A 170,199-nucleotide genomic window follows, 5' to 3' on the forward strand; every position below is an offset into this window, starting at 1 on the left:
CTTATGCTTCATGAGTGAGTGCCTCTTTTCATAGTGGGATTGTTCTTGCCGGAACGTTTCCCAGTATACTAGAGGCGCTTTCTTCGTTCAAAGCTCAAATTACTTCATTACAGGAATGGCTCCTTTCATACATCCGTATGACGAGGTATTTGCTAATACTCCCGGAAGTAATTTTATCAAAGTTTCCGATATAGTTGTACCAGAAACGATACAACCCTATGGTAACAATTTTGCAAATAGCATCTTAAGTAAGAAGTTTTCTTTCGATGGCGGAACCGTAGACGTCAGTGCCTTCTCTGGAATACAAAAGGTTGAACTTGTGGACGTTAGTAACCCAAGTGATCCTAAGCCACTTAAAGAATTATACCCAGCTTCTGGGTCTTCTTATTCAGTTGGGTTGATAGAGGGGGAAACAAAAAGTGTTGCCCCTGAATTCGGAAAAATGGCATCTACTGGAGGAGGTTACTTCGAGTGGTGGCGTGACCCAAATAATGTGGTTTGGATTTACGATCTAGACGCTACTTGGCATTTTAGAAGTACTCGTCCTGATATCATAGATGAGGGGCCTCCGGCGACCTGTTTTAGGGCTGATGGTGTTTATGCCAATCAAGTTAGAGAGAAAATGGAGGGTACCTGTGCTCAAGGGGAATTTAAAAGACAGGGTACTTTGCAAGATATTCCCACCATGTATATAGGCGGCACTCAGACCAGTATGAATATTGCCGATGTGGTTAATCTTAGATTTGATAGGGATAAACTGACGTTGGAGCCCGGGAATAGTATCGAGACTCATATGGGCATGACAGACTCCCAATTGAATGCACAAACTCTTCAATATTTTTTCAAGGTCAAAATGGATTTTCAATCTCCAGCGGATAAGATAAACGTTCATACTACTGGAATCAATCAATGGTGGAATGAGTGGAAGATTGGGCTTCTCGGGGAAATTTACGAATACAAGAAGTTAGCCGTCTACGTTACCACTGGCCCAACTGGAAATGAACCAGACCTTGGCGGAATAGTTTCTAGTGCTCCTGCCTGCCTGGAAGCCGGTACGTCCGGCATGTTTACGATTCACTTCAGCAATAATGGCGGACGAGCAATCAACACTTCTTTTAAAGCAACAGTAAAAACCGGAATTACAGTCTTGGCCAATCAAACATATACCAGCTTAGGGATCGGCAGCAGTAAGACGATTACATTTAACCATACCCCTGCATCGGCCGGGACGCTGAGCGTCACCATAAGCCTGGATCCGGACGGAGCCTTACTCTCGGGCACCGATAAGGAAGTAAATCGGGGAGACAACGAGCGGACGCTCACATTTATGGTCGGAGCTGCCGGAAGCTGCGGCGGCGGTAAATCGATTGATGGAGATTTTTCACTTGTTCCAAACACCATTAACTACCGGGATCCCTTCGACATCGTGCCGAAAGATATAACGGTGACGGGCCCGGGATGTACATACACCAAGCACGAATTTAGGTTTACCCGGGACAGCAAAGTGGATTACTCCCCTTACGTAAACAACAAGACGAAAACACTTACAATGCCTTATTCAGAATATAAATACAAGCCTGCTATTGCGGTCGGTACCGTAATGGTCGCCATGAAGATCTACACAACATGTGGAGAAACCGGATGGATCAAGGAAAAACCATTAGAGGTTATCAATAACGGGAATAAGCCTCCGGAGATTAAAATTGCATGGTTCCCAAAAGGTGAACGAACTCAACCGACCACTTGGGTCGTACAGGGCGCACCGGTCGATTTGGCCATCGTCGATACATTTGATCCGGACGGTGACACGGTAACATGGGAATGGGATTTTGCCGGAAGTACATCGTCTTGGGTAAGAACATTTGTTTCGATGGGAACCAAAGATACGGACTACAACAATCTCTCAACGGCAAATGCGCCGGGCACTCACACCGTTTGGGTAACCGCAAGTGACGGGCAGGGTGGTACCGCAAGGGCTAGCGCAACATTAACGGTACAAGCGCCAGCACCATTCCCTGTTATAACAGGTCCGACTCAAGTTGTACAGGGTAGGCCACTTCCTGAACCACTGAAATCGAATCAAAGCTATAGTCCGATTGGAAGATCTATCGATCATTCCAAAGACGAATGGGGCAATAAAAGGGACGTGTACCCGACGCCGGGCATCGAGGAAGTCACCCTATGGGTTACCGACTCCGCGGGCCTGCGATCGGAGTGGATGGATGTTCACCGGATAAACGTTATTCCGGATAAGCCTCCAATCGCCAAGCTCGATGTTCCTCCGCTCGGGATCCGGGGAGAGCGATACGATATTTATAATCGATCCTATAGCGAGGACTACGATACGATCGTCACCGCGGAATACAAGTATAAGTACGACAAAGACAACAACGGATTTGCGGACGATGCTTGGCAGCCGATCTCGGGAACCCTGGAAAAAATCATGATCACTCCGGATAAAGTGGGTAAATATCTGTTCTTCGTTAAAGTGTGTGAGGACTGGGGACAGTGCGGAGATACAGCCACAACCAGTGAGGCAACACTGACGCTAGACGTGGTGAACCTAGCACCGGAAGTGAGTTTTGATATTAGCGGTAAAAACGAGCAGCCGGAGATTAATCCATCGGTTCCGATGCCGGGGAATATGATTGCCAACTGGCAATTGTATGAAACGAATAGTACGACTCCACAAGATAATAAATCCTATATGTGGACTTCGGGTCCGGACGGTTCACTTACATCCGGTGCAGGGAAAGGAATGGAGCAGCAATATCCATTCAACATCTATAAAAATGGGGGCAGTGGGCCAAGCCCCAATTATGCCATATTTAACTATTTTACGAATAGTGGGTTTGGACCAAACAGTATTTCGCCCTATAAGGGTATGACCACCAGGGATACGAAAAAGAGCCAACCGATCTTGTTGCCTCCAAGACAATATGCATCTTCGGGGAATCCAATCGTAAAAACACCCGTGGATCCTGAAAAGGCTTTAGAGCCTGCTTCTTATAAAGGCAACATTCAAACTACCAAAAACCATATATATTTCTGGGGTAGCTACAATAGTAACAGTGAAAAGAAGTATTTATTTGCGCTTAATAAGTCGAGAATTCCTGATTATAGGCCATATACGAAAGTCACAAATCAAGGTTCTACTTATAGTGCAGTATTGGAGCATTATTGGTCGGATGGTACAAACCCTTATGACCTAGCATTTCCGGAACATGGAGGTAATGCGATCTACAACGATTGGGGTACGCGCTACCTCGATCCTAATGATAGTTCTATCCCTCCGAATCGCGTTCTAACAATGGGCCAAACCACATTGGTAGCGGATAAAATATTGGTCACTTATTCGAGTTATTATTGTAAATCGTGGAATTATGAAGACGTAGATGATGGAGATGATTATTACTGGTGCACGGGCCGGGAAGGAAATCAAACTGCACATGTTGCTTCGTTTGATGCTTTAACCGGAGCGTTGATTTCAAGCGGGAAAGACGCTCCCATTGAGCTTGATGCGTATGGAAGATATCAAGGTGTTTTTCCGATCGTAAGCAGCGGCAATTATGTTACGGCCCAAGCGAAGGGAAGTAACTTGTTACTTGCTTATAGTAATTATGGAATGCCTGCATCGTACCTTGAATTAACGCCAGAGGGACAAGTCGTTAAGTTGGGCTCATTAGATCAGCCTTCAATCTCCTTTACTTATGCCTTTAAGTACAAGGATGCGCTTAACCGAATAATAACTGCTCCTTCCATGACCTATAGTTGTAGATGGGGAGGAGATGTTCGAGGGAATGGGTACGGATCTTATTTCGATGACGAAGGTAATATTATAGCTTACAGAAGTTTGGCGTGTTACGAGCCAGGAGATGATCGGCCTAAAATATTTAATCAGGAACTAAATCCGGACCAACCGACCGGTATGTACGTCGTTAAGTTTGATACGACTACTGGAGATGTAATCGTTTCTCCCAAGTTGGCAGGAGAACAGGCCAGCTATAGCTCACTAGGGCCGTATGATTACCCGGAAGAACATAATTATGTGATGATGTACAATCCGTTTACAAAAGAAGCTTACACAAGAACACATACAATAACGTACTGTAACGGATGTATGTATGGGGAAATAAAAACATTCTACCAAGTTGTCCATCTAGACGGATCCGGATATATAGCTCCGGGGCCAATGGTTACAAACTGGGACAAAAATATGCCAGGATATCACGTGACTCCTACGGGGTATACGAACGGTTTCGGAGCTCCTACTGCTAGCGGAACGGTTGAAAGAAATATATGGCACTCCGACCGGCTGTTAAAAGAAGAAGCTGGAGGTGGAGGAGGATTCGGCTATTACAGTAGTGAGAAGACGGATATTTTCTCAATGGGAGCTTATGTAGGTGACGGACTGTATCTTTCGATTTATGGGGGATTCTCCTCATACGGCAGTGGAGGAGTTAGCCAAGGGTATCAAAATGGAACGAGATGGATGTTTCTTGATAAAGGTACCATAAATACGGCGACTGCCTATAAAGGGTTTAGAATTGGACAGTTTCTCTCTCCTCAATCCTATGATAACTTCGAGCTGAAGTTTACGTTAAGTCCGGGGCAAGCGCAAACGGATATGGAGTTAACCGGCTATTCGTTTCGAATGCAAGATCCGCGGAACCGCTATGCAGTGGAGGCAGACGGCACAACGGTTTACGTTTCGAAGTATGTAAATGGCGTAAGGACCGTTATGCAAAGTCAGGCATTCCCGATGCAAGATCGTGGGAACTACGAATTCCGCTTGATCAACGCAGCGAATAAAATCATGCTGTCGATCAACAAAGTTCCGTATTTCGAATTTACTGACGATTCGTACACGACAGGCAAGATTGGACCGTTTTCGGACAAATCTTATGTCACACTTAGGGACATGACGATTAAATCCGTTATACCAGATAACGTCGAGTGGATGACCGATTTTGCGATTTATGATGAGAGCTACAGCAATGCCGAGGTCAAATACGAGAACATCGAGTACACCGACCCAGAAAACGACCCAATGGCTGACACGTTCAAGTGGGGGTTTGCCCATACACCAAAGTTCTTCAAAAACCAGGGGCTATCTTCACTACATGGCAAGTCGTTTGCATCACCGCAAGTCAAGTTTGACGCGGTAGGAATCTATGAGGTTACGCTGCAAGCGAAAGATGATCCAAATCCGAATTTCTTGTTCCCGAGCATGATCTTCGACAGTTACCGGAAAGATTCGAACGCGTATAAGAAGAAGATCACTGTTCACAGACGGCCAATATCCTTGTTTACGCTAACCCAACAGCCAGACGGTAAATTGGCCTGGAACTTCCAGGATTACGATCCGGACCGCTGGGTTAACGCTACGACCTATTCGGGACCCGAGACACCCGGCATGAATTACGGTGTAGATCGGGGGATTACAGATCGCAGATACTACTATATTACGCCAAGTGGGATAAGAAAGGATGCGCAGCTGGTTAATCCTCAAGAAATAGGTTCATACATTGTGGGCATGCAATCCCGTGATGAATATGGAGCATGGTCGTTTCCTTATGAAATCACGTATTGGGCTAGTATCAAAGGGCCGAGCAATTCGCCTCCGGTAGCCAGCATGCGGATCCCGGACGGATCACATGCAGTTCCAACGATTTATGCCACTACGCGTCCGTATTTTGAATGGAACCAGACCGATCCAGATGACGGGACCCTGTTCACACAGTTCCACTTACAGATCATGAACGAATCTGGTGGGGTGATTTACGATACATCGGTGCTTCCTCAAGGGCCAACTTCAGCAACGATTCAAGGTTGGACGATTCCAAGCGATCTACCAGCTGGGGAGAAGCTGCAAGTCCGTGTCCGCGTCTATGACGGCACCGACTGGTCGGAATGGTCCGGCACGACATGGTTCTTTATTAACCGGCCGCCGACCGCAGTTATGACGGTTCCAGGAGGCACGGAAGCCAGTCCTACTGTGTTTAACGATACGCGCCCTACATTCCAGTGGTCACAGTATGATCCTGATCCGGGCACGGTGTTTACGTACTTCCAGATCCAGGTGACGAATGAAGCCAATACTTGGCATATTCATGATTCGGGTCAGCATTGGCAGGGGACAAACTTACCATATGGCAGCTACACGCCTCCGGTTGATCTTCCGAGAGGACAAAAATTAAGAGTGTGGGTCCGAGTTTTCGACGGGTATGTATGGTCCGATTTCTCACCGCAGACTTGGTTCTACATCAATCAGGCTCCTATCGCTGATTTTGATTGGACGCCAAATCCGGCATGGGAAGGGGACAATATCTCGATCATCAATCTATCGAGTGACCCTGACGGAGACATTTTGACTTACAGTTGGTCGATTGCTGGTCCTGGTGGCTACAATCAAACGGCCACTTCGGAACATACTTCCATTCTAGGGAGTGATACCGTTAACCGCCCTGGGGCTTATATCGTAAGCTTAACGGTGACTGACCCTCTCGGCTTATCAGCGTCCGTGACTAAAACGATTGTTGTCGGTGAATTGACGGTAATCGGACAAGTAAATCACACGCCGCAGTGGGAGAACAATCGAAAAGCGTACAATTTATCGGTTTCAGGGAATGAGGAAAGTCCGTGGGTAAAGTCCCGCTTCCTTGCCGGAGAAAAGTTCATCCTGAATGCTGCAACAACGGATACTCTCGGAAGTACAACCATAGCAAACCAGGTTACGGCAACCTTAATCCAGACGAGTGATAGGAGTATATTGTCGTCCTCAAATCGAATAGACTGGTCGGGAGAGATGTGGAAAGAGACATTCGACCAACTGGCTGACGGTGCTTATCGGTTCCGGTTCGAAGCCTACTATTCGAATGGAGTGGTTAAGACTCATGAGGTCCCTATCACCATAGAAAAAACCATTCACGATTATTTCGATCTAATTCGAGTCAAATAACGATTGTATTCAGGTGATCGCGAAGGACGCACATCCCCCAATGGGGGAGTGCGTCTATTTTTTTGGGAGGTCGGTTTGTTCTAATGTCGGGAGAACAAAGGGTTCAACATTTATTTTTTCCATCGACCCGAGCAGAGTGCATTCGAATCCTTCGGCTTCGTTTAGGATTCACTCAGGGAGAGGTGGCCGCCAAACTTGGATTATCCAGAGAACAAGTATCCAAGATGGAGACTCAGTTTCAGCATGTTTCCGATGCTCTATGGGAGTTCATTTTGAAACAGGCGTACTGTCAACTCTACATCGAGAAGAATGGAAGTTATGAAGAATTCAAAGCCTCAGTCAGCAGTTTAATACATAACCGAGCAAAGGAAGATAGATATGGATGAGCAGCGGCTTATTATTATAGGTACCGGAAATGAGGAGCTTGACCAAATTTTAAAAAGTGATCTTGAGCAAAATGGGGTTGGTCAGGTCGTCTCGAAAATTAACACCAGGAACATTCTGTTGAAACGCGTTGCTGAAACAAGTGCAAATATGGTCATCGTCGCGGATGATTTGATTGGAACCGATGGGACAGACGAAGAATGGGAAGTCATTTTTGATGAGCTGAGGAATATCAGTCTGCAAATTCGTATTATTTTCATTTGCGAGCGTCCGGACGACGACTTATTTTTAGCCCGGCTGACTACCTTTTCCATATTCGATATATTTAACGAAGGCTCCATCCCACACGATTTCATACGACAAATCACAAAACCTCCCGAGTTTAAGAACATACAGAAATTCAAAAAAAACATACGAAAAGCGACTGAGGATTTAATCCAGGAACAGCGGGAGCGGGAAGCGGAAAAGATTATTCAAACCGGGGTCGTTCCTAAAACGGAAGAGCAGGTTATTAAAACAACCGTTCCTATCTACGAGCGACTACTTATTCCGCCGCAGCTCATCGTCATTGCTTCGGCTTTTGAATGCTCCGGATCATCCACTTTCGGAAAAATGTTTTTGGAATATTTGGCCACCCTAAGACTACATGTTGGAATGCTAGAATCTCCGTTTTCAAAACCTTCGTGGTTCGATTTTTTAAATGCCAAGCCTATTGTCAGCGAAGCGGGAAATTGGAGGAGCTGGCACCATCAAATTGAAACTGATGCTCAAATTTCAACTGTTCATGATATTACGATTCAAGATGTAACTTACCTGATTCGTAACAAGGGGGAAGACGTAAGTGATTGGGATGTTATGAAAACGGCTCAGCTCGTTGGAATGGCGAGGCAAATACCGATATTGTTTTATGATCTTTCCTCAAATATTTGCGATGAAAGGGAGAAGCTGGTGCTGAGACAGGCAAATCATCTGTTTCTGGTAACCTCGTTTGATCCTGTTCGCGTGAATCGCGAGTTCCGGTATTATAAGAAAATGCTTGAGAACGTTTCAGTTGATAAAGTGACTCTCATTTGCAATCGCTCGAATCAGAAATTGGAAAAGAGCTTTGGGGAACAAATCAAATCTGCTTACAATATTGAACGAATATTTTATTTGCCGTTATTCGAGGAAATGCTTGAAGTATCAATGGGGGGAACATCAATATGGGATCACATTAGTGATGAAATGAAAGAATCTCTGGAGCAACTTTTTTATCAGTTAGCTGCGCTTATGCTAGGTGAAGAGACACTAAAAAAACTACGTCCGGACAAGAAGGAAGGCGGTTTCTTGAGGAAATTGTTCAGAAAATAAACCCCCATTTAATCAAAGTGTTACATCTCAGAAATTTATTTTAATTTCCCAACCCGAAATCTGCGAGTAACTCCATACCGGCGAACGATGGCACTCCTCGTGTCGCGGTTGCCGGTATACCTATTTCTGTGCTCCCGGCGCCGCTGACGGTACGTCCGGTGGTGTGGGAGGTCGGCTACTCAACCAAGTGGGTAGCCTACTACCCGATTTTTATTCCAGTTCTGGCGTCAGACTTCCGCCTCCAAGATGCTCCGTTCTTTCGCAATTCGGCTCGAGCGCAACCGGGAACGAGACATTCCGAGCGAAAATGCCGCTGCTCCCGCCGCGACTGTGACAGCCGCTGCCCCGATCCAACTGATGGCCGCGAGCGAAACCCGCTCCACGACGATGCCACCGATGCCCGCGCCGGCGGCCATCGCCAGCTGTAGCACCGAAGTGTTCAAGCTAAGCATGATGCCCGAAGCTTCGGGGGCGAGGGTTGTCCGAAGAAAATAAAGTTGTAGACTGGAAAAATAAAGTATTAGACTGAGAAAATAAAGTATTAGACTGACGTGAGCGTTAAGCTAACGGGCAGTTATGTTGCATAAGGTTAGTGGAAGGATTTCCCTGAAACTTATCGAATTTACTATCAAATGGGTTAAACCCCCCACATTTAAAGGAGGTTTGTTTTCGATGAACAAATTGGAATTAAAAAGTGAATTAGAGAGCAAGTATCCACATAGTCAAGCACGATTGAAAAGGATTGAATGCGTATACATTCCTGTGACAAACGCAGCGGTAACAAAAGAGTTTTTCATGAAACATGGTTTGATTACGTTGTCATCTCAAGGCAATGTGAAACTTGCCTCTGGACAAGGGATATTTTTCTTGGAGACAAAAGATATGCAGTCTTCGAATTTTGTGACACATGATTGGGATGAAAACAATGAAGAACATGAAATGGAGTCAATCTGTTTTGAAGTAACTCAAATTGATGAACTTTATATAAAAATGAAGGACGATGGTGAAAGGGTTTCCGAGCTTAAGGATAATGGCGGCTGTGGACGGACATTTCATTTCTATGACCCAGATGGAAATAAGTACACAGCATGGCAAGATGTTTGATGTTGGATAGACGCTGACACCACCATTAGCTGGTTGGTGTTTTTATTCCCTAGCCGCACCCTAGAGGCGGCTACGCAAACGGGCAGCATTTAATCCATTTTGATAACGAAGTCACTGGGACAATAAGAAGCAATAATTAACGTTGAGTGCCGAACTAACGGGGTACGATAGCTCGATTGTTACCTGACGGCAGCCGGCCAAAATGTTCGGCTGCCGTCGTTGCGCTAACGGGCAGTTTAGTGGAATTAATTGGAGGGACTGGAATGTCGGTGTCGAATGTAAACGAAAGCTAAATTTCGGAGGGAGTGATTCTAATAATGAATGACGTGAGTGATTTTGAGGCAGTACGTGTAAAAAGAAATGAAATTAAGTTAGTTGGTATCCCATTTGTTGGAGGAAGGCCTTATGCTGACAAGGGAGTTAGTCTTTTCAATGTAGCCAAACATAGCCTTCTAACGGCAGCTGAGCATTTTCCTGGTTGGATTAATAGGGACATTGTTTATGCAGTTCTCCCATCGGGTGAAAAACAATTACCAGACACGTTTTCCGTTATCGTAGCGATAGAGATTGAGAATGATGAAATGGTGCCTGAATGGTTTACTAAAATCAACATCCCACCAAGCGAATATGGACTTGTCTCTGACATCCCAATTGCAGATGAACGTCAGGGCTATCAAGCCATGGATCGTTTTTTTGAAACTTCTATGCGAGTCCCAGAAATGGTCTATGGACATTTCGAAGTGATCGATGCAAACAAACCTGGATTTTTTGAATTGTATACGGCAACCAGACCGTTAAGCTAACGGATACGATAGTTAAATAGACACAACGGCAGCCATCCAATGATCGGCTGCCGTTTTCATTAAGCTAAATGGCTGCATAGTTCAATATCAACTCAGCTTTTCGCCATTCGATTGCGAAATTGGCTGGGAAGCATCCCGGTCGAAGCTCTAAATACCCGGGAAAATTGCGCGGCTGACGGAAAACCGACAGCATAGGCGATATCCGTCAACGTCATATCGGGACAATTCTGAAGCATCCGTTCGCTTTCCGAAACGCGCTGCTGCAGCACGAATTGGTAAAAAGTTACCTTTTTTTCACGTTTAAACAGCCGGATCAAGTGCTCCGGACTGACATGGAACATGCTGGCCATAGATTTGAGCGAAAGATTGTCCGGCAAATGTTTACCGATATAATCACAGCAAAGCGACACGAGATCCGAATGGCCGTTATTCGCTGAAGCTTCCATACTCCGACGAATATACACTGCCAAAATGCTGAGCTGGGAGCTTACGACCTGCTTCCAGCCGGTATGCTTCTCCTGCAGTTCGTCCGTTAGACGGGAAGCGATTTGTTTGATTTCGGCAAACATCTCCGGCTCTAAGTGGACTTGCTGGTACACCAGATCCGGCAAAGGGAGTATTTCCAGATTGGGCGCACAGCGAAGACCGGCTTCACGCATGCCGGATTCGTCAAAGCAGACCACAGTTCGTTTATATTCGCAAGAGGGATCGATATACACTTGATGGGGCACTTTGCCCGAAAATACAAGCAGCTGTCCGGGATACTGCATGCGCACTTGGTCTCCGATGACATAGGCCGCTTTCCCTTCCAGCGTCAGATTGATTTCGATGCCGGGCTGCGTATACAGAGAGTAGTTGTGCGCGCGGAGGAGGTCTTTGCGAGCATAAACCGGGAAAGATTTGAAACCGCTTTCAACATTGTTATTTGAAATAGGCGGCGCTTTCAGCAAGTTCTCGTTCAGTTCCATAGAAAAAAACCTCCCTCTCCAACTGACCGGTTCTGCTTCTTTTCGATTTTATTATAGAGCAATTCCCAAAAAATGAGAATGGCACATTTGAGCAAGCCTAGAGCCATCCTCCAGCCGTACGCCGGAAACGATCAATTTAGCGGGGATATCCGGTCAATTTTTTTGAATACGGCAAGCCGGGCCGAGTTCTATAATTTTTTTGAAGCCTTTGATGCAAGCAATTTTGACGTAAAGGGGCTGTATCCGAAAGTCCAAAAAAGAAGGGCGGCTTGAAAAAGGGCAGCGTGCTCAGATCACGCGCCGGCGGAACAGACCGCAGAAACGGAGGAGTCATACGTAATGGTAGTGACTGGGACGACGATTCGCTCACAACAGGAGTTTCATGCCGATATTGCGATTATCGGAGGAGGGCTCGGCGGTTGCGCGGCTGCGCTCGCGGCGGCCGAATCGGGCAAATCGGTGGTTTTGACGGAAGAAACGGTATGAATCGGCGGCCAGTTAACGAGCCAGGCGGTTCCGCCCGACGAGCACCGATGGATCGAACAATTTGGCTGCACCCGCAGCTACAGGAGCTTTCGCGAAGGGGTCCGAAACTATTATCGTCGACACTTTCCTTTGACTGCGGAAGCTTTCCGTAAGCCGAATCTGAATCCGGGAAACGGAGGGGTTAGCCGGCTCTGCCACGAGCCCCGCACCGCGCTGGCCGTGCTCCAGGAGATGCTGGCTCCTTATGTGCACAGCGGCAAGGTGACGCTTCTTATGCGCCGGGTACCGCTTCAGGCAGAAGCGGCCGGGGATACGGTACATTCGGTTACCGTGCGAAATCTGGAGACAGGGCGCAAGGAGATTTTAACAGCTTCCTTCTTCCTAGATGCAACCGAATGCGGGGACTTGCTGCCCATGACCGGGACGGAGTACACGACGGGAGCGGAGTCCAAAAGTGAGACCGGCGAGCCGCACGCCGTGGACGGCGACTCGCTGCCGATGGACATGCAAGCGTTCACGTACGTGTTTGCCCTCGATTATTGCGAGGGAGCAGACCATACGATTGAACGGCCGAGAGACTACGAGTTCTGGCGATCGTATCAAGCCGATTTTTGGCCCGGGAAGCTGCTGGATTGGACGGGCGTTTTGCCCCGAACGCTTCAGCCCCGCGAATTCGGCCTGTTCAGCCAAACGGCGGATTTATGGCGTTATCGGCGAATCGTCAATAGGACGAATTTTATGGACGGAACGTTCGATAGCGACATCACCATTGTCAATTGGCAGCAAAACGACTACTGGCTCGGTCCGATTATCGACGTATCGGAGGAGGAGCGAAAACGGCATCTGGAAAGCGCCAAGCAATTGAGCTTGTCTCTCCTCTATTGGATGCAGACCGAAGCACCCCGCCCCGACGGAAAAGCCGGTTATCCCGGCCTGAGACTTCGCAGGGATGTGGTCGGTACGGAGGACGGACTTGCCATGTATCCGTATATTCGCGAATCGAGACGCATTAAAGCCGAATTTACCGTGCTGGAGCAGCATATTTGCCCGGAAGCGCGAACGGACGGACGTGCGGAGCCATTCCCTGATTCAGTGGGCGTAGGGTGTTACCGAATCGATCTCCATCCAAGCACCGGCAACCGGCATTATATCGATATTTCCTGCTTGCCGTTTCAAATTCCGCTCGGATCCCTCATTCCGGTTCGGATGAACAATTTGCTGCCCGCATGTAAAAATATCGGCGTGACTCATATTACAAACGGTTGCTACCGTCTGCATCCCGTGGAATGGAATATCGGCGAAGCTGCGGGATATTTGGCAAGCTATTGCCTAGACAAACGAATCCAGCCGCGCGATGTTCGAAACCGGGAGGCAACGCTGAAAGATTTCCAGAAACGTCTCGAACAGGCCGGTATTGAGTTGAAATGGCCGGAAATGGCAGCGATGTAGGCCGTGGAAGCGGTAAGCCAACGGTGAACCGCCTTCCGCTGGCAATAGGGAGCCGGTTACATTATGTACGCAAGAATGGTTCGACACCCTTATGGGAATCTGATCAAAGCGAAATCTCCTCCTATTATGTTGTTATTGAGAAATTTTTTAAGGAGTCGAAGAAATGGTAAAAAGAGGGTTTCTAGTAGCGCTTATCGCCGTCATCGCGGTGCAAATGCTGTCCGCTTGCGGCAAAACAAGCGGCGACGGAGCCGGTGATGGAGAGTTGAAGGTGGCAGAGACGAAAACGGTAAAGAAAGATCCGGTCGAACTTGTCATCTATTTCCCGTTCATCGCCGATTGGAGTGAGGAAGATTTCATGAAATCGTTTGGCGAACCGTTGAAACGGAAATACCCGCACATGACAATCAAGTATATTGGCGGTGGACCTCCGGGAACGAAGGTACCCGAAATTCTCGCTGCCGGGCAGGCGATCGATATCATGTTCGCTTCCATTGGGGCGACTCCGGGGAATTTACTGGATAATGCGCTGCAATATGACATTACCCCGCTTATCAAAAGTCACAACTACGATCTGAGCACATTGAATCCATCGATGGTTGATATGGCGAAAAAGCTGGGTAATGGAGCGATTTACGGTCTGCCGGTATATGTACCGCCGTCTGCGATCTATTACAACAAAGACATTTTCGATAAATTCGGCGTTCCGTATCCGAAGGCGGGCTTGACCTGGGACGATATGTTCGAGATGAACAAGAAGCTGACCCGCAAAGACAATGAAACGCAGTACGTAGGTATGGGATCTTCTTACAATCATATGGCGCTCATGAACCAGCGGACGTTGTCTCTGGTGGGAACGGAAAGCAAGAAACCGATGTTTGGCAACGACGACCGATGGAAGCAATGGGGCGAGAACTTGTTGCGCTTTTACAAAACCCCCGGCTACGAAGTGTACTCGAAGGCGTTGTCGGAGCCGAACGAGCGAAACCGCTTCTTCAAGGATCGCGTTGTCGCCATGTTTCTCGCGCTGACTGCGCTGCATCAGAAGAGCGAAATCAACGATATGAACTGGGATATCGCGACGTTCCCCTCGTTCGCGGATCAGCCTGGTGTAGGCCCGCAGCCTTATCCGACTTATTTCTATATCACTTTGACGAGTAAACACAAAGACGATGCATTTGATGCAATCGCTTACTTTGCATCGGATGAGTTTCAGATGGAAAGGTCCAAAGAAGGCAGGTTCTTGACCACTTCGAACAATAAGGCGGTTCGCGACGCGTTCGGCAAGGACAATCCGATGTATCAGGGCAAAAACGTTAAGGCGCTGCAGCCCGACAAGTACGCTTCTCCTTCGGACGTCAACAAATACAATACAGTTGCGGCGGACGATTTGACGGCAGCAATGAAGCTGGTCATCCAGGGGACGAAGGACCTCAATACGGCGCTTCGGGAAGCGGAGGAAACTACAACCAAGAAAATTCAGGAAAAGGAAGCGGCGGCCTCCAAGTAGGCTGAGCTTGCTGGCTGCATGAATGAAAGAGGCCGAGAATTCTCGGCCCTTTCATTATGGACAGCACGAAAAGAAATGTAGTTAATGATGAGACTTCTTGCAAAAATCAGGTTGCAGCCGGGTATGGAGTTGTTTGTCGCTCTCTTCGTATTTACCGGTGCAACGCATCCGGGAGTCGGGCGACAACGGGCCGCTGGGCAAAGGAGTTGCAGAGACGGATCTCCGGCTCTAAAAGCGGGAAGAAGGTGACAGAAATGTTTACAGCCTATGCGACCTGAAGGAGAAGTGGCCAACAAGAAACACTGGAGATGGAAGCCCAAGCGAACGGAAGATCGCCGATCCAAAGAAAGCAATTTTGAAAAAACAGTGTCGGAGGTGACGAACATGAGCAACAACTATAGGGTCGGAAGAGAGATCGGTCAGACAGAACGGCTGCAGCAGCACGAATACTCGCCGGGCCGAAGAAAATTGTTGGCTTCGCTCGGCATCGCGGGAGCAGCATGGGCTGCAGGCAGTCTGATTAACGGGCAGGCCAAGCACGTAAACGGACAAGGTTTGTCAGTGACGGAATCTGTCTATGGGGAGGATAAGGGTTGCTGCGAAGTGACCACAATTGCAGGTCTGAGAGCCACAACCGCTCCCGATGCTTCAATCATGTACTTTGTCAAAGATTTAGAACAGGAAGGGCTTTTCTATTACGACCCAACGGATGGTTCTGCTGCGGACAACACGGGAACGGTGTTGGTTTCCGGAACAGGGGCCAGATTCAAACGCATTTACGGCGAATCGTTGATGGCAGCTTGGTTCGGCGCCAAGGGTGACGGGACAACCGACGACACCGCGGCGATTACGGCCGCAATTAGTGCCGCATCCGGGAAGCCGGTCGTGTTTCGTTCAGGCTCCGCCTATCGCATTACATCGACCATCAACGTTAATCGGGACGTCATGCTGGTCGCAAACGGCTGCGAACCGTTCAAAATTGTGCCCTCATCGGGATTCGTCGCCTTCTCGTTCTATGGATCGACGGTCGCAACAACGACGCTGGCGGCGACAACGCAGATGAATAAGGAAAAGATTACGGTGGCCTCCTCGGCCGGTTTCACACCCGGGCAAATAGTGATGATGCAATCGAGTAAATTGTGGTATTACGACAATCGCGGGACGTTATGCAAGGGCGAGACGCACATGGTGACCCATATATCGGGGAATGATCTGGGGCTGAGAACCCAGACATGGGATAGCTACGATATCGCGCAGGAAACCGTAACGGTCACGGGGTACGATCCAATTACTGTACGGATCGACAACATGACTGTGGAATACCCTGTAAATACAAATACCGGAGGCATCTACCTGAACGCAACCTATCGGTCGCACTTCAACCGCGTCAGCGTACACAACGCCTCAGTGGTCGGCATTTCCACCGGTAGATGCTACGATGCGCTTTTTACGCATTGCTATGTAGAAGGATCCAATGCGGTCGGCTTGGGCTATGGCATTCAGGACCAACACTCGTTCGGAACGGTGATCCGGGAGAGCACATTTTACAATAATAGGCGCGGCGTTGATTTCTCAGGAGTGATTCCGACCCGGTGCGGCTCGGTGGAACGGTGCATCGTCTCAGGTGGTGGAAAGGCTAGCGACGGGACGGAAAACTTTATGCAGGCTTCGGGATTCGGTACACATGGTCCGGCCGAACATATCGTGTTCGATGGCAATTTTATCACGCACGTTACTTCCGGTATTTTTGCGAGAGGAGGAGGCATCATGATTCGCAACAACACGTTCGTCGGTAGAATGCAGCAGGTCATTCTGATTTCATATGGGACGGATGTGCGCATTTTGAACAACACTTATGACAGCGGTTTCACCAGCAAAGCTGCCGTAGGCGGCTCGCCCGGTATCTACAATTATCACCCCGCGTACTTCGTGAACATTCATTACTTGACGGCAACGAATGGATGTATCGAGATCATAGGAAATGTTGCAATGATGGTCAGAGTGGCTTTTGCTCGTGTCGACGCCTCGATCAACCATCTCGTCATAATGAACAATAGTTGTGTCTGGATAACGAATATCCCGACGAACCCGGTATATTTTCTGGACAGCGGCCGCAATGTCACTTTGTCCAAAGCGAGCGTCATCGATAACCGGGAAGAGCTGAAGAACGGACAGTATACGTTCGCCAAAGATTCGATCGGATTCGATCTTGGAAAATTGGATGCCGACCAATTTCCGATTCGGGATGCCGCCCGTCTGGTAGCTTGGTCGGGAACAGCATCGCTAGCCAATGCGCAAGTGAACCTCATTATGGCCAAAGTCGGGCAAACGGTCCGTTTGACCGGGAAATTATCCTTTGATGTCACCGGCAGCGGAGACGCGAAGGTGAAGCTCACGGGACTTCCCCAACCTGTTAATGAGCGGATCTTTGCTGCATATGTGGATCGCGATCTGAATCAGGGCATTACCGGCATGTTGAGTACGACCACGGATTTGCTGATCAGTCGAGACATGGCCGCTTACGATTCGTCGTTTCCCGTCGGAATTGGGTACGAGATTCCGATTCAGTTCGAGTATTTGACGATATAGGGCAATGAGATGGTTTAATGAGGGTCGAATCACATTGTGCGGATTCGGCCCCTTTTGCGTTTCGGTTGCACGTGCTTCGTGTTTATCGGTATGGGCGTCAACTAAAATTTTACATGAAAGCAAATAGTTTCGTCATTTAGAGGTTTTTAATGTGTCTTCAATCAGGACCGCGTAACTATTAAAAAGGAAATTAAAGTGAGTCCCTCTTTTACTTAAGAAACAAGTCATTCCGCTAACGGAGTACGTTAGTTCAACAGCGGCCACGACCGGGCCAACGGGGTGCTACACGTCAGCGAAGTACGGCCAACTCCCGAAGTTCTCCTCGTTCCTCGCTGCTCCGATCGCAGTCACGTGGACGGGCGCGGCCAGCTCCAGCAGAGATGCCGTGCCCCGGATAATCTCCAGCCGCAGCGGTGCGCCGGCATAGCGCGGTCAGCTCTGGCAGGCGACGTAGCGGTCCGGGTTGCTTACGTCGCGACCGGACAGGGCAGCGCCCAAGCGATGGCCCAGGAGCTATTGATTTTGGTTTGGTATTCTCGTAATGGCCAGCGAGCGGACGTCATAAGACTATCACATGTGGCAACTTTGGCGACTGCCGACCAATAGAGTAAATGTCAGGGTATGCTGCGTATCCCGAATGGAGCGGTTGAGTTGAAACAGACGCCGGCCGGCCGGACATTCTATATGTGGTATAATATAGCTAAAAAATTATGGATGTGAAGGTGTGTATGGCTAAAAGGGATGCTGCGGAGGATCAGCAGGAGCACATCGAGACGCTGCTGCTGTTCTCCACTACGGACACGGGCGGAAGGATGAAGGTGCTCCGGCCGGGACGTCGCGTCGGACGCGCGGCTCCGCTGCTGCCGTGGCTGCTCGCAGCCGCTTCACTGTGGGCGCTGACAGGCTCCGTGCCGTTCGGAGCCTTGCTCGGCCTGGCGCCAATACCGGCGATCGGCATACTCCTCGGTCATCCGGTCACGGTGGGCGTCGCCGTGGCGCTGCTGTTCGTCGCGATCGGAGTGACCGGCGGAGTGTACTCGCGAGCGGTCGAACAGTTCGGACAGATCAGGATCGCCGGCCTGTTCGCGACGCTCGCGATCTCAGGAGGACTCGCCGCAGACGCGGGAGTCCTCCTGCTCTGGACGCTGATAAGTGATCCGTGGCGCCCCTTCGACCTCGAAGCCATCGCGACGTCGCCGACGATCCCGCCAGAACTCGGCGCCGTCGTCGGAGCCGGCTTCGCCCTCTGGGCCGCCATCGTGCTCCTGCGGTTGCCCGGCTCGATCGCCCGCGCCCTGCGGCGTCAGGCGGACTTCGAGCGCCTCCGCGTTGAGGGGTCATCATTCACCGGGACGCTGACCAAAGTGAGCTTCGCGAACACCTGGCTGTTCAATTACCCGATGTTCACGGTCGAGGTAGGTTACATCGTCGACGGTGCTCCTCGTGTCGTCTCAGCGCACATGCGTACCAGCGCCGACCGCATCCCCGTCGTCGGCTCGCGCATGCTCGTGCTGACCGACGATTGCGGAACCACTCACGTGGAGTTGGACCCGTCCAATGGAGCGTCATTCGAGCTGGACGTGAGGAAGTACGCCCCATCGGACGGCTGATGCTGCGGTACTGATCGCTTCGGACGGTGCACTGATCGGGAGCGGCGAGCGTATCTAGCGCAGCAAAACTACGCAGCGGTCCCGAGCTACCCGGTCGAAACCTGAGAGGCAGGCTGCATTTGTTCAATCTGGGGTGGACACTGGTAGTTCATCGTGAAAGCCGGTATTTCTTGATATACCAAACCGCCTGCGGTCATGGCAAATCGATTCATCGAACCCGGTGTCGCCGGACGACCGCCAAAGTGCAGTCACCATAACAATAGACGGGGTGGTGCGCTGGGCTACTGTCAAGGAACGATACGCGCCGGCTAATCTGAATAAGCAGAATCTTTGCAAGTCATGGCATCGCCTGGCGCTCGACAAGCAGTCAGTCGGGTGATCAGGTAGACACTTGGTTGAAATATATGGTACTATGATCATGATTAATTTTGGTATTTTGCTCACACTGAGCCTTATTGCGAGTCTCAAACCCTATGGGTGTAATGTTCTTGTAGAAGAACTGTGCCCATAGGTTTTTTTGCTTTTTGGGCGCTTTCAAGCCGATTTATGCTGTTTCTCTATCGAGAAGCCACATAGGTCGGCTTTTATTTTATACATACCACATATAGGAGGTTTTTTCATGAAAACTGCAGCTTCAAAAAAAGTAATCGTAGACACCGAGACGGTTGTGATCCAGGACATTCGAAGGCTTATCGACATGGTGGAAGTAGCTGCTGCTCCGGCGGAAAAATCTACGATAGAAATCCTGAAGGGTGTATTATTAGAGGTAGAGGGAAGTAGTCTGATCCTAACAGGTTCAGATAGTGTGACAACAGTTAGGGTTAAGGATGAAGGGGTTATTTCGGCTCTTGGAGAAATCAAGTTTCTTGTTCCTGGCAAGTTTTTCTACGATGTCATAAAAAAAATGCCCTCGGGCGAAATTGAGATCGATATTAATCCGGATGTTAGTGCCACTCTGAGGGTGAAGGTAGGAAAAAAACAACCTGTTACAATGCAAGTTAGCTTATTGCCAGCTGAACAATACCCGAATTTTGATCGTAAACCATTACCATTCCGGTTTACGGTTAATCCGAAACTGTTAGCATCCGCGCTAAAAATGACCATGTATGCTGTCCTTGAAAAAAATGAAGGTCACATTTTAACTGGAATTCACTTTGAAGGTCGAGACGGAGAGTTAAAACTGACGGCTACAGATCGCCTAAGAATGGCTCACATGGCGATTCCCTTAGTGGAGTCAAGCGAACCGTTTTCCAATTTGGTTATTACTGTGAGTGCTACAAAGGCGATCATTAAACTTTTGGATGACTTGGAAGAAGACGCAGTCTTAGAGTTCTCGGAGAATGAGTTTCAACTCGTATCGGAAAAACTAGTTTACCAGACCCGCCTGATTAATGGAAAATTTCCGGATGTCAGCAAAATTATCAATTCGCCCCATTCTGCAGAATGCGAGATTAAGCGAACTGAGCTTTTTGCCGCACTGGAGCGTGCAAAAATATATGGATCTGATATCAAAACCATAACTGTTGAACTCAAAGGGGACACTCTGTACTTGAAAGCAACTTCTGATGGTCCAATGTATGAAGAGGAGTTGCAATTAGAGAGCAGCAGGGGAGAAGTCCATTTGGGAGCAGACGTTTTTTTGTTGCACGATGCAATTAAAAACATATCGAGTGACTTAGTCCGGTGCAAGTTTCATGGCAGCTATAGTCCAGCACATTTCGAACCAATTGTCGACGATGATTCTAAACATATCGCTATCGTGACGCCTGTGAGAATGAAATGAGGGGTGAGGCACTTTGACGCATTGTCTAAATCCAAAACAATGTGCAAAAAAGGCTTTTAACAGAGAGAGACGGCTACATGACCGTCTCTTTTTTGCTGAAGAATTTTTACATGAATTTCGAATGAATCTCCTCGGAGGCCAAGGCGTGCTACTGGAATCCTTTCATTCTGAGCGCCGGCAGGTTGATTGGCTATATTCAAGGAAAGAGATTCGTTCCGCACTAGAAGCGGGTTTTGCGATCGATTATTCGGAATTCGATGGACGAGTCGAAATTACAGTGATATCCTATGTCCGTGTTTCGATAGGTGTATATCGCCCCATCCATGTTGTATGCGGAATCAATAACCCGGAATTATGGGTTATTATTAAAGTCGAAGATCCGTCAGAAAGGCCATGGAAATGGGATGAAAAACACGAAAAGAAGATTTGTTATTGCGATATCGAGACTTACTATTTTTGTCGTGCAAAAATAGATGTGGATGGGTATAATGTTGATCACACATCAGTATCGAAGGGGACGGTCAACATGCAGAAACGACGCGGGAGACCAACGGATAACCCTCGGCCATTAACAATTCCCGAGACCCGAGTCTGCAGGGAAGAAAATAGAATGATACGACTGAAAGCTGCCCTCTATGCAGGCGGTAATATTGCTGAATTTATGCGCTTAGCAGCTACACAGTACAAAGGTCAGATGAAAACTTTGAATTGCATTAGTCCGAATTGTGATGGGGTGATGCAGATGAGTTATGCTGATGAAACCCATTTTTTCAAAGTCTCTAATAGAGACCATGAAATGGTGTTGCGTGGTGTACCGGTATACGAGTGCAACTGCTGTCATAATAGGATGGCAGATGTTAATCTGTCTGAAGAACTGGAAAACTTTGTTAACGAAGAAATAGAGTTTCGTCTGAAGAACTACATGGAACTACCTACGGAGATCGACTTTGACAGTCTGATTACGCTATAGGGAGAGGCATTCGAGCCCTCCTCTTCATTTTCATTGAATAGGGGATGCAAAAGTTGTTGCTTCATCGAAGTGTGAGCTTGGAGGTCTCCTCTGTTCCGAACGATGAACTGTTTTTGCCCCTTTCCTGTCGTAATCTATATAGCGGGAGGTGGAATCGTGTTACTACATATCCGCAGCGGCGAAACATACCCTGTTTCGTTCCTTGCGCTGCAGCCATATGATATTGAGCTTCACATGAGCGATTGGAATGACGCCTTCAACTGGCGATTTTATTTCAGCCAGCGCGGCGTTGAAGTGTATAAGATGGTGGTAACGGGCGATGATGTTATACAAGGAGCAATTGCACTTGAGCGTAAAGAGGATCATGTGTGGGTGCATTTGATTGAAGGCATCCCCAATAAGCGCAAGGAATTTGATTTGATCGGCGAACATTTAATGGCTTTCGCATGTAAGCGTAGCATGGACCTCGGGCATGAAGGAGCTGTGGCCTTTCAATCCAAGATCAAGCAGCGGCTTATGCTTTTTTATTCGAATGCAGTCGGAGCATCACATTTTGGCGGCGGCCTAATGATTATTAGTGAAGCTGTTGCCGAACGTCTGGTTATGTTATACTTATCTAAGAGGTGATGATCATGAAGAAGAATCCGCCTATGAGTCTTGATGAAGCTGCTCGTCGTTATGCTGATGGTCATTATGTTATGCAAACAATGCCGGGCCCAAGTCCAGAACGTGATAAGAAAGTCAGCGAGGCGCTTGCTCAATTGAAACGGAGTCGTCCTGTTGCCAAAGCTCGCCAATAAGGCGGGCCTTTTTTATTGAAGGTAGCCATACCATATATGAGCGATTCAATGCTGCTGCTGTCTTCATTGTTTTGGGCCAGCTCGAGAGCGCGCCGCATAACCGCGGAGTAAAACGTGAGTTTCATTTTTTCGCTTATGCTTGTCAGCGTAGTGACGAGCTGGGGCATGATAGATTCACTAGGTGCACTGCCGATCAACTCAGTTGAATCAAGGGCATTATGTTGTACCTACAGTACCAGGGAATAACCAAAGCTCGCCAATAAGGCGAGCCTTTTTTTATTGGAGGTGCACCAGCGATTTGACCCGAAGCCGCGCCGGGTTCGCCACGTTCAGCAGCGCGCAAACCGCGAGTATTGGGAGCGGATGAGTAACGGTGGCTTTTTGCTGCGGAGAGGGGTGTATCCGTCCGAGGCGATCCTGGACATCATCTCGAACGGGCGCGCTTATGCGTTTGAATGCGCCACGGCTATGCGGTGCCCGGAATGATCGGGGACGAAAATTTCAACCGGCTATTCGGCAATTTGCAGCTTTAATCATGGGAGCACGATTCCGACATGCCGCTCGTTACGCAGGACGGCAAGCGGGAAACTTTTGCCCGGGACGTACTCTATTACAGCAATCGATCCGAAAACTCCGCAGTGGCATGGGGAAAACGTGGTGAAAATGCGGGACAACCTGCTATTCGGCCACGGCATCGGCATCGAGGAGAAGGACGTCACTATCCAACACTTGAACAATCATCGGAAGCCGGGCAGCAAAGTATCCGACTACTTGTTCGAAAGGACGACGTATCCTTTTAAGCCATCATGTGCGAGACGCAGCCGGAGCCGGAAGCATGCCCTACGTACCCCGATGGCCGGACGGCTGCATCATCGCATACGCATGTTATTACCGGCGGACCGTCCGCCCAGTACGCTTAGACGAAAAGGACACCTCGCCTTCGCAGGGAAGTGTCCTTTTCTCTTTTTAAGCCTTTGCAGTCGCGTTGCGGAACCGGATAATCGAGAAGTCCATCGTCGAAGCGATCACGCTTTCACGGATCGGATGCAGGGAAGGCGTAAAGCGGAGCTCCAGCTTGTCCGCCAAAAGCTTATCCAGCAAATCGCCGACCGGCTCGACTTTTAGCGGAGCTACCGTTTGCGTCGAAATGTAATAACCGGCCGAGCCGTCCATCATCTCGAACGATTCGCCCGCAAACGTATACCTGTACAGCTTCGTATCGCGGATCCGGTCCAGCCAGCCGCTTTCCACGGCAACTATTTTGTCCGATTCCGTATTCGCCAGAAACGTGCGGGCGTCCTCCTCCGTCGTGAAGCTGGCCTTCCAGTATATGACCCTCGGGCAATCGCGCGGGAAAAAGTAATGCGGGCTTCTCTCCCGGTCGAGCGCAAACACGACCGGCGGCATATTCGGAAAGGCGGGCGCCGGCCTCGGATGAAAGATGCCGATGTCGGGCTCCTCGCTGAAATGGTATAGCTCCACTCGATGCTCCTCCTTCGGTTTTCATGGCACACCTAGCACTACTACCATACCCCGAATCGAGGCCCCGGTTAAGTGGAAATATCGTTTTACCCAATTTTCGTCTGCTGTGCTGGTGCCGGGGAGCGCAATTTGCGATCATGAAGTAGCGCCCGCGTCCGCATTTACGGCCGTTCGGAACTACTGGTTCCATTATTTCCGGGAATACCCGTTCCCGACCGGGCTTAGCGGAAGCTTCAGTTCCTCTATTCGCGTTTAGGTCCGGTTCTTCGCACCATTTTGCCGAATAACGTAACTAACGCTTCCTTTATCTCCCCTTTTTAACCACTCCGAAGCTAATAACGGAACCCCTACATCCGCTAAACCCCAATTTCGCATGCGTTCTTCCATGATTCTTATATGAGCGAATTACATGTCCAGGGCTGCTGCCACTTGGCGCACGTCGATCAACTCAGATGGTGCTTGATAATCGACGATGTTGCTGCAAAGCGCTTGATCAGTGAATACCACCGGCGCCAGCCCAGCGAAGATTAGCTGAGTCCATGCTATAACTAGACTGGCTTGCAGCAGTGTGTTAAAATAACTATGTATACATTTATTTATTTGCTTTAAGCCTTTTCGCGAGTATAAAGCCCTATCGGGTAATATGAGTATGGCCTAGCCATGTTCATATCACCAGATAGGGCTTTTTTATTTTAAGCCTGATTGGAGGTATTGACTTGGCATTCAAGCGAATTAAGCAAGAAACGATTGAAAAGGCCAAAGAGGTCGAGATTCTTTACATCGCTCAAGCATTAGGAGATGAACTTACGAAATCCGGGCGAAGCTATTTTTCCTATCAAAATCAAAGTGAGTCCACTCCATCGGTTGCAATTACGCCATCAAAGGGGATCTGGAAAAACTTCGGTGGGACAGAAGGGGGAAGGGATGCAATCAGTTATTTTGCATACCGCACTTTTAATTCGTGTCCCCCGAGCGGTACAGAGTTCATCGAGGCGGTAAAAGCAGTTTGCCAAATGGCGGGCATTCCCATTGAATACGAGGATGGAAGTATTGAAGAGGCGGCAAATCTACCAAATCCAAATCGTGAAGTGTTCCGGAACAAGAAAGAAGATGACGACGAGTGTTTAACTAAGGAGAATCCAGAGCGAATCGATTTTGTTTATCGGGAATGGATGAAGCACTTATCCTTAACAGATCAGCATATCAAGCACTTCTCTGAGATAAGGAAGATAAGCGTTTCTTCCATGAGAATTCGTGAGTACCGTTCTTTTCTTGACTCAAAGGCAGATCGATACAAAACGGTCAAAGAGATGATTAGGGTAACCCGCGAGCCCGCCGGTGTACCTGGTTTTGCACTTTGCCAAGGCAAGTACGGTCCGTATTGGACCACACTTGGCCGGGCAGGTATTCTTATCCCGTTTCGTGATATTGAAAATCGCATCAGCGGTTTTCAGATCCGAGCTGATGAGCCGCCTAAGATTATTAAACGTGAAGGACGAATTCGCATCAACGAGCCCATCTACAACATTCTCCAAGTCGTTTGCCACGAAACAGGCGCCATCCTTTGGGAAGGTAATCGGGAGCAGCTTCCGATCGAGCTTCCTGAAGGGAAGGTATGGATGGCGGATGGGGGCATATATAGTTGGTTTGCTTCATTGACGTACAAAAAGAAAGGGATTATGGCTGGAACTTTATTGGGGGATCCCTCTCCATATCATTGCGCCGTACCTAGTCGCATTTTATCAAAGTGGAAGCCTGGCATCCCGATCAATGAGGTCATGGATACTCGAACCATTTGGTGGGGCGAAGGGCCGATTAAAGGTGACATAGCCAGCGACTTTACCGATGAAGTTCATTTACAGGCTGCAGGCGTCAACTCTTGGCGCGTGCTGCTAGAACCTACCCTTGCGATTGCACCGGAGCGGGTTATTCTGGGTTTCGACGCAGATGCGCATACGAAGCAGGGAGTTCGAGACAATGTGTTGAGCTGCATTAGGGAAGCGCAAAAAACTCTGTCTGCCAATGGGATAGAGTTGCTTATTGCGATTTGGCCGTATCATGTTGGGAAGGGGTTGGACGACACGCTCAACGCAGGGTACAAGGCACAGATCATTACCATTCCGAAAGAGGTTCGATCAAAGGCTTCAGTTGAAGCTAGGGTCAAGTAAATACGTTCGGGAAGAGTCGCTCTTGGGTGGCTCTTTTTCATTTCTGAATACAATTGAGGGGGAACCTGTTCATGAAGAAGGTTCAATTCAAAACAGCGCGTGTTGAGTACATTATCGAAACTCATGGGTATTCTCGGAACGGACTATATGTCAAATTCGACAACCTGGAGATCATACACCTCGCGGTAGGCAGAAGTGCCAGCTTTTCATACACCATCGGAAATACACCTTATCGCATCGAGACCGATCCCGTTGTGGAGGTCCAGTCGTGGCCTCGTGAATATTACTCGAAAGCAAATGCTTTTCGGGTCAGGATTCAAAATAAGCAACGAACGATGATTCGTTATCGCATCGGGAGCAGGCAGGATGTTGTGAAATGGGCAGCCGATAAGTGGCCGGAACGTCAGATTTTACTTGATCCTTGTCGAAGCGGCATTACGCATTTGAAAGCAATTAATCCGGCAATATGAAAGGGGATCCGGAATGTACCGAGATAAAGATATTGTTTGTTATACCGCAGAAGATCGGCTGGAATGTGGTTTCAACTTGAGAAATGATCGGGGACTGAACGAAGCTTATGTGTACGGCGAACCCTTATGCATATGGACTTTTGATCATGATGATCCGATTGTACCGGCTCACTACGTCGAGAGAAAAGAAATGAATTCGAGCCCATTTATGCTCATTGTCAATTGGGAAGGACGTTTCTTGGAACTGGACGCATCAAGAATCCGCCGGATCGAACGATTTCAGCATGACAGATTTATGGGAGTCACGTTTGCCGGTGATAATATACCGCCATTAAAGAAAATCGATAACTAGAGAGGGGGAGCCCCTTGAAGAAGGCGATGGATATTCCATTGCCTTTTTTCTTGGGCGAATATATGGGAGCGATTATCGGTACTAGAGCTAAGCGAAAATCAATGCAAGGTCAACCTGAACATTCAGGAACAGCTTATAAAACATGTGCGATTCTATTCGGAGGAATCGGAGGAGCGTCAGCCGGATTTTTAAAATCTCAAATCGACTATGGTGGTAAAGTATATCGTTTGAAACTGTTATGTTCGATTGATAACGATCCGGTCGCTTGCCGTAACCATGATTCGATAACCGGTGAGAATACATCGGTTGCCATGGATCTTTTCACCAGAGAGATGTACATGGCTTGGCACGGACACGAACCGCCGGCTGATTGGCGTGAAGCTGAGCCCTGGGATCTATGGGTTGCTTTTGGCTATCAGATTCCCTTTTTTCTATTTACAAGTCCTCCTTGCAAAGGATTAAGTGCCTTATTACCCAAGGAGGCTTCCGAATCAGCGCAATACCAGGCGTTGAATCAGTTAACCGAGCATGGGATTGATTTGGCACTTCGTGCATGCCTGGAGTACGGCGGGGGCGTTCCCGCCATCATTGGGCTCGAGAACGTCCCGCGGATTCAAACACGCGGCAAACATTTACTGAAACGGATCGACAATCGACTCAAGAATGCAGGATTTTCCGTCAATATGCGTGCGGACCATAATCTGGGTGAAATCGGGGGCCTTGGCCAAAATCGATTACGATTTCTGGTTATGGCTCGAGATGAAGCGCAGGTTCCTAATTTTGTTCTGTACCCTCCTAAGAAAGGACTAAAGACGATCGGTGAAGTTCTCGAGCAGTTGCCGCCTCCTGGAGACTTGGAGCGTGGAGGACCGATGCACCGGGAGCCACGGCTTACATGGAAAGTCGCGATGCGTCTTGCACTAATAGAAGCGGGTAAGGATTGGCGATCACTTAACAAGTTGGATTGGGAGAACTACCGAATACAATATGAGCCGCGGAGCGGAGCGCTAGCTGTTGAAGATTGGAACAAACCATGTCGAACAGTAAGTGGAACCCCGGGTCCCGGTCGGAGCAATGGAGCTGCGGCGGTTGCCGATTATCGACTAAATTATAAAAATAGTACGCATGGAAATATTTATCGCGTTGTTCCAATGACTGAGACTGGTCCGACAGTGACTGGTGCAGTTGGACCGAACAACGGGGCCATTTGCGTGGCTGATCCTAAAGTGGAGTCTTATGACAATCGGAACACTAACGTTTTTCGTATCGTCAGGGATGATGAAGGACACGCTACAGGTTCGTTCATTAATTCGTGCGATGGGATTCCTGGAGATAACGATCGCGGAGTCTGGTTTATTATATCTCCGGATGGAACACGCCATCGTCCACTCACAACATACGAGCTCGCTATGTTGCAGGGCTTCGATACTCATCTTCCAGATGGGAGGCCATTTCAGTTAGAAGGATGCACAGATGCTTCCGCTCGGGAGTATATCGGAAACGCCGTACCAGTAACGTCAGCAGAAGCAATGGGCAATACGATTCTATTGGCAGCTGCCCAGGCGGAGTATCGTGAAGGTTTTTCGTTGGGATATGAAACGATCTGGGTCACTCCCGCTGAAGAAGCTGAGCCCATATATATTCATTGACCGACTTCGTCAAGGAACAGGACAGTGGTCGGGTACCTCCGAACAAGGAAATAATCGGGTAGATAAACGGGCGCTGCGCAACATAATCGCACTTCTTATGTTATGGTTACGCGAAACACGAAATAATTAACTAAGAGGAGGCTGCCGCAGAAGCAATCGGCGGCCTCGCTCCGTTAGGCAGATTTCTTCAACGAAGGTGTGGTAGAATTAGACTGTTTAAAAAACAGGCTTGGATTGATCCACTGGCTACTACGTCGACGGCCATAGAAGCTAAAGGCTCTATATACTCTATACAAATTTTTAGTTTTATATAGTGTGAGACTGACTGAAAGCGCCTTAAGCTAAGCCGCATGAGAGTTTAATACCGATGTTTCACTTTGAACAAGAGAGGTGCTTTATGGGAGAATGGGCAAAACCTAATAATTTTACTGCTGTCTTTAGATTAACTAGTTCGAAATATGCTGATACCTTTGTAGATAAAGGATCAATCAAATTCAACACCCCCCAATCGTGGATTGATTACTCAAAAAAATATGGAGATGGACGAGGAGATGGCTATGAGGGAACCCTGGCATTTTGTGATAGTTTAGATGTAGAACGTATATCTGAATTGACTCAAAAATATGAATCTAGCTGCATCTTAAATCCTAATACCAGACCATTACTAAAGGAAATAAGCGGAAGACGACTATTTATGAAAGATAAACGAAGTTTAGAGTTGCCTTGCTTTTGTGTGTACATCATGAAAAACAGCTTGTTCCCTTTTCCTGATAGTGAGGGACAACACAGGGTAACCGCTGATATACCAGCTTCATATTTTAGAGACTTTTCAGACAACTCTTTACCGGAAGATATTGAAAAGAAACCATTAGAAGACCAACCTGCATTGATAGTGATTTCCGACTTTGAGGAATTTAAGAATAGATTGTATAAAGCGTTAAGGCAACTTGGTTTGGAAGATTCTGAAATATTAATTGGGAATGTATCATATTTTGATTTTGAGACATACGGTTCTAATGGTTGGATGGATTTTGGTGGCCAAAAACACCCTAAAGAATTACTGGTAAAAAACATCCGCTTTGCAGAGCAAAGTGAAGCACGAGTGATAATTAAAACTAATAAAAAGGAAGTTATTGAGCGTCTATACGTCGCTCCAATAGAGTTAGGTAGCATGAAGGATATAGCACAAGTCCATAAAGGTTACTTGCATGAAGGTATGCGTGTTGAAATGACAGTAGACATATACAGGAATACTTAAAGGAAGAATGGAACAGGGTAAAAAAGGAAGCGGATAATGGCAATCTATCGAAATATACTTGGAAGGAAGCAGAGTATTAACGGATCGGCTGTAAACTTAAATACTGGAACGAGGCTGCCGGCATGGATCGGTGGCCTCGCTGTGCTAACGGGCTTTAGAGGCCGCTAGCCTGAAGATTAAGCCGTAACCGGCCGGGCTTGCATGAGGGCCAGTTGGCTGCGCTGGCGAAGCGGCTGAATGGGGTCGTTCATATGGCTGCAGCTGATTCGAAGGTTTCAGGAGATCACCCCGCTCGAAGCCGAAATTAATATTCAATAAGTACGGCAGGTATGCGGATCTTCTGCAGCTTCGGTGTCCATCCCTTTCGGATGTTGTGTGATCTGCGAAGTATAGTGTAGTGCGAGGCATTGACGCCTTTCACATATTTACATTCCGCATACATTAAAGAAACTGTTTATAAGTATGTGTACATTGTACACAGTGTACACATACTATGATATAATAAAGAAAAGTGCACAAAGGAGCGTGTGAGGATGGCCGAAGAGAAAGAGCACACACAGAAAGGGGCGACCGTGCCGAAAACGTATCGGGGGCGTCCTGATGTAATTCAGAAACTTGAAGAATTGATGCAAAACAGCGGCTTGCCAACGCAAGCTGATTTTTTGGAATACGTGGCCGGGCTTGTGGAGATGACACAACTCAAGGAAGGGGTTGCATCCGGCTATAGCAAGCTTATAGAGGAGCGGGAGTATCACCTTCGTCGAGAGCAAGAAATTATTATGACAATCATTCAGTCGGAGGCAGCTGCAAAACTTGAGCTGATGCAAAAGCATGAATATACGTTAGCCGAGCGAAACACGGCATTCTTGGCGCAAGAGCAGACGATTACGGAGCTAGCGGCTGATATAAAGCATCTCAAAGAAGAGCGAGGTCGATTGGAGAAGGATTTTGGTGAGCAAGCCAAGCGTCTTGAGCAGTTTGGGGATCTAACCAGGAAGAGTGATTTGCTGCTGGAACAGTTCGAGGAGAAGAACAAAGTCTTGAATTCCCAGCTCAGTGAGTATCGAGCGACTATGGATGAAAACAAGGCACTTGTTCAAAGAGTGGACGAGTTGGTGCGTCAGATTAAAAAGCAAGAGGAGCGAATCTTGTCGCTCGAACAAGATCAAGAACGTGACCGGCAGTCACATACAGACAAAATTTCGCAAATAAAGGAGCGTCACGCAGAAGAATTGGAGCGCTTAAAAGATCGTCTTGATGTTCAGCGAGAACGTGAGTTGGTTCATGTGCGAAGCGAATACCAAGAAAAGTTGGAGAAAGTGGGTGCTGAAGCGACGGCCAAACAACAAGAGGCAACCACACAAATCTCGAAGTTATATGAACAACTTCATACACTACGTGAACAGCATCAAGTCCAAGGACGGGCAGGAGCTTCTGAAGGGTGACTGGAGATAAAGACAAGCCAGAATAGTCTTGATGCCGACTGTAAGGACGTGTGTTGCAGACAAGCATGATCTGCGTCCGCCGTGCCGTTCCACTATAATGAAGAGGGGGATTATAGCCCATGCAATTTGTACCTGGACAAACTTATGTTGTTGATTATGGAATGTTCTCTAAGGTCGCGGTGTTCGTTCACTCTGAGGATGGGAATAATCTATTTTTCGATAACAATGGACAATTTGTTTTCTCTGATACTTTTTTAGCAAAAAGAACTGTTATAGTGAAAAATATCTTGTAATCTTTTTTTCATCGGTTTCGATCGGCAGTCTAGCTATAAAGCTGGGCTGTTTTTTTGATTTCACAAAATGGCAGCAAACTCTCACTGAAGTCCAAGTGACTATCGAGCTACTTGAAGCGAGTTCAAAAGCCGGTCCGCTTTCAGGAGTTTCGACGGCCTGACGGACCGAATCGGAATCGCACGCTGATTGCCTCGCTCCGTCGTCACTGGGTGGCACGCCCCCGGAGTTGACCACGCGCGTTATATCGTCGGCGATGATTAGTGCGATCGGCAACGATGTGCGACTGACATGCAGTTGCTAATTTTTAGAGGTTTTATGTGCACAAGAGTGACGTGATAAACCAATGTGTGTACATTGTACACAATGTACACACATTGAAATGCGTTGAGATAGCAGGGTTCAAAGTTCAACTGACTGGACATGGACGGCGTTGGGAGCAAACGGATGGCGGCGGGCAACCCTCCGTCCGCGCCGAGCTCTGCAACACTTCTTTGCTCCAGTCTTGTGCTTCAGGCGCTTCCAATGCCCCAGACTATCAACCGGCCGTTATGACGTTGGAACCCTAAAAAATAGCCCGCCGCGGCGAACGCAAATGCTATGAGAGAGATATTTCCTCTTGAAAATGGTGTGTATGTTGATTATCTTATATAATAAGAACAATATGGAACGTATGTTCTGGTTTGAATGTCGAATTCAATTAATACAGAATCACTCTTAATGGGAAGGCGAACCAACATGAAGACAATGCCTATGGAAACGGCGGAGGAATTAAGATGGGTCATGGATTACATGTTGCTACCCGTTTTGCTTGATGTAATGGAGCGGGACATTCAGACCATGAACGGAACCCAACTGAAGATGTCAGGGGTATATATCCAGTTATTGAAGCAGGCCCAGGACAGCGTAAGTTCCGATATGGCAGTATTACGTAATAAGCTGAAAAGTCGTGGGATTCGGATTTATGACCAGAGACGGACCAAGGAGCAATTAGAGGCCGACTTCTTATGCCGCGGCTACCATCGAAAATGTTCTATGCTCTGGGGACTTGTGAAATCGGAAGTGGAACAAAGGCTCCTTTCGTATCTAAGTTCGAATTCTGCAGATAAGAATTGATCTGGTTCTCCTACGATTGACCAGTTACAGCGCCTAGAAAGAAATTTTTCAATACAACGATGGAGGGACAAAATGGGGAAGAAGCTGGCAGGGAACGGTCTTTTCGAATCGTCTCGGATCCTCTTGCCTGAACACCGAGAACAGTTTGTGTACCGGCAAAAGGAGTCTCATTTACGGAAACGTCCGCAATTGGACGAACAACTGCTCGAGCAGTTTGGCATGCTTTTAATGGAGTCAATGCAAGAGCAATGTGAAGTTGTTATCGATAAATTTGATCCGTGGCGAAATGAGAATGTACAAGGACGGATCATCAGTATCGATTTGAACTTTGGGCGGGTTAAAGTTATGAAAGAAATGGAGTCGGTATCCATCCGACTTTCGGATATCGTAAACATCACGAGGATATAACCAAGTTAAAAATAAAGCCGGAACCTGTAGCCTTAGTCAAAAAGGCTGCTTTTTATTTACAGGGGGATATAGAATAGAATATTATGGACAGTAAGGATTTGTAAGGAGTTGATGGCTGTTGGTCGGTTATCCAGCAAAGATGTCTAGCAAAGGTCAAGTAACAATTCCCAAGGAAATTCGCAAACATTTAGGAGTCGGCCGTGACACCGTAGTCAATTTCGTTATTAATCACGATGGTTCCGTAATAGTTCAAAAAAGTTTTGCGGAGCAAGTATTTCGGAAAGCTATGGAACATCCATTTATTCAATTATTCATTCGGAATTATCCCGAAGGAGAACTGCGGGCTTCCATGTATATTGGGGCCATAATTCAATCAGGGCAGCTCTCGAGCTCGCTACTGGATGAATTAAAAGACGTAAAAACAATCGAAATCCTAATAAAGGAATATACGGGGTAATCAATCTTGGAAGGGAGGAATCGGGATGGGGTTATTTGAGTGGTTTGCTCTTTTCGAATTGAATAGAATAAGTTCGCTTCTATCCAAGAAATAAGCTAAGATTCAGCAGGAGCGTCAAAAAGAAAAAGTCTCGTGCTGTAACAGCTGGTTCTTTCGATATCGGGAGCCCGATACAACAACGTAACAAGACTTTCGAATTCAATAAGTGGAAGAACAGGTCTTGGGATCAATCAGAAAACGACCCCATCCAAGATTTTCAATATTCAAAATGTAATCGGACAATTTCTTATAAACGTCTTAACACTCGCTTTTATCAAATATAAAACAATGCTATCAATACTCCGATATCAAGATAAAAGACAATTATTAAGACTGATAAGATTTTTATAACGCGAGCCATTCCATATGTAAGCTGAGATGAGGGGAATTGAATGTGGCAATTTACCATTATAACCGTATATGTGCTGGCATTTCTCTGGGCTGGCGTAAAGATAAGAGAAGTAACTCCAAGGACAATTAAGAATCACCGGAAGTATTATAAGACGGCAGCTGGAGTTTTATGTGTAGGACTCATAGGTTTTATTTTCACGATGAACTCAAACTATTCTGGAGTGAACGATACATATACTATCGGCATTTTCGTTATCGGACTACTATTTGGAATCATGGCACATATTTGCATTGCCTTCTTGTTGGTTTCTGGAATTTTCGAACTCTCCGGATGGTTTAAACATCGCAAGGAAGGAAGAAGGGGAGCAATTTAAAGTAGTAGGGCAGTCACTACTCACCTCGGAGGCTCGTCGAGATGGCGGCGTCAATATGATTTTCACACCTCGAGCCGATCGATCCGGTTTCGGCGGCAAACACTGTGAACGACAGGGAGCTTGGCAGCAGAGACTGCTTCGTCCGCACCGTCCGCGCCGCCCGCCTCGAGCACCAAATCAGTGCCATTCTCAAGATTGAATGTGAGGATTTCTGTCGAACCGTTTCGCCGGTTTGACGTTCAAATCGAGCAGCCGGTCGTAACGCTCTGCAGCGCGGTCCAAGTCGCGGACCGCTAGGCGGTCTGCGCCGATATGCGGCTGAATCGGAGTCTGCATCCCGCCTGGAGCGACCGTCCACGCCCCGAGCGCAATCTCGTATCCGTCCGTTCGCGTATTGAACTCTTTTACGGGCTCCGTCCGGCTAAACAGCCGGCTTATTGTTTTGAATGCTATGGTAATCACCGCCGCGGGGCGGTGATCTCGGAATAAGGGTGGCCGTCGCTGCGCTATAGCCGGGCGAGGCTGATCGGAGATGCCTAGAAGCCTCTTGAAAAGATCGTGGCCGCCAGGGCTGAAGGCCGCCCCAATCCGCGACCTCCGAGACCCTTCTGGCCGTGCGAAGTGGATCCCTCGAAGTAAAACCCTCTCGAAAGAAATCTACGAAGTTTAGGTAAATTTCACGCTCTGTATTGCAATTAGTTCTGGTTTTTTATTTTATCGGTTAGCAAAGTTATTATTTTAATTAGTTCTTGGTCTTGACGGAGTATCGTCAATATTTTTTCATGAGCATGTATAATTGTTGTATGATCACGGCCACCGAACTCCGCTCCTATTTTAGGTAATGATAACTCTGTGAGTTCTCTTGATAAATACATTGCAATCTGCCTTGCGAATGCAATTGTTTTTGTCCGTTTGCGTCCTTTAAAGTCTTCTAGTTTAAATCCGTAAAACTCCCCTACAAGTTGTTGTATTTTTTGTATTGAAATAGTTCGTAGGGGACTGGACGGTATTAACTCTTTGAGGGCTTCTGCAGCCAAATGAACGCTGATATCCTGATTAATGAGGGATGAGTATGCCACTACACGAATAAGAGCGCCTTCCAGTTCACGGACGTTCGTATCAATATGGCTCGCAATATATGCCATAGCTTCGTTTGGAATTTCAAGGTTTTCAGCTTTTGCCTTTTTATATAAAATAGCAATCCGCGTCTCAAGGTCTGGAGGCTGAATATCTGTCATGAGCCCCCATTCGAAACGAGAACGTAAACGTTCTTCCAAAGTTGGAATTTCTTTAGGTTGCCTGTCACTGGAGATAATAATTGCTTTCCCTTCTTCCAGAAGGGTGTTAAATGTATGAAAAAACTCTTCTTGTGTTTGTTCTTTACCTGCGATAAATTGAATGTCATCAATCAATAATACATCAATATTTCGGTATTTGTTCCTGAAGCCTTCGCCACGGTTATTCATGATTGCATTGATGAATTCATTAGTAAATTTTTCAGATGATAAGTAAAGTACCTTTGCTGTAGGATTGTGATCTAATACATATTGGCCTATCGCATGCATTAAGTGAGTTTTACCCAAACCGACTCCACCGTACAAAAAAAGAGGGTTATACACCTTGCCTGGAGTTTCAGCCACTGCGAGCGAAGCTGCATGTGCAAAACGATTACCTGTCCCTACAACGAAGGAATCGAATGTGTACTTCCGATTTAGAGTGAAAATTGTGCTATCATGATCAGAAGGTGACCGGATTAGGGAGACTTGGTTGGATTCCGTGCCCGTTGTAAGAAAGGAAGCCTCGTCCTCAATGGTTATCTCCACATTGATATTCCGATTGAAGCATTCATAAACGGTGGATCTGATAAGATTAATGTAACGGTTTTCTAACCAATCTTTTGCAAATTTTGTTGGCGCACTAATAATGAGTTTGGATTCATCAAACACGATTGCGTTTGTAGCACTCAACCAAGTATCAAAACTCGGTTTGCTCACCTTAGTCTTGATAGCAGAAAGCACCTGCTGCCATAATTCCTGGTTAAGACCCTTCACTACAACTCATCTCCTTCAGGTTAGTACGCTTCGTTTCGGTTCTATTAACTCTGGGTTTCTGCCTCTGCCTGTTTTTGAATCGACTTAACAATATATGTGAGTGCATCAGCCGCTTTATAGGCATCGAGAGCATTTTGTAGACGTTTAACCTGTTGATTGAATTCGTCAGGTCGTTCTGCATACTTTATTATCGAACGTGCTATATGAATTATGTCATCTCGGGCCGCCTTAACAGCACGACCGTGTGTCTTCTCGATCATTTGTGCAGCCATATGAGTATAAATTGCCGAGAACTCCTTGTCTTCAATCCGTTGTTCTCGAGCAGCAAGATCACTTTCACTAATTACCCAATCGCCGGAATCATTTTTCGATGCTGCCAAACGCCCATCATTTATCATGTTTAAGATGGTCTTATAATGAACCCCAAGCAATATTGCTGCTTCCTTCGCATTCATTGGATCCACTCCTTATCCCTAATTATCTCTATATTAAAGGATATATTTAGATATGTAAAGAATGGAAGAAGTCTCTCTTTATCCAAGTTAATAAATATTCCGTGTGTATTCTGCTTGATTTATGGACCGTAAAGTGCCTTGTCCAATCCCCCAGCTCGTTCAGTCGGGAAGGCTAAGCGAATCACCGGCTCTAAGGCGAGATCGCCTAAGACCCGGTAGATTCCATTGGCCTTCTTTTCCTCCTTTGCTTACCGAAGTAAACCCAATGAATGCTAAGAGCTGCTGCAGTAGTTCTTTTTTTGTTCGGCAGTTACTGGACCCGAACCCCTACCTAGCCGGCGCAAAGGCGGAGTTCGAAAGGATGCCACAGCCGCGGGGCGATGACTTCGGATTCACTTGTGGCCGCCAGGGCCGAAGGCCTCCCAAACCCCTCCGCGCAAAGGTGGCTTTTCTTTTTCGAGAACGCCATCCCGGCAAGCCGGGCAGACCCCTGCACTCCGAGAATCGGCGCGGTTAAACGTGGCTTTGACCGCTACGAAAAACGGAAACGGCAATAAGTATCAGATTTGGCAGCTGCCGGGGCATTCGCTTTTTGGCATGAATTAACTGAAAAAAGCTAGATATCTGCTATAACAAACCGGGATTCAGATATACACTTTTATTTTCATAAATGATACAATGGACTAGTACATTGTTGATGATTTACACCTTATTACGAGTATCAAGCCCTACGGGCGGTATGTCTTTTTAGAAGACGTGCGTCCGTAGGGCTTTTTTGCTTTTTCGGCGCTTACAAGTCGATATTTTCGGGAGAGAAGGCTCCTGATAAATATCGGCTTTTTATTATATATATGAAACTCTTAGAGAGGACCGAATTACATTACATGAAGATAATCGTTGTTGTTTTGATGTTCCAGGAAGTAATTCAGGATGTTCAAGCTTTCATAGGGGACGATGCAAGAGCGAAGGCGCATAAGCAATTCGAAAAGTGGACGAAAGTTGACTATATGGACTTTGCAATACGAAAAGAAGCCGGTGAGTCTTCCGAGGATATTTTAGGGGAGGACTTCGCAGGAACGGAATTGTATGGTATTACCGCAAATGAAGTCCAGTAAGTTGTACCAATGCTGCAGAGACCAATAACCTTCATTTAGATATTAACGAGCGGGCAAGCCATAGAGTTGCCCCGCTTTCTACACCTACTACCAGACAGAGGTGAACCAATGGCTAGGATTGCGAGTCAAAGCAAAGGCGGATACTACCCTACCCCGGTTGAGCAAATGAATCTTTTAAGTGAGCATTTAAGGTTCATTTCCCAATCAGGAACGGACAACATCTTGAATATTATCGACCCGTGCTGCGGCGAATTGCGCTAGGTAGCCTAAATTTCATTGCCTAAAGAGGTTACTAACTGGGACAAAGTTAGTATAGGTACTTGCCTTACTTGGAGGGAGAAAGTCCCCCGGGGACAAGAGCATGGCAAGAAAGCGGAGGACGTAAGTAGAAACTGTGGGAAAACGTCGTTCCGCGAACCTAAGTACTACATGGTTAAAGCTATACTGCTTGAATTCTAGAATCCACGCCCGAACAGCAGGGAGTTCCATACTCACAGTTTGAAATGGGACTGACACAGGATTATCATCTTTCCTTCGCCGTGATGATGAAGTCCCTCCAGTGTCCACAGCGCGATAAGCGTTTTTGGGTTCGAACGGAGACCTAAACAGTACCAGTGAATTTAGAGTGAACCTAGGATGTTTCGCGGGAAAGCCGTCATAGGCTATGGGGATTACACATGGATCTAAAGTCCACGTCAATGAGTCCCCTGAATATCTTTTTGCGGAACACGGAGCCGTCGTAGTAATCGGAGGAGCCTGAATAGACAGGCATTGCCGTAAAACGGAAGCGGGAGAACCGCCCACACATACACGGAAGCGTGTATGACACCCGGCTGAGAAGCCTGTTGATGGGGTGCTGGTGAAGGATGGCAGGCTAATCTGATACCAGATGATACGGAGGTATGCGAAATGCAAATGGCTGAAGTAATTCTCGGTATCTTGGAACAAGCATCAAGGGAAAGCAAGGAGTTCACTTTCAATCGAATCTACCGTAACTTCTTTAATCCTGACTTCTTCTTGACCGCTTACGCCAAAATACATGCAAAAGAAGGAAACATGACTGAGGGTACCGACGGTACGACTGCCGATGGATTTAGTTTAGAAAAGGTCGATGAAGTAATCACGCTTCTGAAAACCGAATCGTACCACTTTCGTCCGGCAAGGAGAACCTATATCCCTAAGAAGTCTGGCGGCCAACGACCTCTTGGCATTCCTTCTTTCATGGACAAAATTGTACAAGAAATTGCACGCGCGCTCCTTGAATCGATCTATGAATCGAAGTTCAGCAAATCCTCTCATGGCTTTCGTCCAAATAAAAGCTGCCACACAGCTTTAAAGCAAATTAAGAGAGAATGGACGGGAGTCAAATGGGTGATCGAGGGGGATATAAAAGGTTTCTTTGATAACATAGACCATGACCAACTGCTTGGAATACTTTCCGAAAAGATTAAGGATGGTCGGTTTATTGAGTTGATCCGCCGCATGCTTACTGCAGGGTACATGGAAGACTGGAAGTTCCATGAAACATATTCAGGCACTCCGCAAGGGGGGATTGTAAGTCCCATACTTGCAAATATCTACCTAGACAAATTGGATAAGTTCGTTGAGGAAGTTATCATTCCCAAATACGAAACCAAGAAAGTCAAACGTAGAAATAATCCTGGATATTACGCTGTAAATCATCAGTTAAGAAAGCTATCAGGCATGATCAATACCACCGAAAGCTGCAGAGAAACCAAGAAACGGCTGATCCGGGAATACAAAGCCCTGAAAATCAGTCGTAGGCAGCTCAAAGTCCTTGATCCGATGGATAGTGAATTTGTGAGGGTTAAGTATGTTAGATATGCTGATGATTTTGTCATCGGCATTATTGGAAGCAAGGCTATCGCCCATCAGATTAAGCAAGAAATAGCCGACTTTCTTAATACTGAACTCAAACTAACACTTTCCATGGAAAAGACCGTAATAACTCATTTCCCGGATAAACGGACGGCAGTTAAGTTTTTGGGATATGAGATATACTCGGGCCACGATGACGGCTTCATGGTCGAAAGAAGTGATAAGAAAAAAGCGCGTGCCATTAACGAGCTGCCTCGACTCAGACTTCCTTCTCAGGCAATTTATAACAAGTTATCAAGCTTCACCAAGGATGGTCGAGCCATACATCGAATGGGATGGACAAGTCTAGACTTGGCAGAGATCATCAGCAAATTCTCATCTGAGATCAGAGGCTTGTATAACTACTATAGGCTGGCAGATAGCGTGGCACATCAAATGGGTAAATTCAGATTTTACCACCGAGCTAGTCTAATTAAAACAATTGCCGTGAAGATGAAAGTCTCTTCGATACAAGTGGTCAAGAAATACAACGTGGATGATACCATTGGTCTGGTCATTAAAAGAGGCCCAAATAAGAAGGACTTGATCTACAAGTACTACTGCGACGGTTTTGAAAAAAATGACTGGGTTGATAACGCCAATCTCGATCCTGATCGGATTCCTGCAACAATTCGTATAACCGGAAGAAATGGGATTATCAAACGGCTATTAGCGAATAAATGCGAGATATGTAACCATGACGGGTCAGATAGGAAGTATGAGGTGCATCACGTAAGGAAGTTAAAGGATTTAAAGAAAAAATACCAAGGTAAGATTCAACCGCCAAGTTGGGTAAAGCTGATGATCGCTAGAAACCGTAAAACAATGGTTCTCTGCGTCGATTGTCACTACAAACTCCACAATAATAAACTCTAACCCTTGTGATGTCCTAGACGATTAGCTGAGAGAGCCGTATGCTTGGAAACTTGCATGTACGGTTCGAATGGGGGGGACGGGAAAAGTAGCGCAGAAATGTGCTAACTCGCCTGTCTCCTACCAAGCGGAGAAGCTCTGCAGTTGTTTGCCGAGCAGTTACATGAATCCAATCCCGTTACCTATGGAGTTGAATTAGAGGAAGGGCGCTATCACACGGCTAAAACCGTCTTGGATCATGTGATCCATGATGGCTACGAAAATCTTCGGACAGAATCGAATTTCTCATTGCTCTGGCTCAATCCCCCGTATGACGAAGGGTTTGGCGAACGGCTAGAGGTTACGTTCCTTCGTTCTCTTACTGGCAAGAATAACGTTTTGGGGAAGGACGGGCTGTTGTTTTTTTGCGTCCCCCAATATGTTTTGAAGCCGGCTGCAGGAATCATTTCCGGACGTTTCCATGACGTACGGGTCTACCGGTTTACCGACGAGTTCTACCCGGTTTTTAAGCAGGTAGTCCTAATTGGTAGGTTCGGAAAGGATCCAAACGGAAAAAGTAAAGAAATCTACAAGTTGTTGCGGGACTTGGGGGATCAAGGTCCCGAGGCCATTCCGACACTCGAGGAAATTGAGCAAGATATCAAGTTGTACCCGTCTCCCAGTAGTATTGAAATTTTTCGTGCCAACCGTCTGAGCGTGGAAGAGCTGCAACGTGATCTAAAGACTTCCCCGTTATTCAAAGATGTGGAGGAAAAACTCACGCCTGTTTCCAACCGTGCGAAAATGAAAAACCCTATGCTTCCTTTGAAAGCAACTCACACGGCTGTCGCAATTGCCAGCGGCGCTGTAGGAGGAAATATGGGGACTCACAGTGCGCACTGTTCCTAGTGCACAATCTACTCAGAAATGAGTAACAAAAAACTAGGGGATTTTAACGAATCTAACTATGTATCCGAGTTGGTAGGGGCAGTTCCTACTTAGAATCGAAGATCGGCGATTCTACCCTAAGACTCCGGCATGCGATCATCACTGTCAGATGGTCGTGTGAAGCCCGGTGAAGACGGAATTTCCCTTCCTGTGATGGAACGGGGAATGCGGGGGGCTATAACTTCGCTATGCCTAATAACCATATGAATCCACGTTTGTACGGCTCGTAAACCCAAGTACACCGAATAAGAAGGTGTATGCCCTTTAGGGGGTCCAGTCGCGGAGTTACAGTTTGTGACCTGTTAACTCTGCATCATGACACATAGTTACGATGTTCTGCGTCCACCGATCACGGACAACGGAATGGCTGGCGGGTCAAAGTGGAGGGCTAAGGTGAAGATGAAAGCTAGGATACATGGAACAGTGGAACCTTGATAGAAAATGCTAATGGTGACAGAGCCAGATGTTTCTAATCGGTAGGAAATGACCGACTAAATCAAGGGGCATCAGCCTGTAGTAGTCCGAGCTAGGGAAAGCCTAGTACATGGCGAAGGGGCATAGTCGTGATTACCAGCAAGAGATTCCTTAACTGTTGAGGAAGCCGTTGTGCATACCTGACTAAAGCCAAAGGCAATCTCCGAAAGGAGGTGATGCCAATGGTACAAAAATTCAACTATCCGAACAATGAAACAGAATTACGTTCAATCTTAGATCAACTGTATGAGCTCGCTTCAAAATCATGGGCCGCTGGTACCCGACCTAGGGTGAAAGGCCTGCTCGAAATAATCTCGTCCGATGCTACCATCTTGACAGCAATCCATAAAGTGAAAGCTAATCAAGGTGGAAACACTCCCGGCACCGATGGTCAAACAATGAAGAGAGATATCCTTCAGATGGACGTAGAAAAGGTCCTTCCGAGGGTAAAAAGCTTACTTCATTGCTATCAACCCCAGCCCGTCCGTAGAGTCTATATTGATAAGCCGGGGAAGAGTGAAAAACGACCACTTGGCATACCTGCCATTATTGACCGAATCGCACAGGAATGCATCAGAATGATCATCGAGCCTATTTTAGAAGCTCAATTCTTTGACCATTCGTATGGGTTCAGACCGATGCAGGACGCGCATATGGCAATCGGGAGAGTCGCAGACGTCATCCACAAGACAGGATACCACTGGGTAGTCGAAGGTGACATTAGTAAATTCTTCGATAACGTGAACCATTCTATCTTGATTAAGAAGCTTTGGAACATGGGGATTCGAGATCAAAGAGTTCTGATGATTATCAAGACTATGCTAAAAGCAGGTATCATGGGCGAAATTGAATCTAACCAACTTGGCACTGCTCAAGGCGGTATCATTTCGCCGCTGCTTGCAAATGTGTACCTGAACATTATGGATGAATGGATTATCAGAGAATGGGACAGAAAGAAGACACGCACGCAATACAAGCGAGGATTCTCCAGAGCCAAGGATATGATGCTTAGAGACATCGCGAAGGGGAAATGCAAGCTCAAACCTGCATTTCTGGTGCGATACGCCGACGATTGGGTACTCATCACGACATCCAAGAAATCCGCCGAAAAGTGGAAATCAAGGGTATCTAAATACCTCAATACTAATCTTCGATTGAAGCTCTCTGAGAAGAAAACCTTAATCACAAACGTTGAGAAGAAGTCCATTCGATTTGTGGGGTTCAACTTCAAGGTTGTGAAGGGCAAATCCAGAAAGGGTTTTATATCGAGGATCAGACCTAATCCGAGTCGTCTCAAAAACAAGATTGACGAAATACACCGATTCACCAGGAAGATGAGGCATATCCCGAAAAAGGATGCTCTTGTTCACCATATTAATGTGTTGAACAGCAAAATACGCGGAGTCATTCAATACTACGAACCCGCCACTTGGGTAAATATCGATCTTCGGAAATACGCAAGGGTATTAGCATGGGCTGCGTACCGCACCTTAAAGCGTAACCATGCCGTTCGCTGGACTCCGGCGAATGAAACACATAACCTTCTCTCCGTTCATTCCGATTATACCTCGGGAATACCGGCGATCGATTACCTTGACCGTAAAGTTGGGGTTACATCACTCAAGTTTTGCAAATGGAGAAACCCGAAGTTAAAGAATCCGTTAGAAACACCGTTCACATCGGAAGGGCGTAAGCTCTATACCGAACGGACGGGAAACAAATCCACCTTAGCCAGGGCAGACGAATTAATGAGTCTTCATTATTCACTTATCGTCAAAACTGGCAGGAAACGCGGACGCGGCGGAATATACAACTTCGAGTTCTACCTAAACAGAGCATATTCATTCAATAGGGACAAAGGACGATGTAGAATCTGTGGAGGAGAGGTTACCTCTTCTGACATGGATATTCACCACATTGATCCTACGCTACCTATCGACCTGGTCAACAAGGTAAACAATCTTGCAACGCTTCATAATTCCTGCCATGAGTACATTCACAATGAAGCCGATCTTAGCCTGCTTGAGCCTAAGCCAAGGAGCAAAGTTCTTCATTTTCGTGAGAAAGTTAAAGGTCTCTTCGCTGCGGAGCTGGAACGCTCTAGTCACGATGGAGCGCCGCATGCGGTGAAAGCCGCACGTGCGGTGCGAAGCGGGGGGAAATGACTCCTAACCTCTCTACGAGGAAGGATGATCACTACCTATCGCTATTCATTTCCGGCATAACGAAACAAATCGTGGATACCGAGGCGCGCTATAATGAAGCGGGCAATAAAATCGGCGAAATGATAACGAAGGACTTCCGTTCTGTAGTCAGAGTCTTTTGGCCAGCCGGCGTTCACGATTTGGAATAGGTTGAAACAATACCGCATCAGTTGGGGGGGAATCGTCCTCTGGCCGTATAGTCCGGCCAAGGGGAGAAATCCCCAGCCGGACTTCGGGTCAAGACGTGATCATGAAAATCTCGATGAATAGCGTCGATCGAAGGTTTGAAGCTTTTTTGCACTTAATGATTGTAGAAAAATCTGCACAGGATTCAGATGAGAATATCATTATGGCCTCATATCTCGGCATTCCGGAGGCTGTATCTGCAATTTCGGCTGGATTTTTGGAAGCGCGCACTCTCCAGATTGGGAATGAGGAATTTGAACGAAATTACGATACGTACCGTCGGATGGAAAGATTGATCGGTATCGGTGACATCGCGCATGGCGTCGTGTTCAATTCCTTATTGACTATGGATGGCATACAGTCCATGCCGAATTCGCCAAAGTTCAACCGGTCGTATCTGGTTGCTCCAGACGGGATCATGTCCGATGTTTTGGCGAAACATGTCATTCATCGGTTCGGTCTACCATTTGAATGGGAGAATGAATTTGCAGGATTACTCGATCACTTTTTGTCACCATTACGTGTCATAAGGAATCCGGATTTCAACCAGTTGTGGCCGAATCTTGAAGCAGCTGTATTTACCGGAACGGAAGAATCCGTGCTGAAGGTAATCGAAATGGCTTTAAAAAACGGATTGCTGCAGATCCCGGAATGCGACGTTCAAGGGGTTTTCGACCCGTCGATGAGCATGAAAGAATACATGGTCGCAAATGCCGAGGTTATGGCTCGGAAGCTGCAGGAACAGAAGCCGCGGCATTCCCTGGAGCAGCTGCCAATACATCGCTCCATTGGCGAAATGAAGCGTATCCCCTTTCCAGCTCAGGCCCATATGATCCAGGCATTGGTGAATACGCTGGAACATGAGGATTCGGAATTTTGCTCGGGGGATATGGGGACGGGTAAATCGATTGTAGCGTGCGGCGTTGCCAACGTCCTGCATCAGATGAAGAAGGATCGCGGTATAATAAGTGGAACAGCGGTGCTACTATCAGCTCCAAGTATAACGATAAGCAAATGGAAGAACAAAGAGATCCTTGGTACGCTCCGCGGAGTAAAGGTCGAAATCATTGAAAACAGTCAAGATGCTCTTCGACTATTACGGAAAGTAAAGCAGGGCTATCGCCCAACTGGATTGGAATTCACACTTGTCGGAATAGACCGTGCAAAATTAGGTCCAGAACCGTACTTTGGCGGAGTATGGCGACGTCTCGCCGGCTCGACGGAGTATGCCTGGCACTGCCCGGATTGCGGCCGCCCCCTTATGGTTAAAGATAAAGACGCTGAAGAAGGATGTGTACCCGCTCGATGGAGTGACTTTGCCGACAGTTCACAGCCGGATATGGATGAAATCCATCAGGCGAGAGAAAAGCATCGATTACTTCCGAACGGGTTACCCCACGGCCTCAAAGTGAAATGGAGGCGCACGGGCCGGATCCAAACCTGCACTTACCATGAGGAAGGTATATTGAAAGACGGGCAAGCAACATGCCGAAGCAAATTATGGCGCCCCGCTTCTTGGCGTCGTGGTGAAACTCGAAATCGTCCACGCGAAAATATAAGTAGGATTTTCAAGCGGATGAATAAGTATTTTGATTTATATATTTGCGACGAGGCTCATCAATGTAAAGGCGAATCGTCCGGACGCGGTGATGCGTTTGCCCAGATGGTCAAAGCTGCTAAGCAAAATCTACTGCTAACTGGAACACTAACGAACGGTAAGTCTTCCAGCATCAAAGAGATTTTATGGCGTACCGATCCGAAGGCTCTACTCGATGACGGTTTCGATTACAACTCCGGAACAATCCAGTGGGCGTCCCGATACGGGAAGCTGAAACAAATTGTTGATGTTGAGAGTGACGATACCGGATGGGTGACCAAGCAAAAGCAAAAACCTCGGCAGCCAACGGAAGAGCCTGGTATCGCACCGCAATTGACGGCTCAGTATTTACTTCATAAAGCCGGCTTTTTGGAATTGTCCGACATGGGACTACCCCTCGTTGAGCTTAAAGAAATACCCATTTTCCTCGATATGGACCCCGAACATGCAAGTAAGTATTCCTTTTTCCATAACACCCTCCGTGATGAATGTATGAGACGCTCGAAAAGTGGCTCTAAAGGCGCTTGGAGCAAGTTCATTCCTGCTACCATCAACTATGCGGATCGGCCAGACTTGGGCGGTGCCGTTGTTTTTGGCTTCGGGGAAAAATGCATCTCTGCGCCGGCCTTCGAACCTGAATCCTGTCACGCCAAAGAACGCCAGCTCATTGAACTCGTTCAAAAGGAACTGGCTGAAGGCAGACGTTGTGTTATTTACAACAACTATACGGGCGAATACCAGTTGAACGAACGGATTTATGAGATTTTAACGCGCAGCGGCATTCGCTGCCATATTCTCGATGAACCGGACGCCGATAATCGTGCGGAAGTTCTGGCGCAGCTCGAGGAGGACGAAATCCCCGTCATCATTACCAACATGAAGCTGGTCGAAGTCGGTCTCGATCTTATGTACTGGCCAACGATTATCTACTACCAACTCAACTACGAGGTTTCTACTGTACGTCAATCTTCACGTCGGGCGTGGCGGCTGGGTCAAGACCGGGAGTGCCGTGTTTATTATCTCGTATACAACCGGACGCAACAAATGGCGCAGTTCATGAAAATTATGGCTGCACGCGGCCATGCACTCATGGTTGAAGGAAGACTCGATCGTTCGGAATTGGCAAAGTACTCTAGGGACGGGCAATCCTCACTGGCTGCAGATTTGGCAAACTGCTTTGCCGGTTCTGATGTGGCGAAAGCCTGGACGGAGCTTGCCGCTAAAGACCTGGAAGATGTCGAGATGGTGAACGAGACAGAATTCAAGGCCGTTCTGGAGGCGAGGATGAAGCTGCTTGTTAACGAAACGAGGCGTCTATGCGGGCTACCGCCACTAGATGCGTCCAACAGCGCAAGCGAGGAGCCAGAAGTTCATTCGGTAGAAATGAGCGAAGTACTGGATTTGTTCACAATCGCTGCTTCAGTCGTAGAAGCACCATCCGAACCGACGGTGCAGAAGGACCTTCTTGAAATGGGTCTGCTGAAAGTCGTGGAAATAAGCCAGTACAAGAAAAAGCGTTCCCGCTCCACACCGGCCGAAGGTCAGCTTGCATTTAATTTCTAGTTCGAGCACGTTACATCACTTTGTCTGAGAGATAAGCTACGATCACACGGCTTCTTCTTTTCAATGAAATTTGGAGGGATACGATGTTTTACACCATTAAGGAAAATCAATGGTATGGGTACGACGCTTACGATGGAGCGTACCACTACTTTATCCGGGCAGGCATCCCAAGTAACCGCGTTTGGTTGTTCATAGATTCCTTTGCTGATAGTTCCGCGTTGTTCTGGGACGAAGGAGACCAGGTTGGAAAGATGCTTGTATCTTGGATTGATGAACCATTCCGGTTTCAGGCGGAAGCTTTAAAACGGATAACAAATGAAGAATTCGAATTGTTTTTCAACAACGTTCCCGATTCCAGCAGGTTTATCGAGATTGACAGCACGATCGGATTTATGTTATTCGAACCGGCTTTCGAACGCGAAAACGATGCAGTGATGACATACATTCTTACGTCATGAACTTCGATCGGAGGAAGCCCCGCTGACTACTATAGCGGGGCGGTTGCCTCTTTCGGGTTAAGAATGTCCTGTGGTTTGTATTGACGGAACTAAGACGAACATTAAACATACCATGATAAACTTTAAGAGTGGGGAGGAGAGTCGAATGACCTCCTTCTTTCTCTTTCCGGAGGCGTAAGCGATGACTAAAGTACCAGATAAAGTGGCTTTATACCGACTAGAACGATTTGATCCCAAGATTCTCGAAAATTTGCCTAGTGATGTCTCCGGATATGCGATGGCCATAGGCGGAATGCCGCGAAATCATTCTGAGGTTTTCACTAAACGCGGATGGTTGCTCCCTTATTTGTTTGTCTATGACGAACTGCTGAATGGCGGCCGCTGGCTGTACTGGCTGGATATTCTTGAGAAGGGGACTATCGCCGGCAGCGGACCTATTCCTCAAATTCATTGGACGGATATTTGGAGCCCGCAGGCCCAGGCAGCGAAATCGATGCTGGATACTTGTCTTCAGCATCACGAGGCGACAATCGATAATTTTGCGGATTGGCTCCTTTGGGGACTTGGCGGATCTACTGTATGCCCGAACATTTCGGAAGGGCTGAACGAACACTTTTATCGGATTTTCGACCTGTTTTTAGTTCTGGATAATCCAACCGATTATTTGTCCAACGTTCTTGTCGATCAAACCGGAAGGGGCTACCATCAAGGCCTCGGCTACTACCCAACTCCGTTTAATATATGCCGCTTTATGGTAGAGATCCTACATGGGGCGGGGGAGCGGGAGGAGATGAAGAGACAGACCGTAAACGATCCATGCGTAGGGTGCGGTGCCATGCTCTTGCCGGCATCCAACTATTTTCTTCGCGCTTATGCGTCGGATATTTCAGGTATAGCAGTCAAGCTATGTACCATTCAAATGTTTTTTTATGCTCCCTGGTATGCTAAGCCAGGCCAGGTGCTAGGTTTCGACGAAACAGCGAGGCCCATCGAACTGGTGCTTGCGAAGCCGGGGAAAAAGGTGGCGCCGGGACAGCTGGAATTCGTTTTGTAAAGATTAAGATGGACAAAGGGTAATACCTTTGATATGATAAAAGTGTTAAATTTGCTTAATTTGCTCAGATGAGCCTTTTGCCGAGTTTAAAGCCCTATGGGTGGTATTACCTTTTTAAAGGTATGCCCCCCATAGGGCTTTTTTGCGTTTCCTACATTTTACCCAAACAAACGTTCCTATCGGAGCGTTTGTTTGTTTTTTATAAACACTGGGTCTACCAACCATAAGGAGGAAAATTATATGTACAAAGCGACACCTTTCATCGGAGAATCCATTACGGCATGCCCCCCTATCGATACGAAACCAGCTTTCAATAAGTATAGCAGCTGGGCGTATGAGTTTCGAAGGTGGGTCTCCGAGCGCTACAGCAGATTTCAAGTATGGTGGGACGAAGTGGACGAGCAGCCGGATGGCGTAGATCCATTCGATCAACCTCTTTTTCAGCGAGTACCGAAGTACAACCGGGCCGCAGACGAGCAAACTTTGGAACTATGTTAATGTTGGAGCGGCGTGCCCGCTCCTTACAATCGAGGAGGTTAATCACATGAACAACCAAATTCACACATCTTTGGGACTATTAGAATCGCATAATCAACACATTCTGGTACAATTGCTTCCTTTTGTTGTGGATGTGCTCGAAGAACTGGAATGCACGAATTGCAAATTCGAATCCACGGCCCTGCCGGATCCTCATCAATATCTCGATCAAAAGGAGTTTGCTCGAGAAATTAATGAAAACTGGCATTGTACCTTCTACGTTAACGGGTATTTTGCCTTTCAGTACCGGCTAATCCACAATATCGACAATAATGAGGAGTCTCGTTTCATTCACAAAATCGCTGCGCAAGATGATCAGCTATATTTTAGAATGAGCGGCCCTTTTCAGGAAGTCAACGATTGGACAGAGGCCAAAGACGCCATTCGCTGCAGGCTTCGCCGATTAATCCAAATAACGATACCATTGATTGAGCAAACAGCCGAAACGGTGAAATCGACGCTTGGTGATTTCTCCATTCGTTATGACAATCATGATCATGACGGAATCACCTATCGCTGCACTGAAGGCAGGCATACGTTTTACTTGAAAGTGAACCATTTCGGAGAAGTACTCCGTAGGGATGACACTTATCTCGTTGGAAGCAAATATTTCAAAGTCGGAGAAATATCTGGTCATCATGTTTTTACACCAGAACGAATGAAACAGCTGATGCTTCAGGATGCTTTTCTGCAGGTCACCTATAACGACCTCATTCGTAAGTACAAGTCGATTCCGCACGCCGAGTACCGGGCGCTTGAACTCCTATTCGCGACATATGTGCTGACGGACACGGCCATGGAACGGCTATATTCGGAACAGAGGTAGCTATACAAACGAATATATAATATGGTATTATAGAGTAGTAATTTCTTATTTCGTTGCTCTCTTGAGCCTTATTGTGAGTATTAAACCCTACGGGTGGATTCTTCTTATGGAAGAAGTGTGCCTGTAGAGTTTTTTTATTTTTCGGGCGCTTACAAGCCGACTGAGCATACTGCCATCTTGGTAGTGTGTCTACAGTCGGCTTTTTATTTTATAGATCATACCCTACTAAGGAGGAGTTTATGGAAACAGCGAATGTAAGCATCGATATTCAAACCTTTCTCAACGAAGTGACCAAAAGATCGATTATGGACGACGCAGCTGCGGGTATGCAACGAGCGATGGATCTACTCTATCTTGTCATTTACTCCCCAGTCGTCCGTATAGGAGATGTCGATTTTAGTCTCTTCACCCTGAAAGACGGGGAGCGGGCGTATGACGCGATTCGCGATTACGAGGCTGACGACATCGATGATGGTGATGAAGAGGAAAACAAACAAAATCTATTGGTAGAGATCAACAGGGTCGGGCACGCAGCAGGAATATCCTCTTCGTTGAAGGCGAAAAAGACCCCAAGGAGGTTTTTCTGATGACGGCCTCATTATTTCTACCGTCGCATGTCCAAATGGAATGGCAGGAAGCGATGGATAACTTATTAGTCGCGAAAGAGATGCACGATCACGGGTATCCTTTGCCAGGCAACTGGAAGTTCTGCGAGAATGGCATCCTATTCTACCGGGCGGTTGCATTTTTATTCGGTTCTTCAGATTTTGATGAGTTGAATGAGTGCACTTACGAAATACGCTTTCCGGAACGATTCGAATGGTTATCGCTCCGAGATAAGCATCCGGAAATGGAGGGTGAAGAAGCTTGGATCATCGAACCGGTCCGAGCGCTTGACACCCATTACAGCTTTTCTTCTGTTGAAACTTCTTTTACGGACGATGGATTTAAAATCGAAAGCGACGGTTATGGGACGGATTCCTTTCATTTCGTAAAGGGCTTCGTTGAATTCAAAGAACGTTTCTTTTACAAACTTACAATTTGGAGGGAAAGAGATGCAACTAGCTCTGCAGACGAGCAGACAGGACGAAACATTGATTCGGTTGCCTAGAGGAGGCTTACTGGCAACTGTTGAAGATTATGTAAATGGACTTATGGTTAAGAGTGAGCGCATCCGGACGGATGAGCTCATTTTTGCTTTAATGACCATGCTTGATAATGCTGACATTCGAAGGTTCTTAGTACGGGACGGACAGAAACATTTTTCTCTTCTGGAGATATTCGGCCCGATGATTGAATCTTCATCGAATACCAATGAGATTAACCAAGTATTCAAGCTTTTCTTGCAGCGCTTTGGTGAAGAAAGCGATCGAGACACAATTTTACGGTTTTTCTACACCTTCACTGAGAATATCGATGTTTCATCGCTCAGTGAGCAGGGACTGAACAAGCTGTTATCACAGGTTCTAATGCGGGTTGAAGAATTGGAGGACTCCAAGTATTTTGATAATCTCCTCACAACTTTGTTAGGGAAAGTCGACATCTCCAATTCTCCTGATGCATTTATCACCGCAGTATTCGGTGCGCTTTTGGAGGGCATTAACCGACAGGAAAACGAGCAGCTCCTACGCTCCATGTTCTTGACTCTTACCAAGAAATTGGATCAAAGTTGGATTCTGGAGTATTTGCGTCCTATTACGGCACGTCATCAACTAACCAGCCCGCTGTTGCCGCGCAATTGCCTTCTTTATCAAGAGAACGGTGCCGGCTGCCGCACGGTTGCCATAGAAGTCGAGAAACAGCGATTTAATGTTCAATATGGAAACGCCTTGTACAAGGACGTTGGATACCCGAAGATGATCGTGCGCCCGTATAGGGAACAAATTGAAACTCGCCTAGTAGCATAGACGCAGGAACAGACGCGAATTTCCTGTCCTCGATCGGCTCATCCGGAGTGGAAACACAATGGGGAGTGCAGCATGCCGATAAAGCCCAAGTCATCTAACTACCATGATGCGACTGAGGGTGGGGGAAAAGTTGTAAATAAGGATGAAAGCTAAACTGCTTGAACGATAGCTCAAGGGGAGTAATTCGGCTCTTGGCGGAAGGTAGTTATGACACGCCAATTGGTGGTGACTTCTTAAGTAAAGGTCATGCTCGAGAAGTTTGCGTCTCAACACCAGCCAACTTCTGTAAGGAGTAAAGAGCGAAAGTCGCATCCGACATTACGATACGCTGTTTCGATTGTTCTAAACGGGGATTACCTAAACCAGTACGCTTTCTGAGCTATGTCTAATGTGAGACTGAATAACTGGCATGGTAACGGAGTTCCCGTAGTAGTCCGAGCCCGGGAAAACCGCGGCACACTTATATCGAAGGATATAAGACACCTTGACGGTGCTGGCGAAGGGGAACAGTTTATCGGGTTACTACTCTATTGGGAAGGGGCGCGAGGCTCCATGAGAGATCCAAAAGTGGTATTAACCAATCTGGCGGAACACTCACACGATCAAGTATACGAATACCGAAGAATCTACCGTAATCTCTACAATCCAGAGTTCTTTCTGAGGGCATATCGAAGCATTTACGCCAAAGAAGGGAATATGACGGAAGGTTCTGACGGAAAAACAATCGATGGTATGAGTACGGAACGGATTAATAATATTATCGACCAGATCAAGGACGAATCGTACCAGCCTAAACCTGCTCGAAGGACCTACATCCCTAAAAAGAATGGCAGTAAGCGTCCATTAGGGATTCCCTCAATTGACGATAAACTGGTTCAAGAAGTCGTTAGGGATATCCTGACAAGTATTTACGAAGCTTCTTTTTCACCTAATTCACATGGTTTCAGACCAAACCTGAGTTGCCATACGGCTCTCCTCCAGATCAAACACACCTTTGTAGGAACCAAGTGGTTTGTCGAAGGCGACATTAAAAGTTTCTTCGACAACATAGATCACCATGTGCTCGTCGCGCTTCTAAGAAAAAGAATTAAGGATGAGAAATTTATTAATCTTATCTGGAAATTCCTTAAAGCTGGATATTTGGAGGATTGGCGATTCCATCGAACGCATAGCGGAACGCCTCAAGGAGGAATCATCAGCCCAATCCTGGCTAATATCTATCTAAATGAACTCGACAAATACATGGAAGAGTTTAAGGAGAAGTTCGACGTAGGCAAGGTTAGAAGGGCCAATCCTAATTGGAGATATTATCAAGGGAAGCTATACCGGCTTAAAAAGCTCCATAAGGATACTTGGCCAAGCTATACTCGGAAGCAAAAAGACGAAATCATTGCTTATAAGAAGGAGCTTGAAAAGCTAAGGGACCCACATCCATTCTCGGACGCTATGGATTCTGGATATAAGAGGATGCAATATGTGAGGTACGCTGATGATTTTCTAATTGGAATCATCGGTTCCAAAAAGGACGCCGATCTCATCAAGAAGGATGTAGCAGATTTCCTAAAAAACAGGCTGAATTTGGAGCTCTCACAAGATAAAACTCTTATCACGCATAATGATAGTAAAGTGCGGTTTCTGGGCTACGATATAGGGATTGTAAAAGATAACACTTCGAAAAAAGGTAAGGATGGCACAAAAAATAAAGTCTACAACATGAGACCAGAACTTTTCGTTCCCTCTGGGCTCGTAAGGAATAAGCTGCTGCAACTTAGGGTACTCCGCATTAAGCAATCTGGTCAATGGTCTGCAGTACACAGATCAGAATTCGTCAATCATGATGATCTCGAAATTATTAGTCAATATAATTCGGAGATTCGTGGACTATACGAGTACTATAAACTTGCGAGGAACGTGTACAGCTTACAAAGCTTCAAATACATCATGGAATACAGTATGTACAAAACCTTTGCAAATAAGTATAAGTCCTCGATTAGTAAAATCATCACGAAATACAGCATAAATGGCGAATTTGGAATTGTATACTCGACCAAACGCGGTATTAAGACGAGGTTCCTTTATAACGAAGGATTCAAGCGTGACCTTACGAGTTCAGCAGCTTCTTTAAACATCGATAATATGCAAAATCCATTTCAGTACTCATCCCGGGGTAGCTTGATTGAGAGACTCTTAGCTAGAAAATGTGAATGGTGCGGGAGAGAAGATATCTCCTTAGAAATGCACCATATCAAAAAGCTAAAAGACCTCAAAGGCAAGAAGACGTGGGAAAAGTTCATGATTGCTCGGCATAGGAAAACAATTGCACTCTGCAAAGACTGCCATGTTTCCTTGCATGCCGGCAAACTAGATTGATAAACGGAGAGCCGTATACACGGAGACGTGTACGTACGGTTCGGGGGGGAGCGTTTGGAAACCTGCCATCGAAAGATGACAAGGCGCCGGGCGCTTACCCTACTTTGTATTTAAGATTTTTCCTAGCAGCCAAATGTCGGCAAATATCCTGACCGTTACGGACAAGGTCATTGGGCCAAATTCGGAAGTGTTTTACTATCCGTATTCCAATGTCCAGCATGCCGATAAGAGTATGCAAGCATGCTGGCCGGAACTGTCCAAAATAGGTGAGGGGAAGGATATCTACAACAACTTGCATTTGTTATCTACCCTTCCTTACCTGTTTCTGAACAGTCCCAGCAATAACGATCTTTACAAATACGAGAATCTTCGGGATCGGTTTATTGAATTCTCCGACAAAGACTTTGATGATGGGACTCTCGAAAGTACGGGAAAAACCTTAGCGGACTATTTGACTCTTCCTCGAGCTGGAATCGCTCGTCCGGAAGAAGATATCGATGAAGATGATGAAGAATTCGATGACTACGAATAAACCTATTGGAGGCAACGATGGATACTACAGCAAATACACATGAGCAATTATCGCTTTTCGGTGATGAGTATGCACCGACTACGGTCGATAAGAAAAAAGCGAATTCGCAAAAGCTATCAAAACCGGTAAAACCAGCGAACTCGCCGGCACGGTCGGCCAAAGACCAAAACATCGAAATCGATTTAGATTTCACGGTTCATTACGCCACACATACCTTTCAACTTACCGATTTCCTTTCCGAAGTTCCGGATTCGGGGAAGATCTCGCTGAAACAGCTCCGAGAGAAAATGGAGTTGCATTTTTTCGAGCTCACCGAAGAAAGAACGGTATGGGATTACGATCTGGAAACCAGGAGGCTCATGCCTTATGCGTCCGGGACGACGAAGGGATGGATGGTATGAGCATTCGAGGGTTCTTTTGGCATATGTCGGAATTTATGAAAACAAGAACTCCTAAGCTGTTTAACATTGTAGCCGGCAGAGATGGCAAGTTGTACGAAATCCGGAAAGAACCGATTGGCATCATGGTATCCCACGTAGAACAGATCGCGGAGCTCGACGATGTGCCAACCGGATTCCGATTTGATTTGCCGAAAATTCCGGGCAAAATCTTGGATCAGGTACTTTGTTTTTTTCGTGACTACTGCAACGAATGGGATATGAATGAGGTCATGGTGCAGATCTTCTGGGATACGGTTGATCGAAGGTATATAGTGGAGTGTCCCCATCAATGGGTCAAGCATGATCGGATCGATGCGACCTTCAAGAAGAAGCTGGACGTTGAAAGTCGATATATCGAGGTCTGCCACATCCACTCCCATAACTCCATGTCTGCCGAATTTTCAGAAACTGATGATGAGAATGAGAAAGCTTTTATGCTCTATGGCGTCATCGGGCGACTTCATCGCAAAATGGCGGAGATGCAGCTGCGGGTAGGATACAACGGGAAATATTTTCTTTTGCCGTTGGAGCGGATTTTTGATTCTCCGCACTTGGACTCCCCAATCTTTCTTCCATACCCAGCGGAGTGGAATAATCGGGTTCATATTGTACAGTAATTTAGAGGAGAAGAACTCTGCCAAGTGGTTGCAGTTCTTTTTTCTTATTTTAAGGAGGGTTTCCATGCCTAATCGGCTATACCTAAAGAAAAGTGACAAAGCTCGAGTCCTGTACCAGATCGTCGTGATCGGATGTGGAGCAAATGGCTCGCATTTTATTCGAGGCTTATGTCAGGACATTTCTACCCATCTTCGAGCAGCCAAGAGTAATTTCAATTACGAACACTTTCTTTACGATTTGACCATCGTTGACGGAGATCGGGTTGAGTCCAAAAACCTTGACAACCAGCTCTTTTGCGAAGAAGACGTGGAAGCGGAAGAGTACAAAGCCATTGCCCTTGCCGAACGATACGGCGAGCATTACGGAATAGATGTGAAGCGGGTCACTTCGTACGTTAAAGATTTAGAGCTGCTCGAACAGCTACTTCCCGTGCCTCCCGTATCGGAAAAAACACAAGTCATTCCGGTCCTAATAGGCATGGTGGATAACGTGCGCCCATAAGGGCATGAAGTGATTGCGTTCTATAGCGCTAGGAAGATGACTCTTATCTCCTGACACCTTATCCGGAGGGGAAACCTAATGGGGAGTATAGCATGGTGTAAAAGTGAGGCATTTCATGAACCACGCATGGGTGCGCTTAACCGAGGGAGAAAAGAGGTTGTATGGTTAAAGCTGGATTGCTTGAACCCAAGTTCTAAGGCGGGTAGAACCATCCCCCTGCTCGTAAACGTGGGAAATAGGGCAGGTAGACCAGGTGAACACGGGTTTGTTATCCCCGTGATCAGTCATTCCAAGGTCTTGCCGGTCGCAATAAGCGACTCAACTGAACGAAATGGGAACCTAACCAACCTCAGTAACTATCACTTTCATGGCTAAATGGGGATTACCTAAGTTGGAACGCCTGCAAAGGCTATGATTGACGAATCTGAATATCCAATATGGTAACGGAGCTTTCGTAGTAGTCCGAACGCGGGAAAACCGCGTACATGGCGAAGGAAAGCAGGATAATATCGCTTAACAAAAGCAGAAAGGTTATGGTGTAAGACCATGCAGGGACCATCTACTTTATTAAGCGTCTTGAAATCTAAGTCGAAAGAAAGCGACTATGCCTTTAAAGATCTGTATAGAACGCTATACAATCCTGAATTTCACCTTAAAGCTTACTCAAAACTTGCTCCCAATCAAGGAAATATGACCGCCGGAACTGATGGTAAAACCATCGATGGCTTTGGGATGGCGAGAATCGAGAAGGTGATCGCTGCTCTCCGCGATGAGAGTTACCAGCCGGCACCAGTCCGCAGAACTTACATCCCTAAAAGAAACTCTGAAAAATTGAGACCTTTAGGGATTCCGTCTTTCGATGACAAGGTAGTACAGGAACTCATTAGAGTAATATTGGAGGCAATCTATGAGGACACTTTTTCGGAGTTCTCACATGCCTACCGACCTAGGAAGAGCTGCCACACCTGCATTGCACAGGTTAAGACACTGGGCAAAGGCACCAAATGGTGGATTGAAGGCGATATTAAGGGTTTCTTCGATAACATCGACCACGACATCATGATCAGCATTCTTCGGAAAAGGATTACTGATGAAAGATTCCTGAACCTCATTCGTAAGTTTCTCAATGCTGGGTATATGGAGGATTGGAAATTTGCCAACTCGTACAGCGGAGCCCCGCAAGGAGGCGTCCTGAGTCCGATTCTCTCTAACATATACCTAAACGAGTTTGACCAGTTTATGGGGAAACTCGCCGAGTCTTTCTCGACTGGTGAGAAAAGAGGGTACAGCCTTGCTTACGTAAACGCAAACTCGAAAGTGAGACAACGGAGGAAGAAGTACAAGGAATGTGATGATCTGGCGAAAAAGAAGCAACTGCTTACGGAGATTAAAGCCTTAGAGAAGTACTATCGCTCAATATCATCAATGGATGACATGGATAGTGGCTTCAAAAGACTGAAATATTTTAGATACGCGGATGATTTCCTTGTTAGCATCATTGGGAGCAAAGAGGATGCGGTAGCAGTCAAAGAACAGATCAGAGATTTCCTATCAAGGGAACTCAAACTGGAACTTAGTGCTGAAAAAACGCTGATCACCCACAATTCGCAGACGGTTAGATTCCTTGGCTATGACATCAAAATCAATCACAGCCAAAAGGTCCTGAACACATCACGAGGAAGGAGCAGGCAACTAAGCGGTAATGTATTGCTCGCAATGCCTTACGACAGGATCAGGGACTTTATGATAAGGAATGGCTTCATACTCTTTAAGGGAGATGGAACCTGGAAGGCAACGCATGTAAAGAAATATCTCAACTACACTGAACTTGAAATCGTTAGAACATATAACGCTCAAGTTCAAGGGTTTTATGAGTATTACAAGCTTGCCAACAATGTTTTCAGACTCCACAATCCTTATTTCCTTATCCATCAGAGCTTCCAAAAAACCTTAGCCAACAAGAACAAAACGACATCTCAAAAAATACGAGATAGTCACACTTTCGAAGGTAAGCTAGGGGTTAAGTTTGAGGATAAGAAAGGCAACACAAGGATTGCATACCTTTATAGCGGCCCCTTCATTAGGGAGGACCTCCCCGTAGACAATGGTCTAGTGGACATTATTCCTAACTGGTTAATCTACTACAACGGGACCACCCTAGAAGAAAGAATCAAAGCCAGCAAATGCGAGTGGTGCACAAGCGAAAATGGACCGTTTGAGATTCACCATACAAGGAAGCTCAAAGACTTAAAAGGCAAAAGGCTATGGGAACAAGTCATGATCGCGCGAGCTAGGAAAACAATGGTCCTTTGTAAAAGGTGCCATATCGACCTCCACGCGGGAAGACTCGACTAGTTCAAGGCGAATGATTTATCTGGAGAGCCGGATACGCTGAAAGGTGTAAGTCCGGTTCGGGGGGGAGCGCTTGGAGACCTGTCATCGAAAGATGACAAGGCGCCGGGCGCTTACCCTACAATCGAACGCGGCAGCTGCTGGATGACTTTTTTTATTCCGTTTCCCACGAAACACTCATTTATATCGACGCGGGTGTGGAAGGCGTTCTTTACTCGAACTCGGATCGGCGCGACCTTACCGATGAAGAAAAGAAATCGATGGACCACAGTGGATTCGGCGGGCAAATTGTTTGCGGCCTAAAATTCAATGGTGAAGTTATCCTAGAGCCGGTTGGCCAAATATTTTCGAATATTTTGGAGGATGCTATGTCCCACTTTCCGGGTGAAGGCTGCGGCGATTTGATTCACGAGGCCCCACAGCGCTGTGCGACCAATAAATTTGCCGCACAACTTGCGAATAACGTCCTGAACAATTTATTCCACACGGACAGCATTTACACGCACGTCATTAATTTTAATGCACAAACCGGATGCAGCGGCGGTCTGGTTACGTTTATAGGTGATGCGATCGTCCGAAGCTTTCAAACCAAAAAAGAAGAGGTACAACCGGTTGATGAAGAGGAGTGGGTGTCGTGAATCGGATTGCATTCATCACAGAGTCGTCAACCCGACACGAAAACCCGCTGCCGGCCAACCAGTTTTACCAGAGTCCTCGCAGCCGTTGGGTCAACGCTGTTATACAGTATATGGAGGTTCGTAAATTTCCGACCGAATGTATCTTCTTTCTCAGTTTCCAAGGCCAACGAATCGTGGGCTATGACGAAATCGTAGAACCGTATCCGAGGCAAAAATGGCATCCGCGGCGATCCGATTGCGAGATGTTTGCAGTAAAAATACTTGCTTTCGTGCTGCAGATGACGCCTGCTCCCTTCGTAGAGATTCACGCAGGTCGGACCATTTCCGACCCGCTGAAACGACTATTCCAACAACATGGCCTCGAATTCCGGGTTTACGGGGATGGAGTCCCCTTGGGAATAAAGCCAGGTTGGTATGAAGGGATGATCGAGGAAGAGCTCAACCAACGAAGAATGAAAGAAATCGAACGCGAGAAGCTGCATGTTTCATCGCTGATTCGGTTTCAGACTCCTCAAGAGGCGAGCGGAATTATTGAGCAATTTGAGGGTCGGGCTCATTTGTACGGAATCGAAGCCAACATGGAGGAGCTGAAAAGGCTGCTCGGCTGCTATCGCCAAAAGTGTAAAGACGCAAAGAAGGCATGCACCGAATTTGAAAATGCGATGGGTGAAGAAGACACACTCGGCGAACTCTATAGCAATCTACAGTCCGTGCAATCACTGGCTGATCTTCACGCACGTTGCGATTTCGAAGGACTGAAGAACAGGTTCGGTGCGAGTATTGCCAAGCTGAGGCTTTATCTGATCAAGCACAATTATGAACTCATGGCTGAAAATAATGTTTTTGCGGCCCTGCAGCGGATGCAAATAGCTCTGCTCAAGTAAGCGAGCATGGAAGGTGAAGGTATGGATTACAGGGCGAGACGTAGCCATTCTCTCTAATCTCAGGTGCGATTGAAGGAGCGGGATTTTCCGCTTTGCGGTTCATTGTAGCCCCCTTCTGCGAGCTCCCAACAGGGATAAGTAGCACTTGCGTCTTCTGGCAATCTGCAAGGTCGAGGAAGCGCAAGAGGACAAAAAGAGTCCTGCCTATATTTCCGAATCGATCCATTCTGATTTCGGAAAATAGGAGAGATGGCTATATGAAAGGCGAGACAGCAGTACATTCGGGTTTATCTTGCATTCGCTGGTTCGGAGGAAAAAAGTGGCTTTCCAAATCGATCCTTCCTTATATACCCACGCATCATTGTTGGGTAGATCTCTTCGGCGGAGGCGCCCATATGACGGTGGCCCGGCAGCCAAGTAAGGTCGAAGTATTCAATGATAAAGACTGCGACCTGATCAATTTTTACTTGCTGTTACGGGAGCAAAAGGAGCAGCTGATCGAAGCGCTGGAATCCCTTCCTACGAGTCGCTTTCTATATGAAAAGTGGTTAGGCGAGGAATTACCGGAGGAACCGTTTGAACGTGCCGTTCGTTGTTTTTATTTACTTCGTCATAGCATTATACCAACTCCAAATCAATTGAGTGGTTGGCGTGCGGGGAAGGTTAAAAATTCTGCTGTAGACTACCAGAATGCGGTCGCCAAGCTGGAGGCTTTTGAAAAGCGGTTCCGCTCCGTCATGATCGAATGCTTGGACTTCCGAAAGATAATCGAACGCTACGACGGGCCGGACGTGTTTTTCTTTGTCGATCCACCTTACGTAGGTCGTGAAGGTTGCTATAAGGGTGGTTTCAAGCACGAAGACCATGCTGAGCTGGCTTATATGCTCCGGCATATTGAGGGGAAATGCATGGTAACTTACTTCGGCGACCCCGTTATCCTGGAACTCTATAAGGATTGGGACTATATGACTCTCGAAACGAAGGTCGGCTCCGTACGAAAGGCAGCCCTTGGGCAGAAACGAAGAGTCGAAACGGAATACCTGTTCATGAACTACGGATCTGAATCGTCAGGTCACGATTTGGTTATTTTAATCTAATAGAGGAGTGTAATCCATGATCCGGAACATAGCTATGATCAATATGCATGCAGGCTTCGTTGCTGAAGCGTTGGAACGAGGCGAAGACGCCGTTCGAATCGAAATGAACAGATTAATCAAATACAAATACTTGGAGCTCCATTTTTCCTTCGATGAAAACGGAGAGAAAAATGAAACCTACCGATTTCTGATTCACCCGAAATTCAATCGGCGAATATTGGGGATATATCGATCGAGTACATTCGAACACCATGCGTTCACGTCATTAATTACTGGGTCGGGAATTGCCTGATGTACAATGCAATGGTCGACCAAGAATCGAAGGAATATTCCGTGAGTGCCTAATCGATTGATCATCCTTTTGAGACTCCGAAAGGAGCGGGAGAATACATGATGGAAGCCAAATACATTATTCCAAATGAAGTGGTCCGAGCCGGGCGCACGAGTCGTGATCGTTATGGGGTAACGATGGTTATGGTGAGACATTTCGACGGGCGTATTTCCGTAGTGCCGCGCAATCAATTAATGTTCGACGAGGACGAGCGTCAATTAAAGGAACTGGCGCGTATCATCCATGAAAGTCGGAACATCGGCAAAAGTAAACGGTACTTTGAACTATTCAAAGAGCTTGTGAAGAGAGAGGCCCCAATTGGTCAGCTCTCCAAGTTTATCGACGAATTATCGGAACAAAAAGTAATTCCAATACCTTTTCAATTCGAGGTTGGATAACAATGAATTTGTGGAGGCTTTATGAGCAGGGATACTATTCTTGAAACGGTTATCGATATTGCACTTAATGCGGGCTGTCTCATTGAAACGGGAGAAATTGAAGTTGATGATTCCCGGTTATTGGTACAAAGGATCCAACAGTGGGCAACAGAGTTCGTTGCGAAAAAACCGCAAACTGAAGATTATATTGGCGATGTCGATAGGTTTGCTTACAAAGTACTCAAATCCACCTATCCTCGATCGCCAAAAGCGTTTGATTAACAGCTAAGGGCTGTCCAGAAAGTCAGAGAAAGCTGACTTTCTGGAGGCCACTTTTTTGTTGATGCTTCCACCAAAAAACCATTAAAATGCACAGCCCTTTATATTTCATGGGGTTTTCATGATATTACACCTACTTGAAAAACTATTAAAACAACAACACTATTTCGAGGTAAGCCTTTGCCTGTGAGAAACGTGCTGAAGACTCTTCGTAATACTGTACAATTTTGAACTAGTTAGCATTGACGGGAACGTTTGTTTCTGTGAAAATAAGCTTAAAAAAGAGGGAAGCGGTGCTCCTTTTATGGCTCTAATCGATATATACAGAAGTAGCATTGCAAGAAATAAAAGTCTGCTCGCTAAATTGCAATCTGATAAAGCGGGTGAAACGAAGAAAAAACCAATACTGATGAAAAAGATCAGTTCCGCGCAGCAATCCATTGCACGCACAAAGTCCGTATCAACCGTTCAGTCCAAACTCAAAGAGATCGAGCGGGCGCAGAATGATATGGCGGCGATTGATAAGAAAGTAGCTGACATTGAGCGCAAAGCTGCAAAGGTAAGCAAACATATAGCGGACGAAGAGAGAAAATTGCGGCGGGAAGAGGAGCGTGAACAGAAGAAAGTGAAGGAGACACTAGGAAGACATGAAGAATTGCAAAGGGCAATGCAGCGAGCAATCGTTGATTTACAGAACGTGCCTGAAAAAATCACGGTGTTATTTATGGCCTCAAACCCATTGGATCAAGGATCGTTAAGGTTGGACGAAGAGGCACGGGAAATCCGAGAAATGATTAGAAAATCGGAACACCGAGATTCGGTTTCATTTGAAACCAGATGGGCCGTTAGAACGAATGATGTATTACAAGCCATTAATGAATTAAATCCGGCCGTCATTCATTTCAGTGGCCATGGATCCGAAGAAGACGAACTCGTTTTTCAAACGCCAGACGGAAGAACGAAGCTTGTCTCAAGAGAAGCAATTGTCCAAGTCATGATGAGCGCGGGGGATCATATCCGATTGGTCTACTTTAACACCTGTTTTTCATACGGACAAGCCCAAGCGGTTGTTGAGCACGTTGACGCGGCTATTGGAATGAATACATCCATTGGCGATGACGCGGCTCGGGTCTTTGCCGCACAGTTTTACTCGTCAATTAGTTTCGGGCTATCGATTCAAAAAGCTTTTCATCAAGCGAAAGCTGCCCTGATGTTGGAAGGAATCCCGGAAGAGGATACGCCTGAGCTTTATGTCAGGGACGGTTTGGATGCAGATGAAATCATTATTGTTCGACCAGAGCGATTTTGGGATGACCCTTCGGTGTTCGTTATTTCAGAGGAATACGAGGTTTAATATGTGAAATAGTAAAATCAGTTTCGCAAATAATCCGATGTTATTTTGTGGTATACTGCATAATTAACCGACTCCTTTTGTCGTAGCTCTGGTTTGGTTACTGGTTGTTTTTTGCAGCTATCACCAGTAACTATCCTACGTCACACAAACGTGCAGGGTCGGTTTCGTTCATGATAACTAAAGGTCTGGGAATGGTTACACCGGCACATCCGCCGTGCTATTCCCCATATAATTAAGTGCAGTATCCAATAAGGTATAGTCAGTATAACGATATACTCCAAATCTACCGTTATGTGTGCTAGTAGAAGCAATATCAAATTGGTAATAAATTTAACGTTCCTTGTTCAACATAAATTGATTTGAAAATAAATATTTCAAATTCGGAGAAATATCTGGTCATCAAGTTTTTACACCAGATCGGATGAAACAGCTTGATACTTCAGGATGCTTTCCTGCAGGTCACCTATAACGCTCTCATTCGTAAATACAAATCGATTCCGCACGCCGAGTACCGGGCGCTTGAACTCCTATTCGCGACATATGTGCTGACGGACACGGCTATGGAATGGCTATATTCGGAACAGAGGTAGCTATACAAACGAAAATATAATATGGTAATATAGAGAAGTAAATTCTTATTTCGTTGCTCTCTTGAGCCTTATTGCGAGTATTAAACCCTACGGGTGGATTCTTCTTATGGAAGAAGTGTGCCTGTAGGGTTTTTTTGTTTTTCGGGCGCTTACAAGCCGACTGAGCATACTGCCATCTTGGTAGTGTGTCTACAGTCGGCTTTTTATTTTATAGATCATACCCTACTAAGGAGGAGTCTATGACAGCGGATAAAAGTATCGATTTTCAAACCTTCATAATTGGCAGGGTGATTGGTTTGATGTTGTTTGAACCGGCTTTTAAGCGCGAAATCGAAGCGATGAAGTAATTTTCAAGGGGGAGAACCGCAACCGATTTGCGCGTTGCTCGCATTTGCTATACGGAAAATAATCGTAAGCTCTTGTTTTAAGTACTGTGTTTTTACTTTAACCGAGTCGAAGTGTATTCAAACTCTACATGATAATCAATAGGCGGCAATCGCTTGTACGGAGGTGCTTTCATGTCCATTTCGATGTTGAATAAATCCGCGGTAAAAGAAACAATGAACTTCTATTTACGGACTTGCGATTCCGGTCATCTTTCTGAGAAGGATCTCTTACTTGTGATCCTTGAACCGATTGTTCAAAATCGTTCGGTTTCTAGTCTGGTGGATGACATTTTACATCGTGGGATCGCCTATCTTGGGACCCTTACTGAACACGAACTATCTGTACTCTTCAACCTGGATGAAGAACAAGGATTTCAGTTAATGTCGATTTTTGAACTGTGTAGACGCATGAATGTGGTGGTACCTAAACTGGAAGATGTCGTGATTCGAACCCCTCATGATGTTCTAAAAGTTCTTCAGGATCTCAAGTTTCTTGATCGGGAGCACTTCGTTTCTTTATACCTAAACACGAAAAACCGCTTGATCGGTCGAGAGACAATATCTATTGGCTCACTAAATGCCTCAATCGTGCATCCGCGAGAAGCATTCAAAGGGGCAATCCGCAGAGGAGCAGCGAGTATTATTTTTGCACATAATCATCCAAGCGGCATTGTTGACCCGAGTCCCGAGGACATCTCAGTGACTGAACGATTGATGGAGGTAGGGAAACTCATAGGCATAGAAGTGCTGGATCATGTAATAGTCGGTAGGGATAATTATTATAGTCTCAAAGGAGAGGGTTTGCTTCATGAAAGATTATAAGTATATTGCTTCTACCAACTGAATATACTGGACACAAGCTTCAGAATAGTATTTAAATTCTTAGTCCAGTGGAAATAGATCCTGGACATGCGAATAGCTATACATATTGACTTGTTGCTATTTAGGTAACCCAGATTAATGGGAAACGTGGTGATATATTTGCATGATGAGACAAAGATAAACTATCATAGTTTTATTTCTGAATTGAAGTCAGTCTTCGATCCAATACTCCTTACAATGAGAAGTCAAGATGCTTCAATGTGGAGGGGACAAGCTTGGCGTGGGCCGTTACAGTCGTTTAAAGGATTGATACGCTCAGCAGGCGTACTGGGCAAGATCGGCTGGGGCTCTCTTCCGATTGTTGGCCCCGGATTACTCATAGCGGGCGGTTTAATTGCTACGATACCAGTATGGTTAATTGCTTTTCTAACAGTTTCTATTTTGTTTTTGGTCTACTTTATCATGGTAATGAGTTATACAAAGGAAATGACAACAATTGGGCATGTTAATTTTCATATCGGTGCTTTTAAGGCAAAACGTCCGATGGAATACAAATTGTGGGCGACATTCCTGTATAAGCAAAATGCGAATTTCGAGGGCCTTCTAAACTTTATTACACCGATTTTTAATCCGAACGAAGGGGTTGCTGTAAAAAGCGTTATTGAGTATACGAAAGGTCACGTTGATGCCATACGATCCGAGAATGAACAATTTCGAAGCGCTAGGGATTTCCTTCAAGCTGAAGTCGAAAAGCACGAACAAGCTATCGGATATCTAATTGATTTGATTAAAGCTATCAATAAATCCCTCTATCGATTAGTAAACGATTGTATGAACTTTTATGAACTTGATTTCGTTTGCGCTTATACGATTTATAGGGTGGATGGTGACGTTATTCGCAAGATCCAGGACAAGGGCACGACTGGTGCCAGTCCGGATACGATAGCACTCACAGAAGTAAATGCGAATAGATATGCTTCAGTGTATGTTGCAATGCTGCCTGAAGATGAGGATGGGTTCTCTTATAATAATCCGTTCCCTGGCCGAACTGTTGCATCATATCGGATGCGAGTCTTAGACCAAACATGGATTTGGAACTTTCATTTCGATGACTCTAACGACAAGGCATTGAAGCTGACTCTATCAAATGATATTATAGAGATACGGGAAGTCTATCGTCTTGTACATGCATTTTGCTTAGTATTACGAAAACGTGAAATTGAGGGTAGGGAGGGAATCCACGATGGAAGTTCAACAAGTCAAGCGGCCAACCAAAATTAGCTTTGTATCGCAGCGAGATATTGTTGAGAAAAATCGCAGTCAACGCGAGCACATTTTGCGGGTTCTCGACCAACTGAAGGTGGCTCAACAAGAAGCCGCAGCAACGGTAGATACTCCTCAACAACGCTAATATCCCAAACCCAAGACCTTGGTATAGACCAAGGTCTTTATTTTTTTGTTGCGACTTATATTTTAATAGATTCTGGTAATAATGAATGGTAAAAATCATCCTTGGCGGTGAATATTAAACATGCAGAACCGGAAGCTAGTATCACTTTTTCGGAAGCCGAAGAAGGGAATTTTCAAAACCCAAGAGGAAATCGTGAAGGAAAACAGGAAGAAGAGGGAGGAGGCTCTAAAACGTTTAGATGGAAGTCAAATTAAGAATCTATGGTCAGACGAAGGCTAGTAAACTCCATTGTACTTCATTAAGAGATAACGTCTATGCTTTTCAATCGAACCAAAATTCGGGTATAAAGCCCGTTGATTGGTTACAGTAAGCTCCATTAGCTTTTTTACGTATATATACAACTGCCTCGTTTAAACTCTCCCGCCTAGCCTTATTGATGCATTGGGGAGCAAGGGCCAACTAACCCTGATCTAATGTTGAAATAACTGTGGTGGCATGATATATGAAAAGTGGTCAATTTGATTAATTTGCTCAGATTTCCCTTTTACAAAGTTTAAAGCCCTGTGGGCGGTATTACCTTTTAAAGGTATACCCCCAAAGGGCTTGTTTTTGCGCTTCCTACATCTTCCCCAAACAAAAGTTCCTATTGGGGCCGTATGCAGACCTGGATGTAAGGTGGTGTGGGAAGGAGAGGGTTAGTCGCACCCTCTTACTCGATTGGCGAATAATGTATTTTTCTAAAAATACGGGTTTTCATTATGCAGTTTAATAGGCATTTTACATTTGCGCACAGATAGAATACCATGTCATATTTTGATAAAATATGTATATTGTTCACATAGGACGAAAGGGGCGTATATCATGTGGTCTGATAATGAAACAGATATCGATCTACTAGATTTTAATTATATGGTCACCGCAGTAACTTCCATTGTCAAAAGTCCATCTTTGCTGCCGGCTACTATCGGTGTATTTGGAGACTGGGGTAGTGGAAAATCTAGTTTGATACGGATGATCCAAAAGGATTTGCAAGAGGATGAAGACATCTTGTGTTTGACCTTTAACGGATGGCTGTTTGAAGGCTATGATGATGCCAAAACCGCCCTTATGGGGACGATCTTGGACGAAATAAGCGAGCAAAGGGCACTAAGTGCCAAGGCCAAAGAACTCGTTACGAAGTTAACGAAACGAATTGATTGGTTTCGAACGATATCCTATGTAGGTAAAAAAGCAGCCGCATTTGCGGTTGGAGGACCAGTTGCATTTGGGCTTAGCGCAGGGGTGGACATTGCATCATTCCTGTCCGAAAATTTGGAGAAAATTAAAGAATTAGATACAGAGAAAATAAAAGATTTCATCAAGGAGAAAACCGAGGACGACGAAAACATTCGTCGCAGCGTACGAGATTTTCATAAAGACTTTTCTGAGTTGCTTAGTCAGACGAATATCAAAACGTTGGTGGTCTTTATTGACGACTTGGACCGCTGTACACCGGATACAATTATAGAAACGCTCGAGGCCATTCGATTATTTTTGTATGCACCTCAAACGGCATTTATCCTTGGAGCGGATGAGCGATTAGTTCGGTACGCGGTTCGTCGGCGGTTCCCTGAATTGCCCGGTGAGCGTGCTGAGGTAGGCAGGGATTATCTGGAGAAATTGATTCAGTTCCCGATTAGAGTCACATCGCTTGGACGTACGGAGCTTGAAACGTATATTGGCCTTCTATTTGCCAATCTACATTTATCTGATGAACATTTCGAACAGTCCCGCTTAAAGGCTCTCGTTCGTGATAACGAGTTATTGCATGAGATCACTTTTAATTACGGGATCGCAAAATCCATACTTGAAGAAGTACCAACGGAGCTAGAAGAAGGACTCTCACTGGCTGCTACCATTGCTCCTATTCTTCATTCAGGAATGAACGGCAATCCCCGTCAGAGTAAACGGTTTCTGAATACGTTGCTAATGCGAGTTCAAATGGCGAAATCCAAAAAAATACCGCTTAAGCTTCAGGTTTTGGCCAAGCTCATGGTATTGGAATATTTCCGGTCTGCATGGTTTGCTCGGATTGCGGAGATGCAAGCTCAGCAAGCAGGAAAACCTACGGAGTTAAAGCTTTTGGAAGATTTCGTGAATCAAGAAGCGCACCAAAAGGAAGAGGTAGCCGAAATATCGGGTGAGTCGGAGGAACAGACCGAAAAGTCGAAGAAAGCTTCAGCCCAACCGAAAATTTCGCCCCAAGAGCAACTGGGCGGAGAATTTAAGATATGGTTATCCGATCCGTGGATGAAGGAATGGTTACAGATTCCACCGGCACTTAGTGACATTGATCTGCGCCCATATTTTTATTTCTCACGAGACACGCTTGGCGCACTTTCGATAGGCGTTAAAAGGATGCGCCCGGAAGCACAAGAAGCGTTAACGAATCTATTAAGTCAGAGCCAAGCCATGCAAAAGAAGGGGCTTGATTCCGCTTCATCACTTACTCAAGTTGATGCCTCTGCCGTATTCGATGCTTTGTCTGATCGGGTTCGGCAAGAGGAGGATCTAGGAGATGAAGGGTCCGCATTCATGCGACTTTTAGATTGGGCGGATGCAAGGAAAGAGTTAATCCCGCAGTTAATCACATTATTAATGCGTATGTCCGAAGCAAAGATCCCTCCTGTTACGGTCATGAAGGTAATCGGTCTTGCGAAAGACACTGAAGCAGTCCCATCTGCATATAAACTGCTCGAACAATGGTCACAAACTACTAGCAATAAACCACTAGCAAGCCTAGCGAACCGTCGTTTAAGCGAACTAGCATAAAAGGAGTGATTCTATGGGGACATCAAGTTCCTATGGCGGACTTACAGGTGGAAATAAACTGTTGCCTCCGTGGGCTCAGGAACCTGATTCGCCACCAGAGCCAGACTTGACTCCTGCAGATGAAGATGGTCAGGATCAAGCGGGAGAAAAAAATGAGGATGTGGAGTTACCGGCGAAAGAAGAGCCTGGGGTTCCAAAGTGGGTACGTATGGAAAGCTGGCGAGCTCCAAAAGGGATGATGCGCCGATACGCTTCCAATAAAGGTAACCTTAACCGAACCGGTAGAGCCTATGTAAGATCCAAAGGTGGAGCTAAGACAGCTGCTAAAAATGCCGTTGCAGGTAAAAGCGCAACGGCTAGATTGGGCGGATTTCTCTCGGATATCGCTAGAAATGGATTCCTTCAAGCATTTGATAATCTTGGACTCCGTCAAGTTATTGGACAACCTGTAGAAGCTGTATTTGCAGCAATCGCACAAGCGTTGACACCAATGGGGGCTACTCTTGAGGATCACATCGCTCGTAGAGCCGTGAATGACGCTATGGCGGACCTATTCCAGAAGTTTGGTGCAGATGATGATTTGAATCAGATTGACCAAATGAATGAAGATGGGGTTAGGGACGCAATCAAAGATTGTGTCCAAAACTATATCTATCAGCGCTGGCTGCAGGAGTTAGGCGACAGAATAGAGAAGCACGCAATGTCGGCCGAGCAAGCAATACGAATGGAACGAGATGTTAAAGCTTATGTGAAAGAGGCCGTCAAATTGGATCTAAGCAAAGTAGATGTCCTTGGCATGGATTGGAATGGACCACAAATAGGTCAAATTATGGATGCGATATATACAGATGCGTACAGCATGCTGGAGGTGTCAGAATGAGTTGGAATATTGTCTGTCTGGAAGGGGAAACTGATACATACACGATTGAAGCTTCTGACAACCAATATGTCCTGCCGGTTCCTTTATATCATTCTACTCATCCAAATGCGATAGGGAATAATATAAGTAACACATTATCTCAGTACCATCTGTTTCCCACAGAAGAGGCAATGGATCTTCTTAATGCTGCAATAGGTATTTATACTGCAGATGTTCGCGTCCTTCGTTCAGATGCGCACGATAACTGGACGCGTGATTTCATTTTGCATTTACCGGTCTCTCACCAGGAAGTTTGGGAAGGTGCCGTACCGATTTTCGAGAGAATGCTGTCATTCTTAACAGGAGACCATTGGGAGCTGCGGGTCCGGAAAAGCCAGCGACAAGTGCAAAAACCTTTGTTTAAGATGCCGCCATTTTCAAAAAAAGTATGCCTGTTTTCGGGAGGCTTGGATTCGTTTGTAGGAGCGATAGATTTGATGGCGGAAAAAGAACCAGTCTTTCTGGTCAGCCATTATACGGTAGGTCCTTTAAGTGAAGTGCAGAAACAGGTGTATACCTTACTCGACAAACAATTTCCCAATTCATCGAGGCATCTTCGGTTCTTTGTCCAACCACCTAAAAACTCGACCAAACATACAGAACTAACTACAAGAAGCCGGTCCATTCTATTTATGTCCCTAGCTATCGCCGCAGCAAGTTCTCTAGGAGATGACACGACATTTTATGTTCCTGAAAACGGCCTTATCTCTTTAAATGTACCTCTAACCCACACAAGAACAAGCAGCTTGAGCACGAGGACGACACAACCTCATTTCATGAGTACTTTGCAGTCCTTTATCGATATGCTTGGTTTAAGTGTAAAAATAGAGACACCATATCAGTTTTCCACAAAAGGTGAAATGTTACTACATGCCAAACACCAATCGATATTAAAAGCGGGCGCTGATTATACAATGTCTTGTTCTCATCCAGGAGTCGGCCGGCACATAAAAGGAGGGAACCCGTATCAGCATTGTGGATACTGCGTACCATGCATCATTCGTCGTGCATCGATGGCAGCGGCAGGACTAGATGATGCGAAACCATATGCAGTGGACGTTCTGACTAATCCGCCAAGATCAGAAAATGGTACGGGGCGTGATTTCCGTGCATTTGAAATGGCTCTTCATAGGGCTGCCTTGCCTGATTTCCGACCTTTTCTTGAAGTGTTAAATGCGGGGCCTTTGCCGGGAGGAGCAGAGCAAATTCAGGCCTATGTGGACGTATATACACGCGGAATGGAAGAGGTTCGTCAATTTCTCTATCAAGTAGGTGAATGAAATGATCCCGTTGGTGGACGCACATTGTCATATTGATTTATATTCCTCCCCTGCTGATGTTGTGGTTTGGGTCGAATCCAATAAGGTTTATACGATTGCAGTTACAAATGCACCTTCGGTGTTTTCCCATACAGCAAAATTGGTGGAAAATAGTAATTATATACGACCTGCTCTCGGACTTCATCCGCAACTCGTCCATCTTAAAAAACACGAGCTGTCATTATTTCGAGACTTACTTAAGGATACACGCTACGTTGGAGAGGTCGGTCTCGATTATAGTGCGAAGCAACGGGAAGATGAGCGAAACCAAAGGGAGGTTTTTTCCTCCATTTTAGATATGTGCACTGAATATGAGAACAAGATCCTAACTGTACATTCCCGGCATGCTGCAGGCGATGTTATAAGTGCGATTGGAGATAAGTTTCATGGAACCGTCATTCTTCATTGGTTCACGGGGTCATTAAAAGAACTAGACCGTGCTCTTTCTTACGGGATGTTCTTTTCCGTTAATACATCGATGGTAAAAACCAAAAAAGGGCAAAGTCTAATCAGCCGAATTCCGCAGGATCGAATCATAACGGAAACAGACGGCCCTTTTACTAAAATTGCTAATCGGATCTCTCAACCATCGGATGTCAGTTTCACTATTATTGAGCTTGCTAAAGCTTGGAGGGTGGAAGCAGAGGTTGCTAAAGAACAAGTATATAGCAATTTCAAACAGCTATTGTTAAGATAGATGTCAACGATTGACCTGAAAAATTGCATTGGTGTCGAACGACATGAACCTATACCGTCGTTCGTCGTCCGTTGAACCCGCATGTAACGAACCTCTCTCCTGCATACTTCTAGTCTCGGCGACGATCATGATTTTATCTGAATTGGTGGCACGTGCTTTCTTACGGAGAAATAGCGCCTGCAGCTTTCTGGTGAACTCTTTAAGCGAAGGCCATCCCATAATTTTCATGCACTGGCGTATCTGAATATCTTTGTTCGCGTATCCCTGGTTCTCCGCTGATGGGTACAGAATATTGGAATCCGAGAAAGTAGGGAACTAACAGGAGCTGGGAAGAGGTAGTAGCGTACTGTCTGGAGTTATTTTCAGAGCTCGAAATGAACTATTTCGGACGAGTCTTTCATATATAATTCTGCCGTCGAAAGTCGATCCAGTTAACCTTGCTATAATCATTGCGACAACTCTGTAGGTCTGATATTATTTAGGTAATGTAGGTTTTTCTGTGGCTCGCTTTGAGCATTTTGGAGAGTTTTAAGCCCTATGGGTGGATCATTCTTATGGATGAGTCTGCCCAATAGGGCTTTTTCTATTTCTTTTTCGAGCCTTTAGGGGCCATTACATATAGACATAATATATTCCATTGAGAGAGGATGCATTGCAGGATGATTTGGTTCTTAATCGGCGGAGTGATTGTTGTGGCACTTTTGGTGTATGCTCACCTTGAATCTTCTCGAGCAGCCTATTACCGTGCTAAGGCTAGGGAAATTCAACTCAGAAACGAGGCTACAACAGTTCAACTAACGGTGAAAGAAGAGGCTAAAGAAGTTCAGAAGCAGGATGTGCTTGTCGATGAGGAATCTCTGCCATTGTTTATTCAACCAAGGCGAGGGGGAGTTTCTCAACCTATTTACAAGCAGGACGACGACACGGTGGCCAAAAAAAATGTTTCGCAGGATGTACCCGTCAAAGACGATTCTATGCCATTATTTATACAGCGGAGGATAGCGTCTAATGCGCAGCAATATGACGAGCGGGACGCCGGCATGGTCATTAGCTATCATGAACTGGAATCCTATCAAAACTACGATGACTTTTTACATCTTACATCATCCGATACATCGAAAGCTGGTTCTGAACTTGAACACGAAGTAGACCCGACCGAAAGAGCTGCAGCATTACAGACAGTTGAACTAGACCATGATGCGCTTCAGTATCTGAAAATAATTGGAGTAGAAACCGAGTGCGAGAGCGAACAACACGAAATAATAGAGTCCTCTTTTCAACGCTTCGAGTTGGATGAATCTATTACAATGGATGTACATGTAAGCCCTCCAGAATTGAATCTAGTGCAAGATCATCTGCCTATTGAAGATCCAGATGATGAAGCAGGGCCTAGAGAAGTTGCCGAGGTTACTATGTATTTAGGAGGAGAACCGAGGAGTGGGGTGCAATTCATTGCCGGCCGAATCATCGAAAAATTTGATGATGATCTCTGCAGATTGGATGATGGTACGGGTACAAAAATTATAAGCCATCACCGACTCCGTCATTTTGAATTACACGACCATGTAGTTTGCCAAGTACAAGTCACGAATAATGGTTGGAATTGCTTGCACGTATGGGGTAAGTTCAAAGAGGAGCTGCAAAACGTAAGCTAGGCGGCGCCTTCGCGGCGCCGACGTGGATGCTCTCGAAGGACGCCCTACATTATTCGAGGAGCAGTACGATGAAATGCAGGTGAGCACCGGACTATTTCGCATCGAAATAAATACTCAGCACGTCTATGTTGCAAACTTTGGTAGATTCGACCATAGAAGATAGGAGCTTTCTGGAGAACAGAGAGGACAATCGGCCATGTCTAACTGCCTAAATGGCTCGAGATCATGGATTGGAAATTCGAAACTATCCTATTAAAAGGGCGTGTGATAGAATGAAATCCAAAAATGACAAGGTGGTTCGTGGAAGGTTTCGACTTGGTGAAAACGCCTTTCCTTCATCAAAAGACAAACGTGAGAAAATCATGCGAGACCTCGAGCGAATAATGAGAAAAAGTTCACATGTTGTCAAAAAGGAAAAATAAGTGGACGATGAATAGATAGTATGGAGATACCACTTGAAATTTCCCAAGTAGCCTTAGAAAATTGCAAGAAATCCAATGGTGAGTTAAACGGGCACGGGAGAACTTGGAGAACTTTTATCGATGCCACAATAGAGGATTAATTGCCAAAAGCCCTGTGATCGCAGGGCTTTTATAGTTACTCGATCAATCATAGTATCCTGATCTCGCTGGTGCCATCAATGACTGCGGTACCGTTATTAAACGATTCGAGCAAAATACAAAGATAGATAAATACGTCTCAAGACGACCGCGTGTCACCCTGATGGAAAGAAGAACGAGAGGGGGCGGGCTGAGGGAGTGGAGAAGCGGAGTGTCCGCCTTTAAAATCTTGTGCTATCCTTCTGCCTGCCCTCCCCATGCGCCAACTTAGTGCCTACGACAAAGGACCGTCCGGGAATCAGACGGTTTTTCTTATAATAATGGCTCTTCGTAAAAAATTATTGGAATTCCCAATTTGCGAATTCTGTTCCATCCTTAGTGGTCATTTCTTCGATTTCACTTCAGAAAAGGCCGCCGATTAGTTCGACGGCCTTTTACCTGCCGCGGATTTGGATCGTTAAAGGATGGTTACAGCTTTTCCTCTATTCTGCCCAGCACTGTACGGAGGTCGTCCAGCCGTGACCAATAAAACTTCAGTTCGTCCCTCATACGCAATATTTCATCGTAAGGCAAGTTCAGTTCCGTGTAGTATCAGAAAGTCGGTATAATCTCGCGATACATATGGAATCGGCTGGGGCGGTTTGTTAACGGTTCGGGTCCGCTCCATTCTGCAGCTAATTTCAAGCTCGGTATGCTCAGCGTATGTTTACGGATGTACAACTGTCGATTAGTGCTATTATTCGACATTTTTTTCACCGATAAAACAAAGGATTAGACCGAATAGACAAAATTTGACATAATTCTAAAGAATCATTTATAATAGTTAATAAGTATGGTGTTCCTAAATTTATACTAGGTAATTAGGCTTGGGGGTAAATAATAAAAGCAGTCCTATCTTTTTGTTCGTTCAAGGACGAGTTCCAGAAAATGAGACAGATATTCTTGTTCCTCAGATGTAAGCTGCTTGATAGAATGTAAAATTCTTAAGATTTTGGGAGGGAGATCGCCGTAATCTGTATCGATTAATAAATCAACAATACTGATATTAAGTGGAACACAAAGCCGTTCGAGGGTTTCGACTCGAGGAGATTGGTTGTCGTTTTCAATTGAACTTATAGTAGATTGACCGACATCTGAAAGATTAGCCAGTTCGGTTGTTGAAAGTCCTAATGCTTCTCGATACTTCTTTAATCGTTTACCAATCGTCAACATGGATTTTGAGTACCTTTCTCTCTATAGTTTTATCTAATGAAATTTATTATATATCACCTGTACCGTGGAAAGATGTTCCTTCCGTTTTCCGATAATTTTTGTTTTTATAATCATCATTTTCGGGTAGATGTATAGAAAAAGAAGTGGTGTTTTTTAACAATGCGTGAAACGTCTCAAATAAGGAAAGGAAGGAGGGTCATTATGAAGCAACGATCCGTTAAGGAAGTAGTTGAAAATCTTAACCGTTTCATTGTTACGAATGTCCATCTTCTTTCCGAATCGCGCATTGAAAACAGTATCACGATTGACGTAAGTCCCTCTGGTAAGCCGGAAATTACTTGGGAAAGGCGTCACAACCTAAAAGGAAGAGTAGACGATAATCTTATCGCTCTGAGTCTTAACGACTATGATCTGGTTGTTAAAAAAGCGTTATCACAAGTTGAAATATTATTAATTGAACTGATGGAAACCCCGCGAGTCAGCGGGAGGGTTCATTTGACATTTTGGGGGGATAACATTGAGGTCTACAGTCAATGAAATGGTAAAAAAAGCAATGATTACAGTACGTCAAAGTCTGACGACAGAGTGCCCGTTTCTAACTCGGGAGCATACCAAGGGTCAAATAGCGATACATTTTAGACCGCAAAGCACACCCCGGGTAAGCTGGGAAAGAGAACTGTCCGTTAAGTATAATGATGGCCAGATGAAAATGTCATCTCTTTTTTCACGGGAATGTGATCCGGACAACCTTGAAATGGCGTTGGAGGTAATCGAGTACACGTTGTTCCAGTACATTCATCCGGATAGAAGAATATTGTCTGGGAAGCTCCAATTTACTTTCGAGAATGGACTCATATTAAATATTCTTGCTACTGGACGTCTTATTTATGAAGATTGTGAATAATCCTTTGTTATCGCGGGATATTCCGCTTCTGCCTGATGATAGTGGTGATGGAATATTACCCTTACCGACGAACGATGATCTAATAAATTTCCTTGCGTACCTTCAAAAATGGGGTGTAATAGTATCTTTCCTATTATTTACAGTAATGATCCTTCTTGCACTGATAGCAAAAGCTAACAAAAATCCTAGTTTACAAAGAAGCTTTAAATTCTTTGCTTATGGATTGGCAATAATTGCGGTTGCTCTTGCATTTTTGCCTTATTATGTAATATACCAGGTAGAATCTACAGCTTTGCCGAGCTCTCCAACAGATGAGAGTTCTCATAGTACGATCGCTATTATTTTGTCATATATCAAAGCCTGGGAAGTCATTATATGCCTTTACATAATAATGATCGCTTCCTTATTTGCAGCAACGGCCAAAATACGCAATAATCTGATGCTGAAACGCAAATATTCATTCTTTGCATATGGAGCCGCGCTTTTAGGGGGAATTTTATTTTTCCTCCCGCAATTAATCCTCAATTATTTAGGAAACGCATGACCAAGGACGGTGATGACGTTGGCAAAAATATATCAGTTTCCCGCTCCAAATCGGCGATCAGAGACGATTCGAGATTTGTTTTCTGAACAAGAATACCGTCACTACATACAGTATGTAGAACTTGGTGAAAAATGGCGTCAAGAAGAAATGGATAAGACGCTCTACGAAGGTTATCCATTCAAGGCACCCTGTGAGCCAATCAGGTGCGATATGACTTGGTACGTGAATGAGGGGAAAAAATTCGGAGTTTGGGTTATTAATGAATCCCAGTTCGATCTATCCGAATATGATACGATCTTATTCGGATGGAGTCCATTCGTTCGCTTCTCTTCAGCTCCTCCGCACGAACCCATTCATGTTACATCTACTGAGCTACGTGAAAGGTTAGTTTGGTATGTTGATTCCGAAGGATATGGACAATATGCAACTGTTAATAGCAATCAAGAAATATGGATTCCGATTCCCCGGCCATCGAATTGGATAGACCATAATAAGATAAATGGGTTCATTTGAAGTCTGCAAGCGAAGGACGCAGAGACTTATAAGTCTCTGCGTCCTTTATTGTGTGCGCTTGGCAGCGCACCGACTAAGGAGTGAAAGTCTCCAGCACACCGTAAGGTGGCGGAAGTGCATAGCTGAAGCATAGTGCATAGTCCGTGAGGATATGTGCGGAGGATGCGAAGGCAAAACCCGGAACAGGCGGTAAACTGTGTTGGCTGACGGAGCTGGATAACCCTGCGCGTAAAGGGAACGTCCAATACCACCAATAGCTCCGGAAGTTAGGAGGACTGGATTCGGGGGAAAGTCGGTAGACGTGACCCAAGGAGGTCTCATCGTCTCTGCATGAGCAGTAAACCTTGTCCAAAGCCGCGAAGGCTAAGGCAAGATTACGGAAGGTGAGAAGTCAGACGTAGGGATAGTAGCGAATAAGCTTGCCCTAAAGTTTGCAAAGGCAAGTGAAACGGCATGTTGTTGCCGTTGCAAGCTTTGACCCAAAAGGCAGAGACTTGTGCGAAGCCCGAAACCACGAAAGAAGAACGATTGAGGGAAGCCATGTGCCAGACAGGAGCCGGGGAGCCAAGAAGCGCGTAGATCCGGGGGATGAACATAAGGAGAAGCCGTCTGGGGCGAGTACCGACAGAGAGACGGAGATTGCGAAAGCTACAAACCGCCGATCTGGAAGGGAAGGAGAACGAGCATGGAAGAACAACCGCAAGACAATCGATCTCGTGAGGGAGTAAAGACGCAAGAAGGACGAAAGTGGTACAGCCTGGTCGACAAGATCTGGGCCAAGACCAATCTGGAGGAAGCTTTTAAGGAGGTTAAGCGGAACCGAGGAGCGGCAGGGATCGATCGAATGACCATTAAGGCATTTGAATCCGGGTTGGAACACCATCTAGAAGTGCTCCAACAGACGTTGAGAAGTAAAACATACCGGCCCAAACCGGTAAGACGCGTTCACATCCCGAAAGCAGACGGTACGCAAAGACCCCTGGGCATACCTACCGTGGGAGACCGAATCGTGCAGGCCGCGGCAAGACGAGTGCTAGAACCCATCTTCGAGGCGAAGTTCATGGACTGCAGCTATGGTTTTCGGCCAGAAAGAAGCGCACACATGGCGCTACATAAAATCCGCAAGGATTTGGACGATGGATTTCGGTACGTCATTGATGCTGATCTCAAATCGTACTTTGACACCATCCCCCATGAAAGATTAATCGGGCTGGTAAAGGAAACGGTAGTGGACGGAAGTGTCCTTGCTCTTCTTGAACAGTTTCTGCGAGCAGGAGTCATGGACGGCGGGAGCTATCATACGAACGAGCAGGGCACCCCGCAGGGGGGAGTCATCAGTCCATTGCTAGCCAACATCTATCTTCACCCGCTAGATGAAGCCATGACCAAGCGCGGTCATCGCCTGACGAGATATGCGGACGACTTCGTCATCTGTTGTAAGACACAAAAGGGTGCCGAACGGGTACTGAGGTCAGTAGTCCGGCTACTTGAGCAGGTCATGGGCCTAACCGTACATCCGGAGAAGACGAAGATCGTTAACAGCAAAAGAGAATCGTTTGTGTTTCTAGGGCATGAATTCAAGCCGGGAAAGAAGATGGTTCCCTCAGGCAAGGCCTTAACCAAGTTCAAGGAACGGGTGAAGGAGATAACGAGAAGGAACCAAACGGTCGATGTGATGAGATTGGTGAAGAAAACGCTAAATCCGTACCTACGGGGATGGGGGAACTATTTTGTCACGGGTGATGTAAAAAGGCGCTTTCAAGAGTTCGACAGATGGATACGCCGACGCCTCCGCTCCATTCAGATGCGGAGTTGGAAGAACATAAGAAAGCTTCACCGGGAAATGCGCAGACGAGGCTGGAAAGGTGACCTTCCGCGATTGCGTATGACAGCCTGGAGAAGTTCCCGGACGGAGCACGCGAACTTTGCATTGCCTAATACATGGTTTGGAGAAATCGGTCTATGCAGTCTGCTTGATCTTTACAATGAACATCATCCCCAGAGGGGATAACCGTGGAGGAGCCGGATGCGTCGACCCGCATGTCCGGATCTGTGAGAGGCCCATGCACTTAGCATGGGCCTACTCTATTTATGAAACGGAGCCAGCGTAATAGTTGTCAGTAGCAATCCGTCTATGATCGGACTAACCGGTATAGCTAGGAGTTAATCACTCTAAATTAGAATTTCCGAAATATCTTCAGAAGTGAGATTTCTTATGGTTAGACGTATGGGGAAGAAGCATTGATTCACCGTATGGCTAACGAGACTTTAAGGTTTGCGGAGTGCATCGAGAAGATCGAAGATGAGTCTTAATGTGAGTCATTAAATACGACAGACTCTAGAACTTTCCCATTTTCCATAAGCGAGTCAACGTACTCCTTCGGCCAATTGCTTGGAATTTCTTCTAGGCGTTCGCTAGAAAGGATGTCGCCGGTCATTTTCGATATCTTAAAAAGGAACACAGGTCCTCCCACCCTATACTGCCGCATAGCCATTTTGTACGTCAATTGTTCAGTTATATCGTATATTTGAGCCATAAAAATCCACCCATTTCGCACATAATAATTAAATTAATTCTAGCACATATATAGTTTTCACAAAACCACATTAGAAAAGGGCGAAAAGATGTTGCATAAATACGCTTAATCGTATTTGTAAAATAAAGGGTTTCCATATATGTCCGATAAATTTCTATACTCCATATCTATTCGACAAAAAAAAGCTAGAATCTGAGGGCAGATTCTAACTATTTATAAAGTTAAGCCCAATATGGGTGCTTGCATGATTTTCAAGCTTTCGATGTCGCCACAAATATCGTTCAGTTGTAACAATTGAAGCATGGCCGAGCGCATCCTGGATGGCCCTTATATCAGCCCCCTTACTGCTTAAATATGCGGCGGTATAATGCCGGCATGTATGGGGAGTGATCCGATCGGTTCTATGAATTACGAATGGGAACCCGCTCCTTTCAATAAGTTTCGCAAACTCTGTACTTAAATAGTTCGAAGAATAATGACCGCAATTTGGTTTAGCAAAGAAAGCTGTTGAATCACCTGGATTAAGTTCAGTAGGGAGTCCGCGGCGTTGCCGGAATTCTATAATCACTGGCAGCACATCTTCATAGATCCTAACGTCCCTTGGTTTATTGCCCTTACCAATAACTTTTAAAAAATGATGCTGACCCTTGTTGGTTCTAAATATAAATAGGTTTGCCCATCTTGCAGATGCCAGTTCCTCGATTCGTAACCCTGTGCTTGTAAGTAGAAGGAGGAGGGTATAAGCAAACCAATCATTATCCTTAAAATACTCAAGCAGCTGCTCGACTTCATATTCATACAAGTCGCGGTTCACCTGTTTATCTAGGGGCTGTGCAACCCGCTTCATTTTAATGGAGGCATCAAAACTTAATACCCCGTTTTTATAGAGGTACTGTAGAAATTGTTTTGTTACAGTACTTTTTCTTCTTAGTGTTGATGCTTCGTATTTTTGGCGCCTTAACCAGATTTGATAAGCGAGCGCATCTTCGGGAACGATGGATCGAATTTCTTCATTAATAAAACGAAGAAATTGTGTGAGGTCCCGCAGGTATTCTTTTTTTGTTTTCGAGGAACGTCGCTTGCCTATGGTTGGTTCATCATGAAGAAACAAATAAATCAACATTGAGTCTGGGATCGTCGACCAGTTCGTATTTTTAAAACCCTCGACTGAAATTGTTAAAAATAACTCATCGTTAAGCATCGACTTTCTATTTTGTAGTGTCGGTAAGGAGGGAAAGTAAGATCGTATCTCCATAAGTCACCCTTTTAAATAGAAGAAACGCAGTTTATGAATTCTTAGTTATATAATATCTTATTTAATTTTAAAATGCCAAGAAAAACTAACAATTAGATAATATCGAACGCAATTTAATAAAATAAAATTATTCGTTATAATATTGCGATATTGCGCATTAAAATGATTCATGCTAGAATTAGGAAAAAATCAGGAGGTGAGCGTATTGTCATTTCATATTCAGTATTCATCGAAACGATTTACGAAGGAAATCCGAAAGTTTACTCCGGAGGAGCAAAAAATAATCGATGCGGCGTTGAATGTTCTGCGTGTTAATCCGAAACCAAATGAGTTCGATTACGGTCACGTCAATCGGAACACCGAGATAAAACGGATAAAGAGTAGACGGCTTCGCATTTTTTATAAAATAGACAAGAATCATCAAAAAATCATCATTGGGAAAGTGATCAATCGAGATTCGACCCTGTATTCGACAGATCCGGCAGAATGGTTTTCAGCTTAATTGGGGAAGTTGTTCAATCTTGGATCGAGAGGAATTAAAAAGACTTATTAATGAAGTAATCGATGAAAGAGAGCAAATGGAAATATCAAAAGAGGCCATCGTTACGTTCCGGTTCTCCGTACCCTTTTATTCCAAACGTGATGAATAGCGGGAATAGTGGCAACGGAGGCAGCAGTTCCTCCCGAAATGACGATGGTAACGGTTCAAGCGGGACCGGCGCATCCTTGTAGTAGTGGTGGCTCCTCCTGCAGCAGTTCATCGTGCTCATCATAAATGCGAACTATATTAATGAAAGAACAGGCAAGAAGAGTAGCGGGCATACAGCAGTTCAGATAGCATTGAAAAATGAGAGGAGTATAATTATGGAAACGCGGAGAGTAGTTTTCATTTCGGTCCAAACGTTCGGATGGATTTTAGCAGCATTGTTCTTTTATATGGGATTTCAATCACTTTAATATACGGGGGAAATTTTGTTGAAGAAGCCTAAATCAACCTTGGAAATGGCTGGAACAGCTTTTTACGAACTTAATAAGCAAGTGGTCGAGGTGCAATGGGACCATCACCGGAACTTTATATCGGATCTGGTCTCGATCGGGATCGAAGCGGATTCCGTGAAAAAAAGCGCATTAATTCTCGGAGCGGGTAACTGTAACGATTTCAATCTATCGCAAATTGTTTATCACTTCGCATCTAAGACAAGTTTATTGGACATCGATGAAAAATCGGTTAAAAGATCGATCCAACGGTTAGATCCGAAAGTGCAAAAGTTGGTTCGCCCTGTTGTGAAAGATTTGACTGGACTCTTTTATGATAGAAAATTATTCGACTACTTGAATCATTTAATGAAGCAGGAACTGCTAGCTGCAAATGAAATTTTACGAAATTGGGTGGAACATAAATATCGGATTTGTCCGGAATACGTCATCCCCGGGAAGCACAGTTTTCTCATGTCGGCCAACGTCTCGACACAGTTGATCATTCCATTTCAATTAATGGCGTATCATGCCGACCCAATGCTATTTACAAATGAATTATCGATTATGGCCGATATCATGGCTAGAAACCATTTGAAGCAGATTGCTAAAGCATTGGTTACTGGCGGCCGAGCCATAATCGTTTCTGAACAATATGAATGGGGGAACGTCGGCAATCCAACACATAGCATTATCAATTCTCCCGAGCAATTGCTAGAAATGCATGTTCAAGATTCACTGGAACAAGTGGGGCTCTTTATAAGAGGAAGAATATCCCGCTTCATGGTTGATGAGATGAGCGAGTTCCAGGTAGATGCGGAAGCTACATGGCTTTGGAATTTTAGCGGGGAACGTCATTATCTCGTAAAGGGATGGGTTGTTCGTAAAATAGACTAGGGGAGATAAACGACAATGAGTTACATTGGCTACCGGTTCGTTCAAAACGAATCCCAATACTACTATGAACAAGGTATTGAATTAACCGATGAACAATCCGTATGGGATTTTATTAAGGAAAATAAAGCGAAGTACGCTATGATTAGAATTATTGAAAAAGAGGACGATGTAATTTGTGTCGAAGCAGTAGATGGCCGTATTACCTTTCCTTTGCAATGGTCAATAATGGAATTGGCTCGAGAATATGATGGCGCTCCGTCGCAGTTTACCCCATTAGGATTTATTGAGGAGCTGCATATCCGCGGACTGGATAAACGGTTAATTGGAATGCCTTTTAACGTTGCTCAAGCATTAGAACAGCTGAAACGAATTTATGCGTCGATAATGTAATAACCGAACGCACGTAGCAAGTAGGTGAATGAGAGGAGAGAGCTATTGGTTTCCATAACAAAACTTGCTAAAAGTCTGGGTAAAAGTGTAAGAACGATTCAACATTGGGTTACATCAGGTGTCGCCAGGCCCATAAACCTTGATACCTATCGTCGCGATGGTGGATATACTTTTTCAATTGAGGAAGCAGAGCGCCTGAAAAAGCTTTTTGGCGGGCTTGGGGCAAAAGAAGCGGCTGGAATTGTGGGCATAACACCCCAATACTTGAATGAACTAGCATTATCCGGCGACATCCCAAGCGAGCTCCGGAAAGTTGGAAAGCGTGAGCGGCGTTTTTATAAAAAAGAAGATTGTTTGATGTTACGAGAGCAGCTCCAATCCGATACTAATAAAAAGACGACCAAATTCGGAACGAAGTTGACTCCATTCGCGAATGGATTGCGTTTATTCGATTATATCGAACACCTGGGCAAGAGAGGTTTAATCTCCAACACCAAGCCATTAATCATTACGAACGAAGACGGGCTTTCCTACAAAATTGCTTGCACCGGCGAAATGTCCCCGTGGCCAGAAAAGAAGTACCAGGTTCTAAAGGGATTCATCGACTTTCGCTTTCCCATACCAAGAGCAATAGTCCATCCTGTGTACGACTTATTGCGATCTTTGTTCGATAATCTGGGAACTAAAAATGTGCAAATATTTGAGACCAGGCAAGGCGATTATTTTGTTCGCTGCCGGAGCGGGGCACTCCCATTTTCCGAAGTTATTTATGAGCTGCTTCGAAAAAATGTGGTAAACGGTAAAATTGAGAAGTCTCGGAATTCCATCCTGCTCAGGCCAGATGTGGTTCTACGATATGTCACATTCAGCAAAATGGCCTTCGATATTGTAAAAAGAAAGGCTGAAGAGTCAAACATTAGCTTTGATGAAGCGCTCAATATCATTATTTCGAGTAAAGACCAGTAACGATCGAAATGAATACCCCCAAGGAAACCTTCAAGGATCTCAACGATTGGAAGTGGAATTTGTGGAATATTCAAATAAAGTGGAAATGCTTCGTGATATGCAGGCCACTTTAAATAAGTTGAAGCAAAAACACGAAGCTCTTATATCACAGCGAGACGCCTATCAAGAAATAACTGAAGATTTTGTTGAGTTTCTTCCTAGTGTCAGGCAGATTCTATTGGCCAGAAGGCGGAAGGTTCTGGAAGGAGTTTGCGGCCCAATTGCTGAACTCATAGATGTACCCGAACAAGTGGAAAATGCAATCGATTCCGCGCTAGGTGATAGGTTGCAAGATATCGTCGTGGAGACGGTAGAACATGGGATAAAAGCTATAAGATATTTGAAGCCTCTAGGGTTAGGGCGGGCTACATTAATTTCTCTTCATTCATCGAATGGAGAGGCCCCTAGGGCGGATGAAGCTATTCCTACCAGAGAAATGCCCGGTTTAATCGGCAAAGGGATTGATCTTATAGAATTTGACCCCAAATACAGAAAAGTTATCTCGAGTCTGATGGGAGATATACTTGTAGTTCGTACATTTGATGATGCAACTCGTATTGCAACCGAACTCCATTATCGCTATCGAGTTTTATCATTGGATGGAGATGCTGTTGTTGCAAACGGTGTGATTATTGGAGGCAGCCCGCCAAAGAAAAGTGCAACGAACTTGCTTCGAAGAAAGCGTCGGCAAAAAGAGATTAATTCGCAGATTGCCAATGTTGAACAGCAAATTGATGAGATTTCGGAAAAAATCAATTCGATAAAATGAGCTCATATAGTACGAGATAGTGCTTATCTCAAGTCCCGCTTATGGTGTTGTTGAAGTTGTCTACGATAAGGTAAATGCCGGATTTTTTAATGGCTACGTGATAGTGAAGCATGCGATATTTGTTTTCTTACGATCGCGGGCTATATAAAAGCAATAACTAAACTATGAAAACTGAATTTCTTAATTGCTACTTTCTAGTTAATTCAAGTTAGGAGGTTGAAATGTGCAGCATACAATAGAAATCTTGAGTGAGAAGAAAGAAGAGTATCAAGTACTTCTTGAATCGTTAACCGCTAACTTGGAGCAGGAAATCAAATACTAAGAAATGACGAATGACCTTCTGTAAAGTGAAAGAAAGGAGAGGAAACAAGAAGGCGAGACTGCCCGGTAGGGTTGGGGCATCTCGCTTAAATTATCTGCATTATTTGATAGTACCAGCGAAGCTGACACCACCGGCAAAATAAATGTTGATTATTCCCAATTTGCTTCACTTGTATAAGGATAGAGTTCCTTATTTATTTTCAAAGGTCAAATGATGAAACATTAAGACTTGTGACAACATGATCGAATAAACGATCTTTTCTCTGCACTCCGGAGAACTTTCGGATCAATATTTAGTCCAGTGACCTCTGCTTTCCGGTAAGCTTGTTTTAAAAGAAGGTTAATTATTTCTGGTCTCGAATCCTAGATCAAGCACTCGCTGCTCTGGATCAACTTGTGAATATTCCCTCAATCCAGAAGTATGGTCATGAGATAACTTACGCTATCGCTTTGCCTTAGTTCAAACTTCGTACAAACACGTTAACATTGCCTAAGCAACAGGCCCCTTGAGGGTTATTTACTTCGCAGCCACAGCGGTTCGATTGCACATGACCCTTTATATGGTTAATAGGGTCCTGATTATCGCTAACCGCTTGAACAAGGCGATCTCTCGTCCAATCAAAGCAATAGCAAACTGGCACATCCATGCTTAAGTTCTTTTGGAAAACAGGTACTTTCAGGGTGTCCTCTTCAAACTTTTGTGAATGAGTACAACTGAAATATACGGTATTGCAATATGAGTTTGGACAGAAAGCATATGTGTTATCAGGTTTAATGGTTTCCAAAGAAGAAGCTATAAGCAAGGACTTTAATGTAATGAGAGGTACACTTTTACCCTTCTCCCCGCAAGTAGGACAATTGATTTTGGCTGGTTCCACATTGGTGGATAGTGCGCAACAATCCAAATGAAATGCACTCCTTAACATGATTTAAAGCAGAAGGAACAACTAAGCTTTAACATCGGATCAGAACAGCTGCGGTTCAATATATTCGATCGACCCACTACGTCGACCGGTCGCACGCTAACAGGGGCAGCCCTTCGTAACCGATCCAGTTTAGTTACATTCAATCACTCGTCTCCCGTAGGTGTGTTATTACTTGGATTTCCCTTGACTTTTAACAAACGAAGACTATTCAACGTAACGATTAGTGTGGCTCCCATATCTGCGAAAATAGCCAACCATAGCGTCAACCAACCAGGGACAATCAAAGCCAATGCGACAAGTTTAATCCCGAGTGAGAATGTAATATTTTGCTTGATAATCGCAAGTGTCTTTCGGCTTAGTCTGATGGTATAGGGCAATTTGCTTAAATCGTCAGCCATCAGAGCGATATCTGCGGTTTCGAGGGCTGTATCTGTGCCAGCACCGCCCATTGCAATACCAACTGTCGAAGCCGCGAGGGCTGGAGCGTCGTTCACACCATCCCCGATCATAGCAACCTTACCGTAATTCTGACGAAGCTCTTTGATATAATCCAGTTTATCTTGTGGTAATAATTCGGCCTTCACTTCTGCAACATGGAGTTGTTTCCCGATTACGTTCGCTGTAGCTTGATTATCGCCCGTAAGCATTATAGTTTTCTTAATACCAATCTCGTGCAGTTCTTTGATAACGTTCTTACTGGAATCACGCACATCGTCAGCTACAGCAATAAGAGCAAGTATTTGTTGATCCGTTCCTAAGATCATTACTGTTTTCCCTTGCTCCTGTAATTCCTTGATTTCTTTTGCAGTATCTTGATTTATACTACCATGTAGTTCGTTAAAAAGTTTCGGATTTCCAATGTAGTACAGCTCGCCTTTAACTGTAGCTTTTACACCTTTACCCGTAATGGATTGGAACTCTGTTACTTCGAACGATAAATCCGAACCATCTTTCTCTGCTTTACGGATAATCGCTGATGCTAGCGGATGTTGGGAACCCTTTTCGATAACTGCTGCGGCTGACAAGAGTTCGTTTTCTTCGTTATTACCAAAAGTAATGAAATTTGTGACTTCTGGAAAGCCTTTTGTTAGGGTGCCTGTTTTATCAAAAGCAATGGCAGATAATCTGCCGGCTTCTTCAAGATGGATGCCCCCTTTGATGAGAACGCCGTTTTTGGCCGCATTACCGATAGCCGTAACAATTGAAACCGGCGTTGAAATAACCAATGCGCAAGGGCAGCCTACAACGAGTAACGCTAATCCTCTATAGATCCAATCGCCCCAAGCAGCACCTAAGAAAAGCGGTGGGACAACGGTGATCCCTAATGCCAAGATCATAATTGCAGGCGTGTAATATTTCGCAAACCGGTCAACAAAAGCTTGAGATGGCGCGCGTTCAGCTTGCGCCTCTTCAACAAGATGAATAATTTTTGAAATCGTTGTATCCTCGATGCGCTTTGTTACTTTGACTTCAAGCAATCCTTCTTCATTCAATGTTCCTGCGAAAACTTCATCGTCAATTGTTTTTGTTACGGGAACCGATTCGCCAGTAATTGCGGCTTGGTTAATGGTTGATGTCCCTTTAATAACAATGCCATCCATTGCAAGTTTTTGACCTGGCTTTACAATCATGACATCGCCAAGTTGTATATCATCGACACTTACTGTAAATTCTTCGGAACCACGGCGGATCAGAGCTTCCTTCGGCGCAATGTCCATAAGAGAACGGATTGATTGCCGCGCTTTTTCCATGGAGTAAAGTTCCAACACTTCACTAATCGCGAACAAGATAACAACAGTGGCGCCCTCGCCCCATTCTCCGATCGCTGCGGCACCAATGATGGCAACCGACATTAGGGTGTTCATATCGAACTGAAGCCGGAAAAGATTCTTGATCCCTTTTTTGAATAACTCGTATCCGCCAATGAGAATAGACGCCACGTAAGTAACTGCTGACAAGAAGCTTTCCTCACCATATTGCTCACCTAGAAAGTACCCCATGACAAGTAATACGGCAGAAAGTAATACGTTCCAATTTTCTCGCCAAAACGGCTTATTCTTTTCATTAATCAGTTGTTTTTCTGATGTCACCTTCAGGCTTTCAAATGCCCCTGCCTTCTCCAAATCCTCAACTGTTGTATTACCAAAGACGGTAATCTTGGATGCCCCAAAATTCACTTGTGCATCTATAACGCCGGGCAAATTTTTTACATTTTTTTCGAAAATGCCTGCGCAATTTGTACAAGTAAAGCCTTGAACTCTGTACACGTTTTTATCTTCGGTGTTATCAAATTTACTTTCCATTGAATATCAACTCCCGCGAATGAGTAGAAGTCAGCTGTAACAGTTGACGAACATGGTCGTCTTCCAGTGAGTAAAAAACTAATTTGCCTTCCTTGCGGCATTTAGCCAAGCCAAGCTGTTTTAAGATGCGAAGATGGTGAGAGGCTGTTGCCATCGAAGAATCGATGATGTTTGCCACGTCACAAACACATAGTTCGTCTTCTTCACAAAGGGCAAAAGCGATTTTCATTCTTGTTTCATCCGCCAATACCTTGAACATCTTTACCATGCCTTGAATATTTTGTCCTTCGAGTGTAAGTTGTACCTTTCGGACTTTAAGTTCATCATAACAGTAAATCTCACATGAGTCCTTTTGTTTCTCGCTCATATCCTCACCCCAACAATCAAATCAATATTTGATTGTTATCATACAACAAACTTGGTTTATATTCAAATATATATTTGATTATTCCCCAACTTCCGTAAATTATACAAGTTCCAACAATATTTTTGGCCTCGGAACTTTATAACTCAACTTTCGCAGAGCAAAAAACATGCTTAACATTAGATATAGCCTAGGTTTGAGATCGATTAGATTTACTACTTGAAAGAAATAAAAAAAACACCGCTTCTTTTGGTAAAGTGAGAGTGCGACCAATCACTACCACATAGAAGAGGGTCTCTATATAGATCAAAAGTAACCGCTAGATCAACTGTCAAACGAGATTAAACCGCTTTGGCTGCTGCGGGTTTTAAGAAGAAGTTCGGTTTTACCTGCGCCTATTTGTTTCGCATCGTTTTCGTCGCATTGTTACACCAGAAAAACTGGTTTCGCTTGATGGAGAGCCAGAAACACGAGTCGTTTCCCGGCAAAGATACGGTATACCGGTTTTTGAATCATAGCGGTTACGCTTGGCGGCGATTGCCACTCAGCAGCGAAACGTTCCCGGGTCGATAAACTGACTTCTACGAACAGGGAAACTGCGTTTATCTTTAATGATTCCATGTTAGAGTGCAACCCAAAGCTGTTGAAATGCTGGCGCGTTTTAAAGATCATGCGACAGGCCACTTCTACAAGGGGTTTCGTATGCTCCCGATGGGGTGGACCGACGGTTATTCCTTCATCCCAATGGACTTCGCTCTGCTCAGTTCCGCAAAGTTGGCCGTAAACGGCATCATGGAGGGGATTGATAAACGTTCCTCCGGTACAAACGCCGTCAGGAGGCGTTTATCTCCGCTCCTCAAGTGATCGCCACTATGCTGGACCGAGTCATGGAGGTTGGTATCTCCGCGTCTTATGTGCTTATGGACAGCTGGTTCACTCAAGTGCTGCTAATTCAGGAAGTTACGCGTCGTGGATTACATGTCTTCGGCATGGTAAAGAACGATAACAAGCAATACATCGGAGACGGCGAAAGATTATGTCTGAAGGCGTTGTACGCAGTTGCTACTCGAATGGAGGGAAAGAACCGTAATAACCTTCGCATGATCCGAACAGAGCTTGCACCTAGTATCCCTGTGATGGTCGTATTTGTTCGTCATCGTTCGAAGAACGAGTGGCATGCCATTCTTTCCAACGACCTGACCTTGACTGCGGAGGAGATCATCCGCATTTACAGGGTGCGATGGGAGATCGAGGTCTTCTTCAAGTGCGCCAAATCGCTCCTTCGGTTGCAAAAGGAGTTTCAAGGGCGCTCTTACGACTTGTGCTTAGCCATACAACGATTGTTTTTCCCGTTATATTTTACTAGCTTGGCAGCACAGAATGAGCACGGATCAACGTACGATTGGCGGGCTGTTTTATTTGCTTTGCGATGAAGTCGGGACACTCGACCGGGCCGTTGCTCTGCAACAATTAGTGGTATTGATCAACGAGATCGCCACAAAAGTGGGCAAGAAAATTTCTGGACTCATACAGCGTCAACTCAGCAGTGGGTTTAAGGTCTACCCAATTACATCAAGGCTTATCTGTCTGTTTTAAGCTGCGAAAGTTGAGTTTATAATGCTACATAGAAACTAGTAGACAGCATCATTGATTCCATTAGGTGAAAGACGGAATCTTTATTTACCAGTCCGTCAATGTAAGTGATGATTTTACGCTCTTTGCATATGATCAACTCTCGTACGATTAAATCAGTACTTTTTCAAAAGTTATAAATCATTTTTCAGGACCTAGCTGTCAGCACGGATCGGCAACCTCATAACACTACGGGGCAGTTAATGGGATGGCAGTTTGAAATCAATTTTCATAATAAGCTTTAAAAAATAGCTCTATAGAGTCATATTCATTTTATATATTTTGAGATACAGTGATCTATGGACGAGGGTTTCTGGGTTTGTATGATAAGTACAAGACGAAAGGATGATGAATGAGTAAGAATTGGGGCCCTTTTTTATGAAAGTTCCATTTTGTAGTTGTCACGAGAGGTTGTATCGTAAAATATTTTTTTGCCCTAAGGCACTATCTTCCATAGTGTTTTAATTGATCTTGATCTCATCTGGAGTGAGACTTCTAGAACTCTCCAATAATTGATTATATGATCATATAATTGGAAGAGGAGAATTAAAATCGGCTATATTATAGCTCAGGAATGACTTACTACCTATCTGGAGGGACTACACCATGTTAAAGAAAACTTTTGCATTATTATTCGTATCCGTTCTGCTCTTCCTGTCTCCGATCTCTGTTCAAGCTCATACGGGACTTAAGACATCTAGTCCTGCCGGCGGAGAAACGCTGGATAAGTCCGTTACTGAAATCAAAATGGAGTTCAATACAGATATAGAACCCTTGAGCAACTTTAACGTCCAAAACAATAAAGGTGAAACGATAAAAGTCAATGATATTAAAATTGAGAAAAATCTAATGAGCGGGAAAGTCGACGCTTTGCCAAACGGAGATTACACGGTAGGATGGAAGATCGTAGGTCGAGACGGACATCCGATTGAGAATAAGTTCACATTTTCCATCAACAAAATCGAGCCGGATGCCAAAACATCTGAACCGCAGGCAACAGGAAATTCGTCTTCAATTGGTTCATCAGCAAGTGACACTAAACCTGCAAACCCTGCATCGAAAAATGAAGCAACCGAGATCACCCCGGCAGTTACAAGCAACGAAGAAGGTGCAAACGGAAAATATCTCATGCCTATAATCCTTGTTGTATTGTTCGTTTCAGCCTTCGTTATTCTAATATTGGTTCGTGCATTTAAGGGGAAAAAGGGATGATGGTGATTGCGGCCTGGGTGGCTGAAGCTTTGGTTTATTTATGCTTTACTTGCCTGCTTGGAGGACTTCTAGTTAGCGGTATTTCCAGCCGGAGGCGGCCTGATGTTGATGTACCCAAGTGGATTATGATTGTCTCTGTATTGGGGATTGCGATACTTTCCTTTGTTCCGTTATGGCGTATTATTCTGTTCTTTGCGGAGGACCTTGGCTTCTGGTTAACATTTAAAAGCGTTGTTTTTACGTTTGAAGAGGGAAAGGCCTATTTGTTAACCGTAGTCCTATCAATCATGCTGATTCTCATGCTTTACTGGGGGGACTTCCGCAACGACCCACTCGTCTCCTTGCTGGGGGCAGCGATCACTTTCGCAATGATTCTTGCTCTTGGATGGGCAAGCCACGCATCTTCATTGTATGGTTTACCAGGTTTTATAGCACACACTATTCATTTCGTAGGTATTTCAGTATGGTGCGGAATCCTGTTCTGTATCGGATGGTTTGCGAGGAATCATAATCACTGGCGTGAATTTCTGGCTTGGTTTTCTCCTGTTTCCATAATATCCGTCAGTATGATCGGTATATCAGGTCTGATCATGATGCGGCTTATTGTTCCGGAATATTATAACTCCTGGATATTATCTTATGGACAAGCACTGCTTATTAAGCACTTGTTGATCATTCCTGTAGTCTTTTTTGTGCTGTTTAACGCTTACTGGATGAAGAAAATAGTAAAATCCAAGCCGGACTATAATCCATTGCCATGGTTCAGAGGAGAAAGCATTCTCCTTGCACTCATTTTTATAACAACAGGATTTATGGGACAACAAACTCCACCACACGACGTATCTGCGACTTTAAACGAGACAAGTCCATCACCTTTGTTTTTGCTTTTTTATCAAAATCCAATTCAAAAATCATTCGAAGTAAACCTGGCACTAAATCTTGTTACCTTGTCGTTACTCGTTGTATCGGTTTTTGCGATGGCCGTTATGATTGCATCTTTGATGAAGAAAAAACAAGTTTGGATACCGGTTATCAGCGGATTAGTTTTCGTATGTTCCGCTTACATGGCTCTGATGGCTTCCATTGTATAGAGTTACAGTTTTCCTTTATTGTCCGAATACAGTTGCGGGCTTCTCTGGTATAATAGGAGTCAATATCTTGAATCGGAAGTGTGGGGAACATGAAGGTTAAACAGTATCACGTCGATCAAGTGGGGTTACACCAGTTTTTTGGGTCGCTGGAAGCCCGGATCATGGAATTGATGTGGAATTCGATGGAAAAAACGAGTATTAGGCATATACACGAAACGTTGAATCTTGAAAGTCCGATTTCTTTTAACGCTGTCATGACGGTATTGAACCGGCTATGGGAAAAAGGGATCCTTCATAAAGACTCACAAGGGCAGGGGAGGACTAAGACGTCCTACTTCCTGCCTCTTCAGACCAAAGAACAATTTCTAGCAGAGAAGACCCGAGAAGTGACTCAAGGTCTTATCAAGGAATTTGGCGATGTTGTCGTTAATCATCTTATCGATACGATCGAAGATGTAGACCCGGCTTTGCTGAACAAGCTTGAAGAGAAGCTGGAGGAAGCCAAAAAAAGGAACTTGCTATGAAACTTTACATGTCAATAAAAAGTGTATTGTTCACTATATCCGGAATATGTTTATCGGTTTTGCTGCTGATGGGAGTTTCCTTATATCACCAAATCAACGATGTCAGTTACTATTCGGATATTATTCAGTATTTGGCACGAATTGGCCAGGATGTCCTGGTCAGACATACAATTGCCGAGCTCTTATTGGATGCGCTCATCCTTTTTACCATTTGCCGGAATAGTTGGCGTATTTACAAGCAATGGTTTTTAACTCGTAAATGGAGGCAGTATTTCTCTCAAAGAATTCATTGGGAGAAGACGTACCTTTATAATCGCAAGTACAGACGATGGAATACGGAAATCGTAATCATTCGGGATCCGACCTTTGTGGCCATAACGATGGGATTGCTTCAACCCAAAATCATCTTGTCTACCGGGGCGTTAGAGCTTCTGAACCAAAGTGAACAACGCGCCGTAATTCTTCATGAGGTTTATCATTGTCAGGGCAAGGATACGCTTAAGCATTTTCTGATCTATCTGGTTGAGTACGGGCTGATGTATATTCCCGTTATTAAACAATTGGCGGAGTATTATCGGGCCCGCACTGAGATTCTGGCTGACCGCTTCTCCATTGACCAGACAGGGGCTTCATCCGGCTTGAGCAGCGCTTTGTTGAAGGTGCTGCGCACTCAAAATAATGGTCAACTAGCAAAGGTCGGTATTAATTTCACCGAATCTGCGATAAATTATCGGATTATGCAGCTTCTTGATCTGGATAATCCGGTCCGCATCCCCGTAAAAGTCCACTGGAAACCAATGGTTTATTCGATTTTAGTCATGTTGTCGATCTTGCTAGTCGTTACTGTTAATTGTACAACTTAATCGTCAGGAAAAACGAAGTGGAGATGAGTAAAACTCTGCTTCTTTTTATATCTACTCCATTCAATTTGAGAAGGGAAGTGGTCACCATAACTGCCATTTCACTAATCTTGTACATTTCATGACGGCAGAAGTGTCTTTATATATGAATAAATATTGAAATATTCATGTATGACGTTGACAACATGAATTGATAATCCCTATGATAAGTATTAATACTATGATTTGTAGTGTTAAACAAAAAAGCACACAATTTCTGTGCAGGCTGGTCATTGTGGTTCAAAAAGTATCGGTTACATTCAATTGTTCAGAAATGTTGTGATTTCATAATGATGATTCCTAAAATAGTCGCGTCGATCGCACCAGGCATCTGCTTAATAGCGTACTTTTATCTAAAAGATAAGGATGAACCCGAACCATTAAAGCTTATTTTCCGAATGTTTTTACTGGGAGCGATTTTTGTATTTCCTCTGATAGTGGTACAAGGATTATTGAATATAATGATGCCTGGTGTGATACTACAGTCATTTTTAGTATCGGGATTTACAGAAGAGTTTATTAAGTGGCTAATTATTTATTTTTTTATCTACAGTCACGCCGAGTTTGATGAGCACTTCGATGGGATCGTGTATGCAGTAGCTGTTGCAGGCGGGTACGCTACTGTAGAAAATTTGTTTTATATTTTTCTAAACAAAGGAGATGTTGGGATACTCATTTGGATAAGGGCGTTTCTACCAGTATCAGCGCATGTCCTCTTTGGTGTTACCATGGGGTATTATTTCGGAAAAGCGAAACAAACTCGGCTTGCCCGCTATTTGTTTATTGCTCTGCTTCTACCGGCCCTTTTTCATGGGATGTTCAATAGTTTGATACTGGTTTCTTTCGAGATGGCCGGAATAGTAATTGTCTTGTACATGCTGTTTTTATGGGGATATAACATAAAAAAAATGAACGCGGCCCAACGGCAACAGAATAGGATAGGATCGAGATAATAAACCAAGGAGGCCAATATTTTGAATAGCCCAAAACAACATATTCTTATCGTGGATGAAGAAGCACGGATGCGACGCATAATTCGTTCTTGTCTCGAACAGCAGGGGTATGAAGTTTTAGAGGCTATAGACCACACCACAGCACTGAATACAGTTTTCCAACACGATGTCGATTTAATCGTAATGGATCTCATGGAACATGCGGTGACTGGTATCGATCTTTGTCGACGTATTCGAAAGAGCAAACCAATACCTATAATTATACTGACGGCATTGTCCGAGGAGCACTTTCGGTTATGCGCTTTTGAAGCTGGGGTTGACGATTACATGACAAAACCATTCAGTTCCCGGGAATTGACACATCGAATTCGAGCTATTTTACGTAGAGCGACTCATTTTTGTGAGTTTCCCCGAAATCGAACCGAAAGGCAGCTTATTTACCCGGACATCCTCATTGATCCTGATGCGTACCGAGTAACGGTTGCTGGAGAAGACATAAATTTAACACCGAAAGAGTACAAGCTGTTATTCATATTGGCGCAATCTCCGGAAAAACTGTTTACGCGTGAACAGTTACTGCGAGAAATTTGGCACTACGATCCTTTAGACGGCGACTGCAGAACAGTGGATACTCATATTAAGAGATTACGAAAAAAAATTCGTCAGAAATCGCCGAAGGCGGCTTCCATCATTTCAACAGTTTGGGGCAACGGTTATAAAATAAAGGTTCCTTCTTATGAGGATCACTTAAGGGAAGGATAAATGCATTAAACATATGAATATATGCTCAAACATTATTGAAAAACATGCCCGGAGGTTAATTTATGATCTACTATTATCTGGTTGCTATCAGTAGTGTATTTCTGGACCAGATATCCAAATGGAAGGTTGTCAATGGTATGGAAAATGGACAATCTATCCCCCTTGTCGAAGGAGTGTTCCACCTGACATCTCATCGAAATCGCGGGGCTGCTTTTGGTATTTTACAAAATCAACAATGGCTTTTCATTGTCATTACTGCTGTCGTGACGATCGTAATCTTATATTTTCTTCCGAAAGCTTATCGGACACAAAGACGGACGGGCTATGCCCTGTCGATGATACTAGGAGGAGCCTTAGGCAATTTTTTCGATCGAATATTTCGAGGGGAAGTAGTTGATATGTTGGACTTCACCCTTATAGATTTCCCAATTTTTAACGTGGCCGATTTATTTATTACGATTGGCGCCCTGATCATGGTTGTAGATATTCTTTTGGACATTAGAAAAGGAGCAGACTAAGATGAACCCTGCGGATATAAGCTTATGGGTTGCCCTGGGTGCCGGGGTATTATCGTTCGTATCCCCTTGTTGCCTTCCTCTGTATCCTTCTTACATCTCGTATATTACAGGGATATCGGTTAAAGACTTAAAAGAAGGCAGAGGAATCATTCAAAAGCAGGCCATTCTTCATACAGTCTTTTTTGCCATCGGTTTTTCAATCATTTTCTTTGCATTAGGGTTATCGGCAAGCATCATAGGCGATTTGTTCGCAAATTATCGGAGTCTGATTCAGAAGTTAGGCGGTATTATGGTTGTGGTGATGGGGTTAGTTATGTTAGGGATTTTTCAACCCAGGTTTCTAATGAAGGAAATGCGGTTTGAATGGAAGCAAAAACGAACAGGCTATATCGGATCTTTGTTGGTCGGTATTACATTTGCTGCTGGTTGGACACCTTGTATCGGTCCAATTTTATCCGCGATCTTAACGATGGGTATGACGAATCCAAGTCAGGCGTTCAGCTATATTGTCGCATATACGGTCGGATTTGTTATCCCGTTTTTTGTAATGGCATTTTTTCTTGGTAAGTTGAAAGGACTTTTAAAGTATTCTGCAACTCTGATGAAGATCGGGGGAGGAATGATGGTTTTGACAGGCTTCCTCCTCTACTTTGATCAAATGACTAAAATTACAATTTGGTTAATTAGTTTGTACGGGGGCTTTACCGGATTTTAATGACTCGCTTTTTAAAAATATAGCGGTATCAAGGAAAGGTGACAGGCATGAAGAACAACCGAAAATTGTTCCAAATCCTTATTTTTTCAGTAGCATTGCTTATAGGAGGTTTTACTATTGGAAATGCCCTTATTAATAGTGAGGATCCGGTCAAAGTAGGATACAAGGCTCCCGATTTTACGCTGACCGGACTGGACGGGAAAAAGTATCAATTGTCCGATTACCAAGGCAAGGCAGTTGTTCTCAATTTTTGGGGAACCTTTTGTCCCCCTTGCGTAAGAGAAATGCCTGCCTTACAAAATCAATATGACTATTGGAAAGCGAAAGATGTAGAAGTGCTTGGTATTAATTTGAACGAAAGCAGAATTACTGTCCAAAGCTTTGTCCGACAGGTCGAGGTTACATTCCCCATTTTACTGGATAACGATACGGTTCGAAAAATGTATCAAATCAAATCTTATCCGTCAACGATTTATATTGATCCAAACGGAAAGATAAGCGATATCATGGTTGGAGAAATGACAGAAGAAGATATTGATTCGCGAATTCGTAATATGCTAAAGAGTCCATAACAATAGTGAAGTACGCTGATGAATAAAAACCACAGTAGGCCCATGAAAGCTTGTACTTTTTACCCTTGTTCTTGCGGCTCTTGTGATCCTAGTAGTTGTCCTAATGAGAATTGATTCTTTCAACTAAAGGAGAGTTCAAGACTGTAATTGAAAAAGTTAGAAGACCCGATGCTGGCACCAGACAAAGGGTCTTTTTCATATATGTGCTGATCTCAGTTTCGTCCAATTGCGACGTTGCGGATCAATAAAGTGTAGTAAAAATATACAATTCCATAGGCTAATAAATAACTAAACAATGTCCAACCCACATGCCAACCGTTTCCGTAAATCACCTTTCCAAATAAAACTCCCATGAATTCCAGAAGTGTGATGATGCTACTAACAAAAATCACAATCCAAAATGGTTTGATTTTATTTCTCCGGATCCAGTAAATCATTAGGCTCGCGGATACAGGATAAATTCCCAGATCGAGAGGTAAGGCAGAAATGGTCTCGATTCTTGGTATTATGGGAGTAAAACACCAAAATGTAGTGTAGAACCCAAATTGATTGATTAATAAGGAAACGACACTTGCGATAGGACAAATAAGCAGGAATACATCAACAGCTTTTCTAACCCAAAATAGTGCAACGATCCAAGGGATCACAAATCCAAACACAATATTGAGCGTCATTATGTATCCTCCTAAAAGAGTATGGTACATAATTTTCTTTTTAGATGCTTGTTTTATTATTTCCCATATTATGTTGGCCACACACTGCTCACTAAATAATTTGGATGGATAAAGAACGTCTCGGGTGAATAACGAGGCGTTCTTTAGTTTGTGAACAAGTTATGTTTGAAAAGGGGATCAACTGGTGAACAAAGGATGAAGATCTAATGACAAGTGCACATTTACACTACGAAACATAGTTTAAATGTTGTAGCATAATCTTGAGCTGCGAGCTAGCCAAATAACTAGAAAGGAAGGTGAACTAAACTTATATGTTCAAAAATGTTAAAGCATGGATAATCATAATGATAAGTTTAATTTCACTAATAGTAATAACCGCAATGGCCTTTCGTAGTGACCTAATCATCTTAGAGCCGAAAGGACCAGTTGGTGCAATTCAAAAAGATCTGATTATGTTTTCAATTTATTTCATGCTTGCGATTCTTATCGTTGTATATGGTTTGTTTGCATTTATAGTTACTAAATACCGTGATCGCAACAATTTTAATAACAAAGATTATAAACCGGATATGCATGGCAGCACAAAGTTGGAGATAATCTGGACGATCATTCCGCTTGTTATCGTAATTGCATTGTCAATTCCTAATGCCCAAGCTCTTTACGCACTAAAAAAACCACCGAAATCATCCGTTGATAAAGAACCACTTATTATTCATGCTACTGCAGTTGATTGGAAATGGATATTCAGTTATCCGGAGGAAAATATTGAAACTGTTAATTACGTAAACGTTCCTGAAGACTACCCTGTTCTCTTTAAAGTTACAGCTGCAGATTCAATGGCTTCTTTCTGGGTTCCCCAGATAGGTGGTCAAATTTATGGAATGCCAGGTATGGTAAATGATCTATATCTGCAGGCAGATGAGCCAGGAGAATATAAAGGCAGAAACTCTAACTTTACGGGTGTAGGCATGACGCATCAACAGTTCAAATTTGTAGCCTTGGAAGAAGAGGATTATCGAGATTGGGTGAAAGAAACCCAAGAAAATGCACCAAAACTAGTTGAAGAAACTTACGAGAAGTTAATGCTGCCTGAAACAGTCGATGAAATGACATTTTCGTCCACTCATTTAGAAATTGTGGATCATGGCAAAGATTCCGAGTATGCAATGAATATTCGTGAGAAATATGGGGTTGAAGTAAAGGGGATTAAAGTAAAAGCGAGTGGCAACGTTGAAAGTGAAGCGAATGGTTCAAATAATGGGTCACACTCGAACCATTGAGAAGGGAAGAGTACTAGATGTTTAATTTTATTAAGGATAATTTAATTCTAAACGACCCAATGATACTTGGAGCGAATATTTCTATTTTAATTACCGTAATTGGGATCGTGTTTGTACTGACTTACTTTAAAAAATGGAAATGGCTGTGGACAGAGTGGATAACAACTGTTGACCATAAAAGAATTGGAATCATGTATATCCTCGCTGCATTATTGATGCTTTTTCGTGGTGGTGTAGATGCATTACTAATGCGGGCACAACTAACAGTGCCAAACAATGAGATTTTGACACCGCAGCATTACAATGAAATTTTTACTACACATGGAACTATCATGATATTATTTATGGCTATGCCGTTTCTACTTGGTTTAATGAACGTCGTCGTTCCTCTACAACTAGGCGCAAGAGATGTAGCATTCCCGTATTTAAATAATTTAAGTTTTTGGTCGTTCTTCTTCGGTGCTATTCTGTTTAACATATCGTTCGTTTTTGGCGGATCACCGGATGCTGGCTGGACAAACTATGCGCCTTTGGCCATTGAAGGAAGTCCTGGACCAGGCATAAATTATTATTTGCTTGGTTTACAGGTTTCGGGGATTGGGACGCTTTTGACGGGTATTAATTTTATTGTAACTATTATTAAAATGCGTGCCCCTGGCATGACATTGTTACGTATGCCGATGTTCTCATGGACAACGTTGATCACTTCTTTTATTATCGTCTTTGCATTTCCAATACTAACGGTTACTTTAGCCTTAATGACATTCGATAGATTATTCGGTACACATTTCTTTACGCTTACTGACGGCGGTAATCCCATGCTCTGGTCAAACTTGTTCTGGTTATGGGGGCATCCGGAAGTATATATAGTGGTTTTGCCAGCTTTCGGTATCTTCTCGGAGGTTATTGCAACATTCGCAAGGAAAACATTGTTCGGCTATAAATCTATGATTATTTCTCTAGTTGTTATTTCATTCCTTAGCTTCCTTGTGTGGGTTCATCATTTCTTTACCATGGGAGGAAGCGCAGCGATAAATAATGTATTCTCCATTACCACGATGGCAATTGCCATACCTACGGGGATTAAAATCTTTAACTGGTTAGGCACGTTATACAAAGGCCGAATACAATTTACAACAGCAATGATGTGGGCACTTGCGTTTATTCCAACGTTCGTTATAGGAGGAGTAACAGGTGTTATGCTTGGTATGGCAGCAGCAGACTTCCAATACCATAACAATTACTTCCTCGTTGCCCACTTCCATTATACATTAATTGCCGGGGTAGTATTTGCTTGCTTCGCAGGCTTTGTATACTGGTACCCAAAAATGTTTGGACATAAAATGAACGAGCGACTTGGTAAATTAGCACTCTGGTTCTTTACAATTGGTTTTAATGTCTGCTTCTTACCACAGTTCTTATTAGGGTTTGCAGGTATGCCGAGACGCGTATATACCTACGTTCCAGAAGATGGATGGACAGCATTAAATGTCGTTTCTACCATAGGGGCTATTGGTATGGGGATTGGCTTTGTAATCTTGGTTTACAACGTATACTATAGCTATCGTAATGCCAAAAGAGAAACGATGGGAGATGCGTGGAACGGACGCACGCTGGAATGGGCAACCACAACAGCAGTACCTCCGCATTATAATTTCGCGGTTGTTCCCGAAGTTAAAGGAATAGATGCATTTTGGCATATAAAACAGGAGAACAATGAAGTTAATAAAGAAAACTTAGAGTATAAACCGATTCATATGCCGAGCAATGCGTCTACGCCTTTCGTTATGTCAGCTCTCTTTTTTGTTGCAGGTTTCGGATTAGTATTTGAATTGTGGTGGATGGCTGTACTTGGCGGGATAGGTGTGCTTGCCTGCATGGTGCTTCGTTCAACTCGATCCTATAAAGAAGATGAAGGATATTATGTCAGTCCGGAACAAATCAAAAAACTGGAAAAACAGTTTAAAGAGGAGGCGTGATTTATGGCACATGTGAACAATAATGCCAGTACTAGCACGCCCTTGGAATATCAATCCGCAACAGGCAGACTAAACATATTTGGATTCTGGATTTTCTTGGGTGCGGAAGTTGCTTTATTTGCTACTTTATTTGCCGCGTATTTTGCTCTTCAAAATGGCACAGTTGGAGGACCGTTGCCGAGTGAAGTTTTTGATTTAAATAACACAATTCTTATGACATTAATCTTGTTAACCAGCAGCTTCACTTCTGGTTTAGCGATTAATGAAATGAGAAGAAACAATGTTAGATCAATGATTGTTTGGTTAATCATCACACTATTATTGGGTCTAGGATTTCTATATATGGAGATCTCGGAATTCGTTCTATTAGTGCATGAAGGCGCTGCGCTGGGCACAAATGCTTACTGGTCTTCTTTTTATCTCCTGACAGGAACACATGGGCTTCATGTATCCCTTGGTATTGGCTGGATCATTTTAATTATTATGCAAGTACTGAAAAGAGGGTTAACACCCGATACCGCTAAAAAGATTTTTGTCTCCAGTTTATATTGGCACTTTTTAGACTTTGTATGGATCTTCGTGTTTACAGGTGTTTATCTTCTAGGGATGGTGAGCTAGTGGAAAATAAAACAGTTAAACATAATCCTTTTCCATTGCTGCAGGTCATTGGTTTCCTACTATCTATTGCTTTAACGTTTACAGCAGTATGGATTGGTGTACGAACTGATTTATCTTATAATGCGATTATTATTCTTGTATTTGCGCTAGCGTTTATCCAAGCAGCCATTCAGTTATTTATGTTTATGCATGTATCTGAAGGGGAACACGGAGTCTGGCAAGTTGGAAAGATGTTCTCTGCTGCTTTTGTCGCACTCGTAATTGTTGCTGGCAGTGTGTGGGTATTGAATTCTATGCATTAAAGGACAATTAATTAATAAATTTGCTAACATCACCATCCAGGAAATACACAAAGGTGGTGATGTTATCTTTTTAAATGAATAGCCAGTATACTCCTCTACCAACTTATATATGAATAAATATTGAAACATTCATAAATACCGTTGACAAACACAAATAATAATCTCTAAGATGATTATTAGTACTATGAATCGTAGTGTTAAATAAATAAAGATAGGTTGATCCGGAATGCACACCACAAAAGATTGGTCGCAATTTACATTTTTCGAACTTTGGAATCCATGGCTTTTTGGCTTTATTCTGGTTGTTGCTGCCGCTTATGCAATCGGAACTAATCAAATGCGCAGGCGAATCGAAGAGCCCGAACCGTTTCCTGTCAAGCGGAAGTTATCGTTTTACGGCGGGTTGTTCATTCTTTATGTGGCCGCAGGAAGCCCCTTGCAGGCACTAGGACATCATTACTTATTCAGTGCCCATATGATGCAGCAATCGCTTATGTTTTTTTTCGTCCCACCCTTGCTGCTTCTAGGGACTCCGACATGGCTCATCAGGCCGCTGTTCCAAAACAACAGAGTTAGGAAATGGACGCGTGTTCTGACTAATCCGATCTTGGCAGTAGGTTCTTTCAATATTTTGTTATCCTTTTATCATTTTCCTATTATTTTTGACTTCATGATGTCTCACTCCATATTGGGCTCGTTCTATCACTTTGCAATATTTATAACGTCCATTCAGATGTGGTGGTTGATCACTTGCCCTTTACCGGAATACGAGAGGCTGTCCGAACTTAAGAAGATGGCTTACATCGTTGTCAACGGTCTGCTTCTTTATCCGGCATGTGCCGCTATTATTTTTGCAGGCAAACCGCTATATATGACATACATGCATGCTCCACAATTATTTGCTTTTTTGCCTCCAGAGGATGACCAGCAATTTGGTGGTGTCATTATGAAGTTAATGCAAGAAGCGGCGTTAATTTTTGTACTTGCACTCAACTTTTTCAAATGGTATCGAAGGGAAAGGCAAAACGATAATGCAGATACGCAGCAACTGTAGGATTTGTTCTTGAAAAAGTTTATGGAGCGTATACACCCGATAGCCGATAAGCCAGGGAGGATCGTAAAGGATGAGTGCCAATATTGCGTTTGCAAATGTAATGACTTCATTAATCGGACAGATGACGAAAGTTAACATGGTTTATGCCAGCCCTCTACCCGGACAAACCGTTAACGCAAACAACGTCGGTGAAGAGGTTTCTTCACAAGCGGTTTCCACAATGCCAGTAATCATTTTTCTCTTTATCTGTTTAGTAGTGGTGGTTATCCTCATTACCGTAATATATAGGAACGCAAAAAGACATGGATTTGGTTCATCCTCCAATGAGAAGGGATTAAACCAGTCAGAAAATCAAACTTCAGGAGAATGAAGTAGTCGCTAAAGATGAAAAGGAACGTAAAATAAGGAGGTATTTATGTCTTCCATCAGGAAAACGCTCACATCGGTTAATCGTTATAAAGTAAAAATTGGAGCAATAATGCTAGTTGCACTATTTATTGTAACAGCATTCGCAATAGGGAATCGTTATGTTGAAACGAACACCCGCACCCTCTATCATTTGATGTTCGAGAATCAAAAGCTTGGAACGGTTAGTGATCCAGTCGTTGTCCAAGATTGGATAAACAAACAACTAAACGACTATCAATCGCAAAATGCTGGACTGGATGTAGTTACAAATGCAGACCATATTCACTATGCAGAAGAAAGAGTATATAAGGGTACTTTCGATAACGAGTCGGCGATACAAGAGCTGCAGCAAAAATTTCGGCTTGGGGTACAAGGGATTGAAGTTGTCGTAGGCGGAAAATTGCAAGGAATCGTTAGAAATCAACAAGAAGCCGACCTGGTATTGAATGCAGTAAAAGACAAATATAATCCGACCGATAAAAAAATACTAAGTGTCCAAACGTTATCTGCCAACCCCAAAAGTATTTCGAATGATACAAATGAGCTTCAATCCATTGAATTCTTGCAAGACGTTACGTTGAAGCCTGTTCAAACGACTCCGGAGCAAATAATCGAACGGAGCGAACTGCTTGAGAAGTTGGAAACGGGTGACGTGCAGCCTGTAAAGTATATCGTGCAAAGCGGTGATTGTATATCATGTATCGCCAGTAAATTCAACATCGGCCGCGATGTCATCTACATGAATAATCCTTGGATTGAAAATGATTTTCTTAACATTGGAGAAGAGTTAGATCTTACGATTCTTCAACCGCAGCTTTCCGTCAAAACGGTAGAGAAAAAGATAGAAACCCTGGAAGTTCCGTTTGGAACTGTATATCAGCAAGACAACACAATGAGAGCCGGTACGAGTCAAATCCTTGTAAGTGGAAGAGCGGGAGTAAAAAAGATCACTTACAACCTGGTAAAAGTAAACGGCCTTATAACGGAAGAAATGGCAGTAGAGGAAGAGATGGTTCAAGCACCGGTTGAGGAAGTCATCAAGCAGGGGACAAAAGTCATTCCGGGGATCGGTAGCGGATCTTTTGCATGGCCAATTACCAGCCCCAAGTTGACGAGCGAATTCGGCAAGCGTTGGGGGAAATTACATGCGGGAACGGATGCGGTTTCAAGCGACAAAAGCATCCGAGCGTCTGATCATGGGAAGGTGGAGTTCGCCGGTACGAAAAACGGCTACGGAAACTGCATTATTATCGATCATCAGAACGGGTATAAAACGCTTTATGCGCATCTAAGCAAAATAGAAGTGAAGGATGGTCAAGTCATAGAGAAGGGAGAGAAGATAGGCGTCATGGGGAGCACGGGAAACTCAACAGGCGTCCACTTGCATTTTGAAGTACTTAAAGGAGACCAACAAGAAAATCCATTGAAATACTTGAATAAATAGCTGAAGCAAGTAACAAATCGTGAGGTGTGCCGATGAATAAAAACAATCTGATGGCCAAAAGGCTTGTTCTTTTTACTTTAGTATTAGTGTTTCTTATGATTTTGTTAGTAGTACTTACAAAAATGGCGGACAAGCCCCAAACTCAAACTTTTGAAGATCGGCCTCCAATCGAAAATCAGCCGACGATCGGAAAGAAGGATGCTAAGGTTTCGATTGTGGAATTCGGCGATTACAAATGTCCTTCTTGCAAAGCTTGGGGCGAGCAAATATTTCCGAGACTTACCAAAGACTATGTCGATACCGGAAAAGTATCTTTTTCGTATATCAATGTATTTTTTCACGGTCCGGAATCGAAACTGGCTGCTCTTGCAGCGGAGTCTATCTATGCTCAGAACCCGGAAGCATACTGGACCTTCCATAAAGAAGTATTCAACGCTCAGCCGAAGGAAGATCATGACGCGCAGTGGGTCACTTTGGACAAATTGATTCAAATAGCAAGAACGTCAACCCCACAAATCGATGTTAAGAAGATGGAAGGAGATATGCAAAGCGAGTTGATGCAGTCTCATATCCGGCTGGACGAAAACTTGACGACACAGTATCGCGTCGAAGAGACCCCGACCATCATGATAAACGGTACGGTAGTAGCCAATCCGTTCGATTATGACCAGATTAAGTCCATGATCGAGAGCAAACTGGGGGAGTCTAAATAATGGATACCTCTGGGAGCTTCCGCCTGAAAGACATAACATTATACTTGGCCTGGATCGTGGCTGTTACGGCAACGCTGGGCAGCTTGTATTTCAGCGAAATTAAAGGATTTGTCCCCTGTGATTTGTGCTGGTATCAGCGGATACTTATGTATCCATTGAGTGTTATTTTAGGGATCGCCGCTTACTATAACGAAACAAAAATAAAAAAATATATTTTGCCTCTCTCCATTTTCGGAGGAAGCATATCCCTGTTTCATTACTTGCAACAAAAGGTACCTGGGTTTGCTGCAATTAAACCTTGTACGAGGGGAGTTCCATGCAACGCTGAATATATAAATTGGTTCGGGTTTGTTACGATCCCCTTTCTTGCTCTTATCGCTTTTATCCTTATTACTATTTTGATGTTGCTGACCAAAGGGAAGTCGTAAAACGGTTAAAATCTTATTGACATGCCGATAAAAAAATGTGTTTACAAAACCCAAGGCAGAAATTATGATAAAGACAAAAGTTGCACTGGGGAAAATATATGTCCCGAGGCAAAAATAATTTTTTTTGACCATAAAGTTGCACTGGGTAAATTATTTTTATCTTGTACAAAAGGAGGTTGAATTATATGAGTAAAAATGTTTCGCGAAGAAATATGTTGAAGTGGGGGGCGGCAAGCACCTTTGCTTTAGCAGGCAGCGCACTTTTGAATTCGGGTGGATGGTTTAAAAAGTCGGCACAAGCGATGGATAAACACGAGGTGCATAATGCCTTAAAACAAGACTTGCACGCGGGGATGAAGCATGGATACGATCCGGGGACCCTGGAGACAGAAGGGCTGAAATTGGCACGCGAAGCCTTGACGAAGTTCGATTACGGTAAAGTGAGCAAAACCGCAGACGGCAAAACGATCAGGGAGTACGAAATTAGAGCTCGTGAGAACGAGGTGGAGATCGCCAATGGAATTAAGTTCCCTGGTTGGACGTATAACGGAACGATTCCGGGTCCTACTGTCCGATGTACGGAAGGGGACATCGTTCGTGTAAAGTTTATCAATCAGTCCAGCCATCCGCACTCCATCCATTTCCACGGCATTCATCCTACTAATATGGACGGATTGGAGGCCATACTGCCTGGCGATTCCTTTACCTATGAATTTGAAGCAAAGCCGGCGGGCATGCAGGTGTATCATTGTCATGTAGCCCCGTTGGCGAGGCATATACACAAAGGGCTGTACGGTAACTTTATTATCGATCCGGTAAAGCCGAGGCTCCCTGCCAAAGAATTCAGCATGGTGATGAATGGTTATGATCTGGATCTTGACGGTGAGAACGAGGTATACACTGTAAACGGTTACGCTTTTGCTTATTTGCAAGAGCCGATAAAAGTAAAAGCTGGTGAACGAATACGGATCTATTTGAGCAATCTCACGGAGTTTGACCTTATCAATTCTTTTCATCTGCATGCCAATTATTTTAATTATTACGCAACTGGCGCCGATCCTGAAGCCCGCCCCCAATTTACGGATACAATTATGCAATGCCAAGGGGAGAGGGGCATTATGGAAATTATCTTCCCTGAACCGGGTCGGTACATGTTTCATGCCCACCAAAGCGAGTTTGCCGAACTGGGTTGGATGGGATTCTTTGTAGCGGAATAAGAAAGGAGGAAGCCGGCCATGAGCAACTTGGAATTAAACTCTGTGAATCGGAAAGTATCGAAGGGTAAAGGAAAAATGATTCTCCTTGGGATTGTTCCGCTTCTTTTACTTATCACTCTGGTTACGGCAATCGCCTTCATGGGGACAGGCGTGGAAAACGAACCTGCAGCTCCGATTGAAGTGTTGAATGTCGAGAAAATCAAGCTGACGGACGACGGATTTGAAGTGAAAGTGTTAAACTCGGGGCCTGAAGACGTAACGATTGCTCAAGTCGTGGTTGATGATTCCTTTTGGAACGCTTCATATGATCCAAGTCCGACCTTGAAGCGTTTTGGCCAGGCAACCGTGCAAATCCCGTATCCATGGGTGACCGGCGATCCGCATGAAATTAAATTTATTACATCGAACGGATTGATTTTTACCGGAGCTGTAGAAGTTGCGGCACAAACGCCGGTTCCCGATGCAAACCGATTCGCTCAGTATGCTTTGATCGGTTTTTATGTGGGGATTATCCCGGTTGGGCTGGGGTTATTGTGGTATCCGTTCATGCGGCGCTTTACGATGAAAGGAATGCATGCCATCCTTGCGTTCACCGTTGGATTGTTATTTTTCTTGTTTATCGATACGTTCGAGGAAGGGTTCGAGATGGCCGTCGAGGCGCCGGGTGTATTTCAAGGTTCTGGCCTCGTGTGGTTCGGTGCGCTAATTAGTTTCTTGTTTTTAATCGCGGTCGACCAAATGAACACCCGGAAGTTGAATGGGGACGGCAAAGGCGTTTCATATAAGCTTGCCTCGGGAATTGGATTGCACAATTTCGGCGAGGGTTTGGCAATCGGAGCCGCTTTTGCTGTAGGGGAGTCTGCGCTAGGCACGTTTTTGGTGATCGGTTTCACTCTCCATAACATTACTGAAGGTGTAGGAATTGCAGCTCCGCTACTGAAGGATCGGCCGACTTGGAAGACGTTCGTCTCTCTGGCAGCCATTGCCGGCGCACCGGCCATATTGGGTACATGGACAGGCGGATTCATTTTTAATCCGACGTTTGCCGCACTTTTCTTCGGAATTGGGGCTGGAGCAATATTGCAGGTCATTTATGTCATTTCCAAAATGATTTTGAAGGAGTCGGCGGAAAAGGGTTACGCTCCGGTATCTTGGGCTAACTTCAGCGGAATTACATTAGGCGTGTTAGTGATGTATGTGACAGCGCTAATGGTTAATTTTTAACCGAACTTCATAATCGCAATAAAGACCAACGTCCCGCTGGATAGCGGGGCGTTTTTCTGCTGGACAAGTTAAACCTGAAGGAGAAGCAGACAATCAATAGATACATATGATTTTTTATATGAATAGTTGCACATATTAGAAAACGCTAATATAATGAAGGTATGCTAACAAATTAGAACTTGCTAATATGTTAAAGGGGGCATTCAAATTGTCGCTCGATTTTTTAGACGTGAAAGTCAAGTTTATCCGCGGATTTGCAGACCGGACCCGTCTCCAAATCTTGTCCTGCATATTCGATTCCGAAAAAACCGTCTCCCAAATTGTTGATGAAATTCAAGGGAACCAGTCGAACATCTCCCAGCATTTGGGCTGTTTAAAAGGCTGTGGAATCGTCGAATCTCGACAAGAGGGGAAATACGTGTTTTACTCCATGAAAAACGAGCAGATGAAGCAGCTCCTGACGATGTTTGATTCTGCGCTAAGTCATGTCGAGGACAGGGTGGCGTGCTGCGAAACGAACGATAAGCTGCTGGCGGATTCCAAGGGAGGCTTATCCTGATGAAGGACGATCGAGAAGACGGCAGTTCGTGCTGTCAGAGCGGCACCTGCTCCGATACACCAAAACCAAAATTTAAAAAAACAATTTCTTTTACTGAAATATCGTCGTCCCCCGCATCGGACAATTCGACAGGGCAAGATACAAAACAGGCGAATCAACAACAGTCAGCATGCTGCGAGGACGATTCTTGCTCCAAACCGAAAGAAGTAAAGTTCAAGAGAAGCTTGCCTGTTAGGCCGGTCTTAATGGAGCAGAACGAAACTAAAGATTCCTGCTGCTCCGGGGGCTCCTGTTCCCAAGCCGACGATGAGAGCCAGCCCTTACTTGAGGTGAATACCGGTATTCAAAAAGATTACATTGTTCAGGGAATGGATTGTCCTTCATGTGCGGTGACGATTGAAAAACACTTAAAGGGAATCGGGCATATCCAAGGTGTCAAAGTGAACTATGGTACTGGAAAAATGCAGGTTCACGTAGGTCATCCGTCCCATTTTGATCGGATTCCTGAGGAAATGAGTAAAATTGGATTTACGGCTGAAGCAGTGGAAGCTTCCTCTAACAGCCGGATTTATACAATAGAAGGGATGGATTGCGGAGCTTGTGCAATGACCATCGAGAAGCATTTAGAATCCAACCCGGGTGTACAACAGGTAAGTGTCAACTTCTCATCGGGCAAGATGAAAATTGAGCACGATCCTTCGGTTGATGTTGTATCAGAAATGACGAAGATTGGATTCAAAGCTTTTCCTGCAAGTCGCAAGGGTCAACAAACGCCAGCAGATAAGAAACAAGGCGCCTCAGTAACTGTGTTATCCGGCGCATTACTGGCGATAGGTTTTTTGGATGAAATGATCGGAATGACCCAAAGCTTGTCGACCCTCTTGTATTTGGTATCGATGATTCTCGCGGGTTATAAACCGGTCAAAAGCGCTTATTTTGCCATAAAGAGCAAATCGCTCGATATGAATGTGTTAATGTCAGCGGCAGCGATCGGAGCCGTCCTGATCGGCGAATGGCTGGAAGGAGCTACCGTCGTTTGGTTGTTCTCGCTTGGTATTTTTCTGCAAAACAAATCCATCGAGCGGACACGAAACTCTATCCGAAGTCTGATGGATCTTGCTCCTCCGGAGGCGTGGGTACAAACCGGGGATGGGCTTGTTCGCAAGCCGGTTGAGGAGATTCAACGCCGGCAAATGATTGTCGTTAAACCCGGTGAGAAGATCCCCTTGGACGGCGAAATCGTTAACGGAATATCTAGCGTGAATCAAGCCCCCATCACAGGCGAGTCTATTCCGGTCGATAAAGAGCCGGGGGACCCTGTTTACGCAGGGACAATCAATGAGCACGGCTCTCTCGAAGTAAAAGTGACTAAACTGGCCGAAGATTCCACCTTATCGCGCATAATTCATCTGGTCGAGGAAGCTCAAGAGAAAAAAGCGCCTACCCAAGCGTTTGTCGATAAATTTGCCGCTGTTTATACGCCTGTCGTATTCGTACTGGCTTTCGTAGTCATGGTGTTTCCGCCGCTATTCGGGTGGGGATCGTGGGGGGATTGGTTTTATAAAGGACTGGAATTGCTTGTTGTAGCCTGTCCATGCGCACTAGTTATCTCAACACCTGTAGCGATCGTATCGGCTATCGGCAATGCAGCGAGGAACGGCGTATTGATCAAGGGCGGAGTTGCTCTTGAGATTGCCGGTACGGTCGATGCCATCGCGTTTGATAAAACCGGAACTTTAACAGAAGGAAAACCGGTTGTCTCCCATCTCGCCAGTTATGAAGGCTCAGAAGAGCAGTTGATTTCCGTAGTGCGGACCATTGAGGAGTACTCACAGCATCCGATCGCGAAGGCCATCGTTATGTATGCTCAACATAGACAAATTCCCACTTTGCAAGGTGAAGCGTTTAAAGCGATCGTAGGAAAAGGAGCACAGGCTACCATTCAAGGCACCGAGTATTTCGCGGGCAATCTAAAGCTGTTTCAAGAGCTTGGAGTGGCTCTAGGAAGTGCGGAAAGCTCCGTCAATCGTTTGCAGCAAGAGGGCCATACACTCGTCTTGGTTGGAACGCGCACCAAACTGCACGGTCTCATAGCGGTTTCCGACTCCTTGCGGAATATGACGGTGACTGCCATTCAAAAGCTCAAACATACGGGAATCAAGCAAATGGTCATGTTAACCGGCGATCATAAAGGAACGGCGCAAAACATCTCGCGGCAAGCGGGGGTCGATCGTTTCTTTGCCGAGCTGCTTCCGGAAGACAAAGTGAAAGCGGTCCAGCAAATTCAAAAAGAAGGCCGCACCCTAGCCATGGTTGGCGACGGCATTAACGATGCTCCCGCCTTAGCAACGGCTAATCTGGGAATTGCTATGGGCGGCGCCGGAACCGACACGGCCATGGAAACGGCCGATATCGTCCTGATGGCCGATAATCTGGAAAAGCTGCCGCATACGATCCGACTGAGCCGGAAAGCCAAACGGATTATCAAGCAAAATATAGTGTTTTCCTTAATCGTCAAGTTTGTAGCGTTAGCCTTTATTTTTCCCGGCTGGCTTACGCTTTGGATCGCCGTGCTCAGCGATACCGGGGCCGCATTGTTGGTTATTTTCAATAGCATGAGATTATTACGGATGAAACGTTAAAGAGGGAGCTTTCGCGGTTTCCTATATTAGGATGGGATAATATGATTGAACTGAATGTAGACGTTTTGGTAATCGGGGCCGGTCAAGCCGGCCTCGCAATGGGACATTATTTGAGCAAGCATCAGCCTTCACTTACCTTCGCCATCATCGACCGAGGAAGCCAAATTGGTGAGGTTTGGCGCAATCGGTACGATTCCTTAATATTATTTACACCACGTTGGTTCAGTTCGTTGCCCGGATTAGATCTTCAAGGCTTCTCCAGCGGGTATGCAACGAAGGATGAAATTGCCGACTATCTACTAACTTATGCGGGGACGTTTCAGCTTCCTGTTCATTTGCAGACAGAGGTACTTAGACTGGAGAAGACGCCCGATGGTTTCAAAGCGCTAACAAGTCGGGGCATTTATTTGGCCAAGAAAGTCATTGTTTCGACAGGACCTTTTCAAAAACCTTTCATCCCGAGTATGGCAAATTCCCTATCGAATGACGTTTATCAGGTGCACACGTCGAGCTATCTCAATCCCAAGCAACTGAAGGAAGGAAACGTACTGGTAGTGGGAGCCGGTAATTCGGGAGCTCAAATTGCGGTAGAGCTATCCAAAACTCGCGACGTGTTGATCTCCATGGGCCATCAACCGAAGTTTATGCCTGTAGAACTGGCCGGCAAAAGTATTTTTTGGTGGTTTCATAAGTCGGGAGTTATGAAAGCCACCATTTCGTCGCCATTTGGACGTTGGTTAAGCAAACAACCGGATCCGATTTTCGGCAAGGAATTGAAAATCTTATCCGATCGGCGCGTGATCCTCACGAAGCCGCGTGCAGTTAAGGCAGCCGGCCGTACCATTTGGTTTCAGGATCAGAGCGAATTAAAGGTCGACAATGTGATTTGGGGGACCGGCTTCATCTCCGATTATGGCTGGATTCACATTCCTGGCGTCGTTCAACCCAGTGGAAAGCCTGTTCATCGACGCGGCGTAAGCCCCATAGAAGGATTGTTTTTCTTGGGGCTCCCTTGGCAAAACCGCCGCGGATCGGCTCTGATCGGCGGAGTAGGGGAGGATGCTAGATTCCTATACGAATATGTAGCTCGGGGTCAAGACCAGCTAGTTTTTTGAATGGCTGCCGATTGATAGTGGCAACTTGTTTTATTTCCTAAGTTTCGTAAAACTAAATAGATAGATCCGATCCAACGCCGTAAAACTGCCGAATGTTTTGGTAAGCTCACGTATTTCGATTATTGTTTCTATACAACTCATTTCGCACTCAGAACGTTCCCACCCCCAATTCGGCTTGGGAGCTCTGCAGCACGCTCCATGCCTGCTTTTTCTCGTTCCAAAGGGAAATAGAAAAGTGAGTACTACACATGTTATACCTAAATTGGCCGTCGATTACTTCGACGGCTTTTTGGGGTTCAGACTGTGTCAGAAAGCATGCTTTTTGATACATATTTTTTTGCTCTGTTTATGCGTGTCAAAATGTATTAAAATCACTTTAGAAACGTTTCGTTTCAAACGACTACATTTTGAGACGTAATTAGGGGAGAGTGGGGGTACTTGAAGCTGGCTTATGGACGGGTATCGGCAAAAGACCAAAATCTGGAACGGCAGCTCGTCAAGTTCCGGGAGCTGGGCGTCGATGAAAGATACATATTTGTTGACAAGCAGAGCGGCAAGGATTTTGAGCGGCCGCGCTATCAGGCAATGCGTCTGATGATTAGAGAGGGTGACCTGGTTTACCTGGATGCGCTGGATCGGCTGGGCCGAGATTACGACGGCATAATTGCCGAATGGAAAGCTATTACGCGGGAGATCGGCGCAGACATCGTATGTCTGGATAACGAAACGCTGTTCGATTCCCGAAAGTTCAAACAAATGGGTGATTTCGGCAAAGTCATGGAGGACCAGTTTTTAAGCCTGCTGGCATATGTGGCCGAGCAGGAACGGAAAAAGAACCGGCAGCGGCAGGCGGAAGGGATCGAAGTTGCCCGAGCGGATGGCGTAACGTTCGGGAGGCCAAGGCAGGAAATTGACGATAAGTTTATCCGAACATACCGGGAATGGAAAGGAGGGCAAATCACGGCAACCGAGGCAATGCGAAGAATTGGTATGAAAAAACCGACGTTTTACCGGCGAGTGAGGGAGTATGAGGGAGCAAGTGGACGGAACAAGCAATCGCCTGTTGCTTCAAAAGACGATGCAGAGAATAGGAATCAGGGGATGGCTTGAAGCCATCCCCTGACCATTATTCCGGTTTATTCCCTGCATTCGGGTCTGCAACAAAATTGGTCTTATAGTCTGTATATTTCAGCTCCGTTACCATGCCGGCAGAAGCGTGATGTAGATCATGACAGTGGAACATCCAGTTCCCTTCATTATCTGCTTCGAATGCGACAACGTATTCTTCGCCCGGCTTCAAATTCAACGTATCCTTTATGATCGGAGATCCTTCAAGCGGTTTCCCGTTATTGCTTAGCACTTGAAAGAAGTGACCGTGCAGGTGCATCGGATGGTCGTCAGTTTTCGAGTTATTGACAAGGCGAACCTTGACGGTATCTCCTTTTTTGACGTTTATCGGTTCAGTTTCCGGAAACGTTTTTCCGTTTATGGTGTAGACCATTTCACCGTTTTTCATTTCGGTATTCAAATTCATCGTGTATTCCAACGTATACTTCTGATCTAACGAAAAATTGGCTTTGCCTGCTTGGCCGTAACGGCTCATATCGACAGCCGTCAGCTTTTCTGCTTCATTCGCTTTGTCGGAACCGGCGGGAGCTCCTTCATAAGCAATCGTGGCTTTCATCCCTTTAACAGCAGCTTTGTCGCCATGGTCCTCGATCAACCATTGGCCCAGATTACTAGCTACAAATTCAATATCGTAACGCTCTCCTGGGGCAATACTTACGACATTATCTTTCAGGATACCTGGATTGTTTACAGGTTGTCCGTCGGTAGCAGTAACTTTGAATTCATGTCCGTGCACCCAGGTTATATTGGTCGGGGATCTTGATCCCAAGGTAGAGGAACAGGTAAAAGCGCTAGGCTATAAGACGGACAAGATTGCAGGGGGCAACCCGGCGGCCGTAGCCAAAGCCGTAGATGCTTATTATACCGCTGTCGCGAAGGAAAATCCGCCTTCGGTCATCATTGGTTCTATGGACAGCGAAGAATATACGATGCCAGCGGTGAATTGGATTGCTCATATGCCGGAGCCGCTGCTTTATGTTAAAAAGGATGAGGTTCCGCAAGAAACCGTGGATGCTTTAAAGACACGGGGCGGAAAAGCCAATATTTATTTGCTCGGGCCAGAGTCGGTTATTTCGGTCAAAGTTCAAGAACAATTAGGTCAGTTCGGGAAAGTGGTTCGTATTGCGGGCAATGACCCATATGCGAATGCCGCGGCCTTCGCGAAGTATAAAGATTCGGCAACCGGTTTTGGCTGGGGAATCACAACACGGGTCATAACTTTTCGTTCGTCATAAGGATTCCGAGCCTTGGCACTCGCGGCGGCTCCATTCTCGCATTTAGGCAAACATGCAGCGCTTCTCTGGACGGACAAAGGCAAGCTGCCGGATACGGTGATGTCCTATGTCATGTCGGATCAACCGAAATATAAAAAGGAACCAACGGAAGGGCCATATAATCATGCTTGGTTAACGGGTAGTGAGGATTCGTTGACAGCCGCGGCACAAGGGGAGATCGATTCCATGCTGGAGATCGTATCGGAGACTGGAGAAGGTCACGGCGGACATGGCGACAGCAATACGAAGGCGGAAACCATCACCTAAACCAAGTGAGGGTACAACCGAGGGCGGCAATATGACACGCCGGGTATGAAGCATTGATGATGCGGCCGACTGCAAGTTCCTAAAAGAGAGCAGGTGTCCGACGATGATGGGCAATTATGATGGATGGCCATGGGTTATGATGCTGTTTTGTGCGTTATTCATGGCCGCTATCATAGGTGTTGCCTTTTATATAGCGGTAAGAACTGGCTTTAAGAAAAACCCGTTTGTAAGTGTATCAAATCAGCTCGTTTGGGTAAAACATAAAAGGAACAACATTTGGAATGGAGGGCAAAACTCATGTCACATGAACAATTTCAACATTGTATCGATGAATGTCTAAAGTGTATGCTGGAATGCAATCACTGTTATGACGCTTGTTTGAATGAAGAGAACCTTATGATGATGAAACAATGTATCCGACTGGATCGGGAGTGCGCCGACATCTGTGCTTTTGCTGCGCAAGCGATGTCCCATAACAGTTCCTACGCGAAGGAGCTTTGCCGGATTTGCGCCGATGTTTGCGAAGCATGTGGGAATGAGTGCAAAAAGCATGAGCATGAGCACTGTCAGCGTTGTGCCGAAGCTTGTTTTTCTTGCGCGAAGGCTTGTAGAGCTATGGCGAGCTAATTACATCGATACGAAATCAGCCTATCCCCCCAACTTCCGGGGGATAGGCTGATTTTACATATATTTCTTCACTTTCGTTATTTTAAACTTCGTAAATACGCGGTAACATTGCCCAAGCAGCAGGCCCCTTGAGGGTTGTTTACTTCGCAGCCACAGCGATTCGATTGGACCTGATCTTTTATATGCTCAATAGGATGCTGATTATGGCTAACTGCTTGAATCAGACGATCTCTCGTCCAATCAAAGCAATAGCAAACGGGTATATCTAGGTTAGAATTCTTTTGGAATACGGGTACTTTCAAGGTGTCTTCTTCAAATGTTTGCGAATGCGTACCACTGAAATATACGGTATTACATGACGAGTTTGGACAGAAATAATACGGGTTATCTGGTTCGATAGTTTCCAAAAAGGAAGCTTTAAGCAAAGACTTTAGTGTAATGAGAGGTACGCTTTTACCTTTCTCGCCGCAGGAAGGACAATTGATTTTGGCAGGTTCCACAATGCTGGATGGTGCGCAGCAATCCATATAAAATGCACTCCTTAACCGGGTTTCAGGGAGGTTCCAGAAACCTTTTCCTCTTTTTACTTGGTACCTAGATACCGCTAATGTTAGTTTATCTCTTCTTATAAAACATGGCAATTGAGTAGTGTGGTCGTATTGAAGTTCCGATACCAAAAATATTTTCGGAACTTGAATACTTTTTCTGACATCAAGGAATAATCAAATATATGTTTGAATAACCTCTGGGTTTGTTGTATTATAGTAATCAAAATATCATTTGATTGTTGAGGTGAGGATATAAGCGAGAAAGTAAAGGACTCATGTTTATTGTTATGACAAGCCTAAAGTCGGAAAGGTACAACTTGCACTAGAAGGAAAAAATACTTAAGACATGATAAAGATGTAATGCGTCCTGCTACTTAGGCAATGTTTGTTATCGCTTTTGGTTTGAACTAATGTAAAACGATACACTATGTTATCACATGGCCATACGGCTAGAATTGAGGGAAAAGATGAGTAAAAGGAAAGATACAGAAACAGATTTTATTCCTGCACTACGTTTTCATTGGCTTACATCATTTTATGATCCGATATTACGATGGACAATGAGGGAGTCTACCTTCAAGAACAAATTAATTAGACAAATTCAAGTTGGTTCGGGGCAGCGAGTACTTGATCTAGGATGCGGGACCGGTACATTAACCCTTCTTTTAAAACAAGCTTACCCGAAAGCAGAAGTGACCGGACTCGATATTGATCCGAATGTTCTCCAAATTGCAGAGAAAAAAGCAGTGGATATGGGAATGGACATCGTATTTAATCAAGGAATGTCGTTTGAACTTCCCTACCCTGATCATTCATTTGATCGTGTTGTCACAAGTCTAATGTTTCATCATTTGACTTTAGAAAATAAACTCCGAACACTAAAAGAAATTTTTCGTGTACTTAAACCACAAGGTGAACTTCACATAGCGGATTGGGGAAAGGCGCAAAATCGGCTCATGCGCATTGCGTTCCTTTCAATCCAAATCCTCGATGGTTTTAAAACGACAGCAGATAATGTAAATGGCCTGATACCGCAAATTATCGATAAGGCCGGGTTTGCTAAATCTAAAGAGACGGATAGGTTCATGACAGTATACGGAACTCTTTCTTTATACAAAGCGAAGAAATAAGCCAGCATTGCGGTGAAGTTAGCTTCGCGCCTACTGCCCCAAATAGCTGGCCGGAGTAAACCTTTGTTAAATTGTAATGTTTAATCAAATAATTATTTGGATATAAGAACATGTAAATCTACAATTGGATGGAGCAAATCGCAATGTCACTCACACTAATTCTTTCCGCTATTGGCACGTTCATCGTGACAAACGTTGACGACATTTTTGTGCTGATGATCTTTTTCGCACAGATTGAGAAAGCGCGGCACACACAAGTTGTTCTAGGGCAATATCTTGGGTTCGGATTGCTCGTTATATTGAGCCTATTAGGGGCTTTCGGTTTTACATTTTTGCCACCCGAATGGGCCGGTTTTCTCGGGCTGATACCGATTTATCTCGGTATCCGAATGTTCCTCAAAAAGGAGGAAGAAGATGAGGCAGAGGAAGCGCTTGAGAAATTGGGCGATCTAAAGTCACAACCATTAAACAATCGTTTGTTTGGACCACTAACTGGTAAAGTCGCTGCGATTACCTTTGCCAACGGGGGGGATAACCTGGGCATATACATCCCGTATTTTACGACCCAGGGGAATGCGTCACTTTTATCCATTGCGATTGTGTTCCTTTTGATGGTCGCGGTATGGTGTTTCCTGGCGTATCGGCTGGCAAGCTTCCCAGCCATTCTAAAGATTCTGGAAAAGTACGGAAGTGTCATTGTTCCACTGGTGTTTATCGCATTAGGCATTTCGATCATGCTGCATGGTGATTCATTTGCATATCTCTTGAAATTGTTTGGGTAATGTTCACGAATATCGAAATCACGAACTGGAGGGAAACACAATGGTAGTAGGGGATGCAAGTCAGCATATTGAGTTATTGATCATTGGCGGTGGTTCCGGGGGGTATGTTGCAGCGATACGAGCTGCGCAGCTTGGCAAGAAAGTGTTGCTAGTGGAAAAATCGGAACTCGGAGGTGTATGTCTCAATTGCGGTTGCGTGCCGTCCAAAGCGCTGATATCAGCGGCGCATCGTTATGAACAAATGCTGGAAAGCGGCATATCCGGGTTAAAAGCGAAAGGCGTTGATATTGATTTTTCACAGATTCAACAGTGGAAACAGTCGAAAGTGGTGAATCGCCTCAAAACGGGTATTCAATCCTTACTCAAAAAGCATAAAATCTCGGTCTTCAAAGGAGAGGCGATGTTCATAAATGATCGGGAAGCCCGTCTTTATAATGAACAAGAATCGCTCCGATACCAATTTGACGATTGTATCGTTGCTGTCGGATCGCGCCCAATTGAATTAAAAGCATTCCCGTATGGAAATCGAATTTTATCCTCCACGGAAGCACTCACCCTTACCGAAATCCCTGAGCGGATGGTCGTCATCGGCGGCGGCTATATCGGTATTGAGCTTGGCCAAATGTACGCGAAGTTCGGCACGAACGTAACCATTTTGGAAGGTTCACCGTCGATTCTGCCTGGATTCGAGAGTGAAATTACCCGGATTGTCAAAAAAAATCTTGATTCCCTTGACGTTACGGTATATACGAACGCCATGGCTCAATCAGCCCAACAGTCGGCTGATGAAATCACGGTTACCTTTACGGTAGATCAGACCGAACAACAAGTGATGGCCGATTATGTTCTTGTGACAGTAGGACGCCGACCCAATACTGATGGCGAACTTGGTCTTGACCGGATTGGGGTAAAAATTGGAGACCGGGGACTGGTCGAAGTCGATCAACAAGGGCGAACATCCATTCCTCACATTTATGCGATTGGCGATATTATCCCTGGCCCTGCACTGGCGCATAAAGCTTCATACGAAGGAAAAGTGGTTGCTGAAGCCATAGCTGGCCAGCCAAGTGCTTTCGATTATAAAGGGATACCTGCGGTCGTGTTTTCCGATCCGGAAATTGCCTCCGTAGGACTTAGCGAACCCGAGGCCAAGGAGAATGGATATGACATTATGGTTGGCAAGTTTCCGTTTGCGGCAAATGCGCGTGCTCTCTCTTTGAGTGCGTCTGAGGGATTCATCAAGCTGGTTGGCGATAAGAAAACAGGTTTGATCCTTGGCGGGCAAATCGTAGGCACAAATGCGTCTGACTTGATTCCGGAGATTGCCCTTGCGATTGAAATGGGAACGACAATGGAAGATATAGCCCTTACGATTCATGCGCATCCTACACTTGGGGAGTTATCGGCTGAAGCTGCAGAAGTTGCTCTTGGCCATCCCATTCATGTTTAGCCTGTGTTTTCCTTTGACAAAATTATGGCATAAGGATAATATAATATTCAAATGCATATTATATTGAGGTGATTAGATGAAGAATCAAGATGCATGCGATATTTTTTGTTATGACGAGCATAAGGTTAATCGTGTCAAGGAAAAATTAAGTAAACACGATTTTCAAGATATGTCCCAAGTTTTTAAGGTGCTCGCTGACCAAACGCGGTTAAAGGTTGCGTATGCCCTTTGCGATGAGCAAGAACTGTGTGTTTGCGATGTGGCAAACATCATTGGCTCCAGTATGGCGGCAACTTCGCATCACCTTCGACTCCTTCGCAATATGGGGATCGCGAACTATCGTAAAGAAGGAAAATTGGTGTTTTATTCTTTGGAAGATGAGCAACTGAAGCAGTTGATCCGTATGGCAATTGACCATCAAAGAAAAGCTGCTTTGCTGACAAAATAAATATTTTGAAGGTCAGATGATACCGAAGCAGTCAATTTATACATTTACCAAAGGAGGTCATTACATTGGCCGAACAAGAGGCATTTCAGGGTAAACAAAACGTCTATCGAGTTGAGGGCTTTACCTGCGCGAATTGTGCAGGGAAGTTTGAGAATAATGTAAAGCAACTTCCGGGGGTTAAAGACGCAAAGGTGAATTTCGGCGCTTCAAAAATCGCCGTTTATGGAAATGCCTCAATAGAAGAACTTGAAAAAGCCGGTGCTTTCGAGAATCTCAAAGTAAACCCAGAAAAATCAGTACGGGAAGCAACACAAGAGGTCAAAAAAGAAGTAAACGAACCGTTCTTTAAAAAGCATAGCGCTTTATTGAATGCAACTTTATTATTATTGTTTGGTTATGTTTCCAGCAATGTGAATGGGGATGAAAACCTCGTTACGATATTATTATTTGTAGCATCGATGGTAATTGGCGGATTTACACTCTTTAAAATCGGATTTAAAAATCTAATTCGCTTTGAATTTGACATGAAAACCCTCATGACCGTGGCTGTTATAGGTGGGGCTATTATCGGGGAATGGGCGGAAGTTGCGATTGTTGTCATTCTGTTTGCCATTAGCGAAGCGCTTGAACGTTTCTCCATGGATCGGGCCAGGCAATCCATTCGTTCTTTGATGGACATCGCTCCGAAAGAAGCCCTTGTGAAGCGGAACGGGCAAGAAATGATGGTCCATGTCAATGATATCGCGGTCGGAGACATCATGATCGTCAAACCCGGCCAAAAAATTGCGATGGACGGCGTGGTGGTAAGCGGCTACTCCGCCGTTAATCAAGCAGCCATCACCGGCGAGTCTGTACCTGTTGAGAAAACGGTTGATGACGATGTATTTGCGGGAACACTCAATGAAGAAGGCTTGCTGGAGGTAAAGGTAACCAAGCTGGTCGAGGATACGACAATATCTAAAATTATTCATCTTGTTGAGGAAGCGCAAGGCGAACGCGCGCCGTCCCAAGCTTTCGTTGAAAAATTCGCGAAGTATTACACCCCGATCATCATGGTAATTGCCGCACTGGTTGCTGTCATTCCGCCGCTCTTCCTCGGTGCAGATTGGGCAACGTGGATCTATCAAGGCCTTGCTGTTCTCGTTGTCGGTTGTCCTTGCGCACTGGTCATCTCGACGCCGATATCCATTGTTTCCGCGATCGGAAACGCGGCCAAGAAGGGCGTTCTGATCAAAGGCGGCGTTTATTTGGAGGAGATGGGTGCATTAAAGGCCATTGCCTTTGATAAAACGGGCACCCTCACCAAGGGCGTTCCCGTTGTGACGGATTTTAACGTAATCAGCAAGCAAGCGAATGAAAAGGAACTGTTGTCCATCATCACGGCGTTAGAGTATCGCTCCCAGCATCCTCTCGCTTCAGCAATCATGAGAAAAGCAGAGGAGGAGAACATTTCTTATTCCGACGTAGTTGTTGATGACTTTTCCTCGATCACAGGTAAAGGAATTAAGGGTACTGTAAACGGGACGACCTATTATATCGGGAGTCCGAAGCTCTTTAAGGAAATGTTTGCCTCGAGCTCTGATCTTATCGAGCAAAACGTTACCGCCCTTCAAAATGAAGGCAAGACGGCCATGGTGATTGGAACGGATAAAGAAATGCTTGCCGTGATTGCGGTTGCGGATGAAGTGAGGGAATCGAGTAAGGAAGTCATTCAGAAGTTACATCAACTTGGCATTAAGAAAACAATCATGCTTACCGGCGATAACAAAGGAACGGCAAGTGCGATCGGCTCCCATGTCGGTGTTTCGGATGTTCAGGCCGAGCTGCTACCGCAGGATAAGTTAGATTTTATTAAACAGCTAAGATCCGAGTACGGGAACGTAGCTATGGTTGGCGATGGTGTGAATGATGCTCCCGCTTTAGCTGCATCTACTGTCGGGATTGCCATGGGCGGAGCAGGAACGGATACCGCTTTGGAAACCGCAGACGTTGCTTTAATGGGTGACGATTTAAGAAAACTTCCTTTTGCAATTAAACTTAGTCGCAAAGCGTTGAGTACAATTAAAGCAAACATTACCTTTGCAATAGCGATTAAATTTATTGCCTTACTGCTGGTAATTCCGGGCTGGTTGACGCTTTGGATTGCGATCCTTTCCGATATGGGGGCAACCCTATTGGTTGCGTTATATGGTCTGCGGCTTATGCGAATCAAAGAATAAGGGGCAGACATTTGGGGAGAGCCGGGGGTGAATCCCCTGGCTCTTTCTTCTTGGAGTGGCGACAGAAATCAGCGTATTGAGACTTTATTCTGGTCGAACGGTATGGTAACGGCTAAATGGTAGTATTCAGTCGCAATCAAGTATACACGCAAATGAATCCAGAATGCGAACCAACGACTTCTTGACGACATGTTATATCTCTATACCTCGGTGTGGAATGCCAAAAGGTGATGCTAGACTCAATATTAATCCTTGGTATAAAGAAACTGTTCCGAAGGATGATGCTTATGAAAAGAGAGACTGAACCATGAGGAAAATCTTACTTTGACAACTAGGTTCAGTATAAACTAATATTTAAATTATTATTTGATTTATGCAGGGGGATGATGGATTTGCTGCGATATTATGTACTTGCCGTCTTAGCTTTAGCAACAGACCAATTGACGAAATGGGCTGTGGTTACCTATATGAGCTTAGGTCAGTCGATTCCTTTGATTCCAAACGTGTTTCACCTGACTTCTCATCGAAATCGAGGCGCTGCCTTCGGAATTTTGCAAAACCAAAGAGTATTCTTTATTCTCGTGACGGTAATAGTTGTAATCGGGCTTCTTGTTTATTTGAGGAAAGTTTATCGTGAAAATACGCTTCTTTCTATTGGACTGTCGTTTGTGCTGGGTGGAGCTTTGGGGAATTTTGTCGATAGAGCGCTCAAAGGCGAAGTTGTCGATATGCTTCATTTCCGATTGTTTAATTATCCGATTTTCAATGTTGCCGACTGCTTTATCGTAATCGGGTCTGCACTGATTATCCTTCATTCGTTTCGACAATCGAAAAAAGAGAAGGCGATAGAAACATAAATTAAGGATTAGAGTAGAAAGGAGATAACTTTGAACACCTCGGATATTACACTTTGGCTTGCTGTTGGTGCCGGTTTTTTGTCTTTCATCTCTCCATGCTGTCTGCCCTTATACCCGTCATTTTTATCATACATTACTGGGGTGTCTGTGAAGGATCTAACGGAGAGAAAGGCCAATCTTCACCGTCAGGCATTATATCATACGTTCTTTTTTATCATTGGATTTTCATTGATATTTCTTGCTCTAGGACTCTCTGCAAGTTGGATTGGCGGATTGTTTTCGGATTATCAAGATCTAATCAGGCAATTAGGGGCTGTTTTCGTAATTGTAATGGGTCTCATTATGTTAAATATATTTCAACCTAAATTATTTATGAAAGAGTTTCGGTTCGAGATGAAGAATAAGCCGACAGGTTACCTCGGGTCTGTTCTTGTCGGTACGATATATGCGGCGGGATGGACACCATGCATCGGACCGATCCTTTCCGCTGTGTTTGCACTCGGCGTAACAAACCCGGATCAAGCATTAGGGTATGTCTTTGCTTATTCCTTCGGATTCAGTATTCCATTCTTTGTTATGGCCTTTTTTATCGGGAAGGTAAAGTGGATTCTAAAATATTCAAGCCAAATGATGAAGGTTGGCGGAGCATTAATGGTGGCCACAGGTATTTTGCTGTACACCGATAAAATGACCCAAATCACAATTTGGTTAATTCGATTGTATGGAGGATTTACAGGGTTTTGATAAGGCTTCTTTATAGGTCCCAACGATCTTTTGTAGCGGATGGTGCATCAAATGGGAAAGTTGAAAACTGAAGCTTTACCACTGTCACATGTAAAGTAGTGGTCACCCCATTAGACAACAGACTCAGGGTAGGATATGTTGTCTATTGATACTACATCCTTCTTTTAACATTTTTCAGAACCACCTTGCTATGCGGAATACTTGGCATGTTAACCATACTGAAACTTAAATCTTGGTCAGGGATCTCATATTCCAAATGATTAGTTAGTTACCCCTGATTAATTCACTTTCTAAAAGGCATATCCTCGATTAAGGGGCTCGGTTGAGCTGGTTACTTCACCAGTAGTGTCATTTTGCTGTTATTTGGCCATTTTGGCGGCCCTTCTGAGGTTATGAACCCAGATTCCAAAGCCGACCCAGGTTTTAGAGCCGGCAAGGCACCTGTACCGGCTTCGTCCTAGGCCGTACTTGCGTTTCAGCAAACTAATCTTCGCTTCACCTGCAGCGCGGTAGCGCTGCAGGTCCTGAAACCAGAGTTGCTTCTCATATTCACTTCGTTTCTTGCTCTTTTTCCCGCGGGTCGGTAGACTGATGCGGGCAACACCAAGCGCTTCAACCGACTTCTCATTTGCCCGACTTGCGAAACCGCGATCAGTTGCAACGGCGTGTGGAGCAGCACCGAAGCGAGCGATATGCTGCTCAATGGCTGGAAGAAGCAAGTCATCGTCAGATGGATTTCCCGAGTAGAGTTCATAACCGGTGACGAAACCACTCTCCGTTTCGTCGATACGAACTTTGTAGCCAAATTCGACTGTTTTGCCGAGTTTGTCCTTCTTAATTGGCCTTGCCTCCGGGTCAAAGAAACTCACGATCCGGTCGGGAATGACGCGATTGCCGGAGACGACTTCACGCGCTTGGGCCACCAGTTTGCGCGTTAGTGCCGCTGCAGCGGAGAGCTTGCCTTTTAGTAGGGAAGTAGTCGCCTTGCCTCGCTCTTTAATGGCTTCGGCTGCCTGTTCGACCTGCGTGCTGACGCTCTCCGCAAGGTCAGCTACGTTTTCCGTGATCGCATTAATGTCTTCCCAGGATTGCCGGGTGCGGCGGCGAAGCAATTTGGCGATGGAAAGGATCCCGTTTTTTACTTCCCGGCTCTTGTCCTCAAAGCCTTGCGCGGCATGGGAAGCGACTTTACGGACATGCTTCATGAGACGGTTCATCGTCGTGATCCCGTCTTGAAGCAGTGTCGCATCCGTCGGATGGTGAATGTCCGATTCGATGACGGTGGTGTCCGTTCTAACTTACGTGTGCGTAAGAGTTGTTTCTCTTGTAGCGATTGTAGTAAGGACGCGTTTAACGCTTCGGTCATGGAGTCGCCATACCGCTTGCGTGCTTTGATGAGGGTTGTCGAGTCAGGCACTTTTGCATCCAGGTCAATACGGCAGAAACGTCGCCAAGTGAGTGAGTCACTCACTTCTTGAACAAGTGTCTCGTAGCCGAGATTGTAACGGTGCTTGAGATACATCAGGCGAAGGTAGGTCTCCGCCGGAACGGTGGGTCTGCCACGACGAGAGGGATGCGCATCGAAGAACGGCGCCAAGTACGACGGGTTATCCAGCATTTCGTCTACGATGGCCAGTTCTTCCGGCAACTTACGAAGGGGTTCGGGCAGCAGCGCGTCCCACAAGGTAAGTTGGTTGTTTTTTATTTTTAACAATTGAACTACCTCAAAAGAAGGATTTTTGAGGGACATTGAGGAATTCTTTTTGCATGGAATTCGCCCCTCGGAATGGATTTGTTGCCTCGACAACAACATCTTCCATCTTGAGCGTTCGAATTCCTTTCTTTTTTTCAAACGAGCCTCGATTTTTTCAGGGGTAACTAGCTACAAATTCAATATCGTATCGCTCTCCTGGAGAAATACTTACGACATTATCTTTCAGGATACCTGGATTGTTTACAGGTTGTCCGTCGGTAGCAATAACTTTGAATTCATGTCCGTGCAAATGAATCTGATGAGACAGATAGCCCGCATTGATCAAACGGATTCTAACCTTATCTCCTTCCTTAACAGGGAGCTGATCTACTAGCGAACCGGATTTTCCATTTATGGTATACAGATCGTACATGCTCATATCGTGTCCCATATTCATGGAACTATTGTCGGTCTGGGTCGACGCTTTGTTTTCGTCCCTCATATTCATCGTACTGTGATCCATGCTGGACATATTGCCAGACATGTTCATGCTGGATTTATTGTCTTTGCCATCCGAACTGCCCATATTCATTTTGCTATGATCCATTTCCGACATGTTGCCTCCGGACATATTCATGCCGGATATTTCCCCGGAGCTCATCCATTCATCGAGGACAAGTGTATAATCACGGTCAATGCCGGTACCTTCTTTCGGTTCAACGATGAATGTCCCATACAATCCGCGATCCAATTGATTTACACTATCCTGATGCGAGTGGTACCAGTAGGTACCAGGGACATCAGCTTTAAACTCGTACGTAAACGACTGGCCTGGTCCGAAAATGAATATGGAAGGAACCAAGGAAACTCGCGAGACGCCAAATGCTCAAACGGAAACGTCCGTAGTGTTAAAGGGTAAAGAATTTAATTTTATTGCCGCTCCGAGCAATCAGGAAATAGCCCCCGGAAAAACGTTGCCAGTTTGGACGTTCAACAATTCCGTTCCTGGACCGCAAATTCGGATTAAACAAGGAGATACGATAAAGGTCAATCTTAAAAATCAGTTGCCCGAGCCAGTCACAATTCACTGGCACGGCGTTCCTGTACCGAACGCCTTGGATTGGTCTATTTCGCTCATTCAACCAATCGAACCTGAACAACCGGCCAATATAACAGATAAAGCTCCGATTGCCATTATACTTTTAAGCCTCCAACCTAGCTTCATAGCTTATTCATTCCTTTCTGTAACTGAATTTCCCGTAGATCAATCATAGCCGAAGCCTGTGTAGAACTTTTGAAGAACGGAAGGAGTTCGCAGAGACAGGTTTAGTTCTTTATCCTTTCGTACACCGACTTGTGAATGTAGGCATAAGCTGATAAAAAAATAAGCGAGGAGGATTCCTCATGCGCGATATGGACGTACTTTGCCAGGAGTTTGCCCATATTCTCGGCGGGGATTCGAACGTAAAACATGGGGTTTGTATGGTTGAAAGAGTCGACCACATATTAAGATAAACATATATTGGGAAGGCCGAGCCATTCCGGACTTGCTCTTCATTCCATGTGGTCTTTTTGAATCCATGGATTTACAAGGAAGGACCTTAAACTTGGGGGAGACGGCACTTCTTCAGGAAGAAGCTTATCCGTTTACTTGGCATTTTCAAAAAAACGGAATCATGTTAACCGCCTTGCATAATCACTGGTTAATGGACAATCCACATCTAGTTTATGCTCATTATACTTCTGTTGAAGAGCCACTTTCTTTTGCAAGGAAGGTGGCAGAAGCTTACAAGGTGTTGAAATAATTCGATTTCTTTATGGATGTAAACCGGGTTCCTTTCAACAAAGGGGAGCCGGTTTTTTAATTTTTTATTTACACAGGTTCTTCATAAACAATGGTAATACTAAAAACAAAAGAATTTCACGGGGGTTCCTAATAACATGAAAGTTGGGCGCGGCCCCAGTCGCGGGATCATGGGCGGTCAATATGGGCCAATCTGGGGACGTTAATCAATGTGACCAGTTCAACGGTAGCCGGTGCATTTCAGTTCCTGGCCGTTCCTGTCTTGTTACAAGAAATGGGGCAGGCGTTTCGTCATGAAGCTTGAACGAATGGACCGATTTATGCTGGCTGGGTTTAGAGCGAAATGCGTTCCTGGCTGTTTTAACGGCTCGGCTGCTTCCGTTCGTCCCGGCACCAGCTGTCAATGCAGCCGCGGCGATCGGGGGGCCAGTTGGTTTTTAGTTTGTCCCATGTTACACGGACACTTGCCATCTATGCTTGCTATCGCTGGTATCACGTGACGAGATTTTCCCAACGCCAGGATTCGGATGCGGAATGAACAAACAAACAGGAAGGGGAAAATGGATAAGGGGCATCTCCATTTTCTTTTGAATTCGCAATTTGTTTGGTGCGGTTGGAATATATGATTTGTTTTTGGAGGTTGACTATGAAAACCGTATTAGTCGTTGATGATGAATCGAAAATTCGGGATGTGGTTGTATCCTACTTGAAAAAAGACGGTTTTCAGACCGAAAGCCGAAACGGGCAGCGAGGCCATTCGGTGCGTGCAAAACGAATCGATTGATTTCGTCATCCTGGACCTCATGCTTCCGGATATGGAGGGCGAGCAGGTTTGCCAAGCGATTCGTCAAATCCATTCTGTTCCTATTTTGATGCTTACCGCCAAGGTTTCCGAGAACAATCGGATTAAGGGGTTATCCATGGGGGCCGACGATTACTTGATCAAGCCCTTTGACCCACGCGAAGTAGTGGCTCGGGTTCGGGCGATCCTGCGGCGTACGGACGAGTACCATTTGCTTGCAGATCGCCTGGCCTTTAATTAAGGGGAACTTATCATTGATTCGTTAAAGCAGCAAGTATTCTGTGACGGCCAACCGGTGAACCTGACCCCGAATGAATATAAGCTGCTGCTTGTCCTAGCCAAGCATCCGCAGCGTCACTTTTCACGAGAACGAGCTTGTGGAACGTGTGCTTGGCTATGATTTTGACGGTGATAGCCGAACGATCGATCAGCATGTAAAAAATATCCGGCAAAAAATAGAAGGCGACCCCAAGTCCCCCAAATTTATTGTGACGGTGTATGGAACCGGCTATCGGTTTGCAGGAGGAACAACATGAATAAGCGTCTGCATACCCGTTTGGCTCTGATTATTATCGGGATTGCTGCTGGCATTGTCCTGATTTCAACTATTAGCGTCATTTTGACGACACACTATCATTTCTCCTTGTATCAAGCTCAAGCCGGTATGACGCACGAATTACCCGAACTGAATTATCATTTGGAACAAGCGTTGATGCAAACGATCAACTGGACGTGTATAGTCGCGATTGTGCTTGCCGTATTTCTCGGTTTTTATGTAGCCAAAACGAATTTCGGCACCTCTCATTCATATGACGCGAGTCGCGGAACGCATGACGGACGGGGAATGGAGTACGAGAGTGGACATTCAAGGGAAAGATGAGCTTGCAGACTTGGGCACATCGCTAAATACACTTGCAGAGCAACTGCAGCAGCATGAGCACCTGCGTGTCACAATGACCGAAGACATCGCGCATGAGCTAAGAACCCCTTTGGCTACGCTCAAAAGCCATATGCGCGCTCTGGAAGACGGGATTTGGGAGCCTACGCCGGAGCGCATCCATTCCTGCTACGAAGAAATCGAACGATTGACGCAGCTAGTGGCAGAGTTGGAAGACCTGACGCATGTAGAGTCGCCGGTTTTCAATTGTTGCGAAAAGAAGAATCATTGGCGTCCATTATTGAGAGAGGTGAAGAACTGGTTGCTACTGCCTATCGTGAAAAACGTTCATTTACGGTGTTCCGTAAGTCCTCATATTCAGGTTTTTGTCGATCATGATCGCATGATTCAGGGTTCTTGTGAATCTGCTTAGCAACGCGCTGAAATTTACTCCTCAACACGGAGAAGTACGAATTGAGGGGAGTGAAGACAGCGGACATGTTTGGATCCGAGTTCAAGACACGGGAACGGGAATCCCGCAGGAGGATTTGCCCTATGTGTTCGAGCGATTTTACCGGGGGGATAAGTCCCGCAATTGGAAGACCGGCGGCAGTGGTCTGGGGTTAACCATCGTCAAGGAGTTGGTTGCAGCCCACGGCGGGGAAATTTCGGCCGAGAACCGGGAAGGCGCCGCCTTTACAATTCGGCTTCCCAAAAGACAATAGAGCGTTCTACATCGAATCTTCAAAAGTATCGATTACACTGTATATGACTTTCATTTGTAACGAATGGTTTGGAAATACATGGGGGAAACTGAATTCAGGTCCCTTGTTTAGTTATGGGGGTAATTTTTTTGAAAAAGATGACGATGCTTGCACTAGCGACAGTACTATTGATCGGGATCACGGCATGCTCGAAAAAGGCAGAGCAAGGGCCAAATTCCAATGCGAGTACCACTTTTATGCACCTACATGGCCTTGGTTACTCCGCAGACGGAAAACGGCTTTTCATTCCTGTTCACAACGGACTGCAGGTATATGCAGACGGTTCATGGAATGAGGGTATGGGGTTCACCGCCGTAGATGACGGATTTTACAGCAGCGGCCATCCAGCACCGGGTTCGAAGTATAAAAATCCATTAGGACTTGTGAAAAGTACGAATGACGGGAAAACCATCACGGTCCTGGCTCTTGAGGGGGAGGTCGATCTACACGGTATGACAGCCGGGTATCGAACGCATACGCTATACTTGGCGAACCCGGAACTTAACTCCAAAATGAAACAGTCAGGGCTGTTTTATAGCAAGGATGAGGGGAAAACCTGGACAAACAGTCCTGCAACCGGCCTCAAAGGGCAGATGACAGCAATCGCAGCTCACCCTTCTGATGCATCGATCGCTGCTGTTGGCACGACAACAGGCGCCTATCTAACGAGGGATTACGGTCAGAGGTTTACCCCATTGGTACCGGAACAACCGGTTTCGGCCCTAACGTTCACGGATTCCGGTAACGTACTGGCAGCTACCTCCGGCCCCAATGCTGCACTGCTTGAAATCAATATAGAGAGCAAACAATCGCTTGCGATCCAGATGCCAAGCAAGGATACGATCACCTATGTTGTCCAGAATCCGGCGAATCCGAAAGAGTTAGCCCTCGCAACGGAGCCAAAAGATGTCTATCTCTCTACCAATCGCGGCGCTACATGGATACAAATTGCAGAGAAAGGTAAAACGATCAACCTAAAATAGGAGGTTTTTTTAACATGAAAAAAGGCTTGAAAGTTAGTATCATTTCGGCGGCTACGGTACTCACCCTGACCGGATGCTTTAACAAATCCAATTCTTCCACTCCACACGATATGAACAACATGGGTACGCAAACCGGTTCGGCACAAAGTCCGACCAGTGCGGTATCGACGCCGTGGATTGCCTCGAAAAATACGACGCGCATTAACACAAGTGACCCGGCAGAAGCTGCGGTGCTGGTTTCGAAAACGCTGTGGATGGCCACCAGTGATGCGAACCGTCCTGGAGGCGTTATTCTGGCAAACCCGAAAGATTGGCAAACGACCCTCGTCAGCGCAGATTTGATTCATCACCCGAATAACGGTCCAGTTTTATTTGTGAATAAAGATAGCGTGCCAGATGTAACGCTTAACGAATTGAAAAGACTGAATCCGATGGGGACGGACGCGAATAAAGGAACCCAGGTCATATTGGTCGGGGATCTTGATCCGAAGGTAGAGGAACAGGTAAAAGCGCTTGGCTACAAGACGGACAAGATAGCAGGGGGCAACCCCGCGGTCGTGGCCAAATCCGTAGATGCTTACTATACCGCTGTCGCGAAGGAAAATCCGCCTTCGGTCATCATTGGTTCTATGGACAGCGAAGAATATACGATGCCAGCGGTGAATTGGATTGCTCATATGCCGGAGCCACTGCTTTATGTTAAAAAGGATGAGGTTCCACAAGAAACCGTGGATGCTTTAAAGACACGGGGCGGAAAAGCCAATATTTATTTACTCGGGCCTGAGTCGGTTATTTCGGCCAAAGTTCAAGAACAATTAGGTCAGTACGGGAAAGTGGTTCGCATTGCGGGCGATGACCCATACGCGAATGCTGTTGCCTTCGCGAAATATAAAGATTCGGCAACCGGATTTGGCTGGGGAATTACAACACCGGGCCATAACTTTTCGTTCGTCAATAAAGATTCAGCAGCCTTGGCACTTGCGGCGGCTCCATTCTCGCATTTAGGCAAACACGCAGCGCTTCTCTGGACGGATAAAGGCAAGCTGCCGGATACGGTGATGTCCTATGTCATGTCGGTTCAACCGAAATATAAAAAGGAACCAACGGAAGGGCCATACAATCATGCTTGGTTAACGGGTAGTGAGGATTCGTTGACAGCCGCGGTACAAGGGGAGATCGATTCCATGCTGGAGATCGTATCGGAGACCGGAGAAGGTCACGGCGGACATGGCGGCGGCAATACGAAGACGGAACCGTCACCTAATCCAAATGAGGGTACAACCGAGGGCGGCAATATGACGAATATGCCGGGCATGAAGCATTGATGATGCGGCCGACCCAAGTTCCTAAAAGAGAGCTGGTGTCCGACGATGATGGGGATGATGGGCAATTATGGATGGCCAGGGGTTATGATGCTGTTTTGTGCGTTATTCATGGCCGCTATCATAGGTGTTGCCTTTTATATAGCGGTAAGACTGGCTTTAAGAAAAAACCGTTTGTAAGTGTATCAAATCAGCTCGTTTGGGTAAAACATAAAAGGAACACATTTGAAATGGAGGCAAAACCCATGTCACATGAGCAATTTCAACATTGTATCGATGAATGTCTAAAGTGTATGCTGGCATGTAATCACTGTTACGACGCTTGTTTGAATGAAGAGCACCTAGCGATGATGAAAGAATGTATTCGGCTTGATCGAGAGTGCGCCGACATTTGTGCTTTTGCAGCACAAGCGATGTCCCATAACAGTTCTTACGCGAAGGAGCTTTGCCGGATTTGCGCCGACGTTTGCGAAGCATGCGGGAATGAGTGCAAAAAGCATGAACATGAGCATTGTCAGCGTTGTGCCGAAGCTTGTTTTTCCTGCGCGAAGGCTTGCAGAGCTATGGCGAGCTAATTACATCGATACGAAATCAGCCTATCCCCAATTCCGGGGGATAGGCTGATTTTACATATATTTCTTCACTTTCGTTATTTCAAACTTCGTAAATACGCGGTAACATTGCCCAAACAGCAGGCCCCTTGAGGGTTGTTTACTTCGCAGCCACAGCGATTCGATTGGACCTGATCTTTTATATGTTCAATAGGCTGCTGATTATGGCTAACTGCTTGAATCAGACGATCTCTCGTCCAATCAAAGCAATAGCAAACGGGTATATCTAGGTTAGAGTTCTTTTGGAATACGGGTACTTTCAAGGTGTCTTCTTCAAATGTTTGCGAATGCGTACCACTGAAATATACGGTATTACATGAAGAGGTTGGACAGAAATAATACGGCTTATCTGGCTCGATAGTTTCCAAAAATGAAGCTTTAAGTAAAGACTTTAGTGTAATGAGAGGTACGCTTTTACCTTTCTCGCCGCAGGAAGGACAATTGATTTTGGCGGGTTCCACAATGCTGGATGGTGCGCAGCAATCCATATAAAATGCACTCCTTAACCGGGTTTCAGGGAGGTTCCAGAAACCTTTCTTTTTACTTGGTCATTTACCCAGATACCTTACCTTTACCAAATGAAGGCCAATAAGGGTGGACCTGCCATCTGGCCGTGAGTTTAACCATGCCATTTTACGAAGTAAGATTTTTCGATACAAACCGTTAAATAAGGCTGGTACATCTTCCTCCACTCGAATATGGCTCTCATAGGGTTTTATGATTTGTTCAAATGACGGCTAATGTCCGTCCCCATCATTGCTAAGACGGGACGAAGGATTTTTTTAATTACGGACAATTCCTGAGAGGAAGGGACAAGTTTATCTAAGATTATTATACGCCCCCCAGTTCAAGTCAACCCGAATCATTTCTTGAAAACATTGGTCCGGATCGGGAACGACGGATAGAATCAGATTCCCCATGACCATATCGAACGATTCCGGTGAAAAGGTCAAAGATTGCGCATCCATCTCCATGAATGTAAAGTTCGGTGAATCATATTTACTCTTGGCTTTGTCAAGCATTTGTGGTGATAAGTCGATTGCAGTAACAGAAACATCTTTTCCCATAATAACCCCAAGTCTGCGCCCTTCCCGACGCCCACAAAAAGGATTTGGCTGTTAGGCTTAATGTCGAGGTTCGAAAAAATCTTTTTCCGGGCCTGGAGAAAAGGCCCGGAATTAAAGAGAACATCATAGAAGGGTGCCCAGAATCGATAAATCACTTTATTCCAAGAGTTATTCATAGCCGATTTTTTTTGCCTTTGATTTTAAGCAAACGAAGGCTGTTCAACGTAACAATCAGGGTCGCTCCCATGTCTGCGAAAATTGCCATCCATAACGTGAGCCATCCAGGGATAATCAAAGCCAAAGCGACCAGTTTAATCCCGAGTGAGAACGTAATGTTTTGCTTAATAATCGCAAGGGTTTTTCGGCTTAAACGAATGGTATAGGGCAGCTTCCTTAAATCGTCCGCCATCAAAGCGATATCTGCGGTTTCGAGAGCTGTATCCGTTCCGGCGCCGCCCATTGCGATACCAACGGTTGAGGCCGCGAGGGCAGGGGCATCGTTCACACCATCGCCGATCATAGCTACCTTACCGTAATCCTGCCGAAGCTGCTTAATGTAATCTAATTTATCTTGTGGCAACAATTCGGCTTTTACTTCTGCGACATTTAGTTGTTTTCCAATTGCGTTCGCCGTAGCTTGGTTGTCGCCTGTAAGCATGATGGTTTTCTTAATACCAGTCCCGTGGAGTTCTTTAATAACGTTTTTGCTTGAATCCCGGACATCATCCGCGACGGCAATAAGGGCAAGGATTTGTTGATCTGTGCCTAAGACCATGACGGTTTTTCCTTGCTGTTGTAACTCCTCGATTTCATTTGCAGTATCTTGGTTGATATTGCCGTGCAGTTCGTTAAAAAGTTTCGGATTCCCAATGTAGTACAACTCACCGTTTACTTTCGCTTTTACGCCTTTTCCTGTAATGGATTGGAATTCTGTAACATCGAGCGACAAATTCGCACCATCTTGCTCGGCTTTTCGGATAATCGCTGACGCAAGCGGATGCTGGGAACCTTTTTCGATGACCGCCGCGATAGACAGCAGTTCGTTTTCATTTCGGCGGAAAGAAATGAAACTTGTGACCTCTGGAAACCCTTTTGTTAGCGTGCCTGTTTTATCAAACGCAATGGCCGATAATCTGCCGGCTTCTTCAAGGTGAATACCCCATTTTATGAGAACGCCGTTTTTCGCTGCATTGCCGATCGCTGTAACAATGGAAACCGGTGTTGAATAACCAATGCGCACGGGCAGCCGACAACGAGTAATGCCAGTCCTCTATAAATCCAATCGCCCCAATCGGCTCCTGCAAAAAGAGGGGGGATAACAGCGATCCCTAGCGCCAAGATCATGACGGCAGGCGTATAATATTTCGCAAACCGATCAACAAAAGCTTGAGACGGTGCGCGTTCCGCTTGTGCTTCTTCCACAAGGTGAATGATCTTGGAAATCGTCGTATCTTCGACTCGCTTCGTTACTTTAATTTCAAGCAATCCTTCTTCGTTCAATGTACCGGCAAATACTTCATCGTCAATCGTTTTCGTTACAGGAACCGATTCGCCCGTAATTGCAGCCTGGTTAATCGTTGATGTCCCTTTCAGGACAACGCCGTCCATCGCAAGCTTCTGCCCTGGCTTTACAATCATGACATCGCCAACTTGTATATCATCGACATTTACCATCATTTCTTCAGAACCACGCCGGATCAGCGCTTCCTTCGGCGCAATATCCATAAGGGAGCGAATGGATTGCCGTGCCTTTTCCATAGAATAACGTTCCAGCACTTCACTGATCGCAAATAAGATAACAACAGTCGCACCTTCGCCCCATTTACCGATGGCCGCGGCACCGATAATGGCGACCGTCATAAGAGTGTTCATATCGAACTGAAGCCGGAAAAGATTTTTAAGTCCTTTTTTGAATAGTTCGTAACCGCCGATGATTATAGAGGCCGCAAAAGTAACATCGGCCAAGATGCTTCCCTCGCCCAGAACGTAACCTGCGACGAGCAATGCCACAGAAAGCACTACGTTCCAATGTTCTTGCAAAAACGGCTTTTTCTTTTCAATCGTCCGTTGTTTTTCAGGGGTAACTTTCAGGCTTTCAAATGCTCCTGCTTTTTCCAAATCTTCAACTGTAGTATTCCCATAGACGGTAATCTTCGCTGCCCCGAAATTGACCTGCGCTTCTCGAACGCCAGGCAGATTTTTTACGTTTTTCTCGAAAATACCCGCGCAATTCGTACAAGTAAAGCCTTGAACTCTGTAGACGTTTTTATCTTCGGTTTGTTCAAGTTGTTTTTCCATTAGTGACCAACTCCCGTGAATAAGTAGAAGCAAGCTGTACCAGTTGACGAACATGATCGTCTTCCAGTGAATAAAAAACTAATTTACCTTCCTTGCGGTATTTCGCTAAGCCAAGCTGTTTTAACGTCCGGAGATGATGAGAAGCGGTTGCCATCGAGGAACCGATGATGTTGGCCACGTCACAAACACATAGTTCATCTTCTTCGCAAAGGGAGAAAGCGATTTTCATTCTTGTTTCATCAGCCAGTACCTTGAATAGCTTTACCATACCTTGAATATTTTGTCCTTCAATTGCAATTTGTACTTTTCGGACTTTAGGTTCGTCATAACAGTAAATTTCACATGAGTCTTTTACTTTTTAATCATATCCTCACCCCTACAATCAAATGAACATTTGATTGTTATCGTACAACAAACCTTTAGGTTATTCAAATTTTTGATTATTCCTCAACAGGAGTAAAATATTCAAGTTCCGGATAGATCGTACTAACAACATTATTGGAGGAAGCCATTTGAACGAATAAATGTTTAAGGAGGTTGAAATCTTAAAGCATAGGGGGTATTTACAATGATGGATGGCATGATGATGGATAGTTCTATGATGTTCATGATGTGTATTATGATGGGGATCGGGGCGCTGATCTTTATCGTTATTCTTGGGGCAACGGTTTATGTTGTCATTCGATCATTGATGATGAAGAGTCGAGTTGTGGATCGCCCTTTGATGATATTAAAAGAACGTTATGTGAAGGGCGAATTGAGCGATGAAGAATATAGTCGAATGAGAAAAACTATCGTTGATTTGAAGTAAATAAAAATGTCTGTGCATAGATGAATTGTTGGTATCCGCCGCGATAGCTCAAGACGGCTGAACTGTTGCAGCTCGTGTTGAGCCAAATTATGCTACGACATAAATAAGAAGGCGCTGCTGGTTAGCGGGGACTTGAAGTAGACGCATAGGTTGCTAACGGCCACCGGCATACGCTGTGAGAGGTTCAGTGTCCAATACCGCTTTCCTACCATGAAGGGGCGGCTTGTCATCTCCGGTTATTCTACCCATTTTTAAGCTACGGCCTTGCGCGCCCTGGCTCTTTTTTTGTTCCACATGCTTTATGCGGTTCACGTTTGGGTTTGAACCGGCTCGTTCGGCCTTTTTAGCGGAATGGATCTTCTGCAGCCGGAAAGAGCTGCGTGGGGTCTTGGCGGAAAGCCGAACGTTTTTATGGCCATTGGATCCAAAGTCATCAAAATCCGAATAAATGAATACGGCTTCCCCGATTCACCGGCCCTAAATCCCAAGCGACCCCAGAAAGATGCCGGGTTCCATTGGGATTTTTAACGGGCCTCGGAGGGAGGCAAAAGCGTTCTGCGGGTAACGCTCAAGCCATCAAGGGCGCTCTCGCTTACGCTGCCGCACCCATCATGGCTCTACGGGGAAGGGCGGCACCATGATTCCATTTCGCTGACGCTTCATTTCATCATCGTGCCTAAAGCGATTCAGGTAGTTCGGAGAAGCCAAAAGCTTTGCAGGCCTGGTTCAAGGAGCATCGGATGATCGTTAGTTTTCGAGCTTGACGGCATCTCCTTTTTTAACGTTTATCGCTTCATTGATAAAGATACTTATTGGATCAGGTGTTAAATCAAATCGCCGCTATCCAAGCTGCACTAAACGGCGTGCGGGAAGTTCTTCTAAGTGGACATATTAAAGAGTGTGTGGTGGATCGCATCCAACAAGGCGATGCCGAAGTTGTAGATGAGCTGATGCAGACCATTCAAAATCTGATGAAATAAAAACCAATAAACAGTCAAAGGAGAAATGAAACCATGAAAAATGTAAAGTTGAAAGTTGAAGGTATGTCTTGCGGACATTGTGTCAATTCGATTGAAGGGGCTTTGAAAACAATCGGGGCAAGCGGCAAAGTCGAACTGTCAGGAGGAACGGTAGCTGTGGCATACGATGAAAGCCAACTGACGATCGCTGCCATTAAGGAAGCTATTGAAGAACAAGGATACGACGTGGTGTAACGAATCGAAAAGAAACGAGGTGTTTGTGATGGAAGCAGCCAGGCTGGAAACGGAACAAACGTCCCTGCAATTAACCGGTATGACTTGCGCCTCATGTGCAAACCGGATTGAGAAGGGACTGAGTAAACTCGAAGGCGTGACGGAAGGGAACGTGACCTTTGCCTTGGAACGGGCGACGGTTACATACGATCCGAAGAAAGTAAATCTCGCGCAAATGGAACAAAGCGTTCAGAAACTCGGCTACGGTACGGCCAAAGAAATTGTTGATTTCAAACTGGAAGGCATGACCTGTGCGGCTTGCGCGAGTAAATTGCCCGGCGTCACGAACGCTTCCGTTAACTTCGCGATGGAAACCGCACGGGTCGAGTACAACGCGACGGATGTATCTATCGCCGATATGCAGTAGCGCGTGGAAAAGCTGGGCTATAAAGCGATACCGAAGCAAGACGAAGCCAATCCTTCGGAGCATCGCGAGAAAGCCATTTCAGAGCAAAAGCGCAAACTGCTCATCTCCGCCGTTCTTTCGCTGCCACTACTCTGGTCCATGGTCAGCCACTTTTCGTTCTTATCTTGGATCTGGATGCCGGAACTCTTCATGAATCCGTGGTTTCAATTGGCGCTCGCTACACCCGTTCAATTTTACATTGGCAAACAATTTTATGTGGGCGCGTTTAAAGCGCTGCGGAATAAGAGCGCCAATATGGATGTACTCGTCTCGCTCGGAACGTCGGCTGCATACTTCTATAGCTTATACTTAACCATTGTATGGGCCTCAATGGGCAGCATGGCGCATCACGGTCCATCGATGTATTACGAAACGAGCGCGATCCTAATCACGCTCGTTATTCTCGGGAAGCTGTTCGAGTCGCTTGCTAAAGGCCGTACATCCGAAGCGATCAAGACGCTCATGGGTCTTCAGGCGAAAACGGCTCTGGTTGTTCGGGACGGGCAGGAAATGACGATCCCGGTCGAAGACGTACTTGTCGGCGATATCGTGATGGTGAAACCGGGGGAGAAGATTCCGGTGGATGGAGAAGTGCTGGAAGGAAGTTCGTCGGTCGATGAATCGATGCTGACCGGCGAGAGCATCCCGGTCGAGAAGAAAGCCGGAGATAGCGTGATCGGTGCTACCGTCAATAAAAACGGCAGATTGAGATTGAAAGCGACCAAAGTCGGCAAGGAAACCGCGCTTGCCCAAATCATTAAGGTCGTTGAAGAAGCGCAAGACTCGAAAGCGCCGATTCAACGGGTAGCGGATGTCATTTCCGGAATCTTTGTGCCGACCGTCGTAGGGATTGCGGTTCTGGTCATTGCCTGCCCTTGCGCACTGGGACTCGCTACACCGACATTGATTATGGCGGGCTCTGGCCGCGCTGCGGAGCTTGGCGTGCTGTTCAAAGGCGGCGAGCATCTGGAATCCACACACAAAATCAATGCGATCATTCTCGACAAAACTGGCACTGTAACGAAGGGGAAACCGGAACTTACGGATGTTGCCGCCGCAAATATAGATGAACATGCTTTTCTTCGCTTGGTTGGCGCTGCCGAGAAGGATTCCGAGCATCCGCTTGCGGAAGCGATCGTTGCCGGAATCCGGGCCAAAGGCATCGAGCTGCCGACAACGGAACGGTTCGAGGCGATTCCAGGGTTTGGGATCCGCGCTGTCGTCGAAGGCAAAGAGGTTCTGGCCGGTACGCGCAAGCTGATGGCGAAATATGACGTTTCGGTTGAACAGGCGCTTGATCGGATGACGCAGCATGAAGAAGAGGGGAAAACGGCGATGCTGATCGCGGTTGACGGAGCATATGCAGGTCTCGTCGCGGTGGCCGATACGATTAAAGAAACGTCGAAGGAAGCCGTAACGCGGCTGAAAGAAATAGGCATTGAGGTCATCATGATCACGGGTGACAACGAACGCACCGCACGGGCGATTGCGGGGCAAGTCGGCATCGATCATGTTCGCGCCGAAGTGCTTCCGGAAGGCAAAGCGGAAGAAGTGAAGAAGCTGCAAGCGCAGGGCAAGAAAGTGGCGATGGTTGGCGACGGCATCAATGACGCCCCCGCGCTGGCGATGTCGGATATTGGCATGGCGATCGGTGTACCGGTACGGACGTGGCTATGGAGGCCGCCGACGTCACCCTGATGCGCGGTGATCTGACGAGCATTCCGGATGTGATCTTCATGAGCCGCAAGACGATGAGTAACATCCGCCAAAACCTCTTCTGGGCACTCGGCTACAACACCCTCGGTATTCCAATTGCCGCGATTGGACTGCTGGCCCCTTTGGTTGCGGGCGCGGCGATGGCGCTCAGTTCGGTGTCCGTTGTCCTTAACGCTTTGCGGCTACAGCGTGTAAAAGTGGGCTCTGCATCGAATTTGTAATGAAATGAAGCCGATATAAAGCAAGAAGATAGAAAATCATTCTCGTCGCTGCCGGCGGTGCTTGCGTTAAGGGGAGACAGCGGGTAAGAGAACTCCGAAAAGCCTGGGAAGAGCCTTTCAGACAGTGGGCTTCCGGAATGTAACGGTACAGTCTGTCCCGTCACCGCTATGCTTCGGCTGTGGAGTTTAGCCGTCGTAGGCGGAAAGACGTGTCCGCCGGTCATCGGAATCGCTCCTGGTTGTGGGGATCAAATAAATGGGCTTGCGCAGCTTTCTTTCGGAGAACGGAATGGAAACATGATTAAGAAACAATAGGAAGGTGTATGATCGTGTCCGGGTTATACCGCCCGGTCGCTTGGGAGTAAGGAAAAACGTAAGCCGGGTCACGTTCGAATGATTGGTATATATTTCTATTTTATAGTGTTGGCGGGACCCCATAAACAAACATTTTTGAGAAAATAAACGAACCACCCAAAACACATTGGGTGGCTTACTTTCTTATTATTTGTTTTAACCTAGCGCCGATGGTGTCTGACCCTACATCTTCATTTTCTGGTCCATCTCCTGCATCTTTTCTTCCATACGTCTACATCTTTCGTTAATCATATCTACGGTTCGCTTTATTTCATTTGTCGTCATCATGTGCTGTTTCATCATGCCCATCATTTGTTGCATCTTATCTTCGGACATCATCTCTTGTCGTGGCGAAGTCGGATAATACCATGGATTTATCGATGTGTAATACACTGTGAGATCGCTCCTTATAATATTTTCAATTATTATATGATGGTTCAAGATATATGCCCTGATGAAAATGCCTAAAGTGGTCTATTTTAAATTTAGTTGACTGCACCAATCAGTTATAACTGTATTCCAGTATCAAACCACAATTTATATTTTTTTAAGTAACACTGAATCACTTGGTTATCATTGAGTTAAAATATTTTGGGTTGACAAACTAAAGGAGTATGTTTATGTCCCCTGAGCAATTTAAACAATGTATCGAGGAATGTCTCCGGTGCATGGAGGAATGCAATCATTGTTACGATGCTTGTTTAAGTGATGAGCATGTAGCAATGATGAAGGACTGTATTCGCTTAAACCGCGAATGCGCCGATATTTGTACATTTGCCGTGCAGGTGGTGTCCCGAAACAGCCTGCTTGCTGAAGAAATTTGCCAGCTTTGCACGATAATCTGTGGAACTTGTGGAAACGAATGCACGAAGCACAGCGATCATGAGCACTGTAAACGTTGTGCAGAAGCATGTTTCGCGTGTGCAGAAGCTTGTCGTAAAATGTCTGGTTAAAAAATTAAAAAGAGGTTAATACAAATTCTTGCTGACATGACACTTGTCCAATGGATGGTTCCTTGCAGGGGGAGTCATGGCCTTTAGTTCCGATTTTGTAGTAACTAACACATTATTTTTTAATACGCTGGGAAACCCGTTCGCGCATGAGACATCAAGCTCCCTATGTGAAAGGTGTTAACAATGATGGATAACATGATGTTAGATTCGTTCAATGATTGCCCTAATTTGTACTATGATGTACATAGGGGCGATCATCTTTATACTGATTGTTGGAGCAACCGTTTACGTTATTACTCGATTTCTGATGATGAAGATCCGTGTAGTTGAATCAATTACGTGAATAAGTGAATCTGAAACTCGCTTATCAGATTCACTGCTACTACCCCATGGTTGGGGGTTCACCCCGAGAGACAGTTACCCAGAACAATAATCGGCAGCTTCTTTACTGGTAGCTGCTTTTTTTCTCTCGTGTATATGATTATAAGCTATTTATAATGGGTAGTAGGAAGCTGGGAGAATGAAACGGGATTTTACACGGATTTATTTCCTATCTGGCAAAATCGGTACAAAAGTCAGGTAGTCGATCACCGCCATAAAACTTGGCCAAAGCATGCTGGATTAAATCCATCCGATGTGAGGTGAGCATCGATCTTTCCCTATCGTCGAAAGCTATCGTCAAACTATGCGAACATGAAGCGTGTCCCATCGTGCTGTTCAAGATCATGAATGCCGATTTGTAAACATCCGGAAAAGTGTAAAAGAAAGTGATCGTGTTGCTAAAAGGGATGTTCATTCCTGTTGCTAAAAAAGGAGTGAAGTAGTTAGCAAGTGCCCCGGAAGGACAATTTTAGCCCTAATAATGAATGGTTAGACCAGTAGGGTCAAAATCAAATTTATCAGGTATCGCACCAAATTAGGATATATCCCAATTCGTTTATTGATTCGTTTGTATCCGCTGTCATGATAATATGTTGGTACTTGGGATTTCCTACATTAGCCTAAGCACAACCAATTGTCCTTCCGTTTGAGAAAGTAGGAAAAGGTACATACCATATTGTAATCCGGTCCTTATCGAAACGGTCTTTATCAGCTATTCTTTTTCTGGCCATTCGTTGACGGGCAGGGTTATCTAAGAATCGACTTGTACACTCTAAGTCTGCTTGCTGCAGGTTAATTGTGTTAGCTTCCATTTGGGTTAGTTCAACTGCCATAACCGGTACAAACAGAAGATTCCAAATCTCCTTTGCTCTTAAAACATCAGATCTAAATCGATCAGTTCCATCCGGTTTTGTTTTTGCTACTTCCGGAAAATAGTAAGCAATGATGCCAACAAAGGATTCTACTGGGGGGGAGTCTTCCTTCGTTGGCGAAAAAACGGTATCTGTAGTCCTGAAATTCTTTAGAGATTCACATTTAAATGGTCTCTAAGCCTTATTTGATTTTTGACAGTGACACAACTTCCTACATCTACACAAAAAAGTCCCCCATTTATAGAATCGTTTTTTTGTCTTCAGTAATTTAGTTATATTCCTAGATACTTCTATAGGTGTGTACCCACAAAATAATTCCACAAATGCCTATTCAGCAAATACAAAGAGCCAGACAAAGAGGTCCGGCTCTACTATACCTGTAATATCTTAAATTTCGGGATGAATAGTTGGTCAAGCTTTCTCGAAATATATGATTTCGCATATCCTAATATGAAGCTTTTTTCCGTGGGAACCAAGTGTAACATGATCAATGAATACGTCATCTAACATACCTTCAAGCTTGCCGACAGTTGTTACAATACAAATCATTTGTCCTTTATGCATCATCAAATGTTCGATCAGTTTTGGTTCTACTTTGGTAACGTACATAATTGCTTTCGGTTGTTGCGTGCTTTCTGTAGGTTGCACGACATCGTTACGGTAATACAGTGGATGAGGTGTAGCCACCTTATAATTTGGGGGACCATATACTACTCTGTTCACAGTTTGTTGCTCCTTTACTTTTCGTGATAGCAGGGTACTTCTATATGATATGAGAACCGCAACGATTACGTTCTCCGATTAAACTATAAAATTAATGTAAGTAACTCAACTTTCGCAGCTTAAATTACCGAATAAACCCTTAATGTACAAGGGCAAATCAGCCATCCACTCTTTGAGTTGACACAATACCGTTTGTTTGCTGCGTTTGTTCTTTGCTTCAGCCATATCTAAGAATAAAGACATCAGTTGTTGAAGGGCGGTCTGGTAGTCCAGATCACGAACTTCATCCGCATAGAGGATGAATAGTCCGCCGAGCGTACGAGTATCTCCCGCTTGTCGCCGCTCAAATTCCATGACTAGGTAGCGACTAAACACGATGGTTGTGTGGCTAATCAGCATGTCAAAAGATCGGCCCTGAAATTCGGTTCCCAGCTTCAGATAGCTTTTGGTTACCTTGAAGAAGGTCTCGATGCTCCATCGCATGCCATAGATACGTACGATCTCGCTTGGCTCTAGAGTCAGGTCTGTACTGAGAATGGCCAGCCATTCACGGCGCTTGTTACGGTTTTGAACAAACACGAGTTTGACAGACATTCCGCATGAAGTCTGAGTAATGACAGAACTCCATATGGAATATTTCTTGTTCTTGGGTAGGAGGCGGTACAGTTCACTCAGCGTTAAACGTTGGCCTTGGCAAATGTATCGCTGCTTCATCTCTTTAACCATTCCAATCGTGTCCAGCCCCTCAGCCGAGAGCTGGCGAATGAGCGGCATCTGTGTGAACCAACTGTCCATCAACACGTAATCCGCACGAAAGCCAGAACGCAAAGCACGTTGAATCAAGCCCTCCACGGCATCCGGCTTACGAGTGAGTGCCTCGATACGTCGTTTGTAACCGTGGCATCGCTTCGTGATTGCCGTTGTCATCTAGTTAGGCGATTCACGATGTTAGCTGACGAAAGCATAACGAAGTCAACCGGAGCGAAGCTGAAGCCGTCCGACCAGCCGAGCGTCAGCATGGTGTAGCCCTTAGCAAATCGGCCTGTTGTATGGTCAAACACCTTAGCAAGCAACTCCACCTTTTTACTGCGATTCCGCTGCAGCGTGGAATCATTAATGATGAAAACTTTTACTCGCTTGACCGAAGTAAGCGATGTGAAATGCCGAACCACCGTCAAGCTAAGCGAATGAAGAAACGCCCGCCATGCAAAGCCTGGATGGTTCAAGAAGCGATAGACTACATCCTTGCCAGGCAGCGAACTTCCACGGCTGCTTTCCAAAAGTCGAAACCAATTCTTGCCCTCGAAGACAAGCGAAAACAGCAACTGAAAAACAACGAGAGCACTAAGACCAAAAGACTTCTGAATCCCTGCCTCGCGGAGCAGTTTACCGAGTTTAAGAGAATGAAAAACAGAAGAAAAACGAGACTGGTCAGACTGGGAACGATGGTGTACCATTAGGGTTACACACCTTTCTTTGTTTGCATGGTTGCTCGACACTTCCATGATACTAAACAAAGAGGGTGTTTTTCTGTCAACAGAAGAAAAAATATAGCATTAACTCTTACAGCCGTATGGAGTTCCGGCTAATTTGAGGCTAAGAAAGTTGAGTAAGTAAGTTAATAACAGGGTATATGAAAAATAACCACCAGCTCCAAGACGGGAACTGGTGGTTGCTTTCTTTATTATATAATGTCTAAGAAGTCAACCCGTTTTAGCTAAAATCAAATATTTCAATCATTTAGGCAAGCTTATAAACACTGTTGTACCGCTAGTACTCTCAATCCAGACGGTGCCGCCATGAGCTTCGACTAATTTTTTGACTATAGTGAGGCCGATTCCGTTTCCGCCAAACTTGCGATTTCGTGATTTATCTGTTCGATAAAAACGTTCAAAAACGTACGGTAATTCAGCGGAATCTATACCTGTTCCTGTATCTTGAACAGCAATCACAATCATATCTTGTTGATTCTCTGCTCCAATTCGTACGAGCCCCCCTTCAGGGGTGAATTTTAAAGCATTGCTTAATATGTTGACCAACATTTGTATAAAACGATCCCGATCAATATGAATGCTGACCGCCGGAATCGAATCCGTAACAAGCTGGACTCCTTTCTCCATAAATGCCGCAATGACAATATTAGCACTTTGGTCAATTAGATTCGGTAAATAATCCAGTTTTTTCACAAGTCGAAAATGAGGGGAGTCCATGGATGTTAGTTGTTCGAGGTCCGCAACTAATGAGATGAGGCGCTCGGTTTCTTCATAGCAAGCACGAATTCTTGCTGGAGTCGGCTCCCAGATTTGATCCAGCATGGCAAGCATATGACTTTTTAAAGTGGCGAGTGGTGTCCGTAATTCGTGGGCGATATCTTCGGTCATCGAAATACGTAACCGTTCTTGTTTCTGTAACTGTTCAGCCAAATGATTCAATGTATTGCCGAGGTCGGCAAGCTCGTCGTTCCCCTTCATAATGGTACGAACGGATAACTTTCCCTGTGTCATTTGCTCTGCCGCACGTTTCATTTCGATCAAGGGAGCTGAAAAACGTTTTGCCACATAGAGACTGATCAAAATAGTCAATATAACGGCTCCGAGCAAGGTCCATACAATAGATTGAAGCAAGGCTTGTTCAAGATGAAGATTGAGTCCTTGCATATTTTGATCCATTCCGTACTGGTCCTGATACATCCTAAAATGATAATGGGTCTCCACGATCATACTAATTCCTGCAATAAGGAGCATGCCAGAGCCAACCCCGATCAAAAGCAACGAAAGACGAAAACGTAATCCATGTTTCATTAAATACCTCCGATAAAGCGATACCCTTTTCCATAAATAGTATGAATGTATTTTGGCTGTCGGGGATCGGATTCGATTTTTTGACGTAAATTTTTAACGTGTTGGTCGATAGCACGAACGTCTCCTTCAAAATCGAATCCCAATACTTTCTCGACTAATTCTTCACGTGAAAACTGCCGTTGTGGGTGACGTACAAGTACGAGAAGGAGTTTATATTCACTGGGAGTCAACGTGACGATTTCTCCACGTGAATATACTTCGCCTAAAATAGAATCGATAACCAACTCATCACCATAAAACGATATTCGATCGGCGAGTACTTGCTGCTCATTGGTCCGACGTAAAATGGCACGGACCCGAGCAATCAGTTCACGAGGGTCAAAAGGCTTGATCATATAATCGTCAGCACCAATAGTAAGTCCGTGGATCCGATTTTCCTTTGCTACTTGGGGTCCATCCAACATTTTGACGAAAATATACTCTAAGGATTTTTCTATATAAAAAAGCCAACGTTTCTTATACTTAAGGAATCACCGACTATTTGAGGTTGATCTTATTTCCGATTCTTTTCTCTTTTATATTCTTGGTAATCCCCCTAGCCCTTGCAAAGTAGGGAGGGTTTGCTTCTTTTGGATGGAATCATTTGGATAGATTGAGGCTAATAAATTTCAAGGTTTCTTAGCGTACGCTTTCCGCGTTTTGTTGGCAATACCCCGGTTGACTGTCCAGGGCAAGGGGAGCGAAAACCCGTCCTCCTGCATATATCAAACATAGGGTAGCTACACCTCCTCGTATAATCAGTTTAGAAGCTCATCTCAAGCGAATTTCCAGTTGATCCGGACAACCGGAAACAGCTTAGATGAATTTCCATATGATGATCATCAACTCAGCGGCGGTGGTGGATGATGTAGCCGAACCCGTACCGCAGCCCGAAGGGCGAGGAACGGAAGTCGGGGAGGCGAAGCCTCTGTCCTCCATCTCTTCGGATCGATCCGGACGATTCGAAGAGCCCGCCGTTTGAGAAGCCCCTGGCTTCCTCATCCGCTAGTTTTTGCTTCACCCGTTTTATCCCCTTCTTTGGATGGGGAAGTCGGGGAAATCTCAAAAAACTGATTCACAATTTGTGCTCTAATCGCAGAATGGATTTGCCATTGCTGTTTCTTTGTCATGCGCTTTTCCACAACTGAATACATGCAGCGTTCGAATGCGAGAGGTCGCATGGCAAGCGAACGCCGCTTTACAACTCGGAACTGTCCGTGGAACAATGGGATCGACAAGCTTGATCTCGGGAGACTTCTTTCCCTCCGTGCAGACCGCAAGGTACTGCTTCAAAAGCCTGCTACCCGGATCCACCGCTCAGATTCTGACCGCTAGTTGCGCCCTCATGCGGGATGGGGGAGTAGCACCCCGCAATTGTCTTCCCCATGGGTGAGTGCTGATGACGAGGCTGCAGCAGGTGGTTTCCACGGGCACCCAGGTCCGAGTCCGGCTTGATTTTGTGTACAAGCACCCGAGGAGGTGAATCCCATGTCCCAAATGCTGATCGGTATAGACGTAAGCTTGCGTTCCCACCATGTACAATTCATGGCGGGGGACGGCCGGAAGCTGGCCTCTTTCTCCGTCACCAACGACCGACACGGGGCCGATACCCTCATTCGTCGGATGCTGGATACGGCGGCGGAAGTGGGGTGCCAAACGCTTCGCATCGGGATGGAGGCGACATCCAATCTTGGATGGCACCTGGCCCACTACTTAAAAGACCAACTCGCTCCTTATGAACCCAACGTTCAGGCTCAGGTTTACGTCTTGAATGCTCGTAAAGTGGCTCGGTTCAAGAAGGGCTATGATACCCTTCCCAAAACCGACCGCATTGATGCCTGGGTGATTGCAGACCATCTGCGTTTCGGACGACTGCCTCACGATATGAATGAAGTAGTCCAATACCAAGCCTTGCAGCGTCTGACTCGCACGCGCTTTCACCTCATCCACAGTATCAAGCGTGAAAAAGCGTATTTCCTGAATCAGGTGTTTCTGAAGTTCAGCGGGATGCGGATCGACAATCCGTTCTCGGACACTTTCGGCGCCACCAGTCTGGCTGTGATCCAAGAGCTGGATCCCGAACGCATCGCGGAGATGCCCATGGAAAAGCTGATTGAATTTCTTCAGGAGAAGGGCAAAAAACGTTTCGCCAATCCGCAAGAAATCGCGGAACTGTTGAAAAAGCTGGCCCGCTCTTCGTATCGGTTGGATAAAGCCATGAGTGATCCGGTCAATATCTCGTTGTCCGTCACCCTCAGCGTCATTAAGAACATGGAGGCTGAGGTCAAGAAACTGGATAGACAGATCGACAAGATCATGAAAGGCTTTCAGCAGACACTGACATCCGTCAAAGGCATCGGAGCCGTGTATGCAGCCGGAATCCTGGCCGAGATCGGTGATATTAGCCGATTTGATGATCACAACGCATTGGCCAAATTCGCCGGTCTGGTCTGGAACAAGTACCAGTCCGGAGATTTTGAAGCTGAAGATACCGAGCGCGTGATGACCGGCAACAAGTATCTGCGCTACTACTTGGTTGAAGCAGCAGATAAAGTTCGCAAATACGATTCGGAATACGAAGCGTTCTACCACAAGAAATTTAACGAAGTTACGAAACACCAGCACAAACGAGCACTCGTCCTTACCGCACGCAAATTGGTACGGTTGGTCTTCATGCTACTGAAGACCAAGAAACTGTACACACCACCGGAGAGGAGGAATTAAACCAGATTCCTGATTTTTTCTCCACTTCCATTAGACCCGCCCAAACAGTCGTCTGAAAATTCCGTCTATTGGCTGGGTCAGGTTTCGTATTGCCTTTTTTAGGCTCAAAACAGATTTTTCCCAAGTTTCCTTCCAATTTTCATTGATCAACCCCTTGACATTCCACCGCTAGGCTTTGTCATGGACCTTACCTTGTCTTGCCGAGAGCGAGACAAGGTCTTTTTTTGCCCATTTTCTGTGTATTTGATAGATGGACAAAAATTTATAGGTAGATTCGCCGTTTCCGAGTTAATAGCAGGCAAATATACTAAAGGGTAGTCAACTACCCCCATCAAAGGAGAGGATAGAAGTAATGACAAAGGAATTTAGAAAAAGAAAAACAACCTGCAAAAAAAAATCTTCCCAGCAAACAGCGTGTAGCTGTCATCGTAAAAAACACAAACACCGCAAGCCGCCTGTCAAAGTGACGATTTCCTTAGCCAAGGCGATCGACAAGGCGATTGCCAAAAGCCTTGCTAAAAACCTTGCTAAAAACCTTGCTAAAAACCAAGCTCATGCCATTAGTAATGCCACAAGCACAAATGATAACGACAGCGGATCCACCATTAACGATCAACTTACAAGCGAAAGTGGCGCTAAAAATCATTCGGAAAGCGACAGCGACTCGAAAATTTTCGAAAAAGTCGATAACCAAAGTACGGCAACGAACGCCACTAATACCGATAGTGACTCTACCATTAACGAAACGGTTAATTCCACCAGTGGTGCAACCAACACCAGTGATAACGATAGTTCGGCTACTGTCAATGACACATTAACAAGCACAAGCGGCTCGAACAATACCTCTAATACCGATAGTGACTCTACCATTAACGAAACGGTTAATTCCACCAGTGGTGCAACCAACACCAGTGATAATGATAGTTCGGCTACTGTCAATGACACATTAACAAGCACAAGCGGCTCGAACAATACCTCTAATACCGATAGTGACTCTACCATTAACGAAACGGTTAATTCCACCAGTGGTGCAACCAACAACAGTGATAATGATAGTTCGGCTACTGTCAATGACACATTAACAAGCACAAGCGGCTCGAACAATACCTCTAATACCGATAGTGACTCTACCATTAACGAAACGGTTAATTCCACCAGTGGTGCAACCAACAACAGTGATAATGATAGTTCGGCTACCGTGACCGATACATTAACCTCAACTAGCGGCTCGAACAACGCATCAGACGCCACCAGCACTTCGTCATCGGGTGATAGTACCTCCACCAATGGAGATAATACCTCCACCACAAGTAGTGGTCCTGCGGCCAACTCATCGGATACGGACGCCACCAGCAGCTCAGGTGATAGCACATCAACGAATGGTGATAATACGTCAACCACAACAAGTGGTCCTGCAACAAACTCATCGGATACAGATGCTACATCGAGTGCAGGTGACAGTTCCTCAACCACTGGCGATAATTCATCCACAACCAGTGCCACTGCCACCACAGGTGATAACACCTCTACGCCTACAGCAACAGCGTCGACAGGCGATAATACTACCACCAATACCTCCAATGCTGACAACTCTTCAACGAACGACAACGCAAGCACCGCCAACAGCACGTTAAACTCCACCAGCTGCGCCACCAACGAATCCACGAATACCAGTGAATCCAACAACACCTTTGACTACAACAGCGCCTTAGTGAGCACGGCAAACGGGTTAGCGAGCTCGGCAAACAACTCGGCAAACACCGTCTCCAATGGCAACAACTTCACCGTTGGCAATCAAATTCAAATTAGCGACAATTCCGTGCTTTTAGCCTTATTGCTTTTGTTTTGCAAATGCCGTACCTGCTGTAACTGTCAGCCTTCTAGCGGATCAACAAGCGGCTGTACCTGCGGCACGTCGGGGACGACGAATTTGGAAGGGATTATTTCCAAACTGCTCGATGATGAAAAAAATAAACAACAGCGCATTTTTGATATGTTAAACCAAAATAATTCAATCGCTTAAGGAGGCGTTTACCCATGCTTGAAAACAGTTCAAAAACCACGTTCACGATGTCTCGCAAAAACGGAGAAACCACACTTTCGGTGGCGATCAACAATGGCAGCGACGAAGAAAAAAATATTAACATGGTCGTCAAAGACAGTGCAAACGGCAATGTATTGCCAAGTGTGATCGATGGCACAGCCATCGACAACGGGGTGACGCTGGAACCTAAAGCAATCAAAAACATGGTGATTGATACCACAAACGCCATCGGGCAAATTCTCGTGGAAATGGCAGGTGCAGGGAGGATGACAATGCGTCAAAAAAGTTCGTCATCCGGTGGCAAAACAAGCAACATCATCGAATTGATATTAAAATAAAAAATATGCTTCGTGAAGTATCGCGCAGAAACGATTCCTATAGCGCGATTCGTTGCCGATTCATTTGCTGCACGAGTGTTTCCTCGGTTGCGCAAATCGTCTCTACGAACCATCATGAAGGAATGATCTCCTAATATTAAATGACCGCTAATTAAGATTAGCGGTCATTTGGTGTTTTCAAAGCATACACTTGATGTCCGCTAATGTTTCGATTAAAATAAGAATATCATGTCCGCTAATGTAAGACAAGATTTGGAGGCTTTGCTAATGAGAGAAACACCGGGGATTTCGGAACAGGGCGATCAGACGATTCAGGACTTCATTCACGCTCTCACCACCCACGAAGATTTGAATCCCAAAACACTAAAAGAGTATGCAAGCGACCTAAAACATTTCATCGGCTGGTTTGAGACCGCCTACCACCAAGAGGAAGAGATTATATTTCGAATTGAAGATGTGGCTACTCCAACATTAACGCGATATAGGGAAGCAGCACAAAAAATAATGGAATTGAAACCGGCGACCATTAACCGGCGGCTTATTACCCTGAAACGTTTTTTTGAATGGGCCGTGTCAGAATCCAGGATTCGCCGCGACCCTTCGAAGCCGGTTAAATTGGTTCCGGAAGAAAAGGTAAGCCCCAGACAGATGACAGACAAAGAAGAAGCTGCTTTGGTTGCTGCGGCCGAGCATGGCGGTTCTCTTCGGGATCAGACGATTCTAATCGTGATGTTTCACACGGGCTTACGAAGCATGGAAGTGTGTGACTTGGCTCCCGGAGATATTCAAATCGGTAAACGTAGTGGTCAGCTTACGGTCCGATCCGGAAAACGAAATAAACAGAGGGAAGTTCCTTTGAACGCCACGTGTAGAGTTGCTTTAGAAAAATATCTGGCAGAACTCCCTCCGCACAGTCCTTTTCTGTTTCCATCTGAAAAGACCGGCGATCGATTAACCGAACGTGCTTTACGTCATTTAATTCAAAAATATATGAAAGCAGCCCGGCTCGAAGGATTGAGCGCCCACGATCTACGGCACCGGTTCGGCTATGTGATGGCAGAAAACACGCCGTTGCACCGCTTGGCGCAAATTATGGGACACGATAGTCTGGACACAACGATGATTTACGTCAAGGCAACCCGTGCGGATCTGCAAGCGGAAGTCGAAAAAATAGCTTGGCAATAGGGGGATGAAGTACGATGTACGCGAGAGTAAGGGAACTGCTAACTCCGGAGGAACGGCTGCATTATTTGCAGATACCGCCTGATCTTGGCGAATGGGAATTGGGCACTTATTTCACATTTACACAGCATGACCTTGAAATCATACAGCAGCGGCGAAGAGATTATAATCGACTCGGCTTTGCCGTGCAGCTGTGCGTACTTCGTTATCTCGGCTGGACACTTTCTGATACAAAAGAAGTGCCGGTTCAAATTCTTCGTCATATTGCAAAGCAAATCAATGCCGATGTGGAGTCTTTTGCATCTTACGGCGACCGAGAAGCAACGAAGTACGAGCATCTGGATGAGATCCGGAAAGAATATGGCTACCAGACATTCACCTTGAGCGAATATCGTTCTTTGTGCAAGCATCTATTTAGCCATGCAATGGCAAACGGCAATCCCTTACACCTGATTCAACTCGCACTCGAAGATTTACGTAAGCGTAAAATCATTCTCCCTTCAATGGCTACAATTGAAAGAGCCGTTTGGGAAACGCGCAAACGAACAGAAGAAAAAATATTCAAGCTGCTCAGCAGTTCACTGACAGAATTACAAATTGCTAAGCTGGATCGCGTCTTAACCACCATGCCGGAAAGTAGCAAAACCTACTTAGCATGGTTAAGGGAAATTCCAGGTACTAGCTCTCCGGATTCTTTTTTGAAGGTGATTGAAAAACTCGAATACTTACGCGACTTGCAGCTGCAAGTCGATACGAAAGGCATCCATCCGAACCGTCTACGTCAACTTTCTAAAATCGGTTCGCGTTACGAACCTCATTCTTTCAGACGTTTTAATGATCCGAAAAAGTACGCGATTTTAGTAGCGTACCTATTGGAACTAATTCAGGATTTGACAGACCTGGCTTTCGAGATTCATGACCGGCAGATTATGATACTGCTTTCCAAAGGGAGAAAGGCCCAAGAGGAACTTCAAAAGCAAAACGGTAAATCGATCAACGAAAAGGTTGTTCACTTTGCCGATCTTGGAGCCGCTCTTATTAAGGCCCGAAGCGAAGGCATTGATCCGTTTGTTGCTCTTGATGCCGTCATGCCGTGGGATCAGGTCGTCGCATCCGTGGAGGAAGCTAAACGGCTGGCGCGACCAGTTGATTACGACTACTTGGACTTGTTAGAAAAGAAATTCTATGCGCTCCGAAAATACACGCCAACGCTGCTAAAATCGTTGGAATTTCGGTCAACTAAGTCCGCAGAGCCGCTAATGAAGGCGGTCGATATCATCCGGGATATGAATGAAACCGGGAAGCGGAAGGTTCCGGAAGGCGCGCCGCTGAACTTCGTTTCGAACCGCTGGCAAAAGCACGTTTACGACGATGACGGAACGATCAACCGGCATTACTACGAAATGGCTGTCCTGACAGAGTTGCGGAATTACGTTCGTTCCGGGGACGTGTCCATAGTCGGAAGCCGTCAGCATAAGGATTTCGAGGAATACCTTGTTCCGAAAGCCGATTGGAATGGCATTGATCCTAACGCTACAAAGCTTGCCGTCAGTTTGTCCGCAAAGGAATATCTTGAAGAACGGATTGAAGCACTTCTTCAAAGATTAAATTGGGTTTCGGATCACATCGATGAGCTGGACGGAGTAAATTTGGAGAACGGGAAATTGCACATTGAGCGATTGGAGAAAGATGTTCCCGATGAATCCCGAAATTTCAGTCTTTCCCTCTATGAGCTGCTACCACGAATTAAGCTTACGGATCTGCTCATGGAAGTAGCCAACTGGACGAATTTTCATGAGCAGTTTATTCACGCTTCCAGTAACCGCGCTCCGAACGAGGAAGAAACAACAATCCTTATGGCTACCCTTATGGCAATGGGAACGAACATCGGGCTTACGAAGATGGCTGAAGCCACGCCGAGCATTTCATATCGGCAAATGGCCAATACAGCTCAATGGCGGCTGTACGAAGACGCGATGAATAAAGCGCAAGCTGTTCTTGTCAATTTTCATCATAAGCTGGCGCTGCCTTCATATTGGGGGAATGGCACTACCTCCTCATCTGATGGAATGCGCGTCCAGATCGGTGTATCGTCTCTTCACGCAGATGCGAATCCTCACTACGGGACCGGAAAAGGAGCAACGATATATCGCTTCGTGAGCGACCAGTTTTCCACGTTCTATACGAAAGTCATCAATACGAACGCTCGGGATGCCGTACACGTCATCGACGGTTTGCTCCACCACGAAACGGACTTGTCCATTGAGGAGCATTATACGGATACGGCCGGTTACACCGATCAAGTCTTTGGTTTAACGCATTTGCTTGGATTTCGCTTTGCGCCGCGCTTACGCGACTTGGCTGATTCCAAGCTCTACGCTATCGGAAAACCGTCCATTTTCCCTAAATTGGAGAAGCTGCTTCGCGGACAGATTAATACAAAGATCATTCAAGAGAACTACGACGATGTACTCCGGCTGGCTCACTCCATCCGGGAAGGAACCGTTTCAGCATCACTCATTATGGGGAAAATCGGTTCCTATGCAAGACAAAACAGCTTGGCTACCGCGCTGAGAGAAATGGGGCGTATCGAGAAAACGATCTTCATTCTGGATTACCTTTCGAGCGAGGCGCTGCGGAGAAAAATCCATCGGGGGTTGAACAAAGGAGAAGCCATGAACGCATTGGCCAGAGCGATCTTCTTCGGCAAACATGGCGAACTGCGGGAACGTGCGCTACAAGATCAGCTCCAACGGGCAAGTGCGTTGAACATTATCATCAATGCAATTAGCGTTTGGAATACCGTCTATCTCCAGCAGGCAACTGAACACCGCAAAAAGCAAGGTAAGCTTCAGGAAGAACTGCTAAATCACATTTCCCCCCTTGGATGGGAGCACATCAATTTTCTAGGTGAATACAAATTCAACTTCAAGCAGAATACGTCTCTCAACTCATTACGACCGCTGAAACAACAGGAAGGTGAGTGATCGGTAGTCCGGGCGGTGTAGCCCGGACTATTGGGCTTAGAGTAAGAAAAAACGCTAAGCCAGGTACATCCGAAGGCTTAGCGTATATTATCGTTAAAATGTTGGCGGTACCCCTACTTTAGCAGTAAGCATAAGAACAGGAACGGAAGAAAACTGACGAATAGACTTGCAAACTTCCTCGCCATCCGTATCTGGAAGCATTAAATCCAGAATGACTAGATCGATTGGTACGCTTCGTACTAATTGTAATGCATCTGCCCCTGTACCGGATTCCAAAGTACGAAACCCGTCTTTTTGCAAATAGGAGATAACTACATCGCGAATTTTTTCTTCGTCATCCACCATGAGTATGGTTTTCACTGCTTCATCACCTGATTTCCCACAAAAGTATTGTTAGTATTATGTCAAAAAACGCACGAACTAAACAAATTTGAACTTCGATTGAAACGAAAGCTGTACGTTGGGAGAGTAAGGTTAAATTTATCTGGCTATTATACTACAATGGGTAGTGTATCGGTGCCGAGTTGGACAAGGAGTTATCTATGCGCCGGGTAAACCGTCATGATTTATACACGATAGTTGTAAACATCCCTCCAGCAGGATCGGTGAAGTTGTTGGACATATGGTGAGGAATATGGCAGTGAAATGGCCATACACCCGGATTATTAGAGACAAATTTGATGTCGTAAGTTTCGCCAGAAGAGACCGAAATCGTATTTTTCAATATTCGATTTGCGAACGGAATGTTGTTGCCATCAGAGGCGCATACAGCAAATTGATGACCGTGAATGTGTATAGGATGGGCGTTCATACCGATGTTACCCAAACGTATCTTTACGTTATGACCGAAAGTAACGGGAAGCGGTGTGGTGTAAGGAAAGCAACGCCCATTCATGGTGAAAAAGTTAAACATGTCGTTCAATGGATCGATCTCGAATGTCCCCGCTTTGATATCACCTTTTCCAAGACCTTTCACATGAAATTCTTGCAACATAATAAAATAATCCCTTTGATGTTTGGCCTCTCTTTCTACGGCCTCCTCAATGATCAGCGCGCCACCCATTCCCATCATTTCTTGTTTGACCGTTTGAAAGTGAGTGTGGTACATATGAGTGCCGGACTGGTTTATAATACGGAAGCGGTAATCAAAGTAGGTACCAGGGTCAATTTTGGGAGAGGGCTCAACATCGGGAACACCGTCCATCCGATTTGGTACATCGAGCCCGTGCCAATGGACGCTTGTCGGTTCGGGCAACCTATTGATTACTCTAATGTTTACATAATCACCGGTAAGAACACGAATCGTTGGTCCGGGGATACTCCCATTGTAACCCCAGCCGTTTATAAACAATCCCGGAAGTAACTCACGTTTTGACGGGCTCAGCGATCAGTTCAAAAAATTTGACTCCGCCATGCAAGATAAAGGGAAGATCCCGAACATCTGGAGTAATGACCACACTGCCAGCTCCTCGTTACATATTTAATACATAAACATATGTTGGGAAGTAACACTGTAGTATCCATTACGAAACGCAAATTGATCATGAAAAGGGAACGGATGTCTCCGCTCCCAAAGAATCTTTATTCCTTATTCAGGTTTATTTCCGGCACTCGGGTCCGGCACAAAGTCGGTCTTGAAATCCGTATACATCAATTCTGTCACCATACCGGCCGAGGCGTGGTGCAGATCGTGACAGTGGAACATCCAGTTGCCTTCGTTATCCGCTTGGAAAGCCACGACATACTCTTCTCCGGGTTTCAGATTCAACGTGTCCTTCACAACAGGAGATCCCTCGAGCGGTTTACCATTCTTGCTTAGTACCTGGAAGAAGTGTCCATGAAGATGCATCGGATGATCATCAGTCTTTGAATTGTTGACAAGGCGAACTTTTACGGTATCCCCTTTTTTGACGTTTAATGGCTCTGTATTCGGAAATGTTTTTCCCTTGATCGTATAGACCGTTTCGCCATCCTTACTCTCTGTGTTCAAATTCATCGTATATTCCATCGTATACTTTTGATCAAGAGAGAAGTTCATTTTACCGGCCTGACCGTAACTGCTAATATCAACGGCTGGCAGTTTTTCGGTTTCGTTCGGCTTGTCGTTACCCGCGGTAGCGCCTTCGTAGACGATGGATGCTTTCATTCCTTTGACAGCTTCACTGTCGCCATGATCCTCGATAAGCCACTGGCCGGGATTATTGGCTTCGAATTCGATATCGTAACGCTCCCCGGGTGCGATCGAGACGACATTGTCTTTAATAAGTCCGGGGTTATTCAGTGGCTGACCGTCAGTGGCAGTAATTTTAAAATCATGTCCGTGTAGGTGGATCTGATGAGACAAGTAGCCGGCGTTAACAAGACGAATACGCACTTTTTCCCCTTGTTTCACAGGAAGTTTTTCTACTAGCGACCCTGATTTCCCGTTGATTGTGAACAAATCGTACATACTCATATCATGTTCCATATCCATCGAGTTTTTCTCAGTTCCACCACTATTTGTCGATTTGCTGTCATTACCCATGTTTATACTTGAATTGCCCATATTCATTTTGCTGTGATCCATGTCCGGCATGTTTGCCATATTCATGTTGCTGCCACCGGACATGTTCATTCCTACCATGTCCATCCCGGAACTCATCCATTCGTCGAGGACGAGCGTGTAATCGCGGTCTACTTTGGCAGCATCTTTGGGTTCCACGATAAACGCTCCGTATAAGCCCCGGTCCAATTGATTCACGCTGTCTTGATGGGAATGATACCAGTAGGTTCCCGGAACGTCTGCTTTAAATTCATAAATGAAAGTTTTACCTGGTTGAACTGCATTTTGCGTAACGCCAGGAATGCCGTCCATCGCATTTGGGACCGGAACACCATGCCAATGAATAGAGACCGGTTCCGGCAGCTCATTTTTCAAATTAACTTTAACCGTATCCCCTTGCTTCACCCGAATTTCCGGACCGGGAACAGAGTTGTTGAATGTCCAGACAGGTAATGTTTTTCCAGGTGCGAGTTCTTGGTTGCTTGCCTTGGCTGTAAGTGTAATCTCTTTACCAGTTAATGTTGTAACTTTTGCGGTAGTAGGGGGATTTTTTTGTTCTTGAGTTGCTGTTTTTCCCCCCATGTCCATTTTCGAGTGATCCATACCGCTCATGGAGTCGTCGCCGGTCGAATCACCGGAATTATTGAAGCAACCGGTCAGCAGTACGGCGATGACGCTGGCTGCAAATGCGCTTTTTAACTTCCAAGTGGACCTCATAAAAATCCTCCTAATCCTTTTTTATATAGCGTTTCTTATTCAAAATCGATTATAAAGCAAGATTGTGTAGAAACTATGAGGATGAGTGATTTTCGAATGTTTACAGGGTCAGGGTATTAGAGGAATTGACATGGATGCTTCTTATAAACTACAATCCGTAGTGTATGGAGGGGTAGATCGAAGAAAGGAATGGAGGGATCGTAATCACCGCGGATTTAACCATTTGGTTAGTATTTGCTGCAGGTTTTCTATCGTGTATATCACCTTGTTGTTTGCCGCTATACCCGTCGTACTTATCTTATATAACGGGAGTTTCGGTCAACGATTTAAAAGCAGGCAGAGGAATTTTTCAAAAGCAGGCTCTATTGCACACCTTATTCTTTATATTCGGGTTTTCGATCATCTTTTTCGCTTTAGGTCTATCGGCGAGTCTCATTGGAAATTTGTTTTCCGGGAATAGAGACCTGATTAGGCAATTAGGTGCCATTTTGGTCATCCTTATGGGCTTGGTCATGATAGGTTTTTTCAGGCCCAGTTTACTGCTGAAAAGCATGAGATTCGAATGGAAACAAAGACCGCTTGGTTACTTTGGTTCCGTCTTGGTCGGAATAACTTATGCAGCTGGGTGGACGCCCTGTGTTGGACCAATTTTAGCTGCCGTATTAGCCTTGGGTGTAAGTAATCCCGGTCAGGCGATGCTTTATACGACGGCATATACGCTCGGGTTTGCTGTTCCGTTTTTTGCAATGGCATTCTTGATTGGTAGACTGCGTTGGATATTAAAATACTTCGAATGCTCTTATGAAAATTGGCGGGGCGCTTATGGTTGTAGACGGTGTACAATAGTTTGTGTACCAAAAATTGGAGCCTAGTCAGGCAACAAAAAAGTAGGGTATTCTCGGGATTGCGAAAGTCACCAAGAAAGGAACCCTACACATGACAACTATACACGAAAATACGCTCTCAGATCTATTTGAAAATCTTGTTACTGACTTTATCCAAGACAACCTGGAACGGATTATGAAAGCCGAAATCACAAGTTTCTTGGAAGGGAAGGACTCTTCCGAATCTAACAGCCGCAATGGGTACTACAAACGTTCCCTCCATACCAAGTACGGCCATATCGAGGATTTGCAGGTACCTCGTGATCGGAGTGGCGAGTTTCAAACCCAAGTGTTTCAGCCTTATCAGCGGCGTGACGGCTGGCTGGAGGAGGCCGTCATCCAGATGTACAAAAGCGAGATGGGTACGCGGGATGTTGCCCGTTTCATTGAAAGTATGTTTGGCAGCCACTACTCGCCTACTACCGTCAGCAACATTACATCAACCGTCCTGGAGGATATCCACCAGTGGCAGTTCAGAGCGTTAAAGAAACGTTACTCGGTTATTTACCTGGACGGCCTGTATGTGAAGCTCAAACGTAGCACGGTTAGCGGCGAAGCGATTTACTTTGCCATGGGTATCGATGAAGATGGACATCGTCAGATTCTTGGTTTCTACGTAGGCGGTCAAGAGAGCGCTAACGGTTGGCGTGATGTCTTGAAAGACCTGTACAAGCGTGGGGCTCAAGAAGTATTGTTAGGCGTGTTTGACGGCCTCCCAGGGCTCGATGATGCATTTCGTGAAGTGTATCCGAAAGCGGATGTACAACATTGCATTGTCCATAAGGTTCGGTCTACATTCCCTAAGATTCGGGTGCAAGATAAGGCAGACTTTATCGATGATCTGAAGACGATCTACAACGCACTAGATCGGGAGCTTGCCATGGCTGCTTTCGATACGGTAAAAGCGAAGTGGGGCAAGAAATACCCGAAGGAAATCCAGTCTTGGGAGGATCAACTGCCCACACTGCTTACCTTCCACAAGTATCCTAGGTTGATCAAAGAGGCTATTTATACCTCAAATCCGATCGAACGCATGAACAAGGAATTCCGAAAGCGGCTCAGACCCATGAACAGCTTAACGAACATTGACGCCGCCGAGAAAGTTATCTATCTAGACGCAATTGACTATAACGAGCGATTCGAGAACCGCGTCATTCGCGGGTTTGGAGATCCAACGGTGAAGAAAGAACTCCTGGAGCTATTTGAAGAACGTTATCCTGCTCCTGTAGTAGAAGAGGAATAAAAATCCAGCTCCCGCGCCTTCGCTTGGGCTTCATCCTCCTCTACGAAGAATCTTCAGAACATTCAAATATCTTAAAAAACGAATGGACTATCCATCGTTCCGATGGATAACCCTACCACCTTACACAAACTTCTTGACGCTACCTGGTTGTAAAAGGGATACTCCTATATACGGACAAAATGACCCAAATTACGATCTACTTGATTGATCTTTATGGCGGTTTTACGGGATTTTAAGGGGGAGCATTATGTATTCCTTTTTCAGCACAATTAGTGCCTTTCTTAGCGTTCCGTTTATTAATGCATCCCAATCGAATGTGGCTTTGTTGGCTGCACTTTTTCTGGGCTTTATCGGATCGGTCGCCCCTTGCCAAATATCAGCGAATGTCGCTACGATCACGTATTTTGCTAACCGCCAAGTTCAATCCAAGCTTTCTTGGACGGAAACAGTTTTGTATCTTTTAGGAAAAGTCGTGTTATTCAGTTTTTTTGGCATTCTGTTCTGGGTTTTCGGTCAACAAATATCCCGTGATTTTATTCCGTTATTTGCTTCCGCGAGAAAACTATTAGGACCGTTGCTTCTGGTCATCGGCTTATTTCTTCTCGGGTGGATAAGGCTACCGTTTCATATCGGCACCCGGTTTTCTAAATTCATGTATAATATCGCAGAACCGATCGGTGGTAAAGGCGGAGCTTTTCTGATGGGGATTGCGTTTTCGATTGGTTTTTGTCCGACCATGTTTGTTCTCTTCTTCGGTTCACTCATGCCGCTTGCACTTGAGTCTTCATACGGCGTTTTCCTTCCATCCGTTTTCGCTGCGGGTACGGCGATGCCTTTTCTGTTATTCGCTGCTCTTGCTGTCGGTTTCGGACTGGACCGGGTGATGGTTAGACGAGCAAAACATTTCGGTTTATGGATTCAAAGGCTTGCAGGCATACTATTTATTATTCTCGGAGTAAGCGATACGCTGACTTACTGGACATTATGAGACGGGGAAGCAAGGATGCCTTCCTAACAATTGTGACTATAGTACCCAGTACCTTCACTATCCATGGACTGGGAAAAGCTTCACCATTAGGTTCTAAAGCGCCTCGACTATTATTGCTGGTATTAAACGAGAAGATGTATCCCTTCACATACGACTATACGTCATTTCTTGTGGATGCAGACGGTATCATTACGGTTCACGTGATTGGCCTTGTCGATTCGTAAGCTGCCGTACTCAAAGTTTTTGAATAAGGCAGACGTACTTCACCTGAGAGGAAGGGGGTAGTGATATGGAGTGGACCTGGTTATTAGCACTTGTTTGTCCCATCATGATGTTATTTATGATGAAAGGGATGCACGGTGGCCATCGTACAAAAAGTGAAAATGAAAAAACTGAACTAGACTCATTAAAAGCTCGTAACGTCGAGTTAACTCAACAAATAAGTGAGCTTCAAAAGAAACAAATCCATTAATCTACAGGGTACCTGTACTCCGAATTGGGTAAGTTTAACGAGGTACTCAACTAGTTTATTTGCGAGATAAGGGGTAATTATGAAGAGGAACCGGAGATGGGTCCAGATTTTTATTCTGGGTATAGCTGCTATTATTGGAGTGATCGTGATCATGGGGTCGGTTTTTAAAGAAGATACCTCAGTTGGTATCGGGAAAAAGGCCCCCGACTTCCAATTAGTAGGACTAGACGGAAAAGTTTATAGTCTGTCGGACTATAAAGGCAAGAGCGTCGTCATTAATTTCTGGGGGACATTTTGTCCACCATGTGTCAGGGAGATGCCGGCTCTGCAAGCGCAATATGAGAAATGGAAAGATCAAGACGTCGAGTTTCTCGGTATCAATTTGAATGAAAGTAGAATTGCTATAGAATCTTTTATTCAGAAAAGCGGAGTTAAATACCCGATACTGCTTGATGACGATAGAATAAGAAAGAAGTATAGGGTAATGTCTTATCCGACAACACTTTACGTGGATGCCAACAGTATAATCCAAGATATATTTGTTGGAGAAATGACCGAAAACGACATTCAATCTCGAATCAATAAATTAAAAGGTGATACAAAATAAAACGATGGATAAGCGAAAGGGAAAAGCCGGATCTATGAGGTTGTCATACCGCTTAAGTTCGCACATGTATTTCCGGAAACCTTAGTTGATTACTCCCTGCCATGCAAATGTCAACGACCCTGATAGAGTTCCTGAAGAATGATAAGCAAAAGCATCGCTGGGGATATTTAGAAACAGCTTGTCGATTGTGTAAAATCAGACGATCTAAGAACTCTGAGAGCTCGGAGTTCTTTTGGTTTTATGAAAGCCCACTGGATAAAGTACAGGTTACCTGCAAGAGTGAAAATGTAGTACATGCGTTCTCCTCTAGGTTGTATGTCACCTGCAGGCATTGAGAGCCTCCAATTCGCAATAATGCAATCGGCGAGGTTTGACATGATTGAGTTATAACACTACAATTTGTAGTATGTTTTCGAAAACTGCTACTCAGTTAATAACATAGGAGGGCGGAATGAAAGTTATTTTCACAAATAATCGAAATAAAGTTGCCGTATGGATCGGAATGGTTGTACTCACTGCTACTGTCCTATCATCGTTAATGATTGGCATCGGCTACAAAGAGGTTTATATTGCTTACACGGGGGAGCAACAGCTCGGTGTTGTGTACAATAAACAGCAGATTGAAAATGAGTACGATCAATTGAAATCGCAGATGATGAGTATAGACCCGTCACTTTCTTTTGTCGAGCAGCCCACCTTGCGTTTGTAAGAAATAAAAAGATGGTTTCCGCCCGATGAGACTGAATACGTTAATACACAATTGAAATCAGGTCTGCAGTATGTGGTGAATGCAACAGAAATCCGCGTTCAAGATCAGTTGTTGGCGATTGTAGCGAGCGAAGCAGAAGCAGCACAAATTCTCGAGAGGGTCGTAAGCATGTATGAGAAGGAAGGAACGCAGAAAGGAACATTTGTCGAATCCGTAACAAGTCAAAATGTGCAAGTCAGTCCCGATCAAGTAGTTACTTCGAACAGAGCATTTGAGCAGTTGACCCAAGTTCAAAAGCCTATTGAGACCTATGTTGTAGAAGAAGGGGATACATTGTGGGATATTTCCTTAAAAAAGAATGTCCCCTTTGACGATCTTATTCTCATGAACCCGAATGCTGGGGACTTCCTCAAGGCAGGACAAGCAGTAATCATTTCACCAGAAAAGCGATTGTTAAACGTAAGAGCTGAGGGAACCAAGGTAGAACAAGTTTCGCTACCTTTTAAAACCGTTTATAAAACGGACAAATCGGGAAAAGAAAAAGATCAAGAAGGGAAGGAAGGTATAAAGGAAATTTCTTATACAGTAACGATCGAGAATGGAGTAGAGGTTGCACGAAGTATCACTAACGAGAAACTGATTACGCTGCCAGTGGACCGTATCAGAATAAAAATGCCTCCCGTGCAGATCGCTTCTGCGCCTACAAGCAAGAAGTCGGATGAAACTGAAGTCGGAAACAATACGTTCCTTTGGCCGGCAGATGGTGGAAAAGTTACAAGCGGGTACGGTTATCGGGGTAAAGAATTTCATCAGGGACTGGATATTGCGGGAGGGAACTCCTTGAATATCCGTGCTGGAGCAGCCGGAGAAGTCATTTTTGCCGGGTGGAAAGGCGATTACGGCAATCTGGTCATACTTTCTCATGACAATGGACTTTCTACTTACTATGCGCATAATAAAGAACTGCTTGTATCGAAAGGGGATCACGTTCAATCGGGAGATACAATCGCGATTATGGGTTCCACGGGCGAGTCGACGGGCATTCACGTTCATTTCGAAGTTAGAAAAAACGGTAAAGCAGTAAACCCAAACGCATATTTGGAAGGCTAGTCCTATGGAGTATTTGTTTCAAGTCGAACAGACAGCACAGTGGCTTAAGGAATTCGGTATATGGGCAATTATAGCTAGTCTGCTGCTGAATGTGATTATTGCTATTCTTGGAATCGTACCCTCTCTTTTTTTGTCTGGTGCGAACGCGGTTGTTTTTGGAATAGTCCCCGGTTTCCTCCTATCTTTAACAGGAGAAGTTTTAGGTGCGGGCGTATCTTTTGGGTTGTATCGTTATGGATTCAGAAAAATGAATATAAAGAAAAGCGAATCTTGGAAGTGGCTGAATAACTTAAACGGGGCTAGCCGAAGACGGAAGGTGTTGGTGTTGCTACTCGCCAGAATAACTCCTTTTATTCCGTCGGGAGTCGTATCATTTGCAGCAGCCGTATCCAACATGAAATTTGTCGACTTCATGATTGTAACCTTCCTTGGGAAAGCCCCTTCCATAACATTGGAAACATTAGCAGGATACGATCTTGTTTTCAATAATTACTCGAGGTTGACCATATCCATCTTTTTTGCATGCTTGATTTGGTTTTTATTAAGAAGGATGAACAAACAAATGGACATTAACGAAAGGGAAGATAATCATGGCACAGAAACAGAAAAGTTCCATTAAATTGGAATGGATTTTCTTGGCGGTACTTATTGTATTACTTATTCTGGTTGTGGTTTCATTAATGACAAAATCCAATTCTGCAAATGAGTTGAAACCGGGATCGGCCATACATCCACATACATTCAGTTATGCTCCGGATGGTGAAACCCTTTGGATTGGTACGCATCAGGGCATTTACGAGCTCACTGATGGCAAGTGGCTACAAACAGTACCTGCACTAAGCAGCAGCGACGTGATGGGTTTGGAAATCGATCCTTCAAATTCCGACAACATCATTGTATCCGGACATGGCTTTATCAAGCGCTCTCAGGACAGAGGCGGAAACTGGAATCCAATAGAAGCTGGTATGCCCAATCAACCTAAGCCGGATGTGCCGGACGCTCACCAACTGACAATGGACTCAAAAAATGGAAGCCATCTCTATACAGTGTTGGCCGGTCCGGGGGATAATGTGTACGAAACGAATGATGGAGGGAATACATGGGGGAAGGTGGGCAAGATCCCAACCGCTCTTTATTCGATTGCCGTTGCTCCTGATAATGAAAATTCGCTTCTGGCTGGATCTGAATTAGGGCTAGTCCGTTATGATTTTATAAATGAGGATATGAAAGAAACAAAAATCAGCAATGAACCGGCATATCAAATCTTAATGTTATCTTCTGGGGAAATTATCGTTATGAATGAAGGTGGATTTTCCCGTTCGAAAGATATGAAGACGTGGACTCCAATGAATATTAATCTGAATGGTGAGATCCCGCTTGGAATCAAAGCTTCCAAAAAAGATCCCGCCAAACTGGCTATTGTGACGCAAAATTATTCGGTATACGAAAGTAAAAATAGCGGACAATCGTGGACTCAAACAAAGTAAGCGACACGATACATGTGTCTGCAGTGACACCCATTAAGGCTCTATTCTTTTATAGTGCAAATTAGCAACATTGATCGTTCTTGCAACCAAATGTTCATGAAAACAAGCAGTTTATCGCGGAATTACCCCAGTTGCAGACAATGATTAGTTGTTCCTTCTATGGGTGGGTCATAGGAGGAATTTGGAGAATTAGCCCGAATCCTATATAGGAAAAATAAAACACAGTTATGCCGAATTCCCAATAGGGAAACGGGGGAACCATATCGGGTGAATTGATCTCGAAGCAGAGTGATCATAGGGCACCTTCAACCGAACCCTCAGCTAACCTCGTAGGCATTGGAAGGAGATTAGTTTTGAAGAAGATTAGTTCGATCCTACTGCTTTGTTCAGTCATGTTGTTATCAATGGGAGGTACAGCTTTTGCCGACGATTCAAAGCTGGAAAGAGATGTAGACGAAGTCGTGGGAACCCCATATAAATGGGGGGGGACAACGATTAACGGCTTCGATTGTTCCGGATTCATGCAGTACATCATGGCGTCCGCCACCTGCTTGCTGCGCTTGATTTAAAAACGAACAAGTTATATGGCCACGCTTCGAAAACGAAGAAACACGCAGATATTCTTCGTTTCTTCAAGGTGCTTCGCCGCCGCTTTCATGCTTCGGAAAGACTTTACATCGTTCTTGAAAACTTCTCGCCGCACCACCATAAAAAAGTGAAAGCTTGGGCACAGGAAAACGATGTAGAACTCGTATTCACACCGACATATGCATCATGGTTAAACCGAATCGAGTGTCATTTTGGACCGCTTCGAA

General features: G+C 45.2%; 147 protein-coding genes, 14 pseudogenes and 1 riboswitch. Of the genes and pseudogenes, 132 read left to right on the forward strand and 29 right to left on the reverse strand.

The window, feature by feature from the left end; translation table 11 throughout:
* Positions 1-319 precede the first annotated feature (319 nt).
* The 3 genes from PV433_RS10575 to PV433_RS10580 all read left to right on the forward strand — a co-directional run bounded on the left by PV433_RS10575 (position 320) and on the right by PV433_RS10580 (position 8,695).
* Positions 320-6,961: a PKD domain-containing protein gene (locus PV433_RS10575; protein ID WP_332072110.1), complete on the forward strand. Its 6,642-nt coding sequence runs from the start codon at positions 320-322 to the stop codon at positions 6,959-6,961.
* An 83-nt stretch (positions 6,962-7,044) separates the two neighbouring features.
* Entirely contained in the window at positions 7,045-7,347 is a 303-nt protein-coding gene (locus PV433_RS34060) for a helix-turn-helix domain-containing protein (protein ID WP_442951500.1), read from the forward strand.
* On the forward strand, positions 7,340-8,695 hold the full coding sequence (locus PV433_RS10580) for a hypothetical protein (protein ID WP_332072111.1): 1,356 nt from the start codon (positions 7,340-7,342) through the stop codon (positions 8,693-8,695). The genes PV433_RS34060 and PV433_RS10580 overlap by 8 nt, the downstream gene beginning before the upstream one ends.
* A 227-nt stretch (positions 8,696-8,922) precedes the next feature.
* Here the strand turns inward: PV433_RS10580 and PV433_RS10585 are convergent, their stop codons facing one another.
* Positions 8,923-9,147, reverse strand: a complete 225-nt coding sequence (locus tag PV433_RS10585; RefSeq protein ID WP_442951501.1) for a hypothetical protein — start codon at positions 9,145-9,147, stop codon at positions 8,923-8,925.
* Between the two features lie 220 nt (positions 9,148-9,367).
* On the opposite strand from PV433_RS10585, the gene PV433_RS10590 reads away from it, so the two are divergent.
* Both PV433_RS10590 and PV433_RS10595 read left to right on the forward strand, forming a co-directional pair.
* Positions 9,368-9,799 carry a VOC family protein gene (locus PV433_RS10590; RefSeq protein ID WP_332072112.1) on the forward strand — a complete coding sequence of 144 codons (432 nt, stop codon included), beginning with the start codon at positions 9,368-9,370 and terminating at the stop codon, positions 9,797-9,799.
* A gap of 317 nt (positions 9,800-10,116) precedes the next feature.
* A complete protein-coding gene (locus PV433_RS10595; RefSeq protein WP_332072113.1) occupies positions 10,117-10,602 on the forward strand; it encodes a hypothetical protein in 486 nt (161 codons plus the stop codon).
* A gap of 92 nt (positions 10,603-10,694) precedes the next feature.
* On the opposite strand, the gene PV433_RS10600 is transcribed toward PV433_RS10595, so the two are convergent.
* Complete coding sequence (locus PV433_RS10600; RefSeq protein ID WP_332072114.1) at positions 10,695-11,570, reverse strand: AraC family transcriptional regulator; 876 nt, start codon at positions 11,568-11,570, stop codon at positions 10,695-10,697.
* 339 nt (positions 11,571-11,909) lie between these two features.
* On the opposite strand from PV433_RS10600, the pseudogene PV433_RS10605 reads away from it, so the two are divergent.
* From PV433_RS10605 to PV433_RS34065, 10 genes and pseudogenes are all read left to right on the forward strand, one after another.
* Positions 11,910-13,505 (forward strand): annotated as a pseudogene (locus PV433_RS10605) (FAD-dependent oxidoreductase).
* Between the two features lie 163 nt (positions 13,506-13,668).
* Positions 13,669-15,015 (forward strand): ABC transporter substrate-binding protein, encoded by a 1,347-nt coding sequence (locus PV433_RS10610; RefSeq protein ID WP_332072115.1) that lies wholly within the window; start codon positions 13,669-13,671, stop codon positions 15,013-15,015.
* A 384-nt stretch (positions 15,016-15,399) separates the two neighbouring features.
* Positions 15,400-17,604, forward strand: a complete 2,205-nt coding sequence (locus PV433_RS10615) for a glycosyl hydrolase family 28-related protein (RefSeq protein WP_332072116.1) — start codon at positions 15,400-15,402, stop codon at positions 17,602-17,604.
* A 728-nt stretch (positions 17,605-18,332) separates the two neighbouring features.
* On the forward strand, positions 18,333-19,214 hold the full coding sequence (locus PV433_RS10620; protein ID WP_332072117.1) for a hypothetical protein: 882 nt from the start codon (positions 18,333-18,335) through the stop codon (positions 19,212-19,214).
* A 619-nt stretch (positions 19,215-19,833) separates the two neighbouring features.
* Positions 19,834-20,997 carry a DNA polymerase III subunit beta gene (dnaN, locus tag PV433_RS10625; protein WP_332072118.1) on the forward strand — a complete coding sequence of 388 codons (1,164 nt, stop codon included), beginning with the start codon at positions 19,834-19,836 and terminating at the stop codon, positions 20,995-20,997.
* Between the two features lie 13 nt (positions 20,998-21,010).
* Positions 21,011-21,967 carry a DUF4258 domain-containing protein gene (locus tag PV433_RS10630; protein WP_332072119.1) on the forward strand — a complete coding sequence of 319 codons (957 nt, stop codon included), beginning with the start codon at positions 21,011-21,013 and terminating at the stop codon, positions 21,965-21,967.
* A 156-nt stretch (positions 21,968-22,123) separates the two neighbouring features.
* Complete coding sequence (locus PV433_RS10635; RefSeq protein WP_332072120.1) at positions 22,124-22,594, forward strand: hypothetical protein; 471 nt, start codon at positions 22,124-22,126, stop codon at positions 22,592-22,594.
* 5 nt (positions 22,595-22,599) lie between these two features.
* A complete protein-coding gene (locus tag PV433_RS10640) occupies positions 22,600-22,767 on the forward strand; it encodes a hypothetical protein (RefSeq protein WP_332072121.1) in 168 nt (55 codons plus the stop codon).
* Positions 22,768-23,052: 285 nt separating this feature from the next.
* Positions 23,053-23,253, forward strand: coding sequence for a hypothetical protein (locus PV433_RS10645; protein WP_332072248.1), 201 nt, complete (start codon positions 23,053-23,055; stop codon positions 23,251-23,253).
* Positions 23,254-23,358: 105 nt separating this feature from the next.
* A pseudogene (locus PV433_RS34065) lies at positions 23,359-23,550 on the forward strand (hypothetical protein); the annotation flags it as partial.
* Positions 23,551-23,733: 183 nt separating this feature from the next.
* On the opposite strand, the gene PV433_RS10650 reads toward PV433_RS34065, so the two are convergent.
* Positions 23,734-24,249, reverse strand: coding sequence for a DUF6886 family protein (locus tag PV433_RS10650; RefSeq protein ID WP_332072122.1), 516 nt, complete (start codon positions 24,247-24,249; stop codon positions 23,734-23,736).
* Between the two features lie 716 nt (positions 24,250-24,965).
* On the opposite strand from PV433_RS10650, the gene PV433_RS10655 reads away from it, so the two are divergent.
* The 10 genes from PV433_RS10655 (at position 24,966) to PV433_RS10700 (ending at position 34,627) form a co-directional block, all read left to right on the forward strand.
* Entirely contained in the window at positions 24,966-26,417 is a 1,452-nt protein-coding gene (locus PV433_RS10655) for a hypothetical protein (protein ID WP_332072123.1), read from the forward strand.
* Between the two features lie 71 nt (positions 26,418-26,488).
* Positions 26,489-26,887 (forward strand): hypothetical protein, encoded by a 399-nt coding sequence (locus PV433_RS10660; protein WP_332072124.1) that lies wholly within the window; start codon positions 26,489-26,491, stop codon positions 26,885-26,887.
* Between the two features lie 13 nt (positions 26,888-26,900).
* A complete protein-coding gene (locus tag PV433_RS10665) occupies positions 26,901-27,239 on the forward strand; it encodes a hypothetical protein (RefSeq protein WP_332072125.1) in 339 nt (112 codons plus the stop codon).
* 14 nt (positions 27,240-27,253) lie between these two features.
* Positions 27,254-28,888, forward strand: coding sequence for a DNA cytosine methyltransferase (locus PV433_RS10670; RefSeq protein WP_332072126.1), 1,635 nt, complete (start codon positions 27,254-27,256; stop codon positions 28,886-28,888).
* A gap of 397 nt (positions 28,889-29,285) precedes the next feature.
* The gene (locus PV433_RS10675) at positions 29,286-30,146 is read left to right on the forward strand and encodes a hypothetical protein (protein WP_332072127.1); all 861 of its coding nucleotides are present in this window, start codon (positions 29,286-29,288) and stop codon (positions 30,144-30,146) included.
* Between the two features lie 533 nt (positions 30,147-30,679).
* On the forward strand, positions 30,680-31,591 hold the full coding sequence (locus PV433_RS10680) for a hypothetical protein (protein ID WP_332072128.1): 912 nt from the start codon (positions 30,680-30,682) through the stop codon (positions 31,589-31,591).
* A gap of 1,029 nt (positions 31,592-32,620) precedes the next feature.
* A complete protein-coding gene (locus tag PV433_RS10685; protein ID WP_332072129.1) occupies positions 32,621-32,998 on the forward strand; it encodes a hypothetical protein in 378 nt (125 codons plus the stop codon).
* A gap of 72 nt (positions 32,999-33,070) precedes the next feature.
* A complete protein-coding gene (locus tag PV433_RS10690) occupies positions 33,071-33,406 on the forward strand; it encodes a YolD-like family protein (protein ID WP_332072130.1) in 336 nt (111 codons plus the stop codon).
* Between the two features lie 118 nt (positions 33,407-33,524).
* Positions 33,525-33,863, forward strand: a complete 339-nt coding sequence (locus PV433_RS10695; protein ID WP_332072131.1) for an AbrB/MazE/SpoVT family DNA-binding domain-containing protein — start codon at positions 33,525-33,527, stop codon at positions 33,861-33,863.
* A gap of 431 nt (positions 33,864-34,294) precedes the next feature.
* Positions 34,295-34,627, forward strand: coding sequence for a hypothetical protein (locus PV433_RS10700; RefSeq protein ID WP_332072132.1), 333 nt, complete (start codon positions 34,295-34,297; stop codon positions 34,625-34,627).
* Between the two features lie 189 nt (positions 34,628-34,816).
* Here PV433_RS10700 and PV433_RS10705 read toward each other — a convergent pair whose 3' ends face one another.
* From PV433_RS10705 to PV433_RS10715, 3 genes are all read right to left on the reverse strand, one after another.
* Positions 34,817-35,089, reverse strand: a complete 273-nt coding sequence (locus PV433_RS10705) for a hypothetical protein (protein ID WP_332072133.1) — start codon at positions 35,087-35,089, stop codon at positions 34,817-34,819.
* Positions 35,090-35,322: 233 nt separating this feature from the next.
* Entirely contained in the window at positions 35,323-36,678 is a 1,356-nt protein-coding gene (gene dnaA / locus PV433_RS10710) for a chromosomal replication initiator protein DnaA (RefSeq protein ID WP_332072134.1), read from the reverse strand.
* A gap of 44 nt (positions 36,679-36,722) precedes the next feature.
* Complete coding sequence (locus tag PV433_RS10715) at positions 36,723-37,133, reverse strand: helix-turn-helix domain-containing protein (RefSeq protein WP_332072135.1); 411 nt, start codon at positions 37,131-37,133, stop codon at positions 36,723-36,725.
* 884 nt (positions 37,134-38,017) lie between these two features.
* On the opposite strand from PV433_RS10715, the gene PV433_RS10720 reads away from it, so the two are divergent.
* The 33 genes from PV433_RS10720 (at position 38,018) to PV433_RS10880 (ending at position 75,115) form a co-directional block, all read left to right on the forward strand.
* Complete coding sequence (locus tag PV433_RS10720) at positions 38,018-38,248, forward strand: hypothetical protein (protein ID WP_332072136.1); 231 nt, start codon at positions 38,018-38,020, stop codon at positions 38,246-38,248.
* A 909-nt stretch (positions 38,249-39,157) separates the two neighbouring features.
* Positions 39,158-41,002 (forward strand): group II intron reverse transcriptase/maturase, encoded by a 1,845-nt coding sequence (ltrA, locus tag PV433_RS10725; RefSeq protein WP_332072137.1) that lies wholly within the window; start codon positions 39,158-39,160, stop codon positions 41,000-41,002.
* A 141-nt stretch (positions 41,003-41,143) separates the two neighbouring features.
* Entirely contained in the window at positions 41,144-41,887 is a 744-nt protein-coding gene (locus PV433_RS10730; RefSeq protein WP_332072138.1) for a DUF6094 domain-containing protein, read from the forward strand.
* A 695-nt stretch (positions 41,888-42,582) separates the two neighbouring features.
* Entirely contained in the window at positions 42,583-44,565 is a 1,983-nt protein-coding gene (gene ltrA / locus PV433_RS10735) for a group II intron reverse transcriptase/maturase (protein WP_332072139.1), read from the forward strand.
* Positions 44,566-44,854: 289 nt separating this feature from the next.
* Entirely contained in the window at positions 44,855-47,950 is a 3,096-nt protein-coding gene (locus PV433_RS10740) for a helicase-related protein (protein ID WP_332072140.1), read from the forward strand.
* An 83-nt stretch (positions 47,951-48,033) separates the two neighbouring features.
* A complete protein-coding gene (locus PV433_RS10745) occupies positions 48,034-48,408 on the forward strand; it encodes a hypothetical protein (RefSeq protein WP_332072141.1) in 375 nt (124 codons plus the stop codon).
* Between the two features lie 181 nt (positions 48,409-48,589).
* On the forward strand, positions 48,590-49,462 hold the full coding sequence (locus PV433_RS10750; RefSeq protein WP_332072142.1) for an N-6 DNA methylase: 873 nt from the start codon (positions 48,590-48,592) through the stop codon (positions 49,460-49,462).
* Between the two features lie 240 nt (positions 49,463-49,702).
* Entirely contained in the window at positions 49,703-49,960 is a 258-nt protein-coding gene (locus PV433_RS10755) for a hypothetical protein (protein WP_332072143.1), read from the forward strand.
* A 46-nt stretch (positions 49,961-50,006) separates the two neighbouring features.
* Positions 50,007-50,825 carry a hypothetical protein gene (locus PV433_RS10760; RefSeq protein ID WP_332072144.1) on the forward strand — a complete coding sequence of 273 codons (819 nt, stop codon included), beginning with the start codon at positions 50,007-50,009 and terminating at the stop codon, positions 50,823-50,825.
* A 239-nt stretch (positions 50,826-51,064) separates the two neighbouring features.
* Positions 51,065-51,412: a hypothetical protein gene (locus tag PV433_RS10765; protein ID WP_332072145.1), complete on the forward strand. Its 348-nt coding sequence runs from the start codon at positions 51,065-51,067 to the stop codon at positions 51,410-51,412.
* The gene (locus tag PV433_RS10770) at positions 51,412-51,936 is read left to right on the forward strand and encodes a hypothetical protein (protein WP_332072146.1); all 525 of its coding nucleotides are present in this window, start codon (positions 51,412-51,414) and stop codon (positions 51,934-51,936) included. The genes PV433_RS10765 and PV433_RS10770 overlap by 1 nt, the downstream gene beginning before the upstream one ends.
* Positions 51,881-52,732 carry a hypothetical protein gene (locus PV433_RS10775; protein ID WP_332072147.1) on the forward strand — a complete coding sequence of 284 codons (852 nt, stop codon included), beginning with the start codon at positions 51,881-51,883 and terminating at the stop codon, positions 52,730-52,732. Before PV433_RS10770 ends, PV433_RS10775 begins: the two co-directional genes overlap by 56 nt.
* A 552-nt stretch (positions 52,733-53,284) precedes the next feature.
* Positions 53,285-55,102 (forward strand): reverse transcriptase/maturase family protein, encoded by a 1,818-nt coding sequence (locus PV433_RS10780; RefSeq protein ID WP_332072148.1) that lies wholly within the window; start codon positions 53,285-53,287, stop codon positions 55,100-55,102.
* A 133-nt stretch (positions 55,103-55,235) separates the two neighbouring features.
* On the forward strand, positions 55,236-55,634 hold the full coding sequence (locus tag PV433_RS10785) for a hypothetical protein (protein WP_332072149.1): 399 nt from the start codon (positions 55,236-55,238) through the stop codon (positions 55,632-55,634).
* A 17-nt stretch (positions 55,635-55,651) separates the two neighbouring features.
* On the forward strand, positions 55,652-56,035 hold the full coding sequence (locus PV433_RS10790; protein WP_332072150.1) for a hypothetical protein: 384 nt from the start codon (positions 55,652-55,654) through the stop codon (positions 56,033-56,035).
* The gene (locus PV433_RS10795; protein ID WP_332072151.1) at positions 56,032-56,691 is read left to right on the forward strand and encodes a hypothetical protein; all 660 of its coding nucleotides are present in this window, start codon (positions 56,032-56,034) and stop codon (positions 56,689-56,691) included. The genes PV433_RS10790 and PV433_RS10795 overlap by 4 nt, the downstream gene beginning before the upstream one ends.
* A 64-nt stretch (positions 56,692-56,755) precedes the next feature.
* Entirely contained in the window at positions 56,756-57,193 is a 438-nt protein-coding gene (locus PV433_RS10800; RefSeq protein WP_332072152.1) for a hypothetical protein, read from the forward strand.
* A 546-nt stretch (positions 57,194-57,739) separates the two neighbouring features.
* On the forward strand, positions 57,740-59,548 hold the full coding sequence (locus tag PV433_RS10805; RefSeq protein WP_332072153.1) for a reverse transcriptase domain-containing protein: 1,809 nt from the start codon (positions 57,740-57,742) through the stop codon (positions 59,546-59,548).
* A gap of 257 nt (positions 59,549-59,805) precedes the next feature.
* The gene (locus PV433_RS10810) at positions 59,806-60,183 is read left to right on the forward strand and encodes a hypothetical protein (RefSeq protein WP_332072154.1); all 378 of its coding nucleotides are present in this window, start codon (positions 59,806-59,808) and stop codon (positions 60,181-60,183) included.
* A complete protein-coding gene (locus PV433_RS10815; protein WP_332072155.1) occupies positions 60,180-61,067 on the forward strand; it encodes a hypothetical protein in 888 nt (295 codons plus the stop codon). The genes PV433_RS10810 and PV433_RS10815 overlap by 4 nt, the downstream gene beginning before the upstream one ends.
* Before the next feature lie 257 nt (positions 61,068-61,324).
* Entirely contained in the window at positions 61,325-62,164 is an 840-nt protein-coding gene (locus PV433_RS10820; protein ID WP_332072156.1) for a DNA adenine methylase, read from the forward strand.
* A gap of 390 nt (positions 62,165-62,554) precedes the next feature.
* Positions 62,555-62,893 (forward strand): hypothetical protein, encoded by a 339-nt coding sequence (locus PV433_RS10825; protein WP_332072157.1) that lies wholly within the window; start codon positions 62,555-62,557, stop codon positions 62,891-62,893.
* Positions 62,894-62,914: 21 nt separating this feature from the next.
* A complete protein-coding gene (locus PV433_RS10830; RefSeq protein WP_332072158.1) occupies positions 62,915-63,154 on the forward strand; it encodes a hypothetical protein in 240 nt (79 codons plus the stop codon).
* Positions 63,155-63,455: 301 nt separating this feature from the next.
* On the forward strand, positions 63,456-64,505 hold the full coding sequence (locus PV433_RS10835; RefSeq protein ID WP_332072159.1) for a CHAT domain-containing protein: 1,050 nt from the start codon (positions 63,456-63,458) through the stop codon (positions 64,503-64,505).
* Positions 64,506-64,936: 431 nt separating this feature from the next.
* On the forward strand, positions 64,937-65,095 hold the full coding sequence (locus PV433_RS10840) for a hypothetical protein (protein ID WP_332072160.1): 159 nt from the start codon (positions 64,937-64,939) through the stop codon (positions 65,093-65,095).
* Between the two features lie 518 nt (positions 65,096-65,613).
* Positions 65,614-66,303, forward strand: a complete 690-nt coding sequence (radC, locus tag PV433_RS10845) for a RadC family protein (protein ID WP_332072162.1) — start codon at positions 65,614-65,616, stop codon at positions 66,301-66,303.
* 138 nt (positions 66,304-66,441) lie between these two features.
* Entirely contained in the window at positions 66,442-67,584 is a 1,143-nt protein-coding gene (locus PV433_RS10850) for a hypothetical protein (protein ID WP_332072163.1), read from the forward strand.
* On the forward strand, positions 67,547-67,714 hold the full coding sequence (locus PV433_RS10855; protein ID WP_332072164.1) for a hypothetical protein: 168 nt from the start codon (positions 67,547-67,549) through the stop codon (positions 67,712-67,714). Before PV433_RS10850 ends, PV433_RS10855 begins: the two co-directional genes overlap by 38 nt.
* 861 nt (positions 67,715-68,575) lie before the next feature.
* Positions 68,576-70,525: a KAP family P-loop NTPase fold protein gene (locus PV433_RS10860; protein WP_332072165.1), complete on the forward strand. Its 1,950-nt coding sequence runs from the start codon at positions 68,576-68,578 to the stop codon at positions 70,523-70,525.
* A gap of 13 nt (positions 70,526-70,538) precedes the next feature.
* Entirely contained in the window at positions 70,539-71,405 is an 867-nt protein-coding gene (qatB, locus tag PV433_RS10865; RefSeq protein WP_332072166.1) for a Qat anti-phage system associated protein QatB, read from the forward strand.
* The gene (qatC, locus tag PV433_RS10870) at positions 71,402-72,724 is read left to right on the forward strand and encodes a Qat anti-phage system QueC-like protein QatC (RefSeq protein ID WP_332072167.1); all 1,323 of its coding nucleotides are present in this window, start codon (positions 71,402-71,404) and stop codon (positions 72,722-72,724) included. The genes qatB and qatC overlap by 4 nt, the downstream gene beginning before the upstream one ends.
* Position 72,725: 1 nt before the next feature.
* Positions 72,726-73,460, forward strand: coding sequence for a Qat anti-phage system TatD family nuclease QatD (gene qatD, locus PV433_RS10875; protein WP_332072168.1), 735 nt, complete (start codon positions 72,726-72,728; stop codon positions 73,458-73,460).
* A 659-nt stretch (positions 73,461-74,119) separates the two neighbouring features.
* Entirely contained in the window at positions 74,120-75,115 is a 996-nt protein-coding gene (locus PV433_RS10880; RefSeq protein WP_332072169.1) for a hypothetical protein, read from the forward strand.
* Positions 75,116-76,566: 1,451 nt separating this feature from the next.
* Here PV433_RS10880 and PV433_RS10885 read toward each other — a convergent pair.
* Positions 76,567-76,887, reverse strand: a complete 321-nt coding sequence (locus tag PV433_RS10885; protein WP_332072170.1) for a helix-turn-helix domain-containing protein — start codon at positions 76,885-76,887, stop codon at positions 76,567-76,569.
* A gap of 201 nt (positions 76,888-77,088) precedes the next feature.
* Between PV433_RS10885 and PV433_RS10890 the strand changes: the two genes are divergently transcribed.
* The 4 genes from PV433_RS10890 to ltrA (PV433_RS10905) all read left to right on the forward strand — a co-directional run bounded on the left by PV433_RS10890 (position 77,089) and on the right by ltrA (PV433_RS10905) (position 80,859).
* Positions 77,089-77,424, forward strand: coding sequence for a hypothetical protein (locus PV433_RS10890; protein ID WP_332072171.1), 336 nt, complete (start codon positions 77,089-77,091; stop codon positions 77,422-77,424).
* 350 nt (positions 77,425-77,774) lie between these two features.
* On the forward strand, positions 77,775-78,335 hold the full coding sequence (locus PV433_RS10895) for a hypothetical protein (RefSeq protein ID WP_332072173.1): 561 nt from the start codon (positions 77,775-77,777) through the stop codon (positions 78,333-78,335).
* An 18-nt stretch (positions 78,336-78,353) separates the two neighbouring features.
* Positions 78,354-78,848 (forward strand): hypothetical protein, encoded by a 495-nt coding sequence (locus tag PV433_RS10900; protein WP_332072174.1) that lies wholly within the window; start codon positions 78,354-78,356, stop codon positions 78,846-78,848.
* Positions 78,849-79,533: 685 nt separating this feature from the next.
* Entirely contained in the window at positions 79,534-80,859 is a 1,326-nt protein-coding gene (gene ltrA, locus PV433_RS10905; RefSeq protein WP_332072175.1) for a group II intron reverse transcriptase/maturase, read from the forward strand.
* A gap of 731 nt (positions 80,860-81,590) precedes the next feature.
* Here ltrA (PV433_RS10905) and PV433_RS10910 read toward each other — a convergent pair.
* Positions 81,591-82,640, reverse strand: a complete 1,050-nt coding sequence (locus PV433_RS10910; protein WP_332072176.1) for a tyrosine-type recombinase/integrase — start codon at positions 82,638-82,640, stop codon at positions 81,591-81,593.
* A 205-nt stretch (positions 82,641-82,845) separates the two neighbouring features.
* Here PV433_RS10910 and PV433_RS10915 point away from each other — a divergent pair, with 205 nt between their 5' ends.
* The 5 genes from PV433_RS10915 (at position 82,846) to PV433_RS10935 (ending at position 86,676) form a co-directional block, all read left to right on the forward strand.
* On the forward strand, positions 82,846-83,142 hold the full coding sequence (locus PV433_RS10915; protein WP_332072177.1) for a type II toxin-antitoxin system RelE family toxin: 297 nt from the start codon (positions 82,846-82,848) through the stop codon (positions 83,140-83,142).
* Between the two features lie 473 nt (positions 83,143-83,615).
* Entirely contained in the window at positions 83,616-84,512 is an 897-nt protein-coding gene (locus PV433_RS10920) for a hypothetical protein (protein WP_332072178.1), read from the forward strand.
* A gap of 15 nt (positions 84,513-84,527) precedes the next feature.
* A complete protein-coding gene (locus PV433_RS10925; RefSeq protein ID WP_332072179.1) occupies positions 84,528-84,902 on the forward strand; it encodes a hypothetical protein in 375 nt (124 codons plus the stop codon).
* Positions 84,903-84,947: 45 nt separating this feature from the next.
* On the forward strand, positions 84,948-85,868 hold the full coding sequence (locus PV433_RS10930) for a hypothetical protein (RefSeq protein ID WP_332072180.1): 921 nt from the start codon (positions 84,948-84,950) through the stop codon (positions 85,866-85,868).
* Positions 85,869-85,920: 52 nt separating this feature from the next.
* Entirely contained in the window at positions 85,921-86,676 is a 756-nt protein-coding gene (locus PV433_RS10935; protein ID WP_332072249.1) for a hypothetical protein, read from the forward strand.
* A 776-nt stretch (positions 86,677-87,452) separates the two neighbouring features.
* On the opposite strand, the gene PV433_RS10940 is transcribed toward PV433_RS10935, so the two are convergent.
* The 3 genes from PV433_RS10940 to PV433_RS10950 all read right to left on the reverse strand — a co-directional run bounded on the left by PV433_RS10940 (position 87,453) and on the right by PV433_RS10950 (position 90,593).
* A complete protein-coding gene (locus PV433_RS10940) occupies positions 87,453-87,902 on the reverse strand; it encodes a putative iron-sulfur cluster-binding metallochaperone (RefSeq protein ID WP_442951502.1) in 450 nt (149 codons plus the stop codon).
* 164 nt (positions 87,903-88,066) lie between these two features.
* Positions 88,067-90,226, reverse strand: coding sequence for a heavy metal translocating P-type ATPase (locus PV433_RS10945; protein ID WP_332072182.1), 2,160 nt, complete (start codon positions 90,224-90,226; stop codon positions 88,067-88,069).
* Positions 90,216-90,593, reverse strand: coding sequence for an ArsR/SmtB family transcription factor (locus PV433_RS10950; RefSeq protein WP_332072183.1), 378 nt, complete (start codon positions 90,591-90,593; stop codon positions 90,216-90,218). The genes PV433_RS10945 and PV433_RS10950 overlap by 11 nt, the downstream gene beginning before the upstream one ends.
* A 348-nt stretch (positions 90,594-90,941) precedes the next feature.
* Here PV433_RS10950 and PV433_RS34070 point away from each other — a divergent pair.
* The 10 genes and pseudogenes from PV433_RS34070 to resA form a co-directional block, all read left to right on the forward strand.
* Positions 90,942-92,200 (forward strand): annotated as a pseudogene (locus PV433_RS34070) (IS4 family transposase); the annotation flags it as partial.
* A gap of 628 nt (positions 92,201-92,828) precedes the next feature.
* Positions 92,829-93,434, forward strand: coding sequence for a copper resistance CopC family protein (locus PV433_RS10965; protein WP_332072187.1), 606 nt, complete (start codon positions 92,829-92,831; stop codon positions 93,432-93,434).
* Positions 93,431-94,525 carry a copper resistance D family protein gene (locus tag PV433_RS10970; RefSeq protein WP_332072189.1) on the forward strand — a complete coding sequence of 365 codons (1,095 nt, stop codon included), beginning with the start codon at positions 93,431-93,433 and terminating at the stop codon, positions 94,523-94,525. Before PV433_RS10965 ends, PV433_RS10970 begins: the two co-directional genes overlap by 4 nt.
* Before the next feature lie 89 nt (positions 94,526-94,614).
* Complete coding sequence (locus PV433_RS10975; protein WP_332072190.1) at positions 94,615-95,049, forward strand: BlaI/MecI/CopY family transcriptional regulator; 435 nt, start codon at positions 94,615-94,617, stop codon at positions 95,047-95,049.
* Complete coding sequence (locus PV433_RS10980) at positions 95,046-95,912, forward strand: M56 family metallopeptidase (protein ID WP_332072191.1); 867 nt, start codon at positions 95,046-95,048, stop codon at positions 95,910-95,912. The genes PV433_RS10975 and PV433_RS10980 overlap by 4 nt, the downstream gene beginning before the upstream one ends.
* Positions 95,913-96,238: 326 nt before the next feature.
* Positions 96,239-96,901 (forward strand): glutamic-type intramembrane protease PrsW, encoded by a 663-nt coding sequence (gene prsW, locus PV433_RS10985; RefSeq protein ID WP_332072192.1) that lies wholly within the window; start codon positions 96,239-96,241, stop codon positions 96,899-96,901.
* Positions 96,902-96,922: 21 nt separating this feature from the next.
* Positions 96,923-97,663, forward strand: a complete 741-nt coding sequence (locus tag PV433_RS10990) for a response regulator transcription factor (protein WP_332072193.1) — start codon at positions 96,923-96,925, stop codon at positions 97,661-97,663.
* A 65-nt stretch (positions 97,664-97,728) separates the two neighbouring features.
* On the forward strand, positions 97,729-98,181 hold the full coding sequence (lspA, locus tag PV433_RS10995) for a signal peptidase II (protein ID WP_332072250.1): 453 nt from the start codon (positions 97,729-97,731) through the stop codon (positions 98,179-98,181).
* Between the two features lies 1 nt (position 98,182).
* Positions 98,183-98,896: a cytochrome c biogenesis CcdA family protein gene (locus PV433_RS11000; RefSeq protein WP_332072194.1), complete on the forward strand. Its 714-nt coding sequence runs from the start codon at positions 98,183-98,185 to the stop codon at positions 98,894-98,896.
* A 47-nt stretch (positions 98,897-98,943) separates the two neighbouring features.
* Entirely contained in the window at positions 98,944-99,468 is a 525-nt protein-coding gene (gene resA / locus PV433_RS11005; RefSeq protein ID WP_332072195.1) for a thiol-disulfide oxidoreductase ResA, read from the forward strand.
* A 212-nt stretch (positions 99,469-99,680) separates the two neighbouring features.
* Here the strand turns inward: resA and PV433_RS11010 are convergent, their stop codons facing one another.
* A complete protein-coding gene (locus tag PV433_RS11010) occupies positions 99,681-100,142 on the reverse strand; it encodes a CBO0543 family protein (protein WP_332072196.1) in 462 nt (153 codons plus the stop codon).
* A gap of 311 nt (positions 100,143-100,453) precedes the next feature.
* On the opposite strand from PV433_RS11010, the gene qoxA reads away from it, so the two are divergent.
* The 15 genes from qoxA (at position 100,454) to PV433_RS11085 (ending at position 116,235) form a co-directional block, all read left to right on the forward strand.
* Positions 100,454-101,422 carry a cytochrome aa3 quinol oxidase subunit II gene (gene qoxA / locus PV433_RS11015; protein ID WP_332072197.1) on the forward strand — a complete coding sequence of 323 codons (969 nt, stop codon included), beginning with the start codon at positions 100,454-100,456 and terminating at the stop codon, positions 101,420-101,422.
* Between the two features lie 17 nt (positions 101,423-101,439).
* Positions 101,440-103,401, forward strand: a complete 1,962-nt coding sequence (qoxB, locus tag PV433_RS11020; RefSeq protein WP_332072198.1) for a cytochrome aa3 quinol oxidase subunit I — start codon at positions 101,440-101,442, stop codon at positions 103,399-103,401.
* A gap of 3 nt (positions 103,402-103,404) precedes the next feature.
* Positions 103,405-104,019, forward strand: coding sequence for a cytochrome aa3 quinol oxidase subunit III (gene qoxC, locus PV433_RS11025; RefSeq protein WP_332072199.1), 615 nt, complete (start codon positions 103,405-103,407; stop codon positions 104,017-104,019).
* Positions 104,019-104,321, forward strand: a complete 303-nt coding sequence (gene qoxD, locus PV433_RS11030; RefSeq protein ID WP_332072201.1) for a cytochrome aa3 quinol oxidase subunit IV — start codon at positions 104,019-104,021, stop codon at positions 104,319-104,321. The genes qoxC and qoxD overlap by 1 nt, the downstream gene beginning before the upstream one ends.
* Positions 104,322-104,547: 226 nt before the next feature.
* Positions 104,548-105,375 (forward strand): cytochrome c oxidase assembly protein, encoded by an 828-nt coding sequence (locus PV433_RS11035; protein WP_332072202.1) that lies wholly within the window; start codon positions 104,548-104,550, stop codon positions 105,373-105,375.
* Positions 105,376-105,445: 70 nt separating this feature from the next.
* Entirely contained in the window at positions 105,446-105,745 is a 300-nt protein-coding gene (locus PV433_RS11040) for a hypothetical protein (protein ID WP_332072203.1), read from the forward strand.
* A gap of 45 nt (positions 105,746-105,790) precedes the next feature.
* Positions 105,791-107,227, forward strand: coding sequence for a LysM peptidoglycan-binding domain-containing M23 family metallopeptidase (locus PV433_RS11045; RefSeq protein ID WP_332072204.1), 1,437 nt, complete (start codon positions 105,791-105,793; stop codon positions 107,225-107,227).
* A 32-nt stretch (positions 107,228-107,259) separates the two neighbouring features.
* Entirely contained in the window at positions 107,260-107,940 is a 681-nt protein-coding gene (locus PV433_RS11050; protein WP_442951503.1) for a DsbA family protein, read from the forward strand.
* The gene (locus tag PV433_RS11055; RefSeq protein ID WP_442951504.1) at positions 107,940-108,368 is read left to right on the forward strand and encodes a disulfide oxidoreductase; all 429 of its coding nucleotides are present in this window, start codon (positions 107,940-107,942) and stop codon (positions 108,366-108,368) included. The genes PV433_RS11050 and PV433_RS11055 overlap by 1 nt, the downstream gene beginning before the upstream one ends.
* 185 nt (positions 108,369-108,553) lie before the next feature.
* Entirely contained in the window at positions 108,554-109,585 is a 1,032-nt protein-coding gene (locus PV433_RS11060) for a multicopper oxidase domain-containing protein (protein ID WP_332072205.1), read from the forward strand.
* Positions 109,586-109,603: 18 nt separating this feature from the next.
* Complete coding sequence (locus PV433_RS11065; RefSeq protein WP_332072207.1) at positions 109,604-110,809, forward strand: ZIP family metal transporter; 1,206 nt, start codon at positions 109,604-109,606, stop codon at positions 110,807-110,809.
* Positions 110,810-111,017: 208 nt separating this feature from the next.
* Entirely contained in the window at positions 111,018-111,368 is a 351-nt protein-coding gene (locus PV433_RS11070) for an ArsR/SmtB family transcription factor (RefSeq protein WP_332072208.1), read from the forward strand.
* Positions 111,368-114,010: a heavy metal translocating P-type ATPase gene (locus tag PV433_RS11075; RefSeq protein WP_332072209.1), complete on the forward strand. Its 2,643-nt coding sequence runs from the start codon at positions 111,368-111,370 to the stop codon at positions 114,008-114,010. The genes PV433_RS11070 and PV433_RS11075 overlap by 1 nt, the downstream gene beginning before the upstream one ends.
* A 41-nt stretch (positions 114,011-114,051) precedes the next feature.
* Positions 114,052-115,125, forward strand: a complete 1,074-nt coding sequence (locus tag PV433_RS11080) for a flavin-containing monooxygenase (RefSeq protein WP_442951505.1) — start codon at positions 114,052-114,054, stop codon at positions 115,123-115,125.
* Positions 115,126-115,563: 438 nt separating this feature from the next.
* The gene (locus tag PV433_RS11085) at positions 115,564-116,235 is read left to right on the forward strand and encodes a recombinase family protein (protein ID WP_332072210.1); all 672 of its coding nucleotides are present in this window, start codon (positions 115,564-115,566) and stop codon (positions 116,233-116,235) included.
* A gap of 16 nt (positions 116,236-116,251) precedes the next feature.
* Here PV433_RS11085 and PV433_RS11090 read toward each other — a convergent pair.
* Positions 116,252-116,989, reverse strand: a pseudogene (locus tag PV433_RS11090) (multicopper oxidase domain-containing protein); the annotation flags it as partial.
* A gap of 10 nt (positions 116,990-116,999) precedes the next feature.
* On the opposite strand from PV433_RS11090, the gene PV433_RS11095 reads away from it, so the two are divergent.
* From PV433_RS11095 to PV433_RS11105, 3 genes are all read left to right on the forward strand, one after another.
* On the forward strand, positions 117,000-117,488 hold the full coding sequence (locus tag PV433_RS11095) for a hypothetical protein (RefSeq protein WP_332072211.1): 489 nt from the start codon (positions 117,000-117,002) through the stop codon (positions 117,486-117,488).
* 12 nt (positions 117,489-117,500) lie between these two features.
* Positions 117,501-117,794, forward strand: coding sequence for a hypothetical protein (locus PV433_RS11100; RefSeq protein WP_332072213.1), 294 nt, complete (start codon positions 117,501-117,503; stop codon positions 117,792-117,794).
* Positions 117,795-118,091: 297 nt separating this feature from the next.
* Positions 118,092-118,421 (forward strand): four-helix bundle copper-binding protein, encoded by a 330-nt coding sequence (locus PV433_RS11105; RefSeq protein ID WP_332072214.1) that lies wholly within the window; start codon positions 118,092-118,094, stop codon positions 118,419-118,421.
* Between the two features lie 77 nt (positions 118,422-118,498).
* Here PV433_RS11105 and PV433_RS11110 read toward each other — a convergent pair whose 3' ends face one another.
* A complete protein-coding gene (locus tag PV433_RS11110; RefSeq protein ID WP_332072215.1) occupies positions 118,499-118,948 on the reverse strand; it encodes a putative iron-sulfur cluster-binding metallochaperone in 450 nt (149 codons plus the stop codon).
* Positions 118,949-119,436: 488 nt separating this feature from the next.
* On the opposite strand from PV433_RS11110, the gene PV433_RS11115 reads away from it, so the two are divergent.
* The 7 genes from PV433_RS11115 to PV433_RS11145 all read left to right on the forward strand — a co-directional run bounded on the left by PV433_RS11115 (position 119,437) and on the right by PV433_RS11145 (position 126,599).
* Positions 119,437-120,099: a class I SAM-dependent methyltransferase gene (locus PV433_RS11115; protein WP_332072216.1), complete on the forward strand. Its 663-nt coding sequence runs from the start codon at positions 119,437-119,439 to the stop codon at positions 120,097-120,099.
* Positions 120,100-120,242: 143 nt separating this feature from the next.
* Complete coding sequence (locus tag PV433_RS11120; protein WP_332072217.1) at positions 120,243-120,881, forward strand: CadD family cadmium resistance transporter; 639 nt, start codon at positions 120,243-120,245, stop codon at positions 120,879-120,881.
* A gap of 40 nt (positions 120,882-120,921) precedes the next feature.
* The gene (gene lpdA, locus PV433_RS11125) at positions 120,922-122,331 is read left to right on the forward strand and encodes a dihydrolipoyl dehydrogenase (protein WP_332072218.1); all 1,410 of its coding nucleotides are present in this window, start codon (positions 120,922-120,924) and stop codon (positions 122,329-122,331) included.
* A gap of 76 nt (positions 122,332-122,407) precedes the next feature.
* Entirely contained in the window at positions 122,408-122,779 is a 372-nt protein-coding gene (locus PV433_RS11130; protein WP_332072219.1) for an ArsR/SmtB family transcription factor, read from the forward strand.
* A gap of 65 nt (positions 122,780-122,844) precedes the next feature.
* Entirely contained in the window at positions 122,845-124,998 is a 2,154-nt protein-coding gene (locus tag PV433_RS11135) for a heavy metal translocating P-type ATPase (protein WP_332072220.1), read from the forward strand.
* A 395-nt stretch (positions 124,999-125,393) separates the two neighbouring features.
* A complete protein-coding gene (gene lspA, locus PV433_RS11140) occupies positions 125,394-125,855 on the forward strand; it encodes a signal peptidase II (RefSeq protein WP_332072254.1) in 462 nt (153 codons plus the stop codon).
* A gap of 30 nt (positions 125,856-125,885) precedes the next feature.
* A complete protein-coding gene (locus tag PV433_RS11145; protein ID WP_332072221.1) occupies positions 125,886-126,599 on the forward strand; it encodes a cytochrome c biogenesis CcdA family protein in 714 nt (237 codons plus the stop codon).
* 359 nt (positions 126,600-126,958) lie between these two features.
* On the opposite strand, the pseudogene PV433_RS11150 reads toward PV433_RS11145, so the two are convergent.
* Positions 126,959-128,313, reverse strand: a pseudogene (locus PV433_RS11150) (ISNCY family transposase).
* Positions 128,314-128,470: 157 nt separating this feature from the next.
* A pseudogene (locus tag PV433_RS11155) lies at positions 128,471-129,127 on the reverse strand (multicopper oxidase domain-containing protein); the annotation flags it as partial.
* A gap of 13 nt (positions 129,128-129,140) precedes the next feature.
* On the opposite strand from PV433_RS11155, the gene PV433_RS11160 reads away from it, so the two are divergent.
* The 9 genes and pseudogenes from PV433_RS11160 (at position 129,141) to PV433_RS11200 (ending at position 135,419) form a co-directional block, all read left to right on the forward strand.
* Complete coding sequence (locus tag PV433_RS11160; RefSeq protein ID WP_332072222.1) at positions 129,141-129,566, forward strand: multicopper oxidase domain-containing protein; 426 nt, start codon at positions 129,141-129,143, stop codon at positions 129,564-129,566.
* 333 nt (positions 129,567-129,899) lie between these two features.
* On the forward strand, positions 129,900-130,097 hold the full coding sequence (locus tag PV433_RS11165; protein WP_442951506.1) for a DUF1259 domain-containing protein: 198 nt from the start codon (positions 129,900-129,902) through the stop codon (positions 130,095-130,097).
* A 645-nt stretch (positions 130,098-130,742) separates the two neighbouring features.
* Positions 130,743-131,434 (forward strand): annotated as a pseudogene (locus PV433_RS11170) (response regulator transcription factor).
* Positions 131,431-131,778: a hypothetical protein gene (locus tag PV433_RS11175; protein WP_332072224.1), complete on the forward strand. Its 348-nt coding sequence runs from the start codon at positions 131,431-131,433 to the stop codon at positions 131,776-131,778. The pseudogene PV433_RS11170 and the gene PV433_RS11175 overlap by 4 nt, the downstream one beginning before the upstream one ends.
* Complete coding sequence (locus tag PV433_RS11180; protein ID WP_332072225.1) at positions 131,729-132,208, forward strand: histidine kinase dimerization/phospho-acceptor domain-containing protein; 480 nt, start codon at positions 131,729-131,731, stop codon at positions 132,206-132,208. Before PV433_RS11175 ends, PV433_RS11180 begins: the two co-directional genes overlap by 50 nt.
* Positions 132,195-132,500 carry a sensor histidine kinase gene (locus PV433_RS11185; RefSeq protein ID WP_332072226.1) on the forward strand — a complete coding sequence of 102 codons (306 nt, stop codon included), beginning with the start codon at positions 132,195-132,197 and terminating at the stop codon, positions 132,498-132,500. Before PV433_RS11180 ends, PV433_RS11185 begins: the two co-directional genes overlap by 14 nt.
* Positions 132,501-132,637: 137 nt before the next feature.
* Entirely contained in the window at positions 132,638-133,522 is an 885-nt protein-coding gene (locus tag PV433_RS11190) for a F510_1955 family glycosylhydrolase (protein ID WP_442951507.1), read from the forward strand.
* A 14-nt stretch (positions 133,523-133,536) separates the two neighbouring features.
* Positions 133,537-134,847, forward strand: a complete 1,311-nt coding sequence (locus tag PV433_RS11195; RefSeq protein WP_332072228.1) for a cell wall-binding repeat-containing protein — start codon at positions 133,537-133,539, stop codon at positions 134,845-134,847.
* A 242-nt stretch (positions 134,848-135,089) separates the two neighbouring features.
* Positions 135,090-135,419 (forward strand): four-helix bundle copper-binding protein, encoded by a 330-nt coding sequence (locus tag PV433_RS11200; protein WP_332072255.1) that lies wholly within the window; start codon positions 135,090-135,092, stop codon positions 135,417-135,419.
* A gap of 74 nt (positions 135,420-135,493) precedes the next feature.
* On the opposite strand, the gene PV433_RS11205 is transcribed toward PV433_RS11200, so the two are convergent.
* The 4 genes and pseudogenes from PV433_RS11205 to PV433_RS11220 all read right to left on the reverse strand — a co-directional run bounded on the left by PV433_RS11205 (position 135,494) and on the right by PV433_RS11220 (position 139,157).
* Positions 135,494-135,943, reverse strand: a complete 450-nt coding sequence (locus PV433_RS11205) for a putative iron-sulfur cluster-binding metallochaperone (RefSeq protein ID WP_332072229.1) — start codon at positions 135,941-135,943, stop codon at positions 135,494-135,496.
* Positions 135,944-136,273: 330 nt separating this feature from the next.
* Positions 136,274-136,522: a class I SAM-dependent methyltransferase gene (locus PV433_RS11210; RefSeq protein WP_332072230.1), complete on the reverse strand. Its 249-nt coding sequence runs from the start codon at positions 136,520-136,522 to the stop codon at positions 136,274-136,276.
* Between the two features lie 172 nt (positions 136,523-136,694).
* Positions 136,695-138,820, reverse strand: a pseudogene (locus PV433_RS11215) (heavy metal translocating P-type ATPase).
* Positions 138,804-139,157 (reverse strand): ArsR/SmtB family transcription factor, encoded by a 354-nt coding sequence (locus PV433_RS11220; protein WP_332072256.1) that lies wholly within the window; start codon positions 139,155-139,157, stop codon positions 138,804-138,806. Before PV433_RS11220 ends, PV433_RS11215 begins: the two are co-directional and overlap by 17 nt.
* A 231-nt stretch (positions 139,158-139,388) precedes the next feature.
* Here PV433_RS11220 and PV433_RS11225 point away from each other — a divergent pair, with 231 nt between their 5' ends.
* The 4 genes and pseudogenes from PV433_RS11225 (at position 139,389) to PV433_RS11240 (ending at position 143,227) form a co-directional block, all read left to right on the forward strand.
* Positions 139,389-139,631 carry an SHOCT domain-containing protein gene (locus PV433_RS11225; RefSeq protein ID WP_332072231.1) on the forward strand — a complete coding sequence of 81 codons (243 nt, stop codon included), beginning with the start codon at positions 139,389-139,391 and terminating at the stop codon, positions 139,629-139,631.
* Between the two features lie 795 nt (positions 139,632-140,426).
* A pseudogene (locus tag PV433_RS11230) lies at positions 140,427-140,611 on the forward strand (metal-sensing transcriptional repressor); the annotation flags it as partial.
* A 33-nt stretch (positions 140,612-140,644) separates the two neighbouring features.
* The gene (locus PV433_RS11235) at positions 140,645-140,845 is read left to right on the forward strand and encodes a cation transporter (RefSeq protein ID WP_332072232.1); all 201 of its coding nucleotides are present in this window, start codon (positions 140,645-140,647) and stop codon (positions 140,843-140,845) included.
* 28 nt (positions 140,846-140,873) lie between these two features.
* A pseudogene (locus PV433_RS11240) lies at positions 140,874-143,227 on the forward strand (heavy metal translocating P-type ATPase).
* 537 nt (positions 143,228-143,764) lie between these two features.
* On the opposite strand, the gene PV433_RS11245 reads toward PV433_RS11240, so the two are convergent.
* Positions 143,765-143,974, reverse strand: a complete 210-nt coding sequence (locus tag PV433_RS11245; RefSeq protein ID WP_332072233.1) for a hypothetical protein — start codon at positions 143,972-143,974, stop codon at positions 143,765-143,767.
* Positions 143,975-144,201: 227 nt separating this feature from the next.
* Between PV433_RS11245 and PV433_RS11250 the strand changes: the two genes are divergently transcribed.
* A complete protein-coding gene (locus tag PV433_RS11250) occupies positions 144,202-144,534 on the forward strand; it encodes a four-helix bundle copper-binding protein (protein WP_332072234.1) in 333 nt (110 codons plus the stop codon).
* Between the two features lie 1,664 nt (positions 144,535-146,198).
* On the opposite strand, the gene PV433_RS11255 is transcribed toward PV433_RS11250, so the two are convergent.
* From PV433_RS11255 to PV433_RS11275, 5 genes and pseudogenes are all read right to left on the reverse strand, one after another.
* Positions 146,199-146,510, reverse strand: a complete 312-nt coding sequence (locus PV433_RS11255; RefSeq protein ID WP_332072235.1) for a DUF2642 domain-containing protein — start codon at positions 146,508-146,510, stop codon at positions 146,199-146,201.
* 105 nt (positions 146,511-146,615) lie between these two features.
* Positions 146,616-147,967: pseudogene (locus tag PV433_RS11260) on the reverse strand (IS4 family transposase).
* A gap of 279 nt (positions 147,968-148,246) precedes the next feature.
* On the reverse strand, positions 148,247-149,311 hold the full coding sequence (locus PV433_RS11265; protein ID WP_332072236.1) for a sensor histidine kinase: 1,065 nt from the start codon (positions 149,309-149,311) through the stop codon (positions 148,247-148,249).
* Positions 149,311-149,742 (reverse strand): annotated as a pseudogene (locus PV433_RS11270) (winged helix-turn-helix domain-containing protein); the annotation flags it as partial. The gene PV433_RS11265 and the pseudogene PV433_RS11270, both read right to left, overlap by 1 nt.
* Before the next feature lie 455 nt (positions 149,743-150,197).
* A complete protein-coding gene (locus PV433_RS11275; protein ID WP_240267342.1) occupies positions 150,198-150,371 on the reverse strand; it encodes a hypothetical protein in 174 nt (57 codons plus the stop codon).
* 467 nt (positions 150,372-150,838) lie between these two features.
* On the opposite strand from PV433_RS11275, the gene PV433_RS11280 reads away from it, so the two are divergent.
* From PV433_RS11280 to PV433_RS11300, 5 genes are all read left to right on the forward strand, one after another.
* Positions 150,839-152,074, forward strand: coding sequence for an IS110 family transposase (locus PV433_RS11280; protein ID WP_080839479.1), 1,236 nt, complete (start codon positions 150,839-150,841; stop codon positions 152,072-152,074).
* 352 nt (positions 152,075-152,426) lie between these two features.
* On the forward strand, positions 152,427-154,097 hold the full coding sequence (locus tag PV433_RS11285) for a hypothetical protein (protein ID WP_139787294.1): 1,671 nt from the start codon (positions 152,427-152,429) through the stop codon (positions 154,095-154,097).
* Between the two features lie 14 nt (positions 154,098-154,111).
* The gene (locus PV433_RS11290) at positions 154,112-154,456 is read left to right on the forward strand and encodes a hypothetical protein (protein ID WP_006211803.1); all 345 of its coding nucleotides are present in this window, start codon (positions 154,112-154,114) and stop codon (positions 154,454-154,456) included.
* A gap of 267 nt (positions 154,457-154,723) precedes the next feature.
* Positions 154,724-155,641: a tyrosine-type recombinase/integrase gene (locus PV433_RS11295; protein WP_006211804.1), complete on the forward strand. Its 918-nt coding sequence runs from the start codon at positions 154,724-154,726 to the stop codon at positions 155,639-155,641.
* A 14-nt stretch (positions 155,642-155,655) separates the two neighbouring features.
* A complete protein-coding gene (locus PV433_RS11300) occupies positions 155,656-158,625 on the forward strand; it encodes a Tn3 family transposase (protein WP_028598545.1) in 2,970 nt (989 codons plus the stop codon).
* A 114-nt stretch (positions 158,626-158,739) separates the two neighbouring features.
* Here the strand turns inward: PV433_RS11300 and PV433_RS11305 are convergent.
* The 3 genes and pseudogenes from PV433_RS11305 to PV433_RS11315 form a co-directional block, all read right to left on the reverse strand.
* Positions 158,740-158,985 (reverse strand): annotated as a pseudogene (locus PV433_RS11305) (response regulator); the annotation flags it as partial.
* A gap of 199 nt (positions 158,986-159,184) precedes the next feature.
* Complete coding sequence (locus tag PV433_RS11310) at positions 159,185-159,976, reverse strand: multicopper oxidase family protein (protein WP_332072237.1); 792 nt, start codon at positions 159,974-159,976, stop codon at positions 159,185-159,187.
* Positions 159,977-160,213: 237 nt separating this feature from the next.
* On the reverse strand, positions 160,214-161,884 hold the full coding sequence (locus PV433_RS11315) for a multicopper oxidase family protein (protein ID WP_332072238.1): 1,671 nt from the start codon (positions 161,882-161,884) through the stop codon (positions 160,214-160,216).
* A 203-nt stretch (positions 161,885-162,087) separates the two neighbouring features.
* On the opposite strand from PV433_RS11315, the pseudogene PV433_RS11320 reads away from it, so the two are divergent.
* From PV433_RS11320 to PV433_RS11370, 11 genes and pseudogenes are all read left to right on the forward strand, one after another.
* A pseudogene (locus PV433_RS11320) lies at positions 162,088-162,724 on the forward strand (cytochrome c biogenesis CcdA family protein); the annotation flags it as partial.
* 96 nt (positions 162,725-162,820) lie between these two features.
* Positions 162,821-164,011 carry an IS256 family transposase gene (locus PV433_RS11325; RefSeq protein WP_332072239.1) on the forward strand — a complete coding sequence of 397 codons (1,191 nt, stop codon included), beginning with the start codon at positions 162,821-162,823 and terminating at the stop codon, positions 164,009-164,011.
* A gap of 247 nt (positions 164,012-164,258) precedes the next feature.
* Positions 164,259-164,999 carry an urease accessory protein UreH domain-containing protein gene (locus PV433_RS11330; RefSeq protein WP_332072240.1) on the forward strand — a complete coding sequence of 247 codons (741 nt, stop codon included), beginning with the start codon at positions 164,259-164,261 and terminating at the stop codon, positions 164,997-164,999.
* A 289-nt stretch (positions 165,000-165,288) separates the two neighbouring features.
* Positions 165,289-165,471: a DUF2933 domain-containing protein gene (locus PV433_RS11335; RefSeq protein ID WP_332072241.1), complete on the forward strand. Its 183-nt coding sequence runs from the start codon at positions 165,289-165,291 to the stop codon at positions 165,469-165,471.
* A gap of 79 nt (positions 165,472-165,550) precedes the next feature.
* Positions 165,551-166,078, forward strand: a complete 528-nt coding sequence (locus PV433_RS11340; protein WP_332072242.1) for a redoxin domain-containing protein — start codon at positions 165,551-165,553, stop codon at positions 166,076-166,078.
* A 451-nt stretch (positions 166,079-166,529) separates the two neighbouring features.
* Complete coding sequence (locus PV433_RS11345; RefSeq protein ID WP_332072243.1) at positions 166,530-166,787, forward strand: hypothetical protein; 258 nt, start codon at positions 166,530-166,532, stop codon at positions 166,785-166,787.
* Positions 166,788-166,838: 51 nt separating this feature from the next.
* The gene (locus tag PV433_RS11350; RefSeq protein WP_332072244.1) at positions 166,839-167,897 is read left to right on the forward strand and encodes a peptidoglycan DD-metalloendopeptidase family protein; all 1,059 of its coding nucleotides are present in this window, start codon (positions 166,839-166,841) and stop codon (positions 167,895-167,897) included.
* A gap of 4 nt (positions 167,898-167,901) precedes the next feature.
* Positions 167,902-168,516 (forward strand): TVP38/TMEM64 family protein, encoded by a 615-nt coding sequence (locus PV433_RS11355; RefSeq protein ID WP_332072245.1) that lies wholly within the window; start codon positions 167,902-167,904, stop codon positions 168,514-168,516.
* Positions 168,488-169,384 (forward strand): WD40/YVTN/BNR-like repeat-containing protein, encoded by an 897-nt coding sequence (locus PV433_RS11360; protein WP_332072246.1) that lies wholly within the window; start codon positions 168,488-168,490, stop codon positions 169,382-169,384. Before PV433_RS11355 ends, PV433_RS11360 begins: the two co-directional genes overlap by 29 nt.
* 218 nt (positions 169,385-169,602) lie before the next feature.
* Positions 169,603-169,735, forward strand: a riboswitch (cyclic di-AMP (ydaO/yuaA leader).
* Positions 169,736-169,788: 53 nt separating this feature from the next.
* Positions 169,789-169,953: an NlpC/P60 family protein gene (locus PV433_RS11365; RefSeq protein WP_332072257.1), complete on the forward strand. Its 165-nt coding sequence runs from the start codon at positions 169,789-169,791 to the stop codon at positions 169,951-169,953.
* On the forward strand, positions 169,893-170,199 hold a 307-nt coding region (locus tag PV433_RS11370; protein ID WP_332072247.1), incomplete at its 3' end, for a transposase. The genes PV433_RS11365 and PV433_RS11370, both read left to right, overlap by 61 nt.

This window comes from Paenibacillus sp. GYB004 (assembly GCF_036577605.1).
In the GTDB taxonomy this organism is placed as follows: domain Bacteria; phylum Bacillota; class Bacilli; order Paenibacillales; family NBRC-103111; genus Paenibacillus_AB; species Paenibacillus_AB oceani.

What these genes read in the sequence shown, in the direction of transcription:
- PV433_RS34060 (WP_442951500.1), top strand. Translation starts at nt 7,045, where the DNA reads ATGTCGGGAGAACAAAGGGTTCAACATTTATTTTTTCCATCGACCCGA.
- PV433_RS10580 (WP_332072111.1), top strand. Translation starts at nt 7,340, where the DNA reads ATGGATGAGCAGCGGCTTATTATTATAGGTACCGGAAATGAGGAGCTT.
- PV433_RS10585 (WP_442951501.1), bottom strand. Translation starts at nt 9,147, where the DNA reads ATGCTTAGCTTGAACACTTCGGTGCTACAGCTGGCGATGGCCGCCGGC.
- PV433_RS10590 (WP_332072112.1), top strand. Translation starts at nt 9,368, where the DNA reads ATGAACAAATTGGAATTAAAAAGTGAATTAGAGAGCAAGTATCCACAT.
- PV433_RS10595 (WP_332072113.1), top strand. Translation starts at nt 10,117, where the DNA reads ATGAATGACGTGAGTGATTTTGAGGCAGTACGTGTAAAAAGAAATGAA.
- PV433_RS10600 (WP_332072114.1), bottom strand. Translation starts at nt 11,570, where the DNA reads ATGGAACTGAACGAGAACTTGCTGAAAGCGCCGCCTATTTCAAATAAC.
- PV433_RS10610 (WP_332072115.1), top strand. Translation starts at nt 13,669, where the DNA reads ATGGTAAAAAGAGGGTTTCTAGTAGCGCTTATCGCCGTCATCGCGGTG.
- PV433_RS10615 (WP_332072116.1), top strand. Translation starts at nt 15,400, where the DNA reads ATGAGCAACAACTATAGGGTCGGAAGAGAGATCGGTCAGACAGAACGG.
- PV433_RS10620 (WP_332072117.1), top strand. Translation starts at nt 18,333, where the DNA reads ATGGCTAAAAGGGATGCTGCGGAGGATCAGCAGGAGCACATCGAGACG.
- dnaN (WP_332072118.1), top strand. Translation starts at nt 19,834, where the DNA reads ATGAAAACTGCAGCTTCAAAAAAAGTAATCGTAGACACCGAGACGGTT.
- PV433_RS10640 (WP_332072121.1), top strand. Translation starts at nt 22,600, where the DNA reads ATGAAGAAGAATCCGCCTATGAGTCTTGATGAAGCTGCTCGTCGTTAT.
- PV433_RS10660 (WP_332072124.1), top strand. Translation starts at nt 26,489, where the DNA reads ATGAAGAAGGTTCAATTCAAAACAGCGCGTGTTGAGTACATTATCGAA.
- PV433_RS10665 (WP_332072125.1), top strand. Translation starts at nt 26,901, where the DNA reads ATGTACCGAGATAAAGATATTGTTTGTTATACCGCAGAAGATCGGCTG.
- PV433_RS10675 (WP_332072127.1), top strand. Translation starts at nt 29,286, where the DNA reads ATGGGAGAATGGGCAAAACCTAATAATTTTACTGCTGTCTTTAGATTA.
- PV433_RS10680 (WP_332072128.1), top strand. Translation starts at nt 30,680, where the DNA reads ATGGCCGAAGAGAAAGAGCACACACAGAAAGGGGCGACCGTGCCGAAA.
- PV433_RS10685 (WP_332072129.1), top strand. Translation starts at nt 32,621, where the DNA reads ATGAAGACAATGCCTATGGAAACGGCGGAGGAATTAAGATGGGTCATG.
- PV433_RS10690 (WP_332072130.1), top strand. Translation starts at nt 33,071, where the DNA reads ATGGGGAAGAAGCTGGCAGGGAACGGTCTTTTCGAATCGTCTCGGATC.
- PV433_RS10700 (WP_332072132.1), top strand. Translation starts at nt 34,295, where the DNA reads ATGTGGCAATTTACCATTATAACCGTATATGTGCTGGCATTTCTCTGG.
- PV433_RS10715 (WP_332072135.1), bottom strand. Translation starts at nt 37,133, where the DNA reads ATGAATGCGAAGGAAGCAGCAATATTGCTTGGGGTTCATTATAAGACC.
- PV433_RS10720 (WP_332072136.1), top strand. Translation starts at nt 38,018, where the DNA reads ATGAAGATAATCGTTGTTGTTTTGATGTTCCAGGAAGTAATTCAGGAT.
- ltrA (WP_332072137.1), top strand. Translation starts at nt 39,158, where the DNA reads ATGCAAATGGCTGAAGTAATTCTCGGTATCTTGGAACAAGCATCAAGG.
- ltrA (WP_332072139.1), top strand. Translation starts at nt 42,583, where the DNA reads ATGGTACAAAAATTCAACTATCCGAACAATGAAACAGAATTACGTTCA.
- PV433_RS10740 (WP_332072140.1), top strand. Translation starts at nt 44,855, where the DNA reads ATGAAAATCTCGATGAATAGCGTCGATCGAAGGTTTGAAGCTTTTTTG.
- PV433_RS10745 (WP_332072141.1), top strand. Translation starts at nt 48,034, where the DNA reads ATGTTTTACACCATTAAGGAAAATCAATGGTATGGGTACGACGCTTAC.
- PV433_RS10750 (WP_332072142.1), top strand. Translation starts at nt 48,590, where the DNA reads ATGACTAAAGTACCAGATAAAGTGGCTTTATACCGACTAGAACGATTT.
- PV433_RS10755 (WP_332072143.1), top strand. Translation starts at nt 49,703, where the DNA reads ATGTACAAAGCGACACCTTTCATCGGAGAATCCATTACGGCATGCCCC.
- PV433_RS10760 (WP_332072144.1), top strand. Translation starts at nt 50,007, where the DNA reads ATGAACAACCAAATTCACACATCTTTGGGACTATTAGAATCGCATAAT.
- PV433_RS10765 (WP_332072145.1), top strand. Translation starts at nt 51,065, where the DNA reads ATGGAAACAGCGAATGTAAGCATCGATATTCAAACCTTTCTCAACGAA.
- PV433_RS10770 (WP_332072146.1), top strand. Translation starts at nt 51,412, where the DNA reads ATGACGGCCTCATTATTTCTACCGTCGCATGTCCAAATGGAATGGCAG.
- PV433_RS10775 (WP_332072147.1), top strand. Translation starts at nt 51,881, where the DNA reads ATGCAACTAGCTCTGCAGACGAGCAGACAGGACGAAACATTGATTCGG.
- PV433_RS10780 (WP_332072148.1), top strand. Translation starts at nt 53,285, where the DNA reads ATGAGAGATCCAAAAGTGGTATTAACCAATCTGGCGGAACACTCACAC.
- PV433_RS10785 (WP_332072149.1), top strand. Translation starts at nt 55,236, where the DNA reads ATGTCGGCAAATATCCTGACCGTTACGGACAAGGTCATTGGGCCAAAT.
- PV433_RS10790 (WP_332072150.1), top strand. Translation starts at nt 55,652, where the DNA reads ATGGATACTACAGCAAATACACATGAGCAATTATCGCTTTTCGGTGAT.
- PV433_RS10795 (WP_332072151.1), top strand. Translation starts at nt 56,032, where the DNA reads ATGAGCATTCGAGGGTTCTTTTGGCATATGTCGGAATTTATGAAAACA.
- PV433_RS10800 (WP_332072152.1), top strand. Translation starts at nt 56,756, where the DNA reads ATGCCTAATCGGCTATACCTAAAGAAAAGTGACAAAGCTCGAGTCCTG.
- PV433_RS10805 (WP_332072153.1), top strand. Translation starts at nt 57,740, where the DNA reads ATGCAGGGACCATCTACTTTATTAAGCGTCTTGAAATCTAAGTCGAAA.
- PV433_RS10810 (WP_332072154.1), top strand. Translation starts at nt 59,806, where the DNA reads ATGGACCACAGTGGATTCGGCGGGCAAATTGTTTGCGGCCTAAAATTC.
- PV433_RS10820 (WP_332072156.1), top strand. Translation starts at nt 61,325, where the DNA reads ATGAAAGGCGAGACAGCAGTACATTCGGGTTTATCTTGCATTCGCTGG.
- PV433_RS10825 (WP_332072157.1), top strand. Translation starts at nt 62,555, where the DNA reads ATGATGGAAGCCAAATACATTATTCCAAATGAAGTGGTCCGAGCCGGG.
- PV433_RS10830 (WP_332072158.1), top strand. Translation starts at nt 62,915, where the DNA reads ATGAGCAGGGATACTATTCTTGAAACGGTTATCGATATTGCACTTAAT.
- PV433_RS10835 (WP_332072159.1), top strand. Translation starts at nt 63,456, where the DNA reads ATGGCTCTAATCGATATATACAGAAGTAGCATTGCAAGAAATAAAAGT.
- radC (WP_332072162.1), top strand. Translation starts at nt 65,614, where the DNA reads ATGTCCATTTCGATGTTGAATAAATCCGCGGTAAAAGAAACAATGAAC.
- PV433_RS10850 (WP_332072163.1), top strand. Translation starts at nt 66,442, where the DNA reads ATGGGAAACGTGGTGATATATTTGCATGATGAGACAAAGATAAACTAT.
- PV433_RS10855 (WP_332072164.1), top strand. Translation starts at nt 67,547, where the DNA reads ATGGAAGTTCAACAAGTCAAGCGGCCAACCAAAATTAGCTTTGTATCG.
- PV433_RS10860 (WP_332072165.1), top strand. Translation starts at nt 68,576, where the DNA reads ATGTGGTCTGATAATGAAACAGATATCGATCTACTAGATTTTAATTAT.
- qatB (WP_332072166.1), top strand. Translation starts at nt 70,539, where the DNA reads ATGGGGACATCAAGTTCCTATGGCGGACTTACAGGTGGAAATAAACTG.
- qatC (WP_332072167.1), top strand. Translation starts at nt 71,402, where the DNA reads ATGAGTTGGAATATTGTCTGTCTGGAAGGGGAAACTGATACATACACG.
- qatD (WP_332072168.1), top strand. Translation starts at nt 72,726, where the DNA reads ATGATCCCGTTGGTGGACGCACATTGTCATATTGATTTATATTCCTCC.
- PV433_RS10880 (WP_332072169.1), top strand. Translation starts at nt 74,120, where the DNA reads ATGATTTGGTTCTTAATCGGCGGAGTGATTGTTGTGGCACTTTTGGTG.
- PV433_RS10885 (WP_332072170.1), bottom strand. Translation starts at nt 76,887, where the DNA reads ATGTTGACGATTGGTAAACGATTAAAGAAGTATCGAGAAGCATTAGGA.
- PV433_RS10890 (WP_332072171.1), top strand. Translation starts at nt 77,089, where the DNA reads ATGAAGCAACGATCCGTTAAGGAAGTAGTTGAAAATCTTAACCGTTTC.
- PV433_RS10895 (WP_332072173.1), top strand. Translation starts at nt 77,775, where the DNA reads ATGAAGATTGTGAATAATCCTTTGTTATCGCGGGATATTCCGCTTCTG.
- ltrA (WP_332072175.1), top strand. Translation starts at nt 79,534, where the DNA reads ATGGAAGAACAACCGCAAGACAATCGATCTCGTGAGGGAGTAAAGACG.
- PV433_RS10910 (WP_332072176.1), bottom strand. Translation starts at nt 82,640, where the DNA reads ATGGAGATACGATCTTACTTTCCCTCCTTACCGACACTACAAAATAGA.
- PV433_RS10925 (WP_332072179.1), top strand. Translation starts at nt 84,528, where the DNA reads ATGAGTTACATTGGCTACCGGTTCGTTCAAAACGAATCCCAATACTAC.
- PV433_RS10945 (WP_332072182.1), bottom strand. Translation starts at nt 90,226, where the DNA reads ATGGAAAGTAAATTTGATAACACCGAAGATAAAAACGTGTACAGAGTT.
- PV433_RS10950 (WP_332072183.1), bottom strand. Translation starts at nt 90,593, where the DNA reads ATGAGCGAGAAACAAAAGGACTCATGTGAGATTTACTGTTATGATGAA.
- PV433_RS10965 (WP_332072187.1), top strand. Translation starts at nt 92,829, where the DNA reads ATGTTAAAGAAAACTTTTGCATTATTATTCGTATCCGTTCTGCTCTTC.
- PV433_RS10970 (WP_332072189.1), top strand. Translation starts at nt 93,431, where the DNA reads ATGATGGTGATTGCGGCCTGGGTGGCTGAAGCTTTGGTTTATTTATGC.
- PV433_RS10975 (WP_332072190.1), top strand. Translation starts at nt 94,615, where the DNA reads ATGAAGGTTAAACAGTATCACGTCGATCAAGTGGGGTTACACCAGTTT.
- PV433_RS10980 (WP_332072191.1), top strand. Translation starts at nt 95,046, where the DNA reads ATGAAACTTTACATGTCAATAAAAAGTGTATTGTTCACTATATCCGGA.
- prsW (WP_332072192.1), top strand. Translation starts at nt 96,239, where the DNA reads ATGATGATTCCTAAAATAGTCGCGTCGATCGCACCAGGCATCTGCTTA.
- PV433_RS11000 (WP_332072194.1), top strand. Translation starts at nt 98,183, where the DNA reads ATGAACCCTGCGGATATAAGCTTATGGGTTGCCCTGGGTGCCGGGGTA.
- resA (WP_332072195.1), top strand. Translation starts at nt 98,944, where the DNA reads ATGAAGAACAACCGAAAATTGTTCCAAATCCTTATTTTTTCAGTAGCA.
- PV433_RS11010 (WP_332072196.1), bottom strand. Translation starts at nt 100,142, where the DNA reads ATGACGCTCAATATTGTGTTTGGATTTGTGATCCCTTGGATCGTTGCA.
- qoxA (WP_332072197.1), top strand. Translation starts at nt 100,454, where the DNA reads ATGTTCAAAAATGTTAAAGCATGGATAATCATAATGATAAGTTTAATT.
- qoxB (WP_332072198.1), top strand. Translation starts at nt 101,440, where the DNA reads ATGTTTAATTTTATTAAGGATAATTTAATTCTAAACGACCCAATGATA.
- qoxC (WP_332072199.1), top strand. Translation starts at nt 103,405, where the DNA reads ATGGCACATGTGAACAATAATGCCAGTACTAGCACGCCCTTGGAATAT.
- PV433_RS11035 (WP_332072202.1), top strand. Translation starts at nt 104,548, where the DNA reads ATGCACACCACAAAAGATTGGTCGCAATTTACATTTTTCGAACTTTGG.
- PV433_RS11040 (WP_332072203.1), top strand. Translation starts at nt 105,446, where the DNA reads ATGAGTGCCAATATTGCGTTTGCAAATGTAATGACTTCATTAATCGGA.
- PV433_RS11045 (WP_332072204.1), top strand. Translation starts at nt 105,791, where the DNA reads ATGTCTTCCATCAGGAAAACGCTCACATCGGTTAATCGTTATAAAGTA.
- PV433_RS11050 (WP_442951503.1), top strand. Translation starts at nt 107,260, where the DNA reads ATGAATAAAAACAATCTGATGGCCAAAAGGCTTGTTCTTTTTACTTTA.
- PV433_RS11055 (WP_442951504.1), top strand. Translation starts at nt 107,940, where the DNA reads ATGGATACCTCTGGGAGCTTCCGCCTGAAAGACATAACATTATACTTG.
- PV433_RS11060 (WP_332072205.1), top strand. Translation starts at nt 108,554, where the DNA reads ATGAGTAAAAATGTTTCGCGAAGAAATATGTTGAAGTGGGGGGCGGCA.
- PV433_RS11065 (WP_332072207.1), top strand. Translation starts at nt 109,604, where the DNA reads ATGAGCAACTTGGAATTAAACTCTGTGAATCGGAAAGTATCGAAGGGT.
- PV433_RS11075 (WP_332072209.1), top strand. Translation starts at nt 111,368, where the DNA reads ATGAAGGACGATCGAGAAGACGGCAGTTCGTGCTGTCAGAGCGGCACC.
- PV433_RS11080 (WP_442951505.1), top strand. Translation starts at nt 114,052, where the DNA reads ATGATTGAACTGAATGTAGACGTTTTGGTAATCGGGGCCGGTCAAGCC.
- PV433_RS11105 (WP_332072214.1), top strand. Translation starts at nt 118,092, where the DNA reads ATGTCACATGAACAATTTCAACATTGTATCGATGAATGTCTAAAGTGT.
- PV433_RS11110 (WP_332072215.1), bottom strand. Translation starts at nt 118,948, where the DNA reads ATGGATTGCTGCGCACCATCCAGCATTGTGGAACCTGCCAAAATCAAT.
- PV433_RS11115 (WP_332072216.1), top strand. Translation starts at nt 119,437, where the DNA reads ATGAGTAAAAGGAAAGATACAGAAACAGATTTTATTCCTGCACTACGT.
- PV433_RS11120 (WP_332072217.1), top strand. Translation starts at nt 120,243, where the DNA reads ATGTCACTCACACTAATTCTTTCCGCTATTGGCACGTTCATCGTGACA.
- lpdA (WP_332072218.1), top strand. Translation starts at nt 120,922, where the DNA reads ATGGTAGTAGGGGATGCAAGTCAGCATATTGAGTTATTGATCATTGGC.
- PV433_RS11130 (WP_332072219.1), top strand. Translation starts at nt 122,408, where the DNA reads ATGAAGAATCAAGATGCATGCGATATTTTTTGTTATGACGAGCATAAG.
- PV433_RS11160 (WP_332072222.1), top strand. Translation starts at nt 129,141, where the DNA reads ATGGAAGGAACCAAGGAAACTCGCGAGACGCCAAATGCTCAAACGGAA.
- PV433_RS11175 (WP_332072224.1), top strand. Translation starts at nt 131,431, where the DNA reads ATGAATAAGCGTCTGCATACCCGTTTGGCTCTGATTATTATCGGGATT.
- PV433_RS11180 (WP_332072225.1), top strand. Translation starts at nt 131,729, where the DNA reads ATGACGGACGGGGAATGGAGTACGAGAGTGGACATTCAAGGGAAAGAT.
- PV433_RS11190 (WP_442951507.1), top strand. Translation starts at nt 132,638, where the DNA reads ATGACGATGCTTGCACTAGCGACAGTACTATTGATCGGGATCACGGCA.
- PV433_RS11195 (WP_332072228.1), top strand. Translation starts at nt 133,537, where the DNA reads ATGAAAAAAGGCTTGAAAGTTAGTATCATTTCGGCGGCTACGGTACTC.
- PV433_RS11200 (WP_332072255.1), top strand. Translation starts at nt 135,090, where the DNA reads ATGTCACATGAGCAATTTCAACATTGTATCGATGAATGTCTAAAGTGT.
- PV433_RS11205 (WP_332072229.1), bottom strand. Translation starts at nt 135,943, where the DNA reads ATGGATTGCTGCGCACCATCCAGCATTGTGGAACCCGCCAAAATCAAT.
- PV433_RS11210 (WP_332072230.1), bottom strand. Translation starts at nt 136,522, where the DNA reads ATGGGAAAAGATGTTTCTGTTACTGCAATCGACTTATCACCACAAATG.
- PV433_RS11225 (WP_332072231.1), top strand. Translation starts at nt 139,389, where the DNA reads ATGATGGATGGCATGATGATGGATAGTTCTATGATGTTCATGATGTGT.
- PV433_RS11235 (WP_332072232.1), top strand. Translation starts at nt 140,645, where the DNA reads ATGAAAAATGTAAAGTTGAAAGTTGAAGGTATGTCTTGCGGACATTGT.
- PV433_RS11250 (WP_332072234.1), top strand. Translation starts at nt 144,202, where the DNA reads ATGTCCCCTGAGCAATTTAAACAATGTATCGAGGAATGTCTCCGGTGC.
- PV433_RS11265 (WP_332072236.1), bottom strand. Translation starts at nt 149,311, where the DNA reads ATGAAACATGGATTACGTTTTCGTCTTTCGTTGCTTTTGATCGGGGTT.
- PV433_RS11280 (WP_080839479.1), top strand. Translation starts at nt 150,839, where the DNA reads ATGTCCCAAATGCTGATCGGTATAGACGTAAGCTTGCGTTCCCACCAT.
- PV433_RS11285 (WP_139787294.1), top strand. Translation starts at nt 152,427, where the DNA reads ATGACAAAGGAATTTAGAAAAAGAAAAACAACCTGCAAAAAAAAATCT.
- PV433_RS11290 (WP_006211803.1), top strand. Translation starts at nt 154,112, where the DNA reads ATGCTTGAAAACAGTTCAAAAACCACGTTCACGATGTCTCGCAAAAAC.
- PV433_RS11295 (WP_006211804.1), top strand. Translation starts at nt 154,724, where the DNA reads ATGAGAGAAACACCGGGGATTTCGGAACAGGGCGATCAGACGATTCAG.
- PV433_RS11300 (WP_028598545.1), top strand. Translation starts at nt 155,656, where the DNA reads ATGTACGCGAGAGTAAGGGAACTGCTAACTCCGGAGGAACGGCTGCAT.
- PV433_RS11315 (WP_332072238.1), bottom strand. Translation starts at nt 161,884, where the DNA reads ATGAGGTCCACTTGGAAGTTAAAAAGCGCATTTGCAGCCAGCGTCATC.
- PV433_RS11325 (WP_332072239.1), top strand. Translation starts at nt 162,821, where the DNA reads ATGACAACTATACACGAAAATACGCTCTCAGATCTATTTGAAAATCTT.
- PV433_RS11330 (WP_332072240.1), top strand. Translation starts at nt 164,259, where the DNA reads ATGTATTCCTTTTTCAGCACAATTAGTGCCTTTCTTAGCGTTCCGTTT.
- PV433_RS11335 (WP_332072241.1), top strand. Translation starts at nt 165,289, where the DNA reads ATGGAGTGGACCTGGTTATTAGCACTTGTTTGTCCCATCATGATGTTA.
- PV433_RS11340 (WP_332072242.1), top strand. Translation starts at nt 165,551, where the DNA reads ATGAAGAGGAACCGGAGATGGGTCCAGATTTTTATTCTGGGTATAGCT.
- PV433_RS11345 (WP_332072243.1), top strand. Translation starts at nt 166,530, where the DNA reads ATGAAAGTTATTTTCACAAATAATCGAAATAAAGTTGCCGTATGGATC.
- PV433_RS11355 (WP_332072245.1), top strand. Translation starts at nt 167,902, where the DNA reads ATGGAGTATTTGTTTCAAGTCGAACAGACAGCACAGTGGCTTAAGGAA.
- PV433_RS11360 (WP_332072246.1), top strand. Translation starts at nt 168,488, where the DNA reads ATGGCACAGAAACAGAAAAGTTCCATTAAATTGGAATGGATTTTCTTG.
- PV433_RS11365 (WP_332072257.1), top strand. Translation starts at nt 169,789, where the DNA reads ATGGGAGGTACAGCTTTTGCCGACGATTCAAAGCTGGAAAGAGATGTA.